Origin of the sequence: Comamonas aquatica (assembly GCF_018064205.1) — a bacterium.
GTDB lineage: Bacteria > Pseudomonadota > Gammaproteobacteria > Burkholderiales > Burkholderiaceae_C > Comamonas > Comamonas aquatica.
The window spans coordinates 510,060-735,961 of sequence record NZ_CP072916.1 but is presented as its reverse complement, the minus strand read 5'-3'; the positions used below and the strand labels follow the sequence as shown (position 1 = coordinate 735,961).

Below are 225,902 nucleotides of genomic sequence, written 5' to 3'. Positions count from 1 at the left end.
CTCTTTTGCCTGCGACACACCGTGCTGTAGTCGGGCACTGGCCAATGCAGGCCTGCCATACCCAATAGCGACTCAACCAGGCCCAGTGTCTGGCGCAAGGGCTGGCCAAACAAGCACTTGATGGTCAGGCAAAACTGGATGGCCGCATCTGAGAACTTCTGGCAACGACCACGCTTGCCCGTGGGCCGAGCTAGCCACTGCATATCCCTATCGAGCCAAATGGTCAGCTCACCTCGCGCCTTCAACGCTGCGTTGTAAGCCTTCCAGTTCGTTGTGCGGTACTTAACCCGACCCCAGCTCGTCTCTCTCATCTCCCGAGCCTACCTCAGCTGCGACCGGCATTTGTGCAACAACGCCCAATCGATTGCCACATGGTTCCCTATCTCGTCGATCGCACTCTCCGTACTGGAAAGCCTACTCAGACAACCCCAGGCCCTGATTTTGATGCCGCATAGCATCTTGCCCGCGCTGGGGGCATCCACCGCCAAATTTGCCGTTATTGATCTGGCGGTCGATGCGCAATTGCTGGCCATCCCCCCTGGGTGTGGTCAGTTCCAGCAATCACGCTGGGGTATGCACAGCCAGCGCACGACGTTGGCATGGCCAGGTGGCAAGAATGCTTGGACGCTGGCCGGTTTTCAAATTCGGAGGCCCGGTGGCAAAAAGGAAGGATTTGATTCCAAGACGCCTACGCAAACCGCCACTACACCTACGCGTGGCGGTCTGGGAGCGGGCACAGACAGCATTGTCACCGCTCACTGAACGATGGCCCTCAATTTTTCAGCTGCGCCAACATGGCTACGGACAAGGCCCAGGCAATCCAACTTGCTGACGAGCCCAGCACCACCTGGCCAAGCACCATCCCGCCTTCCAGCCCGTGTGTGCGAACGCGGCGCCGTGGATTGGCAGCCACAGACCTTCACCGCCAAGATTGCCACCAACGTGCATGCCTGCGGCGCTTTGCATGGAACCCTCTTACCGCTTGCAGCATGCGCCGCTGGCCGGGGCCGACCATCGCGCGGTCGGCAAGGCGCTTTGCGCAGGGATGACCGCCTCTGCGACCGAAGCTGGGGGGATTGCCTGCCACCGCCCCCTGGGCTTAGCGCGGCACACACGCCCTACCCCATCGGACACTGGCGTACAGAAGGCGACACGCAGCTGCCGACCACTGGCGCACGACCAGGCACAGCCACTGGGCTTCTGGGTGGCAGCAATTCTGCACGGGTTTGCAGGTCCAGCTGTGCACGGGCTTTAGTCTGCACGGTTTCACCGGAGCAGTTGTGTCTCACCACAGCGGCTTGCACAATGCTTCGGGCGCGAGCAAAGCCAAAACTCCTCTGGCTACAACCGGTTCCACGCCTTAGCGAAGGTAAAAACCACGTCATCTTCCGTCACATCCGCCATGCTGCCCACTCCCTGTTAGTTCGCACCCCTTGATGCCCCGGTCATTCCCCGCATCAGCCATGAATTTCCCTGTTGACCGCCAACTGTGCGGGAGTGCCAGGCATCCCTTTGGTCAGCCTCACCCTGTATTCCAGGTTGCTGGAAACCAGCAATCTAGTTTGCGGAAAATCGGCAATCCAGTTTGCTGAAATCCAGCAATCCAGTTTGCGGGAATCCCGCAAACTGGAATCGAGGCAAAAGCCCTGTACCTCATCAATCAAGTACAGCCAGAAAACGGTGTGCTTGGGCACGTGCTCCGTCGTAGATTTGCTTCGCGATACTCGGTGACACACTAGGATGCAGGTCAGCATTGACTTGCTCAATCGCGGTGTCCAGCTGCGCCAGCATCTCCAGCATCGCGGGCCACATCCCGTCAACCCGCGTCCACTCTGCCAAAGCTTTCCAGTGCCGACGCTGGATTTTCTGCAGGTGGTAGTGGCGGCTTTGGGTCCCTGGAACAGCCATGACCATCTTGGCTTTCTGCCAAGCAATCTTTCCATGGCCATGGCCTATTACCGGCCATGCCGACAACACGTCATACAAAGGCGTCGCGATATAGCCTCCGCTAGGTTGCATGAAGATGGAGAAGTTTTTGGCGTGCCCGTCGATAGCACCCAAAAGCCAAAACGCCAGCTGCGCCATGACGAAGCGCGCGCAATCTTGCGCAGACGCCTGGCTCTTGCTCAACACTTGCAAGCATTGCGCGATCCCTGGGCCACCATCCGCTTCGTACTTCTGAGTGCTGGCAATCCCCAGCCACCGACACGCGGTAAACGCATGAGTAGTTGCGCCAAATACGGCGTCAGCGGAATGACGCGGACCTCATCCACCTTGTCAGCCAAGGTCAACTTGCTCCAGCGGAAATCCACCTGCTGCCAAGTCAAAGCTGCCACTTCTTCGCGGCGTGCCCCTGTCAGGAGCAAAGTTCTTAAATAAGCACTGGCGGTTTGGTTGGACAACTGCTCGACCCCACTCCACCAGCTTTGCACCTGCGCTGCCTCCAAAGCATCGGTCCGCCGAACACTAGCAGGCAAGCTTTCCACAATCGCAGGGGCTTTGCCGGCATCACGGTCCACCAACGCCCGATATTCGGTTTGAGCTGCACACCATCGTTGTATTCCTCTGAGTTGAAGAAGTTGTGATGGCCGCGACTTTGAAAGTCACGACGAACATGAGCCCCCTACATGTTCGTATTTTTGTGATGGCAACAGAGATTCAGATTGCAGGTGCTCACCGATCCAAGCCCTGCAATTCAGTCGGCAGAAAACCTGCCAGCGAGTTGGCTGGGTCCGCTCTATACGAAGCGTCTGCTATGTGGACCGCCGGACACGCCCTGCCAACCTGCTGGTGCGCTTTGCCAAGCTCAAGGGCCCCACGGCAGCGCTGCGGGCGGCTCGGCACAATCTGCGCGAGCTGGCCTTGACGCCCAACATCACCCCAGGCCAGCAGCATCTCAACCTCGTCTTGCTCGGGCACCAGACGGCTGATGCGGTCAACGCTGCCTACAAAGCACAGCTGGAAGCAGCAGGGATCGACAAGCTCCGGGTGGATGCCGTGCGCCTGATCGAGGCCTTGGTCAGCCTGCCTGTGGGCATCCGCGATGACGAATCCGCGTACTTCCAAGCTGCTTTGGACTGGATGGCCACAGAGTTTGGCAGCGCCAACATCCTGAGCGCGGTCGTGCACAAGGATGAAAGCGCACAGCACATGCATGTGCTGATCGTTCCCCTGGTCCAGGGCCGCATGCAAGGCTCCGATTTGCTGGGCGGTAAAGCACAACTGCGTGCGCGCTTGGCACGTTTTGAACAAGCCATGCAGCCCCACGCTGCAGCGCTAGGCCTGCTGGACCATTCCGAGATGGCGCAGACGAAAGAACAAATGGCCAGGTCAGTCATTCGCAGGTTGCAATACCTCCAAGACCCGATGTGGGAAAGCTGCGTGGCCCAGCAGCTTCGCAACTGCATCGAAGAAGCCCCCCAGGCGTTTTATGCAGCCCTGGCACCGGTGTTGGGGCACGCCAGCACCCTGAGTCCGCCTCGCCCTCGACCTTGTGAGCCGTGCGCTCCGTCTTCAGGCTACTGTTGACCCGCTTGGACAGCTGCTCTGCGCTTTCACGGCGCTCGCTGTAGCGATTGACCAGATAGTCCGCACAGTCTCTGGTCAGAAGCGTGAACTTGACCAACTCCTCCATCACGTCCACCACGCGCTCGTAATATGACGAGGGCTTCATCCGGCCAGCTTCATCGAACTCCATGAATGCTTTGGCCACGGAAGATTGATTAGGGATGGTGAGCATGCGCATCCAGCGGCCAAGCACACGCATCTGGTTGACCGCGTTGAAGGACTGAGATCCCCCGCACACTTGCATGACAGCCAAGGTTTTGCCTTGGGTCGGACGCACGGCACCCACGGACAGTGGAATCCAGTCGATCTGTGCCTTCAGAATGCTGGTCATTGCACCATGGCGCTCGGGCGAGGTCCACACCATACCTTCTGCCCATTGCGCAAGCTGCCGCAGCTCTTGCACCTTGGGGTGGCTTTCAGGGGCATCGTCAGGCAAGGGCAAACCGCGGGGGTCAAAGATTTTGGGCTCAGCCCCCATCTTGCTCAGCAGTCGTGCAGCCTCTTCGGTCAGCAGTTGGCTGTAAGAACGCTCACGGGCCGACCCGTACAGCAGCAAAATGCGTGGAGGATGACTCGCTCGCGCAGTGGGCAGCAACCGGGCAAGATCCGGGACATCAAACAAGTCGTTGTCGATATTGGGTAAATCAGGGTTTAGCAACACGTTGTCCTTTCGCGTCGATGACGGCCTCTCCGTCTTCCTTGTAAAAGGCACCCTGCTGGGGCTGCGGCAGGATATCCAGCACCGCCTCGGAAGGACGGCACAAACGGGTTCCCAGTGGCGTCACCACAATCGGGCGATTGATCAAGATGGGGTGCTGCAGCATGAAGTCGATCAACTGTGCATCGGTCCACTGCATGTCCGCCAGTCCCAGCTCATCGAACGGAGTGCCTTTTTGGCGCAAGACGTCGCGCACTGGGATACCCATGGCGGCTATCAATTGCTGCAGCGTTTCCCGGTCTGGTGGCGTCTTGAGATATTCAATGACCGTTGGCTCTTCTCCGCTGTTACGAATCAGGCTCAACACATTGCGCGACGTGCCGCATGCAGGGTTGTGGTAGATGGTGATTGTGCTCATGCAATGGCCTCTTTGAGACATTCAATGTAGGTGGCGAAGGATCTGGACTGTTGGGAGAAACAGTCGTTGGGCGCGTCAAGCAGCAAAACGTGCACGGGTGCGGTTGGCAAATGCCACCAGGGACAACATCACCGGCACTTCGACCAGCACGCCCACCACCGTGGCCAAGGCAGCGCCTGAGTTCAGGCCGAACAGTCCAATCGCCACAGCCACCGCCAATTCAAAGAAGTTGGACGTTCCAATCATGGCGCAGGGTGCAGCAATCGCATGTGGCAAGCGCCACAACCAAGCCCAGGCATAGCCCAGAGCGAAGATGGCATAAGACTGGATGAGGATCGGAACAGCGATCACTGCAATCAAGGTGGGCTGCGCCAATATCACGGGCCCCTGAAAGCCAAACAGCAGCACCACGGTGAGCAGCAGCCCGAGCATGGAAGCCGGCTTGATGCGTGCTGTGAAGTCCGAAACTGCAGACTCGCCACCCCGCGCAATCAAGCGCTTGCGCGTCCACCAGCCAGCCATCAGCGGCAGCACGATGTACAGCACCACGGACAGCACCAGCGTTTCCCAAGGGATGGCAATTTCAGTCACGCCCAGCAGCAGCGCCACGATGGGGGCAAATGCCACCACCATCACCAAATCGTTGACCGACACCTGCACCAGTGTGTAGTTCGGATCACCTTTGGTCATCTGCGACCAGACAAACACCATGGCGGTGCAAGGTGCTGCGCCCAGCAAGATCAATCCGGCGATGTATTGCTGGGCATCACCTGGCGGGATCATTCCGGCAAACACGTACTCAAAGAAAAGCACCGCCAACGCAGCCATGGTGAAGGGTTTGATCAGCCAGTTGATCGCCAGCGTGATGACCAAACCCTTTGGCCGCTGGCCTACTGCTTTGAGCGAGCCCAAGTCGATGGCAATCATCATGGGGTACACCATGGCCCAGATGAGCACGGCGACGATGAGGTTGACCGAAGCGTATTCGATGGACGCTAGTGTGCTGAACAGCCCAGGCATGAGGTTACCCAAAGCCAGTCCAGCCAGGATGCACAGTGCCACCCAAAGCGTCAGGTAGCGCTCAAAAATTCCCATTGGGGAGGTGGATCGATTCATGCCGCTTTCCAGTTCGCCAAGGCTCGCAGGCGCTCAGCCCCCACAGGTTCTTCGGTCAACAGTGGCACCACCGCATACCGCTGCGCGTGCTGCGTAGCGACTGCCTTGATTTCGTGCAGCTCGTTGCGCGCACGCTGGCGCAACAAGGGAGACTGCGGGTGAGCAGCTGCCACACTGTTGTTGATGACCCAGGCCCAAGGCTCAATGCCGGCGCGGCGCAAGTCGGCCTGCAAGTTGGCAGCCTCCAGCACGGGCGTTGTTTCTGCCAAGGCCACAATCACCACCTTGGTTTGCTTGGGGTCCTGCAGCTGCATCATCGGGGTTGTGAAGTGAAGCCCCGTCTCCCCCATTTGCCGGGCGATGTCGCGGTGGTAAGCCCCCGTGGCATCCAGAAGCAGCAAGGTATGGCCCGTAGGAGCGGTATCCATCACCACGAACTTATTGCGCCCTTCGCGAATGGCTCGCGAAAAAGCTTGAAACACGGCGACCTCTTCGGTGCAGGGCGAGCGCAGGTCCTCTTCCAGCAAAGCTCGACCTTCGGCATCCAGCTTCGCGCCCTTGGTCTCCATCACGTGTTGTCGATAGCGCGCGGTGGCCTCATGGGGATCAATGCGGCTGAGGGCCAAATTGGGCAGCGCTCCTTCCAGCGTGTCAGCCAAATGTGCAGCAGGGTCAGACGTGGTCAGATGCACAGGCAGGCCTCGGGATGCCAGCTCCACAGCAATCGCTGCAGCCAGCGTGGTCTTGCCCACGCCACCTTTGCCCATCACCATGACCAGGCCATGACCATCGGCCGCGATGTCGTTGACCAGCGCCGACAAATCTGGCGCATTCAGCCGTTCTGGCAGTTCAATGCTTGCAGCACTCGAGGCTGGGCCAGCATCGGTCAGCAGATGGCGCAAGGCATCCAGTCCCACAAGGTTGAAAGGTTTGAGCTCAATCTGATCGCGTGGCAAAGCCTGCAGCGCCTGGGGAATGGCGGCCAGTGTCGCTTGCTCTCTGGCATAAATCGCTGCGGCCAACGGATCGGTTTGCGCCTCGTTTGCAGGAAAAACTCCGTTGATCACCAGATGCTGCTGCGTCAGACCGATGGCCGCCAGCTCTTCGTGGGTGCGCGCTGCTTCGCGCAAGGTCGTGCGCTGTGCTCGTGCCACCAACACCAGGCGCGTGCGATCAGGATCTGCCAGTGCATCAACGGCAGCTTTGTACTGGCTGCGTTGTTTTTCCAAGCCCGCCAAAGGCCCCAGACACGACGCATCGCCCTTACCCGCTTCCAAAAAGCCACTCCATGCCCCGGGCAGCTGCAACAGGCGAATGGTATGCCCTGTGGGCGCTGTATCAAAAATAACGTGCGCGTAATCGTGGGTCAGTGAACTGTCGGTCAACAGCGCCGTGAACTCATCAAACGCGGCAATTTCCGTGGTGCATGCACCAGACAGCGACTCTTCAATGCCTTTGACTACGTCATCTGGCAACACGCCGCGCACCGGGCCGGCAATGCGATCACGGTAAGCCTGTGCTGCCGCTTGCGGATCAATTTCCAGCGCCCACAAATTGGGGACCGCGCCAATCGCCGTGATGTGGTTTCCGATCCGCTCATCAAACACTTGACCTACGTTGGAAGCCGGATCGGTGCTCACGAGCAATACACGCTGCCCCTGCGAAGCCAGTTGAACGGCTGTTGCACACGCGATAGAGGTCTTGCCTACGCCGCCCTTACCGGTAAAAAAGAGAAAGCGTGGTGGTTGGTTCAGAAAATTCATCAGGCCTCCTGTGTTAGCAGCAACGGCCACCAGAGCAACAACCGCTCTGGCTGGAAGTCGGGGGGGAGATCTCGATACCAGCCCAGCGTGCAAGTTCAGCACGCGTGGGATAACGGCCTGCCAACGCAAACTCTCCACCCACTAGCACCAAAGGCAGCGACTCCTGGCCTGAGCGTTCCAGAAAGCCTTTAACGATGGTGTTCTGCGCAAAAGCCATCGGCTGCTGGGCAAGGTTGAAGCGCTCGATGTGCGCGCCGTTTTGCTTGGCCCAGTCCGCATCAGCCGCAAAACTCACCAGCTGTTGGTCCACTTCAACGCCACACACGCCGGTGCTGCAGCACAGCGCAGGATCAAAGATCTGAATACTTGGCATGGGATGTCCTTTCACTCCAGATTGGGTGGACTTACTGCTGTTGCCCGATCTTGCGAAGCTCACTTTGCAGCGACATCGCATCCAGACGGTGAAGGGGCAAAGACAACAACAGCTCGATACGGCGTCGCAGCATCATTGCTGTGTCCCTGAATGCCTTGACCTGCTGCTCTTCGGTGCCTGTCACTGCCGCTGGATCGGGCAGACCCCAGTGCGCCGAGACTGGGTTACCTGGCCAAAGCGGGCAGACTTCGCCAGCTGCGTTATCACAGACAGTAAAAATGAAGTCGAACACGGGTGCTTGAGACGCCACAAATTCGTCCCAACTCTTGCTGCGATAACCCGTGTCTGGCATGTGCAATCGCTTCAGCGTTGCCAGTGCCTGCGGATGAACTTCGCCTTTGGGTTGACTGCCGGCAGAAAACGCCCGGAACTTTCCTTTGCCCAGTTCATTCAGGATGCCCTCCGCAAGAATGGAGCGGGCAGAGTTGCCGGTGCAGATGAACAGTACGTTGTAAGTGGCGTCTGTGGACATGGTTTGCTTTCTCAGCAGCAGTGGGGATGGGTTGGCATTAAGACCTGTTGAGCCCTAGCTACTCGCATTTGCACAAGGCAGCCTGGTTAGGCATACAGACAGTGCCTTGGCAGCAGTTTTCCGTGAGATAGGTCAGCAGCTCATTCATCGTGGGGAAGGCAGCGCGATACACCAGATTGCGCCCCTGCCGCTCCTGCGTGACCAGCTCGGCATGAGCCAGCTCTTTCAGGTGAAAAGACAGTGCATTAGGTGCAACGCCCAACTGCTCAGCCAAAGCGCTTGGAGTGAGACCTTGCTGGCCAGCTACTACCAACGCACGAAACACTCTCAATCGAGCTTCGTGAGCCAAGGCGGACAGGGCACGGATGACGTTGGCTTCTTTCATAAGTTGATAATACAACAACTATTGAATTAATAGTCAATTCAAGCCACTTCTTCTACGTTTGTTGACTTCCACCCAGAAGTGACCCACTAGCCCCCGGCGGGTAAGTTTTGCGTGGAAATCAACAGACGCCTCACCCCAGCGATTTCGCTTGCCTTATGGATCGCATTTCAATGCGAGAGCGCTTGGCATCTTCGGCTGATGGCGGCTTGCTCTGGCCTATCGCCTGGTTTTGCTTTGCCCCTCTTCCCAGCCTTCTTTGACCCCTGCCGTGAAGTCGCGCCAAAAGTCTGAGACAGATCGAGTTCTTTCACGCACGTTGTCCCCCAGGGTTGGGCGCTGAGACATGACTCGCAACCACTCCAGCAGCTCCACCTGATACACCGCCGGATGCAGCGTGCAAGTTCCCAGCCACAGCAGCAGCTGTTCGGCAGCCGCTTCAATATCTGAACCTGCCTCCTGAGAAATGGTCTGCAGACGCAGCCAAGCCTCGCGCAGAAAGCGCAGCTCATCGTTCAGTCGCCAAGCCACATATTCCTTCGCCAAGTCAGGCCCTGAGGCTATGCGTGACTTGAGCCGTTCCGCCTTGTCTTTCAGGCCTGACTCCAGCCGCTCGACCAGAGTTCGATAGGCCTGGCACGCTTGCTCCTGCCAAACCATGTAACCCTTGCCGCGCACCACCTTGTCGGCCAAGGCCTTCGCTCGTTCCGATTGTGTGCGGCTCAAAATGGGCAAGACCGAACCCAACACCAAGCCACCCGCAGGGCCAAACACCAGCAAGCCGATGGTCACACCAGCAAAATTGCCTGCGACCGCCAGCCCTGCTCGTACTGTTCCATTGACGATCACCTCCTGCAACGCCTGGGAAGCCGTCGTTTGCCCCGCGCTGTAGCGCCGCCATTCGTGCAGGGCACTCAGTACCACGGCAAAAGTAGGCACCTGGGGGTGCAACAAAGCATCCCCCGCGTCCAGCGTGTTTTCCGTGACCTGGAGCACCCCTTCCTGGCTGTAGCCTTCGACAAAATGGACCTGATTGGCCCAGTCCGGCAACTGCCCCTTTTCTTCGGCTTGGGCCAACATGTCTGCCACCTCGGCATTGGCCAGCACCGGATAGTCGTAGCGCTCAAAATGGTGCTGCAGCAAGGACAAGTCCGCCGCGTTTTTCACCTGGAACTTCACACCGTCCACCATCAGGTCCCAGCCTGGTTCATTGGCAGTGGCCGGAAACTCCACAATGTGCCCTTGCTGAACCAACTGGCTGGCTACCACCTGTTCCGCCACATAGCCCTTCAGGTTGCTGATGGCACCCAACTGGGCTTCGGCACTCAGCGAAGCCACCGCGTGGGCAAACGCGGCGAACTCCAATGGATCGGAAAGGTCCGACAAGCGCGAAAAATCGGCCGCCTGCAGCACTTGCGGGTGAAGCACATGCAGGTGATACAGCAATTCACCCAGCGTCAATGCAGACATGGCAGCCATATCAGATGGCGCATCGTCGCCCACGCGCATGACACGAATCCAACCGTCGGCCTCCGGCGAACCGGGCAAACCGCGCTCCATGATTTGGGTCACTTCCGGGCGCAAGGCCACTGCGGAACGGTGGGCGGGGCCTATCAACGCCCAGTCGCTGCTGTAGCGCTGCTGCACCTCACGCGACAATGTTCCCAGGCGGTGCAGCTCAGACACACGAGCAAAAACCTGCCCCATCCCCCGCAAGCCCGCGTTACCCGCATTCAAACCGTTGAGCGCCAGCAACGCAATCACGCGCATGGCAATGGCCGCCTGAATCTTCTGATTGGCGGAGCGTGCAGCCCACCATCCCGTACCCAGCGTGGCAAGCACAATGGTGACCGGATTGGAAAGCACCGCCACAAAAGACACCAGCGCTGGGCCACTCACCAGCGGAATAAATGCCGACGCCTGGGCGGCAAGGATGTACGCAGAGAACCCCGCCACACTCACTGCTGTGCCCAGAGACGCCAGCCCGCCCCCAGTGAGCAAGATGGTTCGTATGGCTTCGTCATTCAGTTCACGCGCACCAATGGCCTCCAGCAATTGATTCCGCGCAGCCGGGTCCAGCTGTGATACCCGCTGCCGAACATCGGCCACCAAAGCCTGACGTGCTGTGGCATGCGCTGCATCATCACTTTGCATGACCTGGGCCAGCATCTCGTCCAACGTCTGGCGAGCCAAAGCGTCCAGGCTGCCTGGGGCCGTGCGGGTTTCCATGCCCAAGCCAGCTTTGGCCTTATCGAGCATGCCCGGCTGCAGTGAAGCCAGCAAGGTCGCCACCAAATCATCGGCAGCAGTGCCGGCCGAGCGAAGGCTGCCAAACGTCAACGCCTTCAGCCCAAATGCTTCTCGCAGACGCATCCATAGCAAAAGGCGCAAATCATCGTCCGGCACGGGCGCCTGCTGCCACCCGATGACGCCCTGCTGCAATGCTGCAACGGACGACGGGATTGCGCCTGCGTCGCCCTCCTGTTGCCCATGGGTTCTGGATGCCCACCTCTTCCCCAAAGCATCCATGCGCTCTGACAAGCGCTGCTGCAGGGTTCCGTCTTCAAACAAGGCCAGGCAAGTGGCCAGCAAATGGCGCGGCGCCACCCCCAGCCCAGCCACCAAATCCCGCGACTGGAGGACCGAAGCCTGTTGATTGACCGATGGAGAAGGGAGCCGGTGATTCATACTGTTGTGGATCAACCCAAGGATCCAACAGCTTATCGGCGCAGAGCAGCCGTGTCAGCACAAAAAGCTCTGGTCATCGTGGCTTGCAGGCTCACAGGCCGCCTCAGCGATGAAAGCAGCCTTCGCTTATTTGCCGTTGCTCAGTGGCCCGCCATAAACCGCTGCCGGTGATAGCTCAGGTAGGGCTGATGTTCCGGCGCCATCCAGCGCAGCCGCATTGCCGGGCTCAGGCCCAGCACGGCGCACGAGGCCGTGTTCAGCTCCGGCGAAAAAAGTACACGGCCTTGCTCGTCAAAACTCAGCAAAAACTGGTCAAACAAGGCATCCAGGTGCGCCGCCAACAACAGGCCATTGAACACATCCAGCCTCTCGGCATCACTGTCGCACACAGCCCACGGTTTGGCGTGGCTGGCCCGCAGCACGGGCGCCAGCGCCAGCCCAGTCACCGCGCAAGCACCACCCCAGTAGTCCAGCATGGCCTGGCGGTAGGCTTGCTGTCCTATCCGTTGGCGCACCATGCGCAGTACTTCGGTGTTCTGCGCTACTGGCGGGGCCAGCTGCGCCAGCTCCGCCTGCACCTGGTGCTCGAACGCCGTTACTGCCTGGTTCGGCAGCGCTTGCGACAGCGCGGCAGCACGGCGCAGCCAATGGGCCAGAAGAGCCTCCGATGGCAGCACAAAGCTGTTGGCATCCGCCAGGCTGGTGACAAAGGTGCGTGCCAGCTCTTGCGCCAGCGTGGGGCTGCCGGTGTCAATGCGCACCTCGTACCCCTGCTCCACCACCGCCACACGCACCCGCGCCGGGTGCCGGGCCGACGCCAGCGCCGCATGTTCTGCATCGCCGGGCAGCACATATTCAAAGCCGTTGTCATGGCCGGCTTTTTCAATGAGGGTGCGTTGCAGGGGGTTCATAGACAATGAGGAATCGGAAGGGTGATCCGATTTCATCCGATTTCATCCGATCTGATCCAATGCCATCCAATTCGATGCTCCGATCCAATAGTGCGCTGCCTGCCCGGCCCCCTTCAGAACGAGCGAACCCGCCTTGCACATGCGCTTGAGCAAACTCTTCACCTGTCCCTCGCTCAGGCGGCACAGCTCCATTGCGTCCGCACGCTTGATGCGCCCGTGCCCGCGCACGTAACTCAGCACCATCTGCTCGTGCTGAATGGGGACAAAGCTTGCCTAACGCGTGTAGGTAGCCTTATCCGCCACAGGCCTGGTATGCGGTGGTCGGGGTGCAAGCCGGTGGGCTTATCACCCTCCGCATTGACCAGACACACCACAGCCTTAACCAATTCGGTGTCTGGCAGGCGCTTGCGGTCCCTATTGAATTCGACAGTGAGTGTTTCCGAAAACGGGATGGCGTGCTCCATCTTCAGTCAGCATCAAAAAGGCATCTTGCCCAAGTTCTTCTTCAGCAAAGCCTGGATTCTGGGGCGCCCCCCGGACAAATCGAACCTGAGGCCCGCGCGGTAAATCTCGGGAAGAAACAAGCGCTTTTCGCCCAAGGACGGATCCAAATCCTCGTAAACCACACCCAACTCTCGCAACGCGGTCAATTCGTCGGCTTGCAGACTGACCGATGACGCACTGAATGGAATGGATCGCTCGGTGATATTTTCGGCATCCATGCGTTCACTCCAACTTCTGAGTGGCTGAATTTCCAGTGTGGCTTCCTTCACCTTTTCGTGGCTGCACCGGGGGATGGCCTTGCGCATCGATTCTGGCGAAAGAATTCGCTCCGCCCAAAATGCATTGGGGTTCTTGGTTTCCTCTTCGGCGGCAAAGCGAAAAAATCGCACCAGATCACGGGCCTGAAAACGGCCTGTCAGGTCACACAGTGCAGCATAAACCCATCGAGCAGAGTGCCCCTCCTTGGAATCTGTCTGCCCAAGCTTATGCCCCCATAGTTCTATCAATTTTTCGATGAGCTCTCCAACAGACAGAGTTTGCGCCCTATCGACCGTCGCGCCCACAATGCCCGCCTTGGCACACAGCCAGTAGGCAAGTCGCAAAAAACTCTCAGGGTTCCAAGTCAACGCAAACGCGCTAAAGCGCGACATAAATTGCCCCAAGTTTTGTTTGATGGCCGCCTGCACATAGTCAATCCGCACAAAAACCAGTGCGCCTACGCTCTGATTTGGCAGCTCGCCCAAACGGTTCACCAGCTTGAGCAGCGATTCGATAGCCTTGGTTTGTTTGGCATCGCTGGGTTTCTTGAACACATCTTCCACCCCATCGAACACCAGCACAACGGACTGACCTTGTGCAGAGAGTTGCTCGTTGATCGCCTGCAACCCACGGCCAGAGCAACCTAACGAGGCAGCAATCAAGTCGGCCCAAAAGTCATCCCAATGTCGGGCCTCGGAATCTAAATTAGCCTCAATCTGTCGTTGAATCTCGCTCAAAGTAAGTGCCTGCGTGCCCAAGCCGAGTTGCTGAATACCGGCATCTTTTGCATTGCCTACAGTGGCTCTCGCTGCGCCATCCACATTGCCGGACCACAGCACCGGGAAAATGATGCGCTGCTGTGCGACAGCCGCATCGTGAGCCATTTCACCCACACGCTGCAAATAATTGCTCCAGTTTCTGGATTGGCAAATTTGCAAATAGGTGAACGTCTTTCCTGCACCTTTCGCACCTACCAACACTGCGTTGGGGATGTCATTTGCGAAATGCTTACCTAAATTGCGTAGCGGCTCCGTCACCAGCCAATCATCGATGGCGGAATGCTCTGCGTATTCCCTCTTGCAGACCTCAAGCAAAGCTTGGGCGGAATCGATGCGATTGATGGGGGGCGCCGTGCGGTTCTCTACCACCTTGCGTGCTGCTGCAGCGGTGGTTGCCCACTCCTGGGCACTGCTGGCATACAAGGAAGATTTTTTCAGCAGATCAAACGCATCGCGCACTGAGCCAATGGCCATCAGTGAGGGAGAGAACTCCGCCTCCAGCCACTCGACCCCTTCATCCAGTACATCATTGACCGGCGGATAGGCCTGTTCAATGCACTCTTTGGCCAGACCGAAATCCGGCAGGCGGCGCAAATCCGTCGTTAACAGGCTGATCACCACTGATGGCTTGGCCGCTTGGCGTTGCGGAGCAGGCAGTGCACGGTGAAATGCGTGCAAACGGCGCAAAACCTCGCACATTCCAGACACTGACTGCTTCGCCACGGTGGTCACAAAATAATGCTCTACACGGGGATCAAAAATCACAGGGCTGGCCAATTCGCTCAGGCCCGCACGCAGATCGATGAACACCGCATCCGCACCCAGACGCTTGCCCAGGGCGTGCAAATGGTCGGTCAATATCCATGGGTTGTTGGGGTTGCGCGCAAGATGACCTGGCTGCACCGGCATGTCCTGAATTTCAGCCAGATCCAGCGCAGCAGGCAGCACAAATAGCTCACGCTGTGAGCCATCCACATTCAACGAGGTTTTTTTCAACTGCTCGGCAAAAAAATTGAGGCTCGCCTCTTCGCTGACGGGTGGGTAATGCATCGCCTCCAGAAACTGAACGAAAGACACTTGAGGCCTATTTTTTTCGTCCAACCAGAACGTGACACCGGGCGCCTCAAGGTCTGCATCGACCACAAGCACCTTGACTGGCCCTTGTGCATCGGCGGGATGTAGCCGCGCCGTCACATAGGTCATCAGCGCCGTTGTGCGCCCCACGCCCCCTTTGAAGGAGTGAAACGACACCATCCTCGGCCCATCGGTAAACGCATGCGGCAGATCAAAGACGGCAGACGTACTATCTGGCGCATCATCCAGATAAGCGACTTCGCGCCAGAGTGGGTACAGCGGCAATCGATGGGGCCTTGGTGCGGCCTCCACCTGCTCCAGCCGGATGGGGTACACCCCATCGCCTGCGCGCAGATGCAACTGCCAAGGTGCATGAAAAAAAGCCTTGCCAAAAACGGTTTGCAACCAATCTTTTACACCAGCTTCTTCACCTGAATAAGCAATATCCATCCCGTCGTGGTAGCAGTCCACCGAATGCACGCCTTCGGGCAGATAACTCCAAAGCTGCGTTTTTTGCTTCAGGACACGCTCTACGTCCAGCCATGTCAGCAGGCGCTCAGGCACAGTTAATGGGTAGGTCATGATTTCAATTCCTTCTCAATCAGCCGGTGGACGGCTTCCAGTTGCGCTTCCATGCCTGCGTCGTCCACTGGCGCCAAGAGCGTGCCTCCATAGCGCCAGGCTTGGTGCAAGTTTTCCACGCTGTTTCCTTTGCGCGGCAAGGGCTTGTGTCGTTCATCATGTGCATCAGGTAGATCAAACGTTGGCGACAATCTCTTACCCAAGTGCAATTGTTTGATGATTTCGTTCAGATCGTGTCCCGTCTTGCTGATGTCATCTGCATCAAACAACGACCGGCTGGCCTGCTTGAGCCACACCGCCTTCAGACCGCACTCAATGGCATAAACCAATAACAGTCGATTTACGTTCCCCCTAGGTTGCCGGACAGATGCTGCATAGAGATCCCTCCAGGCCTTGAAAAGCTCGCGATAAGTGAAAAGTATTTTCTTTGCCATGGTCTATTAATCGGTCCTAGCATCCCACGCCGCCAGCACCAGCCTTTGCGTGCGGTACTCGCCCAAATCGCGCAGCTCCTTGTTCTTGAGCACGCGGAACGTTTCGCTGGGGTAGGTGCTTTTGACCTTGGGCTCGGCCTTGGTGAGGTCGAGCCAGGATTCTGGAAGGTCTTCGTTGCTGCCACGGTAGGTTTGGCCGAGCTTGGCTGGGCACAGAAAGCCGTAGCGGGCGTTTTCGTCGTCATCGCCCGAGATGTCGTCGATTTCTCGGGGCGCATATTCCACCTGCGCCTGGCCTGAGCGCCAGACGGGGTGGTACTCCTGACCACAATCTCGGCAGAAATGCACGGGATAGAGCTGGGTGCCTTCTTCCTGACGGCCCGGCGCGTAGCGCTGGGCATCCAGTGTGATATGGCGCACTCCCTCGGGCTCCAACGTGGCCAGCACCTTACCGGGGCCACTGATGAACTGGTGTAGCTTGAACGCAAAGGGTGCACGGCCCTGAGGCGTTTTGACATCATGCGCGGCCACCAGGAAGCGCTGCAGCCCGGCACTGGCCTCTTCCAACGTACATTGGGCATCGTCAGCCAGGCGCTTTGCAGCATCGCCCAGCGTGATGGGCTTGGCCCGCCGGGGTGGCTCATCGAGGGGCAGTTCAATGCCAAGGCTCAATTCCACCCAAACGGCCAAGGGGTCGTCGCTGAATGCGGCAAAGTCCTGCCAGTGGTAACTCTCTTTCAACAATGCAGGCTTCAAGAGTGGTTTGACAGCCTGGATGTCCTTGGAGGGATTGGTGACCCGCTCCAGGGTCTCTCCAATCACGTCTTGCTCTGTGATCTGCGCGCCAAACAACAGGCTGGCGACGCTGGCAACAGTCTGATTTCTGTCGGCCTGCGTGCCCGTCGATGACATAGTGGCCGACGTGCCAATGCATACCAACTGAAGGGCCTGCAAGCGCTCGCGCAGACGCCGCACTAGCAAGGCCACGTCAGCACCCTGGCGTCCACGGTAGGTGTGTAATTCATCCAGCACCAGGAATTCCAGGCCCTGGCAATGCTCGACCACGCGCCTGTCCACATCCTCAAAACGGGTCAGGATCAGCTCCAGCATCATGAAGTTGGTGAGCAGGATGTCGGGCGGGTTGTTAGCTATCTCCTGCCGCTCAGTGGCACTCTCCTGCCCTGTATAACGCGCCACGGTGAAAGGCGCCTGATCTACTGGATACCCATGCAGAAACTTATCCAACTCCTCCAGCTGGCTGTTGGCCAGCGCATTCATCGGATAGATGACGATGGCGCGTGTGCGTTTTTGCGGGTCGGCCGCCTTAGCTTTCAGAATGCGGTCGATGATGGGTACAAAAAACGAAAGTGACTTACCCGAGCCGGTACCCGTTGTGACCACATAGCTCTGCCGTGACTGGGCCTTGGCCAATGCCTGGAGCTGGTGCACATACAAGTGCAGGTCCGCCGGCTTTCCCTCGGTTTTTCCAGTACGGAAGATGTCTGCGCAATGAGGGTGGAGCACGCCCTGCTCTACCAATTGCTGAACAGTCCCTTGCCGCTTGTAGTTGGGGTTGATCTGAATCAGCGGCTCTGGCCAATAACGGCCACGGTCGTACTCCTGCTCCACCGCGGTCAGGATGTCCTCGGCGGAAACCTTGGAGAAACTTCGAGAAAACGAGCTGTATTCGCTGATGAGCCGATTGCGGAAATCAAAGACGTTATCCATGCAAATTTCCCGCAGCGGGACAGAGTGATCAGAACCTCTTGCATTATGCAGATGTAACCAAGACGGGACTGCCGAAAATCCTGCAAATGAAAAGACCTGCAGAGGTGGGAGTGACGTACTTCTTCATCTGTCGGCTCTGGATGACTGCATCGGCGAAAATCGCTATCTGTCGCCACAGGGAAAAGCCAGGCGAGGCAAAAGGCGCTTGAAATAGTGCAATTCACACAGTCAAGGGAGATCCATATGACCATGGTTCGTGGCGTTCGCATCGTGGCTTCGCCCTGCTGTGGCGCGCAATACGCCTTGCCCAACTACATGTCGATGAACTTTTCGGCTTTTGCGTTCTGGACGGATGGCTGGCGCGACGGCTCGCTCATGCCCAACGACGAAGGCCTGCGCCGCTGTCAGTGTGGGCAATTTGTTCTTCTGAAAAACCTGGTCGAAGTCAGCACGGCGGACGACTCCACTCTTCCGTCCCTCGGCCATGTTTCCACCGAACAACTTCCTGAGTGCATTGCCAGCGCCGCCAGCGATGAGGTGGAGCTTGCCGCCCGCATTATGGTTTGGCACCACCTGAACGGCTTTGTTGCACAAACAGCCACCGCCCATCCAGTAGGCTTGCGGCATGAGTTCGAGCACCGACAAGCCCCAACGCCGTTACCGCACCACCAACTGGAAACAATACAACGCTGCACTCAAGGCACGTGGGTCACTGACCATGTGGTTTGACAAGCGCATGGCCTGGTTTGCCCAGGCCAGCGGCAAACGTGGGCGCAGCCCCAAGTTCTCGGATGCGGCCATTCAGTTTTGTCTGACCATCAAGAACCTGTTTGGCCTGGCACTGCGCCAAGCCACTGGCCTGGTGCAGTTACTGCTGAGCTTGTCTGGTTTGCACTGGCCTGTGCCCGACTACAGCACTTTGTGCAGACGCCAGCGAGATTTGGATATTCAGATTCCCTACACCCGCAGCCAAGCTAGCTTGCACCTGCTGGTCGATTCCACAGGCATCAAGTTCCTGGGTGAAGGGGAATGGAAATGCAAAAAGCACGGACCTGAGCGCCGTCGTCAATAGCGCAAGCTGCACATTGCTATCGATGCCCAGAACATGCAGCTTCGTGCCATTTGCGTCACCTCCAACGACGTCAGCGATGGCGCTGTGGTACCCGACTTGTTGGCACAGGTGCCTGACGATGAAACGATAGCCAGTTTTACCGGTGATGGTGCCTACGACACACAGCCAGTCTATGAAGCAGTGCTACGCCGTGGAGCCATCCCGATAATCCCACCTCGCAAGAGAGCCCGCATACGCAAAGGGGCAGCGTTTACCTACCGCAACGAGGCAGTGGTTGCCTGTAGGCGCTTGGGACGAAGGATATGGAAAGCCTGGAGCGGCTACCACCGACGTAGTCTGGTGGAAAGCAAGATGCACTGAATTAAGCGTCTGGGCGAGCGGGTGATGTCACGCACCTTTGAGCGTCAAGTGAATGAGCTGCACATCCGTGCAGCCATCTTGAATCGATTCACAGAACTGGGGCGCCCTAAGACGGTGGCTGTGGCATAGCTGCGTCTGGGGTTTGGGGTAGTACGTCTCAAACGGCTTTTATGCAGCAGCGCCATTGCGCAGCATAATTTCAACGTAATGATCTTGGGAGGAAATAGTGCACCCCGATATATTTATTGATGATTTTGAAATAACAGAAAATTCGGAAGAAATCCATGCTATTTTGGGGCGCTGTCTAATTTTTGCAACTAGGTTCGATAATTTGTGTGATCATGCCGCAAGGCTTTTGGATATAAAGACTTCTTGCGCAATCATTTTACCTAGTGAGAAGTTTGAAGAGTATGTGGCCGAGCTATTTGCAAAATTTTCAACATTGAACAACAATATTAACTCTTTGCCTATTGGGGATTCCGAAAAGAAAGTTCTTCATAAGGCTCGACTTGCAAGAAATGAACTTGCTCATAGTCTTGCAGTTGGCATGACAGGCTGCCTAGATATAAAAATTGATGAATGTAATTTCAAAATAAAAGTATCAAGGTTGATTTCTGATATTGCAGCAGGAGATTACGTGATATCAGCGATCCTTTCGTATCTAAGTAAGTCTCCCCTGATAAATTACTCTGAAAGTAACTATAGAGATCGAATAGTTAGATGGGTAGACGGTGTATCTGCCTAACAAATCACTCCAGCCGACTGCCTTCGGCGGCGGCTGAGTTTTAGCGTTAGCTTTCGTGAAAGTATGTGGCTCTGTAGCCAAGCTGGCACACACAAGATAGAGTGATTGAGTAAATGGCCGTTATTTACCCTGACATAGAAAACATTCAGCGCCTTAAAGTATCGCCAACTCCTGGTGAGTGGAATTTAATACATTACCTCAAAGATCAACTTGACGATACCTATGAGGTATTTTTTAACCCCTACTTAGACGGGGACAGACCCGATATTATAATTTTGAAGGAACATTGCTCCGCATTCATAATTGAAGTCAAAGATTGGGATTTAAAAAACTATAAAATTACAGAAAATAATAAATGGGAGGTTCATGATGGTTCAAAATTATCGAGAATAGCATCACCGCACTCCCAAGCTTTTCGCTACAAAAAGAACCTTTACGACCTGCATTTGCCAATAGTCGGCTTAGCAAGGCTCACAAACCCCAATTTTTATAATCTTGTTCATTGCTTTGTATATTTCCATAATTCAGAAAAAATCGCGATTGATTCACTGTACTTTCCGGCAGAAGAAGAGCATAGAGAAGAACAGTATAGAATAAATCAAGCTATCCGAGAAAAGAAGATGGCATTTGATTCATACGAGAAAGTGCGCACATATCTGGAGCGGAAAAAATATAATCTTCAAAGAGATAAGAATATGTCTTTTGGTAGCGATCGACTTGGTCATTTGGCAAAAAAGATCAAGCAGAGTTCTAAGCATGTTCTATTTGATGAAAATGTTTATCGGGATTTTAAACGGAGGCTTAGCCCCTCCAATCACACGCTAAATCAGGGAATCCCAATCAAATTTGACAACAAACAGCTACCCCTAACGAATAGTGAAAATGTAAAAGGAAAAATAAAAGGCGTTGCTGGCTGCGGAAAAACGTCTATTTTATCTCAGCGGGCTATCAATGCTCATCAAAGGCACGGTTCAACAGTTCTTATATTGACATTCAATATTACACTGAAAAATTACATCAGAGATAAGATTAGCGATATTCAAGGAAATAGGGATTTCTCAATATTTGAAATTTCAAATTATCACCAATTTTTCAACTCACAAGTCACTAATAGTGGCCAAGACTTTGGCGAGCTAATTGAAAGACATGGAATTGATAAGATTTATTCTATCGACATATTTCAAGATTTTGATGTACCAAAGTATCAAACAATTCTTGTTGATGAGATACAAGATTATCAATCAGAATGGGTAAAAATTATTAGAGACAATTTCCTCGAAGAAGACGGTGAAATGATTCTGCTGGGGGATGAATCGCAAAATATCTATCAAAGAGATTTTACCAGATCTCCCGTCATAGCCCAAGGCTTTGGAAGATGGATTAGACTTACTCGCTCTTATAGAACCAGCCTAGACTCCCCTTTAAATCAGTTATTTAAAGATTTTCAACTAAAATTCTTAATTGAAAAACACTCAGACATAGAAATTACTGACGTGAACCCGACTCAAGTTAGTATGGGTTTTAGTCTTCTGAAATATGAAGAGATTACAGTTAAAGACTGGAGGAAATCAGTTTTTGATTCAATAAGAGCCTATATCAAGAGCTACGATTTGCATCCAAATGATGTGGTTATTTTATCCTCAAAAATCTCTTTGGTTCGGCAACTAAATGAGTTATGGATAGAGAATGAGAAAACCCACTGCATGTTTGAAACATATGCGGAGCTTGCAACATGTGTCAATATGAAAATAGAAGATCTAAAGGAATTGAATGAAGATGAAATAAACACAAAAATAAAACAAAACCAAGAAAATGTTGACAGGGTGAGGCGAGCAAAGAAGAATCATTTTTACGCAAATAGTGGTCTAGTGAAGCTTTCTACTATTCATAGTTACAAGGGGCTTGAGTCAAAAACCGTTTTTTATGTGATGAGCGAAGATGACGATGCAGAAATCGTATATACCGCGATAACGCGCTCATCGGAAAATCTTGTGATTCTTGATGTTGGGAGCAACAACAAATGCTCTTCTTTTCTGAAGGGTAAAATTGATTGACATCGGCTTTGATGCACAAACAGCCACCGCCCATCCAGTAGGCTTGCGGCATGAGTTTGAGTACCGAGAAGCCCCAACGCCGTTACCGCACCACCAACTGGAAACAATACAACGCTGCACTCAAGGCACGTGGGTCACTGACCATGTGGTTTGACAAGCGCATGGCCTAGTTTGCCCAGGCCAGCGGCAAACGTGGGCGCAGCCCCAAGTTCTCGGATGCGGCCATTGAGTTTTGTCTGACCATCAAGAACCTGTTTGGCCTGGCACTGCGCCAAGCCACTGGCCTGGTGCAGTCACTGCTGAGCTTGTCTGGTTTGCACTGGCCTGTGCCCGACTACAGCACTTTGTGCAGACGCCAGCGAGATTTGGATGTTCAGATTCCCTACACCCGCAGCCAAGCTGGCTTGCACCTGCTGGTCGATTCCACAGGCATCAAGTTCCTGGGTGAAGGGGAATGGAAATGCAAAAAGCACGGACCTGAGCGCCGTCGTCAATAGCGCAAGCTGCACATTGCTATCGATGCCCAGAACATGCAGCTTCGTGCCATTTGCGTCACCTCCAACGACGTCAGCGATGGCGCTGTGGTACCCGACTTGTTGGCACAGGTGCCTGACGATGAAACGATAGCCAGTTTTACCGGTGATGGTGCCTACGACACACAGCCAGTCTATGAAGCAGTGCTACGCCGTGGAGCCATCCCGATAATCCCACCTCGCAAGAGAGCCCGCATACGCAAAGGGGCAGCGTTTACCTACCGCAACGAGGCAGTGGTTGCCTGTAGGCGCTTGGGACGAAGGATATGGAAAGCCTGGAGCGGCTACCACCGACGTAGTCTGGTGGAAAGCAAGATGCACTGAATTAAGCGTCTGGGCGAGCGGGTGATGTCACGCACCTTTGAGCGTCAAGTGAATGAGCTGCACATCCGTGCAGCCATCTTGAATCGATTCACAGAACTGGGGCGCCCTCAGACGGTGGCTGTGGCATAGCTGCGTCTGGGGTTTGGGGTAGTACGTCTCAAACGGCTTTTATGCAACAGCGCCAAATCAACACCCTAACGCGATCCGAGTATTTTTTTGACTTTTAATCAAAAAAATTTGGGTAAGTTTTGCCTAGAACTGATTTATCCAACAGCACCTTCCAGAAGTCCGCACTGCCGGGGTGATGCATGAACTTGTCAACCAAGCTCACAGCCTTCGCCTTGACCTCGGCAACCGCAGCGCGGGGAAACATCACGTTCCCATCTGCGGCGCCTGCATGACCCACGTTCATGGTCAGCAGGCGGTTTAACTTGGCAGAGACCTCTTGCGACGACAACTTGCCAACATCGCGCGAACTTGGTAAGTTGGCACAGTCTCCTGGATTGTTTGAGCCAGACCGCTCGGATGCTTGTGCATCGGCCCTGGAAAATCGATAGTTCAGGAGACTTTCTTTTGTAGCTACGCTGCAAATACCTGCGTTGAGTGTTGGTATCCCGACGCACCAAGCCCACGGGGCCGGGAAATCTCAGCAGGCCGTGTTGACTGGCTGGTTGAAGACCGGCAACGCGCCGCCCGTGGGCTTCTTGTACTGCAACCTAAGAACGCCGGCTATGGCCGAGAAAGCAAGCATGCGGTCTAAGCGGCCAGGGCTTCCAGCTTTTCGGCCAGCTTCGACAGCCACAGCAGGCGCTCCGCATCGTAGCTGTAGGCGTTGTACGTGGCTTCAATCTCGGATGGCACGTGGCCAAGGATGGCCTCTGCCACTTCACTCGGGCACCCAAGCGATGGCAGCATCGTGCGGGTCGTCCGGCGCAGGTTGTGCGGTGTCCAGTCTGTAACTGGCAGCACGCCCCTGGTTTTCCCCTCGCGTTTCGACTTCGGGCTGTAGGGCTGCAGGTCGTAGATATACGTCGAAAACGTGTGCTGCGTGTATGGCTTGTCGCCCACGCCGCGGAACAAGAACTCCCCCTTATCGGTATCTTGCAGCCGGCGCAAAACAATCTCCCTCGCGCGACCCAGCAACGGCACACGCAAGTCGGTTGCATCCTTGAATCGCGCGTTCTTGGTGAGTTCCTTCGGAACCGTCCACCACAAGACCCCCTCCTTCTCTGCAAGGTGCTCGGGCTTCATCCCCAAAATCTCAGACCCCCGCGTGCCTGTCCACAGGTACATCACCACTGTGTCAGCCCCAACCTTGTGCATGTTGGGCAGCCAGCGCAGCAGCAACCCCACCTCTTCCTCCGTCAGCGCCCGGCGCTTCTGGCCCACGTGCTTGCCGCCGATGATCTTCCCCTTGGACTTCAGCCGCCCCTTCATCACGGCCTGCCACCAGTTGGGCACATCCCCATCCAGGCGGCCGGCATCGAGTGCATAGTCCCAGGCCGCCCCCATAAGGGAGCGGAGCTTTTGGGCAATCGTTGGAACGTGCTTGCGCGAATCCAGCAGGGCAAACGCATGCTGACGCTTCACAAGATGGGCAGGCATCGCCGCAAGCTCGGGGGAACCATCAAGGGCGGACAGCAGGATGCGTGTAGCTGCTTTAGCACCGGCTGGCTTGCGCTCTTGCTCGATGTGCCCCTGGATGAAATCCAGCACCAGTTGGCGCACCCTGTACTCGTCGTCAACGGGCTCCTGCACAACAGGCTTTTTGGCTGCCTTCTTCTTTTCGGCCGGGTCGACCCCTGCCTCTTTGGATGTGCGCGCGCTGTCCCACTCCCGGATTGCTTCGTGCAGAGGCATATTTGGCCAGGCGCCCAGCTTCACCTGCTTCAGCCCTCTTGCACCCTTGTACCGATAGGTCCAGGTCTTGCCCTTTTTGTTGGCCAGCAACCGCAGCCCAGGGAACCCCTCGATTGCCATGTACTCGCCATCACTGAGCAGTTTCGCTGCCCTCGGGTCAAACACCATTCGCCACCTCGCTACGGGAATTTGCCAAATACTGAAAGATAGAATCAACCAAGCTCAACCACGCTCGGATGCGATCAAGTATAAGGCTGGTGTAGTTTTTGGTGTAGTTTTTCTGATTTTTAAAGCATTTTCAGAGGGCAATGCAGTTCTACCATTGAACTACACCCGCCTTGCAGGCGGACTGCCGGTTGACGGCAGAGCGCAAAGCGGACGCTAATCTAACACAAATGCATGCTGCCTCCCGCGCAGTCTCTGCGCATTTTCGGCCTCCCGTATGACCAATGACCTTCACCCCCTGCCCTACGCCGTTCTGATGGTCTGCATGGGGAATATCTGCCGCAGCCCCACGGCCCACGGCGTGCTGCGCGACATGGTGCACGCGCGGGGCTGGAGCGCCTGGCTGCGCGTGGATTCGTGCGGCACGCACGCCTACCACGTGGGCGAAGCGCCGGACCGCCGCAGCCAGAAGCACGCCCTGCAGCGCGGCTATGACCTCAGCGATCTGCGGGCCCGCCAGCTGACGCGCGAGGACTTCGAGCAGCACGACCTGGTGCTGGTGATGGACCACGAGAACCTGGCTCGCGCCCAGGCCCTGTGCCCTCCGACGCAGCGCCACAAGCTGCACCGGCTGACCGAGTTCTGCCGCGAGATGCGCAGTGCCGTGGTGCCCGACCCCTACTATGGCGGCGACCAGGGCTTCGAGCATGTGCTGGACCTGATCGAGGATGCCTGCCAAGGCGTGCTGTCCCACGTGCACAAAGAGCACTTGACACACTGAAGCACGTCCACGTCGCCGCACCGGCCGGGCTGGTGCCTGGATGGCACAGGTCTTTTCAGGCCAAGCTGAGCCCCGGCAGGCCTGCGCCACAACAGGGCTGCCCGCCTCCAAAGGCGGCCCAGGCATGAGGTCTCTGCCCGCAGGGCGCGGCAATCCCGTTAAGGTGCGCCCTTTGCTTTTTCGATCCAGGTATTCCGGTTCTCCGTGCATCGCATCCAACTTCACTACAGCCTGCAAGACAGCGCCTCCAGCCACATCATCCAGCACCCCTTGCTTGACATGCTGCAGGCGGTGGCCGACCAGGGCTCCATCTCCGGCGCGGCCCGGGTGCTGGGACTGTCTTACCGGCATGTCTGGGGGGCCCTCAAGAAGTGGGAAGAGCAGCTGGGCCGAGAGGTGATCCTGTGGGGCAAGGGCCATTCGGCCCAGCTCAACCCCTTCGGGCTGCGCCTGCTGCTGACGGAACGCCAGGCCCAGGCGCGCCTGGCGCCCCACATCGAAGCCGTCCAGGCCGAGCTGGAGCGCACCTACGCGCTGGGCTATGACGAGCACACCCCCATCCTGTCGCTGCATGCCAGCTACGACAGCGCCTACAGCCTGCTGCGCCAGTTTGCCGGCGCGCACCCGCAGCACGCCGTGCACCTGGACCTGACGCCCTGCGTCAGCGTGGACGCCCTGCGGGCCCTGCACGAGGGCCGCACCACCCTGGCCGGCTTTCACGTGCTGCAGGCGGCGGGCAAGCACTCCATGGCGGCGCACATCTACAAACCGCTGCTGCACCTGCAGCACTACCGCTTCATCCGACTGGGCCTGCGCGCCCAGGGGCTGATCGTGGCCGCGGGCAATCCGCACCAGCTGCACAGCCTGCAGGACGTGGCGCGCCAACAGGTGCGCTTTGTCAACCGCCCGCTGGGCACCGGCACCCGCGTGGTGCTGGCCGACCTGATGGCGCAGGCCCAGCTGCAGCCGGGCGACATCCTGGGCTTCGACGATGAAGAGCCCAGCCACAACGCCGTGGCCCAGGCCGTGGCCCAGGGGCAGGCCGATGTGGGCCTGGGCATTGCCTCCGCGGCGCAGGCCAAGGGCCTGGACTTCATTCCGCTGTGCCAGGAGCACGACCTACTGGTCTGCCACGCCACGCTGCTGCAGCACCCGGCCCTGCAAGCGCTGTGCACCCTGCTGCGCACGCCGGCCTGGCAAAACCGCCTGCACAGCCAAGGTGGGCACGACAGCACCGGCTGCGGCGACATCTACACCCTGGACCAGTGCCTGCCCTGGTGGACCTGCACACCTGTCACAACCGCAGCCAACACCTAGTAAAAACCCTGTATTTCACCCCATCCAGGCGTTAAAAATCCTGGATTTACACCTTCCCGTCACAAAGCCGTCAGCAACTGGGGGGTGCGCTCCGTAGAATCGCGCGACTGTGCATTCCTACACGTCTGCAAGAGGCGTCGGCCACACGTCGGCAGCCCACTTGCGGCACACATCGCGCTTTTTGGAGACACCATGCAAGCACTCTTACGACTCTCACGGGGTATCGACGGGCTCAACGCCTGGGTCGGTAAATATGTCATCTGGCTCATCCTTGCAGCCACCGTCGTCAGCGGTGTCAACGCGGTGGTGCGCAAGGTCTTCCACACCAGCTCCAACGCCTTCCTGGAAGTGCAGTGGTACTTCTTTGCAGCGTCCTTCCTGCTGGCCGCAGGCTATACCCTGCTGGAAAAGGAACACGTCAAGGTGGACGTGATCAACGCCCGCCTGTCCCTGCGCACGCGGGTCTGGATTGACGTGCTGGGCTTCGCCCTGTTCCTGACCCCCATGTGCGCCCTGGTGCTGTACTACGGCGTGCCCTTCTTCCTGCAGGCCTGGAACACCGGCGAAATGTCCAGCAACGCCGGCGGTCTGATCCGCTGGCCCGTGTACCTGATGATGCCCCTGGGCTTTGGTCTGCTGCTGCTGCAGGGCCTGTCCGAGCTCATCAAGCGCATCGCCTTCCTGATGGGCCTGATCGACGATCCCACCGTCAAGATCATGGAAAAGACGCCCGAAGAAGAGCTGGCCGAAGTCATCCGCAAGGCGGAAGAAGAAGCCGCGCGCAACGCCGCCAAGAGCGCCTGATCGCGGAGGGAGACATAGCTATGGAATTCATTGCAAACAATATGGCCCCGATCATGTTCGCGGGCCTCATCTGCTTCTTGCTGCTGGGCTTCCCGGTGGCATTCAGCCTGGGCGCCTGCGGCCTGTTCTTCGCCGTGGTGGGGATTGAGCTGGGCGTGCTGCCCGAAGCCCTGATGCAGGCCTTGCCGCTGCGCATCTACGGCATCATGCAGAACGAAACCCTGCTCGCCATTCCGTTCTTCACGCTCATGGGGCTGATCCTCGAGCGCAGCGGCATGGCGGAGGACCTGCTGGACACCGTGGGCCAGCTGTTCGGCCCCATCCGTGGTGGCGTGGCCATCGCGGTGATTCTGGTGGGTGCCATGCTGGCGGCCACCACCGGTGTGGTGGCGGCGTCCGTGATCTCCATGGGCCTGATTTCGCTGCCCATCATGCTGCGCTACGGCTATGACCGCCGCATCGCCTCGGGCGTGATTGCCGCCTCCGGCACGCTGGCGCAGATCATTCCGCCATCCCTGGTGCTGATCATTCTGGCCGACCAGCTGGGTCGCAGCGTGGGCGACCTGTACAAGGGCGCCTTCGTCCCCGGCTTCATGCTGGTGGGCTTTTACATGCTGATGATTTTCGCCATCGCCATCTTCAAGCCCGCGATGGTGCCGGCCCTGCCGCCCGAAGCGCGCAGCCTGAAGGAAAAGGACGGCTCCAGCGGACTGACTTCGCTGCTGCTGCTGACCATCCTGTGCGTGGGCGTGTCGGTGTTTGCCGCCCACAACATGGAAACCATCCACACCTGGTTCACCGGTGAAGTGGTGGAAAAAGTGGCCAAGGACGAGACCATCGTCTTCGCGATGTGCTTCGGCGTGGCGCTGGCCTTCGTGGCCGCGTCCATCAACCGAGCCACCGGCCTGGGTCTGCTGTCGCACGTGGCGGAAAAAGTCACCTTCGTGCTGATCCCCCCGCTGCTGCTGATTTTCCTGGTGCTGGGCACCATCTTCTTGGGCATTGCCACGCCCACTGAAGGCGGCGCCATGGGTGCCCTGGGCGCCATGATCCTGGCCGTCAGCCGCAAGCGCCTGAGCTACCAGCTGCTGCGCCAGGCCCTGGTTGGCACCACCAAGCTGTCGTGCTTTGTGCTGTTCATCCTGATCGGCGCCACCGTGTTCGGCCTGACCTTCCAGGGTGTGGACGGCCCGCTGTGGGTGGAGCACCTGCTTTCGGACCTGCCAGGCGGCCAATTGGGCTTCCTGATCCTGGTGAACGTGATGGTGTTCTTCCTGGCGTTCTTCCTGGACTTCTTCGAGCTGTCCTTCATCGTCGTGCCGCTGCTGGCCCCCGTGGCCGACAAGCTGGGCATCGACCTGATCTGGTTCGGCGTGCTGCTGGCGGTGAACATGCAGACCTCCTTCATGCACCCCCCGTTCGGCTTTGCGCTGTTCTTCCTGCGCTCGGTCGCACCCGACAAGGAGTACACCGACAAGGTCACCAAGAAGCGCATTGCGCCGGTGACCACCAACCAGATCTACATGGGCGCGATTCCGTTCCTGTGCATCCAGCTGCTGATGGTCGGCCTGATCATCGCCTTCCCGGGCATCGTCTCCAGCGGCCTGGATGAGAAGGTGGACTACGACCTGGACGCCATCCGCGAACAGATGGAATCCTCCATGCCGGCACCGATCGACTTCGACAATCCGTACATGGAGCAAGGCAACGGCACGGGCAGCGCCCCCGCCGAGGACGATCCACTGAAGGCCTTGCAAGACTCGCTCAAGTAAGCGGCCGGTTTCGCACCGCCCCCAGCCCCTGCCGCTCACGCCGCAGGGGCTTTTTCATGCCCGCGGGCAACAAAAAGCATAGCTGCCTGCGCTGACGCGGCAGCCCATTCCTTGCGAAAACGCTTGGAAAGCTGGATGCAACCAGCGGCAAATGCTCCTATTTTTCAAGGATTTACCCTGATTCCCCTCGGAAAATCGGGCCCCGCACCACCGTCCTGGAGGTGTCTTTGGGTACACTGCGCCCCGGGTGCCCGCCACATGCGGTGGTGATGGCAGGTGAATGTTCATGTGCAAGTCGGGCCGCTTGCATGCACTCAGCGAAAGTCCGTCCGTGCACCCCCATGACCCCCAGGGCCAGGCCCCCCTGCACCCTCAATTTCCCGCGCCCAGCGCCCGCATCCCCACCCTGCAGAGCGTGACCGACAAAGCCTCCGCCGGCTTTGCCCGCATGTTGCACATCGAATCCATGAGCGGCATCGTGCTGCTGATTGCCGCCGCCGTAGCCTTGTTGTGGGCCAATTCGCCCTGGGCACAGACCTACTTTGACACCTGGCATGCGCCGCTGTCGCTGACCCTCGGCCCCTGGTCGGTCAACACCGACCTGCACTTCTTCGTCAATGACGTGCTGATGACCATCTTCTTCCTGGTCGTGGGCATGGAGATCCGCCGCGAGATCCACAACGGCGCCCTGTCCAACCTCAGCCAGGCCGCGCTGCCGGTCATCGCCGCCATCGGCGGCGTGGTCGTGCCCGCACTGATCTATGTGGCGCTGGCCGGCAACGACCCGGCGCTGCTCAACGGCTGGGCCATCCCCACGGCCACCGACATTGCCTTCGCCGTGGGCGTGCTGGCCCTGCTGGGCAAGTCCATCCCCGGGCCGCTGCGCATCTTCCTGCTGGCGCTGGCCATCATCGACGACATCGTGGCCGTGCTGATCATTGCCTTCTTCTACTCCGGCGGCCTGGACTACAGCGGCTTTGGCGTGGCCTTGGTCGGACTGCTGCTGGTGCTGCTGTTCAACCGCATGGGCGTGGCGTCGGCCTGGATGTACGTGCTGCCCGGCGCCGTGCTGTGGCTGGGCCTGCTGCAGACCGGGGCCCACCCTACGCTGGCCGGCGTGGTGCTGGGCCTGATGACGCCGGTCGCCATGCGCCCCGCGCCGCGCCACCACCTGGAGGTGGCGCAGACGGCCCTGGCGCGCGTGCACCTGCATGCCCGCAGCGGCGACTTTGATGCCGCAGTGCTGCGCCACGAGTTGAAGATTGCCACCCTGGCCCAGCGCGACCTGCTGCCGCCCGTGTTTCGCCTGCCCATGATGCTGCACCCCTGGGTGGCCTTCGGCGTCATGCCCATCTTCGCGCTGGCCAATGCCGGCGTGCAGTTCGGCGGGGTGGACCTGTCGGCCAGCGGACCCGCCACCGTGGCCCTGGGCGTGATGGTGGCCCTGGTGCTGGGCAAGCCGGTGGGCGTGCTGCTGGCCACCTTCATCGCCGTCCGGCTGCGCCTGTGCACCATGCCGCAGGGTGTGACCTGGCCCGGCGTGCTGCTGGTCGGCCTGCTGGCAGGCATCGGCTTCACCATGGCCATTTTTGTCGGCGGCCTGGCCTTCAGCCAGCCGGAACTGCTGGCCGCGGCCAAGATGGGCATCCTCGGCGCATCGGGCGCTGCCGCCCTGCTGGGGCTGCTCTACGGCTTTGCCATGCGCAAGCGCCTGGGCGCGACCGAGGCGGCCTGAGCCCGGGGCTGCCAGGCCGTTGCGCTGCACTCCCTTCCCTGGGCAGGCAGCGCCAGCACTGGCGCTCCCACCCATCAAAAAAGCCGGAGTGCCTTGCAGCCTCCGGCTTTTTTGCAGGGATTCCCCAGCACTCACTCGTGGCGCAAGGCCTCAATCGGGTCCAGCTGCGCAGCGCGGCGCGCCGGGAAGTAGCCAAAGACCACGCCAATCGCCGCCGAAAACACAAACGACAGCAGGTTCACCGTGGGGTTGAAGACAAACGGCACCTGCATCAGCTGCGCCAGTGTCACCGAGGCCACGGCCGCAATCGCGATGCCGATCAAGCCCCCCAGCGCCGCCAGCACCACGGCCTCAATCAGAAACTGCAGCAGCACCTCGCGCTCCAGCGCACCAATCGCCAGGCGCAGGCCGATCTCGCGCGTGCGCTCGGTCACGCTGACCAGCATGATGTTCATGATGCCGATGCCGCCCACCAACAGGCTCACCGCGGCCACCGCGCCCAGCAGGGTGGTCATCACCTTGGTGGTGCCGGCCATGGTGTCGGCCAGTTGCTTGGTGTCCAGCACGTTGAAGTTGTCCTCGTCCATGGGTGCCAGCTTGCGCAGATCGCGCAACAGGTCGCGCAGGCTGCTCTTGACGCGCTCGGGATCGCTGTCCTCGGCCATGGACACCAGCAAGGTGTTCACCCGGGTGTTGCCCGTGACCCGGCGCTGCAGGGTCTTGAGCGGGATCAGCACCATGTCGTCCTGGTCGTTGCCAAAGGCCCCCTGGCCCTTGGAACCCAGCAGGCCGATGATCTCGCACGAGAAGGCTTTCACCCGCAGGTGCTGGCCCAGGATGTCCGGGCTGTTCTGGAACAGTTCGCGGTGCAGGGTCGAGCCGATGATGCACACGGCCGCACCGGCGCGCAGCTCTTCGGGCGTGAACACGCGGCCCTGCTCCAGCTTCCAGTTGCCGGTCTGCAGCCAGGCGTTGGTGCTGCCGATCACGCTGGACGACCAGTTGCGGCCATTCGCCACCAGGGTGGTGCCGGAACGCGCCTCCGGGGCCACGGCGGCAATGCCGCCGATTTGCTGGGCAATCGCATTCGCGTCCGTGTCCTTGAATGCCGGTGCGGCTGTTGTCCCCGGCCCCATGCGCTGCCCTGCCCGGATCTGCAGCAGGTTGGTGCCCAGGCCCTGGATCTGTGTCTGCACGGCCAGGGTGGCGCCGTTGCCCAGGGTGACCATGGTGATCACCGCGCTGACCCCGATCACGATGCCAAGGATGGTCAGAAACGAGCGCAGCAGATTGCGGCGGATGGAGCGCAGCGCCAGCAAGATGGTGTTGCCGAACATCAGCCTTGCCTCCCTTGCACCAGCCCATCGCCCGCGGACGGCGCCGCGGCACGCAGCATGACCGAGGCGTTGGACACATCCGTGTCCAGCAGCCCGTCCTTGAAGCGCACGATGCGGCGCGCGTACGCGGCCATCTCGGGCTCGTGCGTCACCATCAGCACGGTGATGCCCTGCTCATGGTTGAGCTTCCACAGCAACTCCATGATTTCCTCGCTGCGCTGCGTGTCCAGGTTGCCCGTGGGCTCGTCGGCCAGCAACACCACCGGGTTGCTGACGATGGCACGCGCAATCGCCACGCGCTGCTGCTGCCCGCCCGACAGTTCGGCCGGCGTGTGGTGCTCCCAGCCGTTCAGGCCCACGGCCTCCAGCGCCCGGCGCGCCGCCTGGTGGCGCTGCGCGGCCGATTCGCCGCGGTACAGCAGGGGAAGTTCCACGTTTTCCTGGGCCGTGGTGCGCGGCAACAGATGGAAGCCCTGGAACACAAAGCCGAAATAGCGCCGACGCAGCCGTGCGCGCTCGTCACGGTCCAACCCTTCGACGTGCACGCCCTTGAACAGGTATTCGCCCGCCGTCGGCCGGTCCAGGCAGCCCAAGGTATTCATGGCCGTGGACTTGCCCGACCCGCTGGGCCCCATGATGGCGACGAATTCGCCCTGCGCGATGTCCAGGTCCACGCCCTTGAGTGCCTTGAAGGCCAAGCCGCCTTCGCCATACACCTTGACGATGTTGCGCAACCGGATCAGCGGTGGGCTGGCGCCGCTGTCTGCAGCCTGCGGTGCGGCCTCGCTCATCGCGCGGCCCCGCTGCGCTGGTCGGTGATGACCTGGGCACCTTCGGCCAGCTTCTCGCTGTCCACCTCGGTCATGCGGCCATCGCTGATGCCCGTCTTGACCTGCACGGCCACGGGCTGCTCGCCCTCCAGCACCCAGACGTAGCGGGTCTGGCCCGGCCCCATGGCCTGCGCGCCGCCCGCGCCGCCGCGACTCATGCGAGGACGCTGGGGCATCAGCTGGCCCATGATGCCGCCACTGTTGCCCCCCGAGGCGCCCTGCGGGCGGGGGCTGCGCTCTGCGCCAGAGCCGCCCGATCGCTCGGCGGCGGGCGTCGCGCCCTCCACCGCCGGGGCCTGCATGCCCACCGGTGTGAAGCGCAGCGCCGAGTTGGGCACCAGCAGCACATCGCTGCGCTCGTTGGCGCGGATGGACGCCGATGCCGTCATGCCGGGGCGCAGCGACAGGTCCTCGTTGCGCACATCCAGGCGCGCCAGGTAGGTCACCACGTTGTCGGTCTTGGTGGAGCCATAGTCCACGCGCGTGACCTTGGCCGGGTAGGTGCGCGAGGGGTGGGCGCTGACCGTGAAGCTGGCGCGCTGGCCGGTCTGCACCTGGCCGATGTCGGCCTCGTCGACCGAGACTTCCAGGCGCAGCTTCTTCAGGTCTTCTGCCACGGTGAACAGGGTCACGGCCTGCAGCGAGGCAGCCACGGCGTTACCGGGGTCCACGGAACGGGTCAGGATCACACCGTCGATGGGCGACTTGATCGAGGCCTTGGACAGGTTGGTCTCATCGGTCTGGAGTGCGGCGCGCGCATCGTCGACCGAGGCGCGGGCGGCGGCTTCATCGGCCACCGCACGATCGACCGAAGCACGCCCGGCATCCATTTCGGCGGCGGACGGCACCTTGCCTGCGGACAGGCGGTGGACCTCTTCCTGGCGGGCGAAATTGGAACGCGCCTCCTTCAGGGTGGCCTGGGCCTGCTGCAGGCGTGCCAGCGCCGAGGCCACGGAGGCCTTGGAGCGGTTCAACTGGGCATTCAGCTTGTCCGTGTCCAGCACCACCAGCACCTGGCCCTGCTTGACCTCGTCGTTGACATCCACCAGCACCCGGCGCACCGTGCCGGACAGCTCGGACCCGACATTCACCGTCCGCGTCGGCTGCAAGGTGCCGTTGGCCGATACCGTGATCGACAGATTGCCGCGCTTGACCGCCTCGGCCACATACACCGGCTTGGCGTTCACCTGTTGCTGGTGCTGCCAGTAGGCATAGGCACCGGCGGCACCCACGATCGCCACCACGCCGATCCAGACCGTGGGGCTTTGCCACCAGCGGCGTGCCAAGCCGTCACCCAGTAATTCCTGGACCTCCTTGGAGGTGCTTGCGGAGTTTTTCTTGCTCATCACTTTGTCCGTTCCATCTCTCACAACGTGGCGGGGGTGCTGCTGCCCACCAACTGTCCATCCGTGTCCAGGGGCTGCCAGCCGCCGCCCAGCGCCTTGTACAGGCGCACATGGTCGGTGCTGATGGCCGCACGCGTGCTCGCCACGCTGTCTTGGGACGACAGCAGCGTGCGCTGGGTATCCAGCACCGTCTGGAAGTCCACCAGCCCGCTGCTGTAGCGCTGGTTGGCCAGCAGCGAGGCATTGCGTGCAGCCTCCTGCGCCACCAGCAGCTGGACCAGTCGCTCCTTGTCGCCCTGCAGCTGCGCCAGCGCATCCTCGACCTCCTGCAAGGCCGTCAGCACCGTGGAGCGGTAGGCGATGCGTGCCTGCTCCACCGCTGCCTGCTGGGCGCGGATCTGGGCGCGGTTGGCGCCACCATCGAACAGCGGCGCAGACAGGCCGGCCGCGATGCTGGCCGCCACCGAGGCGCCATTGGTCAGGGCCCCCACCGTCAGGGCCCCCAGGCCCAGCGAGCCGCTGAGGCGCAAGCTGGGGAAGTTGGCCCGCTCCTGGGCGGAGAGATTGGCCACGGCCGCCACCACCTTGTGCTCCTGCACGCGCACATCGGGGCGCTGGCGCAAGGTATCGGCCGGCAGGGCCATGGCCAGCTGCTCGGGGGCCACGGGCAGGGGCTGGACGGTTTGCAACTGGGCATCCAGGGCCCCGGGCGGTTGCCCGGTCAGGATGGCCAGTGCATGGCGTGACTGGGCCAGGGAACTTTGCAGGGCCGGAATCTGCGCGGCCGTCTGCGCCGTGGATTGCCGGGCCTGCTCGGCCTCCAGCGAAGTCACCAGCCCCGCCTGCAGGCGCCATTCGGTGATCTGCTGGTTCTCGCGCTGGATGGCCAGGTTGTCGCGGGCAATCTGCAGGCGTTCCTGCAGGCTGCGCAGCTCGATGTAGTTCAGCGCCACCTCGGCGGCCAGGGCCACATGGGCCCCTTCCAGCGAGGCCACGGCGGCCTGCACGTTGGCATCGCCGGCCTGGACGGCGTTGCCCTGGCGGCCCCACCAGTCGGGCTCCCAGCTGGCGTCCACACCCACGGAGTAACGGTTGCTGGCATCGTTGTTGCCCGAGCGGCTGCGGGTGGCCCCCGCGCTGCTGCCCACGCTGGGCAGCAGGCCGGCGACCTGGACATCGCGTTGTGCGCGCGCCTGGCGCAGCACGGCCTGGGCGTTGAGCACGCTCGGGTTGGCGGCCAGGGCCTGTTCGATCAGCGCCGTCATCGGTGCGTCGCCAAAGCGCTGCCACCAGCGGCTCAGGTCTGCGGGCGATGCCACAGGGGCGGCCTCCGCGCTGCGCTGCCACTGTGTGGGCACCGGCACGGGCTGACTCTGTCCGGCAAATTGCGAGGTGTGGCTACAGCCGGCCACCAGCAAGGCCGTGGCCAGCGCCAGTGGCGTGGCCCAGGCGCGCGCCGGGTGGCGGTCGGAAATGGAGGGAAGCAGGTTCTGCATAAAAGGGGGAGAAAAACCGCGTGTTCGCTTGTTTCTACCCCGCGATTGTGCAGAGCCTGTGTAGGGCCCGGGCAAAAGCCCTGTGAAGCTTTGGTAAAGCTGCCTGCGGGCCTAGGCCGGCTCCACAATCGCGTCCAGCGGCCAGCGCGGTTTCACATCAAACGCATAGTGCTTGTCGGCCTGCTGCTGGCCGGCCTGCATGCGCATGGCCGCGGCCATGGCAATCATGGCGCCGTTGTCGGTGCACAGGTGCAGCTCCGGATAGTGCACGCGGATCTTGCGCTTGGCGCAGGCTTCGTTCAGTTGCTGGCGCAGCAGCTGGTTGGCGCCCACGCCCCCCGCCACCACCACGCGCTGCATGCCGGTCTGCTTGAGGGCGTTCAGGGTCTTCTTGACCAGCACGTCCACGATCGCGGCCTGGGCACTGGCCGCCAGGTCGGCCTTGCGCGCTTCCAGTTCGTCGCCCAGTTTCTTGGCCTGCGTCAGCACCGCGGTCTTCAGGCCCGCAAACGAAAAGTCCAGGTCGCCGCTGTGCAGCAAAGGACGGGGCAGCTTGAAGGCCTCGGGGTCGCCGCTTTCCGCCAGCTTGGACAGGATGGGACCACCGGGGTACGGCAGGCCCATGACCTTGGCGGACTTGTCGAAGGCTTCGCCAGCGGCATCGTCGATGGTCTCGCCCAGAATCTCGTAGCGGCCGACCCCATCCACGCGCATCAACTGGGTGTGCCCCCCCGACACCAGCAAGGCGATGAAGGGGAACTCAGGAGGATCGGCGCTCAGGAAGGGCGACAGCAGGTGCCCTTCCAGGTGGTGTACGCCCAGCACTGGCTTGTCCAGGGCCGCGCCCAGCGCACAGGCCACCCCGGCCCCCACGAGCAGGGCGCCGGCCAGGCCGGGGCCCCGGGTGAAGGCGACCACGTCGATGTCCTGCAGGGTTTGGCCCGCATCGTCCAGCACCTGCTGCGTCAGCGGCAGCACGCGGCGGATGTGGTCGCGGCTGGCCAGCTCCGGCACCACCCCGCCATAGGCACGGTGCATGTCGATTTGGCTGTGCAAGGCGTGGGCCAGCAGCGTCGGCACACTGCCGTCGGCCGGCATGCGCACCAGGGCCACGCCGGTTTCATCGCACGAAGATTCAATACCCAAGATCAGCTGACTCATAGGGCGCAAGTGTAGGTCTGCGCACCACGGCGCAGCGTGGGCCTGGCCAAAAGCCTTGTGCCCCAGGCAAGAAAAAAGCACCCGCAGGTGCTTGGCTGATGGGGCGACGGGCGGTCAGCGGCGGTTGTTGAGGAAGGCACTGCCCAGCTTGAACAGGTCCGAGGCCCCCAGCTTGCCATCGCCGTCCTGGTCCAGCAGGCTGCCCAGCAAGCCTGCGCCCAGCCCCCCGGCGCTTTGGGCCTGGGCGCGTTCCTGTTCCAGGCTTTGCCCCAGGCTGCCCGCATCCATGTTGCCGGCTTGCACACGCTGGGCCAGAAACGCCATGACGATGGGCGCCAGCATGGACAGCAACTGCCCGGCCGTCTGTCCGCCCAGCCCGGTGGCCTGACCCAGGCTGTCCTGCGCTTGCTGCTGGCTGCCACCCAAAATGTGGCTAAGAATGTCCGCACCCTGCCCAGCGGGGCTGGCCGTGCCGCCCGCGCCCCCGAGCACGGCGCCCAGCAGGTCGCCCAGCCCCTGGGGCATGGCTGCGGCGTGGTCGCGCTGCAGCGCCCCCATCAGGTCGGCGGCGCCCTGGGGCTGTGCGGCATTGCGGCCCAAGGCGCCCAGCAGCAGGGGCAATGCTGCCCCCACCGCGGTCTGGATTTGCTGGCGGTCTGCGCCCAGTTGCTGCGCCATCTGCTGCATGGGCGCGCCCTGCAGTTGCGCCATCAATTCGGACACCAAAGATTGCTGTGGATGCATCACTCACTCCTGTCGGTGGGCGGCTGGTGCCGCCCCTGGGGCGTCAGTATGCGGCAGCGCGCAGGGGCCACCGGCCCAGGCGTGCACGATGCGGCAAAGCCTGACAGCACCGCACCGAGCGACAGCGGGCAATCAGACGCAAACGCCATGCTCATATAAGAAACAGATATAAAAAACCATTCAAAATACGGCGAATACTTTTATAGATACCCCATGAGCATCCAGCAATACCTCAAGGAAATCGGTCGCGGCAAAGACGGCGCACGCCCGCTGTCGCGGCCGCAGGCCGCCGAGCTGATGGGCTGGCTGCTCGACGGCCAGGCCCACCCTTTGCAGGTAGGGGCCTTCTGCCTGGCCATGCGCATCAAGGGGGAAACCGCTGCCGAAATGGCCGGATTCATGGACGCCGTGCACGCCCGCCTGCCGCTGACCGAGGCCCCGGCCAGCCCGGTCGTGGTGCTGCCCAGCTACAACGGCGCGCGCCGCCTGCCTGTGCTGACCCCGCTGCTGGCGCTGCTGCTGGTGCGCGAAGGCCTGCCCGTGCTGCTGCACGGCGCCACCACCGAAACCAGCCGCACCACCGCCACGCAGGTGCTCGCGCACCTGGGCCACAGCCCCGAAAGCCGCCTGCGCGCGCCAGCTCCCGGCGAGCTGCTGCTGATGGGCCCACGCCAGTTGCTGCCCGGCCTGGCCGACCTGCTGGATGCGCGCGCCACCATCGGCCTGCGCAACCCGGCCCACAGCCTGGTCAAGCACTTCAACCCGCTGGGGCGCGGCGGTTTCGCCAGCCTGGTCGTGGGCTGCTACACGCACCCGGAATACGCCCTCAGCATGGCCGCGACGCATGCCGAAGCCGGGGGCCACGCGCTGCTGCTGCGCGGCATGGAGGGCGAGCCCGTGGCCGACCCACGGCGTCAGCCGGCCATGCGCGCCATCCTGCACGGCCGGACCGTGCAGGAATGGACCACCGAAAGCGGTACCATCCCCACCCTGCCGGAGTTGCCGCCGCACCTGGACGCCGCCGCCACCGCCGCCTTCACGCGTGAAGTGCTGCAAGGCCAGCGCCCGCTGCCCGCCACCCTGGCCACCCAGGTGCAGGCCATCGTGGCGCTGCACCGCCAGTTGCAGACCGCCTGCCCCGCCGCCTCACCCGCCCTGCCTGTCCCCCCCGGAGCCCACGCATGAACAGCGCCCCCCTGTCCCCCACTGGCACTTGCACCCTGGTCGGTGCCGGCCCCGGCGATCCGGAGTTGCTGACCCTCAAGGCCCTGAAAGCCATCCAGACCGCGACCGTGCTGCTGGTGGACGACCTGGTGTCCCAGGCCATCGTGGACTTTGCCGCGCCCGACGCGCGCATCATCTATGTGGGCAAGCGCGGCGGCTGCAAGAGCACGCCCCAGGCCTTCATCGAGAAGCTGATGGAAGCCGAAGTGCACAAGGGCGAACGCGTGGTGCGCCTCAAGGGCGGGGACCCCTTCATCTTCGGCCGCGGCGGCGAAGAGGTGGAACACCTGCGCGCCGCCGGCATCGAGGTACAGGTGATCAACGGCATCACCGCTGGCCTGGCGGGCCTGAGCAGCCTGGGCGCGCCGCTGACCCACCGCGACCACGCCCACGGCGTGGTGTTCATCACCGGCCACGCCAAGCCCGGCGATGCCGGCACGGACTGGCAGGCCCTGGCGGCCACGGCGACCGCAGCGCGGCTGACCCTGGTGATCTACATGGGCATCAGCTCGGCCGAGCAGATCACTGCCGGCCTGCAGGCCGGTGGCCTGCCCGCGCACACGCCCGCGGCCATCATCCAGCACGCCAGCCTGGCGCAGCAGCGCCACGCCATCACCACCCTGGGCGCGCTGCCCGCCACGCTGGCCGCGCAGCAACTGGGCAGCCCCAGCGTGCTGGTGATTGGCGATGTGGTGCGCGGCGTGGCCCAGTGGGCACGGCACAGCCCAGCCCCGGAGGCCACGGCACAGGCCCTGGCCAGCTGAACGCCCTGCGCGCCGGCGGACCCACCGCCGTGCGGGCCGCCACCCGGAAGGCCTTCGGACACGCACCAGCGCCGAGGCCCAGCCGTTCAGGCTGCACCCCTGGCGCCATTCGGGCCCGCAGCGGCCCTGCGGTTCAGACCCACCACCGCTCTTCATTTCAAAGCATTTGACGCGCGTGGCGGCTGACTTTCAGGCATATAAACACCTGAAACCAGCGCAAAACGTGCGCTAATCGCTCACTTTTTTACATCAGCCACGACGGTGCTGCCCCAACAACAAGGGCTGACACAGCCACCACTGTGTCAGCCCTTGCCATGCCCCCAGCCCGCACGGGCAGGACGCATGTCTTTGCGCTACGCGCCTCAGCTGCCGATCACGCCGCCATCGTCCTTGGTGATCACCACCGTGGCCGAGCGCGGAATGCTGTTGCCGCCATCGGGCCAGTGGCTGTCCCCCTCTTCACCGGGGTGCTGGATGTTGATGAACATGGTCTTGTGGTCCGGGGTGAAGGTGATGCCGGTCACCTCGCACTCCTTGGGGCCCACCAGGAAACGGCGGATTTCCTTGGTCACGGGGTCGGCGCACAGCATCTGGTTGTTGCCCTGGCCGGCGTAGTCCCCCTTGTTGCTGTACTTGCCGTCGGTCTGGATCCACAGGCGGCCGTCACGGTCGAAGGCCAGGCCGTCGGGGCTGTTGAAGGTGTTGTCGGCCGTGATGTTGGCCGAACCCGAGCGCAGGTCCTTGCGGTCCGTGTGCACGGTGGGGTTGCCGGCCAGCACGAAGATGTCCCACTCGAAGGTGGTGGCCGCGGCGTCGCCACCGGCTTCGCGCCAGCGCACGATCTGGCCGTAGACGTTCTTCTCGCGCGGATTGGCATCGTCCACGGTCTTGCGGCCGCTGTTGTTGGTCAGGGTCACATAGACCTCGCCGGTACGGGGGTGCACGGTCACCCACTCGGGGCGGTCCATCTTGGTGGCACCCACCACATCGCCGGCCAAGCGGGCATGCACCAGCACGGCCGCCTGGTTGGCAAACTGGGCATCGGCGCGCAGCTGGGGGTTGGCCTGCTTGTCCAGCAGCAACCAGGCGCCGGTGCCGGCAAAGTCGCCCGTGGCGGCACCCGCATCAAAACGGGCCACGAACAGCTGGCCGTCGTCCAGCAGGCGGCTGGTGTCGCCGCCGGGCACGTACTTGTGGTTCGAGACGAACTTGTAGATGTAGTCGTTGGCCTGGTCGTCACCCATGTAGATCACGGGACGGCCATCCTTGGTCAGGGCGAAGGCGGCGTTCTCGTGCTTGAAACGGCCCAGCGCGGTGCGCTTTTGCGGGATGCTGCCGGGGTTGAAGGGGTCAATCTCGACGATCCAGCCAAAGCGGTGGGATTCGTTGGGCTCCTTCACATAGTCAAAGCGCGCCTCGTGCTTTTCCCACTGGAACAGGCTGCCCTTGGGCGACAGGCCGTAGCGCTTTTGCGCGGCGTTGCGGCGGTCTTCACCGGCGCTGGTGCCGAAGTAGTTGTTGAAGTTTTCCTCGCAGGTCAGGTAGGTGCCCCAGGGGGTGAAACCATTGCCGCAGTTGTTGAAGGTGCCTTGCGCGCGCGTGCCGCTGGCATCGCCGCGGGTCTTGAGCAGGGCATCACCGGCGGCAGGGCCGCTCATCTGCATGGCCGAATGCGCCGTGATGCGGCGGTTGTAGACGCTGCCCGGCACGATGTCCCATTGGCCCTTGGCGTTGCGCTTGAGGTGGATCACCGACACGCCGTGCGCGTTCATGGACTTGTGCACGTGGTCGCGGCCCCATTGCTTGGCCACGTCACCGCCCTTGCGGCCAAACAGCCAGACGTAGGCACCGGTTTTTTCATCGACCGTGCAGTACTCGTGGTTCATGACCAGCAGGCCTTCGTCGCTCTTGCCGTCCAGGGCGAAGAAGTGGATGCCGTCGTGGTTGTCGCCCACCTGCTGGGCCTGGGTGGCGGCGTCCTCGCTGCCATCGCCCTTGAACTTGGGGGCCCCGTCCAGCAGCGGCGTGCCCCAGGGGGCCAGCACCTTGGCGCTGTAGCCGGGCGCAATCTTGATGCTGTCGTCGGTCGAGATCGGAATGGCCTGGAAGCCGATCAGCGGCTGGCCGCCCTGGCTGCCCGATGTGGCGCAACCAACCAGCCCCCCGCCCAGACCCAGGAACATGGCCGCCGACAGGCCGGTGCCAGTGCGCAGAAAGCCACGGCGCGACACGGCGCTGGCCACCACGGTCTGGAATTCCGGGTTGGCGCTGAGGTTGGTGGGAACATCTTCGCTGTCGATGGTGGCAGCTTGCAGATTCATGGTGGGCGTCCTTGAGGTCGTCGTGGGGGTTTCAAAAGCCCGGCCAGTGTCTGCAAACACTGTGTCAGCGACGTGACGGTTGCGCGGCATTTGCATGACAGCGCACCGCCGCGTTGTGCCGCGGCCCCAAGGCTTGCAGGGCCCTGACAAACGGGCGCCGGCTACGCGTTGGCCGCCATCCCAGCGCCCGATTCACAGCGCACAATGGCAGCACGCCCTCAACCACCGCGAGGTATTCCGATGCGCTTTGCAAACCTGAAAATTGGCACCAAGCTCGGCCTGGCGTTCGCGTCCATGCTGGCCCTGACCCTGCTGCTGGGCAGCGTGGCCCTGTGGCAGGTCGAGCGGCTGAACCAGGCCCTCCATGGCATCAGCGAGAACGCCCTGCCCAGCGTGGCCGAGACCGGCAACATCCGGTCACAGTGGAACCGCTACCGCCGCCTGGAAAGCCATTTGCTGACGCCGCAGAACGAATCGGCCGCCCAGGCCCTGGAGCAACAGTCGCAGTCGGTGCTGGCCTCGATCGCCGAGTCGGAGCAGCGCTACAAGGCGCTGGAACAATCGGCGCAGGAGCAGCAACTGCTGCAGGCCTACCAGCAGCAGCGGGACAGTTACCTGGCCGTGCACCAGCGCTTCACGGACACCGCGTTGACCCTGCACCGCAGCGGCAACACCGACCCCGCCGCCCTGGTGCAGTTGCAGTCCATGTACACGCAGGAGGGCGAGCCCGCCTTTGCCGCCCTGGCCGAGACGGTGGGCAAGCTGTCGAGCATCAACCAGAACAATGCCGAGGTGCTGCGCACGGACAGCGCCACGGTCAAGACCTCGGCCATGTGGTGGGTGCTGGGCAGCATGGCCAGCAGCGCTGCCCTGGCGCTGCTGTTCGCGGTGCTGGTCACACGCTCGCTGTCCCGCCCGGCCCACCAGGCGATGCAGGCCGCCACGCAGATTGCGGCCGGGGATCTGACCCACCCCATCCAGGCCCGCAGCAGCGACGAGATGGGCACCCTGATGGCCACCATGGAGCAGATGCGCCACAGCCTGAGCACGGTGGTGCAGCGCGTGCGCAGCAACGCGGAGTCGGTGGCCACCGCCAGTGAAGAGATTTCGAGTGGCACCACGGACCTGTCCTCGCGCACCGAAGAGCAGGCCAGCGCCCTGGAAGAGACCGCTGCCTCGATGGAGCAGCTCTCGTCCACCGTGCGCCAGAACGCCGACAGCGCCCTGCAGGCCAACCAGCTGGCCCTGAGCGCCTCGCAAGTCGCCCAGCAAGGCGGCGAGGTGGTCGGTGAGGTGGTGGAAAGCATGCGCAGCATCACCGAGAGCAGCCACAAGATTGCCGACATCATCGGCGTCATCGACGGCATTGCCTTCCAGACCAACATCCTGGCACTGAACGCCGCGGTGGAAGCTGCGCGCGCCGGCGAGCAAGGGCGCGGCTTTGCCGTGGTGGCGGCCGAGGTGCGCAGCCTGGCCGGCCGCTCGGCCGAGGCGGCCAAGGAAATCAAGCAGCTGATCCACAGCAGCGTCTCGCGCGTGGAAGCCGGCAGCGCCCTGGTGGAGCGCGCCGGCCACACCATGTCCGAGGTGGTGGGCGCCATCCGCCGCGTGACCGACCTGGTCGGCGAGATCAGCGCCGCCAGCACCGAGCAGAGCCAGGGCGTGGCCCAGGTCGGTGAAGCCATCACGCAGATGGACACCACCACCCAGCAGAATGCGGCCCTGGTCGAGGAAAGCGCGGCCGCCGCCGACAGCCTGAAGCGCCAGGCCCAGGAGCTGGTGCAGGCCGTCTCGCACTTCAAGACCCAGGGTGGCGCCGCACAGGCGATCGCCCCTGTCCGGGCCACCACGCCGGGCGCTGTAGCGCCCGTGGCTACGGCCGCCCCCCGCACGGCGATGGCGGCACCGCGCAGCGCCGCCACAGGCGCGGCGCGCACACCATCCGCCCCCACCACCTCGGCGCCCGCCCTGACCCGCCCGGCCAAGCCCTCCGCCCCGCCCGCAGCGCCATCCGGCGACAACGCCGACGACTGGGAAAGCTTCTAAACACAGCTCAGCTGCGCCACCAACCGCTGGGGTCGCGTGGTCCTGGGCAGCACGGGCTCCGGCTGATGCCTGCCCCCTGCGCCAGCGGAACGCCCCCAGCCCCCATGCAAAAAGCCGTGCCCACAGGCACGGCTTTTTACTTGTGCATCGGGCGCAGCGCGCCGGGAATCACACCACGGTCGAAGAGGCCTGGCGGGTTTCGGCAAAGCGCTGGGCCACTTCCTTGCGCATGTCCTTGCGGATCAAGGCCGCCTGCCAGCGGCGCTGCTGCTCTTCGGTCTCGGTCTGCAGCGCAGGCACCGGCACGGGCTTGCGCGCATCGTCCACCGCCACCATGGTGAAAAAGCAGCTGTTCACATGGCGCACCACCTGGGTGCGGATGTCTTCGGCAATCACCTTGATGCCGATTTCCATGGACGAATGGCCGGTGTAGTTCACGCTGGCCAGGAAGGTCACCAGCTCGCCCACATGGATGGGCTGCAGAAACATCACCTGGTCCACGCTCAGCGTCACGCAGTAGCGACCGGCATAGCGGCTGGCGCAGGCGTAGGCCACTTCGTCCAGCTTCTTCAAGATTGCGCCCCCGTGCACATTGCCGGAAAAATTGGCCATGTCAGGGGTCATCAGCACCGTCATGCTGAGTTGGTGTGCAGGCAAGTTCATGGCGGTGGATTGTAGGAACGGATGGTGGCAGTGGCACGACAGCCGCCGGGCAACCCGCAGCCCCTGCGGGGCTTGGCCGCTTGGCTACACTGCCGGGGCCGCCCGTCTGTGTGATGGGCGTTGCTTTTTTGGCCCCCATTCACGTACTTGCCGCCCCATGACTGCTGCCCCTGCCCTGCCCGCCACCACCGCCTTCGACGCCATCATCCTGGGCGCCGGCGCGGCCGGGCTGTTCTGCGCCGCGCAGGCCGGGCAGGCGGGCCTGAAGGTGCTGCTGATCGACCACGCCGAGAAAGTGGCCGAGAAGATCCGCATCTCCGGTGGCGGGCGCTGCAACTTCACCAACCGCGACCTGGACGTGCGCGCGCCGCACAAGCACTACGTGGGCCAGAACCCGCAGTTCTGCCGCTCGGCCCTGTCGCGCTACACCCCGGCCGACTTCATGGCGCTGCTGGACCAGCATGGCATTGCCTACGAGGAAAAGCACAAGGGCCAGCTGTTTGCCAGCTCTAGCGCGGAGGACATCATCCGCATGCTGCTGGCCGAGTGCGCCACCGGCCAGGTCGAGCACTGGCAGCCCTGCGCCGTCAAGAAAATCAGCTTTTTACCTTCCAGTGCAGATACAGCAAGCGCTGGCAGCTATGAAATTTCTACCGACCGGGGTGTGGTGCGCGCGCCGCGCCTGGTGCTGGCCACGGGCGGCCTGTCCATTCCCAAGATCGGTGCAACGGACTTAGGCTACCGCATCGCCCAGCAGTTCCAGCTGCCGCTGGTGGAACGCCACCCCGGCCTGGTGCCGCTGACCTTCGACGGCGCGGCCTGGCAGCCCTACGCCCAGCTCGCAGGCCTGGCCCTGCCGGTGGAAATCAGCACCGGCAGCAAGAAGGAACGCATGAGCTTTCACGAAGACCTGCTGTTCACCCACCGCGGCCTGTCTGGCCCGGCGGTGCTGCAGATCTCCAGCTACTGGAAGGCCGGCACGCCCCTGCAGATCAACCTGCTGCCCGGCACCGACCTGGCCGCGCTGCTGCAACAGGCCAAGGCCCGCTCGCGCAAGCTGGTGGTCAACGAACTGGCGGCCCTGCTGCCCACGCGCCTGGCCGAAGCCTGGGTCGGGCAGCAGCCCGAGCTGCAGCGCCCCATCAACGAGGCCAGCGACAAGGCCCTGGGCAAGCTGGCCGAGCAACTGAGCCGCTGGGAGATCACGCCCACCGGCTCGGAAGGCTACAAGAAGGCCGAAGTCACCCTGGGCGGCATCGCCACCCAGGCGCTGTCGCAGCAGACCATGGAGTGCAAGACCCAGCCCGGCCTGTACGCCATCGGCGAGGTGGTGGACATCACCGGCTGGCTCGGCGGCTACAACTTCCAGTGGGCCTGGGCCAGCGCCTTTGCCTGCGCCCAGGCCATGGCGCAGCAGCAGGCCGCGCAGGCCTGAAGCCCCAGTCCGCCAGTGGGCGAAGCGGCCACTGCAGATACATTTCCAAAAGTCGTTATAATGCTCGACTTTGCTGGCATATCCCCGTCGGCCATACTAGTTAATAGAGACGGGGAACAACCGCTGCTTATGGCTCTCAGGCCCGATCTTCCCGAGAACCCGCTGACAGCACAGATATATCTGGAAACTGAATGACTACCATCCGCGTCAAAGAAAACGAACCCTATGAAGTTGCCCTGCGCCGCTTCAAGCGCACCATCGAAAAGCTGGGTCTGCTGACCGACCTGCGCGCTCGCGAGTTCTACGAAAAGCCCACAGCCGAGCGCAAGCGCAAGAAGGCTGCTGCCGTGAAGCGCCACTACAAGCGCGTTCGCAGCATGCAACTGCCCAAGAAGCTGTACTAATCGTCGATTAGGATCAGTCGGCCGTCAAACGCCGCAAACCCGCGCTCGGGACGCCAGGCGCGGGTTTTTTGTTTTCTGGCCACTGCCCGGACGCAGTGACCTCTCGGTGCCAGGCCCTCACAGCAGCGGCCACGGCGCCCCACCCAGGAGAGATGTATGAGCTTGAAAGCCCAGATTACCGAAGACATGAAGACCGCCATGCGCGCCAAGGACAGTGCGCGCCTGGGCACCATCCGCCTGCTGCAGGCCGCGATGAAGCAAAAGGAAGTGGACGAACGCATCGAGCTCGATGACGCCGCCGTCATCGCCATCGTCGACAAGCTGATCAAGCAGCGCAAGGACAGCATTGCCGCCTTCGAAGCCGCCAACCGCGCCGACCTGGCCGATGTGGAAAAGGCCGAGCTGGAAGTGCTCAAGGTCTACCTGCCCGAACGCATGGACGAGGCCGAGATCACCGCCGCCGTGCAGGCCATCGTGGCCGAGCTGGGTGCCAGCGGCCCTGGCGACATGGGCAAGGTGATGGGCGCCGTCAAGGCCCAGCTGGCTGGCAAGGCCGACATGGGCCTGGTGTCCGCCGCCGTGAAGGCCGCGCTGAGCAAGTAATGGCGGACCGCGCTGGGCGCGGACTGCTCCAGGGTGTGGGTGCCGCTGTGCGCCCACACCCTTTATTTTGGGGGGGCTTGCACGACCTGCTGTATGGCGTGCTTGATCCCGGCTGGCTGCGTGCGGGCAAAGAAGGCCTGCAGAAACTCCACGCAGACGCGCACCTTGGCGGAGCGCTCCAGCCGCGTCGGGTACACGGCCCAGATGTTGGCGCTTTGCTGCCAGTCGGGCAGCACCTGCACCAGGCGCCCGGCGGCCAGCTCGGCCGCCACATCCCACAGCGAGCGCAGCACCACACCATGGCCGTCCAGCGCCCATTGCACGGCCATTTCGCCATGGTTGGTGGACAGCGGCCCGGTCACCTTCACGCTGCGTTCCTGGGCGCCGCTGCGCAGCTTCCACACGCCAAACGGGTGGTCGCGCTCCTTGATCACCAGGCAGTCGTGGGCCGCCAGCTCGTCCACGCTGCGCGGCACACCGCGGCGCTGCAGGTAGGCGGGTGCGGCGCACAGCACGCGGCAGTTGTCCGCCAGGTGGCGCGCGATCAGGTGCGGCGCAATCTCGTCGCCGACGCGCACATCCAGGTCCAGCCCCTCGGCCGCCACATCCACCAGGCGGTCGAACACCTCCAGCCGCAGCTGCAGGCCCGGGTAGCGCAGGGCCAGCTGAGACAACGCCGGTGCCACCACGTTGCGGCCAAAGCCAAAGCTGCTGCTGACCCGCAGCAGGCCCCGCGGCTCGCGGCGCGTGATCTGGGCTTCCTGCAGCAGGTGCTCCATATCGTCCAGGATGCGCTGCGCCCACAGGAAGATGCGCTCGCCCTCCTCGGTCACCACCACGCGACGTGTGCTGCGGTGCAGCAGCTTGACCCCCAGGGTGGCCTCCAGCAGGCGGATGCGCTTGCTCACATAGGCGGGCGAAGCCTCCAGCGCCGTGGCCGCCGCCACGAAGCTGGATTTGCGCACCACGGTGATGAAGACACGCAGGTCTTCCGGCGCGGGCATGGTGTGCACGATGGGCGTCTCCGTTCCACAAAACGGCCGATTGTAGGCAGGACGCGGCGCGCCTACAGGCTCATGCCGCTGTCCTGGATCACCTTGCGCCAGCGCTCCAGGTCCTTGGCGATCAGCTCGCCGAACACCTGGGAACTGCTGGGCATGGGCTGTGCGCCCTCGCTTTGCAGGCGCTCCAGAATGGCCGGGCTTTGCAGCGAGGCATTGATCTGCGCATTCAGCTGCTCCACCACGGCCTTGGGCATGCCCGCCGGGCCGACGACGCCATACCACTGGTCGGCCTCGAAACCGGGCACGGCCGCCTCGGCCACCGTGGGCACCTGCGGCAGGATGGCCACGCGCTGCGGCGAAGACACGGCCAGGGCCTTGACCTGCCCGGCCTTGAGCTGCGCCAGCACTGCGGGAATGCCGGTGAACAGCGCCTGCACCTGGCCGGCGACCAGGTCGTTGACAGCCGGGGCGGTGCCCTTGTAGGGCACATGCTGCATCCGCACCCCGGTCTGCTGCGCCAGGTAAGACATGGTCATGTGCGCCGCGCTGCCATTGCCGCCGGAGCTGTAGTTGATCTGGTCCGGGTGGGCCTTGGCGTAGGCAATGAAGGACGGCAGGTCGGTCACCGGCAGCGCGGGGTGGACCACCAGCACATTGGGCACGCGTGCCACCCAGGCGATCGGGGTGAAGCTACGCACCGGGTCATAGGGCAGCTTGGGGTACAGCGAGGGCGTGATGGCCAGGGTGCCCACATGCCCCATGAGCAGGGTGTAGCCATCGCCGGCCGCCTTGGCCACGCGGTCGGCGCCAATGCTGCCACCCGCACCGGCCACGTTCTCCGGCACCACGGACTGGCCCCAGGCCTTGGTCAGCTCATGCCCCATGGCGCGACCCAGGATGTCGGCCGAGCCGCCCGGCGTGAAAGGGATCACCATGCGGATGCTCTTGCTGGGATAGGCGCCCGCCGCCTGGGCCCAGGCGGCGGTGCCGCAGGCGAGCATGCCGGCCAGCAGGGCTATTGCCCCTGTGCGGCGGCGGTTCAGTGTAGAAACTGCGGGTGACGGTGATCGGTGCTTGTCCATCGGAACTCCTTGAAAGCGCAGGGACCTGGAAGCCGAATGTCCGGCCTGGCCAGGCATTTGTGCTTTGGGATTTGCCCGCACCCGCTGTCGCCAAGGCTGCGCCCTGCACACAGGGTGGCGCCATCGCCCTTCCATCACTACATACCCCAGGAGGTTTCATGCACGTCAATCGCCGCCGTTGGATTCTGAGCACCACCAGCCTGGCCGCTGCCAGCTGGCTGTCCGCCTGCGCCAGCCGCCCTGCCGCGACCAACACTGCCGCGCTGGGCTACCAGCACCAGGCCATCGGACAGGCCCGGGTGACGGCCGTGAGCGATGGCGTCACCCGCCGTCCCCTGGATGCCGGCTTCGTCAAGAACGCCCCACTGGCCGAGGTGCAGGCCGCCCTGGCGGCCGCCGGACTGCCGACCACGCACATCGACGTGCCCTACACCTGTTTCGTGGTCGAGTTGCATGGCAAGCGCTATTTGCTGGACACCGGCTTCGGCGACAACGGCGCACCGGGCACCGGACAGTTGCACCGCCACCTGCAGGCCGCCGGTATCGACCCGGCCAGCATCGATGTGGTGGTCATCAGCCACCTGCACGGTGACCACATCAATGGCCTGCGGCGCAAGGATGGCAGCCTGGTCTATCCCCAGGCCACGGTCTATGTGCCCCAGCCCGAGGCCGCGCACTGGCTGGACGACGCCCGCATGAACGCCACCCCGGAAGCCGCACGCGGCGGCTTCCGGGCGGTGCGCCGCGTCTTCGACGGCTACCCTGCCGCACAGCTGAAGCTGTTTGCGCCCGGCAGCGCGATTGCCCCCGGCCTGGCGACGGTGGCCGCGTTCGGGCACTCCCCGGGCCACACGGCCATCGCCGTGCAATCGGGTGGCGAACGCTTCACCTTCATCGGTGACGTAGCGCACTACCCGGCCCTGTTCGTGAAGCATCCCGACTGGCAGGTGCAGTTCGACATGAACCCCGAGCAAGCGCGAGTCACGCGCCACGCCCTGCTGGGCCGCCTGGCCCAGGAAGGGGGTTGGGTGGGCGGCTACCACTTCCCCATGCCGGCCCTGGGACGCCTGCGCGCTGCAGGCCCGGGCTACGACTGGGTGCCGCGCGCCTGAGCGGCCATCCCCCACGGCAGCCCTGGCCATGGCCGGGGCTTTTTGATGCCGCAATTGCGCACACTACGTAAACAATCAACGCACATTTTGCGGATTGCATGGTGCGCAGTCTGAATCAACAATGCCGCATCCCGTTGACAGAATTTCAGAAGGATTTGAGATGTCCACACCCCGCAAGATCGCAGTCATCGCCGGCGACGGCATCGGCAAGGAAGTCATGCCCGAGGGCCTGCGCGCCCTGGAAGCGGCCGCCCAGCGCTTCAACCTGCCCCTGGAGTTCCACCACTTCGACTGGGCCCACTGCGACTACTACGCCGAACACGGCCAGATGATGCCCGACGACTGGAAGGCCCAGCTGTCCGGCATGGACGCCATTTTCTTCGGCGCCGTGGGCTGGCCCGCCACCGTGCCCGACCACATCTCGCTGTGGGGCTCGCTGCTCAAGTTCCGCCGCGAATTCGACCAGTACATCAACCTGCGTCCTGTGCGCCTGTTCGAAGGCGTGCCCTGCCCACTGGCCGGCCGCAAGCCCGGGGACATCGACTACTACGTGGTGCGCGAGAACACCGAGGGCGAGTACACGGCCCTGGGCGGCATCATGTTCGAGGGCACGGACCGCGAGATCTGCATCCAGGAGTCGGTGTACTCGCGCAAGGGCGCCGACCGCCTGCTCAAGTACGCCTTCGATCTGGCCCAAAGCCGCGCCAAGAAGCACGTGACCCTGGCCACCAAGAGCAACGGCATCGCCATCAGCATGCCCTGGTGGGACCAGCGCGCCGACGCAGTAGCCCAGGCCTACCCCGAGGTCACACTAGACAAGCAGCACATCGACATCCTGACCGCGCGCTTCGTGCTGCAGCCCGGCCGCTTCGACGTGGTGGCCGCCACCAACCTGTTCGGCGACATCCTGTCCGACCTGGGCCCGGCCACCACCGGCACCATCGGCCTGGCACCGTCGGCCAACCTCAACCCCGACCGCAGCTTCCCCTCGCTGTTCGAGCCCGTGCACGGCTCGGCGCCCGACATCTATGGCAAGAACATCGCCAACCCCATCGCCATGGTCTGGTCCGGCGCGCTGATGCTGGACTTCCTGGGCCGCAGCGAAGGGGCTTGGCGCCAGGCCCACGACACCATCGTGGCCGCCATCGAGCGCACCATCAAGACCGGTCCGCGCACGCCCGACCTGGGCGGCACGGCCAGCACCACCGAGGTGGGCCAGGCCATCGCCGCCGCCATCGCCCAGGCCTGAGGCCGGCACTGGCCCCAGCCCGGGCCAGCGAATGCTCCTGAAACCAAAGCACTCCACGCGCACTGCACCTGCGCTGGAGTGCTTTTTTATGTAAATTCATCGCCACCAGGTGAGCCCCGAAGAACGTGTTTACGATCCTTCTATGACTCGACAATAGCCGAGTGAAGAGAAAGCCCTACGCCAGCGACGTCAGCAGAGAGAAGTTTGCGCAGATCGAGCCGCTGCTGCGCAGCGTGCGGCGCACCACGAAGCCGGTGACGGTGGACTTGTATGAAGTATTTTGCGCAGTGCTTTACCTGCTGCGCACAGGCTGTCAGTGGCGCTTCCTGCCACCGGAGTTTCCCAAGTGGCAAAGCGTGTACGCCTACTGGCGCAAGTGGAGTGAGCCTGACCAGCACGGTGTGAGCGTGCTGGAGCAGGCTTTAAAAAAAACAGGTTGGCGCGGCCCGCGAGAAACTGGTGCGCAACGCATGCAGCGCGTTCTTGATCGTGGACGCGCAGAGCGTGAAGAACACGGACACGGCGGCCCTGAAGGGCTATGACGCAGGCAAGAAGGTCTCGGGCATCAAGCGCCACATCGCGGTGGATGCCCAGGGCTTGCCGCATGCCATAGCGGTGACCACGGCTGAGGTGACGGATCGCAAAGGGGCACTGCAGGCGCTCAAGCGCTGCAAGCCCAACCTGGGCCGAGTGCAAAGTGTGCTGTGCGACAGCGGCTACACCGGCAAGCCTTTTGAGCAGGGTGTGCAGGAGATTGTGGGCGAGCACGTGACGGTGCAGATCGCCAAGAGGAGTGAGCTGCACACCTTCAAGGTCATGCCCAAGCGCTGGATCGTCGAGCGCAGCTTTGCGTGGCTGGACAAGAACAGGAGGCTATGGAAGAACTGCGAGCGGCTCTTGAACACCAGCCTGCAGTTCGTCCACTTGGCTTTCCTGGCCCTACTGCTCAGGAGATCGTAAACACGTTCTAAGGCCATACCGCCCCCCTGCGCCACGCGGGTCGATACACTTTGCGCTTCAGCAACCACCCCACTTTCCGGCATGCGCCTGACCGCCCTGTTGCGCCCCTGTGTCATTCTGGGCCTCACCGCCCTCACGGCCTGCGGCAGCCTTCCCCCCCGCACTGCGGACACCCCCGCCACCACCACCTCCGCCCCGCCCTCGGCGCCGCTCAAAATCGGCATCGCGCTGGGCGGCGGCGCCGCCAAGGGCTTTGCCCACATCGGCGTGATCAAGATGCTGGAGGCCAATGGCTTCGCCCCGGCCGTCGTCTCCGGCACCAGCGCCGGCAGCGTGGTGGGTGCGCTGTATGCCAGTGGCATGAATGCCTTTGAGCTGCAGGAAAAGGCCGTGTCCCTGGACGAGGCCAAGATCCGCGACCTGCAGCTGTCGTCCGGCGGCCTAGTGCAGGGCCAGAAACTGGAGGACTATGTGAACCAGCAGGTGCAGCGCAAACCGCTGGAGCAGCTGTCCAAGCCCTTCGTGGCCGTGGCCACGCGGCTGGAGGATGGCGCGCGCACCGTGTTCGCCCGCGGCAACACCGGCCAGGCCGTGCGTGCATCCAGCAGCGTGCCGGGCGTGTTCCAGCCCGTGCGCATCGGCAAGCACCACTATGTGGACGGCGGCGTCGTCAGCCCCGTGCCGGTCGATGCCGCACGCCAGCTGGGCGCCGATGTGGTGATCGCCGTGGACATCTCCAGCAAGGCCCGCGGCAAGACGCCAGGCGACATGCTGGGCACCCTGAACCAGTCCATCGCCATCATGGGCCAGAAGCTGGGCCAGGCCGAACTGGAGCGCGCCGACGTGGTCATCCGCCCCCAGGTGCTGGACATCGGCGCGGCCGACTTCAGCCAGCGTGCCAGCGCCATCCTGGAAGGCGAGAAGGCCGCCCTGGCGGCTATGCCGCAGATCCGCCAGCGCATCGCCCAGTTGCAGGCCGAGCGCGACCAGGCCGCACACACCGCGCAGCAGCAGGCCGCTGCGGCCCAGCGCCAGGCCTGCCTGGACCAGCGCTCACGCCTGCAAAAGCTGGCCGGCATGGCAGGACTGGACGCAGCCTGCACGGCCCCCTAACCCGACGCTGAACCGGTACTGGCGCGCGCCAGTGCTGGCCACCGGGCTCAGCCGCCCATGCCGTCGATGATCACGCGGTTGCGCCCCAGGGCCTTGCCGCTGTACATGGCGGCATCGGCGCGGGCGATGGCGGCCTCGACCGGCTCGCCGGGCTGGTACTGGGTGGCCCCCACGGTGCAGGTCACGGTCACGGGCTGGTCCACCAGGCGGTCCCAGGGCATGTCCTGCGTGCGCTGGCGCAGGCGTTCCAGCAGCACCAGGGCCTGGGGAATGTCGGTCTCCGGCAGCACCAGCAGGAACTCCTCGCCACCGTAGCGCCCGGCCACGTCGATGGCACGCATCTCGGTCGACAGCAAGCTGCCGAAGGCGCGCAGCACCGCATCGCCACAGCCATGTCCGTACTGGTCGTTGATGCTCTTGAAGTGGTCGATATCGAGCAGGGCAATGCTCAATGGCGTGCCGTGGCGCTGCACGCCCTCCAGCGCCAGGTGCAGCCGCTCCAGCACGCCACGGCGGTTGGCCACGCCGGTCAGCTCGTCGTAGCGCGCCAGTTGTTCGATGTGGGCCAGGGCCGCCGCCAGCTTCTGGTTGCTGGCACTCAGCCGGTACTGCATGCCTCGGAAATAGGTCACCAGCATGCTGCAGCGCACCACCGCACCCAGCATCACGGCGGCCGTCAGCAGCTGGCCGGCCAGGGTATCGGTGACCATGCGCATCTGTGGCCCACGCCAGCAGATGACCACGGCCACCAGGGCCAGGGTCAGGCCCCAGGTCAGCCAGAAGCTGGTGCGCCGCCGTGCCAGAAAACCGTCGGCACTGAACACCAGCAGCATGACCAGGGCCTGGAACGCCACCTGCGGGGCCACCACCAGCAGCCCCAGCACCCCGGAAATCGACATCAGCTGGTGCTCCAGGAACAAGCCCGGATCGCGCCGCTTCTGGCTCCAGCCGCTGGCATAGGCCCAGGTGATGAAGGCCATGCCCACGGCAATCCACAGGCCGTACCACAGCACGGCACGCAGCGGCGCATAGCCGGCCCAGGCATGGCCCAGGAACAGCGCCAGCGCATACAGGTGGCTCAGCGCCACCGACAGGTGCAACTGCCAGGTGCGACGGCGCCAGCGCTCGAAATGCGCTGCCTCGCTGACCAGGGGCGAGGCCGATTCGGGCCCCCACAGGAGAGGGCCCTCGCTTTTCTTCGGAGGTGGAAGGCTGGGTGTCATGGAAAACGCGTGTGGGTGCGCATTGTGCACCGCAGCCATTGTGGCGCAGATGCCCGGCTGGCCGGTGCCGCCAGGCGCTCAATCGCCGGCGCGCAGCGTTGCGGCCACCTCGCGCAGGCACTCCAGCAGCAGCCCGGTGGTGGGGGTCGGCGGCTGGCCGCGCAGCGTGATCAGGCCGACGGGGGGCAACTCGATCGGCACGGCCAGGTCCAGCACGGCCAGCGTGCCCAGGGCCGCGTGGTGGCGGGCCACGCTGCGCACCATGAAGGCCACGGCACCGCGCTGGTGCACAAAGGTCAGCTGCGACAGGAAGGATGCGGTGCCTGCTGGTGCAGGCCGAAACCACCACGGCCCTGGCCAACCTGGAAGCGATCTGCGCCGTGGACGGTGTGCACGGCGTGTTCATCGGCCCGGCCGATCTGGCCGCCTCCATGGGCCACCGCGGCAACCCCGAGGTCCAGGCCGCCATCGAAGGCGCGATGCAAACCATCATCGCCAGCGGCAAGGCCGCGGGCACGCTGACCTCGGACCCGGTGCTGGCCCAGCGTTACCTTCAACTTGGCTGCAGCTTTGTGGCCGTGGGCGTGGACGTGCTGATGTTCGTGAACGCCGCGCGCAAGCTGCGCACCCAGTTTGTAGGCGCCACGGTGGCGGCCCCGGCCATCTGGGCGGCTGGGCGGCTGGGCGGCTGGGCGGCACCCTGCAGGTGAATGGAGCTCACCGGGAATGCCCCGAACTTCATAGCTGCTGGCGCAGTCCACACCTGCGCCAACAGCTATTTTTTATGCTGATTCCTCGCCGTGCACCGGTTGGTCGGCGCTGTCCTGCGCGGGGGCCATGCGGGCCACCAGCCAGCGCTCCAGATCCTGCGGGGCCAGCGGCCGGGCGAACAGAAAGCCCTGGGCCACGGGGTAGCCCTGCTCGCGCAGCATGATGTTCTGCACCGGGGTTTCCACGCCTTCGGCGACCACGGTGAGGCGCAGGCTCTGGCCGATGCCCAGGATGGCGCTGCTCAGTGCGCGTGCGGCCTCGTCGTTCTCCAGGTCGGCCACGAAGCTGCGGTCCAGCTTGAGTTCGCTGACCGGCAGGCGGCGCAGGTAGCTCAAGCTGGAGTAGCCCGTGCCGAAGTCGTCCATGGACAGGCGCACGCCATGGGCATGGACCTCTTTGATGGTCTTCATGGTGCTGGGGTTGGTGTCCAGCAGGATGCTTTCGGTCAGCTCCAGCGTCAGGTCCTTGGGCGCCAGCGCGTGGCGGTCCAGGGTGTCGGCAATCATGCGTGGCAGGTCCAGGTTGTGGAAGCTGGACGGCGACAGGTTGACCGACACGGCCGGCACCGCCAGCCCCTGGGTGCGCCACGCGGCCAGCTGGCGGCAGGCCTCGCCCACGGCCCAGCGACCCAGGTCGGCAATCAGCCCGCACTCCTCGGCCAGCGGGATGAAACGCGTCGGGGAGATTTCTCCCAGCTGCGGGTGCGTCCAGCGCGCCAGCGCCTCGACCCCGTACAGCTGGCCGCTCGCCAGGTCCACCTGCGGCTGGTAGTGCAGGCGCAGCTCACCGCCCTGCAGCGCCTTGCGCAAGGCGTTTTCCAGCGCCAGGCGTTCCTGCGCCAAGCGGTTCATCTCGCTGCTGAAGAAGCTGAAGCGCCCGCGGCCACTGCTCTTGGCCTGGTACATGGCCATGTCAGCACGGTGCAGCAGGGTCTCCATGTCGCGGCCATCGGCGGGAAACATGGCAATCCCGATGCTGGCGGAGATGGCCAGCGCATTGTCGGCCAGCACCAGGGGCTCGGCCAGCTGCTCCTGCAGGCGCTCAATGGTGTTCGTGACACGCTCGGCATAGCACTGCGGCAGCACCGCCACAAACTCATCGCCGGACAGGCGGCCGGCGATATCGCCAGGCCCCAGCACCTTCTGCAGGCGCGCCGCCACCACGCGCAGCAGCTCATCGCCGGCCGGGTGACCCATGGAGTCGTTGACCTGCTTGAAGCGGTCCAGGTCGATGAACAGCACGGCCAGTTGCTCGTCGTTGCGCGCCGCGGCGGCCATGGCCTGGTCGGCATTGGCCTGCAGCAGGCTGCGGTTGGGCAGGCCGGTCAGGCCGTCGTAGAACGCCAGCTGGCGAATGCGCGCCCGGGTGTGCTCGCGCTCCAGGGCCAGGGCGCACAAATGGGTGCAGGCATCGACCAGTTGCTGGTGGTAGGCCGAGGCCACGCCCGCCGTCGCATCGCGGTAGTAAAACGCGAACGTGCCGATGGGCTTGCCCGCGGTGCCGCAAATCGGCGTGGACCAGCAGGCCTGGTAGCCCAGCGGCAGGATCAGGTGCTTGTAATCCCTCCACAGCGGATCGGTCGCGATGTCGGTCACCAGCACCGGGGCATTGCGCCACGCCGCCGTACCGCAGGAGCCGACCTCGGGCCCGATTGCGACGCCATCCAGCAGCGCGGAATATGAACTTGGCAGGCTGGGGCTGGCCAGGGGGTGCAGCAGGCCTTGCACATCGACTTCCAGGATGGAGGCCGTGACCTCCGGCGCGATACGCTCGACCTCCAGGCACACCATGTCCAGCACTTCGGACAGCGGCTGCTCGCGCGCCATGGCCTCGAGCACACGGTGCTGCAGGGCCTCGTGCATCTTGGAGCGCGTGATGTCCGTCAGCACGGACACCGTGCAGCTCCAGACGCCCTGCCCGTTGATGACGGGGTTGCTGGTGACCTTGGCCCAGTAGCGCTGGCCCTGCTTGCCCACCACGATCTCCTCGCTCCACACCGGCTTGCCGCCCCGCAGCTCCGAGCGGTATTGTTCAGTGAAGGTTTCCTGCATCTGCGGGGCCAGCAAGGCGATCGGTGCCTGGCCCAGCACCTCCTCCTGGGTCCAGCCGAACATGCGGCTGAATCCACCATTCACATAGACGATGCGCGACTGGCTGTCGCTGATGATGACCGCCGCATCGCTGGCATCGGCCACCAGCGACAGGCGCTCCAGGTGCTGCTGGTGGGCCTGTTCCTGCAGGTGGCGCTGCGTGACGTCGGTGGCCACCTTCAAGATCTGCGTGAGCTGGCCCTGGGCATCGCACACGGGCGTGTAGGTGGCATCCAGCCAGCAACTGCTGCCATCGCTGCGCACCCGTTCCACCACGCCCGAATGGGCCTGGCCAGCGCGCAGCTGGCTCCATAGCGCGGCATGGGCGCCGCTGTGCACCTGGGCGGCCGTGCAAAAGCTCTGGTGGCTGCGACCCAGGGCCTGGTCCTGCGAGAGGCCCAGCAGCTGCAGGTAATTGCGATTGGCGTGGCGCAGCACCCCGTCCAGGTCGAAGCTGGCCATCGCCATGACCCGGTCCAGGGCCTGGAACTGGGTGCGCTGCACTGCTTCGGGCAGCCCTTCGTTCGATTCTTCTCGCATCGCCAATTCCTTGAGTTTGTTGGTTTTTTTGTCTTTGTTGCGAGCCCTGTCACCAGGCCCCTGCGTGCAGGTGCCCGAAGCGGCCTCCCCGGTTGAGGGCTCCATAATAAGGACGAACCACCTGTGAGCAACAGTATGAAACAGTCGGATTTGCCGCTTGGGCAGGCCCCACGCCGTGCCTTGCGGGGGACAAAAAAAGCCCGGGGCACGCAGGCCGCCGGGCTGAAATGGTGAATGCGGCAACGCGTGCCGGCGATCAGCGCCGCAGCCAGCGGCTGCCAAACTGGTTGACCACCATGCCGACCAGCACCCCCAGCGTGCCCACCCATTGCCACATGGTGGGACGCTCGCCCAGCAGCAGCAAAGCCGACAGCAGGCCGATGACTGGCACCAGCAAGGACAGCGGGGCCACGGTGCTGGCCGCATAGCGCTGCAACAACTGCGTCCACAGCCCATAGCCCAACAAGGTGGACAGCAGCGCCAGATAGGCGATGACGCCCAGCTCGCGCCAACCGATGCCCTGCAGCTGCTGCGCCACGGCCTCCACCCCGTCCACCCCCACCGACAGTGCCAGCAGCGGCACGATGGGGAACAGGCTGGTCCAGACGATGAAGCCCACCGGGGTGTAGGCCCCGTATTGCGCGGCCTTGCGCGTCAGCAGGTTGGAGCTGGCCCACATGGCGGCGGCCCCGACGGTGATCAGAAAACCGACCAGTGTCATCTCGGTTGGGCTGTCGCCGTGGGCGGCACCAATCAGCGCCAGCCCGGCGATCGCGCACACCAGGCCCCACCACTGCCAGCGCTGCGGTTTTTCGCCCATGAAGGCGGCCGCCAGCAGCATGGTGATGAAGGCCTGCACCTGCAGCACCACCGAGGCCATGCCCGCCGGCATGCCCAGCTTCATGCCGGTGAACAGCAGGCCGAACTGGCCCACCCCCTGCACCAGCCCATAGGCAGCCAGCAGCCACCACGGCAGCGCCTGCGGGCGCCGCACGAACCAGACAAACGGCAAGGACGCCGCCACAAAGCGCAGCGCGCACAGCAGCAGGGGCGACAACGTGGCCAGGCCCCACTTCATGACGACGAAGTTCAGCCCCCAGACGACGATGACGACCAGGGCGCTGAGCCAGTCACGCTGGCTCATGCCGGCAGAAGGGAGGGGGGAAGCCAAAGACATAGAGAGGACACCTGTGCACGCACGCAAAAACCAAGGCGTGAGTATCACCCGGCCAGGCCCTGCCCGGCCGCAGCCGCAGTCACCCAGGTGGCGCCCGTCCGGCGCCCACTCGGCAGCAGGGCTGTTCGGTTCGGGCGAAAATCTTGATCAAAACAGCCTCCAGCGCTTGCTGGGCCAGCGCCAGCAGCTCCTTTTTTCGCACAGGTTTGGAGGGTGTGCCAGCCCACGACCGGCATGAAAAAAGCAGCCCGCAGGCTGCTGGGGGGAGGCGGGCAGTGCCGGCTCAGCTGCCGGCCACCTTCATGCGGTTGATCAGGATGGAGCCCACGGTCTTGGCACCGTAGTTGTAGGCATCGGCCCCCACGGCCTGGATGCCTTTGTACATGTCCTTGAGGTTGCCGGCGATGGTGATCTCTTGCACGGGGAAGGCGATCTCGCCGTTCTCCACCCAGAAGCCCGAGGCGCCGCGCGAGTAGTCGCCGGTCACATAGTTCACGCCCTGGCCCATCAGCTCGACCACCAGCAGGCCGGTGCCCAGTTTCTTCAGCATGACGTCCAGGTCATCGCCCGGCTTGGTGCGCGTGGACGTCAGCGTCAGGTTGTGCGAGCCACCGGCGTTGCCCGTGGTCTTCATGCCCAGCTTGCGCGCCGAATAGCTCGACAGGAAGTAACCCTGCACGCGGCCGTCTTCCACCACCATGCGCTGCTGCACCTTGACGCCTTCGTCGTCAAAGGGCGAGCTGCCCTTGCCGCCGAGGATGAAGGGGTCTTCCTCGATCTGGATGTGCTTGGGGAAGATCTGCTTGCCCAGGGAGTTCAGCAGGAAGGAGCTCTTGCGGTAGAGCGAGCCACCGCTGACCGCCTGCACAAAACCGCCCAGCAGGCCCGCGGCCAGGGGCGACTCGAACAGCACCGGGCATTCGGTGGTGGGAATCTTGCGGCTGCCCAGGCGGCTCAGGGCGCGCTGCGCAGCGTAGCGGCCAATCGCCTCGGGCGAGGCCAGGTCCTGCGCATTGCGCATAGAGCTGTACCAGAAGTCGCGCTGCATCTCGCCATGGCGGCCGGGCAGCGAGGCGATCGGCGCTACCGACATGCTGTGGCGCGAGCTGGCGTAGCCGCCGGCAAAGCCCCGGGTGTGGGCGCTGAAGAAATGGCTTTGCTGGGCCGAGACGCTGGCGCCCTCGCTGTTGGTGATGCGCTTGTGCGTGGCCATGGCGGCGGCCTCACACTCCACCGCAATGCGCGCCGCCTCTTCGCTGCTCACGTCCCAGGGGTGGAACAGGTCCAGCTCACGGTGCGTGGCGCGCGGGGCGATGTCGTCCGCGTCGGGCAGGCCGGCCGTGGGGTCCTCGGCCGTGAAGCGGGCGATGTCATACGCCGCCTGCACGGTCTGCTGGATGGCGGCTTCCGAAAAGTCCGAGGTGCTGGCATTGCCGCGGCGCTGGCCGATGTAGACCGTCACGCCCAGCGACTTGTCGCGGTTGCGCTCCACGGTCTCCAGCTCGCCCTTGCGCACGCTCACGCTCAGGCCACAGCCTTCCGAGGCATCGGCCCCGGCGTCGGTGGCGCCCAGCTTCTTGGCATGGGCCAGGGCCTGGTCCACCAGACCCTCAAAAAACGAACGGCTGTAGCTGAAGCCGGAATCGGCCTGTGCGGCGGTGGTGCTTGTGGCGCGGGAGCGAGGTTTATTCATAGCGGCGGATATGATACCCAGCACTGCGGCGCACCCTGCGCTGCCACCCTCATTCCCCCAGACACAACATGTCACGCAAACCCAAAAAAGGCTATTACGTCAAAGGCGTTTTCGTTGCCGAAGGCAGCGACCGCGACCTGGAACTGAAGGCCGAACTCAAAGGCACATGGGACGCGACCCGTACCGACCTGAAGAAAGAAAGCGACGCCCTGCAAGACCTGGGCGAAGCCCTGCTGGGCCTGCGCCCCAAGCTGCTGGAGCGCCTGCAACTGCCGGAAAAGCTGGTGGATGCCCTGGCCGAACAAAAGCGCCTGACCAACTTTGAAGCCAAGCGCCGCCAGATGCAGTTCATCGGCAAGCTGATGCGCAAGCTGGACGAGTCCCAGGTCGAAGCCGCCAAGGCCGCGCTGGAAGAGCAGCGCACCGGCGTCAGCCGCGAGCAGACCCACATCCTGGTGGCCGAGCAGTGGCGCGACCGCCTGATCGTCAGCGACGACCACCTGGGCGTCTGGCTGGACCAGTTCCCCGCCACCGATGTGCAGCAGCTGCGCACGCTGATGCGCCAGGTGCGCAAGGACGATGCCACCGCCATCGCCAAGGCCAAGGAGGCCGAGGCCAAGGGCCACATCCTGCCGCCGGCCAAGAAGGGCAAGGCCTACCGCGAACTGTTCCAGCTGCTGCTGGCGCACATCAACGGCACGGCCGACACCGAAGAACCCGCCGTGGACGACGACTTGCTGGACGACGAGGACGAGGCATGAGCCTGCACGACGCAGTGAAGATCGGCATCGTCTCGATCAGCGACCGTGCCAGCAGCGGCGTGTACGCCGACCAGGGCCTGCCCGCGCTGCAGGACTGGCTGGCACGCGCACTGCACAACCCGATCACCTTCGATGCGCGCCTGATCCCCGACGAGCAGGCCACCATCAGCCAGACACTGGTGGAGCTGGTGGATGCCGGTTGCAGCCTGGTGCTGACCACCGGCGGCACGGGCCCGGCCCTGCGCGATGTGACGCCCGAGGCCACGCTGGCAATTGCCGACAAGGAAATGCCCGGCTTTGGCGAGCAGATGCGCCAGATCAGCCTGAAGTTCGTGCCCACGGCCATCCTGTCGCGCCAGGTGGCGGTGGTCCGCGGCCGCAGCCTGATCATCAACCTGCCCGGTCAGCCCAAGGCGATTGCCGAAACGCTAGAAGGCCTCAAGGACAGCAGCGGCCAGCAGCTGGTACCCGGCATCTTTGCCGCCGTGCCCTACTGCATCGATCTGATCGGCGGGCCCTACCTGGAAACCCAGGACGCTGTGTGCAAAGCCTTCCGCCCCAAAAGCGCCCAGCGCGTGCGCCCGTCGTAAACTGCGGCCCAGCACCTGACCACCCAGGCACATGCGGCGCATGTGCCTTTTTTCTTGGGGCCCCGTCAATCGCGGGGCCACCGCCAACCGCTCTGCATGCCACGTAACCTCTCTCTGACCTTTGTTCTCGCGCTGTGCACCATGATGGGTGCCCTGGGCATCGACACCTATCTGCCCTCCTTCCACGCCATCGCACAGGAGTTTGCCGTCGGCCCCGCGGCCGTCCAGCAGACCCTGAGCGTGTACGTGCTGGCCATGGCCATCACCATGCTGTTCTACGGCACGCTCAGCGACACCTTCGGCCGCCGCCGCGTGCTGGTCTTCGCCAGCCTGGGGTTTGCCATCACCTCCACCGTGGCGGCCCTGGTGCAGAGCATCGAGGCCCTGATCGCCGTGCGCTGCGCCCAGGGGGCCATGGCCGGCGCCGGCATGGTGATTGCGCGCGCCATCGTGCAGGACCGTTTTCACGGCGCCGACGCGCAACGCATGATGAGCATGGTGATGTTCTGCTTTGGCCTGGCGCCGGCGATTGCACCGGTGTTTGGCGGCTGGCTGCAAGCCCACGGCGGCTGGCGCGCAGCCTTCTTCTTTCTGACCGGTTTTGGCCTGCTGCTGACGCTGTTGTGCTGGCGCGTGCTGCCCGAGACCCTGCCCGCCGACAAGCGCGTGCCGCTGCACCTGCGGGTGATCGCCGGCAACTACCTCACCGCCCTGCGGCACCGCCAGTTCCGCCGCATGGTGGCCGGCCTGGCCCTGATGGCTGGGGCCAATGCCATCTACATCAGCGCGGCCGCCGAGTTCGTGATGGGCATCCTCCGGCTGGAGGAAACCTCCTTCGGCTGGCTGTTCATCCCGCTGATCGGCGGCTCCATGCTGGGCTCGGCCATCTCCGGCGTGCTGGCCAAGCAGATCGCACCCCATGTGCAGCAGCGCATCGGCTACGGCGCCCTGCTGCTGGGCTGCGCCAGCAATGTGCTCTACCACCTGCTGACCGACATGCCGGTCGTGCCCTGGGCGGTGCTGCCCATCGCCTGCTACACCCTGGGGCTGGCGCTGCTGATGCCCATCCTGTCGCTGCAGGTGATGGCCCTGTTCCCCGACATGCGCGGCCTGGCCTCGTCGCTGCAGGGCTTCACGCAGATGAGCGTGTTCGCCATCATGGCCGGGGCCGTGGTGCCCCAGCTGTTCCACAGCGGCCTGGCCCTGGCGCTGGGGCAATGCATCACCGTGGTGTGCGGCATGCTGGTGTGGTGGTGGTCCCTGCGCAGCGCCGCCGCCCAGGACGCTCCACAATCATGAGCACGCTACGCTTGTTATTCGATGCTTTCCCGCTGTTTTGAAGCTGAAAGTGTTTATTGACAAGCGCTGACCGCTTCTGTTTTTAAAAAATCAGGGTCAAAAAAAGGCAGCCAGATGGCTGCCTTTTTGTATGCCGGATCCCGGCGCCATTACAGCTTCTGGGTGGACATGAAGTTGTCGAAACGGCCTTCGGCAAAGCGGAACCACAGCACCTGGTCGCGCTGGAAGTTGCGGTAGTCGGCGTAGATCTTCTTCCAGTCGGGGTTGCTCTTGTCCAGGTCGGCGTACAGGTCCATGGCGCTCTTGAACGAGGCTTCCAGCACCTGCTGTGGGAAAGGCAGCACCTTGGCCTTGGCCGCCACCAGTTGCTTGAGCGCGCCGGGGTTGCGCGAGTCGTAACGCGCCTGGCAGGTCACGTGCGCCTCCATGGCGGCAGCGCGCACGATGGCCTTGTACTCGTTGCTCAGGCTGTTGAAGGCCTTGTCGTTGATGTACAGCGACAGGTTCAGCGAACCTTCCCACCAGCCGGGGTAGTAGTAGAACGGCGCTACCTTGTTCAGGCCCAGCTTCAGGTCGTCGTAAGGACCGATCCACTCGGCCGCATCGATGGTGCCCTTTTCCAGCGACTGGTAGATTTCACCGGCCGGAATGTTCTGGGGCACGCCGCCCATGCGCTCGATCACCTTGCCGGCAAAGCCGCCCACGCGGAACTTCAGGCCCTTGATGTCCTCGGTGGACTTGACTTCCTTGCGGAACCAGCCGCCCATCTGCGCGCCCGTGTTACCGCATGGCAGAGGCACGATGTTGTACTTGGCGTAGAACTCCTGCATCAGCTTGCCGCCGTTGCCATCGACCATCCACGAGGTCAGCTGGCGCGAGTTCATGCCGAAGGGAATCGCACCGCCAATCGCAAACACTTCGTTCTTGCCGAAGAAGTAGTAAGGCGCTGTGTGCGCCGCTTCCACGGAACCGTTTTGCACGCCATCCACCACGTTGAACGCGGGCATCAGCTCGCCAGCCTGGTGGACAGAGATTTCAAACTTACCGCCGGTTTGCGCCTTGACCGATTGTGCAAACACATCGGCCGCACCATAAATGGTGTCCAGCGACTTGGGGAAACTGGAGGCAATGCGCCAGCGCAGTGCAGGTTGTGCGTGCACGGCTGGGGCTGCGGCGGCAGCCAGAACACCGGCGATACCGGCATTTTTGAGCATGGAACGACGATCCATTCGGGGTCTCCTTAGGGGTTGTAAAACGAACCTCTCCCTCCTGCATCGCTTCTTTGGCGATGTACAGGCGAAAAAAAACCGGTGCTGTCGCGCCAGGGCGCGCATATCCGCCGGTTCCGGGAAGGCTGCCAATGCATGAGGGTATTCATAGCTTGGCAGCGGATATCACAGGCTTAGAGCTTGACCGAGGTCATGTACTGGTTGTAGCGCAGCTCCGAGAAGCGCTCCCACAACAGCTGATCGCGCTGGAAGGCACGCATGTCCTGGTGGATCTTCTTGAACTCGGGCGACTTGGCCTCGTGCTCGGCAAACACTTCCATCGAGGCCTTGAAGCCGGCGTCCATGACGTCCTTGGGGAAAGCCTTGAGCTGGGTCTTGTCGGCCACCAGCTTCTTGATCGCGATCGGGTTGAACGCGTCGTACTTGGCGGTCATGTCGCGCGCAGCCACGCGGGTGGCGACATCGACGATTTCCTTGAACTCGGGCGACAGCGCGGCATAGGCCTTGGCATTGACGAAGAACTCCAGCTCGGCGCCACCTTCCCACCAGCCGGGGTAGTAGTAGTAAGGTGCGACCTTGTTGAAGCCCAGCTTCTGGTCATCGTGCGGGCCGACAAACTCGGTGGCGTCCAGCGTGCCCTTTTCCAGTGCCTGGTACACATCGCCGGCCGGCATGTTCTGCGACACCACACCCAGCTTGGCCATGGCTTCGCCGAACAGGCCTCCGCCCAGGCGCATCTTCAGGCCCTTGAGGTCGGCCACGGACTTCATTTCCTTGCGGTACCAGCCACCCATCTGGGTGCCGGTGTTGCCGGCGCTGTAGCTCTTGATGTTGTAGTTGGCGCAGAAGGCATCAAACAGCTTGCGGCCGTTGCCGTGCTCCATCCAGGCATCCATCTGGCGGGCGGTCAGGCCGAAAGGCACGGCGCAGCCAAACGCGAAGATCGAGTTCTTGCCGGTGAAGTAGTAGGGCGCAGTCTGCGCCATTTCAATGGTGCTGTTTTCCAGCGCGTCCACCACGCCAAAGGCGGGCATCAACTCACCAGCAGCGTGCAACGACACTTCGAACTTGCCACCGGACAAGGCCTTGACGGTTTGGGCAAATTTTTCAGCACTGCCGAAGATGGTGTCCAGCGACTTGGGAAAGCTCGATGCCAGACGCCAGCGCACGGCTTGTTGCGCATGCACGGCTGGTGCTGCAGCGGCAGCCAGGACACCAGCAATGCCAGCATTTTTGATGAGGGAACGACGGTCCATTTTTTCTCCTTAGATACGCAAACACAGCTGCCGCAGGCAAAGCTGCCCCCTGTGCGCAAACGGCCCAGGGGGTGTGCAAAATTCTAGGAAGGGAAAAGGAGAAAACCGTTGGGGGTAAACCCCCGAAGCCGGCGAGTCTTCAGCCAAATGTCAGACAGGCATGGACCCGCGCGACCCTCCGGACACCTTAGGCTTGGGTGTGCAAAAAGCGCTGGCGGATGGCCCGCTCGATCCCTGCGGCATCCAGCCCTTGCAAGGCCAGCAGCTTGGCGGGATCCCCGTGCTCGATGAAGCGATCCGGCAGGCCCAGGTGCAGCACCGGCAAAGTGATACCAGCGACCGCCAGGGCCTCAGACACCGCAGCGCCCGCACCGCCGGGGATGCAGCCCTCCTCCACGGTCACCAGCACATCGTGGCCCTGTGCCAGCTCCAGCACCAGCGCCTCGTCCAGCGGCTTGGCCCAGCGCATGTTGGCCACCGTCGCATCCAGCGACTGACCAGCCTCCAGGGCCGGGTACAGCAGGGTCCCGAACGCCAGGATGGCGATGCGGGGCGCCGCGCCCGGCTCGGTCTGGCGTGGTGCTGCACTGTGGCGACGCACCTCACCCTTGCCGAACGGCAGCGCGGACAGATCCGGCAAAGGCTCCACGCCCACGCCGGCGCCACGCGGATAGCGCACGCACACCGGGTGGTCCTGCTCGTAGGCCGTGGTCAGCAGCTGGCGGCACTCGCGCTCATCGGCGGGGCAGGCCATGCTCATGTTCGGGATGCAGCGCACAAAGGCGATGTCGTAGGCCCCGGCGTGCGTGGCACCATCGGCCCCCACCAGACCAGCGCGGTCCAGCGCAAACACCATGGGCAGGTTCTGCAGGGCCACGTCATGGATCATCTGGTCATAGGCGCGCTGCAGGAAGGTGGAGTAGATCGCCACCACGGGCTTCACGCCTTCGCAGGCCATGCCGGCCGCAAAGGTCACGGCGTGCTGCTCGGCAATCCCGACGTCGTAGTAGCGATCGGGAAAGCGCTTTTCAAACTCCACCATGCCCGAGCCTTCGCGCATGGCGGGCGTGATGCCGACCAGGCGCTCGTCCTGGGCCGCCATGTCGCACAGCCACTGGCCGAAGATCTGGGTGAAGGTGGGCTTGGCCGGTACGCCGCTCTTGACGATGCCGACCTTGGGGTCGAACTTGCCGGGGCCGTGGTAGGTGACTGGATCGGCTTCGGCCAGCTTGTAGCCATGGCCCTTCTTGGTCACCACATGCAGGAATTGCGGACCGTCCAGGCTGCGGATGTTTTCCAGCGTGGGGATCAGGGAATCGAGGTCGTGGCCGTCGATCGGACCGATGTAGTTGAAGCCGAAGTTCTCGAACATGGTGGCCGGCACCACCATGCCCTTGGCATGCTGCTCCAGCCGCTTGGCCAGCTCCAGCAGCGGAGGCACCTGCTTGAGCACATTCTTGCCGACATTGCGGGCCGCTGCGTAGAACTGACCGCTCATGAGCTGCGCCAGATAGCGGTTCAGCGCCCCCACCGGCGGGCTGATGCTCATGTCGTTGTCGTTCAGGATGACCAGCAGGTTGCCATCCAGCACCCCGGCGTTGTTCATGGCTTCGAACGCCATGCCCGCAGTCATCGCCCCATCGCCGATCACCGCAATCGCCCGGCGATCCTCGCCCTTGCGCTTGGCGGCCATGGCCATGCCCAGGGCCGCAGAAATGCTGGTCGACGAATGCGCCGTGCCAAAGGTGTCGTACTCGCTTTCGCTGCGCAGCGGGAATCCGGAAATACCGCCCAGTTGGCGCAGCGTGGACATGCGGTCACGGCGACCGGTCAGGATCTTGTGCGGGTAGGTCTGGTGGCCCACGTCCCACACCACGCGGTCGTGCGGAGTGTCGAACACATAGTGCAGGGCCACCGTCAGCTCGACCGTGCCGAGGTTGGAGCTGAGGTGCCCACCGGTCTTGGACACGCTGTCCAGCACATAGGCCCGCAGTTCCTCGGACAGCGCCTTGAGCTCGCTGCGGGACAGGGTCCGCAGGTCAGACGGTGCATTCACTTTCTGCAGCAAAGGGTAAGCGTTTGTGGTCATCGGCTCATCAGGGGTAGGCGGCGGAGGGCATGGCGCACAGTGTGTGCAGACCTGCGCCACCAATCAATAGGAAAAATTCGACGTTGGCAGGCACGCACTCAATGCGAGCGCCCCACCACCATGTGGGCCAGGGCACTCAAGGCCTGCACATTCTGCAGGCCACTGTCCGCCAGGGCCTGCAAGGACTGCTGGTACAGGGACTGCGCGTAGGCCCGCGCAGACTCCAGCCCCATCAGGGAGACATAGGTCGGTTTGTCATTGTCGGCATCCTTGCCCGGGGTCTTGCCCAGCGTGGCGGCATCTGCCACCACGTCCAGAACATCATCGACCACCTGGAAGGCCAGGCCCAGCAACTGGGCGTAGCGCATCAAGGCTTGCTGGGCCGCATCAGAGACCGATCCACAGGCCATGCCCATGGCCACGCTGGCTTCCAGCAAGGCACCGGTCTTGAGGCTGTGCATGCGGCGCAGTTGCGCCTCCGTCAGCGACTGGCCGACACTGGCCAGGTCGATGGCCTGCCCGCCTGCCATGCCATGCGCTCCGGCAGCACGGGCCAGCAAACGGCACAGTTGGGCCTGCATGCTGGCGGGCACCTGCGCATCGGCGGGCGTCAGCAGCTCGAACGCCAGCACCTGCAGGGCGTCGCCGGCCAGCAGGGCCCGGGCTTCGCCGAACTGCACGTGCACCGTGGGCTTGCCCCGGCGCAGCACATCGTTGTCCATGCAGGGCATGTCGTCATGCACCAGGGAATAGGCGTGGATCAACTCCACCGCGCAGGCCGCGCGGGTGGCGGCCTGCGGCAGCCCTTGCACTGCCTGGGCGGCCGCCAGCACCAGCAGGGGGCGCAGGCGCTTGCCACCATCCAGCACGGCATAGCGCATGGCATCGCCCAAATCTGCCGGGGTATCCACGCCCACCCACTGGGACAGTGCCTGCTCCACATGGTGCAGCTGCGCCTTCATCCAGGACGTGAAGTCGAACTCGGAAGCCGCGGGGGAAAAGCGAGGGGAAGTAGTCAAAATCTGTGGTTCCATGTCTGGCCGTCAATCCTGCGACCATTGCTTGATCTGTCCCTCGTCCAGGGCACGGATCTGCGCCTCCACGGTATCGAGTTGCTGCCGGCAGAACTCCAGCAGGAAAGAGGCGCGGCGATAGCCCTGCATCATCTCACCCAGGGGCAGTTGACCGGACTCCATGGCCACGGCCAGTTCTTCAAGCTCCGCCAGCGCCAGCTCGTAGCTTTCAGGTGGCGTGGATATCTCGGAGACGGCTTTGGTCTTCGCCTTGGGCATGGGGATGTTCGCGGGATTGGAAAGCCTTTGATTTTAGGCTGCCAAGGCGTGCGACCACCCTGGAGAACATACACCCCAGCCAGCGGGAGCGAAATTTGACCGTGCCACGGCCCAAGCGGTTGATATAAATACACATAACCGATCGGCGGGAATAACCCCACCGCTTACAATCCCATTCCCGTCCAACCGGCCCTCCGCCTTGTGCATTGACGGACAAAGCTTCATGCATCTGTCCTGTTGCGCTGTGGCATGGCCGGTTTTATTTTTTCACCCGTGCACGATGCACCTCCCTGTGGGGAGTCTTTAGGTCAGGTCACCCATGTCTGATTTAAGTCTTCAACTGCAGCAGGCCGCAAGCCAACTACCAGTTTCAAGCTATTTCGATGCCGCGCTGTTCCAGCGCGAGATGGAAACCATCTTCCAGCAAGGGCCCCGCTACGTCGGCAGCAGTGTGTCGGTGCCGGAGATCGGCGACTACTACGCCCTGCCGCAGGAACACGAAGGCCGCGCCCTGGTCCGCAACGACCAGGGCCAGATCGAACTGATCTCCAACATCTGCCGCCATCGCCAGGCGGTCATGCTCAAGGGCCGGGGCAACCTGAAAACCGAAGGCAAGGGCCACGCCGGCGGCAACATCGTCTGCCCGCTGCACCGCTGGACCTACAGCACCAGCGGCGAGCTGCTGGGTGCGCCGCATTTCAGCCACGATCCCTGCCTGCACCTGAACAACTACAAGCTGCGCGAGTGGAACGGCATGCTGTTCGAGGACAACGGCCGCGACGTGGCCGCCGACCTGGCCGGCATGGCACTGCGCGAGCAGCTGAGCTTTGACGGGCTGGTGCTGCACCACGTGGAAATGCACGAGTGCAACTACAACTGGAAGACCTTCATCGAGGTCTACCTGGAGGACTACCACGTCGGCCCCTTCCACCCCGGCCTGGGCAATTTCGTGACCTGCGACGACCTCCAGTGGGAGTTCGCCAAGGAGTACTCGGTACAGACCGTGGGCGTGGCCCCGACCTTCGGCAAGCCCGGCTCTGCGGTGTACAAGAAGTGGCACGACGTGCTGCTGCAGTACCGCAACGGGGAGCTGCCCGAGCGCGGCGCGATCTGGCTGACCTACTACCCGCACATCATGGTGGAGTGGTATCCGCACGTGCTGACGGTCTCCACCCTGCACCCCCTCAGCCCCACCAAGACCATGAACGTGGTGGAGTTCTACTACCCCGAGGAAATCGCGGCCTTCGAGCCCGAATTCATCGCAGCGCAGAAGGCGGCCTACATGGAAACCGCCATCGAGGACGATGAGATCGGCGAACGCATGGACGCCGGGCGCCGCGCCCTGATGGAACGGGGCGACAACGAGGTCGGCCCCTACCAAAGCCCCATGGAAGATGGCATGCAGCATTTCCATGAGTGGTATCGCCAAACAATGGGCGCGCACCTGCCACAGCGCTGAGCTTTTTTGCTACGCTCTCCAGAGCTGCCAACGCCCGTCCGTCGGGCGCTGGCAGCTTTTTTCATAGGCAAGAACGGCGGGCCGTTCTGCACAACACAACAGTCAGGGACGGCGCTCATGCAAGTGCTATGGATGGTGGTGGGGGCGTTTCTGTTCGCCACCATGGGGGTCTGCATCAAGTACGCGGCGGTGCATTTCCACACCGCAGAAATCGTGTTCTACCGTGGCCTGATCGGCATGCTCGCCATGTGGCTGCTCAGCGCCTCCCAAGGCGTATCCCTGAAAACCCGCCACCCTTGGATGCACGCCTGGCGCAGCCTGATCGGCGTCACGGCCATGGGCTGCTGGTTCTACGCCATCACCCAGATGCCGCTGGCCAGCGCCATGACCCTCAACTACATGAGCAGCATCTGGATTGCCGTGTTCCTGCTCGCCGGTGCCCTGTGGTCGCTGCACCCGCGCAGCGGCCGCACACCGCAACCGCTGAATGTGCCGCTGCTGCTGACCATCGTGGCGGGTTTTGTGGGCGTGGTGCTGATGCTGCAGCCCAGCTTTGCCCAGGAGCAGACCACCGCCGCGCTGATCGGCCTGGGTTCCGGGGTGCTGTCGGCCATGGCCTATATGCAGGTCGTGGCGCTGTCGCGCATGGGCGAGCCCGAATCTCGCACCGTGTTCTTCTTTGGTCTGGGCTGCACCCTGCTGGGCCTGGTCGCCAGCGGCATCACCGGTTTTTCCGCCTGGCCCGGCTGGCAAGCCAGCCTGTGGCTGCTGCCCATCGGCCTGCTGGCCGCCGGCGGCCAGCTGTGCATGACGCGCGCCTATGCCCAGGCCAAGACCGCACGCGGCACCCTGGTGGTGGCCAACCTGCAGTACTCCGGCATTGTGTTTGCCGGCCTGTACAGCCTGTTCTGGTTCCACGACAGCCTGGGCTGGGAAGGCTGGCTGGGCATGCTGCTGATTGTGGCCAGCGGCATCGCAGCCACCATCTTCCGCGCACGCGGCGCGGCAGTACCGGCCAAGGCCGCAGGCCGGTGAACCACGGCCTGTGCCGCAGGGCCGATTCCGTCCCACAATGTGCGCTGACAGAACTTTGAGAACACGGTCATGACCTATACCACCCTGATCATCCCGGCCCAATTGCAAGCCCTGGCAAGCAGTGGTCAACCCCACATGGTGTTCGATTGCAGCTTTGATCTGGGCAACCCACCGGCTGGGCGGCAGCAATACCTGCAGGCCCACATCCCAGGCGCCGTGCACGCCGATCTGGACCAGCACCTGAGCGCCCGCCACGGGGCCCCCGGCAAGGACGGGCAGGTGCACACGGCAGCCACCGACCAGCCCGCCTCCGGCGGTCGCCACCCCCTGCCCAGCCGCGAGCGCTTTGCCCAATGGCTGTCGTCCATCGGCTTTCGCAACGACATGCAGGCCGTGGTCTATGACCGCCAAGGCTGCAACTTCTGTGGCCGTCTGTGGTGGATGCTCAAATGGGCCGGCCATGACGCCGTGGCCGTGCTGGATGGCGGCCTGCCAGCCTGGACCGCCGCAGGCGGCGCCACCAGCCAGGGCGACGAGCCCTCGCACTTCCAGTCCAACTTTGCCCTGCACGACAGCCTGCGCCAGTTGGTGACGGCCGACGAGGTCGAAGCCCACCTGCAGCAGCCCGAGCGCCAGACCCTGATCGATGCGCGCGCCCCGGCCCGTTACCGTGGCGAGGTCGAGCCCCTGGACCCTGTCGCCGGCCACATTCCCGGCGCGCTGAACCGCCCCTTCTCCGAGAACATCGCCCTGGATGGCCGCTTCAAGCCCCAGGCACTGCTCAAGGCCGAGTTCGATGCCCTGCTGCAAGGCCGTGACCCGGCCACGGTGGTCCACCAGTGCGGCAGCGGTGTCAGCGCCCTGCCCAACCTGCTGGCGATGGAGATTGCAGGATTTCCACCGACACGGCTGTTTGCCGGCAGCTGGAGCGAATGGTGCAGCCATCCAGCACGCCCGGTCGCCAAAGGTTAACAACTTTTTCCCTGTGGAACAGGGGGGTGTTTGCACCTTTTTCAGGAGCATTACCCCCTGCAAAATAGGGCACCATACACGTATGCACTGATTAAACGTGGTTAACAATTGAAGCGTTTGGAAAGCGGCTTTTTCCCCGTTTGATTGCCACTTCAAAATTGTCACAAAACAGTTACATTTACTGCACTGCACGCCATGTGCAGGGTTTTGTGTAAGAAAAAATCCTACATCCTGTTGGCAACAACCAGACATGGTCTGGATGCCAACCAGACACTGCGCACCGGCGCACCCCGACTCCATTTTCTGCAGGCCCAGCCGCAGAATTCATTCCATCAGATCGCCACTTGCTTGCAAGCACAGGCGGCAGCCCCTCGAGGCCCATTTGAAGCTGGAAACTGGAAAAGGATGTAGCCATGAATGACGAACAACTGCTCGCTGAGATCCGCGAAGCCAACCTCACCTACCTGATGCTGGCGCAGACAATGATCCGCAAGGACAAGGCCGAAGCCGTGTTCCGCCTGGGTCTAAGCGAAGAAGCCTGTGACATTCTGGGCACCCTGTCCGCAGCCCAAGTGCTGAAGATTGCCTCCCGCAACACCTTGCTGTGCAGCTTCCGCGTTGACGATGAAATGGTCTGGAACCTGCTGACCAACCACAGCAGCAACAAGATCGGCAACGAAGCCACCAACGCCCTGCACGCCAACATCCTGATGGCCAGCCGCGTCTCCGAAGTGCTATAAGCCGCTTCGACCGATCACCGCCTACGGAGTCTCGCCATGTCCGCGCCCGCCAAAAGTGTTCTGAACGAATCCAAGCAAATCGAACGTGCTGCCATGCTCATCCAGATGGGTGCCCGCATGCAGGTGCTGGAGTCAGAAACCACGCTGTCCTACGAACGCCTGATCCGCCTGTACAAGGAGATCGCCGGCAAGTCGCCCTCCAAAGGCCAGCTGCCTTTCTCGACCGACTGGTTCCTGACCTGGCAGGAGAACATCCACAGCTCGCTGTTCCTGAACATCTATGAATACCTGTCCAAGGGCGTGGATGCCGACCCTGTCGAGGTGCTGACCAAGGCCTACCGCCTGTACACCGAGCAGGTCACGGCCTCGCAACTGGACTGCCTGCTGTCCTTCACCCGCGCCTGGCGCCTGGTGAAGTTCGTGGACGCCAACATGCTGACCCGCACCAAGTGCAGCAAATGCGGTGGCATGTTTGTCTCCGAACTGTATGAAAACGCCCGCCATTTCGAGTGTGGCCTGTGCAACCCACCCGCCCGCGCCGGCAAGAGCAAGAGCGCAGGCGCCCTGATGCTGCACTGATCCGCAGCCGCAATCCTTTCCCCTTCTTTGACAGCCCGGCCATGCCGGGCTTTTTTTGCGCCATCACCCCCGCAGGCTGTCGGCTTTTTGCGTGGGCATGCCCGCCGCCCGTGACGCGCGCCAGGCGCATACGGGACAATAGCGCCCGTGTCCATTCCCCAATCCTTCATCCAAGAGCTGTTGTCCCGCGTCGATGTCGTCGACGTGGTGGGTCGCTACGTGCAGCTCAAAAAAGGCGGCGCCAACTTCATGGGGCTGTGCCCCTTCCACGGCGAAAAGTCCCCCTCCTTCAGCGTCAGCCCGTCCAAGCAGTTCTACCACTGCTTCGGCTGTGGCAAGAACGGCAATGCCATCGGCTTTCTGATGGAGCATGCGGGCATGGGCTTCGTGGAAGCCGTGAACGACCTAGCCGGCCAGGTCGGCATGGTCGTGCCGCAGGAGGACATCAGCCCGCAGGAGCGCGAGCGCCAGGCCGCCGCCAAACTCAAGCAGGCCACCCTGAACGACGTGCTGGAACGCGCCGGCAATGCCTACCGCCACCAGCTCAAGGAGCACGCGCACGCGGTGCAGTACCTCAAGCAGCGCGGGGTCTCGGGCGCCATCTCCAGCAAGTACGGACTGGGCTATGCCCCGCCGGGCTGGCGCAACCTGGCCAGCGTGTTCCCGGAATATGACGACCCGCAGCTGCAGGAAAGCGGCCTGGTCATCGTCGGCGAGGACGACGACAAGCGCTACGACCGCTTCCGCGACCGCATCATGTTCCCAATCCGCAACGTCAAGGGCGAATGCATCGGTTTTGGCGGGCGCGTGCTGGGGGACGAGAAACCCAAATACCTGAACTCGCCCGAAACCCCGCTGTTCCACAAGGGGCGCGAGCTGTACGGCCTGTTCGAGGCGCGCGATGCCCTGCGCAGCATGGGCTACGTGCTGATCACCGAAGGCTACATGGACGTGGTCGCCCTGGCGCAGCTGGGCTTTCCGAATGCCGTGGCCACCCTGGGCACGGCCTGCACCAACGACCACGTGCAGAAACTGTTCCGCTTCACCGACTCCGTGGTCTTCAGCTTTGACGGCGATGCCGCCGGCCGCCGCGCCGCGCACAAGGCGCTGGAAGCCGCCCTGCCCTACGCCAACGACACGCGCAGCGTGAAATTCCTGTTTCTGCCGGCCGAGCACGATCCCGACAGCTTCATCCGCGAGCACGGCAGCGACGCTTTCGCCCGCCATGTCGCCAATGCCCTGCCACTGAGCCAGTTCCTGCTCGAGGCGGCCAGTGCCGAGTGCGACCTGGGCCAGGCCCAGGGCCGCGCCAAGCTGTCCAGCCAGGCCCGTCCGTTGTGGAATTTGCTGCCCGACGGCGCCTTCAAGCGCCTGGTGCTGGGCGAGCTGGCCGCCAAGATCCAGATCGACACGCGCGAGCTGTCGGAGCTGTGGGCCCAGGCCGAAGCCCAGGACAAACGCTTCCAGCGCGGCGGCGCCCGGCCCGCCCCCAGCCACAGCCCGTACGACGCGCCGCCCCATGCCCCGGCCGCGCCCAACTGGGTGCAGGAATTCGCCCCCAGCGGCCACACCAGCCCCTATGGCGACCGCTGGCGCGGCACGGGCAATGGCAGCCGCAACGGCGCCCCCCGCGGCGAATGGAAGCGTGGCAGCAAGTTCGGCCGCCCCCAGGACAGCTGGCCCGCGCCCTCCCTGGGGCCGCGCGTGGCACCGTCCACCGCCCCCGACCAGGCGGTGCGCCTGCTGCTGTCGCAGATGAAATTCCTCGAACAGCTGGACAACGACGACCTGGACACCCTGGCCCACCAGCCGGCACCGCACGGCCCGCTGTTCGCCTGGATCGAAAGCCAGTTCCAGGAACATGGCCCCCAACCCTGGGCTGTGCTGCAGGAGCGCCTGCGCGACAGCGTGCATGGCACCTTCGCACTGCAACTCATGGAAGGGCCGCACGGCCACCCCGAGGGCGAGGAAGCGGAACAACTGCAGGAGCTGCGCAACATCCTGGCACCGCTGCTGGCCAAGCGTATCGAAATCCTGGAGACCGAAGCCCTGAAGGCCTACGCCGCCAACCCGTCGGACAGCGCCATCAAGGCCCATTACCTGGCCCTGGTGGAGCGCCGCAAGCTGCTGCGGGATCGTGTCACTTCCAGGCCTGAGTAAGGACACTCGGTCCTTCCTACTTCAAAAAGCAGAGCTGTTAGCGCTTGTGAAAGCTTCATTTCCAATTGATTTCATAAGTAAACGATGAATTGACAAGCGCCGGAAGCTCTTATTTTTGAAAAACAGTTTTGATTTGCCCTGCATCGCCCTCTGACAGCCGCCAATTTGGCGAGGGTGCGAAAAATATTTACAGAAAATACGCGCCAACCTCTTGCAATTTGGCGCAAACGCTATAATTAGGCAATCATCGGCAAGAGCGACAGCAGCACCTCCGGTCCGGGCCCCGTGATAGACGTCACGTGTCAGCAGCAACTGCATGGCCCAATTCCCGCAAGGACTGCACACCAAATGATCGCCCAGACATCTTGCCTTGGGAGCTGTTCGCTCCCGGCATGCCCTAGGCATGCTTGTGCGCCGGGTTAGGTGGCGCTTGCATTTTTCCTTTGTGTGTCCGCTTTTCACCAAGAGGTTTTCATGCCCGTTGCAAAGTCCGCGAAGATGTCCAAGCAGGCGCCCGACGCTACCGCGAAGCCCAAAACTTCCAAAACCACGGCCGCTGCCAGCACGGCAGCCACCGTGAAGAAGTCTGCTGCCACCTCCACCCAGGCAGCCGCTTCCAAGAAAGATTCCGATATGGCGACTTTGTCCCAAGCTGAACTGAAAGCCATGGCCGACGCCCTGCTGGCCGAAAGCACTCCGAAACGCGGTCGCAAGAAAGCGGCCGAAGGCGACGAGGCCCCCGCAGCCAAGAAGCCTGCGGCCAAGAAAGCAGCGGCCCCCAAGGCCGAGGCCGTAGAAGCCAAGCCCGCGGCCGCCAAGAAGACGCCTGCCAAGGCAGCCAAGGCCCCTGCCGAAGCCAAGGTTCCCGCCAAGCGCGGCCGCAAGCCCAAGGCTAAGGAAGAGTCCGAGATCGACGAAGATCTGGGTGACTTCGACGCCGATGCCGACATCGAAGCGGATGCCGAGACCGAAGTGGAAGTCGAGGCCGAAGTGGTCGAGACCGGCACCACCGAGAAGGCCAAGCCCCTGCGCATGAAGATCAGCAAGGCGAAGGAACGCGCCTTGATGAAGGAATTCGGCCTGGACGAAACCGTCCTGACCGAAGAGGAAATGAACACCCGCCGCCAGCGTCTGAAGATGCTGATCAAGCTGGGCAAGACCCGCGGCTACCTGACCCACGCCGAAATCAACGACCACCTGCCCGACAAGCTGGTCGATGCGGAAACGCTGGAAGTCGTGGTCTCCATGCTCAACGACATGGGCGTGGCGGTGTACGAGCAGACGCCCGACGCCGAAACCCTGCTGCTGAACAACACCGGCCAGTCCGCCACCACCGAAGAGGAAGCGGAAGAGGAGGCCGAAGCCGCCCTGTCCACCGTGGACTCGGAATTCGGCCGCACCACCGACCCCGTGCGCATGTACATGCGTGAAATGGGCACGGTGGAACTGCTGACCCGTGAAGGCGAAATCGAAATCGCCAAGCGCATCGAAGGCGGTCTGATGGACATGATGGAGGCGATCTCCGCCTCCCCCGCCACCATCGCTGAAGTGCTGGGCATGGCCGCCGAAATCCGCGAAGGCAAGGTCGTGATCTCGGCCATCGTTGACGGCTTCGTGAACGCCGACGAAAACGACGACTACGTGGCCGAAGAAGACTTCGACGAATACGACGAAGAGGACGACGACGACGGCAAGGGCGGCTCCAAGGCCATGACCCGCCGCCTCGAAGAGCTGAAGAACGAAGCCCTGTCGCGCTTCGACAAGATCGCCGAGCATTTCGAGAAGTTGCGCAAGGCCTACGACAAGGACGGCTGGGGTTCGCCCGCGTACAACAAGGTGCAGAAGGCCATCACCGACGAGCTGATGACCATCCGCTTCACGGCCAAGACCATCGAGAAGCTGTGCGATCTGGTGCGCGCACAGGTGGACGATGTGCGCAAGAAGGAACGCGAGCTGCGCAAGATCATCGTCGACAAGTGCCGCATGCCGCAGGAAATCTTCATCAAGGAATTCCCGCCCAACCTGCTGAACCTGAAGTGGGTGGAAGAGCACGCCGCAGCCGGCAAGGCCTGGAGCAATGTGCTGTCGCGCAACATCCCGCCCGTGCAGGAGCTGCAGCAGAACCTGATTGATCTGCAGGCCCGCGTGGTCGTGCCGCTGGAAGAGCTCAAGAGCATCAACAAGCGCATGAACGAAGGCGAGCGCAACAGCCGCTTTGCCAAGAAGGAGATGATCGAGGCCAACCTGCGCCTGGTGATCTCGATTGCCAAGAAGTACACCAACCGCGGTCTGCAGTTCCTGGACCTGATCCAGGAAGGCAACATCGGTCTGATGAAGGCCGTGGACAAGTTCGAATACCGCCGCGGCTACAAGTTCTCGACCTACGCCACCTGGTGGATCCGCCAGGCCATCACACGCTCGATCGCCGACCAGGCGCGCACCATCCGCATCCCGGTGCACATGATCGAGACCATCAACAAGATGAACCGCATCAGCCGCCAACACTTGCAAGAGTTTGGTTTTGAGCCCGATGCGTCCATCCTGGCCGAGAAGATGGAGATTCCTGAGGACAAGATCCGCAAGATCATGAAGATCGCCAAGGAGCCGATCTCCATGGAAACGCCGATTGGTGACGATGACGACAGCCACCTGGGTGACTTCATCGAAGACCAGGCCAACACCGCGCCCATCGAGGCCGCCATGCAGGCCGGCCTGCGCGACGTGGTCAAGGACATCCTGGATGGACTGACCCCGCGCGAAGCCAAGGTGCTGCGCATGCGCTTCGGCATCGAGATGTCCACCGACCACACGCTGGAAGAAGTGGGCAAGCAGTTCGACGTGACCCGCGAACGCATCCGCCAGATCGAGGCCAAGGCGCTGCGCAAGCTCAAGCACCCCAGCCGTTCGGACAAGCTGCGCAGCTTCATCGATTCGCTGTAAGCGCGCACGGCCCAAACGGCGCCACCCACCTGTCCTCGCGGCAGGTGGCGCCCAAACCAAAGGAGACCCGCGGGTCTCCTTTTTTCATGCCTGCCCACTCAAACCATAGCAGCCGGAGCTTGCTGCATCGGCGCTGCAGGCCGATTTCGTTCACATACCCAGCACAGGCATCAGGCCACGGCCTGCTGCTGGCGCATCACCTCGATCTCTGCTGCGCTGTAGCCCAGGCTGGTCAGCAGCTCGACCGTGTGCTCGCCCGCCTTGGGCGGGTTGCTGCGCACCGGCAGGCGCTCACCATCCATGCGCAGCGGCAGCAAGGTGGTTTTGGCCGTCTGGCCCGCCTTGTCGCCATCGCTGAGCACCACCTCGGCCAGGCCACCCGTGGCCAGCAGGTGCGGATCGTCGAACAATTGCTCGGGCCGTGAGATGGGGGCGTAGGGCAGTTGATGGTCTTCAAACACCTGGGCCAAGTGCGCCGCGCTGTGCTGTGCCAGCCGTTGGCGCAGATCGGGCATCAGCGTGGCGCGCGCCCGCACACGGTCGTTGTTGGTCTGCAGCGCCGGATCGGCCAGCAGGTCGTCAAAGCCCATGGCCGTGCAGAAGGTGCGCCACTGCGCATCGCTCACGGCCGCCAGGAAGATCTGCGTCCCGTCCTGGACGCTGAACACGTCGTACAGGCCCCAGGACGAGATCCGCTCGGGCATGGGCGCTGCCGGCTGGCCGGTCACCGCGTACTGCATCATGTGCTGGCCGACCAGGAAGACGTTGTTCTCGAACAGCGCCGCATCGATCTCCTGACCCTGGCCGGTTTGCGCGCGCTGCATCAGCGCAGCCATGGCGCCGATGGCGCCGAACATGCCACCCATGATGTCGTTCACGCTGCTGCCCGCGCGCAGCGGATCGCCCGGGCGGCCGGTCATGTAGGCCAGCCCACCCATCATCTGCACCACCTCGTCCAGTGCGGTGCGGTGCTCGTAGGGGCCAGGCAGAAAGCCGGTGTGGTTCACATAGATCAGGCCCGGGTTGAGCCGCGACAGGCTGGCATGGTCCAGGCCGTACTTCTTCATCACCCCGGGTTTGAAGTTCTGCAGCACCACGTCGGCACTCGCAGCCAGCCGGATGGCAGCCTGCACGCCCTCGGGCTGGCGCAGATCGATGGCCACGCTCTTCTTGTTGCGGTTGAACATGGGAAAGAAACCCGCCCCGGCGCCCAGCAGGTGGCGCGTGCGGTCGCCGTCCACCGGCTCCACCTTGATCACCTCGGCCCCCAAATCCGCCAGCACCATGCCGCACGCCGGCCCCATCACCATGTGGCTGAACTCCACCACGCGAATGCCTTGCAACGGCAGCGGCTTCGAAGGGGTGGAGGTGGCGCCGTGCGGCGCTAGGTCGGAGGGGGTGGTGTCGGTCATGTTCACAAAAAAATAGCAGAGATGGACGCAGCACGGCCGCGCCTAGGGTTTCCCCTGGAATTCGGGCATTCTAGAAAGCCCCCCTGGGCCCTTCACCCATGTTTTGGGCAATCCGGGCATCCCGGAACGTGATTCCCCCGGTGTGGGAACGTGGCAGCGCTACAACAAAAGCAGCGTTTTTGCGCACTTTCGGGCTTTACAGCCTAGCGATTCTTTGTCCCGAGCTACTAAACTTGTAGCAGACAGCATTCACAGCTATAGTCGATTCACGTTGGTTCGGGGCCAGCCTACAGCCCGGCCCATCCCCCATCTCAGCGCAAGGAGAAGCGTCCATGAGCTCTAAGGAAAACGCCGCCATCAACCAGTTGCTCGAAAAACTCGAGCGCCGCTACGCATTGCGCGTGCTGTGGGCACTGCGTGATGGGCATCCGCAAACCTTCCGTTTGCTGCAGGACAGCGTGGGCGGCATCACGCCCAACACCTTGAACACCCGCATCAAGGAACTGCGCGAAGAAGGCTTGATGGAACATGGCAACGACGGCTACACCGTCACCGCGTCGGGCCAGGACCTGCTCAAGCGCCTGAGCGATCTGCAGGCTTTTGCCACACGCTGGGCAGCCGCACGCGCGAAGAAGTAATCTACGCACTGCCGCTGCGGCAACCGCGACAGGCACCCGAGGTTTTGGACCGCCGGTGCCTTTTGTTTTTCTGTTTCGTCCACACAAGGAATTTTTCATGGCACTGACCACCACTGCCTCTGGCCTGCAATACGAAGACACCGTTGTCGGTCAGGGCGCCGAAGCCATCAGCGGCGCTGACGTCAAGGTGCATTACACCGGCTGGCTGTACCTGGATGGTGAGCAAGGTGCCAAGTTCGACTCCAGCAAGGACCGCCGCGAGCCTTTCGAGTTCACCCTGGACGACGGCATGGTGATCCGTGGCTGGGACGAAGGCGTGCAAGGCATGAAGGTGGGCGGCAAGCGCACCCTGATCATCCCCGCCGAACTGGGCTATGGCGCGCATGGCGCCGGCGGTGTGATCCCGCCCCACGCCACACTGAAGTTCGAGGTCGAGCTGCTGTCCACCAAGGCGGCCCCCGTGCTGCAGATCGAGGACACCGTGGTCGGCGAAGGTGCCGAAGCCACCCGCGGCAAGCGCGTGACCGTGCACTACACCGGCTGGCTGTACAAGGACGGCCAGCAAGGCGCCAAGTTCGACTCCAGCAAGGACCGCAACGACCCCTTCGTGTTCCAACTGGGCGCGGGCATGGTCATCAAGGGCTGGGACAAGGGCGTGCAAGGCATGAAGGTCGGCGGCAAGCGCACCCTGATCATCCCCCCGGAAATGGGCTATGGCGCCCGCGGCGCTGGCGGCGTGATTCCGCCCAACGCCACGCTGAAGTTTGACGTGGAACTGCTGGCCGTCTGAGCCCGCACACACTCCGCACAACACGGCCTGTCATCGACAGGCCGTTTTTTATGCCCTGGTGGGGGGGCGTGGAAGCCAGCCTCAGGCAAACAGCGCCTGCTCCAGCGGCACATAGGCCTGGGGGCCGACCGCGTCGCGGATCTTGGGGGCCACAGCGGCCAGCTGGTCAAAGCTGGTGGCGGCCTCCACCGACAGGTTCAGACGAAAGCCCGACAGGCCCAGCTTCCCCGTCAGCGCCACGGCCACCGGGTAGGCGTCGCGGTAGCGCTCCTGGGCAGAACGCGCCGAAGGGCTGGCGGCAGGCGCTGCTGCCGGCGAACTGTCCGGGGCCTCGGCCAGCAGGCCGGCCTGCACCAGGGTGTCGATGTCCGCCACGCCCAGGCCCAGGCCTTGCGTGACCTGCAGCACCTCGTCGACCGTGCGCAATCCATCGAACAGCAAAAAGGCCGAGCGCAGCTTGCCGGCCAGCTGTGCGCTGCGTGCCTTGAACGCCTGCTGGCCTGCCTCGGTCTTGATCAAACGCCGTCCCATCGCGCATCCCTCCGTTGCCCTTGTGGCAGACAGCATGGCACAGGCCCGCAGCAGGCCCCATTGGGGCAATCCAGGGACCGCGCACGGCAGGCGCTCATGAATACAGAGCACATTGCGTGCACCAGCTCTTAGTTTTCAGCCGTTTTTATTCCGAAAACCGCACCAGGCAAGCGCCAGCAGCTATCGTTGCAGCGATTCGCGCGGCCCCACCCAGCTCCACAGCAGGGTCACGGCCATGCCGGCCGCCACACCGAACACGCCGGAGGACACCGGCTGGATGCCCCACCACAGGCCATCGGCCAGCAGCACGGACGGCAACCAGTGCTGGACCATGGCGGTGTGCGACAGCATGTAGTACAGCGCCACGCCCAACCCGGCCAGCATGCCGGCCAGCGCCGCATAGCGGGTGACGCCGCGCCAGAAGATGCCCAGCACCATGGCCGGCACGAAGGCCGAGGCCGCCAGCGAGAACGACGCCGCCACCATGGCCAGGATGTCGGACGGCCGCTGCCCCGCAACCAGCGCCGCCAGCAGCGCCACCGCCATCAGCACGAACTTGGAGACGATGACCCGCTGCTCGGGCGAGGTCTTGCGTGGCCGGTCCTGGAAGTACAGGTCGCGCACCAGGGCGTTGCTGATGGTCAGCAGCAGGCCGTCGGCCGTGGACAGCGCCGCCGCCAGCCCGCCGGCGGCCACCAGGCCCGCCACCACATACGGCAGGCCGCCGATTTCCGGTGTCGCCAGCATGATCAGGTCGGCGCCCAGGCGCAGCTCGCCAAACTGCAGCACCCCGTCGCCGTTGACGTCCTCCACCGACAGCAGCGAGGCATCGACCCGCGCCCACTGCGCGATCCAGTTCGGCAGCTCGTCAAAACGCACGCCCACCAAGTTGTTCATCACCTCCAGCTTGATCAGCGCCGCCAGCGCCGGGGCCGTCAGGTACAGCAGGGCGATGAAGAACAGCGTCCACGCCACCGAGGTGCGCGCCGCCGACACCGAGGGCACGGTGTAGTAGCGCACCAGCAGGTGGGGCAGGCCGGCCGTGCCCACCATCAGGCAGAACATCAGCGCCAGGAAGTTGTTGCGTTCGTCGTTGAACTGCGCGCGCTCCGCGGGCGTGCCATCGGGGTCGCCACCGAAGGGCTGGCTGTGGCGCGGCAGGCCAGACAAGGGCTTGGCACGCTCACGGTACTCCTCCAGTTGCTGGCGCCAGCGCAGCTCGGCCTCCTGGGCGTTGCGCGGCAGGTTGGCGTACTCTCGGCTGGTGGCGACGATCTGGCCCACATCGCTGTTGACCGAGCGCAGATAGCGGATGCGTTCGTGCAGCACCAGCCGGTCGCGCTCCAGCGACAGCGGCACATCCACCAGCTTGGCCTCCAGCGCCTCGACCCGCGCCTGGTAGGCCTGGCGCACCGCCAGCTCCTGCGGCGACTGCAGCAGGGCATCCTCCAGCTCGGTGATCTTCTGCAGCTGGCTGGCATAGGCCACGGCCGCCACCGGATTGCCCAGCTGCTTGTACGCCAGCCAGGACACGGGAATCAGGAAGGCCAGCAGGATCACCACGTACTGCGCGACCTGGGTCCAGGTCACGGCGCGCATGCCGCCCAGGAACGAGCACAGCAGCACCCCGCCCAAGCCCAGCATGATGCCGATCTCGAACTGCACCCCGGTCAGGCGCGAGGCAATCAGCCCGACGCCGTAAATCTGCGCCACCACATAGGTGAACGAGCACAGCACCGATGCCAGGGCCGCCACCGTGCGCGGCCAGCGGCCACCGAAGCGGGCCTGGAAGAAATCCGGCAGGGTGTACAGCTGCATGGCGCGCAGGTGCGGGGCCACCAGCATGGCCACCAGGCAAAAGCCCCCGGTCCAGCCCAACAGATAGGCCAGGCCGCCCGGCTGGCCGGCGGTGCCGCCAAAGCCCTGCAGGTACAGCGCGCCCGACAGGCTGATGAAGGAGGCGGCACTCATCCAGTCGGCGGCGGCGGCCATGCCGTTGTAGACAGGAGGAATGCGACGGCCGGCAACATAGTATTCGTCGGCATCGCTGGTGCGTCCCCAGATGCCGATGGCGGCATACACCATGACCGGGACAAACAGGAAGATGGGGCCGATCCAGTGGCGCGACAGGCCACGGCCTTCGGCCCAGGCCATCAGCAGCAGAAAGCCGATCACGGCCAGGCTGTACAGGGCGACCCAACGATGGACACGCCACCGGTAGGCGCGGGCACGCGAGGAGGAAGAATTGGCGCTAACGCCGGAGGGGGTGGGCATGGGTGGTACGGGCAGCTGGCAAGGTGGCATCAGGTGCCGAGGCGCTGCGGCTCTCGAACCTGTCCATGACCACACAGTAAACCAGCGCGATCAGCATGAACATCAGGACAGCCCCTTGGGCGGCCATCCAGTAGCCCAGCTGCCAGCCTTGCACCCATGCCTGCAAGTCCCGCGCAAAAAAGCACACGCCAAACGAAAACACCACCCAGACCGCCAGCAAGATTGCCTTAAGCCACAGGTGGTGGGTGTCGTGCAGGTCGGGTGGCATCTGCCCCCCGCCTGCCGCCGGCCTGTCATGCACCTCGTCGTGAGAAAACTGCATCCCAGGCCTTTCGCGGTCTTAGCCCGCCAGTTGCTGCCAGGTGTCGATCACGGTGTCGGGGTTCAGCGAGATCGACACGATGCCCTTGTCCGCCAGCCACTGGGCGAAGTCGGGGTGGTCCGAAGGGCCCTGACCGCAGATGCCGACGTACTTGCCCTGCTTCAGGCAGGCGTCGATGGCGCGCTCCAGCATCTTCTTGACGGCGGGGTCCCGTTCGTCGAAGTCGGCGGCCAGCAGTTCCAGGCCGGAGTCGCGGTCCAGGCCCAGGGTCAGCTGGGTCAGGTCGTTCGAACCGATGGAGAAGCCGTCGAAGTACTCCAAGAACTCTTCGGCCAGGATGGCGTTGGAAGGCACCTCGCACATCATGATCAGCTTGAGATCGTTCTCACCGCGCTTGAGACCGTTGTCGCCCAGCATGGTGGTCACGCGCTCGGCCTGCTTCAGGGTGCGCACGAAGGGGATCATGATCTGCACGTTGGTCAGGCCCATGTCCTCACGCACGCGGCGCAGGGCTTCGCATTCCATCTTGAAGGCTTCGCCGAAGTCTTCGGAGATGTAACGCGCGGCACCGCGGAAGCCCAGCATCGGGTTCTCTTCCTCGGGCTCGTAGCGGCTGCCACCGATCAGCTTGCGGTATTCGTTGGACTTGAAGTCCGACATGCGCACGATCACGGGCTTGGGCCAGAAGGCGGCGGCAATCGTGGCCACGCCTTCGGCGACCTTGTCGACGTAGAAGGCGCGGGGCGAGGCATGGCCACGCGCCACGGATTCCACGGCCTTCTTCAGGTCGGGGTCCACGGCGGGGTAGTCCAGGATGGCCTTGGGGTGCACGCCGATGTTGTTGTTGATGATGAATTCCAGGCGGGCCAGACCCACGCCGCCGTTGGGCAACTGGGCGAAGTCGAAGGCCAGCTGGGGGTTGCCCACGTTCATCATGATCTTGGTCTTGATCTCGGGCATTTCGCCGCGGGTGACTTCGGTCACTTCGGTCTCGATCAGTCCGTCATAGATCTTGCCGGTGTCGCCTTCCGAGCAGGACACGGTCACCAGGGTGCCGTCCTTCAGGCGGGCGGTGGCATCGCCGCAGCCGACCACGGCAGGAATGCCCAGTTCACGCGCGATGATGGCGGCGTGGCAGGTGCGGCCGCCACGGTTGGTCACGATGGCGGAGGCGCGCTTCATGACGGGTTCCCAGTTGGGGTCGGTCATGTCGGTCACCAGCACGTCGCCAGGCTGGACCTGGTCCATCTGCGAAATGTCGGACACCAGACGAACGGGGCCGGTACCGATCTTCTGGCCAATAGCGCGGCCTTCGGCCAGCACATTGCCGGTGCCCTTGAGCTTGTAGCGCAGTTCGGCCTGGCCCTTGGACTGGCTCTTCACGGTTTCGGGACGTGCCTGCAGGATGTACAGCTGGCCGTCGGTGCCGTCCTTGCCCCATTCGATGTCCATGGGACGGCCATAGTGCTGCTCGATCACCAGCGCGTACTTGGCCAGTTCCTGCACTTCGGTGTCGGTCAGCGAGTAGCGGTTGCGCAGCTCTGGGGCCACGTCGGTGGTCTTGACTAGCTTGCCGGAGGCGGCCTTCTCTTCGGGCGAGGAGAACACCATCTGGATCAGCTTGGAGCCCAGGTTGCGGCGGATCAGCGCGCTCTTGCCGGCCTTGAGCATGGGCTTGTGCACGTAGAACTCGTCGGGGTTCACGGCGCCTTGCACCACGGTTTCGCCCAGGCCATAGCTGGAGGTGATGAACACCACTTCTTCAAAGCCGGACTCGGTGTCGATGGTGAACATCACGCCGGCCGCGCCCAGGTCGGAGCGCACCATGCGCTGCACGCCGGCGGACAGGGCCACCACGTCGTGGGCAAAGCCCTTGTGCACGCGGTAGGAGATGGCGCGGTCGTTGTACAGCGACGCGAACACTTCCTTCATCTTGTGCAGCACGTCGTCGATGCCCACCACGTTCAAGAAGGTTTCCTGCTGGCCAGCAAACGAAGCGTCGGGCAGGTCTTCTGCGGTGGCGGAAGAGCGCACGGCGAACGAAGCGGCGTCGTTACCGCCTTGCAGCGTGATGAAGGCCGCACGGATGGCGGCTTCCAGATCGGCCGGGAAAGGCTGGGCTTCCACCAGGGCACGGATTTCGGCACCCACCTGAGCCAGGGCGCGCACGTCTTCGACGTCCAGCGCCGCCAGCTTGGCGGAAATCTTGTCGGCCAGGCCTTCGTAGGCCAGGAATTCGCGGAAAGCGTGGGCCGTGGTGGCAAAGCCCGTGGGCACGCGCACGCCCTGGGGCAGCTGGGAAATCATTTCGCCGAGCGAGGCGTTCTTGCCGCCTACGACTTCGACGTCGCTCATACGCAGTTGTTCGAAAGGCACGACCAGAGCGGTCGCTTCGAAACGGTTAGACATGGGGAGGCTCCAAAGTTAAAAACCGGTATGTCCCGCATGCCTGCCCACCACATCTTGGATGTTCTGGTTGTCGGCGGTCGACCTGCATGCGAGCGAAATTTGGGAATAATGGGCGCCATTGTAGGCCCGGGGCACGATTTCCGCCGTGACCCCGGGTGTTTGATCTGATTGGATAAGCCTGCCCATGCACACGCGCACCGTATTCGTTATTTCGGATGGCACAGGGATCACTGCCGAGACCTTTGGCACCGCCCTGATGACCCAGTTCGACATCAAGCCCCGCATCGTGCGCATCCCCTTTGTTGACACCGTGGACAAGGCCCACCAGGCGGTACGCCAGATCAACCACACGGGGGATGTGGAAGGCAAGAAGCCGATCGTGTTCAGCACCCTGGTCAACCAGGAGGTGGTCACCATCATCAACGCCCATTGCAAGGGGTTGCTGATGGACATGTTCGGCACCTTTGTGCAGCCGCTGGAAGACGAGCTGGGCATGAAGAGCCAGCACCGCGTGGGGCGCTTCTCGGACATCAGCCAGAGCAAGGAATACCTGGACCGCATGGAGGCCATCAACTACACGCTGGCCCACGACGACGGCCAGACCAACCACGACCTCAGCGGCGCCGACGTGGTGCTGGTGGGCGTGAGCCGCTCGGGCAAGACCCCGACCAGCCTGTACCTGGCCATGCAGTTCGGCCTGAAGGTGGCCAACTACCCGCTGATCCCCGAGGACTTCGAGCGCAAGAAGCTGCCCCCGGCGCTGGAGCCCATCCGCAAGAAGCTGTTCGGCCTGACGATCGACCCCGTGCGCCTGTCCAGCATCCGCAACGAGCGCCGCCCCAACTCGCGCTACGCCAGCCTGGAGAACTGTCGCCACGAAGTGCACGAGGCCGAGGCCATGATGCGCCGCGCCGGCGTGAGCTGGCTGTCGACCACCACCAAGTCGATCGAGGAAATCTCGACCACCATCCTGCAGGAAGTGCTGCCCCACCGCCTGGGCATGGGACACGGCCACGGCTGAGGCCCGCAGGCGGCACCCTGCCCGGCCCCGCCATCTTCAAATTCCGCATAAAAATAGCTGCTAGCGCATATACAGCAAGCGTTGGCAGCTATTTTTTTACAAGCATAGCTCGACCCCGGGACGTGGCGCCGGGGCAAACAGGTACTGCAGTGCCCCATCCTGCATGCGCACCGCTTCGCTGTGGATGCCCCAGACCCGGGCCATGCAGTCCGGCGTCAGGATGTCGGCCACGGCGCCCAGCTCGGCTGCACGGCCCTGGCCGGGCACCAGCAGCACCTCGTGCGCATAGCGCAGCGCCAGGTTCAGGTCGTGCAGCACCACCACCACCCCCAGGCCCTGGGTCTGCGCCCGGATGCGCAGCAAGGCCATCACCTGGTGCTGGTGCTGCAGGTCCAGCGCGGCGGTCGGCTCATCCAGCAGCAGCCACTGGCTGCCCAGGCCGTGGGGTTGCCACAGCTGGGCCAGCACCCGCGCCAGCTGCACGCGCGCGCGTTCGCCGCCGGACAAGGTGGTGACTTCGCGCCGTGCCAGGTGGGCCACGCCCATGCTGTCCATGGCGGACTGCACGATCTGCGCCTCCTGGTGCGAAGGCTGCTGGCGGTGGGGGTAGCGCCCCATCTCCACCACTTCCTGCGCGGAAAAGGCAAAGGCCACCTGGGTTTCCTGCGCCATGAAGGCCATGCGCCGCGCCAGCTGGGCCGCCGGCAGCCGGTGCAAGGGCTCCGCCCCCAGGCACACCCGGCCCGCCGCCGGCTGGCGCAAACCCGCCATCACGGCCATCAGGGTGCTTTTGCCGGCCCCATTCGGCCCGACGATGGCCGTCAGCCGCCCCGGTGCCAGCGCGGCCTGCACGGTCGCCAGCAGCGGCCCGTGGGCCGAGGCCCGCACCTGCAGTCCGGCGCACACCAGCGCCTGCGATGCCACCGGCCCGCTCATACCCGCCCCCGGAACTGGCGCAGCATCCACAGGAACAGCGGCACGCCGATGCAGGCCGTCAGCACGCCCAGCGGCATCTCGGCCGGCTGCACCAGGGTGCGCGCCAGGGCATCGGCCGCCAGCACCAGGGCCGCCCCCAACAAGGCCGAGCACGGCAGCACCACCCGGTGGTCCGGCCCGGCCAGCAGCCGCACCCCGTGCGGGGCCACCAGGCCGATGAAACCGATCACGCCGGTCGCCGAGGTCACCACGCCCACGGCCAGCGCCGCGACCACGATGGCCCAGCGCTTGGTGCGCTCCACCGCCACGCCCATCAGCTGGGCCTGCGCCTCGCCCAGCGCCAGGGCATTGAGCGCCCGGGCCAGCAGCAGCGCTGCCGCCAGGCACACCGCTACAACACCGCCGACCAGCAGCACCGTGGGCCAGCGCGACTGGCCCAGGCTGCCCATCAGCCACAGCTGCACATTGCGCAACTGCTCATCGTTGGAGACATAGCTCAGCCACCCCATGCCCGCCCCGGCCAGGGCATTAATGGCAATCCCGGCCAGCAGCATCAGCGCAATGCGCGTGCTGCCCTGGGTCTGCGCCAGCCCGTAGATCAGCCCGGTCACCAGCATGCCGCCCGCAAAGGCGCTGCACGCCAGGGTCCAGCTGCCCAGCTTGAACCCCAGGTCGGGCCACCATTGCGGCCCCAGCACGATGGCCCCGGCCGCCGCCAGAGCCGCGCCGCTGCTCACGCCGATCAGGCCTGGGTCGGCCAGCGGGTTGCGAAACAGGCCCTGCATCAGCGCGCCGGCCACCCCCAAACCTGCGCCTGCGGCCGCACCCAGCAGCAAGCGGGGCAGGCGGATGTTCAGGAACACCAGGTGCTCCGGTCCCTGTGCGGCGTGCCCGCCCAGGGCGTCGCGCAACACCACCAGGATCTGCAGTGGGCTGATGGCATACGCCCCCTGCGCGCCGCCCCACAACAAGGCCAGCAAGGCCAGCACCACGCCACCGCCCACCGCCAGCGCGGGCGGCAGGCGCCCGGCCACACCCGCATGCGGCCTCATGCGGTCACCTGCAGCATCTGGCGGTGCAGGTCCTGCACGGCCGAAGGCAGGCGCGGACCGAAGCCCAGCAGATGGCTGGCCTCCATCGTCACCAGGGCCTTGCGGGCAAACGCCGGGGTCAGGGCCAGCTCCGGCCGCTGCCAGAACGCCGCCACCCCGCCCAGGGCTTCAATCCCCTGGGTGCTGTTGATGAGGACCTGCGGCGCCGCGGTGGCCATGGCCTCGGCCGTCAGGGGGCGGTAGCCGGCGAATGCCGTCACCACGTTGTCGGCGCCGGCCAGCGTCAGCAGGGCATGGGCGGCGGTGTCCGTGCCCGCCACCATGGGTGATCCATTGTGCGAAAGGATGAACAGGGCGCGCGGTCGCCGCGTGGCATGGGTCACCTGTCGGCTCACCTGGGCCCATTCCTGCTGCAGGCGCTGGGCCAGTTGCACGGCCTGGGCCTCGCGCCCGGTCACGCGGCCAACGGTTTCGACCTTGCGCAGCACCTCCTCGAAGCTGTGCTGCGCAGGCACCAGTTCCACCCGCACGCCGGCCGCGCGCACCTGCTCCAGCACCACGGCCGGCCCGGCATCGGCCGCGCCCACCAGGGCGTCCGGCTGCAGGGACAGCAGTCCCTCGGCGGACAGCTGGCGCAAATACCCCACCTTGGGCGTGCGGGTGGCGGCCTCGGGGTACAGGCTGGTGGTGTCCGTGGCCACCAGCAGCGATTGCGCCCCCAGGGCATAGACCACTTCGGTGAGGGCGCCGCCCACGCTGATCAGACGGCGCACGGGCCGGCCACGCTGCTGCGCCCATGCCGGCCAGGCCGCCGCCATGCCCGAGGCGGCAAGGGCCGCCAGCCACTGGCGGCGCGGCCAGGTCTGCGGTGCGAACTGTGGGTGCATTTCCCGTCTCCCCTCAGGCACGTGGCAGGCTTTCGGCCAGATCACGCCAGGCGGGCAGCTCCCGCTCGCCCGGCTTGCGCACCCCGAAGAACATGGCCACCACATCGCCGGACGCATCAAACAGCTCCACCGAGGTCACCACGCCGTCGCTGGTGGGCTTGCGCACCAGCCAGGCCGCCGTGATCAGGTCACGGCGCAGGTGCAGGTTGAAGCCAGGGTCCAGCACATTGATCCAGTCCGCGCCCCCGGGTGTCTGCATGGGCTTGATGTGGTGCACGGGCCCGGAGTGGATCTGGATGCAGCCCTTGCTGCCGACGAACACCATGATGGGCACGGCCGCCGCCGCGGCCTGCTGCAGCAGCGGGGTCACGGCCCCCAGGTGCAGCGGTTCGCAGAACTCCCCCCGGGTCAGGCGAAAGCTCTGCTGGCGCTCGCACTCAAAGTGGCGCAGCATGCCGAAGAACTCGTGCGTGTCCTGCATGTTCGCCCAGGCCTGGCGCAGGCCTGCGGCGTCGATGCTGGCATCGTCCTTGACCACGGCCCGCGGCTTGGCCGGCACGAAGCCATAGTCCTGCTGTGCATCGGCAAAGCGCTGCACCACGGCCTCCCAGGCCTGCAGGTCGGTGCTGGGGCGCACATAGATCTTGTGCACCGCCACGCCATGCTGGTTGAAGAACTGCAGGCTGCGCTGCGCTGCGCTGCCCCGCCCTGGCCCGGCTCGGTCACGGCGAAACCGGCATGCCACTGGAAGAAGAAGAGGCGCAGATCGATGTCGTCGTTGTTGCACAGGGCCACCTGCCCCTCGCGGCTGAAGCCCTGGTAGATGCCATCCTTTTCGTGGACGACGGACTCGTTGCGCGTCAAGGCCATCAGCGTGCCGCAAGGCGCCAGCGCCGACAGGATTTCGAACCACTGCGGCGCCAGCGCCAGGGCTTTGAGGGGCTGCGCATGCGTCCCCACGTGGGCGGCGACCACCGCCCCCTCACTCAGGCCCACGGATTGGGCGGCATCCTTGGCGCGCAGCCCCTGGGCGCGCGCCTGGGCAAAGGCCTGGCGTATCGCGGCGTGATCGGCCAACGGTTGTTCCACTACGGCATTCATGGTGTTGCTCCTGGTTTGGAAAAAACGGGCGCCATGCCGACCGTGCGGCATGGCGAGGGGGCTGGCGGAACCGGCCTCAGAAGTCAGCGACCAGCGAGACGCGCAGGTTGCGCCCCGGGTTGCTGTAGGCGTCGATGGCGGCACGCTCGGTGGCCGTCGTCACACCGCGCACATCGGACCAGTTCCAGTACTTCTTGTCGGTGAGGTTGAACAGGCCCAGGTTCAGGCGCACGCCCTTGCGCAGCTCCACCTGGCCGCTCAGGTCCAGCACCTTGGACGCAGGGCTCAGGAACAGGGCCGTGCTGCTGGACGGCACATCGCGCGGCTTCTTGGCTGCGGTGTAGGTGGCCGCCAGCTCCCAGTTCCAGCGCGCCGCCTTCTGGCCCAGGCCCAGCTTCAGCTGGTGGGGCGAGATGCTTTCCAGGCCTTGGCCGTCCTCGCCCGTGCCCTTGGTGTAGCCATAGCCGCCGCGCAGATGCCAGGCCCCGCCCCAGGCCCGACCCAGCTCGGCCTTGGCCTTCAGCTCCACGCCCTTGATCGTGGCCTGCGCCTGGTTGCGCGACTGCTGCAGGCTGATCACCGGGGCGGTGCCCACCGAGCCGGCGTTGGCATAGCGTTCGATGAAGTTGCGGTAGCGCCCGTAGAACGCCGCGGCCTCCCACTGGAAGGCGCCCTCGGTCTGGCGCAGGCCCAGGTCGAAGTTGTTGCTGGTTTCGGCCTGGAGGTTGGGATTCGGCAGGATGTAGTAGCCATAGAACGGCGTCACATTGCCAAAGAAGTTGTTCAGCTCGCCCGCCGTGGGTGCACGGAAGCCGCGCGCATAGTTGGCATACAGCTGCAGGCCCCCGGCCAGGTTCCACTGCGTGCCCAGCTGCGGCAGCCAGGCATCGAAGCGCTTGGACACCGGTGTGCCCCCCGAGGCCCCCATGTTGATGCTGCCGGCGTCGGCGTCGATATCGACCGATTCGTAGCGCAGGCCCGGTTTGACCAGGAAGGCACCCAGCTCGATGTTGTCCTGCACGAAGGCGCCCCAGCGCGTGGTGCGGGTGTCCGGCCCCTTGGGCACCGAGGTGGTCACACCGTTGTCGGTGGACAGGCTGTCGAAATCGTTGTCCAGGCGGCTCAGGTCCAGCCCATAGTGCAGCGCATGCGCCCCCCACTGCTTGCGCGCCTGCACGCCGGCCTGCAGCATGCGTTCGTCGTAATGGTGGTCGCGCACACGCATGCCATTCCCCGTGCTGGTGTCCAGCCGCAGCTGCTGGCGGCTGCTGCTGTCCTGCCAGGCCAGGTAGCTGCTCAGCAGGTCGGCGGCCGCGCTGCGCACCCGGAAGTCCGACTTCAGCGACACCCGGCTGCGCGTGCTGTCGTTGTCGTCGATGTGGCTGCGGGTGGTGCCGTTGGCAAAGTCGTGCAGGTTGTTGACATGCACGTCCTGGCGGCGGTGTTCGGCCGTGAAAACATGGGTCTGGTCGGCATCGGGCTGGAAGACCAGCTTGGCCAGCACCGACTGGCGGCGGTTGTCTTCCGGATTGGGCTGGGTGCGCTGCAGGCCCGTGCCACCCACGGTGCCCATGTTGTCGATCTCGTCGCTCCACTCGCCGTTGACGGAGAGCAGCCACTGCCATTGCGCCGAAGCCTTGCCCGCCAGCGCAGCGCCTGCGGTCAGGCCTTGGTTTTCGCTGCGCCAGCCCAGCAGGGCCCGTCCGCCCAGGGTCTTACCGTCCTTGAGCAGGTCGGCCGGCAGCAGGGTGCGCATATTGACCACCCCGGCAATCCCGCCGGCCGGCAGGCTGACCGGCGACACGCCCTTGTGCACCTCGATGGCCGACAGGGTCAGCGGGTCGACATGGTCGCGGCCGAAGCTGTGGCTGTTCATGAAACTGTCGGCCTCTGGCTGGGCAATGCCGTCGATCAGCATCTGCACCCGGTTGCCACCCAGGCCGCGGATTTCAAACCCGGTATTGCCCTCGCGCCCGGTGGTGCCCGAGATGCCGGTGCCGCGCTTGGGCTGGCGTGGCACTTCCACGTTCACCATGTCCCGGGTCGCATCGCGGATGTCCAGTACCTGCTGGCGCTCCAGATCGGCCTGGTTCAGGGACTCCACCCCATAGGTGGTGGACAGCTCCGAGGCTTGCTCGGTCACCACCGTCGTCGGCAACTGCGGCTCGGCCGCTTGCGCTGCTGCACACCCCCCAGCCCACATGGCCGCGCACGCCACTGGGCGCAGGCCTCCCCACAACTGTGTCATAGCTCGTTCTCTCTTCCTTCATTTGGTGATATCCAAACGCTGGCGAACCTAGGAAGAACGAAAACGACCTGGGGGTGGCTGGCTGTGCGCGCATTATATGCGAATAATTCTCATTAATTGACACAAGACAACCGTTGGTCCCTTGGACTGGATTAAAGATTAAGGCCTGCCCGACCAGCGCCGCTGCGACCAGACACACCACACCAGCCCCAGCGTGGCCAGCGCACCGCCGACCCAGCCGATGTGCTGCATGCCGGCATGCAGGCTCACCTGGCTGCCCAGCAGCGCCCCGGCGCCGATGCCGATGTTGAAGATGCCCGAGAACAGCGACATGCCCACGTCCGTGGCATCGTGGGCCAGGCTCAGCACCTTGGCCTGCATGGCCAGGGCCATGCACATCATGGCAATGCCCCAGACCACGCAGACCGCGTACAGCAGCGGCACCTGGGCGCTGGCAGGGCCCAGCAGGCACAGGCTGAGTGCCATGCCGGCAATCGCCAGCGGCAGGAAGCTGCGCGCCAAGCGCAGGCCGTAGGCACTGAACAGCAGGCTGCCGACAATCCCCATGCCGCCAAACAGCAGCAGCACCACCGTGGTCACATGCGCGTCCAGGCCTGCCACGACCTGCACAAAAGGCTCGATGTAGCTGTAGACCGTGAACTGCGCCGTCACCACACACACCAGCAGCAGGTACAGGGCCATCAGCGCAGGGCGGCGCAGCAGCACCGGAATGCTGGAGGCCGAGCCTGCGTTCTCACTGGGCAGCTGCGGCAGGTTGCGCGCCAGCGCCAGCATGACGACCACCGCCAGTGCGCCAATCGCCCAGAAGGTGGTGCGCCAGCCCAGCCAATCCCCCACCACGCGCCCCAGCGGAATGCCCATGACCATGGCCAGCGTGGTGCCCGTGGCCAGCAGGCCCAGGGCCTGGGCCTTTTTGCCCGGCGGGGCCACGCGCACCGCCAGGGCCGCCGTGATCGACCAGAACACCGCGTGCGAGAAGGCCACGCCCGCGCGGCTGAGAACCAGCATGGCAAAGCTGTTCGCCAGCCCCGACACTACATGGCTGGCGATGAACACAGCGAACACCCCCATCAGCAGCTTGCGCCGCTCCATGTGCCGCGTCAGCAGCATGCAGGGCAGCGAGGCCAGGGCCACGATCCAGGCATAGATGGTCAGCATCAGGCCCACGTGCTCGGCCGGCATGCCAAAGCTGGCGCCGATGTCGCCGAGCATGCCGACCGGCACAAACTCGCTGGTGTTGAAAATGAAGGCGCCCAAGGCCAGCGCGCACACGCTCAGCCAGGCGCGCAGGTTGGAAGCGGGGGAAACAGGGGAAGACATGCGCAGGACAGAAATGAAAACGCACCCCGCAGGGTGCTTGATGGTCAACACGTAGCGGCCTTGTCCACAAGGCCGCCCGGTCCCGCAGTCTAGCCATTGTGCCGGGCGCCGGGTGTGCTGGCCTGCGCACCCCCTGTTCAGCCCCAGGCCATTTCCCCCAGGGCCACCTTGGCGCCGATTTCCAGCGAGACCTTGCCCTGCAGGTGCGGGTAGCGCTGCAGCATGTGGGCGATCAACTGGGCACTGCCGGAGGACTGGGCCAGCGCTTCTTCGAACGCCAGCAGATAGTCCCGCGTGAAGCGCAGGGCCCCGGCATCCAGTACGCCTTGGGGCCCCATGTGGCCGGGCACCACCCGTTGCGGCTGGCGCGCCAGCATGGCGTCCAGGTTGTCACGCCAGGCCCGGCGTGCCGCAGCGCTGGGGGTGTCGGCCGTCCAGACATGCAGGTCCGAAAACACCAGCACCCCACCCACGATGGCCTGCAGCGACGGCACCCACAGGTAGCGCCGGTTGGCCAGGCCCTGCGCGGCCACGATCTCGATGCGCTGGTCTTCCAGCATCAGCACCGACTCATCGAACGGCTGGGCAAAGACCACGTCGGCGCGGGTCTGCGGGCCGTTGTCCTTGAGCTGCGGCCCCCAGACAGCCAGTTTCTTGTCCACATTCGCCGCAATCGCCGCGATGGTCTCGGAGGCCGCCAGAATCCGCGCCTGGGGAAAGGCGTCGCGGATGGGCGCCAGGCCAAAGTAATAGTCGGGATCGCTCTGGCTGATGTAGATGGCCTGGAGCGTCTTGCCCGTCGCCGCGATGGCCTGGGCCACGGCCCGGCCATCGGACAGGGTGAAGCCACCATCCACCAGGATGGCGTCCCGGGCCCCGCTGAGCAGCACGGGCGCCCGCGAGAAGCCGTGTTCATCGGCGGGGAAGTGGGTCCACTGCAGGGCAGCCGGCTGGGCCGCCTACACCGCCAGCGACGGGGCTGCCAGGCCCACCGCGGTCATTTGCAGAAAATGGCGACGTTGCAACATGGAGAGATTCATGGGTTCAAACAAGGGGCGCACGGCCACAGGGTGCGGGCCGCTGCGGTGCGCCAAACACAGGGACCGGCCCGTGCAGTGGCCGGCAGCGATCATCAATAGGCCACGGTGAAGCGTTGGCGCACATGCGCCTGCTGCTCCAGCGCATCCACCAGGGCCACGGCCAGGTCGGCGGCCGAGATGTCGCCCGGTGTGCCATCGGCCTGCATCAGCGGGGCATCCTGGCCGGTGCGGTACTGGCCGGTGCGGCCCTGGGACTGGGCAGCCGAGCCGCCATGGAAGCCGATGGGGGGGCTCAGGAAGCTCCAGTCCAGGCCGGTGTCCTGGGTCTGCAGCAGGGTCAGCACATCGCGGGCCGCGGTGGCACCGGCCTTGATGGGGGCGGGGAATTCCGGCGTATCGACCAGTTGCACGCCGGGTGCCACAAACAGGCTGCCCGCGCCGCCCACGACCAGAAAGCGCGACACGCCCGCGTCCTTGACGCCCTGCAGCGTGGCACGGCTGGCGCGCATGAAATCCTCGTAGATGTTCGGGTTGGTCCAGCCCGCGTTGTAGGCGCTGAGCACGGCCTGCGTGCCACGCACGGCCTCGCGCACGGCGGCGGCGTCCAGCACATCGGCCTGCACCACCTTCAGATGCGGGCGCGGTGCCAGCTTGGCGGGGTCACGCACCAGGGCCACCACGTCGTGGCCGCGCTGCAGCAATTCTTCCAGCAGGGCCGAGCCCACGAAACCAGTGGCACCAATCAGAGCAACTTGCATGTGCTATCTCCTAGCAATTGAACAATGGCTAAAGTTTAAAGGTCTGAAACCGGCAAAAACCACGCAGATTGCACCAACACTTTGAAGTACAGCTTCACAATAGCGGCATGGAAGACCTCAAACGCATGGCCGTGTTCGCCGCCGTGGTGCAGGCGGGCAGCATGACGGCCGCCGCCCGGCAGCTGGGCATGACGCCCTCGGCCGTGAGCCAGCACATCCGCCAGCTGGAGCGCCAGGCCGGCGTCACCTTGCTGCACCGCTCCACCCGCCAGATCGCCCTGAGCGATGCCGGCCAGCGCTTTTACGTGCAGTGCGCCACCTTGGCCGATGCCGCGCAGCGCGCACGGGCCGAGCTGGTGGCCGAACGCCAGCAGCCCAGCGGCGAGCTGCGCCTGTCCGCCCCGGTCGGCTTTGCCCGGCATGCGGCCCCGGCCCTGGGCGCCTGGCTGGCGCGCTTTCCGCAGCTGCGCCTGGGCCTGCTGCTGGACGATGCCACCATCGACCTGATCCAGGCGCGGGTGGACGTGGCCCTGCGCTTTGGCCACCTGCCCGACTCGACCTGGGTGGCGCGCAAGCTGGCCAGCACCCCCAACTGGCTGTGCGCCGCGCCACGCTGGGTGGCCGCACAGCCACAGCCGCTGCAGCACCCGGAACAGTTGAGCAGCGCGCACTGGCTGGCCCTGCACCGTTCCGGCGATGCCCTGCGCACCCTGCAGTGGCGCCACCGCGGCACGCAGGCGCTGTACAGCCTGCAGCTGCTGCCGCACCTGCACAGCAACCACCAGATGGCCGTGCAGGAGCTGTGCGAGGCCGGCCTGGGCGTGGCCCTGCTGTCCGCCATCGACGTGGCCGACCGCGTGCGCGACGGCCACCTGGTGCGCCTGCTGCCCGACTGGGAGATGGGCCTGCTCGACATCTGGGCAGTGACGCCGCAGCGCGATGCCCAACCCGCCAAGGTGCGCCAGGCGATCGCGGAACTGCAGGCCTACTTTGCGCAGCTGGACGGCACGCTGCGCTGAGCCTGCACCGCTGCGCACCAAAACAAACAGCACCGTGGCCGGTGCTGTGGGTGGTTGGCAAAAGTTGATAGCTGACAGCGCTTGACCCGCGCGCACTTCAAAGGCTTAACCCGTTGAAATGCTTGCAGAACATGCGCCAGGCGCTCTTGTTTTCGCAGTCTCTCAGTTCGCGGCCTTTTCGCCGCGCTCGTACACGGCCGAGGCGCGGCCGACGATCAGCGAGTCCAGCTTGCCCACCTTGTCCAGGTCGCGGTTCTTGTAGGCCAGCTTGTGCAGCACATAGCGCATGGCATTCAGGCGCGCGCGCTTCTTGCAGTCGCTCTTGATCACCGTCCAGGGCGCATCGGCGGTGTCGGTTTCAAAGAACATCGCCTCCTTGGCGCGCGTGTAGTCGTCCCACTTGTCCAGCGAGGCCTGGTCGATGGGGCTGAGCTTCCACTGCTTGAGCGGGTGCGTCTCGCGCTCCTTGAAGCGGCGGCGCTGCTCCTTGCGACTGACGCTGAACCAGAACTTGATCACATGCACGCCGCTGTTGACCAGCATGCGCTCGAACTGCGGCGCATCCTGCATGAACTGGCGGTACTGCGCGTCCGTGCAAAAGCCCATCACGCGCTCCACGCCGGCGCGGTTGTACCAGCTGCGGTCCAGCAGCACGATCTCGCCCGCCGTGGGCAGGTGCTGCACGTAGCGCTGGAAGTACCACTGGCCCTGCTCGGTCGGCGAAGGCTTTTCCAGCGCCACCACGCGCGCACCGCGGGGGTTCAGGTGCTCCATGAAGCGCTTGATGCTGCCGCCCTTGCCGGCCGCATCGCGCCCTTCGAAGACGATGACCACGCGCTGGCCGGTCTCCTTGACCCAGGCCTGCAGCTTCAGCAGCTCCACCTGCAGGCGGAATTTCTCCTTTTCATAGACCGAGCGGCGCAGCAGGTTGGCATACGGATAGCCGCCCTCCTTCCAGTCCTTGGCCAGTTCCTCGTCCGGGTTGGGGCGCGGCTCCTTCTTGCCGGTGCCGTCCAGCTTGTTCAAGGCCTTGCGCAGCGCCTTCTGGTCGTCGGGGTCGGAGCCTTCCAGCAGCGCGCGCAGCGCCTTGGCGCGTTCCTTGTCGGTGCCCGGCGCGTCCAGCACGCTCAGCACCGCAGCCACCCGGCGTTTTTGTGCCGCCTGCGTGGCCTGGCCGGCCACGAACTGCTCGATCGACTTGGCATCCTGGCCCACCGCCACATCGCCGGCGGCGGCTTTGCGCTTGCCGTGCTCGGCCGGGGGCGCCTCGGATTGGGAATTGCTGGGGGTGGGCTTGTCGGCCATACGCGAAAACTCCTGCCCCTGCACGGCCGCGCGCCGTGCAGAGATTCATAAACAACATCACATCCAGCGCTTGACGATACCATTGACCGACACCCCTGCAAGGCATCGCACTGACAGCAGATGCCGTGCTTCTCTGTTGCCCACGCCGGGTTTCCAGGTCAAAGTTCGATCTATGTCAATGTGCCCACCTGCCGCTTCGCTGTTCCGCCGCCCTGGCGTGGCACTGCTGTGCGCCCTGGCGGGCGCCTGGATCGCCGGGCCCGCCCAGGCCCAGGTGTTCCGCTGCACCGATGCCCAGGGGCGCGTCACCTACACCGGCACCCCCTGCGCACCCAGCCAGAGCGGCAAGGAGGTGCTGCCCGCCCCGACCCCGGAAGAGCGCGCCCAGCAGGAAGCCCAGTACCAGCAGGCACTAGAACGCCGCCGCGCCGAGCAGGCGCTGCAGGCCGAGCGCGAAGCCGCCCAGGCCCAAAGCGACGCCGCCCGCGCGGCCGAGCAGGCGGCCCAGCGCCCCCAGCCGCCGGTCATCGTGCAGGTGCCGCCCAGCAGCCCGCCGGTGGTGGTGCCCAGCTATGGGCCGTTCTACCCGCCGCGGCCACCGCATGGGCGGCCTCCGCCCCCCCACGGCCGCAGCCGCCCGACACCAAGGCCGACGGCTACAACTGCAATGTGTTCCGTTGCTACGACGGCAAGGGCAATACCTACCCCCGCCCCTGACCAGCCGCAAGCCCCTCGGTCACCGTGGGCCAGGCCAGGCGCACACGCAGCTCCCGCAGCATGCGCGTGTTGCGCAGCCGGCGTGATTCGCTCATGAAGCTCAGCATCATCGGCGGCAGCACCTGCTGCGCCTCCTGGCGCGACAGGCGCGCAGGCTGCGGCAGGCCGTAGATCTGCGCCGCCAGATCAAAGTAGTCACCCATGCGCAACTCGGTGTGGTCGCACACGTTGTAGACCCGCTGGGGCCGGCCGCGCCACAGGGCGGCGCGCAGGGCCTGCGCCAGATCGTCGGCGTGGATGTGGTTGGTGAACACATCGTCCGCCGGGCGCAGCACCGGCAGCCCCTTGAGCAGGCGGCCCTGCGGCGTGCCGCCCTCGCGGTCCGGCGCGTAGATGCCGGGAATGCGCAGCACATTCACCCGTGCACCGCTGCGCCGCCCCCAGGCACGCAGTTGCTGCTCGGCATCCACGCGGCGGCCCGCGCGTTCGGTGCCTGGCTGCAGCGCCCGGGTTTCGTCCACCCAGGCCCCGCCGCAATCGCCATACACCCCGGTGGTCGAGCCATAGACCAGGGCCTGTGGCGCCGGGCCCAGCGCCCGCAACAAACGGGCCGTGCGCACATCGCGCGCGCCCTGGCTGGCCGGGGGCGCCAGGTGAATCACACGCTGCGCCACGCCGCGCAGCCGGCGCAGGCTGCGCGCATCGTCCAGATTGCCCAGCAGCGGCGTGATGCCCAGGGCCTGCAGGGCCGGCCGTTTGTCGGGCGACGACGTCAGCGCCAGCACCCGCGTCCCGTGCCGGCCGGAGCGCCCGGCCTGGGCCTGCAACTGGCGCGCCACGCGCTGGCCGACATCACCGCAGCCGACGATCAGCACGCGCGTGCGGCGAAAACGGGCAGGCAGTGCGCGCGGAGGAAATTGGTTTGGAGGCAAAATCGGGCATCCCCATAGATAAGCCATGCAGGGGCCGCAACCATTGCGGCCCCTTGCATTTGTAACGTCTGTCGTAGGCCAGCGCCCTGCAACGCAGGGGCTGGCGGAGCAACCACCAAGGATAGCCAGAAGATGACTGCCCCCGCCTTCCAGATCACCGTGCAACCCAGCGGCCGCGCATTTGCAGCCACCGACAGCGAGACCATTTTGGCCGCCGCCATCAGTGCCGGCGTGGGCCTGCCCTATGGTTGCAAGGATGGTGCCTGCGGTTCGTGCAAGTGCAAGAAGCTCAGCGGCGAGGTCACGCACGACAGCCACTCCGACAAGGCGCTGTCCGCCCAGGAACTGGCCGATGGCTATGTGCTGACCTGCCGCGCCACGGCGCACAGCGACGTGGTGCTGGAGTCGCGCCAGGTGACGGACGTCAACGCCCCGCCCATCAAGAAGATGCCGGTGCGCGTGAGCGCGCTGGACAAGCTGTCGCACGACGTCATGCGTGTGCAGTTGCAACTTCCCGCCAACACCGTGTTCAAGTACTTGGCCGGCCAGTACCTGGAGTTCATCTTGCGCGATGGCTCGCGCCGCGCCTACTCCATGGCCACCGCCCCCCACGTGCAGACCACCACGCCCGGCGTGGAGCTGCACATCCGCCACATGCCGGGCGGCCTGTTCACCGACCATGTGTTCGGCGGCATGAAGGAAAAGGAAATCCTGCGCGTCGAAGGCCCGTTTGGCAGCTTCTTCCTGCGCGAAGACTCCGACAAGCCCCTGGTGTTCCTGGCTTCCGGCACCGGCTTTGCGCCCATCAAGGGGCTGCTGGAGCACATGCAGCACCAGGGCATCACCCGCCCCGTCAGCCTGTACTGGGGCGGCCGCCGCCCCGAAGACCTGTACCTGCACAGCTGGCTGCTGGATCTGCAGGCCCGCATGCCCCAGCTGCGCTACGTGCCCGTGGTGTCCGACGCCCTGCCCGAAGACCAATGGACTGGCCGCACCGGCTATGTGCACCAGGCGGTGCTGGATGACTTTGCCGACCTCTCCGGGCACGAGGTCTATGCCTGCGGCGCCCCCGTCGTGGTGGATGCGGCGCGCACCAGCTACATCGGCCAGCGCGCCCTGCCCGAAGAAGCCTTCTTCGCCGACGCCTTCACCAGCGCTGCCGACCACTGATCTGGGGCCACCGCGCTACACCAAGGCCGCCCGTGGCGGCCTTTTTGCTGCGCCTTACGATTACTTACAAAACCCCGTACTGGACAACACAGGGCCTTGGTAGTAGCGCGCACCAAAAGTGCGCAGGCCGTCGCATCACGCACAAAACGCGCGACTTCCTCGAATCGCTTGCAACAAAAAGCCAAAACCCGTTGCGCGCCATCACTGGACGACATGAATCCTGCACAATGTCCGACATGAACCGTCGAAACATCCTGCTGTCCTCCGTGGCCCTTGCCGCAGCAATGGCCTCTCCTTTGACCCAAGCAACTGAGCAGCCCATCCGCCTGATCGTGCCTTATGCGCCTGGCGGTCCGCTGGATGTCACCTCGCGGGCCCTGGCCGAACGCGTGCGCGACAGCCTGGGCACCGTGATCGTGGAAAACAAGCCCGGCGCCGGCGGCAACATCGGCGTGGACGCCATTGCCAAGGCCGCCCCCGATGGCAAGACCATCGGTCTGGCTGCCACCGCCACCCACGGCGTGAACCCCTGGCTGTACAAAAAGCTGCCCTTCGACGCCGCCAAGGACTTTGCCCCCATCACCCAGATGGTGCGCGTGCCCAACGTGCTGGTGATGAACGCCGAACGCGCCAAGGAACTGAACATCAACTCCGTCGCCGAACTGGTCGCCTACGCCAAGTCGCACCCTGGCAAGCTCAGCTACGGCAGCGGCGGCAATGGCAGCTCGGGTCACCTGGCCGGTGAAATGTTCAAGCAGGGCCTGGGCTTTACCGCCGTGCACATTCCCTACCGTGGCGCCAACCCCGCACAGCTGGCCCTGCTGGCGCGCGAGGTGGACTTCAACATCGACAACCTGGCTGCGGCCTCGGCCAACATCAAGTCCGGCAAGCTCAAGGCCCTGGCCGTGACCACCGCCGCCGAAAGCCCGCTGCTGCCCGGCGTGCCCGCGCTGTCCAAGAGCATCCCCGGCTTCGCCATCGACACCTGGTGGGGCCTGGTGGCACCGGCCGGCACCCCGGCCGACGTGATCGACAAGCTGAACAAGGCCTTCACCGAAGCCCTGAAGGACCCCGAAACCCAGAAGCGCTTCGCCACCCTGATGGCCGAGCCCGTGCCCACCACGGCCAAGCAGTTCGGTGACTTTATGGCCGCTGAGCGCGCCAAGTACGAACCCGTGGTCAAGGCCTCGGGCGCCAGCGTCGACTGACGCCGTCGCCAGCACATGTGACCAAGGCACCTGCGGGTGCCTTTTTTTGCACCCAGTCTTGGGCCAGGCCAGCCGCACCCAGGCACCATCCATCTCATGCAGCGCACGGCCGTGCGCAAACACAAGCACAAGCGCCCGCTGCGTGCACAGGGCCGCGCCAAACCCCAGCACACCAGCAGCCAGTACTTACCCGCAGTCGCCACCGGCCTTGCATGCCTGGGGTACAACCAACACACGGGCAAGGCCGCAGCACCGCCGCCACGCCCCAGGAGGAGAGGACCATGCCCAAAATACGCCACAGCTACCAACTGCACATCCAGCTGTGCGACATCAGACCCGCCATCTGGCGCCGCTTAGTGGTCAGCGACTGCACCAACCTGGCGCAACTGCACCGGCTGATCCAGGCCGCCATGGGCTGGAGCCCGCGCCACGATTACCTGTTCGAGATCGCCGACCAGCGCTACGGCCAGCCCAACCCCGACTGGCCCGAAGATCCGACCATGGACGCCCGCCGCTACAGCCTGGGCCAGCTGCTGCAAGGCCAGGCCTTGCCCATGCGCTACGTCTACAACCTGGCAGACGAATGGCTGCACCGCATCAAGCTGGAAGCCTGCACCCCGCTGTCCGGCCCCGAAGCGCTGGGCAACCTACCCCTGTGCCTGGACGGCCGCAACACCTGCCAGCCCGACAGCGGCAGCGATGGCGCCGATGCCCCGCCCTTCGACCTCGCCTCCACCCAGGCGCGCATCCAGGCCCTGGCCCGTGCCCGCACCACCCCGGAGGCCCGTGCAGAAACTGCATTGGCATAAAGGCTATTAAAAAGATGAGCGTTTAGCCCAGTTCAAACTTCGGTTTCAAAGACAAAACACTGTCAAACCTTGGATGAATCAGCACAACACGCTCACTTATCAATACCCCACATCGGCGATTCGGCACCCTGGGGTCGGCATTTATTGATCCGCGTCATGTCCCGGGGTAAAAATCGACCCGATCTAAGTCTGCAGGCGGCTATTTCACCCAAACCTGTAAATTCAGCATCAAAATAAGTGTTGACTGGACAGCTGGAGCCCTGGCTTCACGTCTGCCGAGCACCTCTTACTTCACTGATTGATTCGGAAGGATTCGCGCTATGAAAAAGACTCTGATGACGCTGGCCCTGCTGGCCGCTGGTGGCATTGCTGCACCTGCCATGGCTGCCGACTGCGCCGTGACCGTCGAAGGTAACGACCAAATGCAATTCAATGTGAAGAACATTGAAGTGCCCAAGTCCTGCAAGAGCTACACCGTGACCCTGAAGCACGTGGGCAAGATGCCCAAGTCCTCCATGGGCCACAACATGGTGCTGACCACCACCGCCGACGCCACGGCCACGGCCGCCGACGGCATGAAGGCCGGCGCTGCAGCCGACTACGTGAAGGCCGGTGACACCCGCGTGATCGCCCACACCAAGGTGATCGGCGGCGGCGAGACCACCAGCATGACCATCGACGTGGCCAAGCTGAAGGCCGGTACCGACTACACCTACTTCTGCTCCTTCCCTGGCCACTCCTTCATCATGAAGGGTGCCCTGAAGCTGGGCGCCTAAGCGTTCGCCGCTTCCGAGCCCAGGCCACCAGCCTGGGCCGCCCCACAGCCCCGTGCGCTTGCGCCGGGGCTGTGTGCTTTGTGGACCTAGCAATTTCACGCCAACCAGGCTGCAGCGCGCATTCAGTGGACGCACAATGCGCTTTTTTCATAGCATCTGATTGCCTCCATGACCACGCAAAGCTTTGAACTGGCGTTCTTCACCATCGGCGAACTCGAAGGCCTCAGCGGTGATGCCACCACCCGCACCGCCCACATCGACATCCCTGCCGACTGTCTGCCCGTGGCTGCCACGCTGCAATCCGCCCGCCAGTGGCTGGCCGGGCAGCATGCCCAGGTCGACATGGAATGCGCCGCCGACCTGCCGCTGCGCGGCCACTTCACGTTCCAAAGTGCCCAGGGCCACCAGGGCTTCCACGTCGACAGCGCACAGCTGGTGGCCATCGACGAAGGCTTTGTCGTGCGCGCCAGCCTGGACAACGGCGTCTGCGTGGAAAGCGATGTGCTGGCACTCAGCCTCTAAGAACGTGTTTACGATCCTTCTATGACTCGACAATAGCCGAGTGAAGAGAAAGCCCTACGCCAGCGACGTCAGCAGAGAGAAGTTTGCGCAGATCGAGCCGCTGCTGCGCAGCGTGCGGCGCACCACGAAGCCGGTGACGGTGGACTTGTATGAAGTATTTTGCGCAGTGCTTTACCTGCTGCGCACAGGCTGTCAGTGGCGCTTCCTGCCACCGGAGTTTCCCAAGTGGCAAAGCGTGTACGCCTACTGGCGCAAGTGGAGTGAGCCTGACCAGCACGGTGTGAGCGTGCTGGAGCAGGCTTTAAAAAAAACAGGTTGGCGCGGCCCGCGAGAAACTGGTGCGCAACGCATGCAGCGCGTTCTTGATCGTGGACGCGCAGAGCGTGAAGAACACGGACACGGCGGCCCTGAAGGGCTATGACGCAGGCAAGAAGGTCTCGGGCATCAAGCGCCACATCGCGGTGGATGCCCAGGGCTTGCCGCATGCCATAGCGGTGACCACGGCTGAGGTGACGGATCGCAAAGGGGCACTGCAGGCGCTCAAGCGCTGCAAGCCCAACCTGGGCCGAGTGCAAAGTGTGCTGTGCGACAGCGGCTACACCGGCAAGCCTTTTGAGCAGGGTGTGCAGGAGATTGTGGGCGAGCACGTGACGGTGCAGATCGCCAAGAGGAGTGAGCTGCACACCTTCAAGGTCATGCCCAAGCGCTGGATCGTCGAGCGCAGCTTTGCGTGGCTGGACAAGAACAGGAGGCTATGGAAGAACTGCGAGCGGCTCTTGAACACCAGCCTGCAGTTCGTCCACTTGGCTTTCCTGGCCCTACTGCTCAGGAGATCGTAAACACGTTCTAAGACCTGCATCCGCCCCTGACACGGCCCGTTCCCTGCACGGGCTTTTTTGCGCAGCTGTCACGCCTGAGCTGCCAAACGCCCCCGGCCAGGCGCTGACAGTGCGATGGCCCATCGCCCGGCTTGCATTTCTGGCAGCCGCCGCCAAGATGGCAGGCATGTACCCCGGAGAACGCTTCAACGCCTGGTCCCACCTGGTCGGCGCCGTGTTTGCGCTGACAGGGGCGACGTGGCTGATCGTCACCGCCAGCCTGCGTGCCGACGCCCAGGCCATCACCAGCGTGGCCATCTACGGCACGGCCATGGTGCTGCTGTATGCCATCTCCACCGTCTACCACAGCGTGCGCGGGCGGGCCAAGCGCATCCTGCGCAAGTGCGACCACCTGAGCATCTACCTGATGATTGCCGGCAGCTACACGCCGTTTTGCCTCATCAGCCTGCGCGGGGCCTGGGGTTGGAGCCTGTTTGGCGTGGTCTGGGGCCTGGCCGTGCTGGGCATGCTGCAGGAAATCAAGCCCCGCAACGCGGCACGCGTGCGCTCTCTGGTGATCTATGCCGTGATGGGCTGGGTCGCCCTGGTGGCCACCGGCCCGCTGCTGCAGGCCCTGGGCCCTGCGGGCTTTGCCTGGCTGGCCGCTGGCGGGGCGCTGTACAGCGTTGGCGTGGTGTTCTTCGTGCTGGATGGGCGCGTGCGCCATTTCCATGGCATCTGGCACCTGTTCGTGATTGCCGGCAGCCTGGCGCACTACGTCGCGGTGCTGGGCTACGTCGTGCCGTGACGACCCAAGCCTGCGCCTGAGATCGCAGCGCAGGCGGCAGTTGATTCCTCAGGGGTTTTCGTCGAACAGCAGGTTCTGCTGCCGGTGCAGATCGCCCGGCCCGGCCTGCGGGGCGCTGTCCGCCTCGGGCAGCAGCGGGAAGGCCAGCACCTCGTCCCACAGCACATGCGGCAGTGGCTCCCAGTGCGCCACCAGCACCCAGCGCGGGGGCTGTGTCGGATCGGCCAGGCGATCTTCCAGCGCGTCCAGGGCCTGGCACAGGTAGTGGATGCCGTCGCTGTCCAGACCGGCGATCGGCTCCTCGATCAGGGTCAGGCGTGCACCCGAACACAGGGCCGCCACCAGCCCCAGCTTGCGCAGGCTGCCGGTCGACAGGTGCCACAGCGGCTTGGACAGGTGGGCTTGCAGGGCAAAGCCTTCGCAATGCTGGAGGCAGTCTGCATCGCTCCAGCTGGGCCAGTGGCTGGCCAGGGTCTGCAGCCATTGCTGGGCGGACATCTCACGGTCGTGCAGCGGCTGGCGCGGGTTGTGCCAGTACACCTGGTCGGTGTAGGCCTGGGGGTCTTCCTGGCTGCAGACGCCGGCGCAGCGCACCTGGCCGTGGGCAGGCAGCGCATGGCCGGCCAGCACCGGCATCCAGCGCGCGGCCTCGTCGCCGGTGTCGTCCACCACCACACACAGCCCAGGGGGCAGTGTTTCGCTCCAGCCCGTGGCCCTGGCAGGCGCATTCACGGGCCACAGGTCGGTCCAGGCCATTTCGGGCTGGACATGGTGTTCATGTTGCTTGTGCATGCACGGCCTCCCTTCCCCCTCTAGCGAGGTTTGAAAGCAATGTATGTCAGCGCATTGCCCGCCGTCAAACCGATTCCCTGCGCCACCGAGGCCCATCCAACCCCTGGTCAATCCGCGGTTTTTTGTTATTGGCTCGAAGTGAATTGCTATACATTTTGATTCTTCGATTTTGTAACAGGGAGAAATACATTGCGAAATACCACCGCTGCCGTTCTGGCCTTGGCCACCGCCGTCGCGCTGACCGGGTGTGAAACCATGACCGACACCCAGCGCAACACCGCCCTGGGCGTGGGCATTGGCGCGCTGGCCGGCGCCGGCATCGCCAAGGCCACGGGCGGCAAGGCCGGTACGGGCGCGCTGATCGGCGCGGCCGTGGGGGGCGTGGGCACCTACATCTGGTCGGCCAACATGGAACGCCAGCGCCAGGAGCTGGAAGCCGCCACGCGCGGCACCGGCGTGACAGTGTCGCGCACGGCGGACAACCAGCTGCAGTTGGCCATTCCCAGCGACATCTCGTTCGATAGCAACAGCGCCACCATCAAGAGCCAGTTCCGCCCGGTGCTCAACAGTTTTGCCGACAGCCTGCGGCGCAATCCCGGCACCCACGTCGTCATCGTCGGCCACACCGACAGCACGGGCGGCGCGCACATCAACGACCCGCTGTCCCTGAACCGCGCCAACGCCGCCCGCGACTACATCTTCAACCAGGGCGTGCGCGGCCCACGCATACAGACCGAAGGCCGGGGCGCCCGCGAACCCGTGGCCTCCAACGAATCCGCCTGGGGCCGTGCCAAAAACCGCCGCATCGACATCTTTGTGGCCCAGGCGCAGTAAGCCCGGCTATGGACAGCGGCAGCGCGGGCCGCCGCCAGGCCAACCTGCCACGCCGCGCGCCTGCCGGTGGGCGGTGGGCGGGCGGTGCAGTTCAAGGCCACAGAGGCAAATCGCTGTGCTGGCTGATGTGAAGTCAAGACTTTTCACTACATCGCATCGATTGACACATTTCGAAACAAAATCTAATTTGGAAACATCGCGTAGTGCGTGTTCACATTCGGTTTCTGAATTGCGCAGGCTGTGGTGAAAGGCATGCAGCCCCTGCAGTCGCTGGGATGAAGGACCCGGTGACCACCGCCGGACCCTGAGCACGCGGTACGCGATCCCAGGCTAGGCCGTGAAGGTGCTGGCAGTTCCCTGGCGCCGCCGGTAGGCCGGACCGGCAGCGCCCAGCCCCTGGATATGGCCGGAACACGCGTGTCACCCCACCCTTGCTGGCGTCTGCGGCGCCAGGGAGTTGCAAATGCCGGATCTGATGACCATTGCCTTCATGATCGCCTTGTCCTCGGTGACTGCGGCCGGCATGGTGGCATTCGTGGGGCGCACCCACCGGCACGAGGGCGCTCCGCAGACGGCCGCCACCCTGGTGTGCTACGGCATGACCTATCTGTCGATCAGCCTGATGGCGTCGGCCGGGCACGTGCGCTGGTTTCTGGCGGCCTACGGCTTCTTTGCCTGCGGGCAAAGCTGCTGGATCTGGGCCCTGCACCGCTTCCACCAACTGCGCCCACCGTACGCGCTGCTGGTGGTGCTGCCCATCGTTTCCGTGCTGGGGTTGTCCTTGGACAGCCTCTCTGCGTCGCTGCGCGTGCAGCTCATCAGCTGCCTGTTCCTGGGCTACGAAGTCTGGGCCCTGTACCTGCTGACCCTGCGCCGCGCCGAAGCCATGAACCGCGGCACCATGGTGCTGATCGTGGGCACCCTGATGTTTGCCGCAGCCCTGCTGCTGCGCCTGCACACCCCGGTGGTGTCGCTCACGCTGCGCGACACGGCAGCCTCCACCCCGCCGCTGCTGCTGTCCTTCGTCATCCTCAGTATCGCCATGCACTTCAAGTCCACCGGCTTTCTGATGATGTGCCACGAGCGCAAGCAGGTGCTGCTGGACCGTATGGCCAACGTGGACGTGCTGACCGAGCTGCCCAACCGCCGGGCCCTGATGCTGAGCCTGGAACACGTCTGGCAGCAATGCCAGCGCTGCCACACGCCGCTGAGCGTGCTAATGGTGGACGTGGACCACTTCAAGCGCGTTAACGACGCCTGCGGCCACCCCGAGGGCGACAAGGTGCTGGCGCAGATCAGCCGCGTGCTGCAGTCCCATGTGCGCCCCAGCGACATCGTCGGCCGCTACGGCGGAGAAGAGTTCGTGATTGCCTGCCCGCACACCGCCAGCGCCGAGGCCCAGGTGCTGGCCGAGCGCCTGTGCGCCCAGGTGCGCAGCGCCGTATCGGCCCACCACGACACCAGCGCCTGGCCCATCACCATCAGCGTCGGCCTGCATGTCTGTCTGCCGGGCGACTGGCAAACGCTGGAGGACATCGTCCTGCTGGCCGACCAGGCGCTCTACCACGCCAAGGCCGCCGGCCGCAACCGCGTGCACCTGCTGATCCCCACGCCAGGCACCCGCTTCGGCACCTGAAGGCCGCCCCTTCGCGTCTGCGCCATACCCCCATCGCGACGCGGCGCGCTTGCCCAAACCAGGGTCCACTGGAGACAATGTCCCACCCCTGGTATTGATGAGAGAGAGAACCACACCATGATCGTTTTAATCACCGGCGCTTCGGCCGGTTTCGGCGCCGCCATGGCCCGCAGCTTTGTGCAGGCGGGTCACCGCGTCATCGCCACCGCCCGCCGCAAGTCCAAGCTGGACAGCCTGGCGGCCGAGCTGGGCGAGCGCCTGCTGCCCATCGAACTGGACGTCACCGATGCCACCGCCGTGGCCGCACTGCCCGCCCGCTTGCCCGCCGACTGGGCGCAGGTGGATGTGCTGGTCAACAACGCCGGCCTGGCCCTGGGCCTGGGCCCCGCGCAGCAGGCCGACGTGGCGCAGTGGGACACCATGATCGACACCAACTGCAAGGGCCTGGTCCACATGACCCGCGCCTTCCTGCCCGGCATGGTCGAGCGCAAGCGAGGCCACGTCATCAACATCGGCTCCACCGCCGGCAACTGGCCCTATGCCGGGGGCAACGTCTACGGCGCCAGCAAGGCCTTTGTGCAGCAGTTCAGCCGCAACCTGCGCACCGACCTGTTCGGCACCCCCGTGCGCGTCACCAACATCGAGCCCGGGATGTGCGGCGGCACCGAGTTCTCCAGCGTGCGCTTCGGCGATGAGGCCAGGGCCGCCAAGGTCTATGAGGGCGTGGACTTCATCACCCCCGAAGACATCGCCAACACCGTGCTGTGGGTGGCCCAGGCGCCCAAGCACATGAACGTGAACGCCATCGAAATCATGCCGGTGCAACAGTCCTTTGGCGGACTGGCCGTGCACCGCGGCAGCTTCTGATCCAGGTTTTTACCCAAAAACGCTGCCAGCCCTTATCCTGCAAGCGCTGGTAGCTCTGCTTTTAAAACCTTTTACTTTGCCCACAGCATGGGCCATCGCCCCTGCGATCCCTTGTTTTACTGCGCCTGCCGCGCTGTGCTGTTCACGCCGCACGCGGCCTGGGGGGCAGGGTGGGCCACGCGGCTGGCAGGGCCGCTGCTAGGCCGCTCCAAGCCCGCACCGGCAGCACCTGCGGGGGGCAGCCGGATCACAGACCACCTCCTGGTCTGGCGCGCCCACCAGCGCGGGTTGCGGCACCAGTCGTTCAAGTTCCGGACCGGGTATTGCTGAATCAGCGCACTCTGCGGACGTTTTGCGCGCTGGCGCCTGGGTCGCCTGTGACCAAACGGCACGCCCACCGCACGGCCCGCAGCACCCAGCCAGAGGCGGGCCTAGCCACCAAGAACACACAGAGCATGCCGTGGTGAGCCTGAGGCGCGCCCCGTCCGGCAGTTGGTGCCCCACCGCCAAGGCCGCCGACACTCAGCCCGCGTCCGGCGTCAATCCGTGCGAGGACACCCACAGCACCTGGGCCTCGCCCTCGCTGCCCGCCACGCAGGCATGGCCCAGCCGGCTGTCGAAGTAGCAGGAATCGCCCGGCTGCAGCACCAGCGGCGCCTCGCCCTCGGTGTGCAGGTGCACCGTGCCGCGCAGCACATAGACCATCTCCTCGCCCGCGTGGCGCAGCAGCTGCGGGAACTGCGCCACCTCCCGCGCCCGCAGGGTGGCCAGCAGGGGCACAAAGCGCTTGTCCGCCAGGTCGGTGTGCAGCAGCTCGTAGACATACGGATCGGTGCGGTGCACCAGCCCCTGGCCGGCCCGGGTCACACTGCGGCGCGGGCCGCCAGCGTCCGGCGGGCTGGGCCTGAACAGCTCGCCCACCTCCACCTGCAGCGCCTGGGCCAGGGCGGCAATCTTTTCGTAGGTGGGTGAGAGCTGGCCGTTCTCGATCTTCGACAGGGTCGAGGTGGCGATGCCGCTGCGCGCGCCCAGCTGCTGCAAGGTCAGGTGCGCCGCACGCCGCAGCAGGCGCAGCTTGTGCGCCAACACCTCGGTGGTGGTCGTGCCGGCAGGGGCGGCGGCTTCGGGGTGGGGTGAGGTCATGGCAGGACGGCGGCAGCAACCCGGCGCGGGCGCCCCCAGTGTAGGGCCAAGCCCGCCGTGCGCACCGGGTAAGTCCCCTGCCCCCAGCGCGCCATGCCGCCTAATATTTCGTAAACGAAAATTTACCGCACCGCCGCCATGCAGATCCTCACCCAGCCCCAGACCGAGCACCACCTGCCCTTCACCGCCCTGCTGCCGGCGCTGGAGCAGATGTTCACCACCGGCTGCGAAGTGCCGCTGCGCCACCACCACGCCATCCCCGGGCGCAGCGCCGACGAAGACGGCATCCTGCTGCTGATGCCCGCCTGGCAGACCGGCCAACGCCTGGGCGTCAAAACCGTGTCCATCTTCCCCGGCAACGCCCGCCAGGGGCTGCCCGGCCTGCACTCGGTCTACATCCTGTACGACGCGCGCACCGGCCAGCCGCTGGCCGTGCTGGATGGCGACACCATCACCTCGCGCCGCACAGCGGCGGCCTCGGCCCTGGCGGCGCGCTGGCTCAGCCGCCCGGACGCGCGCCGCCTGCTGGTGGTGGGCAGCGGCCGCGTCGCCCGCCTGCTGCCTACGGCCTACCGCTGCGTGCGCGCGCTGGACACGGTGGAGGTCTGGAGCCGCAGCCCCGCCAGCGCCCAGGCCCTGGTCGACGACCTGCGTGCCCAGGGCCTGCCGGCGCAACACGCGCCCGACCTGGAAGCCGCCGTGCGCCGCGCCGACATCGTCAGCTGCGCCACCCTGTCCACCGCCCCGCTGATCCAGGGCGCCTGGCTGCAGCCCGGCACGCACCTGGATCTGATCGGCAGCTTCACCCCCGCCATGCGCGAAAGCGATGGCGAGTGCCTGCGCCGCGCCACCGTGTTCACCGACACCACCGAGGCCCTGCTCAAGGCCGGCGACCTGCTGGGCGCCATCGCCGAAGGCGCCTGGTCGACAGACCGGCTGGCCGCCACGCTGGAGCAGCTGTGCCGCCAGCAGCACCCCGGCCGCCGCCGCGCGGACGAGATCACCCTGTTCAAATCCGTGGGCAGCGCGCTGGAGGACCTGGCCGCTGCCTGCCTGGCCTACGACGGCTTCAGCGCCGGCTGAGCCCACGCCAGGCCGCCCCAGCCCCGCGCTCCAGCACTGCGCGCCCTAGCTTCGGTGCTGCAGGACGAAGTCCCCTGGCCCTCAGTCTCGCCGCGCCAGTGCCTGCGTGAGACCTAGCAGGCACACAGAAGCCACCAGACAGCCCCAGTTTGACGATCTGGCGGCTTGCCCCCTCGGCCCGACCTCCAGCCCGGCTGGCGGGCAAGCCGCACCAAGGGCAATCGGCACCACGCACCAAGGTGCGGTGCTGCTGCCTGGCAGCCTGCCCAGCGATCGGCATGACCCCACAGCGGACGACAGCCCCAAACACCCGGCGGCGACAGCACTGCCGCCTTCCAACGCACCTGGGTTGCACCACCACGACCACCACGCCGAGACCTCGGTCGTGTGCAGGCAAGCTGCTGCTGAGCGCGCAGCGGGGCATCCCTCCGCCTCAGCCTCAGCCGCTGCGCCTGCCGCGACGCCATTTCGGCAGCCCCCATGCAGACAGACGCCGTGCGTTCTGCGTTCTGCGTTCTGCGTTCTGCGTTGTGGGTTGGGCGTTGTGCCCAGCACCACTACACCAACCATCTTTTCGTGGCCTAGCCCAGCAACGACGCGCGTGAACAGCTCTTTTTTTTTGCGCATGCCGCATGCATGTCCACAGGTTGGCTCTGGCTCTGGCTCTGGCTCTGGCTCTGGCTCTGGCTCTGGCTCTGGCCCTGGCCCTGGCTCTGGCCCTGGCCCTGGCTCTGGCCCTGGCCCTGGCTCAAGCCGAGATTCCAGGCTGCGGCAACCCATCGCCGCCGTGCGAAAGCCCAGCCCTTCACCCTGTCCCCATATGTACCGGCGCGCCCCCTCGCAACGGCTACCATGCGGTCACCGCTTGCCCGCACCCGCCATGGCCCCGCCCTCCCAACGCCGCGTCGTCCTCACCCTCGGTCTGGCCCAGACCCTGGCCTGGGCCTCCACCTACTACCTGCCTGCCATGCTGGCCGCCCCCATGGCGGCCGATCTGGGGCTGGCCACGCCCACGGTGTTTGCCGCCTTTTCCCTTGCGCTGGGGGTGGCCGCCCTGGTGGGGCCGCGCGTCGGCCAGGCCATGGACCGCTGGGGCGGGCGCGCCATCCTGGCGGCCACCAGCGTGCTGTTTGCCGCCAGTCTGGTGGCCCTGGGCCATGCGCAAGGCCTGTGGTCGCTGCTGCTGGCCTGGTGCGGCCTGGGCCTGGGGATTGCCAGCGGTCTGTACGAAGCGGCCTTTGCCACCGTGGTGCGCCTGTACGGCCAGCAGGCGCGCAAGGCCATCACCGGCATCACCTTGCTGGCCGGCTTTGCCAGCACCGTCGGCTGGCCGCTGACGCACTGGATGCAGCTGCACTGGGGCTGGCGCAGCACCTGCTGGGTCTGGGCCGGCGTGCACCTGGTCCTCTGCCTGCCGCTGTACCTGTCCCTGCCCAGCGACCGGCAGGCGCCCACGCCCGCACCAGCACCCGCGGCGGAGCCTGACGGCGCACCACGCCCCCGGCTCGATCTGCGCACCGGCCTGCTGGCCCTGGTGTTTGCGGCCTCGGGCTTTATCAGCAGCGCCATGGCCGCACACCTGCCAGCGCTGCTGCAGGCCTGCGGCATCGCGGCCGGGCTGGCCCTGACGGTGGGCATGCTGATGGGGCCAGCCCAGGTGGCCGCGCGCCTGCTGGAGTTCAGCCTGCTGCGCCACCTGCCGCCACTGGTCAACGCCCGGCTGGCGACCGTGCTGCACCCCGTGGGCGCCGCCCTGCTGTTGCTGCTGGGGCCGCCCGGCGCGTTGCTGTTTGGCGTGTTGCACGGCGCAGGCAACGGCATGCTGACGATTGCCCGGGGCACGTTGCCGCTGCAACTGTTTGGCCCCCAGGGCTATGGCCACCGCCAGGGCCTGCTGCAAGGCCCCGCGCGCGTGGCCCAGGCACTGGCACCGTGGCTGTTTGGCGTGGCGCTGGCGCAGTGGCAGGGCCAGGCCCTGTGGCTGTCGGCCGCGCTGGGCCTGCTGTCCGTGGCCGCCCTGCTGGTGCTGTCGCGCCACATGGCCAAGGACTGAGGGCACCGCCCCTGCTGCGCACCGCCTGCGCCGCCATTGCTTTCAAATCCATAGCTGACAGCGATTGCTGGGTCTTCGCGTAAGCCCGTTTTTATGCCGAACTCAGACCGCGGCGATTTGCGCGGCCGTGACGATGACCTCGATGCGGTAGTCCGGGTTGATGGCCGGCGCAATCACCGTCGCACGCGGCGGCGTGTGCCCGGGCACGATCCAGGCGTCCCACACCGCGTTCATCGCTGCAATGTCCTGCGCCTCGCGGATGAAGATCTGACACATCAGGATGTGGGCCTTGCTGCTGCCGGCCTCGTTCAGCAGGCGCTCCACATGGCCCAGCACCTCCTCGGTCTGCACGCGCATGTCGGCGCCGGGATTGTTCTCGGGGATCTGCCCCGCCAGATAGACGGTGCCGTGGTGGATGGCGATTTCAGACAGGCGGGCGCCCACATGGTGGCGGGTGACGGGGCCGGAGGTGGAAATGCTCATAGGGGAGAAAAAAATGGCTGCCAAAAGCCCTAGGTTAAAGCGCTTTGGGGGGTGTGGAGGCTTTGTACCCATTTATGGCTGCTGCGATGATCTGGCAAGCGCTGCAAGCTATATTTTTTGATAAAGCCCTGACACCACCAGCCACCAGCCAGGTTTGCTCCACGGCCCCCCAGTCCGATTGGGCCACCACGTCACCAGCACACCGGCAGGCGCTCAGGGCTGGCGCCCTGGAGCAACGTTCACCGCAGGCGGCGGCCCAGGCCGCACCAGCACCACCAGCGCAATCCCACCCAGGATGGCCGCCCCCGCCAGTGACAACCGCAGCGTCCAGCTTTCCCCCAGCAGCAACACGGCCCCTATGGCCGCCAGCAACGGCACGCTCAGCTGCACCGACGCCGCCGTGCCCGCCTTCAACTGCGGCAGCGCCGCATACCAGGCCACATACCCCAGCCCGGACGTCAGCGCGCCAGAGCACAGCGCATAGGCCAGCCCCGCTGCGCTGACGGAGGCCTGGCCCGCCATCAGCCCCCACATGAGCAGCGCCAGCGGCGCAGCGAGCAGAAAGTTGCCCGCCGTCACCCCCACCGGGTCTTTCGCCCCCTTGCCGCGCAGCGAATATGCCCCCCAGGCCACACCGGCCAACAGCATCAGCCCCGCCGCACCCCAGGGTGGGGCCGACAGCCCGGGCCGCAGCAGCACCACCAGTCCGCCCAGGGCCAGCACCAGCCCGGCCCATTGGCGCAGCGCCAGCCGCTCGCCCCGCCACAGGCCCACACCCACCATCGTGGCCTGCACCGCCCCAAACAGCAGCAGCGCGCCCACACCCGCCGGCAACTGCAGGTAGGCCAGCGAAAACGCCGCCGCATACACAAACAGCCACGCCGCCGAACCCCAGCGGCCACGGCCCGCCGCCGCCGACGGGGCACGCAGCCGCACCACCAGCGCCAGCACCAGCGCCCCCGACACCAGCCGCACCGCCGTGAAGCTGGCCGCATCGATGGCATAGGACTGCAGCGCCAGCCGGCACAGCAAGGAATTGGCCGCAAAAGCCAGCATGGCCAACACGGTCAGCACTGCGGTGTGAAAGCCTGGCATGTCCACCCTCCTTGCAAGGTCGGTGCGAGCGACGCTGTGAACGCAGCACTGGGCTCCCCCTGCGCCACGGCCATTCCCTGTGCACGCCTGCATCTTGGCGCGGACAGCAACCGGCAAGCCGCGGCAGTGGGGCAACGCCCTGCCGACGGGGTGGGTGTTGGGTGGATGCACCACCATGCATGGCTTGCCGCGCCTGCGGCGCGATAGCGGATCGCCGCGAATGGCCGTGGCGCCTTGCAGGGACAGAGGCCGGGATTTCGCCCGGCGGGCGCACCGCCTGGGTTTGGCTTCGCCCCAAGCAAGTGCCCCCAAAAAGGCGAGCCTGGCATGCGGCTGTCCAACGGAACTTGCAGCGCGCCTGTGGCGCTGCGCTCGCACAGCCGCCGGAAATCAGAAGAACCTCCACGCCGTGCGCAACGCTGGCGCGCACACCGGTGGTGCTGCGCTTTTTCACTGCCACATGCTGCATCACGCAGCCGGTTTGCTTCGCTGGTCTGCCGCAGCGGCGCTGCGAAACAGGTCGGCGTGGCATGCGGGCAGGCGAGCGCTGTGCGCCTTGGCGCAGGCGCTGAGGACGACCAGGACGGCGCAGTCCATGAAGGTGTCAGGCAGCACCATATTTTGATAGCTGGTCGCGCTGGATGGATAAGGGCCAGAGGCCAATTGCTTTCAAAACCCCAAATAGACCCATTCACATCGCGCGGTGAATGCAAAACCGCTCGTCACCTTTCCTTACAAATACAACGCCCTGCTTCGCAATGCATAGCAGTCTTCCTAGACTCGTCTGTAGGAAAAATCTTTCACTGCAAGCGAGGCAGCATGGCCAAGTTTCTCAATACGTCCGCCACCAATTACTTCCTGGAAGAACTCATCAAGGGCGCCAAGGACCGGCTGGTGCTGATCAGCCCCTTTCTCAAGCTCAACGACCGCATGAAAGAGCTGCTGGAGGACAAGAACCGCCTGAAGATCGACGTGCGCATCGTCTACGGCAAAAGCGAGCTGCAGCCGCAGGAAATTGAATGGCTCAAAGCGCAAAGCTATATCCGCACCAGCTTTTGCAAAAACCTGCACGCCAAGTGCTACCTGAACGAGGCCGACGCCATCGTCACCAGCCTGAACCTCTACGAGTTCAGCCAGATCAATAACAACGAAATGGGCATCCTCATCCGCCGCGAGGACGATGCCGAACTCTACAAAGACACCTACGAAGAAGCGCAACGCATCATCCGCATCAGCGATGAGGTGCGCATCAGCATGGAACGTGTCAGCACCGCGGACGAAGCCACCGCCGCCAGCGACAGCACCGACGCCACCGACGACGAAGCCCGCCCCAACGGCAACGGCCCGCAAAAACTCTCCACCTCCCGCATCGCCCAAAAGCACGGCATGAAAACCGGCGAATGGCTGGCCAAGGCTGTGGCGGTGCAGTTACTCACCGCAGACAACGGGCGCCATTACCTCACACCTGCTGCTAAACAAGCTGGGATTGAGTTTGTGGCGAAGTCCAAGTTTGGGCCTTATTTTTTGTGGCCTGAGGATTTTGTTTTTAATTAAAGAATATGAAAAATTTTTTTGTAAATGTAGAAAACGAAGGTTCTAAATCAGATTTAGGAAAGGTTAGTATTTATCCTGCCTCTGAAAGCTTAGGAGGCTTGGGGCGATTATTTAGCGAAGTTTTGAATACTCTTTTCGAGGGAAAAGTTACTAGAAAGCCTAGGAAAAGTGAAAACTACGAAGCAAAGGCGTTGTTGCATAAATCGTTGCTCAGCAAGCGGTAGGCTTGCGGCATGAGCCACTCCCGTAAGCCCCGCTACCGCACCACAAACTGGAAACAGTACAACGCAGCTCTCAAGGCCCGCGGCTCTTTGACGGTGTGGCTGGACAAGCGCATGTGTTGGTTTGCCGCTGCAAGCGGCAAACGCGGGCGAAGCCCGAAGTTCTCGGATGCTGCCATTCAATTCTGTTTGACGCTCAAGAACCTGTTTGGCTTGGCGCTGAGACAAACTACAGGCTTGGTGGAGTCGGTGCTGCAACTGTGTGGCCTTGCCTGGTCCTCTCCAGACTTCAGCACCCTGTGCAGGCGGCAGCGAGATTTGGATGTCCAGATTCCGTACACCCGCAGTAAAGCAGGCTTGCACCTGCTGGTTGATTCGACAGGCATCAAGTTTCTGGGTGAAGGCGAGTGGAAATGCAAAAAGCACGGCGCTGAATACCGCCGTCAATGGCGTAAGCTGCACATTGGTATCGATGCGGATACCTTGCAGATTCGGGCCATCTGCGTGACGAGTAATAACGTCAGTGATGCCTCAGTGCTCAGCGACTTGCTGGAGCAACTGCCGCCCGATGAAACGCTTCAAAGTCTTATCGGTGATGGCGCCTACGATACACAGCCCGCCTATGAAGCGGTCATCAGGCACGGTGCAATCCCCATCATTCCTCCCCGCAAGAATGCACGAGTGCGCAGGGGTGCTGTGTTCGAGCGCCGCAATGCAGCGATTGCTGCGTGCAGGCGGCTGGGGCGAAGTATATGGAAACGCTGGATTGGCTACCACCGGCGAAGCTTGGTGGAAGCCAAGATGAACTGCATCAAACGTTTGGGCGAGCGGGTGATGTCCCGCACCTTTGAACGCCAAGTGAACGAGCTGCATATCCGAGCAGCCATCTTGAATCGATTTACTGAACTTGGCCGTCCTCAGACGGCAGCCGTGGCATAGCCACGGCTGGGGGTTGGGGTCAATCGCCTCAAATTGGATTTATGCAACAGCGCCGATCAAAACTCTAATTTCCGGCGACTGTTTGAACGAAGCGACGCAGGAGCGCAGTGAGTTCCGCCGGACAGCCGTCGGCAGACGCGTTTCTTTGGTGACTTTCTTGTCGCGGACAAGAAAGTTACTCGCCCGCCGGTGCGACAAACCGGCCTCTGCAAGAAAAGCGACAAATACAGCACAAACAAGAAGCACAGCACATAAACAAAAAGGCTGCTAACTCCGCAAAGAGTTAACAGCCTTTTCAGCCTCCAGCGCTGATCCAACAAGCGCCTCCAGCTATCCAATTAGCAGATCCTCACTCCGCCCGGAAAATCCCCGTGGGCTTGAACGTCCACCCCGTGGTCTTGCCCTTGGCCCCGCGCTTGCCCAGTGCGGCATTCAGCGAGCGGATCTCCAGCGATTCCTCCCGCTCCTTGCCGCCGCGGCCCACGCCGGTGATGCGCACGGAGCGGGTGTAGGCAGCGGCGCCGACCAGGGCGTCCTGGTCCTCGACCTTCATCAGCTGCAGGCCGCGCCCGCCGGTCATGAGCTTGAGTTCGGACAAGGCATAGGTCAGCACGTTGCCGCTGGCCGTCAGGCAGGCGACGTGGGTGGCATCGGGCAGTTCCACGCTGCCGTTGGTGCCGCCGATGACGGAGGGCTGGCACAGGGTTTCGCCGTCCTGGATGGTGACAAAGCCCTTGCCGCCCTTGTTGCGGGCGCACATGGACTCGACCTTGGCGATGAAGCCATAGCCGCCGCTGCCGCTGATCAGCAGTTGCGCGCTGACCGGGCCGGCGAAGTAGCTGGCGATTTTGCTGCCGGCTTCCAGGTCGATCAGGGTGTTGATGGGCTGGCCATCGCCACGCCCGCCCGGCAGGGTGGCCACGGGCACGCTGTAGACGCGGCCGTTGGTGCCGAAGACGATGAGCTGGTCCACGGTGCGGCATTCAAAGGTGCCCCACAGCTGGTCGCCGGCCTTGAAGCTGAAGTTGCCGGCCTCGTGGCCATGGCCCTTGTGGGTGCGCACCCAGCCCTTGTCCGAGACGATGACGGTGACGGGTTCGTCAGGCACCTTGATCTCGGCGGTGACCTTCTTCTCTTCCTGGATCAGGGTGCGGCGCTCGTCGGCAAAGGTCTTGGCGTCGGCCTCGATCTCCTTGACCATCAGGCGCTGCAGGCTCTTGGGGTTGGCCAGGATGTCCTGCAGCTTGCCTTCGTCCTCGCGCAGCTCGTTCAGTTCCTTTTCGATCTTGATGGCTTCCAGCCGCGCCAACTGGCGCAGGCGGATTTCGAGGATGTCCTCGGCCTGGCGGTCGCTGAGGTCAAAGCGGGCGATCAGTGCGGCCTTGGGCTCGTCGCTCTCGCGGATGATGGCGATCACCTCGTCGATGTTGAGCAGCACGATCTGCCGCCCTTCGAGGATGTGGATGCGGGCCTGCACCTTCTCCAGCCGGTGCGTGGAGCGGCGGGTGATGGTGGTCTGGCGAAACTCCACCCACTCCTGCAGCATCTGGCGCAGCGATTTCTGCACCGGACGGCCGTCCAGGCCGATCATGGTGAGGTTGATGCTGGCGTTGCTCTCCAGGCTGGTGTGGGCCAGCAAGGTGGTGATCAGGTCCTGCTGCGGTGTCTTGCCGGTCTTGGGCTCGATCACCAGGCGCACGGGGGCGTCCTTGCTAGACTCGTCGCGCACGCCGTCCAGCACGGACAGCACGGTGGCCTTGAGCTGCTGCTGCTCCTGCGTCAGCGCTTTTTTGCCGGTCTTGACCTTGGGATTGGAGAGTTCCTCGATCTCTTCCAGGATCTTCTGCGCCGACACGCCGGGTGGCAGCTCGTTGACCACCATCTGCCACTGGCCACGCGCCAGTTCCTCGATGCTCCAGCGCGCGCGCACCTTGAGGCTGCCGCGCCCGGTGCTGTAGGCGTTGCGGATGTCCTGCTCGCTGCTGATGATCTGGCCGCCACCGGGGTAGTCGGGGCCGGGGATCAGGGTGTACAGCTCGTCGTCCGACAGGCCGGGCTGCTTGAGCAGGGCCACGCAGGCGCTGGCCACTTCACGCAGGTTGTGGCTGGGGATTTCCGTGGCCAGGCCCACGGCAATGCCGCTGGCGCCGTTGAGCAGGGCAAACGGCAGGCGTGCGGGCAGCTGGCTGGGCTCCTGCGTGCTGCCGTCGTAGTTGGGCACGAAGTCGACCGTGCCCTCGTCGATCTCGTCGAGCAGCAGCGTGGTGATCTTGGACAGGCGCGCCTCGGTGTAGCGCATGGCGGCAGCGCCGTCGCCGTCGCGGCTGCCGAAGTTGCCCTGGCCGTCGATCAGCGGGTAGCGCTGGTTGAAGTCCTGGGCCATGCGCACCAGGGCGTCGTAGGCGGACTGGTCGCCGTGCGGGTGGAAGCGGCCCAGCACATCACCCACCACGCGGGCGGATTTGACGGGCTTGGCGGCGGTGTTGTTGTTGGGGCCGCCATAGCTCAGGCCCATGCGCTCCATCGCATACAGGATGCGGCGCTGCACGGGCTTCATGCCATCGGCCACGTCGGGCAGGGCACGGCCCTTGACCACGCTCAGCGCGTATTCCAGGTAGGCACGCTGGGCGTACTGGCCCAGCTCCAGGGCATCACCCGAAGCCTGGGTGGAGAGGTCCAACAATGGGGTGTGTTCGCTCATGGTTTCTTCGTTGTGGCTGCGGGCACTCGGCATCTCCTCCAATGCCGGGGCCCTGCATCTGAATCAGGGACGTGGGTGCGGGCGGTGCGCAACGCGGCGCCGCATCACCGGACGGTGCGCCCTCGGCGGGCCGGCAGGCTGGTGCGCAGGCGCGCGCTGCGGGCCACGCTGCACACCTGCTGGGCAGGCATGTTGCACAGGGTGGAGACGCTGTCGCCGCCCCAGCGGGGCTGCAGGCTCTGGTAGAGGGTCATCACGGTTTTCACGTAATTTTGCGTTTCTTGGTAAGGCGGAATCCGGTTGCCGTAGCGCTGCACGGCCCCCTCTCCGGCGTTGTAGGCGGCCACCACCAGGTCGGTGCGGCCCGGGAACAGGGTCTGCAGGTGGCGCAGGTAGCGCGCGCCCAGCGGCACGTTGATGGCGGGGTCCTTGAGCTTTTGCTCCAGCGAGCGCTTCTTGTCGCCCTCCACGCCAAAGCGCAGGGCCGTGTCCGGGATGACCTGCATCAGCCCGATGGCCCCCTTGGGCGAGACCGCCTGGGCGTTGAAGCCCGACTCCGCCGTGGCGATGGCCTTGAGCAATTGCTCGTCCACGCCATGCTGGTCGGCGGCAGCCCGCAGCTGGCCGGCATGGCGCTGGTAGCCACTGCTTTCGGCAAAGTAGCGCACTGCGGCTTCGGGGTCGGTCTGCGTCGCCTCGGCCAGGGCACTGGCGGCCGCGCGCACGTCCACAAACAGCGGGCCGTCACCCGGGGGCAGCGGGCTGATGGAGAAGCGGTGGTAGCGCTCGTCCACCTGCTCGGTGGCGTAGTGCAGCTCGCCCTGGAGGTCGACGAAAAACCAGGTGTCCCCTGTGGACGGCGCCGGGGTCTGGGCCTGGGCCTGCACACTGGCCACCATGCCCAGGCCGGCCAACGCCAGCTGGCGCAGCGCACAGCGCGCACGCGCCAGGCGGGCGCTGGGGCACAGGGCGGTCGAGGGGGCGGCGTTAGTCATCACTCACATTTAAGCACTGTGTGCGCCGTTGGCAAGCCGGACAAATCAGATATCCACCTCCACCGCGTCGCCGTGCAGCTCCATCAGCTCGCGGCGCGCGGCGGCTTCGCCCTTGCCCATCAGCTGGCCAAAGATGTGGGCCGAAGCGGCCGCATCCAGGCTGCTGACCTGCACGGACAGCAGGCGGCGGGTGTCGGGGTTGAGCGTGGTTTCCCACAGCTGCTCGGCATTCATCTCGCCCAGGCCCTTGAAGCGGCTGATCTGGCACTTCTCGCGCGCCACGCCTTCCTTGGCGGCCTTGTCGAGGATGGCGTTCAGCTCCCCCTCGTCCAGGGCATAGACCTTGGCGGCGGGCTTCTTGCCACGCGCAGGCACGTCCACGCGGAACAGCGGCGGCAGCGCGATGTACACATGGCCGGCTTCAATCAGCTTGGGGAAGTGCTTGAAGAACAGGGTCAGCAACAGGACCTGGATGTGCGAGCCGTCCACGTCCGCATCGCTCAGGATGCAGATCTTGCCGTAGCGCAGGCCGGACAGGTCGGGCGTGTCCTCGGGGCCGTGGGGGTCGACGCCAATGGCCACGGAGATGTCGTGCACCTCGTTGTTGGCGAACAGGCGGTCGCGGTCCACCTCCCAGGTGTTGAGCACTTTGCCGCGCAGCGGCAGCACGGCCTGGGTGGCCTTGTCGCGGCCCATCTTGGCCGAGCCGCCGGCGGAGTCGCCCTCGACCAGGAACACCTCGTTGTCGGCAATGTCGCGGCTTTCGCAGTCGGTCAGCTTGCCGGGCAGCACGGCCACGCCAGAGCCCTTGCGCTTCTCGACCTTCTGGCCGGCCTTCTGGCGGATTTGCGCAGCCTTGATGGCCAGCTCGGCCAGCTTCTTGCCGAACTCCACATGCGCGTTGAGCCACAGCTCCATGGCGGGCTTCACGAAGCCCGAGACCAGGCGCACGGCATCGCGGCTGTTGAGCTTTTCCTTGACCTGACCCTGGAACTGCGGGTCCAGCACCTTGGCCGATAGCACGAAACTGGCGCGCGCGAACACGTCGTCGGGCATCAGCTTGACGCCCTTGGGCAGCAGGGCATGCAGCTCGATGAAGCTTTTGACGGCCTGGAACAGGCCATCGCGCAGGCCGCTTTCGTGCGTGCCACCGGCGGTGGTGGGAATCAGGTTGACGTAGCTCTCGCGCATGGGCGCGCCCTGCTCGGTGAAGGCCAGGCACCAGGCGGCGCCTTCGCCTTCGCTGAAGGTGTCGCTGAGCTTGTCGGCATAGCCTTCGCCTTCGAGCAACGGGATGACGGCGTCGGCGGTCAGCGTCTGCTCCAGGTAGTCCTTGAGGCCGCCCTTGTACTGCCACTGCTGGACGTCCTTGGTCTTTTCATTCGTCAGCGTGACGCTGACGCCGGGCATGAGCACGGCCTTGGAGCGCAGCAGGTGCACCAGCTCGCCCATGGGCAGGTGGGGGCTGTCGAAGTATTTGGCGTCGGGCCAGACACGCACCGTGGTGCCCTGCTTGCGGTCGCCGGCCACCATGGCACGGCGGGCCAGGGGTTCGACCACATCGCCACCGGAAAACGCCAGCGTGGCGACTTCGCCGTCGCGGTGCACGGTCACTTCCAGGCGCGTGGCCAGGGCATTGGTCACGGACACGCCCACGCCGTGCAGGCCGCCGGAAAAGCTGTAGGCCCCGCCGTTGCCCTTGTCGAACTTGCCGCCGGCGTGCAGGCGGGTGAAGACCAGCTCCACCACGGGGGCTTTTTCCTCGGGGTGCAGGCCAAACGGAATGCCGCGGCCATCGTCTTCCACACTGACCGAACCGTCGGTGTGCAGGGTGAGCTTGATTTTCTTGCCGAAACCGGCCAGCGCTTCGTCGGCGGCGTTGTCGATCACCTCCTGCAGGATGTGCAGGGGGTTGTCGGTGCGGGTGTACATGCCCGGGCGTTGCTTGACGGGCTCCAGGCCCTTGAGCACGCGGATCGAGCCTTCGGAATACGCGGATGCAGAAGTAGAGGGTTTAGCTGCCATGGGGGCGGATTGTAGTTCCGGCCACAGCCCAGTGCTGGATAAATTCACAGTAACCAAGACCAGACTCCGAGTCGCAAAGCCGGCATCGTGCCATTTGAGGGCGGGAATATGCAATGCCTATCCCGCAGGTGGCAGCAGGTGCAGAAGCAATTCGCTACATTGCTTTCCATGCAAAACCAATCACAACAATCCACGCCGCGCCTGCCCATGCTCCAGGTGCTGCTGTGCGGGGGCATGGTCGTGACACTGGCCATGGGCATTCGGCATGGCTTCGGTCTGTGGCTGCTGCCCATCACCCAGGAAATGGGCTGGACGCGCGAGAGCTTCTCGCTGGCGATTGCCATCCAGAACCTGTCCTGGGGCGTGTTCGGCATCTTCGTGGGCATGATTGCCGACCGCATCGGCGCCTTCAAGGTGCTGATTGGCGGCGCCATCCTGTACGCGCTGGGGCTGGTGGGCATGGCGCTGTCGCCGACCACGCTGCTGTTCACCCTGACCACGGGGCTGATGATCGGGGCGGCACAGGCCGGCACCACCTATGCCGTGATCTACGGCGTGCTGGGGCGCCAGATTCCGGTGGAACGGCGCAGCTGGGCGATGGGTGTGACGGCCGCGGCCGGCTCGTTCGGCCAGTTCTTCATGGTGCCGGTGGAAGGCACGCTGATTGCCCAGTTCGGCTGGAGCAATGCGCTGCTGATCCTGGCGCTGATGGCGCTGATCATCGCCGTGCTGGCCTTCGGCCTGCGCGAGCCAGGCTTTGGCAAGGGCGCGGTGCTGCACCGCGAGCAGACGGTGGGCCAGGCCCTGAAGGAAGCCTGGACCAACCCCAGCTTCGTGCTGCTGCTGTCGGGCTATTTCGTCTGCGGCTTCCAGGTGATGTTCATCGGCGTGCACATGCCCAGCTACCTCAAGGACTTCGGCATGGCCCCACACGTGGCCAGCATCGGCCTGGCACTGGTGGGGCTGTTCAACATCTTCGGCACCTACCTGGCGGGCAACCTGGGCCAAAAGTACCCCATGCGCAAGCGCTACGTGCTGTCGGGCATCTACGGCCTGCGCTCGGTGGTGACGGTACTGTTCCTGCTGGCGCCGCTGTCGCCGTGGTCGGTCTATTGCTTCACCGCCGCCATGGGCTTTCTGTGGCTGTCCACGGTGCCGCTGACGAATGCCACCATCGCGCAGATCTTTGGCGTGCAGCACCTGTCAATGCTGGGCGGCTTCGTGTTCTTCAGCCACCAGATCGGCAGCTTCATGGGCGTGTGGCTGGGCGGCTACCTGTACGACCAGAACGGCAATTACGACATGGTCTGGTATGTGTCGATCGCCCTGGGCATTTTTGCGGCGCTGGTGAACCTGCCCATCCGCGAGGCCAGCCTGGTGCGCCGGCCGGCCTCCGCGTAAGATGGCCGGCATGACAAGCGCCGCCCCCTCCTCACTGCCCCTGGCGCTGCCCTGGTGGCAGCGCGCACTGATCTGGGCCTGCGTGCTGGCCGTGCTGCTGGGGGTGTTTGCCCTGTACACGCTGCCGGACTTCATGGTCACACTGGCCGGCTATATCTGGGCCTGCTTCTGAGCCTGGGCTCCCCGGCCCAGGGGGTGGGCCGGGAGTCGCCTTGTGCCCTGCTTTGTGATCACCGGTGCCTCGGAGGGCATCGGCGCTGAACTGGCCCGCCAGTTGGCCCACACCCACCAATCCCAAGTCCAACTGGTGCTGGCCGCCCGCACGGCGGCCAACCTGGCCAGCGTGGCCCAGGCCTGCCGCGAGGCCCAGGTGCTGGTGGTCCCCACCGACGTGTCCGACCCCGCGCAATGCCGCGCCCTGATCGACCAGGCCGTGCAGCAGTTTGGCGGCATCGACACCCTGATCAACAACGCCGGTGTCTCGGCCCATGCCCTGTTCTCGGACGTGCGCAGCGAAGACCTGCACTGGTACGAGAGCGTGATGCGCACCAACTTCTGGGGCAGCGTGTGGTGCACCCACGCGGCCCTGCCCCACCTGCAGGCACGGCGCGGGCGGATTGTGGCGGTGTCATCGCTGGCAGGCCTGCTGGGGGTGCCGGGGCGCACGGCCTACAGCGCCAGCAAGTTTGCGATGAACGGTTTTTTCGAGGCGCTGCGCGCGGAACTCAAGCCCCAGGGCGTCAGTGTCACCCTGGCCTACCCGGGCGTGGTGGACACCCGCATCCGCTACCACGGCTACAACGCCCGCGGGGAGGCCGCGGGCCGCAGCGGCCTGAAGGAAGACGGGGCGATGCCGGTGGCCGAGTGCGCGCGCCTCATCCTGGCGGGCATGCAGCACCGCCAGCGCGAGGTGGTGATGACCACTCGCGGCAAGCTGGGGCGCTGGCTCAAGCTGCTGGCGCCCGGCGTGGTCGAGCGCATGGTGCTGGCCGCACTGCAGGACGATGTGCAGCCGCGCTGAGCCCCGGCCAGGGCCGCGTATATTGGCGGCCTATGACTTGCTCTCCCCACGCGGCGGCCGTGACCGCTGCACCTTCCGCATGGGTCCAACGCTTTGCCCACCTGCTGCCCGCGGGCGCACAGGTGTTGGATCTGGCCTGTGGCAGCGGCCGCCATGCCCGCTGGCTGGCCGCCCAGGGCCATGCCGTGACCGGTGTGGACCGCGATGCGCACGCGCTGGCCGCGTTGCCCCCGGAGGTGGACACCCTGGTCGCCGACCTGGAAAACGCCCCCTGGCCCCTGCCGGACCGCCACTTTGACGCCGTGGTGGTGACGAACTACCTGTGGCGCCCGCTGTGGCCGCAGGTGCTGGCCAGCGTCCGGCCCGGAGGGGTGCTGCTGTACGAAACTTTTGCCCAGGGCAACGCCGCCTACGGCAAGCCTTCGCGCCCCGACTTCCTGCTGGCCCCCGGTGAACTGCTGCAGGTCTGCGCCGGCTGGACCGTCGTGGCCTACGAGCACGGTCTGCTGCGCCAGCCCGAGCGCGTGGTGCAGCGCGTGGCCGCCATCGCACCCGGCCTGACCGCATCGCCCCCCGTGGCGCTGTACGCCTGATTTTTTCCCGTTCTGGCGCCTTTTCCGCATTTGCCCCCATGCCCAATTACGCCCTGCTGCTGGCCCACGACGAACGCCCGACCGCCACCACCCTCTGGCCCACCGAACCCGGCCTCCCCGGCGCGGTCTGCGACGGCTGGGCCGAATGGTTCAACCACAGCCCGCTGCTGTTCAGCCTGCTGATGGGCGATGCCCGGCACTTGCCCGAGCCCGTGCCTTGCAGCCTTTACCAGGACGCGGACAGCCTGTCGGCCCTGGCCGCGCCCATGGCCCAGGTGCAGGCCCGCTGGGCATGGCTCAAGCACCTGCTGGGCGCCGCGCCCGGCAACTGGCCCGCCGCGCTCGCTCAGCAATGGCAGGCGATTGACCACACCATCACCACCAGCCGGCGCCAATGGCTGCTGCTGGACTGCGCCACGCTGTGCCCGCACGACCTGGGCACCCCCGAATTTGCCGCCTTCCTGCAGGCCCAGCGCAATCAATGCCTTTTATGGGATTGCAGCTCTTCCAGCCTGCCGCAAGCGCTACAAGCTTTGCAGCAACACCCGGACCACCAGCTGGGCTGGTGGAACCCCGCCGTGGTGGCACGCACCGCCACCATCGAGCGTGCCCACAGCGACGACTGGCCCAGCTGGCTGGCCGACGCCTACGAAGAGCGCTACTACGCGGCATGGGAAGAAGAGATCGACGCCTACGAGGTCATGCCCCGGCTGCACCCGCGCACCGGCCAGCCTTGCCGCACCGAGGACGAGCGCGAGCACTGGCCCGTCGGCCTGGTCACCCCCTATGGCCGCTGGCTGCTGTCGCCGGAGGCCGGCGCCCACAGCGCCTTCGCCAGTGGCGGCTGCATCAACCTGGGCTATCCGCCGCAGGCCCCTGGCCAGGATGAACGTTGCGGCATTCAGGATGCGAACGGCCTGTGGCTGGTGCACCCCGACCTGGGCCACCGCGAAGCCTGGGCGTTGACCCCGCAGCTGATGCAGTCGCGCACCGCGGAGGGTCACTACGCCCTGCACCGCCTGCCCGATCTGGCCTTGCTGCACAGCGGCCTGACGGCCATCGACCTGTTCCCCGACGACCAGTTGATCCGCGCACGCCGCAGCGACGACACCGTGATGGTGCTGGATGCCGCGGGCCAGCCCCTGTTCGACAGCCCCTATGAGCATGTGCTGAACTTCAACCCCAAGAACGGACTGGCCGTGGCCTTTCAGCGCCAGCGCCCGGGCGACCGCAGCAGCCCCCTGCTTGAAGGCGTGCTGCACCGCAGCGGCACGCTGCGCGTGCCCTGCGCGTTCGCCCAGATTGAGCGGGGCTTCAACGACTCGCCCCCCAAGGTCTTCCCCGGTGGCAAGCTGCTCGCCTACAGCCCCGAAGGCCAGCCGCACGTTTTCAACACCCAGGGCCAGTTGCTGAGCGCGCCGGACCTGTGGTGCCCGCCACTGGCCCGCACGGTCAAGAAAAACCTGCTGCTGGCCGGCGTTGGCAGCGGGCCCGAAGCCGCCATGGGCTGGTTCTCGCTCAAGGACTTCAGCTTCACCCCCACCGGGGAAACCTGGGGCGACATCACCCAGGTCTTACGCCAGGAGTTGACGGGCGGCACCGACATCGACGTGCGCGTGCTGCGCCGCAGCGACCTGGTCGATGCCGAAGACACGGACTGGATGCAGGACGTGGCACGCACCCTGTGCCTGGGCGATGCCGAGGCGGCCACCGCCCTGGTCGCCACCTGGCGCGCGGCGGTCGCGCAGCCGGACCCCGATGCCTTTGGCTGGGACACCGAGGACCCGGACTTCGACCCCGACCTGCTGGAGTTGTACGGCGAGGACAACGATCTGACGCTGTACTGGCAGCACCTGCTGGCCGTAGGGCCGCAATTCGCCCACCTGGACTGGAAGGACGCCGACGGTCTGGCCGGCAGCCGCTGGCTGCCCGGCGCCAACGGCTGGCACTGGGACACCAGCACCCAGGGCCACGGCATGGAGGACGGCTTTGACAGCCTGGCGCAGCACCTGGCGCCGCAGCAACTGGCCCTGGTGCGCCTGCGCACCAGCGACGACTCGCTGCGCTTTGTCGTGGTGCGGCAGCCCGATGCCGCGGACCTGCTGGACCGCCTGGCGCAAGCGGCCGTCGACGCCTGGGTCCACGAAGCGTGAAGCACCGTTGCCTGCAGCGGCCTCTTTTCCCACGGGGACATGGGCCGCGTTGGCGCATGCCCTCAGAGGCCAGCGTGCCACCAAACGGTCAACTGTTTTTCGCCAGGGCGTCAGAGATTTCCCTCAAAATAGCCACAAACAGCAGCGTACTCGTTGCCTCTGTGTCGAGCCTGTGTCCGCACCCCGAAAGCGGCTGGGTAGAATGCTTTTTTTCCCGTTTCACTTTGCGGACATGACCACTTCTTCCGTCGCCCTGCAGGGCAGCATCGTTGCCCTTGTCACACCCATGCACGCCGACGGTAGCGTCGACTACCCCAGCCTGCGCAAACTGATCGACTGGCACATCGCCGAAGGCACGAATTGCATCGGCGTGGTCGGCACCACGGGCGAATCTCCCACGGTCAACGTGGAGGAACACTGCGAAATCATTCGCGTGGCCGTCGAGCAAGCGGCGGGCCGCGTGCCCGTGATGGCCGGCTGCGGTGCCAACAGCACCCACGAGGCGATCGAGCTGGCCAAGTACGCCAAGAAGGTGGGCGCCGACAGCCAGCTGCAGGTCGTGCCCTACTACAACAAGCCGACCCAGGAAGGCCAGTACCAGCACTTCAAGGCGATTGCCGAAGCCGTGGGCGACCTGCCCATGATGCTGTACAACGTGCCCGGCCGCTCCGGGGCCGACATGCTGCACGATACCGTGCTGCGCCTGGCACAGATCGACAGCATCTTCGGCATCAAGGAAGCCACGGGCAACATCGAGCGCGCCCAATGGCTGATCCGCGATGTGCCCCAGGGCTTTGGCGTGTACTCCGGCGATGACCCGACCGCTGTGGCCCTGATGCTGTGCGGTGGCCACGGCAACGTGTCGGTCACCGCCAACGTGGCCCCACGCCTGATGAGCGAACTGTGCGCAGCCGCGCTGGCCGGCAACATCCAGCGCGCGATGGAAATTCAGTTCCAGCTCATGCCCCTGCACAAGCACCTGTTCGTGGAAGCCAACCCCATCTCCGTGAAATGGGCCGTGGCGCGCATGGGCCATTGCGGCGGCACGCTGCGCCTGCCCATGACCGAATTGTCGGCCGCCAACCAGCCTGTGGTAGAAACCGCGCTGCGCAACGCCGGTTTGATCTGACCGGTCCTGCCTTTTGCTTTTTGCATCACCCAAGGAATTCCGCGTGAAAGTGACACAACACACCGCCCGTTTGAGCCTGATCGGCTTGGCCGTCGCACTGTCTGCCTGCTCCGTCATTGAAGAGGGCAAGATCGACTACAAGAGCGCCAAGAAGGGCAGCACGCTGGAAGTGCCGCCCGACCTGACCCAGCTCACCAAAGACACCCGCTACACCGCCAGCCCCGACCGCTCGGTCTCGGCCGTGGCGCTGCAGGCCGGTCAGGCCCAGGTGCCGACCGTGGAGCGCGCGGCCCCGCTGCAAGTGGGCGACGTCGAAATCATGCGCGATGGCGACAAGCGCTGGCTGGTCGTGAACCGTCCCGTGGACCAGCTGTGGGAACCCACCCGCGAGTTCTGGCTGGACCATGGCTTCAACCTGGCGCAGGAAAAGTCCGATCTGGGCATCATCGAGACCGAATGGGCAGAGAACCGCGCCAAGCTGCCGCAGGACATCATCCGCTCCACGCTGGGCAAGGTGTTCGACTCCCTGTACTCCACCAGCGAGCGTGACCGCTTCCGCACCCGCCTGGAGCGCCGTGCCGACGGCAAGACCGAGATCTACATCACCCACCGCGGCATGGAAGAGGTCTACAGCAACACCAACAAGGACTCGACCATCTGGCAGCCCCGTCCGGCCGATCCCGAACTGGAAACCGAATTCCTGCGTCGCCTGATGATCAAGCTGGGCACCAGCGAAGAACAGTCGCGCGCCCTGGTGGCCTCCAACAAGGCCGTGGCCGCACAGCCCACGGCCGCTGCCCAGATCGCCACCGTCAACGGCCTGCCGGCCCTGCAACTGAGCGAGCCCTTCGATCGTGCCTGGCGCCGTGTGGGCGTGGCCCTGGACCGCACCGGCTTCACCGTGGAAGACCGTGACCGCAGCAAGGGCCTGTACTTTGTGCGCTACGTACCGCCCAGCGCCGACAGCACCGAGAAGAAGAAGGGCTGGTTCAGCGGTTGGTTCAGCAGCAAGCCCGAGAACAAGCCCGGCCAGTACCAGATCGCCGTGCGCACCGCGGGCGAGAAGACCCAGGTCACCGTGCTGGACGCCAAGGGCCAACCCGAAACCACCCAGGCGGCACAGCGCATCGTGCGCGTGATTGCCGACGACCTGAAGTAAGCACCACCGCCGCTGGCCCCCTGGTCAGCGCCACCGACGCCAGTCCTGCGACTGGCGTTTTTTTATGCGCTGCTCACACGCGCATCAAGCCTTACAAGGCGTAAAAAAACCCGCTGTGCACATGCGCAGCGGGTTTTTCATTCACGCCCCAGCGGAAACCCGCTGGAGGGAGCCAATTACTTGGCTTCGATGGCGGACTTGGCAGCGTCGGCAGCAGCAGCGTCAGCGGCAGGAGCGGCTGCGGGAGCAGCAGCGTCAGCAGCAGGAGCAGCGGCTTCAGCAGCAGGAGCGGCTGCGGGAGCAGCAGCGTCAGCAGCAGGAGCAGCGGCTTCAGCGGCGGGAGCAGCAGGTGCTTCAGCGGCAGGAGCGGGAGCTTCCACAGCAGGGGCTGCAGGAGCAGCCACGGGAGCCTCTTCCTTCTTGCCGCAAGCGACCAAAGCAGCAGAAGCGATCACGGTAGCCAAGATGAGAGAGTTTTTCATGTCAATACCTCTAGGGGTGTAAAAAGTTGGGGGCGGCGCAGCAGACTTGCCGCAATTCCTGCCACCAATGCCGATAGCCAGCATTGGCTTCCCCTGCACAACGGTCCAGTTACAAACTTGGTTTACAGCTTTGCGCACTAAATTTGTAACAAGAACCAAATCAGCCTTCGACGCTGTCGGCCCAGCCGGCATCGACCCAGGACGACAGCAGTTCCAGGGCATCGTCGCTGAACTGCTGCACCTCGCGGCGCGACAGCTGGCGCTCATCGGCCAGCTTGCGCATCAGCTGGGCGTCCTTGCCGCCGGCCAGATAGCTTTCGCCGTTGATGAAGATGTGCTTGGCGTCGTACAGCATGCGGGTACGGCGGTTCAGGCGCACGCCTTCGAGCATGCCGAAATCGTCCGCAGGCTCGAACCAGACATTCGGCTTGGGATCGCTCATGTACTCGCCCAGCGCGCGCTCCAGCGCCAGGGGTTCGGCCAGGGCCTTCTTCAGGGCCTCGCGCGCGAAATCGTACAGGTCGGCGGGGATCTCGGCAGGATGTGCCACAGCAGGCTGCTTGGGGTCCTTGTAGACCACGTCCTTGGGGCACTCGTCCGGGGCATCCGACATGCGCAGGAAGATTTCGCGCGCCATCTCGTCCTGCTTGGGCGAGCGGAAGCCGATCGAGTAGGTCATGCACTCGCCCTCGGCGATGCCGTCATGCGCCCACTTCGGGGGCAGGTACAGCATGTCGCCGGGCTCCAGCACGAACTCTTCCTCGGGCTCGAAGTTGGTCAGGATCTTCAACGGCACATCGGGCTGCAGCGAGAAGTCCTTCTGGCGGCCGATGCGCCAGCGGCGCTTGCCATGAGCCTGCAGCAGGAACACATCGTAGTTGTCGAAGTGCGGACCCACGCCACCCTGGTCAGTGGCGAAGCTGATCATCAGGTCGTCCATGCGCGCATCGGGCACAAAGCGGAACTGCTGCAGCAGCGCATGCGCCTGCTCGTTGTGCAGGTCCACGCCTTGCACCAAGGCCGTCCAGCCGGGCTTGCTCAACGCCGGCAGCTTGCGGCGCGGAAACGGGCCGTGCGAAAGCTTCCAGGCTCCACCACCCAACTGCTCGATCAGGCGCGCCTCCACGCCCTCTTCGCCCGCCAGCGCCAGCAGCTGTGCACGATTCAGGATGGGCTTGAAACCGGGGATCGCCTGGCGGATCAGCAACGGTTTCTTGTGCCAGTAGGTGCGCATGAATTTCTCGGGCGAGATACCGCCAAGCAGCGCGATGGGAAGTGTGGTGTCCATAGGAAAGAGCGGGCAACGATTCTGTAAAGCAGCCCCTATTGTCTTATGACCGGCCCCGCGGAGCTTGACCCAGCACAGCTCAACCATGCAGGTCCACCTGATAAGGACCGGCGCACCGGTGCCCCACCTGCACCGACCGTCGGGCAGGCGCATGGCTGTAGGCCAGCGCAGACCTTATGCTTGACAGCCTCTCCCGCAAAGGATTTGCCCCATGCTCCAACCCAGCTTGCTGATGGGCGGTCAGGCCGCCACAGCCACCGGCGGCGCCAGCTTTGACCGCCACAACCCACTCGATGGCCAGGTGGCCACGCGCGCACCGGCCGCCACGCCGGACGATGCTCGGGTGGCCGTCGATGCCGCAGCCCAGGCCTTCCCCGCCTGGGCTGCCATCGGTCCGGGGGAGCGCCGTGCCCTGCTGATGCGGGCCTCGCAGGCCCTTGCGGCCAAGGGCGAGGCCCTCGCGGCCGCGATGGCGGCGGAAACCGGGGCTTCCGGCCTTTGGGCCGGCTTCAACGTGCATCTGGCGGCCGACATGCTGCTGGAAGCCGCGGCACTGACCACGCAGATCAGCGGACAGATCATCCCCTCCAACATTCCGGGCAGCGTGGCCATGGCCGTGCGCCAGCCCGCAGGCGTGGTGCTGGGGATTGCGCCATGGAATGCCCCGGTCATCCTGGCCGTGCGCGCGATTGCCACCCCCCTGGCCTGCGGCAACACCGTGGTGCTCAAGGGTTCGGAGCTGTGCCCCGCCACGCACGGGCTGGTGATTGAAGCCCTGCAGGATGCCGGCCTGCCAGCCGGTGTGGTGAATTTCGTGACCAACGCCCCGGCGGATGCCACAGCCGTGGTCGAGGCCATGATCGCCCACCCGGCCGTACGCCGCGTCAACTTCACCGGCTCCACGCGCGTGGGCCGCATCATCGGCCAGACTGCGGCCCGGCACCTCAAGCCCGCGATCCTGGAGCTGGGCGGCAAGGCCCCCTTCATCGTACTGGACGATGCCGACATCCCGGCGGCCGTGGCGGGCTGCACCTTTGGCGCCTTTGCCAATTCGGGGCAGATCTGCATGTCGACCGAACGCATCATCGTGGACGAGCAGATCGCCGACGACTTCGTGGCCCGGCTCACGGCCCACGCCCAGGCGCTGCCGCTGGGCGATCCGCGCCAGGGGCCGGTGGTGCTGGGGTCGGTGGTGGACATGCACACCGTGCACCGCGCGAATGCGCTGATCGACGATGCCCTGGCCAAGGGTGCCCGGCTGCTGTGCGGCGGCAAGGCCAGCAGCACGCTGATGCCCGCCACGCTGCTGGACCATGTGACGGCCGACATGGATATCTTCCGCGAAGAGACCTTTGCGCCGGTCAAGGCCATCGTGCGGGTGCACGGGGTCGAGCAGGCGATTGCCGTCGCCAATGACAACGAGTTTGGGCTGTCCTCGGCCGTCTACGGGCGCGACACGGCCCGCGCCTGGCAGGTCGCGGCACGCCTGGAAACCGGCATCTGCCACATCAACGGCCCGACGGTGCACGACGAAGCCCAGATGCCGTTCGGCGGCGTCAAGGCCTCGGGCTATGGCCGCTTTGGCGGCCAGGCCGGCATCGATGCCTTCACCGACACCCGCTGGATCACCATGCAGACCCGCGAACGCCACTACCCGTTCTGACGGGTGGCCCGGGACTGGCAATGCCCGGCACACAGCCAGACCTGGGCAGCCATGGGAAAATCCCGCCCAGTGCGCCGCCTGCGCGTCCCCCACGGGGTGCTGCGCAGCCGGCCGTTTTCTTTTTTCCTCTGCGGCACTGGCCGCACAAGGCTGCAACTCATGGACATCACCGAACAATGCGTGGTCGCGCTGACCTGGACCCTCAAAGACACCCTGGGCGATGAACTGGACGTGCTGGACGAGCCCGTGGAATTCCTCGTCGGCGGCGACGACCTGCTCAAGCGCATCGAAGAAGCCCTGCAAGGCCACACCGTGGGCGACACGCTGCAGCTGCACCTGGAGCCCGAGGACGCCTTTGGCGACTACATCGACACGCTGATCTTTCTGGAAAAGCGCGAACTATTCCCCCAGGAACTGGAAGAGGGCATGACCTTTGAAGGCAGTGCCCTGCCGCAAGGCTGCAACCCCGAGGCCCCCAAGGATGCGCTGTACACCATCACCGAGATCTACCCCGAGCATGTGGTGCTGGACGGCAACCACCCCCTGGCCGGGATTGCCCTGCGCATCGAGATCAAGGTCGAAGCCGTGCGCGAGGCCACGGAAGAAGAAGTTGGCCGCGGCAGTGCGGGCACGGGCTTCTTCCGCATCCAGCCCCAGGCGCCAGGCAGCGACCTGTTGCACTGACCCGGTCAGCGCATCTGGAACGCCTCCTGGTGCAGGCGCCAGCCACGCTGGCGATCGGCCGCCTGGCGCACCGCCTGCCCCAGTCCGGCGGGCCCGCACAGCCAGATGTCCAGGGCCGTACCATGCGGCACCAGGTGTTCGGGCCGCAGGCAGTCGCCCTGGGCCGCATCGTGCACCTGCAGGTGCACCGGGGGTTGCGCCTGCTCGCACAGCTGCCGCACCCGGGGTAGCACGGCATCCTGCGCCGCATTGCGGGTGCAGTAGTGCAGGTGCGCCGGTTGCAGCGCATCGGTCTGCGCTGCACCGGGCTGCCGCGCCTCCAGCAAGGCCAGAAACGGCGTCACCCCCACGCCCCCCGCGACCCAAACCTGGGTGCCCTGCCCGTCGAAATGCCCGTACGGCCCTTCAATGCGCACGGCCTGCCCCGGCTGCAGGGCCGCATGCAGGCTGCGCGTGTAGTCGCCCAGCGGCTTGATGACCAGGCGCAGCAGCGGGCGCCCATCGGGGGTGCTGCCGCAACTGCCCGGCGCACTGGCGATGGTGAAGGGGTGCGGCCCTTCCAGCCCCTCGAAGCTGGCAAACACGAACTGCCCGGGCTGGTGCCCCTGCCAGGTGGTCGGCATGGCGCACAGCACTTCCAGCGGATCCCGACCGGCCACCGGCCCCAGCAACTGCACCGCATGCACCTGCCCCCGATGGCTGTTGCGCCCACGGCCAATGCGCCCCGCCAGCGACCACAGGGCGGCGACACTGCCCACGCCCAGCAGCACCGCCATCAAGCCCCCCATGGGCAAGCGCCAGAACGACAGTGGCATCAACGCCAGCGTATGGAAGGCCAGCATCAGGTACAGCGCCGGCATCACGCGGTGCAGGCGGCGCCAGGGCCGATAGGGCAGCAGGCGCTGCCACAGCGTCAGGACCACCAAGGCCAGCAGGGCGTAGAAGGCCCACTCCCCCAGGTCCTTGGCGGTGCCGCGCCAATCCACGGCCCAGGCCAGGACGGCGTCGCGCGCCGGGCGCCCGGCGGCCCCCCAGACGTCCTTGATCAGCCCGCTGGATTCCTTGGCCCCCCAGTGCATGACCGCAGCCACAGCGGCGCCGATGCCGGCCCATTTGTGCAGGCGGTAGACCTGGTCCATGCCGCCCAGGGGCCATTCCATCCAGCGCTGGCGCAGCGACAGCAGCATGACCAGCGACATCATGCCGATGCTCCAGACGCCGCTGAGGTACAGCGCCTGCTGGCGCAACTGCCACCAGAACGTGGGCTCCGCCACGCCAGCGCCACCCACCCAGGGGGCCGCCACCGCCATCCACGCCAGGGTCAGCCCCAGCCACCACGCTCCGAAAGCGATCCGCACACGCATACATCCTCCTTGCTGGTTCCGATGCTACGCAGGGCGACCCCAGGCCGCCCCGCCCGTTCTCAATGCTTGACGCGGCTGCGCAGCACGGCGCCGGTGTTGCCATCCACGTCCAGCTTCACGCGTTCGCCCTGGGCGTTGCGGGCCTTGACTTCGTAGCGGCCATCGGACCACTCCACCTCGCGCAGATCGCGGTAGCCGGCGGCCTCCAGGCGGTCATACACCTGGCGGATGTTCAGCTGTGGCCCCGGGATGGTGGTCGCGGCCTGGGCGGCAGGGGCCGTGGGGGCAGCAGCTGGGGTGGAAGCGGTGGTCTGGGCGATGGCGCCGGCGGCCAGCCCCGCCAGCAAGGTGGCGGCGGCGAGACGGCGAACGGTGGCAAACTGCTGTGTGTACATGGTGAAGAACTCCTTGTGGGTGTGATGCAGGACCAGCACCGTGCTGGCCTGAAGTCATTCTTCAAAACCCGGGGTGAATGCATGCTGAAGCACCTGTTCATGTGCCATTCATCGCCCTGCCGGTATAAGTTGCGGGTGTTCACCTGCACGAGGAAGCATTGCCATGGTCACCCGCTCTTCACTGTCCCGCCTTCGCTGGCCCGCGCTGCTGGGCGCCTTTGCGCTGGGTGGTGCCCTATGGCTGGGCGCTGGACTGGACCTGCCACAGGCCCACTCCGACGAAAGCGACCACGAGCTGGCACGCCAGGCGCTGCAGCAGGGCAAGGTGCTGCCGCTGCGCACCGTGCTCGACCAGGTGGAGCGCCAGTACCAGGGACAGGTGCTGAAGGTGGAGTTCGAGCACGACGATGGCCGCTTCATCTACGAGATGCGGCTGCTGCACCCGAATGGCCAGCTGAGCAAGCTGAAGGTGGATGCCGTCGACGGCCGCGTGCTCAGCGTGCGCAGAAAGGGGCAGGACTGATGCGCATCCTGGTGGTGGAAGACGAACCCACGCTGTGCACCCAGCTGGCCCAGGCCATCGAGGCCGCCGGCCACACGGTGGAGACCGCCGCCGACGGCGCCACCGCGCGCTACCTGGGCGAGGTCGAGGATTTCGACGCCGTGGTGCTGGACCTGGGCCTGCCCGTGGTCGACGGCCTGAGCGTGCTGCGCCACTGGCGCACCCTGGGGCGCAGCATGCCAGTGCTGATCCTGACGGCGCGCAGCGCCTGGCACGAGAAGGTCACCGGCATGGATGCCGGGGCCGACGACTACCTGGCCAAGCCTTTTCACATGGAAGAGCTGCTGGCCCGGCTGCGCGCCCTGCTGCGCCGCCTGTCGCCGCACAGCAGCGCCGACTGGCAGTGCGGCAGCATCCGGCTGGACACGCGCCAGGCCACGGTTTCGGTCGATGGCCAACCGCTGGCGCTGACCAGCCACGAGTTCAAGCTGCTGTCGCTGCTGATGCAGCGCGTGGGCGAGGTGCTGTCGCGCACCGAGCTGTCGGAGCACCTGTACCCGCAGGACAGCGAGCGCGACTCCAACACCATCGAAGTCTTCGTGGGCCGCCTGCGCAAAAAGCTGCCACCCGGCAGCATCGAGACCGTGCGCGGCCTGGGCTACCGCCTGCTGCCCGTGGAAGGTGCGGCGTGAAGCTGCCACGCGCCCTGTCGCTGCGCCATGGCTCGCTGCGCAAGCGCCTGCTGCTGGGCACGCTGGCCTGGATGGCTCTGGCGATGGCCGTGGCGGGCTGGGGCCTGCGCGGCCTGTTCCAGGAACACGTCAACCAGCAGTTGCAAGGAGAGCTGGTGCGCCAGCTGGACCAGCTCAGCGCCAGCGTCAACCTGGATGCCGCGCAGCGGGTGGAAGTGCTGCCCATGGCCGGGGATGCACGCCTGAACGCCCCGCTTTCCGGCCTGTACTGGCAGGTGGACCTGCTGCCGGAGCAAGGCCCGGCCCAGTTGGGCGTGGTGCGCTCGCGCTCCCTGTGGGACCAGGTGCTACCCCTGCCGCGGGACACGGCCTTTCCCGGCACCGCGCGCAGCGGCCACGCCGTGCTGCAGCTGCGCGACAGCCAGAACCACCAACTGGTGGCCGTCAGCCGGCCGCTGCAACTGCCCGAGGCCGAAGCCCCCCTGCTGCGCCTGACCGTGGCGGCCGACCAGGCCCTGGTGGCAGAGCCGGTGCAGCGCTTCACCACCATGCTGCTGGCCGCCCTGGGCACGCTGGCGCTGGGCCTGGTGGTGGCCGTGGCCGTGCAGCTGCAGCTGGCCCTGCAACCGCTGGACCTGCTGCGCCAGCGCCTGGCCACGGTGCGCACCGGCGAAGCCACCCAGCTGGACGGCCAGTTCCCCGACGAGCTGCAGCCGCTGATCAATGAGTTCAACCATGTGCTGGGGGCGAATGCCGACATCGTGCAGCGCGCCCGCACCCAGGCCGGCAACCTGGCGCATGCGGTGCACACGCCGCTGAGCATCCTGGGCAACGCCGCCGCCCAGGACGACACGCCGCTGGCGCGCCTGGTGCAGGAGCAGGTGGCCACGGCGCAGCGCCAGGTGGACCACCACCTGGCCCGTGCCCGCGCGGCCGCCGCCATCCGCGCCACCGGCCTGCGCACACCGGTGCAGGGGCCGATGCAGGCCCTGCTGCGCACCATGCAGCGCCTGCACGCGGCGCGCTCGGTGCAGTTCGTGCAGGTGGACGAGGCCGCGCCGGCACTGGCCTTCCGCGGCGAGGCCCAGGACCTGTTCGAGATGCTGGGCAATCTACTGGACAACGCCGGCAAATGGGCGCGCAGCCAGGTGCAGCTGGGCGTGCAGCGCGACGGCGACTTGCTGTGCTTCACCGTGGACGACGACGGCCCCGGCATTCCTCCCGCCGAGCGCCAACGCATCTTCGAGCGGGGCGAGCGCCTGGATGAACAGCGCCCCGGCGCTGGCCTGGGCCTGGACATCGTGCGGGAGCTGGCCCAGACCTATGGTGGCTCGGTGCAGGCCGACAGCGCACCCCTGGGCGGGCTGCGCATGCGCCTGTGCCTGCCGGCCGTGGCCACGGAGGCCACACGGCCTGCGTCGCACTGAAGCCAGAAATTCAGCATGATTTTGGCTTACAGCGCTTGCTGGCTGTGCGTTAGCTGTCGGGTCCCGGACGATTGGCTGCTTAAAAACAAGCGTCCGTTGCTGCATGGCCGAGAGGTACTGCAAGCAGTTCTGGCAACATGGCAATCCCGTGCCAAGGAGTTGCCATGCTGATCAGCCTTCATAAGAACGCTACGACCACACCTGCCACCCGTTTGGCATTGCAGCAAGCCAGTGGTACTGATCGAGAGTTGGCGCAGCAATACGGCATTGGCATAGGGACCGTGCGTAAGTGGCGGGGCAGAACCACGGTGCATGACGCCAGCCACACGGCCCACCGCCTGCAAACGACTCTCAATGCAGGGCAGGAAGAGCTGGTTATTTATCTGCGCAGCCAGCTGCGGCTACCTCTGGATGACTTATTGGCGGTGGTGCGAGAGTTCATTGAGCCTGCCATGAGCCGCTCGGCGCTGGATCGCTTGCTGCGCAGACGAGGCCACTCCAGATTGCCCGTACAGCCCAAGCCTGAGGGCGAGCACAAACCCTTCAAGGCGTATGAGCCTGGCTATGTACATGTAGATGTGAAGTACCTGCCCCAGATGCACGATGAGGACAAGCGCCGCTATGTTTTTGTTGCCATCGATCGAGCTACACGCTGGGTGTTCATTGATATCAAGCAGCACAAGACGGCAGCATCCGCCAAAGCCTTCTTGGCTGCCGTACGCAAAGCTGCAGCGTTCAAGATCCACACCATCCTCACCGACAACGGCAAAGAGTTCACAGACCGATTGTTTGGAAGCCGCACACGTCAGCCCTCAGGCGAGCACGAATTCGACCAGTTATGCCAAGCATTGGGGATAGAGCATCGGCTGACCAAGCCAAAGACGCCACAAACCAACGGCATGGTTGAGCGCTTCAATGGCCGCCTGAGCCAGGTGCTGCGCTCGCATCACTTCAACAGCGCAGAGGATTTGGAGAAGACACTGCACAGGTTTGTCTGGCTGTACAACCACCACTTGCCACAAAAGGCACTGGGGCATGAAGCCCCAGTCCAAGCACTCAAAAAATGGAAGATGAAAGCACCTGATTTATTCGTCAAGAACGTGCGTAATCATCCGGGACCTGACAGTTAGCAGCTATGGATTCGAGAGTCCACTCCAACGGCAGATCCGCCGCCGGCAGGCCGAAGGTTTTCGGCCTGGGACGCGCACAGCCACTGCACTGGCTGCTCTATATTGTGAAAATGCAGTGCTGCGGACGCGGACCCACAGGCCCGTGCCAGTGGCACCGGATCAGCGGTAGATCTGATTGCCGTCCACGCGCACGTTGTCGCCGATGCGGAAAGGCGGTGGGTTGGGGTAGTCAAAGCTGCGCTGGCTGCCGTCCTGCAGCTGCACGGTCACGCGGTAGATGTCGCGCACGCTGCCCCCCATGTTGTTTTGCACCGCATTGCCGGCCAGCGCACCGCCGACCACGCCCGCAATCGTCGCCAGGTCGCGGCCCGTGCCTTTGCCGACCTGGCGCCCCAGCACCCCGCCGACCACACCGCCGACGATCGCCCCACCCGCACCAATGCCGCTGGAATCCTGCACGCGCACGGTCTCGATGTGGGCGATCTGGCCATAGGCCATCTGGCCGTACATGCCGCCGCCCTGCTGGACCGGGTAGCTGGTGGCGGGATAGGCCGGCACCGGGTAGCTGGTCACCGGCTGCGGGGCCGTGGGATAGGCCGTGCGGGGATAGCCATTGCCGGGCTGGCCGGGATAGCCGGCGCAGGCACTCAGCAACAACGCTACGCTGGCGACAGCGGCAAGACGGGGCCAATGGGAAAGAGGATGCATAAAAACTCCGGGTCACGTGGGCGGGACACGCGGGGCCGCAGAGCGGGCGGCTCGGCCCATGCCGGAGCCCCATGTGTTCGGAGTTTCAACGCAGCCACCCGCAGCCGGGACGACGGCCCTCACACTTGCTCACAAAAGAATGAGCGCAGCCGCTGCGCTCACGCCTGTCTGCCACAGCAGTTTTCCTCGCAGCAGGCCAGCGCCACCGGGCATTCTGGGCGCAGTCCGGGGCCACCGCACCTCGCCCAAAGACCAAGGCCGCTGGGTCGCGCACCGGGGCTTACTGCTTGCCGGTCGAGCCGTAGCCGCCTTCGCCGCGCTCGGACACGGCTTCGAATTCGTCCACCAGGTTGAACGTGGGCTGCACCACGGGCACGACCACCAGTTGGGCCAGGCGGTCCATGGGCTGCAGGGTGAAGGCGGTGGGCGAACGGTTCCAGGCGCTGACCATCAGTTGGCCCTGGTAGTCGGAGTCGATCAGGCCGACCAGATTGCCCAGCACGATGCCGTGCTTGTGACCCAGGCCCGAGCGCGGCAGGATCATGGCGGCGTAGCCCGGGTCCTTCAGGTAGATGGCCATGCCGGTGGGAATCAGCTGCCACTGGCCGGGCTCCAGCGTGATCGGCGCGTCGATGCAGGCGCGCAAATCCAGGCCGGCGCTGCCAGGGGTGGCATAGGCGGGCATGTTCTCGCGCAAGCGCGCATCCAGGATCTTCAGGTCAACGTTCATAGCAAAGGGATTCGGTGCCGGCCGCCACGGTGGTGGCCCAGGCAAAACAAAGAAGGCACGGATTGTGCCGGGGACGGACCACCGCAGCGGCCCGCGCGGGCATGTCAGGCCGATTCGCTGGCCGAGCGAATGCCGCGGCGCACCGCGTTGATGATGGCAAACAGCAGCACCAGCGCCCCCAAGCCAGGCAGTGCCACGCTGAGGACGGCCAGAATCAGCAAGCCCACCACGCGCCCCGGGGTGATCCGGAACCAGGGGCTGCGCGGGCCCGCGGCGGGCGTGGCCGGCTTCGGCGGTGCCTGCCGTGCCGCGCGGGCTGCGCGGTCGCTGGCCTTCTTGGACGATGTCTTGCCGGCCGGGCTGCGGCTGGTGGTCTGGGCCTGCTGTTGTGCCTGCTGCTGGGCCTGGGCCATGGCGGCCTGGGCCCGCTCGCGCACCCGCGTCAGCACCGAGCCCGGCTGGGCCCCGGGGGACAGCACCTCACCGGTGAAATCGCTGCGGCTGGCCTCCCGCAGCACCCGCCCCAGGCTCTGGTGCAGTGGGCTGGCGCGCAGCAGCTCATCGACGTAGCGTGCATAGTCGCCGCCGCGGGGGCCTTCGTAATTGGAAGTCGACATCGGTTTCAGCCTCGCAGGTATCGGTGGAGTACGCCTCAGGCGCGGGGTGCCGGTGGCAGGCGCCGGGCCAGCTCCTGCACCAGTTGCACGCCCAGCGCGGCCTTGCTGGCGCGCGGCAGCTCGCGGTGGCCCTGGGCATCGACCAGCAGCAAGGCGTTGTCATCCTGGCCGAAGGTGGCCGGGCCGATATTGCCGACCAGCAAGGGCACGCCCTTGCGCACCCGCTTGGCCGTGGCGTGCTGCAGCAGGTCGTGGCTTTCGGCGGCAAAACCGACGCAGTACAGCGCACCGCTTTGGGCACGTGGCGACTGGGCGATGCTGGCCAAAATGTCCGGGTTCTCGACAAACGCCAGCGCGGGCACATCGCCCGTGCCGTCCTTCTTGATCTTTTGGTCGCTGGCATTCGCCGGGCGCCAGTCGGCCACGGCGGCCGTGGCGATGAAGATGCTGGCCTGGTCGGCCTGGGACTGCACCGCCGCCAGCATCTGCCGGGCCGACTGCACATTGATGCGCTGCACGCCGCGCGGCGTGGGCAGGTGCACGGGGCCGGCCACCAGGGTCACCGCGGCGCCCGCCGCCTGCGCGGCCGCGGCGATGGCAAAGCCCATCTTGCCGCTGGACAGGTTGGTGATGCCGCGCACCGGGTCGATGGCTTCGAAGGTGGGGCCGGCCGTGATCAACAGCCGGTGCCCGGCCAGCAGCTTGGGGGCAAAGAAAGCGGCGATGTCTTCCAGCAGTTCCTCGGGCTCCAGCATGCGGCCATCACCGGTTTCGCCGCAGGCCTGGTCACCCACGCCAACCCCCAGCACCTGCGCGCCATCGGCGGCGGCCTGGGCAAAATTGCGCTGCGTGGCAGGGTGGGCCCACATTTCGCGGTTCATGGCCGGGGCCAGCAGCAGGGGCACGCGCTCGGTCGGCCGGGCCAGGCACATCAGGCTGAGCAGCTCGTCGGCACGGCCCTGGGCCAGCTTGGCGACGAAATCGGCGCTGCAGGGGGCGATGACGATGGCATCGGCCTCGCGGCTGAGGTTGATGTGGGGCATGTTGTTGCCCTCGCGCGCATCCCACTGCGAGGTGTAGACCGTGCGGCCCGACAGGGCCTGCATGGTCACCGGGGTGATGAACTGCTCGGCCGCCTCGGTCATCACCACCTGCACGGTGGCGCCGGCCTTGGTCAGCAGGCGGCATAAATGTGCCGTTTTGTAACAGGCAACGCCCCCGGAGAGGCCCAGAACAATGTGTTTGCCAGCGAGTTCTTGCATGGCGCGAATGTAGCAGAGGCCACGGGGCTGATTGCCCCAGCTTTCAGCGGCAGTTTCTGGCCGGCACCTATAATTCGTCTTTACCACCACCATAAAAACGAACAAGACATGACCAAATTCGTCTTCGTCACAGGCGGTGTGGTGTCTTCCCTGGGCAAGGGAATCGCCTCAGCCTCCCTTGCTGCGCTGCTCGAGTCGCGCGGCCTGAAAGTCACCCTCATCAAGCTGGACCCGTACATCAACGTGGACCCCGGCACGATGTCCCCCTTCCAGCACGGCGAAGTGTTCGTGACGGACGATGGTGCAGAAACCGACCTGGATCTGGGCCACTACGAGCGTTTCATCGAAACGCGCATGCGCCAGTCCAACAATTTCACCACCGGTCGCATCTACCAGAGCGTGCTGGAAAAAGAGCGTCGCGGTGACTACCTGGGCAAGACCGTGCAGGTCATCCCCCACATCACCAACGAGATCCAGGAATACGTCAAGCGCGGCGCCGGCATCGGCACCGACGACGCCGTGGATGTGGCCATCTGCGAAATCGGCGGCACCGTGGGTGACATCGAGTCCCTGCCCTTCCTGGAAGCCGTGCGCCAGCTGTCCCTGAAGCTGGGCCCCAACAATTCGGCCTTCGTGCACCTGAGCTACCTGCCCTACATCGCAGCCGCCGGTGAACTCAAGACCAAGCCCACCCAGCACACCGTGCAGAAGCTGCGCGAAATCGGTATCCAGCCCGATGCGCTGCTGTGCCGCGCCCAGTACGCCGTGCCCGATGAAGAACGCGAGAAGATTTCGCTGTTTACCAACGTGCAGGAATGGGGCGTGATCTCCATGTGGGACGTGGACACCATCTACAAGGTGCCCCGCATGCTGCACGAGCAGGGCCTGGACGGCCTGATCTGCGACAAGCTGCGCCTGAACACCGCGCCGGCCAACCTCAAGCGCTGGGACGATCTGGTCTACGAAACCGAGCACCCCCAGGGCGAAGTGCAGGTGGCCATGGTCGGCAAGTACGTGGAACTGTCCGACGCCTACAAGTCGGTCAACGAAGCGCTCAAGCACGCCGGCCTGCGCAACCACACCCGCGTGAAGATCACCCACATCGACTCGGAAACCATCACCGACGCCAACGCCAAGGAACAGCTGTCCCAGTACGACGCCATCCTGGTGCCCGGCGGCTTTGGTTCGCGCGGTGTGGAAGGCAAGATCTCGACCGCCAAGTTCGCCCGTGAAAACAAGGTGCCCTACCTAGGTATCTGCCTGGGCATGCAGGTGGCCACCATCGAATACGCCCGCCACAAGGCCGGCCTGGAAGGCGCCAACTCCACCGAGTTCGATCCCCACACGCCCAACCCCGTGATCGCGCTGATCACCGAGTGGAAGGACGAGGACGGCACCATCAAGACGCGTGACGCCAACTCCGACCTGGGCGGCACCATGCGCCTGGGCGCCCAGTCGTCCGACGTGCAGCCCGGCACCCTGGCCCACAGCATCTACGGCGACGTGGTGACCGAGCGCCACCGCCACCGCTACGAAGCCAACGTGCAGTACCTGGACCAGTTGCGCGCAGCCGGTCTGGTGATCTCCGCGCTGACGCAGCGCGAGCAACTGACCGAGATCGTGGAACTGCCCAAGGACGTCCACCCCTGGTACATCGGCGTGCAATTCCACCCCGAGTTCAAGTCCACGCCCTGGAACGGCCACCCGCTGTTCAACGCCTTCATCAAGGCGGCCATGGACCAGAAGAAGGCCTGATCCCGGCATCCGGGACAAGTCTGAAAAAAGGAGCTGCCAGCGCTTGAAACGCAATGACTTCAGCATCATTTAAAGCTGAAGTCATTGCATCACCTGCGCAAGCAGCTTTGGTTTTTGAAGCATGCACCGCATGCCATAAAGGAACACCCCATGAAACTCTGCGGCTTCGACATTGGTCTGGACCAGCGCTTCTTCCTGATTGCCGGCCCCTGCGTGGTCGAGTCCGAGCAACTGCAGATGGACGTGGCGGGCCAGCTCAAGGAGATCACCTCCGCGCTGGGCATCAACTTCCTGTTCAAGAGCAGCTTCGACAAGGCCAACCGTTCCTCGGGCACCAGCTTCCGTGGCCCCGGCATGGAAAAGGGCCTGGAGATCCTGGCCAAGGTGCGCAAGGAAATCGGCGTGCCCGTGCTGACCGACGTGCACACCGTGGAGGAAATCCCCCACGTGGCATCGGTGGTCGACATGCTGCAGACCCCCGCCTTCCTGTGCCGCCAGACGGACTTCATCCGCGCCGTGGCCCAGTGCGGCAAGCCGGTGAACATCAAGAAGGGCCAGTTCCTTGCACCGCATGACATGAAGAATGTCATCGACAAGGCGCGCGCCGCCGCCATCGAAGTGGGCCAGGACCCCGACATGTTCACCGCCTGCGAACGCGGCGCCAGCTTTGGCTACAACAACCTGGTCAGCGACATGCGCTCGCTGGCCATCATGCGCGAGACCGGCGCCCCCGTGGTGTTCGACGCCACGCACAGCGTGCAGCTGCCCGGCGGCAACGGCACCAGCAGCGGCGGCATGCGCGAGATGGTGCCCGTGCTGTCGCGCGCGGCCGTGGCCGTGGGCGTGGCGGGCCTGTTCATGGAAACCCACCCCGATCCCTGCAACGCCCTGAGCGACGGCCCCAACGCCGTGCCCCTCAAGCACATGAAGGCGTTGCTGGAGACTTTGGTGGCGCTGGACGACGTGACCAAGCGCCACGGTTTCCTGGAAAACCACTTTTCCGCCTAAGTTTGCGTAAGATGCGCAGCGCGCGACCCGTGAACCAGCTTTCAGCGACAAAGCACGCTCCGTGGGGCGTGCTTTTTCACATGCGCACCGCGCATGCCAGGCAGCCTCGGCCGACACCACAGCCACCATCCCAGCTGCAGCTGCCGCCCCAGTTTTGAAAACCTTCCGAGGAAAACACCATGAGTGCAATCGTTGACATCGTAGGACGTGAGGTCCTGGACAGCCGCGGCAACCCCACCGTCGAATGCGACGTGCTGCTGGAATCTGGCGTGATGGGCCGTGCGGCCGTGCCATCGGGCGCGTCCACCGGCTCGCGCGAAGCGATCGAGCTGCGTGACGGCGACAAGGGCCGTTACCTGGGCAAGGGCGTGCTCAAGGCCGTGGACAACATCAACGGCGAGATCGCCCAGGCCGTGATCGGTCTGGACGCGTCGGAACAGGCGTTCCTGGACAAGACCATGATCGACCTGGACGGCACCGAGAACAAGAGCCGCCTGGGCGCCAACGCCATGCTGGCCGTGTCCATGGCCGTGGCCCGCGCCGCAGCCGAAGAGGCCGGCCTGCCCCTGTACCGCTACTTCGGCGGCATGGGCGGCGTGCAGCTGCCCGTGCCCATGATGAACGTGATCAACGGCGGCGCCCACGCGAACAACTCGCTGGACCTGCAAGAGTTCATGATCATCCCCGTGGGGGCCCCCACCTTCCGTGAAGCCGTGCGCTGGGGCGCCGAAGTGTTCCACGCGCTGAAGGCCATCATCCACCACAACGGCATGTCCACCGCCGTGGGCGACGAAGGCGGTTTCGCACCTTCCGTGGAAAACCACGAAGCCGCGATCCAGCTGATCATCGAAGCCATCGAAAAGGCCGGCTACACCCCCGGCGAGCAGATCGCCCTGGGCCTGGACTGCGCCGCCTCCGAGTTCTACAAGGACGGCATGTACGTGCTGGAAGGCGAAGGCAACATGACGCTGAACGCCACCCAGTGGACCGACATGCTGGCTGGCTGGTGCGACAAGTACCCCATCATCTCCATCGAAGACGGCATGCACGAAGGCGACTGGGACGGCTGGAAGATCCTGACCGAGCGCCTGGGCGCCAAGGTGCAGCTGGTGGGTGACGACCTGTTCGTGACCAACACCAAGATCCTGAAGGAAGGCATCGACAAGAAGATCGCCAACTCCATCCTCATCAAGATCAACCAGATCGGCACGCTGACCGAGACCTTCGCTGCCATCGAGATGGCCAAGCGCGCCGGCTACACCGCCGTGATCTCGCACCGCTCGGGCGAAACCGAAGACAGCACCATCGCCGACATCGCCGTGGGCCTGAATGCGGGTCAAATCAAGACCGGCTCGATGAGCCGCTCGGACCGCATCGCCAAGTACAACCAGCTGCTGCGCATCGAGGAAGACCTGGGCGACGTGGCCGTGTACCCTGGCCGTGACGCTTTCTATAACCTGCGTTAATCTTCGGGCTCACCCCCTGCACCAGAACCGGGGCCAACTGGCCCCGGTTTTTTGAATCCACCCATGGTTTCTCGCATCGTCACCGTCGTCTTGCTGAGCCTGCTGGCCATTACCCATGCCCAGTTGTGGCTGGGTGCGGGCAGCATGGACCGCGTGGCCGAACTGCGCGCCCAGATCAACGAACTGCACGCCACCAACGCGCAGGCCCGCAAGGAAAACGAGCGCCTGTCGTCCGAGGTCGCCGACCTGCGCGACGGCCAGGACAGCATCCAGGAAAAGGCGCGCAGCGAGCTGGGCATGGTCCGCCCCAACGAGATTTACGTGCAGATCATGCGCCGCTGAGGGCGCCCGGTCTGCCCTTCCTGCCTTCGGCCCCCCCCCGCTTGCGCCAGCCCGTGCCCCCTGCCCCCCGCATCCTGTTGTGCGCCAGCGCAGCCCACTGCGCCCAGGTGCTGCAGGCCGCCGCCCAGGCCCGTGTGCCGCTGCACGGACTACAGCCGCTGACGCAATGGCCCACGCCGGCCATGCCGGCAGACAGTCTGCTGCTGTGGGCCCTGCTGCCTACCGGCGCGCCCGATGCAGCACTGCGCCTGGAAGCCGCCTGGCGCGCCGAACACCTGTCGCACAGCCCCTGGCCGGTCCACATGCTGTACGGCAACGCCGCGCAACAGGCCCAGCAACTGCGCCCCTGGATCACCACGCCCGCCCAGGGCAATGCCCCCCATCTGCAGGACGACTGCCAGGAGTGCCTGGACGCCGCCAGCGAACACCAGCTGTTCCAGCACCTGCTGCAGCGCTGAGCGCCAGCGCGGCCACGTTAGGCATAAAAAAAAATAGCTGCCTGCGCTTGCTGGCCCTGGATTTCCGATCTCTTGAAACCGGAAATCCAAGCACACCGCGCGCTGACAGCTATCTTTCATGCAGCACCCTGCGGGTGCCGCCACCCCTGAATTACTGCACCGAGGACGAGCCGGGTGCCTGGTGCTGCGCGGCCGTGAACAGCTGGGCCGCATCCACCGCGTCAAAGCGGTACTGGGCGCCGCAGTAGTCGCAGCCGACTTCCACATGGCCCTGCTCCTGCACCACCTGTGCCACTTCCTCCTGGCCCAGGTTGCGCAGCATGTCTTCCACGCGTTCGCGGCTGCAGGTGCAGGCGAAGTGCGGGCCCTGGTCACCGTCCTGGGGCACGAAGCGCAACAGCTTCTCCTCCCAGAACAGGCGGCGCAGGATGGTGTCCACATCCAGCCCCAGCAGCTCGTCGCGCGTCAGGCTGGCGGCCAGGGTGGCGATGCGGTTGTAGTCCTCGCTGGCGCCGATGGCGTCCTGCTCGTCCTGGCGGCTCTCGGTGGCCCCGGCCAGGTTGTCCTGGCCCTTGAGCGGCATGCGCTGGATCATCAGGCCCGCCGCCACCTCGTCGTTGGCGGCCAGCACGATGCAGGTGTCCAGCTGTTCGGACTGGCGCATGTAGTGCTGCAGTACTTCGGAAATCTTCTCGAACGGCTCGCCGTCCATGCCCTGCAGCGGCACCACGCCCTGGTAAGGCTGCTGGCCCGGCAGGCGGTCCTTGGGATCCAGCGTGATGGCGCAACGCCCGCCCCCCTGGAGGTTGACCAGCTCCGCCAGCTCCGCCCCCGCAGGCACGGCGCCATGCACCGAGGCCGTGGCGCGCAGCGCCAGGTTGGACTGCACCTCGGCCACGGCCACCTTGACCGGGCCGTCACCGAAGATTTGGAACACCAGAGCGCCATTGAACTTGATGTTGGACTGCATCAGCACGCTGGCCGCCGCCATCTCCCCCAGCAGCTCGCGCACGGCGGCCGGATAGGCCCCGGTGTCGGTGTTGCTGGCGCGACGCTGGAGGATGTCCTTCCAGGCATCGGTCAGTCGCACGATCATGCCGCGCACCGGCAGGCCATCGAATAGGAATTTATGGAGTTCAGACACGCTGTGTGTATCCCAGTCAGTGATTGCTGTAAGTGCCAGGCCTCAGCCCAGCTTGCGCAGCCCCGCCTTGAAGCGGCGCGCATTCTCGATATAGTGCTGCGCACTGCGGCGCAGGCCTTCCATCTGCTCGGGGGTGAGTTGCCGGACCACGCGGGCCGGACTGCCGATGATCATCGACCCATCCGGAAACTCCTTGCCTTCGGTCACCAGCGCGCCTGCACCCACCAAGCAATTTTTGCCAATTTTCGCCCCGTTGAGCACGATAGCGCCAATTCCGATCAAGGACTCGTCGCCGATCGTGCACCCGTGCAGCATGACCTGATGGCCCACGGTCACGTGTCGGCCAATCGCCAAAGGCATGCCGAAATCGGCGTGCAGCACGCTGGCGTCCTGCACATTGCTGCCTTCGCCGATGCTGATGCTGTCCGTATCCCCGCGCACCACGGTGCCAAACCAGACGCTGGCGTCGGCGCCGATCTGCACCTTGCCCATCACCTGGGCGCTGTCGGCGATCCAGGCGCTGTCTGCCACCTCGGGCACCAGTTCTTCCAATGCGTATACGGCCATGCTGTGTCTCCTGTTTTTGTCTGCGCGGGAAAATTAGAATTGTAGGTATGGAGCTTCGACAACGCGCCCTTGAGGTTTTGTGCCTCTGCGACCCCATCCACAAAGCGACGGCTGCTATGGAAATGTTTGCGCACAGCGCACAGTTCTCCATCGCCCCGACCGCGCCCGCCCTGCCGGCCGGCTGCCACCTGCCCGGACATCCGCAGCGCCCCGTACTGCGCCACCACACCGAAGTGGCCCGCCGCTCGCCTGCCACCCTGGAGGGCCGCATCACCCTGATGCACGCGATCGCGCACATCGAATTCAACGCCATCAACCTGGCCCTGGACGCCATCTGGCGCTTTGATGCCATGCCTGCGGCCTACTACCAAGATTGGTTGCAAGTGGCTGGTGAGGAAGGTAAGCATTTTTTACTGATCCGCGACTGGCTTTTGACCCAGCAGCACGACTACGGCGACTTCCCGGCGCACCAGGGACTGTGGACCATGTGCGAGAAAACCGCACACGACATCACCGCCCGCATGGCCCTGGTTCCGCGCACGCTGGAGGCGCGTGGACTCGACGCCACGCCCCAGATCCAGGCCAAGCTGCGCCAGGCCGGCACCCCCGATGCCTGGGCCGCCGTGGAGATCCTGGATGTCATCCTGCGCGAGGAGGTGGGCCATGTCGCGATCGGTAACCATTGGTATCGCTTCTTATGCCAGCGCAATGATATGGATCCGCAATCGCACTACACTGCATTGGCTCTGAAATACGAAGCGCCTCGCCCTCGCCCGCCGTTCAATACCCAGGCCCGACAGGCCGCAGGATTTACCGACGAAGAGCTGGCCTGGCTGGAACAGCACTGACATGCTGGATTCACAGACCACCCAGATTACGCAACGCCAACCCGCAGACATGTCCGTTATTGCCCCCGTCCCGCCCTCATCCACGCCTGTTGCTCATGCCGGTTCTCCCATGATTGCACGCCAGGCCATCGTGAATGTGGACAAGGATGTGATTGGCTACGAGCTGTTCAACCGCTCCCGCGCTCCGGCCGAACACACGGCGGCCACCGACGTCATCCTGCTGTTCACGGCCATGTCCCATGCCGGCCGCGAAGACTTGGTGGGCACCAAGCTGCTGTTCGTCAACAGCACGCACGAAAGCTTGGCCGGCGGGCACCTGGAGTTGCTTAATCCCGAAAAAGTGGTGCTTGAGGTCGAACCCCTGGGCCATGTTGCCGCCACCGAGGCGGTGGCCCGCCTGCCGATCCTGCGCGGCCTGCGGGAACGCGGCTTCAAGCTGTCCTTCAACCACACCGTGCTGGAATCGGCCTACGCCACCTGGCTGCCGCTGGCGGACTTCATCAAGCTGGACCTGACCGTGCTGCGCCCCGAGCAGCTGGCCGTGCTGGTCAGCTACGCGGCGCGCCACTCCAAGGCCCAGCTGATTGCCACCAAGGTCGAGACCCCGCAGCAGTTCGACTTGCTCAAGAGCATCGGCGTCTCCCTGTTCCAGGGCTACTGGTTCTCGCGCCCTGCCGTGGTCGAGACCAAGCTGCTGGCCCCCAACCAGGCCAGCATCATCCAGCTCATCAACCTGCTGCGCCGCCAGGCCAGCACCGATGAGATCGAGGAAGTGCTGAAGAAGGACGCCGGTCTGGCCTTCAACCTGATGCGCCTGATCAATTCCGCCGGTTTTGGCACCGCGCGCGAAATCACCTCGTTCCGCCAGGCCGTGATGATCATGGGCCTGAAGAAGCTGTTCCGCTGGGCGGCCCTGCTGCTCACCGCCTCCAAGTACGGCAACACCAGCGCCTCGATCGGCCATACCGCCGTCATCCGTGGCCGCCTCATGGAACTGCTGGCCCTGGAGTTCATGAGCGAGGAAGAGGCGGAGCAGGCCTTTGTGGTCGGCATCTTCTCGCTGCTGGATGCCATGCTCAGCATCCCCATGCAGGATGCGCTGCAGTTGATCAACATCCCGACCGCCGTGCGCGACGCCCTGCTCAAGCACGAGGGCATCTTCGGCGAGCTGCTGCAGCTGGCCGAAGCCTGTGAAAGCAGCGATGACCTGGCCTTCGACCACTCGGCCTCGGTGCTCCAGCTCACCAGCCAGCAGATCAACTGGGCCCACCTGCAGGCCCTGGCCTGGTGCGACCAGATCACGCAATAAACCTGCGGGACATCACGTACGGAATACCGGTCGCCACGGTGTTGCCAATCCAGTACAGTGGGGCACCAGAGCCTGTTGCACCCACTACCATTGGCGGTTATCTGCTGCCCGCAAAGGCCCATGACCGCGTACACACCACCGATGACCTCTGATTCCAGTGCCTATCCGACCGCTCCCGCCCTGCCTGCCGGCGTGACCGATGACTCCGTGTCCATGATTGGCCGCCAGGCCATTCTGAACGAGCGCCGCGAAGTTTTTGGCTATGAGCTGTTCGATCGCACGACCGCCGTGGATGCGCACACGGCCGCCAGTGATGCGGCCCTGCTGTTCAACGCCCTGTCGTATGCCGGCACCGAGGCCCTGGTCGGACGCAAGCTGGTGTTCGTCAACTGCACCCACGAGAGCCTGGTGGGCGGCCACCTGGAGCTGATCCACCCCGACAAGGTGGTGCTGGAAGTGCCCACCCTGGGCGATGACGCCACGCCCGAAGAAATTGCTGCCCTGATCCCCGTGTTCCAAAGCCTGCGCCAGCGCGGCTTTCGCCTGGCGTTCGACCAGAACCTGCTGCGCCGTGCCTACGTGCACTGGCTGCCGATGGCCAGTTTCATCAAGCTCGACATGCTGAGCTTCCCGGTCGAGAGTGCCGAAGCGCTGGTGAAATTTGCCCAGACCCACACCACGGCACAGATCGTGGCGGAGAAGGTGGAGACCCAGGAACAGTTCGACCTGATGCACTCGCTGGGCGTGCGCCTGTTCCAGGGCTTCTGGTTTGCACGCCCTGATGTGGTGTCCGCCAAGACCGTGCGCCCATCGCAAGGCACCATCTTGCAATTGCTCAACCTGGTGCGCAGCCAGAGCAGCACGGCAGAGATTGAGGAAGTGCTCAAGAAGGACCCCACGCTGTCCTTCAACCTGCTGCGCTTCATCAACTCCTCGGGCTTCGGTCTGTCCTGCGAAATCACCTCGTTCCGCCATGCGGTCATGATCCTGGGGCTCAAAAAGCTGTTCCGCTGGGCCGCTCTGCTGATGACCACCTCCCGCGCAGGGGGCACCGCCCCTGCCGTCGGTCAGACCGCCGTGGTGCGCGGCCGCCTGATGGAGCTGCTGGCCGCCGAGATGCTGTCCACAGAGGAAGTCGACAATGCCTTCGTGGTCGGGGTGTTCTCCCTGCTCGACGTGATGCTGGGCATTCCCATGGACAAGGCGCTGAGCTCGATCGCCCTGCCCCAGACGGTCCAGGATGCCCTGCTGCACAAGACAGGGGTCTACGCCCCCTTCCTGGAGCTGGTGCTGGCCTGCGAGAACGGCGACGACGAAGTGTTTGCCCGCACCTCCGAAGCCCTGCACCTGTCCAACCACCAGGTCAACTGGGCGCACCTGCAGGCCCTGGCGTGGGCCGACAACCTGGCCGACGACGTCGGCTGAGCCGGCACACCACGCCACTGCACATAAAAAAGCCACCTTTGCGGTGGCTTTTTTTTCACACGGCCTCGCGGCGCTGCATCACTGCGCGCGCAGGTTGGCGGCCTTGATGATGCGGGCGTTGTTGGCCGACTCTTGCGCAATCTGCTTGGCAAAGATCTGCGCATCGCCACCGGTCGGGACGTTGTCCGAAGCCTTGAGCTTGGCCTGGATGTCAGGCTCGGCCAGCGCCTTGTTGAATTCCTTGTTCAAACGCTGCAACACGGCCTGCGGGGTCTTGGCCGGGGCAAAGATGCCGAACAGCGAAGTGGAATTGGCTTCGGGAAAGCCCAGCTCCGCCAGTGTGGGGACCTGCGGCAGCGATTCCAGGCGCTGCGGTGCACCCACAGCCAGAGGCTTGAGCTTGCCGGCCTGGATGTGCTGCATCACGGTGGGGCCGGCATTCGTCGACAGCACCTCGAACTGCCCGCCCAGGGCATCGTTGAGCTGCTGGCCACCGCCCTTGTAGGGGATGTGCGTGATGTCCACCTTGCTGCTGTACTTCACCTGCTCCAGCACGATGTGCCCCAGGGATGCCAGACCAGCGGTCGCCCAGCGCACCACCCCGGGATGGCTCTTGGACTCTGCCAGCAAGGCCTGGAAGCTGGACGCACGGTTGGCGGAAGTGCCCAGGATCAGCACGGGCGAATACATCACGCTGACCACAGGGGCCAGGTCCTTTTGCGGATCGAACGGTACTGCGCCCAGGTGCGGGTTCAGGGCCACGGGGCTGATGGCAGCAAAGCCGATCGTGTAGCCATCGGGGGCCGCCTTGGCCACGGCATCCAGGCCAATCGTGCCTCCGGCACCGGCCTTGTTCTCCACCACGATGGGGGTGGCCAGTTGCACGCTGAGCTTTTCCCCCAAAGCACGCGCCACCGTGTCGCTCACGCCCCCACCGGGGTAGGCCACCACGATGCGGATCGGCTTGCTGGGCCAGGGTGCGGTCTCAGCCCAGGAAATGGCGGGTGCTGCAGCAGACAGCAGTGCAGCGGCCAGCAGGCCGCGGCGCATGGCGTTCATGATCGTTACTCCGTATTGACAAACCAGTCTTTGATTTTGCACCAAGATGAATTTGCCTTAACCCACATCAAGGCTGCTTAAGCACCTCAGCCACGCGGGTGGTGCTGGGCGTGCAGCTGCTGCAGGCGCTCGCGCGCCACATGCGTGTAGATGGTGGTTGTGGAAATGTCGGCATGCCCCAGCAGCATCTGCACCACACGCAAATCCGCGCCATGGTTGAGCAAATGCGTGGCAAAGGCATGGCGCAGCGTGTGGGGCGACAGCGGGGCCGTGATGCCCGCCACCTGGGCATATTTCTTCACAAGCACCCAGAACATCACCCGCGTCATGCCGCTGCCGCGCTGGGTGACGAACAGGTCACTCGTACTTTGGCCATGCAGGATGGCGGCGCGGGCCTCCTGCAGATAACGCAGCAGCCAGGCCTGCGCTTCCTCGCCAAACGGCACCAGACGCTCCTTGCGGCCCTTGCCCTCGGTGCGCAGCACGCCGGCCGGGATGTCCAGATGGTGCATCTGTAATCCCACCAGCTCGCTCACCCGCAGGCCGCTGGCATACATCAGCTCCAGCATGGCGCGGTCCCTCAGCCCCAGGGGTGTGGTGACATCCGGCGCCAGCAGCAAGGCTTCCACCTGGGCCTGGGTCAGGGTGTGAGGCACGCGCAGTGGCTTCTTGGCGGCCAGCAGGCGCACCGTGGGATCGCTCTGGATGCGGCGTTCGCGCAAGCCCCAGTGGAAATAGCGGCGCAGCACGCTCAGCCCACGGTTGCTGGACACGGCCTTGACGCCCTGCACATGGCGCGCCTGCAAAAAGGCCTGCAGGTGCAACTCCTGCGCCGCATCCAGCGTACAGGCTGCATCGGTCTGCGCCAGAAATTGCGCGCAGGCCGCCAGATCCCGGCGGTAGGCCTGCAAGGTGTTAGCGGACAGGCCATCCTCCAGAAACAGGGATTCGATGAAATCATCGATGGCCGATAGGCTGGCCTGCAGGGTTGCATCACTCATGGTCAGCGATTGTGGGCGATAAAAAAGGCGCGGCCCCTATAGGGCAGCGCCTTGGTACCCGGAGACCGATCAGGCCCTCATTCCAGCGTCAGCTTCTGCTCGACCACGACCTTTTTGTAGGTCTCGTACTCCGCCTTGATCTGCTGGGCAAACTCTTCCGGCGTATTGCCGATCACCAGCGAGCCCGTGTCTTCGATGCGCTTGATCACGGCGGGGTCGTGCAGCACCTTCTTGACGGCGGCATTCAGCTTGTCGACCACGTCCTTGGGCATGCCCTTGGGACCCACGATACCGTAGTAGGCCATGCGGTTCACGGGCTCCAGACCCACTTCCTTGAAGGTGGGCACATCGGGCAGCACCGCCAGGCGCGAGGGCGCGGCCACCGCGATCGGCAGCAGGCGCTTGTCCTTGATGAACGGCAGCGCCGAAGGCAGGTTGTCCAGAATCATGGGCACCTGGCCAGCCACCGTGTCGTTCAGCGCGGGGCCCGCGCCACGGTAGGGAATGTGGGTGATGAAGGTGCCGGTCAGGCTCTTGTACAGCTCCATCAGCATGTGCTGGATGCCCCCGGTGCCCGAGGAGGCGTACGAGAACTTGCCCTGGGAAGCCTTCAGCGTGGCCAGGAAATCCTTGTGGTTGGTGGGACCGAACTTGGGGTTCACCGCCAGCACATTCGGTGTGGCCGCGATGTTGATCACGGGGGTGAAGTCCGTGAGGGTGTTGTAGGGGATCTTGGGATTGATGGCGGGGTTGGTGGCAGTGGTGGACACCGTGGCAATCCCCAGCGAATAGCCGTCCGGCGCGGCGCGCGAGGTCTCCAGCGCGCCGATCACGCCGCCGCCACCGCCCTTGTTTTCCACGATCACTGTCTGCCCCAGCTCACGCCCCAGAGGCTCCGCCATCACGCGCGCAATGATGTCCGTCGTGCCGCCGGGGGCAAACGGCACCAGCAGCTTGATGGGTTTCGTGGGATAGGTTTGTGCCATGGCGGCAGAACCCACCAGCGCGAATGCAAGGCCAATGCAGGTGCGACGATTCATAGGTCTGGGACTCCTCATGTTGTAAGTTTGGGTGCAGCGTTGGATGCTAAAGGACGCACTTTCCCAACGGGCAGGCAGGCAACGGCTTTTTTCTCAGTAGATTCCCGGTAACACTTTGTGCATGCCTGCGACCTAAGAACTGTCGCCGGCGCGCCAGCGCGGCAACACTCCAGACCCGCCGGCGGCGCCCGTCCAGAGTAAGCTGTGCGCCCGTGAATTACGCCCAACTCCTCTTCCCCGACTTTGCCCTCATCTTGCTGGGCTATCTGCTGTGCCGCTTCAGCCCGCTGAACCGCCCCATCTGGCAGGGGGCGGAAGCCCTGGTGTACTACCTGCTGTTCCCGGTACTGCTGTTCCACTCCATCGTCAAAAGTCCGCTGGACTGGGCCGCCACCTCCAGCCTGATCGCGGCGGGCGTCACCTCGGGGCTGGTGGGCATCGCGCTGGCCTACAGCCTGCCGTGGTGGCCCGGGCTGCGCCACCACATCAGCACGCGCGACCATGCTGGCGCCGCGCAGGTGGCGTTCCGCTTCAACTCCTTCATCGGCCTGGCGCTGGCGGACCGGCTGGCGGGCGCCCAGGGGCTGCTGTTCATTTCCGTGCTCATCGGCTTTTGCGTGCCCATGTTCAACATTGCGGCGGTCTGGCCCATGACGCGCGAGGGCCAGCACAGCTTCTGGGGCCAGCTGATCCGCAACCCGCTGATCGTCGCCACGGTCTGCGGCCTGTGCGCCAACCTGCTGGGCTTTCGCATGCCCAGCTGGCTGGAGCCGCCGGTGGCGCGCATTGGCGCGGCCTCCATCGCCCTGGGCCTGATGTCGGCCGGCGCCGGCATGCAGCTGGGCCTGCTCACGCACGCCAAGCGCCTGAGCGTCGGCGTGCTGGGCATCCGGCACCTACTCCAGCCCCTGATCGCGCTGGGCGCCATCCATGTGTTTGGCCTGCAGGGCGAGCAGGCGCTGGTGCTGCTGTTGTTTTCGGCCCTGCCCACGGCCTCGACCTGCTATGTGCTGGCGGCGCGCATGGGCTATAACGGACCGTATGTCGCCGGCCTGGTCACGCTGTCCACCATCCTCGGTGTGCTCAGCCTGCCCTATGCCTTGTCCCTGACGTCCTTGCTGCCCACGCCATGATCCCACGCCGCACCGCCCTGCTCACCCTGTTGTCCACATCGGTCCTGCTGGCCTGCGGTGCCAAGACGCCCCCGGTGGCCGCCGTGCCGGCCGGTGCCAGCGTGCTGGCCCTGGGGGATTCGCTGACCGCCGGCGTCGGTGCCCGCCCTGGGGAGGACTGGCCCAGCCTGCTGGCCGAGCGCACGGGCTGGGAGGTGACCAACGGCGGGGTCTCCGGCGACACCAGCGCTCAAAGCCTGGCGCGCCTGCCGGCCCTGCTGCAGGAGCATGCCCCGCGCCTGGTGATCGTGGGGCTGGGCGGCAACGATTTTCTGCGCCGGGCCGCGCCCGGCACCACGCGCGAGGCCCTGGCGCAGATCGTGCGCAGCATCCAGGCGGCCAACGCCCAGGCGGTGCTGGTGGCCATTCCGCAGCCCAGCCTGATGGCCGCCGCGGGCGCCACGCCCAGCGATCACCCGCTGTACCAGGAGCTGGCCCAGGAACTGAAGGTGCCGTTGATCGCCAACCTCTGGGGACCCATCCTGGGCGATGCCAGCCTGCGAGCCGACCAGGTGCACGCCAACGCGCAAGGCTATGCGGCCTTTGCCCAGGCGCTGGAGCAGGCCCTGCGCCGCCAGGGTTTGCTGGCACATTAATGGAAAAAGTGAGCGTGCTGCGCTTGCACAGCGGCCGTTTTACAGTTATTCCTTAATGAAACGCTTGCGCCATGCGCGCAGGCCGCTCTTTTTTTATTCACCCGCGGCCTGCGCCAGCGCCCACTGCACGTGCTCGCGCACCAGGGCGCTGTCGTGCGTGGCCCGCGCCTGCAGCGCCTGGCGCAGCGCCGCCCGGGCATCGGACTGGGACTCTGCGCGCAGCGCATTGCCCAGGGCCACGGCGATGTTGCGCAGCCAGCGTTCATGGCCGATGCGGCGGATGGGGCTGCCTTCGGTGCAGCGCAGGAATGTGGCCTCGTCCCAGCCGAACAGCTGCACCAGGGTGCTGCCGACCATGCCGCCGCGCACGTCAAAGTCCGGCAGCAGGCTGCGCTGGGCAAACTTGTTCCACGGGCAGGCCAGCTGGCAGTCGTCGCAGCCGTAGATACGGTTGGCCATCAGGGGACGCAGCTCTAGCGGGATCGCCCCATCGTGCTCGATGGTCAGGTAGGAGATGCAGCGCCGCGCGTCCACGCGGTGGGGGGCCACGATGGCCCCCGTGGGGCAGGCGTCAATGCAGCTGCTGCAACTGCCGCAGTGCGCGGTGACCGGCGCCGTCTCGGGCAGCGCCAGGTCCACATAGATTTCCCCCAGAAAGAACATGGAACCCGCATCGCGGCTCAGCACCAGCGTGTGCTTGCCCCGCCAGCCCTGGCCGCTGCGGCGCGCCAGCTCGGCCTCCATCACCGGCGCCGAATCCGTGAAGGCGCGGTGCCCCAGCGGCCCAACCTCCTGCGCAATGCGCTCAGCCAGCTTCTGCAGCCGGTTGCGCAGCACCTTGTGGTAGTCCCGCCCCCGGGCATAGACCGAGACGATGGCCTCCTGCGGGCGCTGCAGCCGCGCCCATTCCACGGCCTGCCAGTCCTGCGGCGTGGTGCTTGGCAGGTAGTCCATGCGCGCCGTGATCACGCTGACCGTGCCCGGCACCAGCTCCGCCGGGCGTGCGCGCTTGAGGCCGTGGGCCTGCATGTACTGCATCTGGCCGTGGAAGCCCTGGGCCAGCCATTGCAGCAGCCCGTCCTCACAAGACGACAAATCCACGCCGGACACGCCGATTTGGGAAAATCCCAGCTCGCGGGCCCAGTCCTGCATCAAAGGAACCAATTGACTGCTGCACACCATAACCCTTCGATTGTAGAAAGCGGCCCGGCCGACGAGCGCGTGCTCACCTGGCAAGACGAGACGGCGACTGCGGCTTTTGCCGCCGCGCTGGCGGCCCTGCCCGAAGCCCGCAACGCCTACATCACCTTGCACGGCGACCTGGGTGCCGGCAAGACCACGCTGGTGCGCCACCTGCTGCGCAACCTGGGGGTGGCCGGCCGCATCAAAAGCCCTACCTACGCCGTGGTGGAGCCGCACGAAGCCCCGGGCCTGGCCATCTGGCACTTTGACTTCTACCGTTTCGACGATCCGCGCGAATGGGAAGATGCAGGTTTTCGTGACATTTTTGCGGCAGAGGGCCTGAAACTGGCAGAATGGCCGGAAAAGGCTGCTGCGCTGACACCGCCAGCGGACCTAGCTATTCATATTGAAGCAATTGACGAAACCCAGCGCCGCGTCACTCTGCGCACCAGCACAGAGCGCGGGCGGCGCATGCTGCAGCACTGGCCCCAATGAGCGAAGACGCCGCGCACCCCCTGTTCACCGCCTACCGTCCCAACCGCCGCACCCTGCTGCAAGCCGGTAGCCTGGCCCTGCTGCTGGCGGGCAAGCAGCAGATCGCCTTTGGCGCCTCCATCATGGCGGTGCGCGTGTGGCCCGCCGAAGACTATTCGCGCGTCACCCTGGAGTCCGATGTGCCCCTGGTGGCCAAGCAGACCCTGATCCAATCGCCACCCCGGCTGGCCGTGGACATCGAGGGCCTGCAGCTCAACAGCGCCCTCAAGGAACTGGTGGCCAAGGTGCGGCCGGACGACCCGAACATCGCGGCCATCCGAGTGGGGCAGAACAGCCCGAACGTGGTGCGACTGGTGATCGACCTCAAGCAGGATGCCGTGCCCCAGGTGTTCTCGCTCAAGCCCGTGGCCAGCTACCAGCACCGGCTGGTGTTCGACCTCTACCCCTCCAAGCCCGTGGACCCGCTGGAAGCGCTGATCCAGGAGCGGCTGCGCGATGCCAGCAGCCACCCCGACCTGCCACCGGGCCTCAGCCCCAGCCCCTCCGCACCGGCCCAGGACCCGCTGGGCGACCTGATCGCCAAGCACAGCCAGCCCAACGCCGCCCCCCCCACGCCGGCAGCCCCAGCAACCTCGACGGCGACGGCGCCCACACCGGCTGCCCCCGCGTCCAAAACACCGGGCAGCTCCATGACCGCCAGCCCCGCGCCGGCACGCAAGACCGACCGCATCATCATCGTGGCGCTGGACCCCGGCCATGGCGGCGAGGACCCGGGCGCCGTCGGCCCCAAGGGCACCTATGAGAAGGACGTGGTCCTGAAGATCGCCAAGCTGCTGCGCGACCGCATCAACAAGAGCACAGTCAACGGCAGCCCCATGCGGGCCTACATGACGCGCGACGGCGACTTCTTCGTACCCCTGGGCGTGCGCGTGCAAAAGGCACGCCGCGTGCAGGCCGACCTGTTCATCAGCATCCACGCCGATGCCTTCACTCGCCCTTCGGCCGCCGGTGCCAGCGTGTACGCGCTCAGCCACAAGGGGGCCTCCAGCACGGCGGCCCGCTGGCTGGCGGACAAGGAAAACCAGGCCGACCTGGTCGGCGGCCTGAACGTGCGCAGCCAGGACAAGGGCGTGCAGGAAATGCTGCTGGACATGAGCACCACCGCCCAGATCAACGACAGCCTGAAGCTGGGCACCGCCCTGCTGACGCAGATCGGCGACTTTGCCCGGCTGCACAAGCCCCGCGTCGAACAGGCGGGCTTTGCCGTGCTCAAGGCGCCGGACATTCCCAGCGTGCTGATCGAAACCGCCTTCATCAGCAACCCCGATGAAGAGCAGAAGCTGCGCAGCCCCACCTACCAGGTCAAGCTGGCCGACGCCATGATGGACGGCATCCGCCAGTACTTCATCAAAAACCCGCCGCTGGCCCGTTCCCGCACGGTCTGAGGCGCGCCGGCGCGGGCCGCCCGCCGTGGGTGCGGCAGCCCCGCTGCTCCAGGTCCGACCACGGCGCCACGGCCGTGCCGCCTGGGCCGTCGACGGACACCGGGGAACCTTGGGCTGGCACACGGGTCCAGCACAGGCTGCGCACGCCCTGTGGCCTGCGCCTCCCTCCACCGCCCTCTTTGCATCGCCCATGACACCGCCCTCCCCAGCCCCTGCCAACCCCGCGGCACGCCCACGGATCCATACCGACGTCTACCGCGCCGTCTGGCGCTGGCACTTCTATGCTGGCCTGCTGGTCCTGCCCTTTCTCATCTGGCTGGCGGTCACCGGCGGGCTGTTTGTGTTCAAGGACACGATCGACGATGCCTTCCACCGGGAACTGCGATTTGCCAGCACCAGCACCCAGCCAATTCAGCCCAGCAGCCAGCTGATCGCCGCCGCCTTGAACGCGCACCCCGGCAGCTTCGTGAAGTACACCGGCCCGGCCACGCCCGGGCGCACGGCGGAAGTCGGCATCGCCACCGCACAGGGGCGGCTGCTGGTCTATGTGGACCCCAGGGAGGGCACGGTGCGCGGCGCATTGCCCGATGGCGGCAGCGTGGCCTGGACCATCCGCAAGCTGCACAGCCTGAAGTATTTCGGCAGCATCGCCCGGGGCGCCATCGAGATCGCCGCCGGATGGTCCATCCTGCTGGTGCTGACCGGCCTGTACCTGTGGTGGCCGCGCGGGCGCACCCAGGGTGTCGTGTCCGTGCGCGGCACCTCCACGCAGCGCGTGTTCTGGCGCGACCTGCATGCCGTGACCGGTCTCTTCGTCGGGGCTGCACTGCTGTTCCTGGCGATCACCGGCATGCCCTGGTCGGTGTTCTGGGGCGCCAAGGCCAATGAACTGGCCAATGGCCACAACTTCGGCTATCCGGCCGGGGTGCGCGTGCAGGTGCCCATGTCCCAGGCCCGGCTGAGCGACCACACGACCACTGCCTGGTCGCTGCAGCAGGCACAGATTCCGCAGTCCGGGCCCGCGCCCGCCGACCAGGACGCCCATGCGGGCCACGCAGGCCATGCCGCAGCCATGCCCGCCAGCCCGTCCCCCACTCCGGCCGACGGTGCCCTCGGCTGGGATGCGGCCATCGCCATCTTCGACCGCCTGGGGATTGCGCAGGGCTACACGGTACAGCCGCCCAAGGGCCCAACCGGCGTCTATTCCGCCTCGATCTACCCGCACGACCTGGACCAGCAGCGTGTGATCCACATCGACCAGTACAGCGGCCTGCCCCTGGTCGACATGGGCTACCAAGACTATGGCCCCCTGGGGCGATGGCTGGAATGGGGCATCAATCTCCACCTGGGCCAGGAATTCGGCGTGGTGAACCAGGTCGTGCTGGTGGTGGCCTGCCTGGCCATCGTCCTGCTGTGCGTCAGTGCGGGCACCATGTGGTGGAAACGCCGGCCGGCCAAGGGCTGGGGCGTGCCTCCCCAGCCGCAGGATGCCCGCAGCCTGTGGGGCGTCACCGCCTTGCTGGCTGTGGGCGGTGTGTTGTTCCCCCTGGTTGGCGCTTCGTTCCTGGTCATCGCGCTGCTGGACCGCTGGCTGTGCCGCCCCGCGCAACCGGCCGCCTAGACATCCATCACCCCAACGCTGGTTGCCCCTAGGTGGGGCAGGCACAGGCTCCCTGGACCTACAGGCCTGTGCAAGCACGCCCGACGCCGGGCACGGCGCACGCCCCGGATACTGCAAGGACTTGTGAATGACAGGAGTTCAAGCATGCAACAACCACACACTTGGCTGACCGCCCTGGCACTGACCACCACCCTGGCCCTGGGTGGCTGCGCCAACAACCAGCAATTGGGCACCGGCGTGGGGGCCGTGGCAGGGGGGCTCGTCGGCGATGCCGTGCTGGGCGGCACCATCGGTACCCTGGGCGGTGCGGCAGCCGGTGCCGTGATCGGCAACCAAATCGGCAAGAACCAAGACCAGAAATGACCGTGCGCCGCCTGAGGAGCGCACAAACAAAAAGCCGACCCAGGTCGGCTTTTTGTTTGGCTGAGCACCCGTGCGCGGGTCAGGCCTGCGGCGTCTGTCGCCCGGTCTTCCAGCCGCCATACAGCGCCACCGCACCCGGGATCAGGATCAAGGCCCAGATGATGGTTTCCAGGTGCTCACGCACCCACAGCAGATTCCCGAAGAAATAGCCCGCTGACACAATCCCCAGCACCCACAGCACGGCGCCGGCCACATTGAACACGCTGAACTTGCTGCGCGACATGTGGGCCACACCCGCCGCGAAGGGCACAAAGGTCCGGATAAAAGGCATGAAGCGCGCCAGGATGATGGTCACGCCGCCATAGCGTTCATAAAAAGCATTGGCCTTGTCGAAGGCTGCACGGTTGAACCAGCGCGACTTTTCCCAGCGAAAGACCTGGGGGCCGACCATGCGCCCCACCGTGTAGTTGCACTGGTCGCCCAGAATGGCGGCCGCCAGCAAAATGCCGCAGGCCAGCGGGAAATGCAGCATGCCCACCCCGGCCATGGCGCCCACAATGAACAGCAGCGAATCCCCGGGCAGGAACGGCATCACCACCAGGCCGGTTTCGACAAACACGATCAGGAACAGCAGCGCGTAGACCCACGCGCCATAGGCCACGACCAAGGCCTCCAAGTGCTTGTCGATATGCACAATGAAGTCGATCAACAACGAGACGATTTCCACCACAACATCCTCAAAGTCCAGCCTGCACCGTGTGCGGACCGGCGTCCAAACAAGGCGTTAATGTAGTCCCATGCGCAGCCCGCGCGGACCGCGGCGGGGACGTTGATGCCCCTGCCGGACACACACTCCGACAAGCGCTGCAACAACCTGCAAACCAAAGCCACAAATACTTGCAATACCGTCCAGAACTTTGCATGAAGTTCATGCAAACCGCCGGCAGACCCAGGCACAGTCACGCCTGAGTTTGACTATCGACACGCAAGGAGGTGCACATGATGAAAGCTCGCAGCACATTTTTGATCGCCGCCGTTGTGGGCGCTTTCGCACTGGGGGGCTGTGCCCACCGCCCACCCAGCAATGCCCAGGTCGGCACAGGCGTCGGCGCGGTGGCCGGTGGCCTGCTGGGCAATGCCGTGTTCGGCTCCACCCTGGGCACCGTGGGCGGTGCCGCAGCCGGCGCCCTGATCGGCAACCAGGTGGGACAGAACAGCGACTACTACGATGGTCGCCGCCGTCGCCGCTGATCCCGGCGGAACCCGAAAACCTCTTGCCGCAGCGCCCCTAAGGGGCTGCATACAATGCGGTCAATGACCGCTTTTGCCCCTGCTGCGCCGCGCCGCGCCATCCAAGACCTGCCCGATGAACTCATCAGCCAGATTGCGGCTGGCGAGGTGGTGGAACGCCCCGCCTCGGTTGTGCGGGAACTTGTCGACAACGCCCTGGATGCCGGCGCCACCCAGATCACCGTGCGCCTGCTGGCCGGCGGGGTACGGCTGATTGCCGTGGAAGACGACGGCTGCGGCATTCCGCGCGAGGAACTGCCCGTGGCGCTGCGCCGCCATGCCACCAGCAAGATCCGCGACCTGCAGGAGCTGGAGCACGTGGGCACAATGGGCTTTCGTGGCGAGGCGCTGGCCGCCATCGCCTCGGTGTCGGAGACCAGCATCCTCTCGCGCCTGGATGGTGAGGACAAGGCCTGGCTGCTGGAAGCGCGCAGTGGCGAGCTGCGCCCCGCGCCGCGCAACCGCGGCACCACGCTGGAGGTCAAGGAGCTGTTCTTCAGCACCCCGGCGCGGCGCAAATTCCTCAAGAGCGATGCCACCGAACTGGCGCACTGCATCGAGTCCGTGCGCCGCCACGCCCTGGCACGTCCGGACGTGGGCTTTGCCATCTGGCACGAAGGCAAGCTGGTCGAGCAATGGCGCGCCGTGCCCCTGACCGAAGGTGCCGACCGCAACGAGGCCCTGGCCCGCCGCCTGGGCGATGTGCTGGGCGACGACTTCATCGCCAACTCCATCGCCGTGCAACGCACCTCGGCCTCCAGCGGCATCACCGTCTATGGCCGCGCCGGCCTGCCCGACGCCGCACGCAGCCGCCCCGACCAGCAGTACTGCTACGTCAACGGCCGCTTCGTGCGCGACAAGGTGCTGACCCACGCCGCCAAGAGCGCCTACGAAGACGTGCTGCACGGCCACAAGCAGCCCATCTATGCCCTGTATCTGGAGATGGACCCGGCCCGCGTGGACGTCAACGTCCACCCCACCAAGATCGAAGTGCGCTTTCGCGACAGCCGCGAAGTGCACCAGGCCATCAAGCACGCCGTGGAAGACGCCCTGGCCGCACCGCGCGCCGCCTTGCTGGCCGACGCCGCGCAGGCCCCGTTGACCGAAGCCAACGCCCCGGCAGCCCTCGCCAGCCTGGGTTGGCAGCCCAGCACCAGCCCCGTGCGCGCCCCCATGGCGCCGCAGGTGCAGTACGCCATGCCCCTGCAGGAGGTGGCGGGCCACAAGGTCAACGACCTGCAGGCCCTGTGGGCACCGCTGCGCGAGGCCACGCCCACCCCCAGCGCCAGCACAACAGCAGCCCCGGCGACCGGATTGGCATGGAATACGGCGGCAGCGCCCACCACAGCTGCGCTGACAGCTACAGAATCCGAGAACACGCTCACGGCCCAGCCGCCCGCACTGGACAGCCCCAGCGCCGACACCACCTGGCCGCTGGGCCGCGCCGTGGCGCAGATCCACGGGGTCTACATCCTGGCCGAGAACGCCCAGGGCATGGTGGTGGTGGACATGCACGCCGCGCACGAGCGCATCGTCTACGAGCGGCTGAAGGAACAGCTGGGCAACGACCAGCCGATCGCCAGCCAGCCGCTGCTGATCCCCGCCACCTTCGCCGCCACGCCACAGGAAGTGGCCACGGCCGAGGCCCATGCCGACACCTTGCGCGTGCTGGGCCTGGAGGTCGTGCCCTTCTCGCCCAAGACCCTGGCCGTGCGGGCCGTGCCCGCCACCCTGGCCCAGGGCGATGCGGTGGAACTGGCGCGCAGCGTGCTGGCCGAGCTGGAACAACAGGACGCCAGCGGCGTGATCCAGCGCGCGCGCAACGAAATCCTCGCTACCATGGCCTGCCACGGCGCCGTGCGCGCCAACCGACGACTGACTCTGGATGAAATGAACGCCTTGCTGCGACAGATGGAAACCACCGAACGCTCCGACCAATGCAACCACGGCCGCCCCACCTGGCGCAAGCTGAGCATGAAAGAGCTGGACGGCCTGTTCCTGCGAGGCCGCTGAACCACCATGGCGACCACACTCCCCCCTGCCAAGGACGCCATCACCGTCCCCTTCTTCGCCCGCGTGCGCGCCGCGCTGGACAGCTTCTCGCCCACCGAGCGCAAGCTGGCCCAGGTGGTGCTGGACTACCCCATCAACCTGGCCGGCTACAGCGCCAGCGAGCTGGCCCAGCTGACCGGCGTGTCCAACGCCACCGTCACGCGCTTCATCCGCCGCCTGGGCTACGACAGCTACGAAGAGGCGCGCCGCACCGCGCGGCTGGAGGCCACCACCTCCGGCCTGCCGCTGCCCAGCGCCGGCATCGCCCTGTCGCCCAGCACGCCCAACTGCGCGCTGCTGTGGCAGCAGCTGCAGGACAACCTGACCGCCACGCTGGCGCAGATACCGGCCAGCACCATGGACGCCATGGCCTCGGCCCTGCACCAGGCACCGGCCATCTTCTGCGTGGGCCTGCAGCACAACCACATGCTGGCGCGCTCGCTGCGCGGCCACCTCATGAGCGGCCTCGACAAGCCCGTCTACGGCGCACCCGCCGCCGGCGAGACCATCGAGGACGTGCTGGCCCGCATCGCTCCGCGCGACATGGTGGTGCTGTTTGCCCTGGGCGGCATCCGGGCCGACATGGCCGACCTGTGCGAGCGCGCGCGCAAGCTGGGCGCCAAGCTGATCTGCATCACCGACACCGCCAGCCACGCCCCGCCGTCCGACTGGCTGCTGCGCTGCCACACCACGCCGCACGCGACCGAGGTGCGCCACCTCACCGACACCAGCGCTGCCCAGGCCCTGGCCTATGGCCTGGCGGCCCACACCATCCAGTGGGGCGCCATCCCGTTCGAGCTGATCTGAGGCCGCGGCCACGGCCAGGCACGGTGGCCAGCATCCCCCTCCAGGCCCGCCACCTCATTTTTCATAGCTGTCAGCGCTTGAAGCTTCAGGGCTTCAAGCGCTTTTTTGTTGCAGCCGCATGACAGCCGCGCGCCACCAGCTTCCGTATCCATAGCAACACCGCGCCAGGCAGCCATTCGTGCCACGCCATGACCGCCATCGCTGCATACGAAGCCAGGCACCACCCTCGCCCAGACCGCTATGGATTCAGAAGCATCCAGCGCATGACCACCTTGGCCATACCTCCCTCTGCGCGCACATTGCAAAAACACAAATTTGGTGCATCTGTGCACCACAGCAAGGCATCTATGCACCAATCTTCTACAAGTCATGCCTGTTTTGGTGCATACATGCATACATTTTTGGCATAATTTTTTGCTGCGCTGCGGCGCTTTTGTTTTGTGCCCTGAAAGAACCACCTCATGAAGTACGCCACCCTCGAGCAATTCCTGCAAGACGTTGCCACCCGCAACCCTGGCCAACCCGAGTTCCTGCAAGCCGTCACGGAAGTGATGGAATCGCTGTGGCCCTTCATCGAGAAGCACCCCAAATACGCCGACAACGCCCTGCTGGAGCGCCTGGTCGAGCCCGAGCGCATCATCCAGTTCCGCGTCAGCTGGATGGACGACAAGGGCCAGGTGCAGGTCAACCGGGGCTTCCGCATCCAGCACAGCATGGCCATCGGCCCCTTCAAGGGCGGCATCCGCTTCCACCCCTCGGTGAACCAGTCGGTGCTGAAATTCCTGGCTTTCGAGCAGACCTTCAAGAACGCGCTGACCACACTGCCCATGGGCGGCGGCAAGGGCGGTTCGGACTTCGACCCCAAGGGCAAGAGCCCCGCGGAAGTCATGCGCTTCTGCCAGGCCTTCGTGACCGAGCTGTTCCGCCACGTTGGTCCTGACACCGATGTGCCTGCGGGCGACATCGGCGTGGGTGGCCGCGAAGTGGGCTTCATGGCCGGCATGTACAAGAAGCTGTCCAACAGCGCCGCCTGCGTGTTCACCGGCAAGGGCCTGACCTTCGGCGGCTCGCTGATCCGCCCCGAAGCCACCGGCTACGGCACCGTCTACTTCGCCGACGAAATGCTCAAGACCCGCGGCCTGTCCTTCGAGGGCAAGACCGTGTCCGTCTCCGGCTCGGGCAACGTGGCCCAGTACGCCGTGGAAAAGGCCATGCAGCTGGGCGCCAAGGTGGTGACCGTGTCCGACTCGTCCGGCACCGTCTACGACCCCAACGGCTTCACCACCGAGAAGCTGGCCACCCTCATGGAGATCAAGAACCACCAGTACGGCCGCGTCAGCGACTACGCGGCCCAGGTGCCCGGCGTGCAATTCCTGGCCGGCCAGCGCCCCTGGGGCATCAAGGCCGACGTGGCCCTGCCCTGTGCCACCCAGAACGAACTGGACGCCGCCGATGCCCAGACCCTGATCGCCAACGGCGTGATCTGCGTGGCCGAAGGCGCCAACATGCCCTCGACCATCGAAGCCGCCAAGGCCTTCGAAGCCGCCGGCGTGCTGTATGCGCCCGGCAAGGCCTCCAACGCCGGTGGCGTGGCCACTTCGGGCCTGGAAATGTCGCAAAACGCCGCCCGCCTGAGCTGGCCCGCCGAGGAAGTCGACGCCCGCCTGCTGCAGATCATGCAAGGCATCCATGCTGCCTGCGTGAAGTACGGCAAGCGCGAAGACGGATCCATCAGCTACATCGACGGCGCCAACATCGCCGGCTTTGTGAAGGTGGCCGAAGCCATGCAGGCCCAGGGCGTGATCTGAGCGCCAGCCGCGACGCGCGCTGCCCCCCCCAAAAAAGGAACCTTCGGGTTCCTTTTTTGATGGCCGCAGTGCGCCACCGATCCGCCGGCGTGCAGTTGCCCGCCTGTGGCCCGCGTCCGCCCGCCGCCGTTCATCGCCTTGTCACAGGTCTTGCCTAGCCTTGCGCTGCTTATTCACCAGGACCGACAAGGACACACACGATGGAACGCCGCCGATTCATGGGTTGGGGATTGACTTCTGGCGCCCTGCTGGGCAGCACCGGGCTGCTGCCCCAGGTGCTGCAGGCCCAGACCGCCCCTGCCGCCATCACCCGCGACAGCGCCCGCGCCCTCTTGCCCTCGGGGGTGCAAAGCGGTGACGTGCTGGCCCACAGCGCCATCGTCTGGGCGCGCGCCAGCCGCGATGCCCGCATGTGGCTGGAGTGGTCCACCACCGCCAGCTTTGCCCAAAGCCAGCGCGTGCGCGGCCCCGACCTGCTGGCCAGCAGCGACGGCACGGGGCGCATCGACCTGCAGGGCCTGCCGGCCGGCCAGGACATTTTCTACCGCGTCACGCTGGAAGACTTTGCCAGCGCCAACGTGCGCTCGCCGGTGCAGCAGGGCCATTTCCGCACCCCGCAGGCCGCGCACCAGCCGGCGCGCAAGGGCTTGCGCCTGGTGTGGAGCGGGGACACCGCCGGCCAGGGCTGGGGCATCAACGAGGACTTTGGCGGCATGCGCATCTACGAAGCCATGCGCCAGACCAACCCCGACGTGTTCGTGCACAGCGGCGACACCATTTACGCCGACGGCCCCATCCTGCCCGAAGTGCGCCTGCCCGATGGCACGCTGTGGAAGAACCTGGTCACGCCCGAAGTCGCCAAGGTGGCCGAAACCCTGAATGAATACCGGGGCCGCTACCGCTACAACCTGATGGATGCGAATGTGCGCGCCTTCGGCAGCGAAGTGGCGCAGATCTGGCAGTGGGACGACCACGAGGTCACCAACAACTACTCCAGCAGCAAAAGCCTGCTGGGCAACGCCGCCTACACCGAGAAGAACGTCGAGCTGCTCACCGCCCGCGGCCAGCGCGCCTTCATGGAGTACGCGCCCATCCGCCCGTTTGGGGCGGCCGAGTCCCAGCGCATCTACCGCGTGCTGCCGCAAGGCCCGCTGGCCGATGTGTTTGTGCTGGACATGCGCAGCTACCGCGGCCCCAACACCACCAATCTGCAAACCCAGGAAAGTGCCGACACCGACCTGCTGGGCCGCCCGCAGATCGAGTGGCTGATCCAGGGGCTCAAGGCCAGCCAGGCCACCTGGAAGCTGATTGCCTGCGACATGCCCATCGGCCTGTTTGTGCCCGATGGCAAGGATGAACAAGGTGTCTCGCGCTGGGAGGCCGTGGCCAACGGCGAGCACGGCACGCCCAAGGGGCGCGAGCTGGAGATGGCGCGCCTGCTCAAGGGCATCAAGGATGCGGGCGTGAAGAACGTGGTCTGGCTGACGGCCGACGTGCACTACACCGCCGCCCACCACTACAGCCCCGAGCGCGCGCAGTTCCAGGACTTCGATCCGTTCTGGGAATTCGTCTCCGGCCCGCTGAACGCCGGCACCTTCGGCCCCAACGAGGCCGACAAGACCTTTGGCCTGCAGGTGGTCTACAGCAAGGCCTCGCCTCGCCCGAATGCCGCGCCCAGCGAGGGCTACCAGTTCTTTGGCCAGCTGGACATCGACCACCGCAGCCAGGCGCTGACCGTGACGCTCAAAGACCTGAACGGCCAGTCGCTCCACACGCAGACGCTGGAGCCCCAGCGCAGCTGAGCCAGCGCCCCCGGGTGCCGGTGCCCCGCACAGGGGCACCGGTGGCCCGCACCAGGGTCTGAGGTCGAACGCGGGCACAGCGCCAGCTCCCAACCGCACGCCCAGCGCCAGCCGGGGGCGGAAGGCTCTCACCCCCCGCCGGGTGCCCAACGGCACTGGGCCGCACACCACAGCAGGCATCCGCCAAAAAAGGCCTTCAGCCCTTGCCCTATGGGCACAGGCAGCTATGGTTTTCATTCCGCAGAACGCCCCTGGGTTGAACCGCTGCAGGTATAAACGCCGCCCACACCAGCCAGACCCCACGCTCTGCCTGCGTGCCTCCCACACCGTGGCCCATCCCGCCGCGGTGTGCGTGATCGTTTGCCGGGCCCAGGCCCGGCTTTGCTTTTTCCGAGTGTGACGTGACAGTTTTTTCCCCCAAGACCCTGGCCGCCTGCGGCCTGTTCGCCTTCGCCACCGCCGCCCTGGCCGATGCCAGCGCGGTCACCCTCTACGGCCGTCTGGACACGGCCCTGGAATCCACCCAGACCGGCCACCGCCGCGTGCACGGCCTGAACAGCAGCGACGCCTACTTCGGCTTCAAGGGTGTAGAAGCCCTGGGCCAGGGCCTGAAGGCCGGCTTCGTGCTGGAAAGCGCCATCCAGACCGATGACGGCGCCACCAGCCAGGCCGGCAGCTTCTTCAGCAACCGCAGCGAAGTGTTCCTGAAAGGCGCATTCGGCACCGTGCGCATGGGCCGCTTCTTCAACCCCTCGTACTACGCCGTGGCCGACCGCACCAGCCTGCACAACGAGGACTACGGCATCAGCGCCGATGCGCTGTACGCCGGTGTGGAAAACGCCGCCAGCCGCCTGGGCTACAAGTCGCCCACACGGCACGGCCTGACGCTGGAATCCACCGTCAGCTTCCACGAACGCGACGCCGCCCACCAGGGCCACAACGCGTATGACCTGGCCGCCAACTACGAACGCGGGCCCTGGTCCTTCGGCGCCGGTTACGGCGCATGGGCCGATGCCCGGCAGTACGCTGTGCGTGCCACCTGGACCCAGGGCGACTGGACCATCTCGGGCTACCACCAGCGCAGCCAGGACCTGGTCGCCGGGGTGCAGGCCCAGACCCAGGTGAGCCGCGCCGCCGTGGCCTATGCGATGGGCGCCGGCGAACTGCACGCCAACTTCGGCCACGCCAACGCCCCCGGCCAGGCCGAGGCCGACCAGTGGACCGTGGGCTACAACCACCACCTGAGCGCGCGCACCAAGCTCTACGCCTTCTACACCGTGCTGCAAAACCGCCACGGCGCGCACTTCGCCGCCGAGGACCTGGCCGCAGACGAAGACCGCAAGTCGCTGTCGGTGGGCATCCGCCACCACTTCTGAGGCCAGCCCACAGCGGGCGTCCCCACAAAAAAAGCAGCCTGCGGGCTGCTTTTTTGATGGTTTGGGGCGTAAACGCTCAGGCGCGCAGCAAGGCGGCATCGCACCAGCGCTGCGCCACCTTCAGCGTGGTGGTGCAGACCGCTTCGTGCGTCACCGTGGTCACGGCGCGCTCCAGCAGCTGGATGTCGGCCTCGTGCTGGCGCGCCACGTGCGGGTCTTCGAAGAAGATCACGCGCTGGCAGCGGCGCTCCAGCACCAGGTCGGCAATCTGCGCATCGCCCCCCAGCGGGCCGCTGTTGTAGCGGTCCACCCAGGGCCGGTCCTGCGGCCAGCCCTTGCTCCAGGCCAGTTCGTTGAGCTTCTGGCCCGTGGTGCCCGTGCCCACGCGGCGGCGAAAGCGCGACAGCAGGGCAAAGTTCTGCGCCACGAACTCCAGCATCTGCGGCTTGAGCGCATCGTGGGCAATCAGCGCCAGGGTCTGGTTCTCGTAGTCGTGGAAACGGTCGGCATTGCGATCCTGGGACAGGCCGGCATGGATGCGCTCCATCTCGATCCAGTCGCGCGCACTGGCCACCGTGGACAAAAAGGCCTTGCCGTGGATCACACACTGGCGCTTGAGGGCCAACGCCTCGGGGAAGATGGAGGACGGGTCCACCGGGTCGGTCAGGTAGATGGCGGCGTCCAGCGTGCGCCCGTCGCCCATGCCCACCACCTCGGCCACCAGCTTCATCAGCCCGCCCTCGCGGCCATAGGGGTAGCGCACCAGCTGGGGGTATCGGTGCAGCATGTCGGCCGCCGCGATGGCATCATAGGTGCGGCCCACGGCATGCAGGCCCAGCTGCAGCTCACGGATGCCGGGTTCGATGGCGCGCAGCAGTGCGAACAGCGCAGCGTCCTCGGTCTGGTGATGGAGTCGGTTGGCAGCAAGCCCGATCAGCATGGTCACATTCATCCTTGGTCAACGCCTGCACGGCCGCGCGCAAGCTTGCCGGCAAGCATAGTCCCAAACCACCCTGTTTTGCGTCACCACCACCATGAAACTGCGCCACCTGATCTGGGCCACCGCCGTCGCCACCGCACTGTCCGTGGCCGGCTGCTCTGCGCTGGATGCCAAGCAGCGCGCCATGATCTTCCAGCCCAGCGACCGCGTCTGGCAGCGTGCCGACATGGCGGGCATGCAGGACGTGTGGATCGACTTCCACAGCCAAGCTGACCAGCAGGCCGTGCGCCTGCACGGCCTGTGGCTCGCCCAGAAAAATCCCCGCGCACCCGTGCTGCTGTACCTGCACGGCGCGCGCTGGAACGTCACCGGCTCCACCCTGCGCATGCGCCACATGCACGCCCTGGGCTTTGCCGTGCTGGCCATCGACTACCGCGGCTTCGGCCAGACCCAGCCGGCCAGCCTGCCCTCGGAGGTCAGCGCCCGCGAAGACGCGCTGGCCGCCTGGCACTGGCTGGCGCAACAGCACCCCCAGGCGCCACGCTTCATCTTCGGCCACTCGCTGGGCGGGGCCATCGCCATCGACCTGGCCACGCGCGTCGACGACGAACAGGGCCTAGTGGTGGAAGGCACCTTCACCAACATCCGGGACATGGCGCGCAACTTCCAGTGGGGCTGGCTGCCGCTGGGGCCGCTGATCACGCAGAAATTCGACTCGCTGGACAAGGTGGCCCACATCGGCGCGCCGCTGCTGGTGGTGCACGGCAGCGCCGATACGCTGGTGCCCCCGGCCCTGGGCCAGCAGCTGTACGACGCCGCCGTGCCGCCCAAGCAGTGGGTGCTGGTGCAAGGCGGCACGCACCACAACACCAACAGCCTGGGCCAGGCCCAGTACCGCGCCGCCCTGGCCGCGTGGTTGGCGCCTAAAAATCCATAGCTGTTCGCGCTTACCTGGCAAGCGCCAGCGGCATTTTTTGCCACTGTCTTAAACAAGCGACACCACGCCCAGGTGCAACTGCTAACCTGCGCGGCGGCCGGTCCCCATGGCCTGCCGCCCGTTGGTTTCACTTCGCACTGGTTGTTCGTGTCTTCTGTTTCCCCCTCCGCCGCCCCACGCGCGGCCATGTCCCCCGTGTTCGTCATCGCCATGCTGGCCCTGCTGCTGGGCCTGCAGCCGCTGACGACCGACCTGTACCTGCCGGCCCTGCCCCTGCTGACTGAACAGCTGGGCGCCAGCGTGGCCCAGACCCAGACCACCTTCACCGCACTGCTGCTGGCCTTTGGCGGCTCGCAGCTGCTGTGGGGCCCGCTGTCCGACCGCTGGGGCCGCCGCCCCATCCTGCTGACCGGCATCGGCCTGTACGTGCTGGCGGCCGTGGGCTGCGCGCTGGCGCCCGACATGCACAGCCTCATCGTGCTGCGGGTGCTGCAGGGCGCCGCCCTGGGCGCGGCCGTCATGGCGGCGCGCGCCATCGTGCGCGACCTGTACCAGCCCGTCGAAGGGGCGCAGGCCATGTCCAAGGCCCTGACTGGCCTGGGCGTGCTGGCCTGCAGCAGCCCGCTGCTGGGCAGCCTGCTGGCCACCCACCTGGGCTGGCGCGCCACCATGGTCACCCTGGCGCTGGCCGGCAGCGGGGCCTGGTTGCTGGTGTGGCTGCATTTCCAGGAAAGCGTGCAGCACTTCAACCCGCACGCCCTGCGCCCGCGGCTGCTGTGGCAGAACTGGCGCCGCATCCTCAGCCACCCCACCTTCCTGGCCTACACGGCCACCACCAGCTGTTCGTTCGCCGGGCTGGTGGTGTTCCTGACCGGCTCGCCCTTCGTGTTCATGGGCGTGCTGGGCTGGAGCGCACAGGACATCGGCCTGCTGCTGGCCGCCAACGGCATGGTCTACATCGGTGGCACCATCCTGTGCCGCCGCCTGCTGGTGCGCTGGGGCGTGCGCCGCACCGTGGCCGTGGCCGGCGGCCTGGCCCTGCTGTGCGCCGTGCTGCTGGCGGCGCTGGCCTGGGCCGGCGTGCGCAGCGGCCTGGCCTATGCTGCGGTGTGCATGCTGTACCCGGTGGCCCACGGCATCCAGCAGCCCTGCGGGCAAAGCGGCGCGGTCAGCAGCTTTCCGCAGGCGGCGGGCACGGCCTCGGCGCTCAACGGCTTCATCATGATGGTGTGCGCCTTTGCCACCGGGCAGGTGCTGGGCCGCAGCTTCAATGGCACTGTGTACCCCTTGGTTTTCGGCCTGGGCCTGTGGTGCCTGGCCGCAGCCTTGGCATCATGGACGCTGGTGCGCCGCTACGGCGCCCCCGGCGCGGCCACTTCGGCCTGATGCGCGCCGGGCTGGCTTCAACCCTTTCCTGCCCCCTGCCTTGACTGCGTCCCCCCACCCTCTGCCCTGCATTGCGATTGCAGGCCCCACGGCTTCCGGTAAAACCAACGGCGCGCTGGCCCTGGCCGCCGTCCTGGCCCAGCGCGGCCAACCCAGTGAAATCATCAGCGTGGACTCGGCCCTGGTCTACCGCGGCATGGACATCGGTACCGCCAAACCCAGCCTGCAGGAGCGGGCCGCCGTGCCCCACCACCTGATCGACATCCTCGACCCGCTGCAGTCGTACAGCGCGGCCGAGTTCGTGCAGGACACCCAGCGCCTGGTCGCTGAGATCCGCGCACGCGGCGCCATCCCGCTGCTGGTGGGCGGCACCATGCTGTATTTCAAGGCGCTGCTCGACGGCATCGACGACATGCCTGCCGCCGACCCCGAGGTGCGCGCCCGGCTAGACGCCCAGGCCGCCAGCATCGGCTGGCCTGCCATGCATGCCGAACTGGCCCAGGTGGACCCGGAAACCGCCGCCCGCCTGGCGCCCGGCGACAGCCAGCGCATCCAGCGTGCGCTGGAGGTGTGGCACATCTCCGGCCAGCCACTGTCCAGCTTTCACCAAGCAAAAAAGAGAGCTGAAGACGCACAGCCCGCCTTTGATTGCACGCTGTTTTCGTTGGAACCCAGCGACCGTGCCTGGCTGCACGCCCGCATCGCCCAGCGCTTCCAGGCGATGCTGGACGCCGGCTTCATCGACGAAGTGCAGGCCCTGCGCGCACGCGGCGACCTGCACCCCGACCTGCCCAGCATGCGCTGCGTGGGCTACCGCCAAGTCTGGGAAGAGCTGGACTGGCAGGTCCGCAAGAACGCCCCGCAACTGAACATGCACCTGGTGCGCGAAAAGGGCATTGCCGCCACGCGCCAGTTGGCCAAGCGCCAGATCACCTGGCTGCGCAGCATGCCCCAGCGCCGCACCATCGCCTGCGACGACCCGCTGGCCACCATGCAGCTGGTCCAGGCCGCGCTGCAGTGCCTGCCGGCCTGACCAGCCCCCCTGACCGAGCAGGCAGGCTGCGCGCACCGGACTTCCCCCGGTGCAGGACCGGGCTGGCCCCGGCCAAGGACGGGGCGATGGACCGGCCCATTGCGCCCGGTCCAATGACCCAGGCCTTCGGAGGCCTGTCGGTGCCCCCTGTGCCCGGATACCCCCGCCTGCCAGGGTGACACTTACCTCTGCTTACCGGCCCCGGCCGCCCAGGCCTTAGCCTTGGACCAGGAGTTGCCCATGAGAACCATGACCCTTTGCGCCACCGCCCTGTGCTTTGCACTGGCCCTGGGTGGCTGCGCCCAGCGCGCGCAGTACTACCAGCCCTCGGACACCAGCGCCCGCAGCGGCAGCGGCATCACCGTGTATGGCGAGATCGACGCCAGCGTGGTGCATTCGCGCTGAGCGCGCTGGACACACGCCCCACGCCACAGGCTCCGTGCGCGCGGTGATGCCGCGGGCGCGCCCACACAGTGCAAGCACCAACTTTCAGCAAACCCCCTGTCACGCCACAACCTGGATGCACGTCCCAGCGCTGCGGGCACCTGCGCCGCGCAACCCGTGCGGGCGGGAAGCCCGGTATCATCGCCGTCCACTGCCTCCCAAGAGGCGGTAACCACGTTATCGGTGCCCAGGTCGGTCACGCCCTGGGTTAAACGGGAAACAGGTGCGCGCCATCCCCCGATGGATGCAATGCCTGTGCTGCCCCCGCAACGGTAAGTGCGAGTCTGTGGAACCTGTGCCACTGGGACGACAACGTCCTGGGAAGGCGTTCCACATGTCCGGTCAACCGGACCAACGCACCAGCCCGGAGACCGGCCGAAACGTACAGAGTCGGATGCGCTGCGGGGTGGCAGCGACGAGTGCGGCATGTTGGCTGCCTTCAGCAGCCCCCTTCCCCAAACGCGGTGCATCCATGTACGCAACGCCGCCGCCTGCGGGGACGCAGGATCGCGGCCTGATGAGTGATGTCCATGCCCTTCCGTCCTTCCCCCTGTTCCCTGGCTGTGGGAACCGCCCTGTCTTTGTTGGCGGCCCCTGCCAGCGCCCAGTCCAGCCTCAGCGAGCCCATCGTGGTCTCGGCCACACGCATCGACATGCACGACCAGGATGCGCCCTATGCGTCCGAAGTGCACACCCGCAGCGACATCGAGCGCTCGGGCGCGCATTCGCTGTTCGACTATCTGGCGCAGCAAAGCTCGCTGCAGATCAGCCCCAGCTACGGCAACCGCTACACCCCGCAGATCAGCATGCGGGGCTATGGCAATGACGGCTTCCAGAACCTGGTGATCTCGGTCGATGGCCGCCGCCTCAACAACATCGACTCCATCCCACAGCTCATCGGCTCGATCTCGCTCAGCGACATCGAGCGCATCGAAATCACCAAGGGCAGCGGTGCCGTGATGTTCGGTGACGGCGCCACCGCCGGCACGATCCAGATCTACACCAAGCCGCGCAGCGGCGTCAGCCTGGAAACCTATGCGGGCGACCACGGGCAGCGCGGCGCCATCGCCTCGGCAGGCCTGGTCCGCGAGCGCTTCGATCTGTCGGCCACCCTGGACCACAGCCATGTGAACGGATTCAGCAGCCCCGACCCCACGGGCACCGGGACCAGTCGGAAGGCAACACCTGGCGTGTGGCCGGTGCCCTCAAGCCGGTGGAAGGCCTGCGCCTGGACATGGAGGCCGGCGCCTCGCACATCGACACGCGCTACCCGAATCCGCTGACGCAGGCACAGTTCAACGCCAACCCCGGCATGTACACCGGAGACCCCTACCCCTACATCCAGCAGAAGCTGCAAAGCGACCACTGGAGCCTAGGCGCCGAGTACCGCGTGAACCGCCAGTGGAAGCTGTCGGCCCGCCACAACGATGAGGACAAGTCCTCGCGGTACCCCAACTCTACGCCCGCCCAGTACCGCTACGTGTACAACGAAGTGGCAGCGCAGTTCCAGCACGACGCGCTGATCCTGAATGCGGGTTATCAGAACTTCGATGGCCAGCGCACGCAATCCGGCAGCACCACCAAGCACAACCGCGGCCTGTTCCTGCAGGGGCAGTACATGCTGGAGGCCCTCACCCTCTCCGCCGGCATCCGCCGCGAGGAAGTCACCTACCGCCACAGCCCGCTCAGCGGCCAGTCCCTGCAATCTGAGCAGCGTCTGACCTCGTGGGAGCTGGGGGCCAACCACCGCCTGTCGCCGCAACTGGCACTGTTTGCGAACTACAGCGACGCCTTCGTCACCCCGGACGTGGATCGTTTCTTCTTCACCGACTGGCGCTCGGGCTCGCCCGTCACCGCCTTCAACGGCTTCATCGAACCCGCCAAGGCGCGCACGCTGACCGTGGGCACCAACCACCAGACGGCACACCACCGCCTGAAACTGTCGGCCTTCTATGCCAAGCTCTCGAACGAGATCTACTACTTCGAGACCGGTCCGTTCTCCGGCATCAACACCAACATCGACCAATCCCACAAGTACGGCCTGGAGCTGCAGGACCGCGTGCAGATCACCCCGCGGCTGTCCGGCCACATCAACTACGCCTGGACACGCGCCATCATCGACCGCGAGAACGACGGCGGCGGCGCTTTCGATGGCAGGGAGCTGCCGGGCGTCTCGCGCCACAGCGTGGTGCTGGGCCTCAACCTGCGCGTGACGGAACGTGGCAACCTGCACCTGTCGCACACCTGGCGCAGCAGCACCTGGGCCGCGGGCGACTTTGACAACAACAACGCCCAGCGGCAGAAAGCCTTCCAGAGCACGGACCTGACCTACCGCCACCAGCTGAACAAGCACCTGGACATGTACGTGGGCGTCAGCAACCTGCTGGACCGCAAGAACGGCATCTGGGTGCGCGACGACGCCATCTACCCCGTGCAGTTCGAGCGCACCTGGAAACTGGGTGCACGCGTGCAGTTCTGACCCCGCGCCCCTGACGCGCCCACGCCCGGGCGCGGTACAGCGGTGGGACATGCCCCCCCAACCCCATGCCGCGCATGTCCCACGCGGCCAGCGACGGCCAGAGCGCCGCACTGGCCGCTTGGGGCAGGTGCAAGACCCAGCCTTCAGCGCCCGGCAGGTGGCGTGCCTCACCCAGCGCCACACCGTCGGTGCCTCGGTGCAGACACCGTGCACGGCCTGCGCCCCGCACGACCTCTCCAGCCCAAAGGCGTGCCAGACGCAGACCAAATCGGACCCACTCGATGGCCGGTACCCTGCCCCACCACCACGCCATCCCGCCCGCCAGCACACCGTCCGCCTGATTTAGGTACAGTGATGCCCCCTGCACGCCCTGCGTGCCCGCCGAAAAGAACACCATGACCCAAGATCCACAGCGCCAGAGCGAACTCAAAAAAATCGAAATGTGCGATGCCTGCGCCGGCATCCAGCGCAACTGGCGCAAAGCCCCCGGCCACGTCGAGCTGGCCCAGGGCAGCAACTACAAGCGCGAACGCGCCACCGGCATGGTCACCGTCACCCGCTACGTCTGCGAGCGCTGCGGCACCAACTGGGAATACGAGAACGACAAGAACAACATGCACGCCGGTTGGTCCCTGACCGGCCGCCGCCCCACCAAAGACTGAGATTTCTCGAAAAAGATAGCTGATCGCGCAGTATCTACAAGCTGCACTGCCCCAAAAGGTAAAAAACAGGGCGTGTCCGTCGCACCGCCAGGCCCATGCCCCACGCTCCGTGGCTTTCCACCTTACAGCATCAAGGTACTGCCGGACCTGGCAGGCGTTGAATGCAGCATTTCCGCATGCAACGCCTGGGTCTTCGCGGAACAGCGCTCGCGTCACCATTTCAGCCGCGATGTCCGTCAAGACAGCGGCTGGCACCGTGGGGCAGCCGATTCCACTCCGGTAGATTTTTTTCAGCCATCGGTGTGTGTGGCTGGCCGCAGGTATGACCGTCACCACCGCAGGTGCTGCCACTGACTGCGGCTGCATGGTCGTCAGTACCTCACCAACGGTGCAAGTCCTGTGACCTGGGCTACTTGCGCAGAGGATTTTCCCCATCCGATCTTGGGCATCGGGCTGCATGCATCCGCCAGGGGCCAGCCACCGCAGACGGCAACATCGCCCTGGCACGCCACCGCAATAAAGCCATCAGACCGGGAATGCCCAGGCCATCCCTCAACCATGAGAACGCTGGCGCACTGCGATCTCGGCCTGCCCAGCATGTGGCACAAACAGTCCCAGGATTGCAGGGGCAGGCTCCACAGCAGTGTTGACCGACACCGCGGGGCTACCGCCCGCCCCTCTCAGAACCCCGCGCCCGGCTGGCTCAGATAGGCCTTCTCGGCCACCGAGCTCTCGCGCCCCAGGATGGGGTTGCGGTGCGGGAAACGTCCGTACTGCGCAATCACCTCGCGGTGCTTGTGCGCATAGTCCAGCGTGACCTGGAAAAACTCGCGCAGCTGCGGCGGCGCGTTGCGCTGCAGCTCTTCGAAGGCCACCACGCTGCTCTCCTGCATCGCCAGGTTCTCGGCATGCTCCAGCGGCAGGTAGACAAAAATGCGCGCCATCTCCGGGATGCTGGGGTCCTGGTCCCAGCCCCGGTCAATCCCCTGCAAGGCCAGCGCCAGCGCCTTGGCATCGCCGGCAAAGCTCTTGGGCGTGCCGCGGTAGGCGTTGCGCGTGAACTGGTCCAGCACGATCAGCAGCGCCAGCCAGCCCAGCGGGGACTCCAGCCCCTCGCCATCCAGCTTGCCCGCCAGTGCCTCCTGCAGCACCGCACCAAACAGGTGGCGGATTTCCTCGTCCACCTCTTCCGACTTGGTGAACCACAGGGCCTGGCGCGTCTGCGCACTGGCGTTGGTGGGCAGCTCCGCCCCCAGCCAGTACTCCAGCACCTGCGACAGGCGAGGGTCCAGCGCCGACGCGATCGGCAGCGCCCAGGGTTTGGAAGGGATGGACATGTGCAAACTCCTTGTCATCTGTAATCTCATGCGGCCCGTGCGGCCTGCGCCCATGGTGCATGCCTTGCGCCCCCCATGCAAGGCAAGACCGACCGTGGCGGGACGCTGTAGAACCACAACGCAGGTGATCGAGGCACCCTGCGGGCACAGCAAACGCGCGACTGCCACGTCGGCCTGGGCCGAACGGACTGCGCAACGCCCGCCAGCACCGCCACATGTTCGATGGTGCGGCCTGAGCCCACGGTCTGCAGGTGCTGTACCCGCAAGCCCAGCCGCTTCGCCCACCCCGACAATGGCCTGAGAGCTGCCATGGGGACACGGCAGGGCCACGCTGCAGCCGTGCCTTGGACCCATTGGGGGTGGCGGTACGCGATGGGCGAGGAGGCATCCACACCACCGAGCACCCCGGTGCTGGGTCACCGCAGATGCGCTGCTGCACAGTGTCCGCCCGACCAGGCAGGTGGGCTTGGGGGACCACTCAGGTGGCCGCCCAGTCAGGGGATCGGGGCCACGTCGCCGGCAGCACGGTCCATACCACTTGTGACCTGGTAGGTGAAAAATTTCATTGAAATCACCCTCTAGTGCTTACCCGATATGCACTAACAGCTATCAAAAAAGGCTTCCCCAACGGAAAGCCTGGGCGTGGGCTGGCACGGTCCAGCCACCGGCCCGCGCTTCAGTCCAGCTTGGTGCCTGCGGCTTTGACGATCTGGCCCGCGCTGACAAAGTCGGCATCCAGCAGCTTCTGGAACTGCGCGCTAGGCAGAGTGCCGGCTTCCACCCCCACCCGCTCCAGGCGCTGCTGTACCTCCGGCTTGGCCAGCACTTTTTGCACCGCCTGGTTGATGCGTTGCACGACCGCATCCGGCGTGCCCTTGGGGGCCAGCAGGCCGAGCCAGGAGTCGAACGCATAGCCGGGCACGCCCGCTTCAGCCACCGTCGGCAGGTGCGGCAGGAAGCGCGAGCGTTGCTTGCCCGAGTACGCCAGCAGCTTGATGCGTGGCTCTTTCTCATACGCCAGCATGCCAATCGTGGCCCCGGTCACCAGCTCCACCCGGCCGGCCAGCAGCTCGGTGGTGGCATCGCCCGTGGACTTCATGGGGATGTGCTGCAGCTCCACCCCGGCCTGTGCCGCCAGGGCCGCTGCGGCCAGGTGCGATGCGCTGCCATTGCCGGCCGAGGCGTAGTTCAGGGTGTTGGGCGCCTTCTTGGCACGTTCGATCAGGTCGCGGACCGAGGTGATGCCGGACGCGCTGGAGACGCCGACCACATAGCCGGTGCGCCCCAGGTAGGAGACGCCGACAAAGTCCTCCTTGGGGTGGTAGGGCAGCTTGCTGTACAGGTGCGCGACCAGGTTGTGGCTGGCAGCCGCCAGCACCAGTGTCTTGCCGTCGGGCTTGGCTTGGGCCACCTGCGAGGTGCCCAGCGTGCCCCCGGCGCCGGCCTTGTTCTCGACGATCACGCTGGCGCCCAGCTCTTGCCCCAGTTCGTTGCTGAACGTGCGCGCCACGGTGTCCTGCACCGCGCCGGCACCAAAGGGCACGACGATGCGGATGATGTCCTGCGCCTGGGCCGAGAAGGCCAGGCCGACCAGGGCGGTGAGGGCCGCGCGGCGGCCGAGCTTGAAGGGGAACTGCGATGTCATCACACGGAGCTTTCAGGTTGGTTGAGCCACTGCTGGGCCAGACGGACAAAGTAGGTGGCGCCAAGGGGCAGGATGGCGTCGTTGAAGTCGTAAGAGCGGTTGTGGATCAGGCACGGGCCGTCTCCATGGCCGGGCAGGCGGTGGTCACCCGCACCATTGCCAATGAAGGCGTAGCAGCCGGGGCGCACGCGCAGCATGTGTGCAAAGTCCTCGGCCGCCAGCACGCCGGGAAACTGCGCATCCACATCGGCATCGCCGACGATGGAGCGCATGACCTGCGCGGCAAACGCCGATTCGGCGGCGTGGTTCACCAAGGGCGGGGAGGCGCGGGTGAACAGAACCTCAGCCGTGCATCCGTGCGCCAGCGCGGTGTGCTCGGCCTGCCTGCGCAGCGCGGCTTCCAGCAGGTCGAGGGCCTGCAAGGAAAAGGTGCGCACGGTGCCGCCCACCCAAGCGGTGTCCGGAATCACATTCGGGGCGTCCGAGCCCTGGATCTGTGTCACCGCCAGCAAGGCACGCTCCTGGGAGTCGATCTGGCGCGCCACCAAGGTCTGCAGCTGCTGGGCCAGGTCGATGGTGGCGGCCACTGGGTCCACCCCCGTGTGCGGGATCGAAGCGTGGGTTCCCTGCCCGCGCAGCGTGATGCGAAAGGTATTGCTGGAGGCCATCAACGCCCCGGGGTTCAGCGCGAACGCGCCCACCTTGGACAGCGCAAAGTTGTGCAGCGCAAACACGGCATCGCACGGAAAGCGCTCAAACAGGCCGTCTTCGATCATCTTGCGGGCGCCGGCCTTGCCCATTTCTTCCGCGGGCTGAAAGATCAGGTGCACGGTGCCCGCAAAGTCACGGTGCTGCGCCAGGTACCAGGCCGCCGCCAGCAACATGGTCGTGTGGCCATCGTGCCCACAGGCGTGCATGCGGCCCGCATGCTGTGAGCGGTGGGCAAACTGGTTCTCTTCCTGCAGCGGCAGCGCATCCATGTCGGCCCGCAGGCCGATGCTGCGTGTACCTGGGTGCTGACCACGAATGACGCCGACCACCCCCGTGCCAGCCATGCCGGTATGGACCTCCACGCCCCAGCTGCGCAAGCGCTGCGCCACCAGGGCCGAGGTGCGCTCCTCTTCAAAACCCAGTTCAGGGTGCGCATGCAAATCTCTGCGCAACGCAATGAACTCCGCCAGATCGCGGTCTTTTTCAATCACCAGTGACACCTGTATCTCCCACCATCCTTGTGCCATCGGGCTGGGCCGTGGCGAAAGCTGGCGATTGTGGAGCGTGGTGCCGTGTTATTGAAATACGGATTTATTATTTAAAAATAAGAATAAGCTCATGATGAAATTAGCCTTGATGGTTATTTTTCAGGCTATATGCATATTCAATCAATTTTTATTATTTGGAGCACCAGACCCATCTTTCATGAAATCATCGAATCACTCGGACTGATAAAATTTTTTACAAACAAATCGCAGCACCCCATATCAAACCTACGATTGATGCCATCATTTTTATAGGTTTACACAATTTTTCAAAATTAATTTATTTCATCCAATATTAATAATTTAATTCACTCCAAACAAAAACAATTGCACCCAGCCATATTGTCCAATTGATCAACTCCTCTATATTTTTTGCAGCGTCTGGCAGGGCACGCCATTCACCCACGCTGCACGATGTGCTGAAAATCCATATGGGGTTGCGACAGGGTGTCGCGGGCGTTGTTGCATAAATCGTTGCTCAGCAAGCGGTAGGCTTGCGGCATGAGCCACTCCCGTAAGCCCCGCTACCGCACCACAAACTGGAAACAGTACAACGCAGCTCTCAAGGCCCGCGGCTCTTTGACGGTGTGGCTGGACAAGCGCATGTGTTGGTTTGCCGCTGCAAGCGGCAAACGCGGGCGAAGCCCGAAGTTCTCGGATGCTGCCATTCAATTCTGTTTGACGCTCAAGAACCTGTTTGGCTTGGCGCTGAGACAAACTACAGGCTTGGTGGAGTCGGTGCTGCAACTGTGTGGCCTTGCCTGGTCCTCTCCAGACTTCAGCACCCTGTGCAGGCGGCAGCGAGATTTGGATGTCCAGATTCCGTACACCCGCAGTAAAGCAGGCTTGCACCTGCTGGTTGATTCGACAGGCATCAAGTTTCTGGGTGAAGGCGAGTGGAAATGCAAAAAGCACGGCGCTGAATACCGCCGTCAATGGCGTAAGCTGCACATTGGTATCGATGCGGATACCTTGCAGATTCGGGCCATCTGCGTGACGAGTAATAACGTCAGTGATGCCTCAGTGCTCAGCGACTTGCTGGAGCAACTGCCGCCCGATGAAACGCTTCAAAGTCTTATCGGTGATGGCGCCTACGATACACAGCCCGCCTATGAAGCGGTCATCAGGCACGGTGCAATCCCCATCATTCCTCCCCGCAAGAATGCACGAGTGCGCAGGGGTGCTGTGTTCGAGCGCCGCAATGCAGCGATTGCTGCGTGCAGGCGGCTGGGGCGAAGTATATGGAAACGCTGGATTGGCTACCACCGGCGAAGCTTGGTGGAAGCCAAGATGAACTGCATCAAACGTTTGGGCGAGCGGGTGATGTCCCGCACCTTTGAACGCCAAGTGAACGAGCTGCATATCCGAGCAGCCATCTTGAATCGATTTACTGAACTTGGCCGTCCTCAGACGGCAGCCGTGGCATAGCCACGGCTGGGGGTTGGGGTCAATCGCCTCAAATTGGATTTATGCAACAGCGCCGGTGTCGCGCAGAAAAGCCGGCCACAGATCGACGGCATGCAACAGCGCCGCGGGAAACCAGCGGAACGCCAAACGCTGGTCGCCCTTCACCCCCACATGGTCCCGCGGCTTGTCGAGCAACGGGAAATCGGCCTCGCACTGCACGCGGAAGTACAGGCCGATTGCCTGGTTCGCCTGGCTCGCGTGCTCGAAGAAATTCTCGACGGCATACAGCAGGCCCGCACATGCAACCTTGACGGCCAGTTCCTCGCGCATTGCACACACCACCGTGGTTTGCCCATCCTCACCGGGTTCGACGCGCCCGCCAGGCAGTGCCCAGAATGCATCGCCCTGAAAACGGTGCAGCAAGACAAAGCCCCCGTGGACCACCACGGCCGCCGCACACAGCTGAAAACGATGGCCAGCAATATTCACAGAAATCATCCACACCCTCCTTGGTTGACAGGCCAAGGGCGCGATGGCGGGGCCACACGGCACGGCTAAACGCCTGGGTGACCGGGGGCGGTCCCACCATCGCAGGCATGGGCCACCTGGCCATCGGGAATCCTGCGCACGGACCGATCACCACCGCACGCACGGCTTGTGCGGTATGGTCGGCGTTCACCCGAACCTCCACCGCTCGAAAGCAGCGCCATGCTCAGCCACATCCTCCTCGGCACCAACGACCTCACTGCCAGCCGCCAGTTCTATGACGCCGTGCTCGGCATCTTGGGCGCCCCCTCCGCCAGCCACATCCAGGTCAACGGTTTTGAACGCTATGTCTGGGACCACGACGGCACGCGCCTGATGATCGCCACGCCGCGCGATGGCCAGCCCTGCACGCACTACAACGGCTTCACGCTGGGTTTCAAAACCACCTCCATCGAGCAGTTGCACCGTGCGCTGGACGCGGCGCTGGCCCACGGCGGTGTGGCCATCGAAGACCCTGCAGGCTGGCGCAAGGCGCCGGGCAATGACCGCTATCTGGCCTATGTGCGAGACCCGGCCGGCCACAAGCTGTGCCTGATGTTCCGCGAGATCTGGGCACAGCCGGCACCCGCAGGCACGACGGCATAAAACCATAGCTGTCAGCGCATGCTGGATAAGCGCTAAAAGCCGATTGGATACTCAACACTTCCGACTGGGGTAGCACACCGACGCGCATTGCCCGACGCGCACCCCAGCCCGCATGGTCCCCATGCCTGCGCGGGTGGGCGCCATGCCTACCAACCACCATAGCACCGAGGTGCTGCCGTTGGTTTGACGGCGACGCGTCCCACCGCCGCGGTGTTGCGCCGGATGGCCCATCGCTGCGCAGGGGACGCTTTTTCGCAGGGCGCGTTGCCGCGGCTCCGACATACGCCTCCGCAAGAGGGCGCTGGTGCCGTCGCGTGCGCCTGTGGCGCAACGCTCGCGCCGTACGCGCGGCCTGGCCGCTTCCAGCCCGCATCGGTTGCGGCTGGATGCGCATGGGCCCTGGCCCATCGCACGCATCCCTGCTCCATCGCCCCCAGACTGGGCCAGCATGCGCGGGCAGCGCCCCGATCCCCGCCCGCGCCCCACCCGGGCTGCGGCCCCAGAACGCACGGCCTCTGATCTCTCACAAACCGCGGGCACGCCGGGGTGGTGCATTTCGGCGTAGCCTTGTGACTGGCAACCACGCCCACAGATCACCAGAGATGGCCAAGAAATTCCCGATCGCCCCCGCCCACCCCGAGCGCCTGTGCTGGGGCTGCGACCTGTATTGCCCGGCCGATGACCTGCGCTGCGGCAATGGTTCCGACCGCACGCCCCACCCTTGCGAGTTCTGGGGTGACGACTGGGAGCAGATGCTGGAGAGCACGTCCTCCGAAGCGGTGGATGCCACCCCAACCCAGGCCCAGACACCACCGCACAAGCTGTAAGCCCTGCGCCGCCAGGGTGCAGCGGCCTGCAGTCCCTGCGCTGATCCTCTACAGCAAAAAACACCGCTGGCGCTTACTCAGCAAGCGCTAGCAGCTATCAAAAATAATAGCCTGCATCGCCTGGGTGACGCGCGGCCTGCCAGGGCAAGCGTTAGCATGCGTGCAGGCTGGTGCGCGGCAACGCCCCAGCCCTCACCCACTACAGCTTACTGAGGAGACACCCCCTATGTTCAGCCACGTCATGCTCGGCGCCAACGATCTGGATGCGTCCGTCAAGTTCTACAACGCCCTGCTGGGCACGCTGGGGGCCAAGCCCGGCGTACAGGACCGCCACCGTTATTTCTGGCGCCATGCGGGCAACACCTTCAGCGTGACCACGCCCATCAATGGCGAGCCGGCCACGGCGGCCAACGGTTTCACCATGGGCTTTGCGGCCGAGTCCACCGACCAGGCCCTGCAGGCCTACGAAGCGGCGCTGGCTGCGGGCGGCACGGCCATCGAAGATGCCCCCGGCTGGCGCGGCGATGAGCGCATGAAGCTGTTCCTGGCCTATCTGCGCGACCCCACAGGCAACAAGGTGTGCGTGATGCACCGTCCGCCCAAGGCCTGAACCTGACGCCCCCCGCCGGACGGACACGCGGCGGGCGCAGGCGCCAGTCGCGCGGCCTACCGCGGTGGTGCCTTTCGACGCACGGCGCGATGGCGCAAAAAAAAAGCTCGCGGCCTTGGCCTGCGGGCTTTTTTTTGGGGGTGTTGGACGGCGACTCTTACGCGATCACCGTGTTACGGCAGAACGTCTCTGCAGCTGTCACTTTTATTTTTCTCTTCGCAGTACACGAAGTGCTGGTGTGAGATACAGCATTGTTTGCGCAAACAACCCGGCAATTATAACCAATAGCCATAAAAAATGTTTTGCAACCTATTTTCGTGGCTATTGGCGCAGGGCCTCAGCCCTCGGCCTTGAAGCCGGTGCGCTGCACCACAGGGCCCCATTTGCGCAGGTCCTGCTGCAGCAGCTGGGCAAATTCCGCCTGGCTGGACGCGGTGACGCTGAAGGCCATCTCCGCCAGCGCCTGCTGCAGCTTGGGCTGGGCCATGCTGCGGTTGGCGGCGGCGTGCAGGCGCTGCACCAGTTCGGCGGGCGTGCCCTTGGGGGCCAGCAGGCCCATCCATTCGCTGGAGGTCAGATCGCCCAGACCCTGCTCGGCAAAGGTGGGCACCTGGGGCATCTGCGCAATGCGCTGGGCGCTGCTGACGGCCAGGGTGCGCAGCTTGGGGTTGCCGATCTGGGCCACGGGTTCGCTGACCACGTTGAAGCTGGACGTGAGCTGGCCCGCCATCACGTCCTGCAAGGCCAGCGCCCCGCCCTTGTAGGGCGCGTGCACATAGTCCACCCCCACGCTGGCGGCAAACATGGCCCCCAGGAAATGCGGCGTGGTGCCGGCGCCGGGCGAGCCGTACGAGGCCATCTGTGGATGGGCCTTGAGCCAGGCGCCAAAGTCCTGCAGCGAACGCACGCTGCCCGGCACCAGCGGACCGACGTTGACGCTGTACGGCAAGGCGCACAGCGCGGCCACGGGCACCAGGTCGGTCAGCGGTTGGTAGCTGAGCTTGGTGTAGACATGGGGGTAGATGGTGAGGATGGAGCCGGGCGTGACCAGCAGGGTCAGGCCATCGGGCTTGGCGTTCTTGACGGCCTCGACCGCGATGCGACCGCCCGCGCCGGGGCGGTTGTCCACCAGCACGGGCGCGCCGATCTCGGCCGCCAGCAGCTGCCCCAGTTGGCGCGCCACAAAGTCGGCCGAGCCCCCGGCGGCAAAGCCGACCACCAGCCGCACGGGCTGCCCCTGGGCCCAGCTGCGGCTGGCCGCCCAGGGCGACAAGGTGGTGGTGGACGCTGCGCAAGCAGCCAGCAACTGGCGACGCGAGATCATGGGGGACGGTGCTTTCGGTGATGAGGGACTGCGCAAGCGGCAGGGGCGCAGGGGGCGCCGCGGCCGATTCTAGGAAGCCCGCACCGACGGGCGACGCAGAAAGCAGCCAGCGCGCCGCGCAGCTTTATTGCTTGCAGGGGCGGTGCAATTCGGTTAGCACGCCATTTTTCTGCGCTGCAGCATGGATTCACACAACATCCACGCGCTACACCACTACATCACAGCAAGGAAATGCAGCACAGAGGTGGCGCCACCACGCAAAAATTTTGCGCAAAAAGACGCAATAGGCGCTCTCTGCGGTCAATTATTGCAAGCCCACGCCTGCACACCCATCGTTCAGCGTGTCTGCCGCCTGCGCCAGCAATCCCCATCAAATCTGCCTCTAGCGCATATGCAGAAAGCGCATACAGCTATGGTTTTCAATGCACTTGACCACCGCCAATGCCGCAGTGCCGCATGCCGGCACTGCGTCTGCACGATACTTGGGCGCTCACTTTCCGGGTGGCCCAGGCAGCCCGGTGTTGTTCACCGCCAGCCACCAGGGCTGGCCCTGCCCAGGAGCATGCGTGCAATCAGCAAGCGATCAATGGTTTGACGAGGCGTACTACCAGCGCTTTTATTTCGACAAGAAAACCAGCGTGGTGGACCCCGAGCACATTGAACGTCTGGGCACGTTTGTCTGCAGCTACCTGAAGTACCTGCGCGTGCCGGTAGCGCGCGTGCTGGATGTGGGCTGCGGCATCGGCCTGTGGCAGCACGTGGTGCAGCAGCAGTTCCCCGGCTGCAGCTACCACGGCGTGGAGTTCAGCGACTACCTGTGCGGCCGCTTCGGCTGGGAGCGCGGCTCGGTCGTGGACTACCAGGCCAGCGAGCCGTTCGACCTGGTGATCTGCCAGGGCGTGCTGCCCTACCTGAGCCCGGCCGACCTGAAGCAGGCACTGAAGAACCTGGGCCAGCTCTCGCGCGGTGCCCTGTACCTGGAGGCCGTGGCGCGCGAGGACTATGAGCGCGACATCATCGACGAGGACCTGACCGACCCGCGCCTGTTCCGCCACCGCGCCGCGCTGTACCGCCAGGGGCTGTCGGCCAGCTTCAGCGAACTGGGCGGTGGCCTGTGGCTGAGCCGCAAGTCCCAGGTGCCGGTGTTCGAGCTGGAGTGCGCCGGCGGCGGCCACTGAGCCCACGCCCGGCCACCGGGGCGGCAGGACAAGCGCAGCACCCCAGCGCCGGCGCACGGCAGCTGCGACAATCGCCGGCTTGCCCATGTCTGCCTCCCCCACACCCTTTCCCCATGCCGTTGCGCGCCTGCGCGATGCCCGCCTGACGCGCAGCACGCGCCCCTTCCTGGCCCGTGGTGGCCCCAAGGGCGACCGCTGCGAAGGCTGCCGCCTGCGCACCAGCCACTGCATGTGCGCCCTGCGCCCCCACCTGCCCACGCACGCCGGGGTGTGCCTGGTGATGCACGATGCCGAACCACTCAAGCCCAGCAACACCGGCTGGCTGATCGCCGATGTGGTGCAGGACACCTTTGCCTTCGGCTGGAGCCGCCTGGCGCTGGACCCCGGCCTGCAGGCGCTGCTGCAGGACCCGCAGTGGCAGCCCTACCTGGTGTTCCCGGGGGAGTTTGTCGAGCCGCCCGAGCGCGTCATCCACGCCCTGCCCGAAGCCCAGGCCGACAGCGGCCAGCGGCCGCTGTTCATCCTGCTGGACGCCACCTGGTCGGAGGCGCGCAAGATGTTCCGCAAGAGCCCCTACCTGGACAAGTTTCCAGTGCTGAGCCTGCAGCCCGAGCAGTTCTCGCGCTACCAGCTGCGCCGCTCCAAGCGCGAAGACCACTTTTGCACCAGCGAAGTGGCCGCGCTGTGCCTGGAGCTGAGCCAGCACCCGCAGGACGCACGCGCCGGCCAGGTGCTGGAGCGCTACCTGGAGGTCTACACCCACCACTACCTGTGCGCCAAGAACCAGGTGCCACCCAACCTCCACAGCCCGGCGCACCAGCGCCTGCAGGCCGCGCTGCAGCCTTCGTGAACCCCGGCGGCCGCCATCGCGCCGCCCGGAATTTGCATAACACGGGGATGTCTGAAGCCAGTGGGAGAATGCACCGCCATGGGGCCGGATGTGCTCGGCCCGCCTGCTTGAGTGCCTCGTTCCATGAAGTCTGTGGTGAAGTTTTCCCTGCTGTCGGCGGCCATCGTGGCCGCCGTTTTTTCTGCGGCCGCACACGCGGCCCCCGGCGCCAGCGATTCGCCCACGCTGCAGCGCTGGCAGGCCGGTGGCACCGTGGTGCTGGGCGTGCGCGAAAGCGCCACGCCCATGGCCTATGCGCTGGGCGCCAACGAGAAGTTCGTGGGCTACCACGTGGAGCTGTGCGAGAAGGTGGTGCGCGCCATCGCCCCGCAGGCGCAACTGAAGTACATGGTGCTGACCGCGCAGAACACCATGCCGCTGATCCAGAACGGCACGGCCGACTTCAACTGCGCCAGCATGACCAACAGCCTCAAGCGCCAGGACCAGGTGGCCTTCGGCCTGACCACCTATGTCAGCGAGGTGCGCATGGCAGTGGCCCAGCAGGCACCCATCACCAGCTTCAAGCAGCTGGACGGCAAGAAAGTGTCGGCCATCACGGGCACCACGGCCGTGCAGATCCTGCGCCGCTATGCGGCCGAGCACGGCATCCAGTTCAAGACCCTGATGGCCAAGGACCAGTTCGAAGCCTTCCTGCTGCTGGAGTCGGGCCGCGTCGATGCCTTTGTGCTGGACGACAACATGCTGGCCGGCGTGATCGCCCAGAGCAAGCACCCCGCGGGCTACAAGATCGTGGGCGAGGTGATCGGTGCTGAGCCGATCGCCATCCAGTTCAGCAAGCAGGACCCGGCCATCAAGCAGGCCGTGGACGGTGCCATCCGCCAGATGATGGCCAACGGCGAGATCGAACGCCTGTACGCCAAGTGGTACACGCAGCCGATCCCGCCCAAGCAGGTGAACCTGAACCTGCCCATGGGCAGCACGCTGAAGAAGCTGCTGGCCCAGCCCAACGACGCGCCGGTCGAACAGTTCCAGCCCTGAGCCGACAGCGCCGGCGGCCCGTGGCACGGCAGCTGGCAGCTGGCAGCATCGATAGCACCGAGCCCAGGCCCTGCCTGGGCTTTGGCCGTTTTGGGCCCTGATGGCTGCGCCGCACAGGCTGCCCCTGGCACCTGGGCATGCCGGTTTCATGCAGCGCCACGATGGCTGGCGGCAAGTGCCAGACCCGCCGCTGCAATGGTGGTGCACGCCACCGCACGATCTGGCGCGCCGGACTGCGGCAACCTACGATCCCGGGCGACACCCCGCACCGACTGTCCGCAGGCAGACACACTGCGCCTTTGGCGCGCGGCACACCGGCCTTCCCCATCCGCCCCACCGTCCAGGCCCGACCGCAGGCCTGCGGGCACGCCGGCCACTCGCCCATGCACCCGTGCCCTGGGCACACGCCACCGCCGTTGAGCTAAAGAACTTGATAGCACTGGGTGTAATCGGCAGTAAGACTAAAATCGAAAAACTCTGTTACCGGGTAGATACCCGAATTGCAGTAGCATCCTTTCGCCATGCTTGCCATGGCAGTGTCTTCAGCGCCCAGCGCGCCAGCGGCCCGCCTCCGGCTGCGGACACGGATGACCCTGGCCATGCCGCCTGCGCGGACAGGCCACCCCCACCACGGCGATGTTTCTGGCGTCCGATCCGGGTCTGCGTGCGGACTGCCGGCGCCCTGGTGGTCGCTTTGCTGTTTTTTCTGCCTGGTCCAGCCCTGCCCTGGACCACCTGACATCAAGAGGTAAGTCGGTTTTGACGGAATTCAAACTGCGCTACAACCCGGCGCTGGACGGCCTGCGAGGGATCGCCATCGTGCTGGTGCTTCTGTCGCATGCCCATGTGCCGCTGTTCGATGGTGCCTTCCTGGGCGTGGACCTGTTCTTTGTGCTCAGCGGCTACCTGATCACCTCGCTGCTGCTGATCGAATGGCACACCGAGGGCCGGCTCGACTACTGGCGTTTTTACCGCCGGCGCTTTTTCCGGCTGATGCCGGCGCTGGCCCTGTTCCTCGCGGCCTATGTGCTGTTCGCACCGCTATTTTGGCCCGATCTGGACGACATCTACCAGGACGCCCTGGTCTCGCTGCTGTACCTGGCCGACTACGGCATCGCCTTCTTCGACAGCCCGGACACCTTGCTGCACATGTGGTCGCTGGCGGTGGAAGAGCACTTCTACCTGATCTGGCCGCCGCTGCTGGCCTTGCTGGTGCGCAAGGCCGCACCCGGCAAGCTGTGGCGCACCATCCTGCTGCTGTGGCTGCTGGCCTGGGCCTGGCGCATCTTCTGGGTGTTCCAGGGCCAGCAGTTCTACGAGATCTTCTTCCGCTTCGACACCCGGGCCACCGGACTGCTGGCCGGCAGCCTGCTGGCCGCCCTGCTGCACGAGCGCACCGGTTTCGCCGAAGCCATCCAGTCCCGGCTGCACCACCTCATGTGGCTGCCCCTGGCCATCCCCCTGCTGATGTCGCTGGGCTGGGACAACCAGGACGCCATGCTCTGGGGCATCACGGTGGTGGAGTGCGCGGCCATCGTCATCCTGGTGGCCGTGCAACGCCAGGGCCTGGTCTATGACATGCTGACCGCACCGGCCCTGGTGCAACTGGGCCGCCTGTCCTACGGCATCTACCTGTGGCACTACCCCGTGGTGCGCTACCTGCGGGCCGAGTTCTCGTGGCCCGTGGTGCTGGTGCTGGGCCTGGCCATTTCCGCTGCGCTGGCGGCCCTGTCCTTCTACACGGTGGAGCGCTGGGCCCTGCGCTGGCGCGATGCGCCGCGCAAGGAGCGCCCGGCCAGCCTGCCGGCCCACGCCCGGCAGGCCATGCGCTGAACGCTCCCGGAGCATGGCCCTTGCATGAAAAAACCGCCTCTTGAGGCGGTTTTTTTGCAGCTGAAGCGGGATCCGCTTACAGGGTCTTGCCCGCACCGCGGCGGCGCGCCAGCCAGGCGATGATTTCGCCCATCACGCCGCGACGGAAGGCCAGCACGCACAGCACGAAGATGAAGCCGGTGACGATGGTCACGGACTCACCCAGGGTGGTGAACCATTCCACGCCCGTCAGCTTGGCCAGGAAACTGCCGAAGTCGCCGATCTTGTTTTCCAGCGCCACCACAATGGCAGAGCCGACGATGGGGCCGGACAGCGTGCCCATGCCGCCCATCAGCGTCATCAGCACCACGTGGCCGGAAGCCGTCCAGTGCACGTCGGACAGGGTGGCAAAGCCCAGCACCACGGTCTTGAGCGAGCCGGCCAGGCCAGTGATGGCGGCGGACAGCACGAACACCAGCAGCTTGAAGCGGTTCACGTCATAGCCCAGGGAGATGGCGCGGGGCTCGTTCTCCTTGATGGCCTTGAGCACCTGGCCAAACGGCGAGTGCACGGTGCGCACGATGACCAGGAAACCCAGGACACAGATCACCAGGGCCACGTAGTACATGGTCAGGTCGTTGGCCAGATCGATCACACCGAACAGCTTGCCGCGCGGCACGCCTTGCAGGCCGTCTTCACCGCCGGTGAACGGGGCTTGCAGACAGACGAAGAACAGCATCTGCGCCAGGGCCAGCGTGATCATGGAAAAGTAGATGCCCTGGCGGCGGATCGCCAGCCAGCCGGCCAGCAGGCCCAGGGCCGCCCCCCGAGGGTGCCCAGCACGATACCGACCTCGGGCGTCACGCTCCAGACCTTGATGGCATGGCCGGCCATGTAGGCCGCGCCACCCAGGAAGGCCGCATGGCCAAAGGACAGCAGACCGGTATAGCCCAGCAGCAGATTGAAGGCCGAAGCGAACAGTGCAAAGCACATGAGCTTCATGACGAACACGGGATAGGCGCCAAAGAAAGGCGCAACGATCAGGGCCAGCAGCAGCACGCCGTAGCCGATGAAGGAGATTTGCTTGGAATTCATGTGGTGTGCCCCTGCTTATTTCTCTTTGCCGAACAGGCCCGCGGGGCGAATCAGGAGAACGATGACCATGATGACGAACACCACGGTGGAGGAGGCTTCGGGGTAGAACACCTTGGTCAGGCCTTCGATCACGCCCAGTCCCAGGCCGGTGAGGATGGAACCCATGATGGAGCCCATGCCACCGATCACCACCACGGCGAAGACGATGATGATGAGGTTCTGCCCCATCAGCGGCGTCACCTGGTAGACGGGTGCCGCCAGCACCCCGGCGAAGGCCGCCAGACCCACGCCGAAGGCATAGGTCAGCGTGACCATGACCGGCACATTGATGCCGAAGGCTTCGACCAGGCGCGGGTTTTCCGTGCCGGCGCGCAGGTAGGCCCCGAGGCGGGTCTTTTCGATCACGTACCAGGTGGCCAAGCAGACCACGATGGAGGCCACCACCACCCAGGCCCGGTAGTTGGGCAGGATCATGAAGCCGAGGTTGGTGGCGCCCTCCAGCAACTCCGGCGTGTCGTAGCCCAGGCCCGACACCCCGTAGATGGAACGGAACACGCCCTCGATCAGCAGCGACAGACCCAGGGTCAGCAGCAGGCCGTAGAGGTGGTCGAGCTTGTAGATCCAGCGCAGCAGGAAGCGCTCGATCAACACCCCGAACGCCCCGACGATGATCGGCGCGAGGATGAGCATCACCCAATAGTTGATGCCGAAGTAGTTCATGGCCATCCAGGTGACCATGGCCCCCAACATGAACAAGGCGCCGTGCGCAAAGTTGATCACGTTGAGCAGGCCGAAGATCACCGCCAGCCCGAGGCTCAAGATCGCATAAAACGAGCCGTTGACCAGCCCCAGCAGAAGCTGGCTGAGCAAGCCCGGTAAAGAAACACCGAAGATTTCCATGAGAGAGACGCTATTGGGTGAACAAGGTGCCCGTCAGTCACTGCGCGCAGCACGCCAGCGGCGTGCTGCAACGGCTTACGTCACTTCCACAGGGCGCATTTGGTTTCCGCCTTGGTGGTCCAGACCTGGTCGGCCGGCAAGGTGGACAGAACCTTCAGATAGTCCCAAGGACGCTTGGATTCCTCAGGCTTTTTGACTTCCACGAGGTACATGTCGTGGGCGTAGGTGCCATCGGGACGGATGGTTCCCTTGGCATAGAAGTCCGACAAGGGCGTGCTCTTGAGGTGGGCCATGACCTTGTCGGCATCGGTGCTGCCCACGGCCTGCACCGCCTTGAGGTACTGCGTCACGGCGGAGTAGTCGGCAGCCTGCACATCGGTGGGCATGCGCTTGGTCTTGGCGAAGAACTTCTCGGCGAACTTGCGCGATTCGTCATTCATGTCCCAGTACCAGCTGGTGGTGTGCAGCAGACCCGCGGTGTTCTTCAGCCCCAGGGAGTGGATGTCGGTCAGGAACACCAGCAGACCCGCGGTCTTCATGCTCTTGTCGATGCCGAACTCCTTGGCCGCCTTGATGGCGTTGATGGTGTCGCCACCCGCGTTCGCCAGACCCAGGATGTGGGCCTTGGAGTTCTGCGCCTGCAGCAGGAAGCTGGAGAAGTCCGAGGCGTTCAGCGGGTGCTTGACGCTGCCCTTGACTGTGCCGCCCTTGGACAGGATCACCTTGGTGGTGTCCGACTCCAGCGCCTGGCCGAAGGCGTAGTCCGCCGTCAGGAAGAACCAGTCCTTACCACCGCGCTCCACCACCGCGCCGCCCGTACCCTTGGCCAGGGCCACGGTGTCATAGGCATAGTGGATGGTGTAGGGGTTGCACTGGTCGTTGGTCAGGGCCGAGGAGCCGGCGCCGTTGTTGATGTGCACGCGCTTCTTCTCGTTCGCCACCTGCGAGACGGCCAGGGCCGTGCCGGAGTTGGTGCCACTGAAGATCAGGCTGATACCTTGCGTGTCAATCCACTCGCGCGCCTTGCTGGCCGCGATGTCGGCCTTGTTCTGGTGGTCAGCCGACAGCAGTTCGATGGGCTTGCCCAGCACCTTGCCGCCGAAATCGTCGATGGCCATCTGCATGGCCAGCGCGCCGTTCTTGCCCTCCACATCCGCATACAGGCTGGACATGTCGGTCACGAAACCGATACGCACCTTGTCCTGCGGCTGCGCATGCGCCGTCGCGGCCATCAGGCCGGCGGCACCGAGCATCCAAGCCAGTCGAGTGAAATTGCGCTGTTTGGTCATTGCCTTGTCTCCTTGGTGGTGTGGCTGACGCCTTGTAAAACCAGTGCCCTTGTTCCGACGACGCGGGGGCGGCAAACTCGATAACGCGAACACAAACACCGTCTGATCACGGCAGCACCGCACCGGGTCCGACGGGTGCTGCCGCACTCAGACGATCACTTCCACAGAGCGCACTTGCTCTCTTCCTTGGTGGTCCAGACCTGGGCTGCTGGCAGCTTGGAGACCACCTTGTAGTAGTCCCAGGCTTCCTTGGACTCCGAGGGCGACTTGACCTGCATCAGGTACATGTCGTGGGCATAGCGGCCGTCCGGACGGATCACGCCTTCGGCATAGAAGTCCTTGAGCGGCGTGCTCTTGAGCACGGCCATCACCTTGTCCGCATCGGTGGTGCCAGCCTTTTCGACGGCCTTCAGGTAGTTGGTGGTGGCCGAGTAGTTGGCCGCCTGGATGTCGGTGGGCATGCGCTTGGTCTTGGCCTGGAACTTGCGCCCGAATGCACGGGTCTCGTCGTTCAGGTTCCAGTCCCAGCTGCTGGTCAGCAGCAGGCCTTCGGTGTTCTTCAGCCCCAGCGAGTGGATGTCGGTCAGGAACACCAGCAGGCCGGCCATCTTCATGCTCTTGTTGATGCCGAACTCGCGCGCGGCCTTGATGGCGTTGATGGTGTCGCCGCCGGCATTCGCCAGGCCCAGGATCTGGGCTTTGGAGTTCTGCGCCTGCAGCAGGAAACTGGAGAAATCCGAAGCGTTCAGCGGATGGCGCACACTGCCCTTGACGTTGCCGCCCTTGGCCTTGATGACCTTGGTGGTGTCGGCTTCCAGCGAGTGGCCAAAGGCGTAGTCCGCGGTCAGGAAGAACCAGTCCTTGCCGCCGTTGTCCACCACCGCACCGCCCGTGCCCTTGGCCAGGGCCACAGTGTCATAGGCGTAGTGGATGGTGTAGGGCGAGCACTGCTCGTTGGTCAGGGCCGAGGAGCCGGCGCCGTTGTTGATGTAGACGCGCTTCTTCTCCTGGGCCACCTTGGCCAGCGCCAGGGCCACGCCGGAGTTGGTGCCGCCGAACAGCATGGTCAGGTTCTGCGTGTCGATCCATTCGCGCGCCTTGGTGGCGGCAATGTCAGGCTTGTGCTGATGGTCCTGGGTCAGCAGCTCAATGGGCTTACCCAGCACCTTGCCACCGAAATCATCGATGGCCATCTGGATGGCCAGGGCACCGTTCTTGCCGTCCACGTCCGCGTAGTTGCTGGACATGTCGGTGATGAAGCCAATCTTGATTTTGTCGGGCTCCTGCGCGTGGGCCAGGCCAGCAACGGCCAGCGACAGGGCCAGGGCGGTCAGGGGCGTACGAATGGGGTGCATGGTGCAGTCTCCTTGTTGTTGTGGTGTGTGAAATTCGGTCGAGGCCAGCGCTTAGACGCCCAGCAACTCATTGAGGACGGGCATCTTGGCGTCCAGCTGTGCCGCTTCAAAGGTCTCGACGATGCGGCCGTGCTCCATCACGTAGAAGCGATCGGCCAGCGGCGCGGCAAAGCGGAAGTTCTGCTCCACCATGACGATGGTGTAGCCCTTCTGGCGCAGGGTATGGATCATGCGGGCCAGGGCCTGCACGATCACGGGCGCCAGGCCTTCGGAAATTTCGTCCAGCAGCAGCAGGCGTGCGCCGGTGCGCAGGATGCGGGCCACCGCTAGCATCTGCTGCTCGCCGCCCGACAGGCGCGTGCCCTGGCTGTGGCGGCGCTCGGCCAGGTTGGGGAACATGGCGTAGATTTCCTCGACGCTCATGCCGTCGTGGCCGGTCTTCAGCGGCGGGGGCAGCAGCAGGTTCTCTTCGCACGACAGGCTGGAGAAAATGCCGCGCTCCTCGGGGCAGTAGCCCACGCCAAAGTGCGCAATCTTGTGCGTGGGCAGGCCCACGGTTTCCTGGCCGTTGATCTTGACCGATCCCTTGCGGGCGCCGGTCAGCCCCATGATGGCGCGCATGGTGGAAGTGCGGCCCGCGCCATTGCGGCCCAGCAGAGTCACCACCTCACCGGGGTGGACCACCATGTCCACGCCGTGCAGCACGTGGGATTCGCCATACCAGGCTTCGAGATTGCGGATTTCCAGCGCAGGTGTTGTGTGCTTGTTGTCGGCCATGGCTCAGTGCGCTCCTTGCAGTTGGCCGTCGGTTGTCCCCATATAGGCTTCCATCACTTGCGGGTTGCTTGAAACTTCGGCGTAGTTGCCTTCGGCCAGCACCGCGCCGCGTTGCAGCACGGTGATGCGATCGGCAATCGTGGAGATCACCTTCATGTTGTGCTCCACCATGAGGATGGTGCGACCGGCCGAGACCTTCTTGATCAGCTGCGTCACACGGTCCACGTCCTCGTGGCCCATGCCCTGGGTGGGCTCGTCCAGCAGCATCAGCTCGGGCTCCATCGCCAGCGTGGTGGCAATTTCCAGCGCACGCTTGCGGCCATACGGCAGATTGACCGTGACCTCATCGGCCATGTCGTCCAGGCCCACCTCGGCCAGCAGTTCCATGGCGCGGCCGTTGAGCTGGTCCAGCGAACGCTGGCTCTTCCAGAAGCGGAACTCGGTGCCCAGCTTGCGCTGCAGGCCCACGCGCACGTTCTCCATCAGCGTCAGGTGCGGGAACACGGCCGAAATCTGGAACGAACGGATCACGCCCCGGCGGGCGATCTGGGCCGGGGCCTCGCGGGTGATGTCATGGCCGTTGAAACGGATTTCCCCCGAAGTGGGCTCCAGGAACTTGGTCAGCAGGTTAAAGCAGGTGGTCTTGCCGGCACCGTTGGGTCCGATGAGCGCATGGATACTGCCGCGCTGCACCGACAGGTTCACATCGCTCACGGCGGTGAAACCCTTGAACTCTTTGGTGAGATGGGTGGTTTGAAGAATGACGTCGCTCATGCGCCCAGGCTGCTCCGTGGTTGGGGTGCAGCGCGGAAAACTGGGGGCTTTTCCGGAGCGTGCACCGTGTCGTATGTTGCGGTGCATCGTATGTGGCGGTTCTGGCAAACGCACTGGGAGTTGTGCCTAAGACTTACAACCTAAGCACTTACCCTATCCCAAGTCCATCGCATTTTTCACCCTTACTCTGCGTGCCTTTTACCAAAAGCACACACTCACTTCCGCGCAGATTGGGTTGTCGCCCAATTCTGGCAATGGCAGCTTTTTGTAAGCTTTGTTGATGCAGCCCAGGGTGACGGCACGGGGTGCTGAATGAAAACAGGAGCGGTTCGCGCCTGTCTGCAGCGCATTTCACTATCCAGCAGCAGTACAACGCTTTAATAGCAAGCGCTAAGCGCTCACTTTTTTGATCAACCCAGATAGGACGCCACGGCCAGGCCGGCGTTCCGCCGGCACTTATTGCAAGGTCTGCTTGCTGCCCTTGGGCAAGGCCAGGGGCAGCACTGGCACACCCTCTTCCAGCAGCTCCAGGGCCTGCTGGGGCGTGGCCTGGCCACGGATGGGGCGCTCGGGCTCTTCGCCCTTGTGCATGCGCAGGGCTTCATCGGCGAAGCGATCGCCCACGTCCTCGGTCTTTTCCACGATCTTGCGCGAGGCTTCCAGCCATGCTGCCTGCAAGGCATGCAGCTTGCGCTGGTGCTCCTGCACCGGGGCAGCCGCGGTGCGTGGCGCCGGCACAGCCGCTGCAAGCGGCTGCGCGCCCAGGTTCAGGCGCGGGGCGCTCAGGCCCTTGGTGATCTCTTGGCTGCCACACATCGGACACTCCAGCAAGCCACGGTCCAGCTGGCGGCGGAAATCCTCTTCCGAGCCAAACCAGCCTTCAAACACATGGTCCTGGGTGCAGCGCAGGTCAAACACCTTCATGGTGCAAACAAACAAAAAGAGCGGGCCAAAGAAAAAAGGCAGAGTCGCAACCCTGCCTTGTGTGCGTAGCGCGCAGTTTAGCGGCTGCGGCGTTTGGTGAGGTAGCGCCAGACAAAGCCCGGAAAGGCCAGTGTCAGAAACAGCGTGGCGGTGATGGCGTAGAACTCCCAGCCCTGGGGATAGATCTGCCCGGCACGGCGCTCCAGCAACAAGGCTACGCCACCGACCACGAAGTACAGCAGCACCAGCTCGGCCAGACGTCCCCACAGGGGCTTGCGATGGGCCGCTGCCACAGGGCCGGCCACCAGCCAGCGCTCGTTCATAAAAGGCAAATTGGCGGCCACCAGGGCCGCCAAGATGATTAACCAGATGGAAGCAGTTTGAGTCACGCTTCACATTATGGGTCAGGATGCCAGGGCGCGAACCACGGCATCGGCGCACAGCGCCATCAAACCACCAGGAACAATGCCCAAGATCAAGACCAGGGCACCATTCACGGTCAGCACCGCGCGCACATCCCAGGGGGCGGACACGGTGGTGGCGGTCAAAGGCTTGTCAAAGTACATGACCTTGACCACGCGCAGGTAGTAGAAGGCGCCGATCAGCGACATGACCACGGCGAAGATGGCCAAGCCAATGTAGAAGCTGTCCCCCGAAGCCACCAGTGCCTGCAGCACCGACAGCTTGGCATAGAAGCCCACCAGCGGAGGGATACCGGCCATGGAGAACAGGCAGGCGGCCATGATGCCGGCGTACAGCGGGCTGCGCTGGTTCAGACCGGCCAGGTCGGCGATCTCTTCGCTTTCGAAGCCTTCACGCGACAGCAGCAGGATCACACCGAAGGTGGCCAAGGTAGTCAGCACATAGGTCACCACGTAGAACATGGACGACCCATAGGCGTTGGCCGCACGGGCCGGATCCACTTCACCGCCGATCACACCCGACAGCAGACCCAGCAGCACAAAGCCCATCTGCGCGATGGTCGAGTACGCCAGCATGCGCTTGAGGTTGGTCTGCGCGATGGCCGCCAGGTTACCCACCAGCAGCGAGCCAATCGCCATCACCGCCAGCATTTGCTGCCAGTCGAACGCCAGGGGCAGCATGCCGTCCACCAGCAGGCGGATCACCAGGGCAAAGGCCGCCAGCTTGGGCGCGCCACCGATCAGCGCGGTGATGGCCGTCGGCGCACCGTGGTAGACGTCAGGCACCCACATGTGGAAGGGCGCAGCGCCCAGCTTGAACGCCAGACCGGCCACCACGAACACCAGACCGAAGACCAGCACCTGGTGCTTGAGTTCGCCAGAGCTGATGGCCTTGAAGATCTCGCCAATGTCCAGCGAACCGGTCGCACCGTAGACCATGGACAGGCCATACAGCAGGAAACCCGATGCCAGCGAACCCAGCACGAAGTACTTCATGGCCGCTTCGGTCGCAGGCGCGTGGTCGCGGCGCAGGGCCACCAGGGCGTAGCTGGCCAGAGTCAGCAGCTCCAGGCCCAGGTAGACCAGCAGCAGGTTGTTGGCGCTGATCATGATGAACATGCCCAGCAACGCAAAGGTCGACAGGCTGAACAGCTCACCGCCGCGCAACATGTCGCGGTCTGCGGCATAAGGGCGTGCATACACCAGGGTCACCATCATCGCCACGGTGGCAAAGCACTTGAGCCAGTTGCCCATGGCGTCGGAGACCACCATGTTGCCCCAGCCGTAGAAGGTGTTGCCGCTGGCCGCGTAGTTGGCCTGCATGATGGCCACCACGGCCAGCGTCAACATGGTCAGCACATAGGTGCCGGTGCGGCGAGCGCTTTTCACGCTCAGGTCCACCAAGGTAATCACGCATCCCATGACCAGGAGCACGATCTCGGGGTAGATCGAAAGCCAGCTGATGTTGTCAATCATCTCAATCTCTCAGTTCAGTCTGGTCAGGGAAGCTTGGATTGGGCCACGTGCTGCAACAGCTGCGCCACCGAAGGATCCATCACATCCGTGAAGGGCTTGGGGTACAGACCCATGTACAGGACCGCCACAGCCAGGATGCCCAGGATCAAGAACTCACGGCAGTTGATGTCCTGCAGTTCCTTCACATGGTCATTGCCCACGGGCCCCAGGTACACGCGCTTGTACATCCACAGGGTGTAGGCCGCACCGAAGATCAGTGCGGTGGCGGCCAGCAGGCCCACCCAGAAGTTGAACTTCACGGCGCCCAGGATCACCATCCACTCGCCCACAAAACCAGCGGTGGCTGGCAGACCGCAGTTGGCCATAGCGAACAGCAGGGCAAAGGCCGCGAACTTGGGCATGGTGTTGACCACGCCGCCATAGGCCGCGATGTCGCGCGAGTGCACACGGTCGTACAGCACGCCGATGCACAGGAACATGGCGCCCGAGACAAAGCCGTGGGCAATCATCTGCACGATACCGCCGGACACGCCCAGGTCGTTGAAGATGAAGAAGCCCAGGGTCACAAAGCCCATGTGCGCCACGGACGAATAAGCCACCAACTTCTTCATGTCCTTTTGCACCAGGGCGACCATGCCCACGTAGACCACGGCGATCAGCGACAGCGCAATCATCAGCCAGGCCCATTCGCGCGAGGCGTCAGGAGCAATCGGCAGCGAGAAGCGCAGGAAACCGTAGGCGCCCAGCTTCAGCATGATGGCCGCCAGCACGGCAGAACCGCCAGTGGGCGCTTCCACGTGCACGTCGGGCAACCAAGTGTGTACCGGGAACATGGGCACCTTCACGGCAAACGCCGCGAAGAAGGCAAAGAACACCAGGGTCTGGGGCAAGGAGCCCAGGGGCAGCTTGTGCCAGGTCTGGATGTCAAAGCTGCCACCCGAGACGTTGTACAGGTAGATGATGGCCACCAGGGTGAGCAGCGAGCCCATCAGGGTGTACAGGAAGAACTTGAACGCCGCGTAGATCTTGTTGGGGCCGCCCCAGATACCGATGATCAGGTACATCGGGATCAGGGTGGCTTCGAAGAACACGTAGAACAGCAAGCCGTCCAGGGCCGCAAACACGCCGATCATCAGGCCCGACAGCACCAGGAACGCGCCCATGTACTGGTTCACGCGCTCGGTGATGCTTTCCCACGAGGCCAGCACTACGATCACGGTGATGAAGGCCGTCAGCGGCACGAACCAGAAGGACAGACCGTCCAGGCCCAGATGGTAGTGGATATTGAAACGCTCAATCCACAGCACCTTCTCGACGAATTGCATCTGCGCCGAGGAGGTGTCAAAGCCCGTGAGCAGCGGAATGGTCACCGCCAGCCCCAGCAAGGAGCCGATCAGTGCCACCCAGCGCACGCCACGCGCGCAGTTGTCGCGGCCGAAGGCCAGCAACAGGACACCAAAGACGATGGGTGTCCAGATGGAAAGACTCAACAAACCCATTTTTGTTCTTCCCTTACTTGTTGAGCCACACGAAGTACGTCATGAGCAGGAAGATGCCCAGGATCATGACCAACGCGTAGTGATAGATGTAACCCGACTGGAACCAGCGGACCACGGCAGCGATCTTGCCAACCAGCTTCCAGGAACCATTCACGACAGCACCATCAATGATGGCCTGGTCGCCCACCTTCCAGAAGGCGGTACCGAAGGCGCGCGAACCACGTGCGAAGATGTTTTCGTACACCCAGTCCACACCGTACTTGCCTTCCAGCACCTGGTACAGGCCGATCTTCTTGGACAAGGCCATGATGGCGGCAGGAATCTCTGGCTTGACCATGTAGAAGAGGTAGGACACCACCACACCGGCCAGAGCCAGCCAGAACGGAGCGGTCTGGAAGCCATGCAGCGCCATGGGCAGCCAACCATGGATCTTCTCGGCCAGCTCGGTCATCGCGGGGTGCTTGGCGGCGTCGACATAGATCACGCCCTTGAAGAAGTCGCCGAACAGCATGGGCATCAGCGCGATGGCACCGATCACCACCGAAGGAATGGCCAGCAGCACCAGCGGTGCCGTCACCACCCAAGGCGATTCGTGCGGCTTGGCATCGTGACCATGGCCGTGATCGTCATGACCATGGTGGTCATCGTGGTGGGCATCCGGATTCTGGTCGTAGCGCTCTTTACCGTGGAACACGATGAAGTACAGACGGAACGAATAGAACGCGGTGATGAACACACCGGCCAGTACGGCAAAGTTCGCAAAACCGGAGGCGGGCAGGTTCGAGGCATGCACGGCTTCGATGATCGCGTCCTTCGAGTAAAAGCCCGAGAAGAACGGCGTACCGATCAGTGCCAGGTTGCCCAACAGGAACGTGATCCAGGTGATGGGCATGTACTTACGCACGCCACCCATCCAGCGGATGTCCTGGTTGTGGTGCATGCCCATGATCACAGAACCGGCTCCGAGGAACAGCAAGGCCTTGAAGAAGGCGTGCGTCATCAGGTGGAACGTGGCCACGGAGTAGGCCGACACACCCAGTGCAATCGTCATGTACCCCAGCTGCGAGAGCGTGGAATACGCAATCACGCGCTTGATGTCGTTCTGGATGATGCCCAGGATACCCATGAACAGGGCCGTGATGGAACCGATCACCAAGATGAAGTTCAACGCCACATCCGACAGCTCATACAGCGGCGACATGCGCGAAACCATGAAGATACCGGCCGTCACCATGGTCGCCGCGTGAATCAGGGCGGAGATGGGGGTAGGGCCTTCCATGGAGTCTGGCAGCCAGGCGTGCAGCGGGAACTGCGCAGACTTGCCCATGGCACCGATGAACAGGCAGATGCCGATCACGGTCACCAGCAGCCAGCCTGTGCCAGGCATGGTGGCCTGTTGCAGCTCTGGCAACTTGGCAAAGATTTCGCCGTAGTTCAGCGTGCCCGTGTAGGCCGCAATCAAACCGATGCCCAGGATGAAGCCGAAGTCACCCACACGGTTGACCAAGAAGGCCTTCATGTTGGCGAAGATGGCCGATTCCTTCTTGAAGTAGAAACCGATCAGCAGGTAGGACACCAGGCCCACAGCCTCCCAGCCGAAGAACAGCTGCAGCAGGTTGTTGCTCATCACCAGCATCAGCATGGAGAAGGTGAACAGCGAGATGTAGGAGAAGAAACGGTTGTAGCCGTCGTCTTCTTCCATGTAGCCCATGGTGTAGATGTGCACCATCAGCGACACGAAGGTCACCACGCACATCATCATGGCGGTGATGGAGTCGATCAGGAAACCGACCTCCATCTTCAGACCGCCGACCACCATCCATTCATAGATGGTCTGATCAAAGCGTGCGCCCTCGGAAACCACTGCCTGGAAGGTCAGTGCCGACAGGATGAAGGAAACCAGCACGCCCAGGATGGTGAGCGAGTGGCTGACTCCGCGACCGAACTTGTTGCCACCAAATGCGGTGCCGAATATGCCCGCCAGGACAGAACCGGCCAGCGGAGCCAGCGGTACCGCCAGGAGCATGGATGCAGAAAGTGTTTGACTCATTCTTCAGAACCTTGCAAATACCGGTGCCTCAACCCTTGAGGGTGTCGAGATCTTCCGCATTGATACTGGACTTGTTACGGAACAGCAGCACCAGGATGGCCAAGCCAATCGCCGATTCCGCGGCCGCAACCGTCAGGATGAAGAACACAAACACTTGACCGTGCATGTCACCCAGGTAGTGGGAGAAGGCCACGAAGTTGGTGTTGACCGCCAAAAGCATCAGTTCGATGCACATCAGTAAGACGATCAGGTTTTTCCGGTTCAGGAAAATACCGATCACCGAGATGGCGAACAGCATCGCTCCCAGCGTCAGAAAGTGCCCTAGTGTGAGCGTCATTTTTTCTCCTCCACGGCCGTCTCACCCTCGGCAGCCGCAGCCACCGGGGCCTTGGTGGCCTCCATCTTCACCAGGCTGATGCGGTCTTGCGCACGCACTCGCACCTGGATTGCAGGGTTGATCGCTTTGTTGGTGTCCTTGCGCTTACGCATGGTCAGGGCAATCGCGGTGATCATGGCCACCAGCAGCAGGATGGCGGCGATTTCCACGGGGTACAGGTACTGGGTGTACAGCAGACGACCCAGGGCCTGGGTGTTGGAGTATGGCAGCACCTCACCCTGCTTGTTCAGCAGCTCGGCCACCGGCTTGGCCTCGTCCACGGTGCCAAAACCTGCCATCAGGACCAGGGCCATCTCCAGCGCCACCACGGCACCGACAAACGCCGCGACCGGGAAATGCTTCCAGAAGCCTTGGCGCACACGGTCGATGCGGATGTCCAGCATCATCACCACGAACATGAAGAGCACCATCACGGCGCCCAGGTAGACCACCACCAGGGCAATACCCAGGAACTCCGCCTTCAGCATCAACCAGATACCAGCGGCTTGCGAGAAGGCCAGAATCAGGTTGAGCACGGCGTGCACCGGGTTGCGCGATGTAATGACTCGGAAGGCTGCAAACAGCATCACCGCCGAGAAGAGATAGAAGAAACCAGTTTTGGCGTCCATGATTCGAATCTTTCTGGATCAGGAGCCGCTTTAGCGGTACTTGGCATCCGCTGCCTTGGCAGCAGCGATGTCGGCTTCGTAGCGATCACCCACAGCCAGCAACATGTCCTTGGTGAAGTACAGGTCGCCACGCTTTTCACCGTGGTATTCGAAGATCTGTGTTTCCACGATCGAATCGACCGGGCAACTTTCTTCGCAGAAACCGCAGAAGATGCACTTGGTCAAATCGATGTCGTAGCGCGTGGTGCGGCGCGAACCGTCATCCCGCACGTCCGACTCGATCGTGATCGCCATCGCGGGGCAGACGGCCTCGCACAGTTTGCAGGCGATGCAGCGCTCTTCACCGTTGTCATAACGGCGCAATGCGTGCAGCCCACGGAAACGTGGCGACAGAGGGGTTTTTTCTTCGGGGAATTGGATGGTCACATGGGGCGAAAACGCCTTGCGACCTGTCAGGGCCATGCCCTTGAACAGTTCCACGAGCATGAAGCTCTTGAAGAAGTCCTTGATAGAGAAAGGTGTAGCAGCAACAGCAGCCATTGGTGTCCCCGCTTAATTCCAAATATTCCAAGGCGAGTGCAACCATGCACCCACGATGACCAGCCACACCAGGGTGACAGGGATGAAGATCTTCCAGCCGAGACGCATGATCTGGTCATAGCGGAAGCGCGGGAACGTGGCACGGATCCACACAAAGCAGGTGACCACGAACGCGGTCTTGGCCGCCAACCAGATCCAGCCAGGAATGAAGCCCAGGGCTTCTACGGGTGGCAACCAACCGCCGAGGAACATGATCACGGCCAGGATCGAGACGAGCCACATACTGGCGTATTCCGCCAGGAAGAAGATCGCAAAGCCCATGCCCGAGTACTCGACCATGTGGCCGGCCACGATTTCCGACTCGCCTTCCACCACGTCAAACGGCGCGCGGTTGGTTTCTGCCACACCCGAGATCAGGTAGACCAGGAAGATCGGCAGCAGGGGCAGCCAGTTCCAGGACAGGAAGCTCAGGCCCATGTCGGCAAACTGACCTTGACCCTGGCTGAGCACCACTTGCGTCAGGTTCATGCTGCCGGTGACCATGATGACCACCAGGAAGCAGAAGCCCATGGCGATTTCGTAGCTCACCATCTGTGCTGAAGCACGCAGCGCGCCCAGGAAGGCGTACTTGGAGTTGGAGGCCCAGCCTGCAATGATCACGCCATACACTTCGATCGAAGTGATCGCCATGATCAGCAAGATGCCGGCATTGACGTTGGCCAAGGCAACTTCAGGGCCGAAAGGCACCGCCACCCACGCCGCCAAGGCGGGCATGATGGCCATCACAGGGCCGACGTAGAACAGCCCCTTAGATGCCACCGTGGGCATGATCAGTTCCTTGGTCAACAACTTCAGGCCGTCGGCCATCGGCTGCAGCAAGCCCCAGGGCCCCACACGGTTGGGGCCTGGACGAACCTGGATCCACCCCAGGAATTTGCGCTCCCACAGGGTCAGGTAGGCCACCGCAATCATCAGCGGGGCCACGATGGCGATAATGCCCAGCAAAATCCAGATGACAGGCCATGCGGCATCGGTCCACCACGCTGCCTCGATCAGGCCTGCGCCTGCCGTCTTGAGTGCGTCAATCATGCAGCACCTCCCTCACGTGCCTGGCGCGCATCGGCTGTCAGTTGCAGCGACGTCGCGCGGCGGACAATGCTGTCCAGTTGATAGATGCTTGCCACAGCCGGCTCAGTGACCGCACCGCCAAACACTTGCGCAGCCGCTTGGGTCGCATTGCTCAGCGCCTGGGCTGGCACTTCGCTGGTGGCCGCGCCAATCGCGGTGGCCAGTACATCCTGCGAGGATTCGTAATCCACGCCTTGGACACCCAACAGATTGGCCAAGACACGCAGCACCTTCCAGGCGGGGCGGGTTTCGGCCAAAGGCTTCACCACGGCGTGGAAGCTTTGCACACGGCCCTCGGCGTTCACGAAGGTGCCCGAGGTTTCGGTGAACGGTGCAATCGGCAGCAGCACGTCGCTGACGTCCAGGTTGGCCTTGAACGGGCTCAAGGTCACCACCATTTCCGACTTGTTCAGGCCTTGCAGAGCTTGCTGGCCAGCAGCAGTGTCGAATGCAGGCTCGGTGTTCAGCAGGATCGCGGCCTTCAGGCCACCTGCCACCATTTGTGCCGCATTCAGACCATTGGACTGAGGTTGTGCCTTCACCCACTGCGCACCCACGGTGTTGGCAGCCTCAGTCAGGTAACCCACGGTGGCACCGGTTTGCTCCGCGATCCAGTTGGCCAGGGCCAGCAATTCGGCGGCTTGTGCATGGTGTGCGGCAGCGTTGCCCAGCAACACGGCCTTGCGCTCACCCGCCAACAGGGCCTGGGCAATCGCCTGGGCTTCTGCGTTGGCCTGTGCTGCCACGGGTGCTTGCACGCCCTTGGCCTGTGCCACCGCTGCGGCCACATCGGCCAGAGCCTGTGCCCAGTCTTGCGCAGCCACCACCGATGCGCTGACGGGCATGGCCCAGTCGTACACCTGTGCATTCAGCGCAAACACCTGCCCACCCTTCTTGGCAGCCTGGCGAATGCGTTGTGCGAACAAGGGGTGGTCCTTACGCAGGTTAGAACCCACGACCAGCACAGCTTGCAGCTCGGACAACGCCGCAATCGATGTGCCCAGCCAACGCACGCCTTCGGCAGCGTTGAACTGTGCATGGCGCAGACGCCAGTCGATATTGTCGCTACCGATGCCACGCAGCAACTGGCCTGTCAGGAACAGCTCTTCGAGTGTGCTGTGGGGGCTCACCAAGGCGCCAATGCTTTGTGCACCGTGCTGTTCCTTGATTTGCTTCAGGCCGTTGGCCACGTATTCCAACGCGGTTTGCCAGTCAACCGTCTTCCATGCACCGCCCTGCTTGATCATGGGCTGTGTCAGGCGTTCTTCGCTGTTCAGGGCTTCGTAAGAGAAGCGATCGCGGTCGGCAATCCAGCACTCGTTGATGGCTTCGTTCTCGAAGGGCACGACGCGCATCACCTTGTGGTTCTTCACCTGGACGATCAGATTGGCACCGGTGGAATCATGCGGCGACACCGACTTGCGGCGCGACAGTTCCCAAGTACGGGCGCTGTAGCGGAAGGGCTTGCTGGTCAACGCACCCACAGGGCACAGATCAATCATGTTGCCCGACAGCTCGGAGTCCACGGTATCGCCCACCACGGTGGTGATCTCCGAGTGCTCGCCGCGGTTGACCATGCCCAGCTCCATGACGCCGGCCACTTCCTGGCCAAAACGCACACAGCGGGTGCAGTGGATGCAGCGGCTCATCTCTTCCATCGAGATCAGGGGACCCACATCCTTGTGGGCCACCACGCGCTTTTCTTCTTCGTAGCGCGAACCGGTACCGCCATAGCCGACCGCCAGATCTTGCAGCTGGCACTCACCGCCTTGGTCGCAGATCGGGCAATCCAAGGGGTGGTTGATCAGCAGAAACTCCATGACCGACTGCTGGGCCTTGATGGCCTTGTCGCTCTTGGTGCGCACGATCATGCCTTGCGTGACAGGGGTCGCGCAGGCCGGCAGGGGTTTGGGGGCCTTTTCCACTTCCACCAAACACATGCGGCAGTTGGCAGCAATGGAAAGTTTCTTGTGGTAGCAAAAGTGCGGAATGTAGGTGCCTGCTCGCTCGGCCGCATGCATAACCATGCTGCCAGGAGCAACCTCCACCTTCTTGCCGTCTAGTTCAATTTCAACCATATGTCTCTCGCCTCTCGCGATCAGGCAGCTGTAGAGCCCGACTTCGCAGCCGCGGCAATCTTGGCTTCAAACTCGTGGCGGAAATGCTTGATCATGGCGCGTACGGGCATGGCAGCCGCGTCGCCCAGCGCACAAATCGTGCGGCCCATGATGTTCACGGATACGGAATCCAGCAGTTCAATGTCTTCGGGACGGCCTTCGCCTTCCTGAATACGCTTGACCACGCGCCACAGCCAACCTGTGCCTTCGCGGCAAGGTGTGCACTGGCCACAGGACTCGTGCTGATAGAAGTACGAGAGGCGCAGCAGGCTTTCCACCATGTCACGCGAATCGTCCATCACGATCACAGCGCCCGAACCCAGCATGGAACCAGCCTTGGAGATGGAGTCGTAGTCCATCGTGCACCCCATGATGATGTCAGCGGGCAGCACGGGCGAAGAAGAACCACCTGGGATCACAGCCTTGAGCTTGCGACCTGTGCGCACGCCACCAGCCAGTTCGAGCAGCTTGCTGAAAGGTGTCCCCATGGGCACTTCGTAGTTACCGGGCAGATTCACGTCGCCGCTGACCGAGAAAATCTTGGTGCCACCGTTGTTGGGCTTGCCGCATTCCAAGTAGGCATTGCCACCGTTGCGGATGATCCATGGCACCGCGGCAAATGTCTCGGTGTTGTTGATCGTGGTGGGCTTGCCATACAGGCCGAAGCTGGCAGGGAATGGTGGCTTGAAGCGGGGTTGCCCCTTCTTGCCTTCCAGCGACTCCAGCAACGCCGTTTCTTCGCCACAGATGTAAGCGCCAAAACCATGGTGACCATGCAGCTGGAAGCTGAAGTTCGAACCCATGATGTTGTCGCCCAGAAAACCTGCGGCGCGCGCTTCTTCCAGCGCCGCTTCAAAGCGCTCGTAGGCCTGAAAAATTTCACCGTGGATGTAGTTGTAGCCCACGTTGATGCCCATCGCATAGGCTGCAATCGCCATGCCTTCGATCACGATGTGGGGGTTGTGCATCAGGATTTCGCGGTCCTTGCACGTGCCTGGTTCACCCTCGTCCGAGTTGCAGACCAGGTATTTCTGGCCTGGGAACTGGCGGGGCATGAAGCTCCACTTCAGACCCGAGGGGAAGCCTGCACCACCACGACCGCGCAGTGCCGACTCCTTGACCGTGGCAATCACCTCGTCCTGGGTCAGGCCGGGACCGCCATCTTGGCCCAGGATCTTGCGCAGGGCCTGGTAGCCACCACGGGCTTCGTAATCTTTGAGGGTCCAGTTCTTGCCGTTCAAATCCTTGTAGATCTGGGGCTCGATGTGGCGACCGTGAAAGCAGGTTTCGCTGCCCGACGCGGCGAATTTGGCCAGCACATCGTTGGCGGCAGGGTTGTTCAAGATGGTCGTCATGCCTTGCCCTCCGCTGCACGCAGGCCGTCCACCAACTCGTCCAGCCTCTCATTGCTCATGAAGCTGCACATGCAACGGTCGTTCACCAGCATCACCGGGGAATCAGCGCAAGCGCCCAGGCACTCCGACTGTTGCAGAGTGAACATGCCGTCCGGCGTGGTCTCACCCATCTTAATGCCGAGCTTGGCTTCCAGATGGTGCAATGCCTTGTAGCCATCGCGCAGTTGGCAGGGCAAGTTGGTGCACACGTTCAACTTGTACTTGCCTACGGGCTTTTGGTTGTACATGTTGTAGAAGGTCGTGACTTCATGCACGGCAATCTGCGGCATGTCCAGCACTTCGGCAATCACTGCCTCGCTCTCAGGCGTGACCCAGCCCAGTTCTTGCTGGGCAATCGACAGGCAGGCCATCACCGCGGACTGCTTTTGGTCGGCCGGGTACTTGGCCACTTCACGCGCAAAGCGCGCTTTGGTCGCTTCAGTAATCATCGGTCAATCTCTCCGAACACGATATCCATGGTGCCGATCACGGCCACCACGTCGGACAGCATGTGGCCGCTGACCACTTCGTCCATCATCGCCAAGTGGGCGAAGCCGGGGGCACGAATCTTCAGGCGATAAGGCTTATTGGCACCATCGCTCACCAGGTAGATACCAAACTCCCCCTTGGGGTGCTCCACCGCCGCATAGGCTTCACCTTCAGGCACCTTGAAACCTTCGGTGAACAGCTTGAAATGGTGAATCAGTGACTCCATGTTGGACTTCATGTCCTCACGGGCAGGCGGCGCCACCTTGTGGTTCTCGGTAATAACCGGACCTGGATTGGCACGCAGCCACTTCACACACTGCTTGATCAGCTCGTTCGACTGGCGCATTTCTGCGACGCGCACCAGGTAACGGTCGTAACAATCGCCGGTCTTGCCCACTGGGACATCAAAGTCCAGCTCACCATAGACTTCGTACGGCTGTTTTTTGCGCAGATCCCAGGCAATCCCGGATCCGCGCAGCATGGGACCGGTAAAGCCCATGTTCAGCGCACGCTCTGGAGTCACCACGCCAATGCCCACCATGCGCTGCTTCCAGATGCGGTTTTCGGTGAGCAGGTATTCATACTCATCCACACACTTGGGGAAGCGGTTGGTGAAGTCTTCGATGAAGTCCAGCAACGAGCCTTGGCGATTGGCATTCAGCTTCTCAATGCCCTTGGCATTGCGCACCTTGCTGGCCTTGAACTGGGGCATGGTGTCGGGCAGATCACGATAGACACCACCAGGACGGAAGTAGGCAGCGTGCATGCGGGCGCCAGATACGGCCTCGTACATGTCGAACAGGTCTTCGCGCTCACGGAAGGTCCACATCAGCACGGTGGATGCACCGCAGTCCATGCCGTTGGAGCCCAGCCACATCAGGTGGTTCAGCAGGCGCGTGATCTCACTGAACATCACACGGATGTACTGCGCGCGCTTGGGCACCTCAATGCCCAGCAGCTTTTCGATCGCCAAGCAGTAGGCGTGCTCATTGCACATCATGGACACGTAATCCAGTCGGTCCATGTAGGGCAGCGACTGGATGTAGGTCTTGTGCTCGGCCAGTTTTTCAGTGGCGCGGTGCAGCAGACCCACGTGCGGATCGGCACGCTGGACCACTTCACCGTCCAGCTCCAACACCAAGCGCAGCACACCGTGCGCGGCAGGGTGCTGGGGTCCGAAGTTGATGGAATAGTTTTTGATTTCAGCCATGGTTGTCAACCGGCAGACGCAATGCGTCTGTCAGTGCAGTCCTCCGTAGTTCTCCTCACGGATGATGCGCGGCGTGATCTCACGTGGCTCAATCGTGACAGGTTGATAGACCACGCGGCGTTGCTCGGTGTCATAGGTCATCTCCACGTGACCGGACAGCGGGAAGTCCTTGCGGAAGGGGTGACCGATAAAACCATAGTCGGTCAGGATGCGGCGCAGGTCGGTGTGGCCTTCGAAGACGATGCCATACAGGTCAAACGCTTCACGCTCGTACCAATTGGCACTGCTCCAGAGCTCGCACACCGAGGCCATCATCGGGAAGTCATCGTCTGCACACAGTGCACGCACGCGCACACGCTGGTTCAGGCTGACCGACAACAGGTGCGACACCACGACAAAACGTGCACCCTCCACACCAGTTTCCTGGTAGGTCGAATAGTCAACACCACACAGGTCGATCAGTTGCTCAAACTGACAACCGGGTGTGTCGCGCAGCTTGCGCATGACATCCAAGTAGTGCACGGCAGCGACTTCAACCGTCACCTCGCCATGCTTGGCGGTGACATTGCGCGCCTGGTCTCCCAATGCGGTCGCCACCAGATCCCGAAGTGCTTCGGGCTGAATTGCAAATGCGGACATCCTCTCGGCTCCTTAAACGCGGGCGATGGTGTTCGTGCGGCGGATTTTCTGCTGCAGCTGGATGATGCCGTAGATCAGCGCTTCGGCCGTGGGCGGACAGCCAGGCACGTAGACATCCACAGGGACAATCCGGTCACAGCCACGCACCACCGAATAGCTGTAGTGGTAGTAGCCACCACCATTGGCGCACGACCCCATCGACAGCACCCAACGGGGCTCCGACATCTGGTCATACACCTTGCGCAGCGCGGGGGCCATCTTGTTGCACAGCGTTCCCGCCACAATCATCAGGTCCGACTGGCGCGGCGAGGGGCGGAAGACTTCCGCACCAAAACGTGCCAAGTCGTAGCGCGCGGCCGCAGCGTGCATCATCTCCACGGCGCAGCAAGCCAGACCAAATGTCATCGGCCAGATAGAACCGGTCTTGGCCCAGTTCACCACGGCGTCATAGCTCGTGGTGACGAAGCCTTCCTTCATCACGCCTTCAATCATCGTGCTTCCTTTTTTGAGGATTACGTAGTGCTTATTCCCAATCCAGAGCGCCCTTTTTCCATTCGTAGGCAAAACCCACGACAAGGACGGTCAGGAAGATGAGAACAGCAACGAAACCAGTCATACCCACGTCTTGCAGCGCAACGGCCCAAGGCAACAGGAATGCGATTTCCAGGTCAAACAGGATGAAGAGAATGGCGATCAGGTAGAAGCGCACATCAAACTTCATGCGTGCATCTTCAAAGGCCTCAAAACCGCACTCATAGGGAGAGTTTTTGGCCGCATCCGGGCGATTGGGGCCCAGCACATAGCCAAGAGCGAGAGGAACGACTCCCACTGCGATGCCCACCATAATGAAAAGCAGGACGGGGAGATATTGATCGAGGTTCATGTGAGGTCGCGTTTTCCGCTTGTTGACCTTGCCCTCGACCACTGCCTGATCATGGGCAGGCTGTATTTATGATGGTGCCGTCGGCGAGACTCGAACTCGCACAGCTTTCGCCACTACCCCCTCAAGATAGCGTGTCTACCAATTTCACCACGACGGCTTGTAAGTCTCAACTGCTTGGTTCGCATGAGGAGCCCCCTCTAACTGGGCTATCGCTTGCCAAGCAATCCTCGGATTTTAGCCTGAAAAATGCTGCAACACAGCATTCGTCAGGCGTTTGATCCAATTATTTGGCGGGAATCTGATCCACGCCTTGGACAGGTGCTGTAGGCACGGTGCTGTCGACAGCAGGGGCTGCTGGCGCCGTCACGGCCGCGGGCACACTCTCCAACACACTCCCGGTGCTGGCAGGGCGGGCATTGCCCAGGTACGCCAGCACCAGAGTCGCCACAAAGAACACCGTGGCCAGCACCGCGGTGCTGCGCGACAGGAAGTTGGCACTCCCGCTGGCACCAAACAGGCTCCCCGAAGTTCCGCTGCCAAAAGCCGCCCCCATGTCCGCACCCTTGCCGTGTTGGATCAAGATCAGGCCAATCATGGCCAGGGCCGACAACATCTGCACAGCCAAAATCAATGTCGCAAATGCGCTCATTCCCACTCCTCAGTTAAATACCTTCAGCCAACCTATTAGTTGGCCGCCGCAACGATCTGCAAAAAGTCTGCCGCCTTGAGCGATGCACCACCCACCAGACCACCATCAATGTCCGCCTGCGCCAGCAACTGCGACGCATTCGCGGCATTCATGCTGCCGCCGTAGAGCAGCGGCACACGGTCGGCGTGCTCGGTCGCTGCTGCCAGCTGCGCACGCAACACGGCGTGCACAGCCTGAGCCTGCTCAGGCGAAGCGGTCTTGCCCGTGCCAATGGCCCACACCGGCTCGTACGCCACCACCAGCTCACTCACGCAATGCCCGACCTGGTGGATCACTGCCGCCAATTGGCGCTTGACCACCTGTTCGGTATGACCGGCTTCACGCTCTTCCAGGGTCTCACCCACGCAGACGATGGGCGTGATGCCCTTGGCCAGCGCAGCCTGCGCCTTGGCCGCCACGACAGCGTCGGTCTCGGCGTGGTACTGGCGGCGCTCGGAATGCCCCACCAGGGCATAACGCACGCCGAAGTCCTGCAGCATCGCCGCCGACACCTCGCCGGTGTAGGCACCCTTGTCGTGCTGGGACACATCCTGCGCAGCCAGCGCCACACCAGATCCCTGCACCAGTGCCTGCACCTGGGCCAGGTAGGCAGCCGGCACAGCCACACCCACCCCGCAGTTCAGCGGGGATGGCAACCCCTGGACCAGCGCCGACACCAAGTCGGCATTGGCCGACAGGCTGCCATTCATCTTCCAGTTGCCAACAATCAGTTTCTTCTTCATGGGGTCACAACATCATCAAGATGGAATTGATCACTGCCTTGAAAAGCCCTGCACCACTGCAACTTGACACAAAAAGGATTTAAGCCAAAAACGACTTAAATCCTTATGCAGCAAGCGCAAGCAGCTCACTTCTCAATAGCAGCACCATGCCCTGCCAAACCAGCCCGACAGGTCATGGCACTTGCCATAAAGCCGAGGCTTTATTGCTGCTGTTGTTGCTGCTCGGCACCGGTCTGCTCGCCGCGGGGCGCACGTGGCTCGCGGGGAGCACGGGGTTCACGCGACTGGCGCTCTGCAGGGGCAGGACGCTCGCCACGCTGCTCACCGGCAGGGCGGTCCAGCAGCGCCTTCATCGACAGCTTGACGCGGCCCTTGTCGTCGGTCTCCAGCACCTTGACCTTGACCACTTGGCCTTCTTGCAGGTAGTCGGTGACCTTCTCCACGCGTTCGTGCGCGATCTGGCTGATGTGCAGCAGGCCATCCTTGCCAGGCAGCAGATTCACCAGCGCGCCGAATTCCAGGATCTTGACGATGGGGCCTTCGTAGACCTTGCCGATTTCCACTTCGGCCGTAATCTCTTCGATGCGCTTCTTCGCCGACTCGGCCTTGTCGCCATCGGTGGCGGCAATCGTGATGGTGCCGTCTTCCTCGATGTTGATCTGGGTGCCGGTTTCTTCGGTCAGCGCACGGATGGTGGCGCCGCCCTTACCGATCACGTCACGGATCTTCTCGGGGTTGATCTTCATGGTGAACAGCTTGGGCGCGAAGGACGACACTTCGGTCTTGGCTTCGCCCATGGCTTCCTGCATCTTGCCCAGAATGTGCATGCGCGCTTCCTTGGCTTGGGCCAGGGCCACTTGCATGATTTCCTTGGTGATGCCCTGGATCTTGATGTCCATCTGCAGGGCCGTGATACCAGCGGTCGTGCCCGCCACCTTGAAGTCCATGTCGCCCAGGTGATCTTCGTCACCCAGGATGTCGGTCAGCACGGCGAAACGGTTGTCTTCCTTGATCAGACCCATGGCGATACCGGCCACGTGCGCCTTCATGGGCACGCCGGCGTCCATCATCGACAGGCAGCCACCGCACACCGAGGCCATCGACGAAGAGCCGTTGGATTCGGTGATTTCCGACACCACGCGGATGGTGTAGGGGAATTCTTCCTTGGTGGGCAGGCAAGCGGCCAGGGCGCGCTTGGCCAGACGGCCGTGGCCGATTTCGCGGCGCTTGGTCGAACCCATGCGACCCACTTCGCCGGTGGCAAAGGGAGGCATGTTGTAGTGGAACAGGAAGGTGTCTTCGAATTCACCGGCCAGCGCGTCGATGCGCTGTGCATCACGCTCGGTACCCAGCGTGGTCACCACCAGCGCCTGGGTTTCACCGCGTGTGAACAGGGCCGAACCGTGGGTGCGGGGCAGCACGGAGTTGCGGATTTCGATGGGGCGCACGGTGCGGGTGTCGCGACCGTCGATGCGGGGCTCGCCGGCCAAGATCTGGCTGCGCACGATGCGGGCTTCGATGTCGAACAACATGCCTTCGACCTTGACGCCGTCAAACTCCACACCCTGGGCTGTCAGGCCGGCCTTCACCGCTGCATACGCTTCGCGGCAAGCCTGGGTGCGCACTTGCTTGTTGCGCTGCTGGTAGGCTGCGCGCAGGGCAGCTTCGCCCAGCTCGGCCACCTTGGCGATCAGGGCTTCGTCCTTGGCAGGCGCAGTCCAGTCCCACACCGGCTTGCCGCCTTCGCGCACCAGCTCATGGATGGCGTCAATGGCGATCTTGCCTTGCTCGTGGCCGAACACCACGGCGCCCAGCATCACTTCTTCGGGCAGTTGCTGCGCTTCGGATTCCACCATCAGCACGGCCGCTTCGGTACCTGCGACCACCAGGTCCATCAGCGAATTCTTGCGCTGGGTCTGGCCGGGGTTCAGCACGTATTCGCCGTTGATGTAACCCACGCGGGCGGCACCGATGGGGCCGTTGAACGGGATGCCCGAGACCGACAGGGCCGCGGACACGGCAATCATGGCGGCAATGTCGGCATCCACTTCGGGGTTCAACGAGATGGTGTGGATCACCACATGCACGTCGTTGTAGAAACCTTCGGGAAACAGGGGGCGGATGGGACGGTCGATCAGACGGCTGGTCAGGGTCTCCAGCTCGGAAGGCTTGGCTTCGCGCTTGAAGAAGCTGCCGGGGATCTTGCCGGCGGCATAAGTCTTCTCGATGTAGTCGACGGTCAGGGGGAAGAAGTCCTGGCCGGCCTTGGCCTGCTTGGAACCCACCACGGTGGCCAGCACCACGGTGTCGTCGATGTTCACCAGCACCGCGCCGGAAGCCTGGCGGGCGATTTCACCGGTTTCCATGGTGACCGTGTGCTGGCCCCATTGGAAAGTCTTGGTCACTTTGTTGAACATGGTCATGTATGTACTCCTATTGAAATAGCTGGATGCGCTCATCCAGCAATGACTTGGAGGCTAAACAGAACACGATGCCATTCCACAAGCGCGCTTACAGCTATAAAAACTCAAGCACTCAGCCACAAACACGGTGGTGGAATGACACAGCTTCGCTCTGTCTCAGCAAACTCCAAAGTAAAAAACGCCTGAGCTAGGCCATCTAACTCAGGCGTTTCGATCTTGCACTGTGCTTACTTGCGCAGGCCCAGCTTGGCAATCAAGGCGGTGTAGCGGTCCGCATCCTTGGACTTCAGGTAGTCCAGCAGCTTGCGACGACGGCTCACCATGCGCAGCAGACCGCGACGACCGTGGTGGTCCTTGGCGTTGGCCTTGAAGTGGGGAGTCAGTTCGTTGATGCGAGCTGTCAGCAGTGCAACTTGCACTTCTGGGCTACCGGTGTCGTTTTCGGAACGAGCGTTGGCCTTAACAACTTCAGCCTTTTTGGAGGCAGCGATCATTTTGATTTCCTTGTCTACGGCGCCCCTTGCGAGCCGCCTTGGTTACTTGCGCCACGGGCTGGAAGGGCCTGTGGCGTGCGTCTTGCACCATGCAAAACTTGCGAATTATAACCCAAGC

203 protein-coding genes, 1 tRNA gene, 8 pseudogenes and 1 riboswitch (1 of these 213 only partly in view) are annotated in these 225,902 nt (G+C 64.5%); of the genes and pseudogenes, 102 read left to right on the top strand and 110 right to left on the bottom strand.

Features of this window, described 5'->3' with window-relative positions:
• Positions 1–311, bottom strand: the beginning of a protein-coding gene (locus tag KAQ61_RS03425; protein ID WP_043387407.1) for an IS5-like element ISAav2 family transposase. 622 nt of this gene lie to the left of the window's left edge; only the first 311 of its 933 coding nucleotides appear in the window; it begins with the start codon at positions 309–311; the stop codon falls past the left edge of the window.
• Positions 312–444: 133 nt separating this feature from the next.
• Between KAQ61_RS03425 and KAQ61_RS03420 the strand changes: the two genes are divergently transcribed.
• Positions 445–762, top strand: coding sequence for a hypothetical protein (locus tag KAQ61_RS03420; RefSeq protein WP_210930503.1), 318 nt, complete (start codon positions 445–447; stop codon positions 760–762).
• A gap of 894 nt (positions 763–1,656) precedes the next feature.
• Here the strand turns inward: KAQ61_RS03420 and KAQ61_RS03415 are convergent.
• Both KAQ61_RS03415 and KAQ61_RS03410 read right to left on the bottom strand, forming a co-directional pair.
• Entirely contained in the window at positions 1,657–2,193 is a 537-nt protein-coding gene (locus KAQ61_RS03415; RefSeq protein ID WP_244983050.1) for a HipA domain-containing protein, read from the bottom strand.
• Positions 2,127–2,519: a site-specific integrase gene (locus KAQ61_RS03410; RefSeq protein ID WP_244982971.1), complete on the bottom strand. Its 393-nt coding sequence runs from the start codon at positions 2,517–2,519 to the stop codon at positions 2,127–2,129. The genes KAQ61_RS03415 and KAQ61_RS03410 overlap by 67 nt, the downstream gene beginning before the upstream one ends.
• 238 nt (positions 2,520–2,757) lie before the next feature.
• Here KAQ61_RS03410 and KAQ61_RS19060 point away from each other — a divergent pair, with 238 nt between their 5' ends.
• Positions 2,758–3,528, top strand: coding sequence for a plasmid recombination protein (locus tag KAQ61_RS19060; protein ID WP_420839379.1), 771 nt, complete (start codon positions 2,758–2,760; stop codon positions 3,526–3,528).
• Here the strand turns inward: KAQ61_RS19060 and arsH are convergent.
• The 13 genes and pseudogenes from arsH to KAQ61_RS03340 form a co-directional block, all read right to left on the bottom strand.
• Positions 3,524–4,225: pseudogene (gene arsH, locus KAQ61_RS03400) on the bottom strand (arsenical resistance protein ArsH); the annotation flags it as partial. The gene KAQ61_RS19060 and the pseudogene arsH overlap by 5 nt on opposite strands.
• Complete coding sequence (gene arsC / locus KAQ61_RS03395; protein ID WP_210930501.1) at positions 4,212–4,643, bottom strand: arsenate reductase (glutaredoxin); 432 nt, start codon at positions 4,641–4,643, stop codon at positions 4,212–4,214. The gene arsC and the pseudogene arsH, both read right to left, overlap by 14 nt.
• A 75-nt stretch (positions 4,644–4,718) precedes the next feature.
• Entirely contained in the window at positions 4,719–5,738 is a 1,020-nt protein-coding gene (arsB, locus tag KAQ61_RS03390; protein ID WP_210931681.1) for an ACR3 family arsenite efflux transporter, read from the bottom strand.
• Positions 5,739–5,755: 17 nt separating this feature from the next.
• Positions 5,756–7,522: an arsenical pump-driving ATPase gene (gene arsA / locus KAQ61_RS03385; protein WP_210930500.1), complete on the bottom strand. Its 1,767-nt coding sequence runs from the start codon at positions 7,520–7,522 to the stop codon at positions 5,756–5,758.
• Between the two features lie 13 nt (positions 7,523–7,535).
• Entirely contained in the window at positions 7,536–7,895 is a 360-nt protein-coding gene (gene arsD, locus KAQ61_RS03380; RefSeq protein WP_210930499.1) for an arsenite efflux transporter metallochaperone ArsD, read from the bottom strand.
• A 31-nt stretch (positions 7,896–7,926) separates the two neighbouring features.
• Positions 7,927–8,427 carry an arsenate reductase ArsC gene (locus tag KAQ61_RS03375; protein WP_210930498.1) on the bottom strand — a complete coding sequence of 167 codons (501 nt, stop codon included), beginning with the start codon at positions 8,425–8,427 and terminating at the stop codon, positions 7,927–7,929.
• Between the two features lie 58 nt (positions 8,428–8,485).
• Positions 8,486–8,812 carry an ArsR/SmtB family transcription factor gene (locus KAQ61_RS03370; protein ID WP_210930497.1) on the bottom strand — a complete coding sequence of 109 codons (327 nt, stop codon included), beginning with the start codon at positions 8,810–8,812 and terminating at the stop codon, positions 8,486–8,488.
• 216 nt (positions 8,813–9,028) lie between these two features.
• Positions 9,029–11,497, bottom strand: coding sequence for a PDDEXK-like family protein (locus KAQ61_RS03365; protein WP_210930496.1), 2,469 nt, complete (start codon positions 11,495–11,497; stop codon positions 9,029–9,031).
• 140 nt (positions 11,498–11,637) lie between these two features.
• Positions 11,638–12,408: an HNH endonuclease gene (locus KAQ61_RS03360; RefSeq protein WP_244982969.1), complete on the bottom strand. Its 771-nt coding sequence runs from the start codon at positions 12,406–12,408 to the stop codon at positions 11,638–11,640.
• Positions 12,409–12,450: 42 nt separating this feature from the next.
• Positions 12,451–12,651 (bottom strand): hypothetical protein, encoded by a 201-nt coding sequence (locus KAQ61_RS03355; RefSeq protein WP_210930494.1) that lies wholly within the window; start codon positions 12,649–12,651, stop codon positions 12,451–12,453.
• Positions 12,652–12,884: 233 nt separating this feature from the next.
• The gene (locus KAQ61_RS03350) at positions 12,885–15,605 is read right to left on the bottom strand and encodes a KGGVGR-motif variant AAA ATPase (protein ID WP_210930493.1); all 2,721 of its coding nucleotides are present in this window, start codon (positions 15,603–15,605) and stop codon (positions 12,885–12,887) included.
• Complete coding sequence (locus KAQ61_RS03345) at positions 15,602–16,039, bottom strand: hypothetical protein (RefSeq protein WP_210930492.1); 438 nt, start codon at positions 16,037–16,039, stop codon at positions 15,602–15,604. Before KAQ61_RS03345 ends, KAQ61_RS03350 begins: the two co-directional genes overlap by 4 nt.
• A gap of 6 nt (positions 16,040–16,045) precedes the next feature.
• Positions 16,046–17,767 carry a DEAD/DEAH box helicase gene (locus KAQ61_RS03340; protein ID WP_210930491.1) on the bottom strand — a complete coding sequence of 574 codons (1,722 nt, stop codon included), beginning with the start codon at positions 17,765–17,767 and terminating at the stop codon, positions 16,046–16,048.
• Positions 17,768–18,010: 243 nt separating this feature from the next.
• On the opposite strand from KAQ61_RS03340, the gene KAQ61_RS03335 reads away from it, so the two are divergent.
• The 5 genes and pseudogenes from KAQ61_RS03335 to KAQ61_RS03315 all read left to right on the top strand — a co-directional run bounded on the left by KAQ61_RS03335 (position 18,011) and on the right by KAQ61_RS03315 (position 22,984).
• Entirely contained in the window at positions 18,011–18,496 is a 486-nt protein-coding gene (locus tag KAQ61_RS03335; protein ID WP_210930490.1) for a hypothetical protein, read from the top strand.
• A pseudogene (locus tag KAQ61_RS03330) lies at positions 18,393–19,328 on the top strand (IS5 family transposase). Before KAQ61_RS03335 ends, KAQ61_RS03330 begins: the two are co-directional and overlap by 104 nt.
• Positions 19,329–19,425: 97 nt before the next feature.
• A complete protein-coding gene (locus KAQ61_RS03325; protein WP_210930489.1) occupies positions 19,426–19,944 on the top strand; it encodes a hypothetical protein in 519 nt (172 codons plus the stop codon).
• Positions 19,945–20,057: 113 nt separating this feature from the next.
• Positions 20,058–21,998: a nuclease-related domain-containing DEAD/DEAH box helicase gene (locus KAQ61_RS03320; protein WP_210930488.1), complete on the top strand. Its 1,941-nt coding sequence runs from the start codon at positions 20,058–20,060 to the stop codon at positions 21,996–21,998.
• 50 nt (positions 21,999–22,048) lie between these two features.
• A pseudogene (locus KAQ61_RS03315) lies at positions 22,049–22,984 on the top strand (IS5 family transposase).
• A gap of 94 nt (positions 22,985–23,078) precedes the next feature.
• Here KAQ61_RS03315 and KAQ61_RS03310 read toward each other — a convergent pair.
• Entirely contained in the window at positions 23,079–23,312 is a 234-nt protein-coding gene (locus tag KAQ61_RS03310; protein ID WP_210930487.1) for a hypothetical protein, read from the bottom strand.
• Positions 23,313–23,611: 299 nt separating this feature from the next.
• Positions 23,612–24,883, bottom strand: a complete 1,272-nt coding sequence (locus KAQ61_RS03305; protein WP_210930486.1) for a tyrosine-type recombinase/integrase — start codon at positions 24,881–24,883, stop codon at positions 23,612–23,614.
• 274 nt (positions 24,884–25,157) lie between these two features.
• Here KAQ61_RS03305 and KAQ61_RS03300 point away from each other — a divergent pair, with 274 nt between their 5' ends.
• From KAQ61_RS03300 to nhaA, 5 genes are all read left to right on the top strand, one after another.
• Positions 25,158–25,661: a low molecular weight protein-tyrosine-phosphatase gene (locus KAQ61_RS03300; RefSeq protein ID WP_210930485.1), complete on the top strand. Its 504-nt coding sequence runs from the start codon at positions 25,158–25,160 to the stop codon at positions 25,659–25,661.
• 204 nt (positions 25,662–25,865) lie between these two features.
• Positions 25,866–26,978, top strand: coding sequence for a substrate-binding domain-containing protein (locus tag KAQ61_RS03295; protein WP_210930484.1), 1,113 nt, complete (start codon positions 25,866–25,868; stop codon positions 26,976–26,978).
• 192 nt (positions 26,979–27,170) lie between these two features.
• On the top strand, positions 27,171–27,782 hold the full coding sequence (locus tag KAQ61_RS03290) for a TRAP transporter small permease subunit (protein WP_210930483.1): 612 nt from the start codon (positions 27,171–27,173) through the stop codon (positions 27,780–27,782).
• A 20-nt stretch (positions 27,783–27,802) separates the two neighbouring features.
• Positions 27,803–29,554: a TRAP transporter large permease gene (locus KAQ61_RS03285; protein WP_210930482.1), complete on the top strand. Its 1,752-nt coding sequence runs from the start codon at positions 27,803–27,805 to the stop codon at positions 29,552–29,554.
• Between the two features lie 331 nt (positions 29,555–29,885).
• Positions 29,886–31,289 (top strand): Na+/H+ antiporter NhaA, encoded by a 1,404-nt coding sequence (nhaA, locus tag KAQ61_RS03280; protein ID WP_244982968.1) that lies wholly within the window; start codon positions 29,886–29,888, stop codon positions 31,287–31,289.
• 131 nt (positions 31,290–31,420) lie between these two features.
• On the opposite strand, the gene KAQ61_RS03275 is transcribed toward nhaA, so the two are convergent.
• The 6 genes from KAQ61_RS03275 to KAQ61_RS03250 all read right to left on the bottom strand — a co-directional run bounded on the left by KAQ61_RS03275 (position 31,421) and on the right by KAQ61_RS03250 (position 38,203).
• A complete protein-coding gene (locus tag KAQ61_RS03275; protein ID WP_154165000.1) occupies positions 31,421–32,626 on the bottom strand; it encodes an ABC transporter permease in 1,206 nt (401 codons plus the stop codon).
• On the bottom strand, positions 32,626–33,417 hold the full coding sequence (locus KAQ61_RS03270; protein ID WP_210930481.1) for an ABC transporter ATP-binding protein: 792 nt from the start codon (positions 33,415–33,417) through the stop codon (positions 32,626–32,628). Before KAQ61_RS03270 ends, KAQ61_RS03275 begins: the two co-directional genes overlap by 1 nt.
• Positions 33,414–34,802 carry an efflux RND transporter periplasmic adaptor subunit gene (locus tag KAQ61_RS03265; RefSeq protein ID WP_210930480.1) on the bottom strand — a complete coding sequence of 463 codons (1,389 nt, stop codon included), beginning with the start codon at positions 34,800–34,802 and terminating at the stop codon, positions 33,414–33,416. The genes KAQ61_RS03270 and KAQ61_RS03265 overlap by 4 nt, the downstream gene beginning before the upstream one ends.
• Before the next feature lie 20 nt (positions 34,803–34,822).
• Positions 34,823–36,298, bottom strand: coding sequence for an efflux transporter outer membrane subunit (locus KAQ61_RS03260; protein WP_210930479.1), 1,476 nt, complete (start codon positions 36,296–36,298; stop codon positions 34,823–34,825).
• A gap of 111 nt (positions 36,299–36,409) precedes the next feature.
• A complete protein-coding gene (gene tsaD / locus KAQ61_RS03255; protein WP_042412419.1) occupies positions 36,410–37,459 on the bottom strand; it encodes a tRNA (adenosine(37)-N6)-threonylcarbamoyltransferase complex transferase subunit TsaD in 1,050 nt (349 codons plus the stop codon).
• A 114-nt stretch (positions 37,460–37,573) separates the two neighbouring features.
• The gene (locus tag KAQ61_RS03250; RefSeq protein ID WP_210930478.1) at positions 37,574–38,203 is read right to left on the bottom strand and encodes a DUF937 domain-containing protein; all 630 of its coding nucleotides are present in this window, start codon (positions 38,201–38,203) and stop codon (positions 37,574–37,576) included.
• Positions 38,204–38,416: 213 nt separating this feature from the next.
• Here KAQ61_RS03250 and ybiB point away from each other — a divergent pair, with 213 nt between their 5' ends.
• Both ybiB and cobA read left to right on the top strand, forming a co-directional pair.
• On the top strand, positions 38,417–39,388 hold the full coding sequence (gene ybiB, locus KAQ61_RS03245) for a DNA-binding protein YbiB (protein ID WP_210930477.1): 972 nt from the start codon (positions 38,417–38,419) through the stop codon (positions 39,386–39,388).
• Positions 39,385–40,191, top strand: coding sequence for a uroporphyrinogen-III C-methyltransferase (cobA, locus tag KAQ61_RS03240; RefSeq protein WP_042412425.1), 807 nt, complete (start codon positions 39,385–39,387; stop codon positions 40,189–40,191). The genes ybiB and cobA overlap by 4 nt, the downstream gene beginning before the upstream one ends.
• Before the next feature lie 362 nt (positions 40,192–40,553).
• Here the strand turns inward: cobA and KAQ61_RS03235 are convergent, their stop codons facing one another.
• Positions 40,554–42,512 (bottom strand): PhoX family protein, encoded by a 1,959-nt coding sequence (locus tag KAQ61_RS03235; RefSeq protein WP_183301259.1) that lies wholly within the window; start codon positions 42,510–42,512, stop codon positions 40,554–40,556.
• 240 nt (positions 42,513–42,752) lie between these two features.
• On the opposite strand from KAQ61_RS03235, the gene KAQ61_RS18920 reads away from it, so the two are divergent.
• A complete protein-coding gene (locus tag KAQ61_RS18920; RefSeq protein ID WP_210930476.1) occupies positions 42,753–44,558 on the top strand; it encodes a methyl-accepting chemotaxis protein in 1,806 nt (601 codons plus the stop codon).
• Between the two features lie 168 nt (positions 44,559–44,726).
• Here the strand turns inward: KAQ61_RS18920 and KAQ61_RS03225 are convergent, their stop codons facing one another.
• Positions 44,727–45,221, bottom strand: a complete 495-nt coding sequence (locus KAQ61_RS03225; protein ID WP_043385831.1) for an acyl-CoA thioesterase — start codon at positions 45,219–45,221, stop codon at positions 44,727–44,729.
• A 157-nt stretch (positions 45,222–45,378) separates the two neighbouring features.
• Here KAQ61_RS03225 and KAQ61_RS03220 point away from each other — a divergent pair, with 157 nt between their 5' ends.
• The 3 genes from KAQ61_RS03220 (at position 45,379) to KAQ61_RS03210 (ending at position 47,663) form a co-directional block, all read left to right on the top strand.
• Positions 45,379–46,656: a BaiN/RdsA family NAD(P)/FAD-dependent oxidoreductase gene (locus KAQ61_RS03220; RefSeq protein WP_210930475.1), complete on the top strand. Its 1,278-nt coding sequence runs from the start codon at positions 45,379–45,381 to the stop codon at positions 46,654–46,656.
• Between the two features lie 191 nt (positions 46,657–46,847).
• Complete coding sequence (gene rpsU, locus KAQ61_RS03215) at positions 46,848–47,060, top strand: 30S ribosomal protein S21 (RefSeq protein ID WP_003052999.1); 213 nt, start codon at positions 46,848–46,850, stop codon at positions 47,058–47,060.
• A 156-nt stretch (positions 47,061–47,216) separates the two neighbouring features.
• Positions 47,217–47,663 carry a GatB/YqeY domain-containing protein gene (locus tag KAQ61_RS03210; RefSeq protein ID WP_210930474.1) on the top strand — a complete coding sequence of 149 codons (447 nt, stop codon included), beginning with the start codon at positions 47,217–47,219 and terminating at the stop codon, positions 47,661–47,663.
• Positions 47,664–47,725: 62 nt separating this feature from the next.
• Here the strand turns inward: KAQ61_RS03210 and KAQ61_RS03205 are convergent, their stop codons facing one another.
• Both KAQ61_RS03205 and KAQ61_RS03200 read right to left on the bottom strand, forming a co-directional pair.
• Positions 47,726–48,667 (bottom strand): LysR substrate-binding domain-containing protein, encoded by a 942-nt coding sequence (locus KAQ61_RS03205; protein ID WP_276514463.1) that lies wholly within the window; start codon positions 48,665–48,667, stop codon positions 47,726–47,728.
• 62 nt (positions 48,668–48,729) lie between these two features.
• On the bottom strand, positions 48,730–49,749 hold the full coding sequence (locus KAQ61_RS03200; protein ID WP_420839378.1) for a Bug family tripartite tricarboxylate transporter substrate binding protein: 1,020 nt from the start codon (positions 49,747–49,749) through the stop codon (positions 48,730–48,732).
• A gap of 158 nt (positions 49,750–49,907) precedes the next feature.
• Between KAQ61_RS03200 and KAQ61_RS03195 the strand changes: the two genes are divergently transcribed.
• The 4 genes from KAQ61_RS03195 to KAQ61_RS03180 all read left to right on the top strand — a co-directional run bounded on the left by KAQ61_RS03195 (position 49,908) and on the right by KAQ61_RS03180 (position 54,183).
• Positions 49,908–50,861, top strand: a complete 954-nt coding sequence (locus KAQ61_RS03195; protein ID WP_210930472.1) for an MBL fold metallo-hydrolase — start codon at positions 49,908–49,910, stop codon at positions 50,859–50,861.
• 160 nt (positions 50,862–51,021) lie between these two features.
• Positions 51,022–52,110 (top strand): tartrate dehydrogenase, encoded by a 1,089-nt coding sequence (locus tag KAQ61_RS03190; RefSeq protein ID WP_210930471.1) that lies wholly within the window; start codon positions 51,022–51,024, stop codon positions 52,108–52,110.
• A gap of 161 nt (positions 52,111–52,271) precedes the next feature.
• Positions 52,272–53,070, top strand: a protein-coding gene (locus KAQ61_RS03185; RefSeq protein ID WP_409819019.1) for an IS5 family transposase whose coding sequence is annotated in 2 segments (ribosomal slippage) — positions 52,272–52,544 and positions 52,546–53,070 — 798 coding nt in all. Because the reading frame shifts where the segments join, the coding sequence is not laid out codon by codon here.
• Between the two features lie 81 nt (positions 53,071–53,151).
• Positions 53,152–54,183: a patatin-like phospholipase family protein gene (locus KAQ61_RS03180; protein ID WP_154164287.1), complete on the top strand. Its 1,032-nt coding sequence runs from the start codon at positions 53,152–53,154 to the stop codon at positions 54,181–54,183.
• A gap of 47 nt (positions 54,184–54,230) precedes the next feature.
• On the opposite strand, the gene KAQ61_RS03175 is transcribed toward KAQ61_RS03180, so the two are convergent.
• Together KAQ61_RS03175 and KAQ61_RS03170 are read right to left on the bottom strand one after the other, a co-directional pair.
• Entirely contained in the window at positions 54,231–55,406 is a 1,176-nt protein-coding gene (locus KAQ61_RS03175; protein ID WP_244982967.1) for a GGDEF domain-containing protein, read from the bottom strand.
• Positions 55,407–55,484: 78 nt separating this feature from the next.
• Positions 55,485–55,727, bottom strand: a pseudogene (locus KAQ61_RS03170) (LysR family transcriptional regulator); the annotation flags it as partial.
• On the opposite strand from KAQ61_RS03170, the pseudogene KAQ61_RS03165 reads away from it, so the two are divergent.
• A pseudogene (locus KAQ61_RS03165) lies at positions 55,727–56,116 on the top strand (aldolase/citrate lyase family protein); the annotation flags it as partial. The pseudogenes KAQ61_RS03170 and KAQ61_RS03165 overlap by 1 nt on opposite strands.
• A gap of 72 nt (positions 56,117–56,188) precedes the next feature.
• On the opposite strand, the gene KAQ61_RS03160 reads toward KAQ61_RS03165, so the two are convergent.
• The 3 genes from KAQ61_RS03160 to pmbA all read right to left on the bottom strand — a co-directional run bounded on the left by KAQ61_RS03160 (position 56,189) and on the right by pmbA (position 61,677).
• The gene (locus tag KAQ61_RS03160; RefSeq protein WP_210930469.1) at positions 56,189–58,807 is read right to left on the bottom strand and encodes a sensor domain-containing protein; all 2,619 of its coding nucleotides are present in this window, start codon (positions 58,805–58,807) and stop codon (positions 56,189–56,191) included.
• 256 nt (positions 58,808–59,063) lie between these two features.
• A complete protein-coding gene (locus KAQ61_RS03155) occupies positions 59,064–59,951 on the bottom strand; it encodes an EamA family transporter (protein ID WP_420839405.1) in 888 nt (295 codons plus the stop codon).
• 316 nt (positions 59,952–60,267) lie between these two features.
• A complete protein-coding gene (gene pmbA / locus KAQ61_RS03150) occupies positions 60,268–61,677 on the bottom strand; it encodes a metalloprotease PmbA (protein WP_210930467.1) in 1,410 nt (469 codons plus the stop codon).
• 68 nt (positions 61,678–61,745) lie between these two features.
• On the opposite strand from pmbA, the gene yjgA reads away from it, so the two are divergent.
• From yjgA to KAQ61_RS03135, 3 genes are all read left to right on the top strand, one after another.
• Positions 61,746–62,438 carry a ribosome biogenesis factor YjgA gene (gene yjgA, locus KAQ61_RS03145; protein WP_210930466.1) on the top strand — a complete coding sequence of 231 codons (693 nt, stop codon included), beginning with the start codon at positions 61,746–61,748 and terminating at the stop codon, positions 62,436–62,438.
• Complete coding sequence (gene mog, locus KAQ61_RS03140) at positions 62,435–63,028, top strand: molybdopterin adenylyltransferase (RefSeq protein ID WP_210930465.1); 594 nt, start codon at positions 62,435–62,437, stop codon at positions 63,026–63,028. The genes yjgA and mog overlap by 4 nt, the downstream gene beginning before the upstream one ends.
• A gap of 96 nt (positions 63,029–63,124) precedes the next feature.
• Positions 63,125–64,327, top strand: coding sequence for a multidrug effflux MFS transporter (locus KAQ61_RS03135; protein WP_210930464.1), 1,203 nt, complete (start codon positions 63,125–63,127; stop codon positions 64,325–64,327).
• 149 nt (positions 64,328–64,476) lie between these two features.
• Here the strand turns inward: KAQ61_RS03135 and KAQ61_RS03130 are convergent, their stop codons facing one another.
• From KAQ61_RS03130 to xseB, 5 genes are all read right to left on the bottom strand, one after another.
• Positions 64,477–65,556: a TRAP transporter substrate-binding protein gene (locus KAQ61_RS03130; RefSeq protein WP_045266409.1), complete on the bottom strand. Its 1,080-nt coding sequence runs from the start codon at positions 65,554–65,556 to the stop codon at positions 64,477–64,479.
• Between the two features lie 173 nt (positions 65,557–65,729).
• Positions 65,730–66,812, bottom strand: a complete 1,083-nt coding sequence (locus KAQ61_RS03125; protein ID WP_042412474.1) for a TRAP transporter substrate-binding protein — start codon at positions 66,810–66,812, stop codon at positions 65,730–65,732.
• A 187-nt stretch (positions 66,813–66,999) separates the two neighbouring features.
• Positions 67,000–68,901, bottom strand: coding sequence for a 1-deoxy-D-xylulose-5-phosphate synthase (dxs, locus tag KAQ61_RS03120; RefSeq protein ID WP_210930463.1), 1,902 nt, complete (start codon positions 68,899–68,901; stop codon positions 67,000–67,002).
• A gap of 98 nt (positions 68,902–68,999) precedes the next feature.
• On the bottom strand, positions 69,000–69,935 hold the full coding sequence (locus tag KAQ61_RS03115) for a polyprenyl synthetase family protein (RefSeq protein ID WP_210930462.1): 936 nt from the start codon (positions 69,933–69,935) through the stop codon (positions 69,000–69,002).
• A 9-nt stretch (positions 69,936–69,944) separates the two neighbouring features.
• Complete coding sequence (gene xseB, locus KAQ61_RS03110; RefSeq protein WP_043385897.1) at positions 69,945–70,193, bottom strand: exodeoxyribonuclease VII small subunit; 249 nt, start codon at positions 70,191–70,193, stop codon at positions 69,945–69,947.
• Positions 70,194–70,512: 319 nt separating this feature from the next.
• Between xseB and KAQ61_RS03105 the strand changes: the two genes are divergently transcribed.
• The 6 genes from KAQ61_RS03105 to dnaG all read left to right on the top strand — a co-directional run bounded on the left by KAQ61_RS03105 (position 70,513) and on the right by dnaG (position 77,138).
• The gene (locus KAQ61_RS03105; RefSeq protein ID WP_210930461.1) at positions 70,513–71,652 is read left to right on the top strand and encodes an aromatic ring-hydroxylating oxygenase subunit alpha; all 1,140 of its coding nucleotides are present in this window, start codon (positions 70,513–70,515) and stop codon (positions 71,650–71,652) included.
• Between the two features lie 117 nt (positions 71,653–71,769).
• Positions 71,770–72,687 carry a DMT family transporter gene (locus KAQ61_RS03100; protein ID WP_210930460.1) on the top strand — a complete coding sequence of 306 codons (918 nt, stop codon included), beginning with the start codon at positions 71,770–71,772 and terminating at the stop codon, positions 72,685–72,687.
• A 69-nt stretch (positions 72,688–72,756) separates the two neighbouring features.
• The gene (locus KAQ61_RS03095) at positions 72,757–73,659 is read left to right on the top strand and encodes a sulfurtransferase (protein ID WP_210930459.1); all 903 of its coding nucleotides are present in this window, start codon (positions 72,757–72,759) and stop codon (positions 73,657–73,659) included.
• A gap of 413 nt (positions 73,660–74,072) precedes the next feature.
• The gene (gene flhD, locus KAQ61_RS03090; RefSeq protein ID WP_043385911.1) at positions 74,073–74,399 is read left to right on the top strand and encodes a flagellar transcriptional regulator FlhD; all 327 of its coding nucleotides are present in this window, start codon (positions 74,073–74,075) and stop codon (positions 74,397–74,399) included.
• 36 nt (positions 74,400–74,435) lie between these two features.
• Positions 74,436–74,978 (top strand): flagellar transcriptional regulator FlhC, encoded by a 543-nt coding sequence (gene flhC / locus KAQ61_RS03085; protein WP_042415514.1) that lies wholly within the window; start codon positions 74,436–74,438, stop codon positions 74,976–74,978.
• Between the two features lie 147 nt (positions 74,979–75,125).
• Complete coding sequence (dnaG, locus tag KAQ61_RS03080; protein ID WP_210930458.1) at positions 75,126–77,138, top strand: DNA primase; 2,013 nt, start codon at positions 75,126–75,128, stop codon at positions 77,136–77,138.
• A gap of 21 nt (positions 77,139–77,159) precedes the next feature.
• Here dnaG and KAQ61_RS03075 read toward each other — a convergent pair whose 3' ends face one another.
• Together KAQ61_RS03075 and KAQ61_RS18670 are read right to left on the bottom strand one after the other, a co-directional pair.
• The gene (locus KAQ61_RS03075) at positions 77,160–77,456 is read right to left on the bottom strand and encodes a hypothetical protein (RefSeq protein ID WP_210930457.1); all 297 of its coding nucleotides are present in this window, start codon (positions 77,454–77,456) and stop codon (positions 77,160–77,162) included.
• Positions 77,457–77,596: 140 nt separating this feature from the next.
• On the bottom strand, positions 77,597–77,758 hold the full coding sequence (locus tag KAQ61_RS18670) for a hypothetical protein (RefSeq protein WP_225890490.1): 162 nt from the start codon (positions 77,756–77,758) through the stop codon (positions 77,597–77,599).
• Positions 77,759–77,771: 13 nt separating this feature from the next.
• Here KAQ61_RS18670 and rpoD point away from each other — a divergent pair, with 13 nt between their 5' ends.
• Positions 77,772–80,078: an RNA polymerase sigma factor RpoD gene (gene rpoD / locus KAQ61_RS03070; protein WP_244982966.1), complete on the top strand. Its 2,307-nt coding sequence runs from the start codon at positions 77,772–77,774 to the stop codon at positions 80,076–80,078.
• Between the two features lie 170 nt (positions 80,079–80,248).
• On the opposite strand, the gene KAQ61_RS03065 is transcribed toward rpoD, so the two are convergent.
• Positions 80,249–81,490 (bottom strand): CaiB/BaiF CoA transferase family protein, encoded by a 1,242-nt coding sequence (locus KAQ61_RS03065; protein WP_210930455.1) that lies wholly within the window; start codon positions 81,488–81,490, stop codon positions 80,249–80,251.
• A gap of 332 nt (positions 81,491–81,822) precedes the next feature.
• Here KAQ61_RS03065 and KAQ61_RS03060 point away from each other — a divergent pair, with 332 nt between their 5' ends.
• The 3 genes and pseudogenes from KAQ61_RS03060 (at position 81,823) to KAQ61_RS18660 (ending at position 82,918) form a co-directional block, all read left to right on the top strand.
• Positions 81,823–82,128, top strand: coding sequence for a winged helix-turn-helix transcriptional regulator (locus tag KAQ61_RS03060; protein ID WP_042415506.1), 306 nt, complete (start codon positions 81,823–81,825; stop codon positions 82,126–82,128).
• A gap of 97 nt (positions 82,129–82,225) precedes the next feature.
• Positions 82,226–82,570, top strand: a pseudogene (locus tag KAQ61_RS18665) (FKBP-type peptidyl-prolyl cis-trans isomerase); the annotation flags it as partial.
• Positions 82,565–82,918, top strand: a complete 354-nt coding sequence (locus tag KAQ61_RS18660; protein ID WP_244983048.1) for an FKBP-type peptidyl-prolyl cis-trans isomerase — start codon at positions 82,565–82,567, stop codon at positions 82,916–82,918. The pseudogene KAQ61_RS18665 and the gene KAQ61_RS18660, both read left to right, overlap by 6 nt.
• Positions 82,919–82,999: 81 nt before the next feature.
• Here KAQ61_RS18660 and KAQ61_RS03050 read toward each other — a convergent pair whose 3' ends face one another.
• The 4 genes from KAQ61_RS03050 to ppsA form a co-directional block, all read right to left on the bottom strand.
• The gene (locus KAQ61_RS03050) at positions 83,000–83,449 is read right to left on the bottom strand and encodes a hypothetical protein (RefSeq protein WP_210930454.1); all 450 of its coding nucleotides are present in this window, start codon (positions 83,447–83,449) and stop codon (positions 83,000–83,002) included.
• A gap of 180 nt (positions 83,450–83,629) precedes the next feature.
• Positions 83,630–85,723, bottom strand: a complete 2,094-nt coding sequence (locus tag KAQ61_RS03045; RefSeq protein WP_210930453.1) for a VC_2705 family sodium/solute symporter — start codon at positions 85,721–85,723, stop codon at positions 83,630–83,632.
• Positions 85,701–86,045 carry a DUF4212 domain-containing protein gene (locus KAQ61_RS03040; protein WP_210930452.1) on the bottom strand — a complete coding sequence of 115 codons (345 nt, stop codon included), beginning with the start codon at positions 86,043–86,045 and terminating at the stop codon, positions 85,701–85,703. Before KAQ61_RS03040 ends, KAQ61_RS03045 begins: the two co-directional genes overlap by 23 nt.
• Positions 86,046–86,063: 18 nt before the next feature.
• Entirely contained in the window at positions 86,064–88,454 is a 2,391-nt protein-coding gene (gene ppsA / locus KAQ61_RS03035) for a phosphoenolpyruvate synthase (protein WP_210930451.1), read from the bottom strand.
• Positions 88,455–88,638: 184 nt separating this feature from the next.
• On the opposite strand from ppsA, the gene ppsR reads away from it, so the two are divergent.
• Positions 88,639–89,475: a posphoenolpyruvate synthetase regulatory kinase/phosphorylase PpsR gene (ppsR, locus tag KAQ61_RS03030; RefSeq protein ID WP_042415487.1), complete on the top strand. Its 837-nt coding sequence runs from the start codon at positions 88,639–88,641 to the stop codon at positions 89,473–89,475.
• Between the two features lie 96 nt (positions 89,476–89,571).
• On the opposite strand, the gene KAQ61_RS03025 is transcribed toward ppsR, so the two are convergent.
• The 8 genes and pseudogenes from KAQ61_RS03025 to KAQ61_RS02990 all read right to left on the bottom strand — a co-directional run bounded on the left by KAQ61_RS03025 (position 89,572) and on the right by KAQ61_RS02990 (position 98,838).
• Complete coding sequence (locus KAQ61_RS03025; protein WP_210930450.1) at positions 89,572–90,411, bottom strand: heme ABC transporter ATP-binding protein; 840 nt, start codon at positions 90,409–90,411, stop codon at positions 89,572–89,574.
• The gene (locus tag KAQ61_RS03020; RefSeq protein ID WP_210930449.1) at positions 90,408–91,463 is read right to left on the bottom strand and encodes a FecCD family ABC transporter permease; all 1,056 of its coding nucleotides are present in this window, start codon (positions 91,461–91,463) and stop codon (positions 90,408–90,410) included. The genes KAQ61_RS03025 and KAQ61_RS03020 overlap by 4 nt, the downstream gene beginning before the upstream one ends.
• Positions 91,460–92,350 carry a heme/hemin ABC transporter substrate-binding protein gene (locus tag KAQ61_RS03015; protein ID WP_420839377.1) on the bottom strand — a complete coding sequence of 297 codons (891 nt, stop codon included), beginning with the start codon at positions 92,348–92,350 and terminating at the stop codon, positions 91,460–91,462. The genes KAQ61_RS03020 and KAQ61_RS03015 overlap by 4 nt, the downstream gene beginning before the upstream one ends.
• Positions 92,351–92,363: 13 nt before the next feature.
• A pseudogene (locus KAQ61_RS03010) lies at positions 92,364–93,451 on the bottom strand (hemin-degrading factor).
• 76 nt (positions 93,452–93,527) lie between these two features.
• Positions 93,528–95,699 carry a TonB-dependent hemoglobin/transferrin/lactoferrin family receptor gene (locus KAQ61_RS03005; protein WP_210930448.1) on the bottom strand — a complete coding sequence of 724 codons (2,172 nt, stop codon included), beginning with the start codon at positions 95,697–95,699 and terminating at the stop codon, positions 93,528–93,530.
• Between the two features lie 159 nt (positions 95,700–95,858).
• Positions 95,859–97,040, bottom strand: coding sequence for a sugar transporter (locus KAQ61_RS03000; protein ID WP_210930447.1), 1,182 nt, complete (start codon positions 97,038–97,040; stop codon positions 95,859–95,861).
• A gap of 137 nt (positions 97,041–97,177) precedes the next feature.
• Positions 97,178–97,930 carry an MBL fold metallo-hydrolase gene (locus tag KAQ61_RS02995; RefSeq protein WP_338026745.1) on the bottom strand — a complete coding sequence of 251 codons (753 nt, stop codon included), beginning with the start codon at positions 97,928–97,930 and terminating at the stop codon, positions 97,178–97,180.
• 242 nt (positions 97,931–98,172) lie between these two features.
• Positions 98,173–98,838: an NAD(P)-dependent oxidoreductase gene (locus KAQ61_RS02990; protein ID WP_042415466.1), complete on the bottom strand. Its 666-nt coding sequence runs from the start codon at positions 98,836–98,838 to the stop codon at positions 98,173–98,175.
• Positions 98,839–98,945: 107 nt separating this feature from the next.
• Between KAQ61_RS02990 and KAQ61_RS02985 the strand changes: the two genes are divergently transcribed.
• A complete protein-coding gene (locus KAQ61_RS02985) occupies positions 98,946–99,857 on the top strand; it encodes a LysR family transcriptional regulator (RefSeq protein ID WP_210930446.1) in 912 nt (303 codons plus the stop codon).
• Between the two features lie 162 nt (positions 99,858–100,019).
• On the opposite strand, the gene ppk2 is transcribed toward KAQ61_RS02985, so the two are convergent.
• Positions 100,020–101,162, bottom strand: coding sequence for a polyphosphate kinase 2 (gene ppk2, locus KAQ61_RS02980; protein ID WP_210930445.1), 1,143 nt, complete (start codon positions 101,160–101,162; stop codon positions 100,020–100,022).
• Between the two features lie 172 nt (positions 101,163–101,334).
• Between ppk2 and KAQ61_RS02975 the strand changes: the two genes are divergently transcribed.
• Complete coding sequence (locus KAQ61_RS02975) at positions 101,335–101,976, top strand: DUF4124 domain-containing protein (protein ID WP_210930444.1); 642 nt, start codon at positions 101,335–101,337, stop codon at positions 101,974–101,976.
• Here KAQ61_RS02975 and KAQ61_RS02970 read toward each other — a convergent pair.
• A complete protein-coding gene (locus tag KAQ61_RS02970) occupies positions 101,864–102,811 on the bottom strand; it encodes an SDR family oxidoreductase (protein ID WP_244982965.1) in 948 nt (315 codons plus the stop codon). The two genes, KAQ61_RS02975 and KAQ61_RS02970, sit on opposite strands and share 113 nt — an antisense overlap.
• 132 nt (positions 102,812–102,943) lie before the next feature.
• Here KAQ61_RS02970 and KAQ61_RS02965 point away from each other — a divergent pair, with 132 nt between their 5' ends.
• The 7 genes from KAQ61_RS02965 to trhA all read left to right on the top strand — a co-directional run bounded on the left by KAQ61_RS02965 (position 102,944) and on the right by trhA (position 108,922).
• On the top strand, positions 102,944–103,981 hold the full coding sequence (locus KAQ61_RS02965; protein WP_210930442.1) for a CDP-6-deoxy-delta-3,4-glucoseen reductase: 1,038 nt from the start codon (positions 102,944–102,946) through the stop codon (positions 103,979–103,981).
• A 236-nt stretch (positions 103,982–104,217) separates the two neighbouring features.
• The gene (locus KAQ61_RS02960; protein ID WP_042415575.1) at positions 104,218–105,189 is read left to right on the top strand and encodes a Bug family tripartite tricarboxylate transporter substrate binding protein; all 972 of its coding nucleotides are present in this window, start codon (positions 104,218–104,220) and stop codon (positions 105,187–105,189) included.
• Positions 105,190–105,470: 281 nt separating this feature from the next.
• On the top strand, positions 105,471–105,998 hold the full coding sequence (locus KAQ61_RS02955; RefSeq protein ID WP_210930441.1) for a plasmid pRiA4b ORF-3 family protein: 528 nt from the start codon (positions 105,471–105,473) through the stop codon (positions 105,996–105,998).
• Between the two features lie 320 nt (positions 105,999–106,318).
• The gene (azu, locus tag KAQ61_RS02950; protein WP_042415445.1) at positions 106,319–106,774 is read left to right on the top strand and encodes an azurin; all 456 of its coding nucleotides are present in this window, start codon (positions 106,319–106,321) and stop codon (positions 106,772–106,774) included.
• Between the two features lie 168 nt (positions 106,775–106,942).
• Positions 106,943–107,296, top strand: a complete 354-nt coding sequence (locus KAQ61_RS02945; RefSeq protein WP_210930440.1) for a hypothetical protein — start codon at positions 106,943–106,945, stop codon at positions 107,294–107,296.
• A gap of 40 nt (positions 107,297–107,336) precedes the next feature.
• A protein-coding gene (locus KAQ61_RS02940) for an IS5 family transposase (RefSeq protein WP_409819019.1) occupies positions 107,337–108,135 on the top strand; the annotation gives its coding sequence in 2 pieces (ribosomal slippage) (positions 107,337–107,609 and positions 107,611–108,135; 798 coding nt in all).
• Positions 108,136–108,301: 166 nt separating this feature from the next.
• Complete coding sequence (gene trhA, locus KAQ61_RS02935; protein ID WP_045267771.1) at positions 108,302–108,922, top strand: PAQR family membrane homeostasis protein TrhA; 621 nt, start codon at positions 108,302–108,304, stop codon at positions 108,920–108,922.
• Positions 108,923–108,970: 48 nt separating this feature from the next.
• Here trhA and KAQ61_RS02930 read toward each other — a convergent pair whose 3' ends face one another.
• Entirely contained in the window at positions 108,971–109,714 is a 744-nt protein-coding gene (locus tag KAQ61_RS02930; protein WP_210930439.1) for an ATP-binding cassette domain-containing protein, read from the bottom strand.
• 189 nt (positions 109,715–109,903) lie between these two features.
• On the opposite strand from KAQ61_RS02930, the gene KAQ61_RS02925 reads away from it, so the two are divergent.
• From KAQ61_RS02925 to KAQ61_RS02915, 3 genes are all read left to right on the top strand, one after another.
• Entirely contained in the window at positions 109,904–110,548 is a 645-nt protein-coding gene (locus KAQ61_RS02925; RefSeq protein WP_476728542.1) for a YiaD family glycine zipper/OmpA-like lipoprotein, read from the top strand.
• 463 nt (positions 110,549–111,011) lie between these two features.
• The gene (locus KAQ61_RS02920) at positions 111,012–112,184 is read left to right on the top strand and encodes a GGDEF domain-containing protein (RefSeq protein ID WP_210930437.1); all 1,173 of its coding nucleotides are present in this window, start codon (positions 111,012–111,014) and stop codon (positions 112,182–112,184) included.
• 117 nt (positions 112,185–112,301) lie between these two features.
• Complete coding sequence (locus tag KAQ61_RS02915; protein WP_210930436.1) at positions 112,302–113,051, top strand: SDR family NAD(P)-dependent oxidoreductase; 750 nt, start codon at positions 112,302–112,304, stop codon at positions 113,049–113,051.
• 522 nt (positions 113,052–113,573) lie between these two features.
• Here the strand turns inward: KAQ61_RS02915 and KAQ61_RS02910 are convergent.
• Positions 113,574–114,194 (bottom strand): helix-turn-helix domain-containing protein, encoded by a 621-nt coding sequence (locus KAQ61_RS02910; RefSeq protein ID WP_210930435.1) that lies wholly within the window; start codon positions 114,192–114,194, stop codon positions 113,574–113,576.
• A gap of 138 nt (positions 114,195–114,332) precedes the next feature.
• Here KAQ61_RS02910 and lhpI point away from each other — a divergent pair, with 138 nt between their 5' ends.
• Together lhpI and KAQ61_RS02900 are read left to right on the top strand one after the other, a co-directional pair.
• Complete coding sequence (gene lhpI / locus KAQ61_RS02905) at positions 114,333–115,277, top strand: bifunctional Delta(1)-pyrroline-2-carboxylate/Delta(1)-piperideine-2-carboxylate reductase (protein ID WP_210930434.1); 945 nt, start codon at positions 114,333–114,335, stop codon at positions 115,275–115,277.
• Positions 115,278–116,157: 880 nt separating this feature from the next.
• Positions 116,158–117,330 (top strand): MFS transporter, encoded by a 1,173-nt coding sequence (locus KAQ61_RS02900; protein ID WP_210930433.1) that lies wholly within the window; start codon positions 116,158–116,160, stop codon positions 117,328–117,330.
• Positions 117,331–117,432: 102 nt separating this feature from the next.
• Here KAQ61_RS02900 and KAQ61_RS02895 read toward each other — a convergent pair whose 3' ends face one another.
• Positions 117,433–117,813, bottom strand: a complete 381-nt coding sequence (locus KAQ61_RS02895) for a RidA family protein (RefSeq protein ID WP_210930432.1) — start codon at positions 117,811–117,813, stop codon at positions 117,433–117,435.
• Between the two features lie 213 nt (positions 117,814–118,026).
• Positions 118,027–118,908: a DMT family transporter gene (locus KAQ61_RS02890; protein WP_210930431.1), complete on the bottom strand. Its 882-nt coding sequence runs from the start codon at positions 118,906–118,908 to the stop codon at positions 118,027–118,029.
• Positions 118,909–119,727: 819 nt separating this feature from the next.
• Between KAQ61_RS02890 and KAQ61_RS02885 the strand changes: the two genes are divergently transcribed.
• From KAQ61_RS02885 to KAQ61_RS02875, 3 genes are read left to right on the top strand one after another with little or no spacing between them, the layout of a single operon-like run.
• Positions 119,728–120,462 (top strand): phospholipase D family protein, encoded by a 735-nt coding sequence (locus KAQ61_RS02885; RefSeq protein WP_210930430.1) that lies wholly within the window; start codon positions 119,728–119,730, stop codon positions 120,460–120,462.
• Between the two features lie 5 nt (positions 120,463–120,467).
• Complete coding sequence (locus KAQ61_RS02880) at positions 120,468–120,686, top strand: hypothetical protein (RefSeq protein ID WP_210930429.1); 219 nt, start codon at positions 120,468–120,470, stop codon at positions 120,684–120,686.
• A gap of 9 nt (positions 120,687–120,695) precedes the next feature.
• Positions 120,696–121,622, top strand: coding sequence for an IS5 family transposase (locus KAQ61_RS02875; protein ID WP_042419979.1), 927 nt, complete (start codon positions 120,696–120,698; stop codon positions 121,620–121,622).
• 349 nt (positions 121,623–121,971) lie between these two features.
• On the opposite strand, the gene parC is transcribed toward KAQ61_RS02875, so the two are convergent.
• The 3 genes from parC to KAQ61_RS02860 form a co-directional block, all read right to left on the bottom strand.
• Positions 121,972–124,323, bottom strand: a complete 2,352-nt coding sequence (gene parC / locus KAQ61_RS02870) for a DNA topoisomerase IV subunit A (protein ID WP_210930428.1) — start codon at positions 124,321–124,323, stop codon at positions 121,972–121,974.
• Between the two features lie 104 nt (positions 124,324–124,427).
• Positions 124,428–125,318: a lytic transglycosylase domain-containing protein gene (locus tag KAQ61_RS02865; RefSeq protein WP_210930427.1), complete on the bottom strand. Its 891-nt coding sequence runs from the start codon at positions 125,316–125,318 to the stop codon at positions 124,428–124,430.
• A 45-nt stretch (positions 125,319–125,363) separates the two neighbouring features.
• Positions 125,364–127,343, bottom strand: coding sequence for a DNA topoisomerase IV subunit B (locus tag KAQ61_RS02860; RefSeq protein WP_210930426.1), 1,980 nt, complete (start codon positions 127,341–127,343; stop codon positions 125,364–125,366).
• Positions 127,344–127,550: 207 nt separating this feature from the next.
• On the opposite strand from KAQ61_RS02860, the gene KAQ61_RS02855 reads away from it, so the two are divergent.
• The 7 genes from KAQ61_RS02855 to bamC all read left to right on the top strand — a co-directional run bounded on the left by KAQ61_RS02855 (position 127,551) and on the right by bamC (position 134,799).
• A complete protein-coding gene (locus KAQ61_RS02855; protein ID WP_154164531.1) occupies positions 127,551–128,744 on the top strand; it encodes an MFS transporter in 1,194 nt (397 codons plus the stop codon).
• Positions 128,745–128,754: 10 nt separating this feature from the next.
• Complete coding sequence (locus KAQ61_RS02850) at positions 128,755–128,916, top strand: hypothetical protein (protein ID WP_183301493.1); 162 nt, start codon at positions 128,755–128,757, stop codon at positions 128,914–128,916.
• Between the two features lie 42 nt (positions 128,917–128,958).
• Positions 128,959–129,765 carry an SDR family oxidoreductase gene (locus KAQ61_RS02845; protein ID WP_210930425.1) on the top strand — a complete coding sequence of 269 codons (807 nt, stop codon included), beginning with the start codon at positions 128,959–128,961 and terminating at the stop codon, positions 129,763–129,765.
• Positions 129,766–129,797: 32 nt separating this feature from the next.
• Positions 129,798–130,358 carry a class I SAM-dependent methyltransferase gene (locus KAQ61_RS02840; protein WP_210930424.1) on the top strand — a complete coding sequence of 187 codons (561 nt, stop codon included), beginning with the start codon at positions 129,798–129,800 and terminating at the stop codon, positions 130,356–130,358.
• A 38-nt stretch (positions 130,359–130,396) separates the two neighbouring features.
• Positions 130,397–132,511 carry a DUF7822 domain-containing protein gene (locus KAQ61_RS02835; RefSeq protein WP_210930423.1) on the top strand — a complete coding sequence of 705 codons (2,115 nt, stop codon included), beginning with the start codon at positions 130,397–130,399 and terminating at the stop codon, positions 132,509–132,511.
• Between the two features lie 232 nt (positions 132,512–132,743).
• Complete coding sequence (dapA, locus tag KAQ61_RS02830) at positions 132,744–133,640, top strand: 4-hydroxy-tetrahydrodipicolinate synthase (protein WP_210930422.1); 897 nt, start codon at positions 132,744–132,746, stop codon at positions 133,638–133,640.
• A 49-nt stretch (positions 133,641–133,689) separates the two neighbouring features.
• Positions 133,690–134,799 carry an outer membrane protein assembly factor BamC gene (bamC, locus tag KAQ61_RS02825; protein WP_042415552.1) on the top strand — a complete coding sequence of 370 codons (1,110 nt, stop codon included), beginning with the start codon at positions 133,690–133,692 and terminating at the stop codon, positions 134,797–134,799.
• Between the two features lie 176 nt (positions 134,800–134,975).
• On the opposite strand, the gene KAQ61_RS02820 is transcribed toward bamC, so the two are convergent.
• A complete protein-coding gene (locus KAQ61_RS02820; RefSeq protein WP_210930421.1) occupies positions 134,976–135,281 on the bottom strand; it encodes a hypothetical protein in 306 nt (101 codons plus the stop codon).
• Between the two features lie 160 nt (positions 135,282–135,441).
• Positions 135,442–136,569, bottom strand: a complete 1,128-nt coding sequence (locus KAQ61_RS02815; RefSeq protein ID WP_210930420.1) for a cupin domain-containing protein — start codon at positions 136,567–136,569, stop codon at positions 135,442–135,444.
• Between the two features lie 211 nt (positions 136,570–136,780).
• On the opposite strand from KAQ61_RS02815, the gene KAQ61_RS02810 reads away from it, so the two are divergent.
• Together KAQ61_RS02810 and KAQ61_RS02805 are read left to right on the top strand one after the other, a co-directional pair.
• Positions 136,781–138,232, top strand: coding sequence for an aldehyde dehydrogenase (locus tag KAQ61_RS02810; protein ID WP_210930419.1), 1,452 nt, complete (start codon positions 136,781–136,783; stop codon positions 138,230–138,232).
• A 159-nt stretch (positions 138,233–138,391) separates the two neighbouring features.
• Positions 138,392–138,916, top strand: a complete 525-nt coding sequence (locus tag KAQ61_RS02805) for an FKBP-type peptidyl-prolyl cis-trans isomerase (protein ID WP_042415402.1) — start codon at positions 138,392–138,394, stop codon at positions 138,914–138,916.
• 5 nt (positions 138,917–138,921) lie between these two features.
• Here the strand turns inward: KAQ61_RS02805 and KAQ61_RS02800 are convergent, their stop codons facing one another.
• Together KAQ61_RS02800 and KAQ61_RS02795 are read right to left on the bottom strand one after the other, a co-directional pair.
• Positions 138,922–140,280: a ferredoxin reductase family protein gene (locus KAQ61_RS02800; RefSeq protein ID WP_210930418.1), complete on the bottom strand. Its 1,359-nt coding sequence runs from the start codon at positions 140,278–140,280 to the stop codon at positions 138,922–138,924.
• Between the two features lie 59 nt (positions 140,281–140,339).
• The gene (locus KAQ61_RS02795; RefSeq protein WP_210930417.1) at positions 140,340–140,675 is read right to left on the bottom strand and encodes a PepSY domain-containing protein; all 336 of its coding nucleotides are present in this window, start codon (positions 140,673–140,675) and stop codon (positions 140,340–140,342) included.
• 163 nt (positions 140,676–140,838) lie between these two features.
• On the opposite strand from KAQ61_RS02795, the gene KAQ61_RS02790 reads away from it, so the two are divergent.
• From KAQ61_RS02790 to KAQ61_RS02775, 4 genes are all read left to right on the top strand, one after another.
• Positions 140,839–141,198: a PepSY domain-containing protein gene (locus tag KAQ61_RS02790; protein WP_155895340.1), complete on the top strand. Its 360-nt coding sequence runs from the start codon at positions 140,839–140,841 to the stop codon at positions 141,196–141,198.
• Positions 141,198–141,869, top strand: a complete 672-nt coding sequence (locus KAQ61_RS02785; RefSeq protein WP_210930416.1) for a response regulator transcription factor — start codon at positions 141,198–141,200, stop codon at positions 141,867–141,869. The genes KAQ61_RS02790 and KAQ61_RS02785 overlap by 1 nt, the downstream gene beginning before the upstream one ends.
• A 71-nt stretch (positions 141,870–141,940) precedes the next feature.
• Complete coding sequence (locus KAQ61_RS02780) at positions 141,941–143,296, top strand: sensor histidine kinase (RefSeq protein ID WP_210931671.1); 1,356 nt, start codon at positions 141,941–141,943, stop codon at positions 143,294–143,296.
• A gap of 164 nt (positions 143,297–143,460) precedes the next feature.
• Complete coding sequence (locus KAQ61_RS02775) at positions 143,461–144,426, top strand: IS481 family transposase (protein ID WP_115597225.1); 966 nt, start codon at positions 143,461–143,463, stop codon at positions 144,424–144,426.
• Between the two features lie 159 nt (positions 144,427–144,585).
• Here KAQ61_RS02775 and KAQ61_RS02770 read toward each other — a convergent pair whose 3' ends face one another.
• The 4 genes from KAQ61_RS02770 to coaBC form a co-directional block, all read right to left on the bottom strand.
• Complete coding sequence (locus KAQ61_RS02770) at positions 144,586–145,134, bottom strand: outer membrane lipoprotein (protein WP_210930415.1); 549 nt, start codon at positions 145,132–145,134, stop codon at positions 144,586–144,588.
• A gap of 280 nt (positions 145,135–145,414) precedes the next feature.
• Positions 145,415–145,864: a dUTP diphosphatase gene (gene dut, locus KAQ61_RS02765; protein ID WP_042415387.1), complete on the bottom strand. Its 450-nt coding sequence runs from the start codon at positions 145,862–145,864 to the stop codon at positions 145,415–145,417.
• A 104-nt stretch (positions 145,865–145,968) separates the two neighbouring features.
• Positions 145,969–146,481, bottom strand: coding sequence for a hypothetical protein (locus KAQ61_RS02760; RefSeq protein ID WP_210930414.1), 513 nt, complete (start codon positions 146,479–146,481; stop codon positions 145,969–145,971).
• Between the two features lie 35 nt (positions 146,482–146,516).
• Entirely contained in the window at positions 146,517–147,743 is a 1,227-nt protein-coding gene (coaBC, locus tag KAQ61_RS02755; protein WP_210930413.1) for a bifunctional phosphopantothenoylcysteine decarboxylase/phosphopantothenate--cysteine ligase CoaBC, read from the bottom strand.
• Between the two features lie 108 nt (positions 147,744–147,851).
• Between coaBC and KAQ61_RS02750 the strand changes: the two genes are divergently transcribed.
• The 5 genes from KAQ61_RS02750 to KAQ61_RS02730 all read left to right on the top strand — a co-directional run bounded on the left by KAQ61_RS02750 (position 147,852) and on the right by KAQ61_RS02730 (position 152,772).
• A complete protein-coding gene (locus tag KAQ61_RS02750; RefSeq protein WP_154164511.1) occupies positions 147,852–149,498 on the top strand; it encodes a CTP synthase in 1,647 nt (548 codons plus the stop codon).
• A gap of 150 nt (positions 149,499–149,648) precedes the next feature.
• Complete coding sequence (gene kdsA / locus KAQ61_RS02745) at positions 149,649–150,506, top strand: 3-deoxy-8-phosphooctulonate synthase (RefSeq protein WP_042415380.1); 858 nt, start codon at positions 149,649–149,651, stop codon at positions 150,504–150,506.
• 179 nt (positions 150,507–150,685) lie between these two features.
• Positions 150,686–151,972, top strand: coding sequence for a phosphopyruvate hydratase (gene eno, locus KAQ61_RS02740; protein WP_154164509.1), 1,287 nt, complete (start codon positions 150,686–150,688; stop codon positions 151,970–151,972).
• 63 nt (positions 151,973–152,035) lie between these two features.
• Entirely contained in the window at positions 152,036–152,314 is a 279-nt protein-coding gene (locus KAQ61_RS02735; RefSeq protein ID WP_042415375.1) for a septum formation initiator family protein, read from the top strand.
• A 53-nt stretch (positions 152,315–152,367) separates the two neighbouring features.
• On the top strand, positions 152,368–152,772 hold the full coding sequence (locus KAQ61_RS02730) for a hypothetical protein (RefSeq protein ID WP_210930412.1): 405 nt from the start codon (positions 152,368–152,370) through the stop codon (positions 152,770–152,772).
• Positions 152,773–152,923: 151 nt separating this feature from the next.
• On the opposite strand, the gene hslO is transcribed toward KAQ61_RS02730, so the two are convergent.
• Positions 152,924–153,916, bottom strand: a complete 993-nt coding sequence (hslO, locus tag KAQ61_RS02725) for an Hsp33 family molecular chaperone HslO (RefSeq protein ID WP_042415369.1) — start codon at positions 153,914–153,916, stop codon at positions 152,924–152,926.
• A 42-nt stretch (positions 153,917–153,958) separates the two neighbouring features.
• On the bottom strand, positions 153,959–154,483 hold the full coding sequence (locus KAQ61_RS02720; RefSeq protein WP_043379425.1) for a gamma carbonic anhydrase family protein: 525 nt from the start codon (positions 154,481–154,483) through the stop codon (positions 153,959–153,961).
• A 47-nt stretch (positions 154,484–154,530) separates the two neighbouring features.
• Between KAQ61_RS02720 and KAQ61_RS02715 the strand changes: the two genes are divergently transcribed.
• From KAQ61_RS02715 to KAQ61_RS02705, 3 genes are all read left to right on the top strand, one after another.
• Complete coding sequence (locus KAQ61_RS02715; protein WP_210930411.1) at positions 154,531–155,331, top strand: ferritin-like domain-containing protein; 801 nt, start codon at positions 154,531–154,533, stop codon at positions 155,329–155,331.
• 109 nt (positions 155,332–155,440) lie between these two features.
• A complete protein-coding gene (locus tag KAQ61_RS02710; protein WP_183301166.1) occupies positions 155,441–156,640 on the top strand; it encodes an EAL and HDOD domain-containing protein in 1,200 nt (399 codons plus the stop codon).
• Between the two features lie 141 nt (positions 156,641–156,781).
• On the top strand, positions 156,782–158,065 hold the full coding sequence (locus tag KAQ61_RS02705; RefSeq protein ID WP_043379418.1) for an EAL and HDOD domain-containing protein: 1,284 nt from the start codon (positions 156,782–156,784) through the stop codon (positions 158,063–158,065).
• Positions 158,066–158,143: 78 nt separating this feature from the next.
• On the opposite strand, the gene KAQ61_RS02700 is transcribed toward KAQ61_RS02705, so the two are convergent.
• The 3 genes from KAQ61_RS02700 to KAQ61_RS02690 form a co-directional block, all read right to left on the bottom strand.
• Positions 158,144–159,124: a Bug family tripartite tricarboxylate transporter substrate binding protein gene (locus tag KAQ61_RS02700; protein ID WP_420839376.1), complete on the bottom strand. Its 981-nt coding sequence runs from the start codon at positions 159,122–159,124 to the stop codon at positions 158,144–158,146.
• An 86-nt stretch (positions 159,125–159,210) separates the two neighbouring features.
• Entirely contained in the window at positions 159,211–160,125 is a 915-nt protein-coding gene (gene xerD / locus KAQ61_RS02695) for a site-specific tyrosine recombinase XerD (RefSeq protein WP_210930410.1), read from the bottom strand.
• Between the two features lie 77 nt (positions 160,126–160,202).
• Entirely contained in the window at positions 160,203–161,165 is a 963-nt protein-coding gene (locus tag KAQ61_RS02690) for a tripartite tricarboxylate transporter substrate binding protein BugE (protein WP_043379412.1), read from the bottom strand.
• Between the two features lie 212 nt (positions 161,166–161,377).
• On the opposite strand from KAQ61_RS02690, the gene KAQ61_RS02685 reads away from it, so the two are divergent.
• Positions 161,378–162,298 (top strand): AEC family transporter, encoded by a 921-nt coding sequence (locus KAQ61_RS02685; protein WP_210930409.1) that lies wholly within the window; start codon positions 161,378–161,380, stop codon positions 162,296–162,298.
• Positions 162,295–162,933 carry an arylesterase gene (locus tag KAQ61_RS02680; RefSeq protein ID WP_210930408.1) on the top strand — a complete coding sequence of 213 codons (639 nt, stop codon included), beginning with the start codon at positions 162,295–162,297 and terminating at the stop codon, positions 162,931–162,933. Before KAQ61_RS02685 ends, KAQ61_RS02680 begins: the two co-directional genes overlap by 4 nt.
• 93 nt (positions 162,934–163,026) lie before the next feature.
• On the opposite strand, the gene queG is transcribed toward KAQ61_RS02680, so the two are convergent.
• Positions 163,027–164,085 (bottom strand): tRNA epoxyqueuosine(34) reductase QueG, encoded by a 1,059-nt coding sequence (gene queG, locus KAQ61_RS02675; RefSeq protein ID WP_210930407.1) that lies wholly within the window; start codon positions 164,083–164,085, stop codon positions 163,027–163,029.
• 12 nt (positions 164,086–164,097) lie between these two features.
• Between queG and tsaE the strand changes: the two genes are divergently transcribed.
• From tsaE to KAQ61_RS02655, 4 genes are all read left to right on the top strand, one after another.
• A complete protein-coding gene (gene tsaE / locus KAQ61_RS02670; RefSeq protein WP_042415341.1) occupies positions 164,098–164,610 on the top strand; it encodes a tRNA (adenosine(37)-N6)-threonylcarbamoyltransferase complex ATPase subunit type 1 TsaE in 513 nt (170 codons plus the stop codon).
• Positions 164,607–166,055: an N-acetylmuramoyl-L-alanine amidase gene (locus KAQ61_RS02665; protein WP_043379386.1), complete on the top strand. Its 1,449-nt coding sequence runs from the start codon at positions 164,607–164,609 to the stop codon at positions 166,053–166,055. Before tsaE ends, KAQ61_RS02665 begins: the two co-directional genes overlap by 4 nt.
• Positions 166,056–166,245: 190 nt before the next feature.
• Complete coding sequence (locus KAQ61_RS02660) at positions 166,246–167,676, top strand: PepSY-associated TM helix domain-containing protein (RefSeq protein WP_210930406.1); 1,431 nt, start codon at positions 166,246–166,248, stop codon at positions 167,674–167,676.
• A gap of 144 nt (positions 167,677–167,820) precedes the next feature.
• Positions 167,821–168,039: a glycine zipper domain-containing protein gene (locus tag KAQ61_RS02655; RefSeq protein WP_042415334.1), complete on the top strand. Its 219-nt coding sequence runs from the start codon at positions 167,821–167,823 to the stop codon at positions 168,037–168,039.
• Between the two features lie 79 nt (positions 168,040–168,118).
• On the opposite strand, the gene KAQ61_RS02650 is transcribed toward KAQ61_RS02655, so the two are convergent.
• Entirely contained in the window at positions 168,119–168,766 is a 648-nt protein-coding gene (locus KAQ61_RS02650) for a DedA family protein (protein WP_210930405.1), read from the bottom strand.
• A gap of 275 nt (positions 168,767–169,041) precedes the next feature.
• Between KAQ61_RS02650 and KAQ61_RS02645 the strand changes: the two genes are divergently transcribed.
• The 6 genes from KAQ61_RS02645 (at position 169,042) to KAQ61_RS02620 (ending at position 177,174) form a co-directional block, all read left to right on the top strand.
• Positions 169,042–169,290: a glycine zipper domain-containing protein gene (locus KAQ61_RS02645; RefSeq protein ID WP_042415528.1), complete on the top strand. Its 249-nt coding sequence runs from the start codon at positions 169,042–169,044 to the stop codon at positions 169,288–169,290.
• Between the two features lie 54 nt (positions 169,291–169,344).
• Complete coding sequence (mutL, locus tag KAQ61_RS02640) at positions 169,345–171,342, top strand: DNA mismatch repair endonuclease MutL (protein WP_420839375.1); 1,998 nt, start codon at positions 169,345–169,347, stop codon at positions 171,340–171,342.
• 6 nt (positions 171,343–171,348) lie between these two features.
• Positions 171,349–172,188, top strand: coding sequence for a MurR/RpiR family transcriptional regulator (locus KAQ61_RS02635; protein ID WP_042415326.1), 840 nt, complete (start codon positions 171,349–171,351; stop codon positions 172,186–172,188).
• A 461-nt stretch (positions 172,189–172,649) separates the two neighbouring features.
• On the top strand, positions 172,650–173,996 hold the full coding sequence (gdhA, locus tag KAQ61_RS02630) for an NADP-specific glutamate dehydrogenase (protein WP_210930403.1): 1,347 nt from the start codon (positions 172,650–172,652) through the stop codon (positions 173,994–173,996).
• A gap of 200 nt (positions 173,997–174,196) precedes the next feature.
• Entirely contained in the window at positions 174,197–175,798 is a 1,602-nt protein-coding gene (locus KAQ61_RS02625; protein WP_244982964.1) for an alkaline phosphatase D family protein, read from the top strand.
• Positions 175,799–176,199: 401 nt separating this feature from the next.
• A complete protein-coding gene (locus tag KAQ61_RS02620; protein ID WP_210930402.1) occupies positions 176,200–177,174 on the top strand; it encodes a porin in 975 nt (324 codons plus the stop codon).
• Between the two features lie 76 nt (positions 177,175–177,250).
• Here the strand turns inward: KAQ61_RS02620 and KAQ61_RS02615 are convergent, their stop codons facing one another.
• The gene (locus KAQ61_RS02615; protein ID WP_045268023.1) at positions 177,251–178,114 is read right to left on the bottom strand and encodes a methylglyoxal synthase; all 864 of its coding nucleotides are present in this window, start codon (positions 178,112–178,114) and stop codon (positions 177,251–177,253) included.
• A 94-nt stretch (positions 178,115–178,208) separates the two neighbouring features.
• On the opposite strand from KAQ61_RS02615, the gene KAQ61_RS02610 reads away from it, so the two are divergent.
• From KAQ61_RS02610 to KAQ61_RS02580, 7 genes are all read left to right on the top strand, one after another.
• Entirely contained in the window at positions 178,209–179,051 is an 843-nt protein-coding gene (locus tag KAQ61_RS02610) for an alpha/beta hydrolase (protein ID WP_210930401.1), read from the top strand.
• Positions 179,052–179,198: 147 nt separating this feature from the next.
• Positions 179,199–180,437, top strand: a complete 1,239-nt coding sequence (locus KAQ61_RS02605; RefSeq protein WP_244982963.1) for a multidrug effflux MFS transporter — start codon at positions 179,199–179,201, stop codon at positions 180,435–180,437.
• A 40-nt stretch (positions 180,438–180,477) separates the two neighbouring features.
• On the top strand, positions 180,478–181,470 hold the full coding sequence (miaA, locus tag KAQ61_RS02600) for a tRNA (adenosine(37)-N6)-dimethylallyltransferase MiaA (RefSeq protein WP_244982962.1): 993 nt from the start codon (positions 180,478–180,480) through the stop codon (positions 181,468–181,470).
• A 240-nt stretch (positions 181,471–181,710) separates the two neighbouring features.
• Entirely contained in the window at positions 181,711–181,875 is a 165-nt protein-coding gene (locus KAQ61_RS02595; RefSeq protein ID WP_210930399.1) for a hypothetical protein, read from the top strand.
• A 206-nt stretch (positions 181,876–182,081) separates the two neighbouring features.
• Positions 182,082–182,308, top strand: a riboswitch (cobalamin riboswitch).
• Between the two features lie 136 nt (positions 182,309–182,444).
• On the top strand, positions 182,445–183,197 hold the full coding sequence (locus tag KAQ61_RS02590) for a TonB-dependent receptor (RefSeq protein ID WP_210930398.1): 753 nt from the start codon (positions 182,445–182,447) through the stop codon (positions 183,195–183,197).
• A complete protein-coding gene (locus KAQ61_RS02585; protein WP_210930397.1) occupies positions 183,107–184,393 on the top strand; it encodes a TonB-dependent receptor in 1,287 nt (428 codons plus the stop codon). Before KAQ61_RS02590 ends, KAQ61_RS02585 begins: the two co-directional genes overlap by 91 nt.
• Positions 184,394–184,788: 395 nt before the next feature.
• A complete protein-coding gene (locus tag KAQ61_RS02580; RefSeq protein ID WP_042415518.1) occupies positions 184,789–185,055 on the top strand; it encodes a hypothetical protein in 267 nt (88 codons plus the stop codon).
• 680 nt (positions 185,056–185,735) lie between these two features.
• On the opposite strand, the gene KAQ61_RS02575 is transcribed toward KAQ61_RS02580, so the two are convergent.
• The 3 genes from KAQ61_RS02575 to KAQ61_RS02565 all read right to left on the bottom strand — a co-directional run bounded on the left by KAQ61_RS02575 (position 185,736) and on the right by KAQ61_RS02565 (position 189,275).
• The gene (locus KAQ61_RS02575) at positions 185,736–186,392 is read right to left on the bottom strand and encodes a DUF924 family protein (RefSeq protein WP_210930396.1); all 657 of its coding nucleotides are present in this window, start codon (positions 186,390–186,392) and stop codon (positions 185,736–185,738) included.
• Positions 186,393–187,068: 676 nt separating this feature from the next.
• On the bottom strand, positions 187,069–188,037 hold the full coding sequence (locus tag KAQ61_RS02570; RefSeq protein ID WP_210930395.1) for a tripartite tricarboxylate transporter substrate-binding protein: 969 nt from the start codon (positions 188,035–188,037) through the stop codon (positions 187,069–187,071).
• Complete coding sequence (locus KAQ61_RS02565; protein ID WP_210930394.1) at positions 188,037–189,275, bottom strand: M20 aminoacylase family protein; 1,239 nt, start codon at positions 189,273–189,275, stop codon at positions 188,037–188,039. Before KAQ61_RS02565 ends, KAQ61_RS02570 begins: the two co-directional genes overlap by 1 nt.
• 519 nt (positions 189,276–189,794) lie before the next feature.
• Here KAQ61_RS02565 and KAQ61_RS02560 point away from each other — a divergent pair.
• Positions 189,795–190,721, top strand: a complete 927-nt coding sequence (locus KAQ61_RS02560; RefSeq protein ID WP_042419979.1) for an IS5 family transposase — start codon at positions 189,795–189,797, stop codon at positions 190,719–190,721.
• Positions 190,722–190,760: 39 nt separating this feature from the next.
• Here the strand turns inward: KAQ61_RS02560 and KAQ61_RS02555 are convergent, their stop codons facing one another.
• A complete protein-coding gene (locus KAQ61_RS02555) occupies positions 190,761–191,198 on the bottom strand; it encodes an NUDIX hydrolase (RefSeq protein ID WP_210930393.1) in 438 nt (145 codons plus the stop codon).
• Positions 191,199–191,408: 210 nt separating this feature from the next.
• On the opposite strand from KAQ61_RS02555, the gene KAQ61_RS02550 reads away from it, so the two are divergent.
• The 3 genes from KAQ61_RS02550 to KAQ61_RS02540 all read left to right on the top strand — a co-directional run bounded on the left by KAQ61_RS02550 (position 191,409) and on the right by KAQ61_RS02540 (position 193,268).
• On the top strand, positions 191,409–191,831 hold the full coding sequence (locus KAQ61_RS02550; RefSeq protein WP_210930392.1) for a VOC family protein: 423 nt from the start codon (positions 191,409–191,411) through the stop codon (positions 191,829–191,831).
• 602 nt (positions 191,832–192,433) lie between these two features.
• Complete coding sequence (locus tag KAQ61_RS02545; RefSeq protein WP_210930391.1) at positions 192,434–192,658, top strand: DUF3079 domain-containing protein; 225 nt, start codon at positions 192,434–192,436, stop codon at positions 192,656–192,658.
• 226 nt (positions 192,659–192,884) lie between these two features.
• Complete coding sequence (locus KAQ61_RS02540; RefSeq protein ID WP_210930390.1) at positions 192,885–193,268, top strand: VOC family protein; 384 nt, start codon at positions 192,885–192,887, stop codon at positions 193,266–193,268.
• Positions 193,269–193,605: 337 nt separating this feature from the next.
• Here KAQ61_RS02540 and KAQ61_RS02535 read toward each other — a convergent pair whose 3' ends face one another.
• Entirely contained in the window at positions 193,606–194,592 is a 987-nt protein-coding gene (locus KAQ61_RS02535; protein WP_043379325.1) for a Bug family tripartite tricarboxylate transporter substrate binding protein, read from the bottom strand.
• Between the two features lie 566 nt (positions 194,593–195,158).
• On the opposite strand from KAQ61_RS02535, the gene KAQ61_RS02530 reads away from it, so the two are divergent.
• The 4 genes from KAQ61_RS02530 (at position 195,159) to KAQ61_RS02515 (ending at position 199,491) form a co-directional block, all read left to right on the top strand.
• Entirely contained in the window at positions 195,159–195,770 is a 612-nt protein-coding gene (locus KAQ61_RS02530) for a class I SAM-dependent methyltransferase (RefSeq protein WP_045268026.1), read from the top strand.
• 85 nt (positions 195,771–195,855) lie between these two features.
• Positions 195,856–196,620, top strand: a complete 765-nt coding sequence (locus KAQ61_RS02525) for a tRNA-uridine aminocarboxypropyltransferase (protein WP_210930389.1) — start codon at positions 195,856–195,858, stop codon at positions 196,618–196,620.
• Positions 196,621–196,743: 123 nt separating this feature from the next.
• On the top strand, positions 196,744–197,658 hold the full coding sequence (locus tag KAQ61_RS02520) for an amino acid ABC transporter substrate-binding protein (RefSeq protein WP_210930388.1): 915 nt from the start codon (positions 196,744–196,746) through the stop codon (positions 197,656–197,658).
• A 636-nt stretch (positions 197,659–198,294) separates the two neighbouring features.
• On the top strand, positions 198,295–199,491 hold the full coding sequence (locus tag KAQ61_RS02515) for an acyltransferase family protein (protein WP_210930387.1): 1,197 nt from the start codon (positions 198,295–198,297) through the stop codon (positions 199,489–199,491).
• A gap of 76 nt (positions 199,492–199,567) precedes the next feature.
• Here the strand turns inward: KAQ61_RS02515 and KAQ61_RS02510 are convergent.
• The 27 genes and pseudogenes from KAQ61_RS02510 to rpsO all read right to left on the bottom strand — a co-directional run bounded on the left by KAQ61_RS02510 (position 199,568) and on the right by rpsO (position 225,784).
• Positions 199,568–200,565: pseudogene (locus KAQ61_RS02510) on the bottom strand (branched-chain amino acid ABC transporter permease).
• Between the two features lie 15 nt (positions 200,566–200,580).
• Entirely contained in the window at positions 200,581–201,465 is an 885-nt protein-coding gene (locus KAQ61_RS02505; protein WP_042418737.1) for a branched-chain amino acid ABC transporter permease, read from the bottom strand.
• A gap of 80 nt (positions 201,466–201,545) precedes the next feature.
• The gene (locus tag KAQ61_RS02500; RefSeq protein ID WP_045267263.1) at positions 201,546–202,754 is read right to left on the bottom strand and encodes an ABC transporter substrate-binding protein; all 1,209 of its coding nucleotides are present in this window, start codon (positions 202,752–202,754) and stop codon (positions 201,546–201,548) included.
• Positions 202,755–202,909: 155 nt separating this feature from the next.
• A complete protein-coding gene (locus KAQ61_RS02495) occupies positions 202,910–204,109 on the bottom strand; it encodes an ABC transporter substrate-binding protein (protein ID WP_210930386.1) in 1,200 nt (399 codons plus the stop codon).
• Between the two features lie 51 nt (positions 204,110–204,160).
• A complete protein-coding gene (locus KAQ61_RS02490) occupies positions 204,161–204,886 on the bottom strand; it encodes an ABC transporter ATP-binding protein (protein ID WP_042418747.1) in 726 nt (241 codons plus the stop codon).
• Between the two features lie 3 nt (positions 204,887–204,889).
• Positions 204,890–205,660 carry an ABC transporter ATP-binding protein gene (locus KAQ61_RS02485; RefSeq protein ID WP_210930385.1) on the bottom strand — a complete coding sequence of 257 codons (771 nt, stop codon included), beginning with the start codon at positions 205,658–205,660 and terminating at the stop codon, positions 204,890–204,892.
• 456 nt (positions 205,661–206,116) lie between these two features.
• The gene (locus KAQ61_RS02480; protein ID WP_210930384.1) at positions 206,117–206,584 is read right to left on the bottom strand and encodes a DUF1178 family protein; all 468 of its coding nucleotides are present in this window, start codon (positions 206,582–206,584) and stop codon (positions 206,117–206,119) included.
• A gap of 77 nt (positions 206,585–206,661) precedes the next feature.
• Complete coding sequence (locus KAQ61_RS02475; RefSeq protein ID WP_045267266.1) at positions 206,662–206,973, bottom strand: DUF2818 family protein; 312 nt, start codon at positions 206,971–206,973, stop codon at positions 206,662–206,664.
• 15 nt (positions 206,974–206,988) lie between these two features.
• A complete protein-coding gene (gene nuoN / locus KAQ61_RS02470) occupies positions 206,989–208,482 on the bottom strand; it encodes an NADH-quinone oxidoreductase subunit NuoN (protein ID WP_210930383.1) in 1,494 nt (497 codons plus the stop codon).
• Between the two features lie 23 nt (positions 208,483–208,505).
• Positions 208,506–209,981, bottom strand: a complete 1,476-nt coding sequence (locus tag KAQ61_RS02465) for an NADH-quinone oxidoreductase subunit M (RefSeq protein ID WP_210930382.1) — start codon at positions 209,979–209,981, stop codon at positions 208,506–208,508.
• A gap of 13 nt (positions 209,982–209,994) precedes the next feature.
• Positions 209,995–212,031, bottom strand: a complete 2,037-nt coding sequence (gene nuoL, locus KAQ61_RS02460) for an NADH-quinone oxidoreductase subunit L (protein WP_210930381.1) — start codon at positions 212,029–212,031, stop codon at positions 209,995–209,997.
• A gap of 28 nt (positions 212,032–212,059) precedes the next feature.
• Positions 212,060–212,368: an NADH-quinone oxidoreductase subunit NuoK gene (gene nuoK / locus KAQ61_RS02455; RefSeq protein ID WP_042418761.1), complete on the bottom strand. Its 309-nt coding sequence runs from the start codon at positions 212,366–212,368 to the stop codon at positions 212,060–212,062.
• Complete coding sequence (locus tag KAQ61_RS02450) at positions 212,365–213,036, bottom strand: NADH-quinone oxidoreductase subunit J (RefSeq protein ID WP_042418763.1); 672 nt, start codon at positions 213,034–213,036, stop codon at positions 212,365–212,367. The genes nuoK and KAQ61_RS02450 overlap by 4 nt, the downstream gene beginning before the upstream one ends.
• Positions 213,037–213,066: 30 nt before the next feature.
• Entirely contained in the window at positions 213,067–213,576 is a 510-nt protein-coding gene (nuoI, locus tag KAQ61_RS02445) for an NADH-quinone oxidoreductase subunit NuoI (protein ID WP_042418767.1), read from the bottom strand.
• Positions 213,577–213,588: 12 nt separating this feature from the next.
• Positions 213,589–214,665, bottom strand: coding sequence for an NADH-quinone oxidoreductase subunit NuoH (nuoH, locus tag KAQ61_RS02440; protein ID WP_043379284.1), 1,077 nt, complete (start codon positions 214,663–214,665; stop codon positions 213,589–213,591).
• Positions 214,662–216,782: an NADH-quinone oxidoreductase subunit NuoG gene (gene nuoG / locus KAQ61_RS02435; RefSeq protein WP_210930380.1), complete on the bottom strand. Its 2,121-nt coding sequence runs from the start codon at positions 216,780–216,782 to the stop codon at positions 214,662–214,664. The genes nuoH and nuoG overlap by 4 nt, the downstream gene beginning before the upstream one ends.
• Before the next feature lie 20 nt (positions 216,783–216,802).
• Positions 216,803–218,176 (bottom strand): NADH-quinone oxidoreductase subunit NuoF, encoded by a 1,374-nt coding sequence (gene nuoF / locus KAQ61_RS02430; RefSeq protein WP_154163732.1) that lies wholly within the window; start codon positions 218,174–218,176, stop codon positions 216,803–216,805.
• On the bottom strand, positions 218,173–218,664 hold the full coding sequence (gene nuoE, locus KAQ61_RS02425) for an NADH-quinone oxidoreductase subunit NuoE (protein WP_043379270.1): 492 nt from the start codon (positions 218,662–218,664) through the stop codon (positions 218,173–218,175). Before nuoE ends, nuoF begins: the two co-directional genes overlap by 4 nt.
• Complete coding sequence (locus KAQ61_RS02420) at positions 218,661–219,914, bottom strand: NADH-quinone oxidoreductase subunit D (protein ID WP_042418784.1); 1,254 nt, start codon at positions 219,912–219,914, stop codon at positions 218,661–218,663. Before KAQ61_RS02420 ends, nuoE begins: the two co-directional genes overlap by 4 nt.
• A gap of 30 nt (positions 219,915–219,944) precedes the next feature.
• The gene (locus KAQ61_RS02415; protein WP_210930379.1) at positions 219,945–220,553 is read right to left on the bottom strand and encodes an NADH-quinone oxidoreductase subunit C; all 609 of its coding nucleotides are present in this window, start codon (positions 220,551–220,553) and stop codon (positions 219,945–219,947) included.
• A 12-nt stretch (positions 220,554–220,565) separates the two neighbouring features.
• Positions 220,566–221,045, bottom strand: coding sequence for a NuoB/complex I 20 kDa subunit family protein (locus tag KAQ61_RS02410; protein WP_042418791.1), 480 nt, complete (start codon positions 221,043–221,045; stop codon positions 220,566–220,568).
• A 31-nt stretch (positions 221,046–221,076) separates the two neighbouring features.
• Entirely contained in the window at positions 221,077–221,436 is a 360-nt protein-coding gene (locus KAQ61_RS02405) for an NADH-quinone oxidoreductase subunit A (RefSeq protein ID WP_042418811.1), read from the bottom strand.
• Positions 221,437–221,508: 72 nt separating this feature from the next.
• Positions 221,509–221,593, bottom strand: a tRNA-Leu gene (locus KAQ61_RS02400).
• A gap of 126 nt (positions 221,594–221,719) precedes the next feature.
• On the bottom strand, positions 221,720–222,085 hold the full coding sequence (secG, locus tag KAQ61_RS02395; protein ID WP_210930378.1) for a preprotein translocase subunit SecG: 366 nt from the start codon (positions 222,083–222,085) through the stop codon (positions 221,720–221,722).
• A gap of 35 nt (positions 222,086–222,120) precedes the next feature.
• The gene (gene tpiA, locus KAQ61_RS02390; RefSeq protein WP_210930377.1) at positions 222,121–222,867 is read right to left on the bottom strand and encodes a triose-phosphate isomerase; all 747 of its coding nucleotides are present in this window, start codon (positions 222,865–222,867) and stop codon (positions 222,121–222,123) included.
• A gap of 200 nt (positions 222,868–223,067) precedes the next feature.
• Positions 223,068–225,290, bottom strand: a complete 2,223-nt coding sequence (pnp, locus tag KAQ61_RS02385; RefSeq protein ID WP_210930376.1) for a polyribonucleotide nucleotidyltransferase — start codon at positions 225,288–225,290, stop codon at positions 223,068–223,070.
• 227 nt (positions 225,291–225,517) lie between these two features.
• Positions 225,518–225,784, bottom strand: coding sequence for a 30S ribosomal protein S15 (gene rpsO / locus KAQ61_RS02380; RefSeq protein ID WP_042418801.1), 267 nt, complete (start codon positions 225,782–225,784; stop codon positions 225,518–225,520).
• Positions 225,785–225,902: the final 118 nt, after the last annotated feature.

Excerpts from the sequence above, each read along its gene's own strand:
- KAQ61_RS02450 (WP_042418763.1), bottom strand. The coding sequence starts at position 213,036 with ATGGACGCCAAAACTGGTTTCTTCTATCTCTTCTCGGCGGTGATGCTG.
- KAQ61_RS02570 (WP_210930395.1), bottom strand. The coding sequence starts at position 188,037 with ATGACATCGCAGTTCCCCTTCAAGCTCGGCCGCCGCGCGGCCCTCACC.
- KAQ61_RS02535 (WP_043379325.1), bottom strand. The coding sequence starts at position 194,592 with ATGATCTCGCGTCGCCAGTTGCTGGCTGCTTGCGCAGCGTCCACCACC.
- arsC (WP_210930501.1), bottom strand. The coding sequence starts at position 4,643 with ATGAGCACAATCACCATCTACCACAACCCTGCATGCGGCACGTCGCGC.
- kdsA (WP_042415380.1), top strand. The coding sequence starts at position 149,649 with ATGAAACTCTGCGGCTTCGACATTGGTCTGGACCAGCGCTTCTTCCTG.
- KAQ61_RS02910 (WP_210930435.1), bottom strand. The coding sequence starts at position 114,194 with ATGACCTCACCCCACCCCGAAGCCGCCGCCCCTGCCGGCACGACCACC.
- pmbA (WP_210930467.1), bottom strand. The coding sequence starts at position 61,677 with ATGAATAAACCTCGCTCCCGCGCCACAAGCACCACCGCCGCACAGGCC.
- KAQ61_RS02760 (WP_210930414.1), bottom strand. The coding sequence starts at position 146,481 with ATGTCGACTTCCAATTACGAAGGCCCCCGCGGCGGCGACTATGCACGC.
- KAQ61_RS02655 (WP_042415334.1), top strand. The coding sequence starts at position 167,821 with ATGCAACAACCACACACTTGGCTGACCGCCCTGGCACTGACCACCACC.
- KAQ61_RS03305 (WP_210930486.1), bottom strand. The coding sequence starts at position 24,883 with ATGGTGTTTGACCCGAGGGCAGCGAAACTGCTCAGTGATGGCGAGTAC.
- KAQ61_RS02850 (WP_183301493.1), top strand. The coding sequence starts at position 128,755 with ATGACAAGCGCCGCCCCCTCCTCACTGCCCCTGGCGCTGCCCTGGTGG.
- KAQ61_RS02665 (WP_043379386.1), top strand. The coding sequence starts at position 164,607 with ATGAGCGAAGACGCCGCGCACCCCCTGTTCACCGCCTACCGTCCCAAC.
- KAQ61_RS02840 (WP_210930424.1), top strand. The coding sequence starts at position 129,798 with ATGACTTGCTCTCCCCACGCGGCGGCCGTGACCGCTGCACCTTCCGCA.
- KAQ61_RS03420 (WP_210930503.1), top strand. The coding sequence starts at position 445 with ATGCCGCATAGCATCTTGCCCGCGCTGGGGGCATCCACCGCCAAATTT.
- KAQ61_RS02495 (WP_210930386.1), bottom strand. The coding sequence starts at position 204,109 with ATGCACCCCATTCGTACGCCCCTGACCGCCCTGGCCCTGTCGCTGGCC.
- KAQ61_RS02625 (WP_244982964.1), top strand. The coding sequence starts at position 174,197 with ATGGAACGCCGCCGATTCATGGGTTGGGGATTGACTTCTGGCGCCCTG.
- KAQ61_RS02565 (WP_210930394.1), bottom strand. The coding sequence starts at position 189,275 with ATGGCACAAGGATGGTGGGAGATACAGGTGTCACTGGTGATTGAAAAA.
- KAQ61_RS02785 (WP_210930416.1), top strand. The coding sequence starts at position 141,198 with ATGCGCATCCTGGTGGTGGAAGACGAACCCACGCTGTGCACCCAGCTG.
- KAQ61_RS03180 (WP_154164287.1), top strand. The coding sequence starts at position 53,152 with ATGCGCCTGACCGCCCTGTTGCGCCCCTGTGTCATTCTGGGCCTCACC.
- ppk2 (WP_210930445.1), bottom strand. The coding sequence starts at position 101,162 with ATGGCCGACAAGCCCACCCCCAGCAATTCCCAATCCGAGGCGCCCCCG.
- dapA (WP_210930422.1), top strand. The coding sequence starts at position 132,744 with ATGACCACTTCTTCCGTCGCCCTGCAGGGCAGCATCGTTGCCCTTGTC.
- KAQ61_RS02490 (WP_042418747.1), bottom strand. The coding sequence starts at position 204,886 with ATGGCCGACAACAAGCACACAACACCTGCGCTGGAAATCCGCAATCTC.
- KAQ61_RS03205 (WP_276514463.1), bottom strand. The coding sequence starts at position 48,667 with ATGCCCGCGCCGGAAGACCTGCGTGTCTTCATCACCGTGGTGCGCAAA.
- KAQ61_RS03160 (WP_210930469.1), bottom strand. The coding sequence starts at position 58,807 with ATGCGAGAAGAATCGAACGAAGGGCTGCCCGAAGCAGTGCAGCGCACC.
- KAQ61_RS02545 (WP_210930391.1), top strand. The coding sequence starts at position 192,434 with ATGGCCAAGAAATTCCCGATCGCCCCCGCCCACCCCGAGCGCCTGTGC.
- KAQ61_RS03190 (WP_210930471.1), top strand. The coding sequence starts at position 51,022 with ATGTCCACACCCCGCAAGATCGCAGTCATCGCCGGCGACGGCATCGGC.
- KAQ61_RS03370 (WP_210930497.1), bottom strand. The coding sequence starts at position 8,812 with ATGAAAGAAGCCAACGTCATCCGTGCCCTGTCCGCCTTGGCTCACGAA.
- KAQ61_RS03250 (WP_210930478.1), bottom strand. The coding sequence starts at position 38,203 with ATGCATCCACAGCAATCTTTGGTGTCCGAATTGATGGCGCAACTGCAG.
- KAQ61_RS02800 (WP_210930418.1), bottom strand. The coding sequence starts at position 140,280 with ATGCGTGTGCGGATCGCTTTCGGAGCGTGGTGGCTGGGGCTGACCCTG.
- KAQ61_RS02795 (WP_210930417.1), bottom strand. The coding sequence starts at position 140,675 with ATGTACACACAGCAGTTTGCCACCGTTCGCCGTCTCGCCGCCGCCACC.
- KAQ61_RS02480 (WP_210930384.1), bottom strand. The coding sequence starts at position 206,584 with ATGAAGGTGTTTGACCTGCGCTGCACCCAGGACCATGTGTTTGAAGGC.
- KAQ61_RS18920 (WP_210930476.1), top strand. The coding sequence starts at position 42,753 with ATGCGCTTTGCAAACCTGAAAATTGGCACCAAGCTCGGCCTGGCGTTC.
- nuoL (WP_210930381.1), bottom strand. The coding sequence starts at position 212,031 with ATGAGTCAAACACTTTCTGCATCCATGCTCCTGGCGGTACCGCTGGCT.
- KAQ61_RS03175 (WP_244982967.1), bottom strand. The coding sequence starts at position 55,406 with ATGACACCCAGCCTTCCACCTCCGAAGAAAAGCGAGGGCCCTCTCCTG.
- KAQ61_RS03265 (WP_210930480.1), bottom strand. The coding sequence starts at position 34,802 with ATGAGCAAGAAAAACTCCGCAAGCACCTCCAAGGAGGTCCAGGAATTA.
- KAQ61_RS03225 (WP_043385831.1), bottom strand. The coding sequence starts at position 45,221 with ATGAACTTGCCTGCACACCAACTCAGCATGACGGTGCTGATGACCCCT.
- KAQ61_RS02505 (WP_042418737.1), bottom strand. The coding sequence starts at position 201,465 with ATGGAAATCTTCGGTGTTTCTTTACCGGGCTTGCTCAGCCAGCTTCTG.
- KAQ61_RS03350 (WP_210930493.1), bottom strand. The coding sequence starts at position 15,605 with ATGACCTACCCATTAACTGTGCCTGAGCGCCTGCTGACATGGCTGGAC.
- KAQ61_RS02780 (WP_210931671.1), top strand. The coding sequence starts at position 141,941 with ATGGCTCTGGCGATGGCCGTGGCGGGCTGGGGCCTGCGCGGCCTGTTC.
- KAQ61_RS03075 (WP_210930457.1), bottom strand. The coding sequence starts at position 77,456 with ATGCAGTTGCTGCTGACACGTGACGTCTATCACGGGGCCCGGACCGGA.
- KAQ61_RS03095 (WP_210930459.1), top strand. The coding sequence starts at position 72,757 with ATGACCTATACCACCCTGATCATCCCGGCCCAATTGCAAGCCCTGGCA.
- KAQ61_RS03125 (WP_042412474.1), bottom strand. The coding sequence starts at position 66,812 with ATGGACCGTCGTTCCCTCATCAAAAATGCTGGCATTGCTGGTGTCCTG.
- KAQ61_RS02810 (WP_210930419.1), top strand. The coding sequence starts at position 136,781 with ATGCTCCAACCCAGCTTGCTGATGGGCGGTCAGGCCGCCACAGCCACC.
- KAQ61_RS02855 (WP_154164531.1), top strand. The coding sequence starts at position 127,551 with ATGCTCCAGGTGCTGCTGTGCGGGGGCATGGTCGTGACACTGGCCATG.
- KAQ61_RS03000 (WP_210930447.1), bottom strand. The coding sequence starts at position 97,040 with ATGTCTTCCCCTGTTTCCCCCGCTTCCAACCTGCGCGCCTGGCTGAGC.
- KAQ61_RS02885 (WP_210930430.1), top strand. The coding sequence starts at position 119,728 with ATGGCCAAGTTTCTCAATACGTCCGCCACCAATTACTTCCTGGAAGAA.
- KAQ61_RS03320 (WP_210930488.1), top strand. The coding sequence starts at position 20,058 with ATGGCCGTTATTTACCCTGACATAGAAAACATTCAGCGCCTTAAAGTA.
- KAQ61_RS03200 (WP_420839378.1), bottom strand. The coding sequence starts at position 49,749 with ATGGACAAGCACCGATCACCGTCACCCGCAGTTTCTACACTGAACCGC.
- KAQ61_RS02805 (WP_042415402.1), top strand. The coding sequence starts at position 138,392 with ATGGACATCACCGAACAATGCGTGGTCGCGCTGACCTGGACCCTCAAA.
- dut (WP_042415387.1), bottom strand. The coding sequence starts at position 145,864 with ATGAACGTTGACCTGAAGATCCTGGATGCGCGCTTGCGCGAGAACATG.
- KAQ61_RS03260 (WP_210930479.1), bottom strand. The coding sequence starts at position 36,298 with ATGCAGAACCTGCTTCCCTCCATTTCCGACCGCCACCCGGCGCGCGCC.
- KAQ61_RS02960 (WP_042415575.1), top strand. The coding sequence starts at position 104,218 with ATGAACCGTCGAAACATCCTGCTGTCCTCCGTGGCCCTTGCCGCAGCA.
- gdhA (WP_210930403.1), top strand. The coding sequence starts at position 172,650 with ATGAAGTACGCCACCCTCGAGCAATTCCTGCAAGACGTTGCCACCCGC.
- nuoG (WP_210930380.1), bottom strand. The coding sequence starts at position 216,782 with ATGGTTGAAATTGAACTAGACGGCAAGAAGGTGGAGGTTGCTCCTGGC.
- KAQ61_RS03220 (WP_210930475.1), top strand. The coding sequence starts at position 45,379 with ATGACTGCTGCCCCTGCCCTGCCCGCCACCACCGCCTTCGACGCCATC.
- KAQ61_RS03365 (WP_210930496.1), bottom strand. The coding sequence starts at position 11,497 with ATGAATCACCGGCTCCCTTCTCCATCGGTCAATCAACAGGCTTCGGTC.
- KAQ61_RS02405 (WP_042418811.1), bottom strand. The coding sequence starts at position 221,436 with ATGAACCTCGATCAATATCTCCCCGTCCTGCTTTTCATTATGGTGGGC.
- KAQ61_RS02555 (WP_210930393.1), bottom strand. The coding sequence starts at position 191,198 with ATGATTTCTGTGAATATTGCTGGCCATCGTTTTCAGCTGTGTGCGGCG.
- ppsA (WP_210930451.1), bottom strand. The coding sequence starts at position 88,454 with ATGTCTAACCGTTTCGAAGCGACCGCTCTGGTCGTGCCTTTCGAACAA.
- KAQ61_RS03355 (WP_210930494.1), bottom strand. The coding sequence starts at position 12,651 with ATGGTGCTGAGTTACGTGCGCGGGCACGGGCGCATCAAGCGTGCGGAC.
- KAQ61_RS03105 (WP_210930461.1), top strand. The coding sequence starts at position 70,513 with ATGTCTGATTTAAGTCTTCAACTGCAGCAGGCCGCAAGCCAACTACCA.
- KAQ61_RS02945 (WP_210930440.1), top strand. The coding sequence starts at position 106,943 with ATGACCACGCAAAGCTTTGAACTGGCGTTCTTCACCATCGGCGAACTC.
- KAQ61_RS02465 (WP_210930382.1), bottom strand. The coding sequence starts at position 209,981 with ATGGGTTTGTTGAGTCTTTCCATCTGGACACCCATCGTCTTTGGTGTC.
- KAQ61_RS02710 (WP_183301166.1), top strand. The coding sequence starts at position 155,441 with ATGATTGCACGCCAGGCCATCGTGAATGTGGACAAGGATGTGATTGGC.
- arsA (WP_210930500.1), bottom strand. The coding sequence starts at position 7,522 with ATGAATTTTCTGAACCAACCACCACGCTTTCTCTTTTTTACCGGTAAG.
- KAQ61_RS03300 (WP_210930485.1), top strand. The coding sequence starts at position 25,158 with ATGACCAATGACCTTCACCCCCTGCCCTACGCCGTTCTGATGGTCTGC.
- KAQ61_RS02590 (WP_210930398.1), top strand. The coding sequence starts at position 182,445 with ATGCCCTTCCGTCCTTCCCCCTGTTCCCTGGCTGTGGGAACCGCCCTG.
- KAQ61_RS03375 (WP_210930498.1), bottom strand. The coding sequence starts at position 8,427 with ATGTCCACAGACGCCACTTACAACGTACTGTTCATCTGCACCGGCAAC.
- KAQ61_RS03270 (WP_210930481.1), bottom strand. The coding sequence starts at position 33,417 with ATGAGCGAGGCCGCACCGCAGGCTGCAGACAGCGGCGCCAGCCCACCG.
- KAQ61_RS02930 (WP_210930439.1), bottom strand. The coding sequence starts at position 109,714 with ATGCACAAGCAACATGAACACCATGTCCAGCCCGAAATGGCCTGGACC.
- flhC (WP_042415514.1), top strand. The coding sequence starts at position 74,436 with ATGTCCGCGCCCGCCAAAAGTGTTCTGAACGAATCCAAGCAAATCGAA.
- tsaD (WP_042412419.1), bottom strand. The coding sequence starts at position 37,459 with ATGAGTCAGCTGATCTTGGGTATTGAATCTTCGTGCGATGAAACCGGC.
- ybiB (WP_210930477.1), top strand. The coding sequence starts at position 38,417 with ATGAGCATCCAGCAATACCTCAAGGAAATCGGTCGCGGCAAAGACGGC.
- KAQ61_RS02815 (WP_210930420.1), bottom strand. The coding sequence starts at position 136,569 with ATGGACACCACACTTCCCATCGCGCTGCTTGGCGGTATCTCGCCCGAG.
- KAQ61_RS03045 (WP_210930453.1), bottom strand. The coding sequence starts at position 85,723 with ATGCCCACCCCCTCCGGCGTTAGCGCCAATTCTTCCTCCTCGCGTGCC.
- nuoE (WP_043379270.1), bottom strand. The coding sequence starts at position 218,664 with ATGATTACTGAAGCGACCAAAGCGCGCTTTGCGCGTGAAGTGGCCAAG.
- KAQ61_RS02895 (WP_210930432.1), bottom strand. The coding sequence starts at position 117,813 with ATGAGCATTTCCACCTCCGGCCCCGTCACCCGCCACCATGTGGGCGCC.
- trhA (WP_045267771.1), top strand. The coding sequence starts at position 108,302 with ATGTACCCCGGAGAACGCTTCAACGCCTGGTCCCACCTGGTCGGCGCC.
- KAQ61_RS02415 (WP_210930379.1), bottom strand. The coding sequence starts at position 220,553 with ATGTCCGCATTTGCAATTCAGCCCGAAGCACTTCGGGATCTGGTGGCG.
- KAQ61_RS02645 (WP_042415528.1), top strand. The coding sequence starts at position 169,042 with ATGAAAGCTCGCAGCACATTTTTGATCGCCGCCGTTGTGGGCGCTTTC.
- KAQ61_RS02920 (WP_210930437.1), top strand. The coding sequence starts at position 111,012 with ATGCCGGATCTGATGACCATTGCCTTCATGATCGCCTTGTCCTCGGTG.
- eno (WP_154164509.1), top strand. The coding sequence starts at position 150,686 with ATGAGTGCAATCGTTGACATCGTAGGACGTGAGGTCCTGGACAGCCGC.
- KAQ61_RS02595 (WP_210930399.1), top strand. The coding sequence starts at position 181,711 with ATGAGAACCATGACCCTTTGCGCCACCGCCCTGTGCTTTGCACTGGCC.
- nuoH (WP_043379284.1), bottom strand. The coding sequence starts at position 214,665 with ATGATTGACGCACTCAAGACGGCAGGCGCAGGCCTGATCGAGGCAGCG.
- KAQ61_RS03235 (WP_183301259.1), bottom strand. The coding sequence starts at position 42,512 with ATGAATCTGCAAGCTGCCACCATCGACAGCGAAGATGTTCCCACCAAC.
- xseB (WP_043385897.1), bottom strand. The coding sequence starts at position 70,193 with ATGCCCAAGGCGAAGACCAAAGCCGTCTCCGAGATATCCACGCCACCT.
- KAQ61_RS02690 (WP_043379412.1), bottom strand. The coding sequence starts at position 161,165 with ATGAATCGTCGCACCTGCATTGGCCTTGCATTCGCGCTGGTGGGTTCT.
- KAQ61_RS03135 (WP_210930464.1), top strand. The coding sequence starts at position 63,125 with ATGCCACGTAACCTCTCTCTGACCTTTGTTCTCGCGCTGTGCACCATG.
- KAQ61_RS02880 (WP_210930429.1), top strand. The coding sequence starts at position 120,468 with ATGAAAAATTTTTTTGTAAATGTAGAAAACGAAGGTTCTAAATCAGAT.
- KAQ61_RS02410 (WP_042418791.1), bottom strand. The coding sequence starts at position 221,045 with ATGATTGAAGGCGTGATGAAGGAAGGCTTCGTCACCACGAGCTATGAC.
- secG (WP_210930378.1), bottom strand. The coding sequence starts at position 222,085 with ATGAGCGCATTTGCGACATTGATTTTGGCTGTGCAGATGTTGTCGGCC.
- KAQ61_RS03340 (WP_210930491.1), bottom strand. The coding sequence starts at position 17,767 with ATGGATAACGTCTTTGATTTCCGCAATCGGCTCATCAGCGAATACAGC.
- ppsR (WP_042415487.1), top strand. The coding sequence starts at position 88,639 with ATGCACACGCGCACCGTATTCGTTATTTCGGATGGCACAGGGATCACT.
- KAQ61_RS02865 (WP_210930427.1), bottom strand. The coding sequence starts at position 125,318 with ATGACTAACGCCGCCCCCTCGACCGCCCTGTGCCCCAGCGCCCGCCTG.
- KAQ61_RS02550 (WP_210930392.1), top strand. The coding sequence starts at position 191,409 with ATGCTCAGCCACATCCTCCTCGGCACCAACGACCTCACTGCCAGCCGC.
- KAQ61_RS03100 (WP_210930460.1), top strand. The coding sequence starts at position 71,770 with ATGCAAGTGCTATGGATGGTGGTGGGGGCGTTTCTGTTCGCCACCATG.
- dxs (WP_210930463.1), bottom strand. The coding sequence starts at position 68,901 with ATGACCACAAACGCTTACCCTTTGCTGCAGAAAGTGAATGCACCGTCT.
- KAQ61_RS03065 (WP_210930455.1), bottom strand. The coding sequence starts at position 81,490 with ATGACCGACACCACCCCCTCCGACCTAGCGCCGCACGGCGCCACCTCC.
- KAQ61_RS02540 (WP_210930390.1), top strand. The coding sequence starts at position 192,885 with ATGTTCAGCCACGTCATGCTCGGCGCCAACGATCTGGATGCGTCCGTC.
- KAQ61_RS03115 (WP_210930462.1), bottom strand. The coding sequence starts at position 69,935 with ATGGAACCACAGATTTTGACTACTTCCCCTCGCTTTTCCCCCGCGGCT.
- KAQ61_RS02820 (WP_210930421.1), bottom strand. The coding sequence starts at position 135,281 with ATGAAAAACTCTCTCATCTTGGCTACCGTGATCGCTTCTGCTGCTTTG.
- KAQ61_RS02750 (WP_154164511.1), top strand. The coding sequence starts at position 147,852 with ATGACCAAATTCGTCTTCGTCACAGGCGGTGTGGTGTCTTCCCTGGGC.
- KAQ61_RS02560 (WP_042419979.1), top strand. The coding sequence starts at position 189,795 with ATGAGCCACTCCCGTAAGCCCCGCTACCGCACCACAAACTGGAAACAG.
- KAQ61_RS03345 (WP_210930492.1), bottom strand. The coding sequence starts at position 16,039 with ATGGCAAAGAAAATACTTTTCACTTATCGCGAGCTTTTCAAGGCCTGG.
- KAQ61_RS03130 (WP_045266409.1), bottom strand. The coding sequence starts at position 65,556 with ATGGATCGTCGTTCCATGCTCAAAAATGCCGGTATCGCCGGTGTTCTG.
- KAQ61_RS02580 (WP_042415518.1), top strand. The coding sequence starts at position 184,789 with ATGACCCAAGATCCACAGCGCCAGAGCGAACTCAAAAAAATCGAAATG.
- rpoD (WP_244982966.1), top strand. The coding sequence starts at position 77,772 with ATGGCGACTTTGTCCCAAGCTGAACTGAAAGCCATGGCCGACGCCCTG.
- nuoI (WP_042418767.1), bottom strand. The coding sequence starts at position 213,576 with ATGGCTGCTGTTGCTGCTACACCTTTCTCTATCAAGGACTTCTTCAAG.
- mog (WP_210930465.1), top strand. The coding sequence starts at position 62,435 with ATGAGCCTGCACGACGCAGTGAAGATCGGCATCGTCTCGATCAGCGAC.
- parC (WP_210930428.1), bottom strand. The coding sequence starts at position 124,323 with ATGAGCGAACACACCCCATTGTTGGACCTCTCCACCCAGGCTTCGGGT.
- KAQ61_RS03025 (WP_210930450.1), bottom strand. The coding sequence starts at position 90,411 with ATGAGCGGGCCGGTGGCATCGCAGGCGCTGGTGTGCGCCGGACTGCAG.
- nuoF (WP_154163732.1), bottom strand. The coding sequence starts at position 218,176 with ATGACGACCATCTTGAACAACCCTGCCGCCAACGATGTGCTGGCCAAA.
- mutL (WP_420839375.1), top strand. The coding sequence starts at position 169,345 with ATGCGGTCAATGACCGCTTTTGCCCCTGCTGCGCCGCGCCGCGCCATC.
- KAQ61_RS02735 (WP_042415375.1), top strand. The coding sequence starts at position 152,036 with ATGGTTTCTCGCATCGTCACCGTCGTCTTGCTGAGCCTGCTGGCCATT.
- queG (WP_210930407.1), bottom strand. The coding sequence starts at position 164,085 with ATGCAGGACTGGGCCCGCGAGCTGGGATTTTCCCAAATCGGCGTGTCC.
- KAQ61_RS03290 (WP_210930483.1), top strand. The coding sequence starts at position 27,171 with ATGCAAGCACTCTTACGACTCTCACGGGGTATCGACGGGCTCAACGCC.
- KAQ61_RS02890 (WP_210930431.1), bottom strand. The coding sequence starts at position 118,908 with ATGCCAGGCTTTCACACCGCAGTGCTGACCGTGTTGGCCATGCTGGCT.
- KAQ61_RS02520 (WP_210930388.1), top strand. The coding sequence starts at position 196,744 with ATGAAGTCTGTGGTGAAGTTTTCCCTGCTGTCGGCGGCCATCGTGGCC.
- KAQ61_RS02900 (WP_210930433.1), top strand. The coding sequence starts at position 116,158 with ATGGCCCCGCCCTCCCAACGCCGCGTCGTCCTCACCCTCGGTCTGGCC.
- KAQ61_RS02955 (WP_210930441.1), top strand. The coding sequence starts at position 105,471 with ATGCCCAAAATACGCCACAGCTACCAACTGCACATCCAGCTGTGCGAC.
- nuoK (WP_042418761.1), bottom strand. The coding sequence starts at position 212,368 with ATGACGCTCACACTAGGGCACTTTCTGACGCTGGGAGCGATGCTGTTC.
- arsD (WP_210930499.1), bottom strand. The coding sequence starts at position 7,895 with ATGCCAAGTATTCAGATCTTTGATCCTGCGCTGTGCTGCAGCACCGGC.
- arsB (WP_210931681.1), bottom strand. The coding sequence starts at position 5,738 with ATGGGAATTTTTGAGCGCTACCTGACGCTTTGGGTGGCACTGTGCATC.
- KAQ61_RS02525 (WP_210930389.1), top strand. The coding sequence starts at position 195,856 with ATGTCTGCCTCCCCCACACCCTTTCCCCATGCCGTTGCGCGCCTGCGC.
- tpiA (WP_210930377.1), bottom strand. The coding sequence starts at position 222,867 with ATGAAGAAGAAACTGATTGTTGGCAACTGGAAGATGAATGGCAGCCTG.
- KAQ61_RS03275 (WP_154165000.1), bottom strand. The coding sequence starts at position 32,626 with ATGTTCGGCAACACCATCTTGCTGGCGCTGCGCTCCATCCGCCGCAAT.
- KAQ61_RS03285 (WP_210930482.1), top strand. The coding sequence starts at position 27,803 with ATGGAATTCATTGCAAACAATATGGCCCCGATCATGTTCGCGGGCCTC.
- KAQ61_RS03210 (WP_210930474.1), top strand. The coding sequence starts at position 47,217 with ATGAGCTTGAAAGCCCAGATTACCGAAGACATGAAGACCGCCATGCGC.
- KAQ61_RS02420 (WP_042418784.1), bottom strand. The coding sequence starts at position 219,914 with ATGGCTGAAATCAAAAACTATTCCATCAACTTCGGACCCCAGCACCCT.
- KAQ61_RS03155 (WP_420839405.1), bottom strand. The coding sequence starts at position 59,951 with ATGAGCCAGCGTGACTGGCTCAGCGCCCTGGTCGTCATCGTCGTCTGG.
- KAQ61_RS02985 (WP_210930446.1), top strand. The coding sequence starts at position 98,946 with ATGGAAGACCTCAAACGCATGGCCGTGTTCGCCGCCGTGGTGCAGGCG.
- KAQ61_RS03040 (WP_210930452.1), bottom strand. The coding sequence starts at position 86,045 with ATGCAGTTTTCTCACGACGAGGTGCATGACAGGCCGGCGGCAGGCGGG.
- KAQ61_RS03360 (WP_244982969.1), bottom strand. The coding sequence starts at position 12,408 with ATGAACCCCCTGCAACGCACCCTCATTGAAAAAGCCGGCCATGACAAC.
- KAQ61_RS02720 (WP_043379425.1), bottom strand. The coding sequence starts at position 154,483 with ATGGCCGTATACGCATTGGAAGAACTGGTGCCCGAGGTGGCAGACAGC.
- pnp (WP_210930376.1), bottom strand. The coding sequence starts at position 225,290 with ATGACCATGTTCAACAAAGTGACCAAGACTTTCCAATGGGGCCAGCAC.
- yjgA (WP_210930466.1), top strand. The coding sequence starts at position 61,746 with ATGTCACGCAAACCCAAAAAAGGCTATTACGTCAAAGGCGTTTTCGTT.
- KAQ61_RS02965 (WP_210930442.1), top strand. The coding sequence starts at position 102,944 with ATGACTGCCCCCGCCTTCCAGATCACCGTGCAACCCAGCGGCCGCGCA.
- KAQ61_RS03335 (WP_210930490.1), top strand. The coding sequence starts at position 18,011 with ATGACCATGGTTCGTGGCGTTCGCATCGTGGCTTCGCCCTGCTGTGGC.
- KAQ61_RS02915 (WP_210930436.1), top strand. The coding sequence starts at position 112,302 with ATGATCGTTTTAATCACCGGCGCTTCGGCCGGTTTCGGCGCCGCCATG.
- KAQ61_RS02875 (WP_042419979.1), top strand. The coding sequence starts at position 120,696 with ATGAGCCACTCCCGTAAGCCCCGCTACCGCACCACAAACTGGAAACAG.
- azu (WP_042415445.1), top strand. The coding sequence starts at position 106,319 with ATGAAAAAGACTCTGATGACGCTGGCCCTGCTGGCCGCTGGTGGCATT.
- KAQ61_RS02705 (WP_043379418.1), top strand. The coding sequence starts at position 156,782 with ATGACCTCTGATTCCAGTGCCTATCCGACCGCTCCCGCCCTGCCTGCC.
- KAQ61_RS02790 (WP_155895340.1), top strand. The coding sequence starts at position 140,839 with ATGGTCACCCGCTCTTCACTGTCCCGCCTTCGCTGGCCCGCGCTGCTG.
- rpsU (WP_003052999.1), top strand. The coding sequence starts at position 46,848 with ATGACTACCATCCGCGTCAAAGAAAACGAACCCTATGAAGTTGCCCTG.
- KAQ61_RS02575 (WP_210930396.1), bottom strand. The coding sequence starts at position 186,392 with ATGTCCATCCCTTCCAAACCCTGGGCGCTGCCGATCGCGTCGGCGCTG.
- KAQ61_RS02700 (WP_420839376.1), bottom strand. The coding sequence starts at position 159,124 with ATGAACGCCATGCGCCGCGGCCTGCTGGCCGCTGCACTGCTGTCTGCT.
- cobA (WP_042412425.1), top strand. The coding sequence starts at position 39,385 with ATGAACAGCGCCCCCCTGTCCCCCACTGGCACTTGCACCCTGGTCGGT.
- KAQ61_RS02515 (WP_210930387.1), top strand. The coding sequence starts at position 198,295 with ATGTTTCTGGCGTCCGATCCGGGTCTGCGTGCGGACTGCCGGCGCCCT.
- KAQ61_RS03060 (WP_042415506.1), top strand. The coding sequence starts at position 81,823 with ATGAGCTCTAAGGAAAACGCCGCCATCAACCAGTTGCTCGAAAAACTC.
- KAQ61_RS02715 (WP_210930411.1), top strand. The coding sequence starts at position 154,531 with ATGGAGCTTCGACAACGCGCCCTTGAGGTTTTGTGCCTCTGCGACCCC.
- KAQ61_RS03005 (WP_210930448.1), bottom strand. The coding sequence starts at position 95,699 with ATGACACAGTTGTGGGGAGGCCTGCGCCCAGTGGCGTGCGCGGCCATG.
- coaBC (WP_210930413.1), bottom strand. The coding sequence starts at position 147,743 with ATGCAAGAACTCGCTGGCAAACACATTGTTCTGGGCCTCTCCGGGGGC.
- KAQ61_RS02990 (WP_042415466.1), bottom strand. The coding sequence starts at position 98,838 with ATGCAAGTTGCTCTGATTGGTGCCACTGGTTTCGTGGGCTCGGCCCTG.
- KAQ61_RS02660 (WP_210930406.1), top strand. The coding sequence starts at position 166,246 with ATGACACCGCCCTCCCCAGCCCCTGCCAACCCCGCGGCACGCCCACGG.
- lhpI (WP_210930434.1), top strand. The coding sequence starts at position 114,333 with ATGCAGATCCTCACCCAGCCCCAGACCGAGCACCACCTGCCCTTCACC.
- flhD (WP_043385911.1), top strand. The coding sequence starts at position 74,073 with ATGAATGACGAACAACTGCTCGCTGAGATCCGCGAAGCCAACCTCACC.
- rpsO (WP_042418801.1), bottom strand. The coding sequence starts at position 225,784 with ATGATCGCTGCCTCCAAAAAGGCTGAAGTTGTTAAGGCCAACGCTCGT.
- KAQ61_RS02860 (WP_210930426.1), bottom strand. The coding sequence starts at position 127,343 with ATGGCAGCTAAACCCTCTACTTCTGCATCCGCGTATTCCGAAGGCTCG.
- nuoN (WP_210930383.1), bottom strand. The coding sequence starts at position 208,482 with ATGATTGACAACATCAGCTGGCTTTCGATCTACCCCGAGATCGTGCTC.
- KAQ61_RS03050 (WP_210930454.1), bottom strand. The coding sequence starts at position 83,449 with ATGGGACGGCGTTTGATCAAGACCGAGGCAGGCCAGCAGGCGTTCAAG.
- KAQ61_RS02485 (WP_210930385.1), bottom strand. The coding sequence starts at position 205,660 with ATGAGCGACGTCATTCTTCAAACCACCCATCTCACCAAAGAGTTCAAG.
- KAQ61_RS02770 (WP_210930415.1), bottom strand. The coding sequence starts at position 145,134 with ATGCATCCTCTTTCCCATTGGCCCCGTCTTGCCGCTGTCGCCAGCGTA.
- KAQ61_RS02775 (WP_115597225.1), top strand. The coding sequence starts at position 143,461 with ATGCTGATCAGCCTTCATAAGAACGCTACGACCACACCTGCCACCCGT.
- KAQ61_RS03015 (WP_420839377.1), bottom strand. The coding sequence starts at position 92,350 with ATGCACCCACAGTTCGCACCGCAGACCTGGCCGCGCCGCCAGTGGCTG.
- KAQ61_RS02610 (WP_210930401.1), top strand. The coding sequence starts at position 178,209 with ATGAAACTGCGCCACCTGATCTGGGCCACCGCCGTCGCCACCGCACTG.
- KAQ61_RS02615 (WP_045268023.1), bottom strand. The coding sequence starts at position 178,114 with ATGCTGATCGGGCTTGCTGCCAACCGACTCCATCACCAGACCGAGGAC.
- KAQ61_RS02500 (WP_045267263.1), bottom strand. The coding sequence starts at position 202,754 with ATGACCAAACAGCGCAATTTCACTCGACTGGCTTGGATGCTCGGTGCC.
- KAQ61_RS02635 (WP_042415326.1), top strand. The coding sequence starts at position 171,349 with ATGGCGACCACACTCCCCCCTGCCAAGGACGCCATCACCGTCCCCTTC.
- KAQ61_RS02680 (WP_210930408.1), top strand. The coding sequence starts at position 162,295 with ATGATCCCACGCCGCACCGCCCTGCTCACCCTGTTGTCCACATCGGTC.
- xerD (WP_210930410.1), bottom strand. The coding sequence starts at position 160,125 with ATGAGTGATGCAACCCTGCAGGCCAGCCTATCGGCCATCGATGATTTC.
- KAQ61_RS03195 (WP_210930472.1), top strand. The coding sequence starts at position 49,908 with ATGCACGTCAATCGCCGCCGTTGGATTCTGAGCACCACCAGCCTGGCC.
- KAQ61_RS02835 (WP_210930423.1), top strand. The coding sequence starts at position 130,397 with ATGCCCAATTACGCCCTGCTGCTGGCCCACGACGAACGCCCGACCGCC.
- KAQ61_RS03020 (WP_210930449.1), bottom strand. The coding sequence starts at position 91,463 with ATGAGGCCGCATGCGGGTGTGGCCGGGCGCCTGCCGCCCGCGCTGGCG.
- KAQ61_RS02975 (WP_210930444.1), top strand. The coding sequence starts at position 101,335 with ATGTCAATGTGCCCACCTGCCGCTTCGCTGTTCCGCCGCCCTGGCGTG.